This window comes from Janthinobacterium sp. PSRC1-1 (genome assembly GCF_049897525.1).
In the GTDB taxonomy this organism is placed as follows: Bacteria; Pseudomonadota; Gammaproteobacteria; order Burkholderiales; family Burkholderiaceae_D; genus Janthinobacterium; species Janthinobacterium tructae.
The window spans coordinates 342,159-572,844 of the sequence record NZ_JAFCWK010000001.1 but is presented as its reverse complement, the minus strand read 5'-3'; the positions used below and the strand labels follow the sequence as shown (position 1 = coordinate 572,844).

At 63.6% G+C, this 230,686-nt stretch carries 206 protein-coding genes and 1 pseudogene (2 of these 207 only partly in view); 88 read left to right on the top strand and 119 right to left on the bottom strand.

The window, feature by feature from the left end; translation table 11 throughout:
- Both ACP7DW_RS02590 and ACP7DW_RS02585 read right to left on the bottom strand, forming a co-directional pair.
- Positions 1-372, bottom strand: the start of a protein-coding gene (locus ACP7DW_RS02590) for a phosphomannomutase/phosphoglucomutase (protein WP_426053539.1). 1,011 nt of this gene lie to the left of the window's left edge; the window shows 372 of its 1,383 coding nt (coding positions 1-372); its start codon is at positions 370-372; the stop codon falls past the left edge of the window.
- A 99-nt stretch (positions 373-471) separates the two neighbouring features.
- Positions 472-780: an H-NS family nucleoid-associated regulatory protein gene (locus ACP7DW_RS02585; RefSeq protein ID WP_426053540.1), complete on the bottom strand. Its 309-nt coding sequence runs from the start codon at positions 778-780 to the stop codon at positions 472-474.
- A 184-nt stretch (positions 781-964) separates the two neighbouring features.
- Here ACP7DW_RS02585 and ACP7DW_RS02580 point away from each other — a divergent pair, with 184 nt between their 5' ends.
- The 8 genes from ACP7DW_RS02580 (at position 965) to ACP7DW_RS02545 (ending at position 7,648) form a co-directional block, all read left to right on the top strand.
- A complete protein-coding gene (locus ACP7DW_RS02580) occupies positions 965-1,087 on the top strand; it encodes a hypothetical protein (RefSeq protein ID WP_426053541.1) in 123 nt (40 codons plus the stop codon).
- A 125-nt stretch (positions 1,088-1,212) separates the two neighbouring features.
- A complete protein-coding gene (locus ACP7DW_RS02575; RefSeq protein WP_426053542.1) occupies positions 1,213-2,052 on the top strand; it encodes a symmetrical bis(5'-nucleosyl)-tetraphosphatase in 840 nt (279 codons plus the stop codon).
- Between the two features lie 89 nt (positions 2,053-2,141).
- Positions 2,142-3,062, top strand: a complete 921-nt coding sequence (locus tag ACP7DW_RS02570) for an AraC family transcriptional regulator (protein WP_426053543.1) — start codon at positions 2,142-2,144, stop codon at positions 3,060-3,062.
- Between the two features lie 118 nt (positions 3,063-3,180).
- Positions 3,181-3,735, top strand: coding sequence for a carboxymuconolactone decarboxylase family protein (locus ACP7DW_RS02565; protein WP_219132777.1), 555 nt, complete (start codon positions 3,181-3,183; stop codon positions 3,733-3,735).
- A gap of 1 nt (position 3,736) precedes the next feature.
- Positions 3,737-4,822, top strand: coding sequence for an acyl-CoA dehydrogenase family protein (locus ACP7DW_RS02560; protein WP_426053544.1), 1,086 nt, complete (start codon positions 3,737-3,739; stop codon positions 4,820-4,822).
- Complete coding sequence (locus ACP7DW_RS02555; protein WP_426053545.1) at positions 4,819-5,619, top strand: ABC transporter ATP-binding protein; 801 nt, start codon at positions 4,819-4,821, stop codon at positions 5,617-5,619. The genes ACP7DW_RS02560 and ACP7DW_RS02555 overlap by 4 nt, the downstream gene beginning before the upstream one ends.
- A 17-nt stretch (positions 5,620-5,636) precedes the next feature.
- The gene (locus ACP7DW_RS02550; RefSeq protein WP_426053546.1) at positions 5,637-6,881 is read left to right on the top strand and encodes an ABC transporter substrate-binding protein; all 1,245 of its coding nucleotides are present in this window, start codon (positions 5,637-5,639) and stop codon (positions 6,879-6,881) included.
- A gap of 2 nt (positions 6,882-6,883) precedes the next feature.
- Complete coding sequence (locus ACP7DW_RS02545) at positions 6,884-7,648, top strand: ABC transporter permease (protein WP_426053547.1); 765 nt, start codon at positions 6,884-6,886, stop codon at positions 7,646-7,648.
- Here ACP7DW_RS02545 and ACP7DW_RS02540 read toward each other — a convergent pair.
- From ACP7DW_RS02540 to ACP7DW_RS02515, 6 genes are all read right to left on the bottom strand, one after another.
- Positions 7,645-8,391, bottom strand: a complete 747-nt coding sequence (locus tag ACP7DW_RS02540) for a lysophospholipid acyltransferase family protein (protein WP_426053548.1) — start codon at positions 8,389-8,391, stop codon at positions 7,645-7,647. The genes ACP7DW_RS02545 and ACP7DW_RS02540 overlap by 4 nt on opposite strands.
- A gap of 87 nt (positions 8,392-8,478) precedes the next feature.
- Complete coding sequence (locus ACP7DW_RS02535) at positions 8,479-9,780, bottom strand: dihydroorotase (protein ID WP_426053549.1); 1,302 nt, start codon at positions 9,778-9,780, stop codon at positions 8,479-8,481.
- A gap of 24 nt (positions 9,781-9,804) precedes the next feature.
- Positions 9,805-10,770: an aspartate carbamoyltransferase catalytic subunit gene (locus ACP7DW_RS02530; protein WP_034746695.1), complete on the bottom strand. Its 966-nt coding sequence runs from the start codon at positions 10,768-10,770 to the stop codon at positions 9,805-9,807.
- Positions 10,763-11,287 (bottom strand): bifunctional pyr operon transcriptional regulator/uracil phosphoribosyltransferase PyrR, encoded by a 525-nt coding sequence (pyrR, locus tag ACP7DW_RS02525; RefSeq protein ID WP_426053550.1) that lies wholly within the window; start codon positions 11,285-11,287, stop codon positions 10,763-10,765. The genes ACP7DW_RS02530 and pyrR overlap by 8 nt, the downstream gene beginning before the upstream one ends.
- A gap of 39 nt (positions 11,288-11,326) precedes the next feature.
- Positions 11,327-11,725, bottom strand: coding sequence for a Holliday junction resolvase RuvX (ruvX, locus tag ACP7DW_RS02520; RefSeq protein ID WP_232730726.1), 399 nt, complete (start codon positions 11,723-11,725; stop codon positions 11,327-11,329).
- Positions 11,722-12,324 (bottom strand): YqgE/AlgH family protein, encoded by a 603-nt coding sequence (locus tag ACP7DW_RS02515; protein ID WP_099762174.1) that lies wholly within the window; start codon positions 12,322-12,324, stop codon positions 11,722-11,724. The genes ruvX and ACP7DW_RS02515 overlap by 4 nt, the downstream gene beginning before the upstream one ends.
- 386 nt (positions 12,325-12,710) lie before the next feature.
- On the opposite strand from ACP7DW_RS02515, the gene ACP7DW_RS02510 reads away from it, so the two are divergent.
- A complete protein-coding gene (locus ACP7DW_RS02510) occupies positions 12,711-14,174 on the top strand; it encodes a cryptochrome/photolyase family protein (protein ID WP_426053551.1) in 1,464 nt (487 codons plus the stop codon).
- Positions 14,175-14,196: 22 nt separating this feature from the next.
- Here ACP7DW_RS02510 and ACP7DW_RS02505 read toward each other — a convergent pair whose 3' ends face one another.
- The 6 genes from ACP7DW_RS02505 to ACP7DW_RS02480 all read right to left on the bottom strand — a co-directional run bounded on the left by ACP7DW_RS02505 (position 14,197) and on the right by ACP7DW_RS02480 (position 23,464).
- On the bottom strand, positions 14,197-19,482 hold the full coding sequence (locus ACP7DW_RS02505; protein ID WP_426053552.1) for an Hpt domain-containing protein: 5,286 nt from the start codon (positions 19,480-19,482) through the stop codon (positions 14,197-14,199).
- Between the two features lie 40 nt (positions 19,483-19,522).
- Positions 19,523-21,760 (bottom strand): methyl-accepting chemotaxis protein, encoded by a 2,238-nt coding sequence (locus ACP7DW_RS02500; protein ID WP_426053553.1) that lies wholly within the window; start codon positions 21,758-21,760, stop codon positions 19,523-19,525.
- On the bottom strand, positions 21,760-22,377 hold the full coding sequence (locus tag ACP7DW_RS02495; protein WP_426053554.1) for a chemotaxis protein CheW: 618 nt from the start codon (positions 22,375-22,377) through the stop codon (positions 21,760-21,762). Before ACP7DW_RS02495 ends, ACP7DW_RS02500 begins: the two co-directional genes overlap by 1 nt.
- A gap of 26 nt (positions 22,378-22,403) precedes the next feature.
- A complete protein-coding gene (locus ACP7DW_RS02490) occupies positions 22,404-22,769 on the bottom strand; it encodes a response regulator transcription factor (protein ID WP_071075535.1) in 366 nt (121 codons plus the stop codon).
- Positions 22,770-22,803: 34 nt separating this feature from the next.
- Positions 22,804-23,226: a response regulator gene (locus ACP7DW_RS02485; RefSeq protein WP_426053555.1), complete on the bottom strand. Its 423-nt coding sequence runs from the start codon at positions 23,224-23,226 to the stop codon at positions 22,804-22,806.
- A gap of 85 nt (positions 23,227-23,311) precedes the next feature.
- Complete coding sequence (locus tag ACP7DW_RS02480; protein WP_010401308.1) at positions 23,312-23,464, bottom strand: rubredoxin; 153 nt, start codon at positions 23,462-23,464, stop codon at positions 23,312-23,314.
- 96 nt (positions 23,465-23,560) lie between these two features.
- On the opposite strand from ACP7DW_RS02480, the gene thiD reads away from it, so the two are divergent.
- A complete protein-coding gene (gene thiD / locus ACP7DW_RS02475; protein WP_426053556.1) occupies positions 23,561-24,418 on the top strand; it encodes a bifunctional hydroxymethylpyrimidine kinase/phosphomethylpyrimidine kinase in 858 nt (285 codons plus the stop codon).
- 59 nt (positions 24,419-24,477) lie between these two features.
- Positions 24,478-25,767, top strand: coding sequence for a glutamate-1-semialdehyde 2,1-aminomutase (hemL, locus tag ACP7DW_RS02470; RefSeq protein WP_305058726.1), 1,290 nt, complete (start codon positions 24,478-24,480; stop codon positions 25,765-25,767).
- Between the two features lie 6 nt (positions 25,768-25,773).
- Here the strand turns inward: hemL and ACP7DW_RS02465 are convergent, their stop codons facing one another.
- The 9 genes from ACP7DW_RS02465 to mpl form a co-directional block, all read right to left on the bottom strand.
- Positions 25,774-26,490 (bottom strand): HAD-IA family hydrolase, encoded by a 717-nt coding sequence (locus tag ACP7DW_RS02465; protein ID WP_426053557.1) that lies wholly within the window; start codon positions 26,488-26,490, stop codon positions 25,774-25,776.
- A gap of 283 nt (positions 26,491-26,773) precedes the next feature.
- Complete coding sequence (gene corA / locus ACP7DW_RS02460) at positions 26,774-27,739, bottom strand: magnesium/cobalt transporter CorA (protein WP_034746658.1); 966 nt, start codon at positions 27,737-27,739, stop codon at positions 26,774-26,776.
- Positions 27,740-27,960: 221 nt separating this feature from the next.
- Entirely contained in the window at positions 27,961-28,707 is a 747-nt protein-coding gene (gene mtgA, locus ACP7DW_RS02455) for a monofunctional biosynthetic peptidoglycan transglycosylase (protein ID WP_426053913.1), read from the bottom strand.
- Positions 28,689-29,531 (bottom strand): shikimate dehydrogenase, encoded by an 843-nt coding sequence (gene aroE / locus ACP7DW_RS02450; RefSeq protein ID WP_426053558.1) that lies wholly within the window; start codon positions 29,529-29,531, stop codon positions 28,689-28,691. The genes mtgA and aroE overlap by 19 nt, the downstream gene beginning before the upstream one ends.
- Entirely contained in the window at positions 29,528-30,385 is an 858-nt protein-coding gene (locus tag ACP7DW_RS02445) for an energy transducer TonB family protein (RefSeq protein WP_426053914.1), read from the bottom strand. Before ACP7DW_RS02445 ends, aroE begins: the two co-directional genes overlap by 4 nt.
- A 137-nt stretch (positions 30,386-30,522) precedes the next feature.
- Positions 30,523-32,601 (bottom strand): ribonuclease catalytic domain-containing protein, encoded by a 2,079-nt coding sequence (locus ACP7DW_RS02440; RefSeq protein ID WP_426053559.1) that lies wholly within the window; start codon positions 32,599-32,601, stop codon positions 30,523-30,525.
- Between the two features lie 2 nt (positions 32,602-32,603).
- Entirely contained in the window at positions 32,604-33,218 is a 615-nt protein-coding gene (locus tag ACP7DW_RS02435; RefSeq protein ID WP_099762159.1) for a chorismate--pyruvate lyase family protein, read from the bottom strand.
- Positions 33,215-33,799 carry a YqiA/YcfP family alpha/beta fold hydrolase gene (locus ACP7DW_RS02430; RefSeq protein WP_071075526.1) on the bottom strand — a complete coding sequence of 195 codons (585 nt, stop codon included), beginning with the start codon at positions 33,797-33,799 and terminating at the stop codon, positions 33,215-33,217. Before ACP7DW_RS02430 ends, ACP7DW_RS02435 begins: the two co-directional genes overlap by 4 nt.
- Positions 33,796-35,172: a UDP-N-acetylmuramate:L-alanyl-gamma-D-glutamyl-meso-diaminopimelate ligase gene (gene mpl / locus ACP7DW_RS02425; protein ID WP_426053560.1), complete on the bottom strand. Its 1,377-nt coding sequence runs from the start codon at positions 35,170-35,172 to the stop codon at positions 33,796-33,798. The genes ACP7DW_RS02430 and mpl overlap by 4 nt, the downstream gene beginning before the upstream one ends.
- Positions 35,173-35,287: 115 nt before the next feature.
- Between mpl and ACP7DW_RS02420 the strand changes: the two genes are divergently transcribed.
- The 8 genes from ACP7DW_RS02420 (at position 35,288) to ACP7DW_RS02385 (ending at position 42,218) form a co-directional block, all read left to right on the top strand.
- The gene (locus ACP7DW_RS02420; protein ID WP_426053561.1) at positions 35,288-35,926 is read left to right on the top strand and encodes a hypothetical protein; all 639 of its coding nucleotides are present in this window, start codon (positions 35,288-35,290) and stop codon (positions 35,924-35,926) included.
- 19 nt (positions 35,927-35,945) lie between these two features.
- A complete protein-coding gene (locus ACP7DW_RS02415) occupies positions 35,946-36,500 on the top strand; it encodes a TlpA family protein disulfide reductase (RefSeq protein ID WP_426053562.1) in 555 nt (184 codons plus the stop codon).
- An 82-nt stretch (positions 36,501-36,582) separates the two neighbouring features.
- On the top strand, positions 36,583-37,020 hold the full coding sequence (aroQ, locus tag ACP7DW_RS02410) for a type II 3-dehydroquinate dehydratase (protein ID WP_071075522.1): 438 nt from the start codon (positions 36,583-36,585) through the stop codon (positions 37,018-37,020).
- Positions 37,021-37,110: 90 nt separating this feature from the next.
- Positions 37,111-37,569 carry an acetyl-CoA carboxylase biotin carboxyl carrier protein gene (gene accB, locus ACP7DW_RS02405; RefSeq protein WP_298405213.1) on the top strand — a complete coding sequence of 153 codons (459 nt, stop codon included), beginning with the start codon at positions 37,111-37,113 and terminating at the stop codon, positions 37,567-37,569.
- 101 nt (positions 37,570-37,670) lie between these two features.
- Positions 37,671-39,086 carry an acetyl-CoA carboxylase biotin carboxylase subunit gene (accC, locus tag ACP7DW_RS02400; RefSeq protein ID WP_096237830.1) on the top strand — a complete coding sequence of 472 codons (1,416 nt, stop codon included), beginning with the start codon at positions 37,671-37,673 and terminating at the stop codon, positions 39,084-39,086.
- A complete protein-coding gene (gene prmA, locus ACP7DW_RS02395; protein ID WP_426053563.1) occupies positions 39,083-40,027 on the top strand; it encodes a 50S ribosomal protein L11 methyltransferase in 945 nt (314 codons plus the stop codon). The genes accC and prmA overlap by 4 nt, the downstream gene beginning before the upstream one ends.
- 8 nt (positions 40,028-40,035) lie before the next feature.
- Entirely contained in the window at positions 40,036-41,268 is a 1,233-nt protein-coding gene (locus tag ACP7DW_RS02390; protein WP_426053564.1) for a DUF3426 domain-containing protein, read from the top strand.
- Positions 41,269-41,279: 11 nt separating this feature from the next.
- Positions 41,280-42,218 carry a carbohydrate kinase family protein gene (locus ACP7DW_RS02385; protein ID WP_099762151.1) on the top strand — a complete coding sequence of 313 codons (939 nt, stop codon included), beginning with the start codon at positions 41,280-41,282 and terminating at the stop codon, positions 42,216-42,218.
- A 49-nt stretch (positions 42,219-42,267) separates the two neighbouring features.
- Here the strand turns inward: ACP7DW_RS02385 and ACP7DW_RS02380 are convergent, their stop codons facing one another.
- The 8 genes from ACP7DW_RS02380 to ACP7DW_RS02345 form a co-directional block, all read right to left on the bottom strand.
- The gene (locus ACP7DW_RS02380) at positions 42,268-42,801 is read right to left on the bottom strand and encodes a YggT family protein (protein WP_282407752.1); all 534 of its coding nucleotides are present in this window, start codon (positions 42,799-42,801) and stop codon (positions 42,268-42,270) included.
- Between the two features lie 83 nt (positions 42,802-42,884).
- On the bottom strand, positions 42,885-44,090 hold the full coding sequence (locus tag ACP7DW_RS02375) for a transcriptional regulator (protein ID WP_426053565.1): 1,206 nt from the start codon (positions 44,088-44,090) through the stop codon (positions 42,885-42,887).
- 738 nt (positions 44,091-44,828) lie between these two features.
- Positions 44,829-45,980, bottom strand: coding sequence for a ribonucleotide-diphosphate reductase subunit beta (locus ACP7DW_RS02370; protein ID WP_426053566.1), 1,152 nt, complete (start codon positions 45,978-45,980; stop codon positions 44,829-44,831).
- 118 nt (positions 45,981-46,098) lie between these two features.
- A complete protein-coding gene (locus ACP7DW_RS02365; RefSeq protein WP_426053567.1) occupies positions 46,099-49,053 on the bottom strand; it encodes a ribonucleoside-diphosphate reductase subunit alpha in 2,955 nt (984 codons plus the stop codon).
- A 382-nt stretch (positions 49,054-49,435) separates the two neighbouring features.
- Positions 49,436-50,047, bottom strand: a complete 612-nt coding sequence (gene ampD / locus ACP7DW_RS02360; RefSeq protein ID WP_426053915.1) for a 1,6-anhydro-N-acetylmuramyl-L-alanine amidase AmpD — start codon at positions 50,045-50,047, stop codon at positions 49,436-49,438.
- Positions 50,047-51,111 carry a sigma 54-interacting transcriptional regulator gene (locus ACP7DW_RS02355; RefSeq protein ID WP_426053568.1) on the bottom strand — a complete coding sequence of 355 codons (1,065 nt, stop codon included), beginning with the start codon at positions 51,109-51,111 and terminating at the stop codon, positions 50,047-50,049. Before ACP7DW_RS02355 ends, ampD begins: the two co-directional genes overlap by 1 nt.
- A gap of 118 nt (positions 51,112-51,229) precedes the next feature.
- Positions 51,230-51,490, bottom strand: a complete 261-nt coding sequence (locus ACP7DW_RS02350) for a PP0621 family protein (RefSeq protein WP_426053569.1) — start codon at positions 51,488-51,490, stop codon at positions 51,230-51,232.
- On the bottom strand, positions 51,487-52,290 hold the full coding sequence (locus ACP7DW_RS02345) for a cytochrome C assembly family protein (protein ID WP_289946018.1): 804 nt from the start codon (positions 52,288-52,290) through the stop codon (positions 51,487-51,489). The genes ACP7DW_RS02350 and ACP7DW_RS02345 overlap by 4 nt, the downstream gene beginning before the upstream one ends.
- 259 nt (positions 52,291-52,549) lie before the next feature.
- Here ACP7DW_RS02345 and ACP7DW_RS02340 point away from each other — a divergent pair, with 259 nt between their 5' ends.
- Positions 52,550-53,158, top strand: a complete 609-nt coding sequence (locus ACP7DW_RS02340) for a hypothetical protein (RefSeq protein WP_426053570.1) — start codon at positions 52,550-52,552, stop codon at positions 53,156-53,158.
- Positions 53,159-53,225: 67 nt separating this feature from the next.
- Here the strand turns inward: ACP7DW_RS02340 and ACP7DW_RS02335 are convergent, their stop codons facing one another.
- From ACP7DW_RS02335 to ACP7DW_RS02300, 8 genes are all read right to left on the bottom strand, one after another.
- On the bottom strand, positions 53,226-54,170 hold the full coding sequence (locus ACP7DW_RS02335; protein ID WP_426053916.1) for an ABC transporter substrate-binding protein: 945 nt from the start codon (positions 54,168-54,170) through the stop codon (positions 53,226-53,228).
- 187 nt (positions 54,171-54,357) lie between these two features.
- A complete protein-coding gene (locus tag ACP7DW_RS02330) occupies positions 54,358-56,361 on the bottom strand; it encodes a MacB family efflux pump subunit (protein ID WP_426053571.1) in 2,004 nt (667 codons plus the stop codon).
- Positions 56,362-56,366: 5 nt separating this feature from the next.
- Positions 56,367-57,554, bottom strand: coding sequence for an efflux RND transporter periplasmic adaptor subunit (locus ACP7DW_RS02325; RefSeq protein ID WP_426053572.1), 1,188 nt, complete (start codon positions 57,552-57,554; stop codon positions 56,367-56,369).
- Between the two features lie 91 nt (positions 57,555-57,645).
- Entirely contained in the window at positions 57,646-57,987 is a 342-nt protein-coding gene (locus tag ACP7DW_RS02320; RefSeq protein ID WP_426053573.1) for a DUF3325 domain-containing protein, read from the bottom strand.
- Positions 57,984-59,687 carry a PepSY-associated TM helix domain-containing protein gene (locus ACP7DW_RS02315; RefSeq protein WP_426053574.1) on the bottom strand — a complete coding sequence of 568 codons (1,704 nt, stop codon included), beginning with the start codon at positions 59,685-59,687 and terminating at the stop codon, positions 57,984-57,986. Before ACP7DW_RS02315 ends, ACP7DW_RS02320 begins: the two co-directional genes overlap by 4 nt.
- A complete protein-coding gene (locus tag ACP7DW_RS02310; protein ID WP_426053575.1) occupies positions 59,684-59,962 on the bottom strand; it encodes a hypothetical protein in 279 nt (92 codons plus the stop codon). Before ACP7DW_RS02310 ends, ACP7DW_RS02315 begins: the two co-directional genes overlap by 4 nt.
- A 229-nt stretch (positions 59,963-60,191) precedes the next feature.
- A complete protein-coding gene (locus ACP7DW_RS02305; protein ID WP_426053576.1) occupies positions 60,192-61,184 on the bottom strand; it encodes a FecR domain-containing protein in 993 nt (330 codons plus the stop codon).
- A complete protein-coding gene (locus ACP7DW_RS02300) occupies positions 61,181-61,690 on the bottom strand; it encodes a sigma-70 family RNA polymerase sigma factor (RefSeq protein ID WP_426053577.1) in 510 nt (169 codons plus the stop codon). Before ACP7DW_RS02300 ends, ACP7DW_RS02305 begins: the two co-directional genes overlap by 4 nt.
- Positions 61,691-61,929: 239 nt before the next feature.
- On the opposite strand from ACP7DW_RS02300, the gene ffh reads away from it, so the two are divergent.
- Complete coding sequence (gene ffh, locus ACP7DW_RS02295) at positions 61,930-63,297, top strand: signal recognition particle protein (protein WP_096237853.1); 1,368 nt, start codon at positions 61,930-61,932, stop codon at positions 63,295-63,297.
- A 356-nt stretch (positions 63,298-63,653) separates the two neighbouring features.
- Entirely contained in the window at positions 63,654-64,049 is a 396-nt protein-coding gene (locus ACP7DW_RS02290) for an SWIB/MDM2 domain-containing protein (RefSeq protein ID WP_100874461.1), read from the top strand.
- 102 nt (positions 64,050-64,151) lie between these two features.
- Here ACP7DW_RS02290 and ACP7DW_RS02285 read toward each other — a convergent pair whose 3' ends face one another.
- On the bottom strand, positions 64,152-64,769 hold the full coding sequence (locus ACP7DW_RS02285) for a lytic transglycosylase domain-containing protein (protein ID WP_426053578.1): 618 nt from the start codon (positions 64,767-64,769) through the stop codon (positions 64,152-64,154).
- Positions 64,766-66,505 (bottom strand): proline--tRNA ligase, encoded by a 1,740-nt coding sequence (locus tag ACP7DW_RS02280; RefSeq protein ID WP_426053579.1) that lies wholly within the window; start codon positions 66,503-66,505, stop codon positions 64,766-64,768. The genes ACP7DW_RS02285 and ACP7DW_RS02280 overlap by 4 nt, the downstream gene beginning before the upstream one ends.
- A gap of 204 nt (positions 66,506-66,709) precedes the next feature.
- Here ACP7DW_RS02280 and ACP7DW_RS02275 point away from each other — a divergent pair, with 204 nt between their 5' ends.
- Positions 66,710-67,342, top strand: coding sequence for an RNA pyrophosphohydrolase (locus tag ACP7DW_RS02275; RefSeq protein ID WP_096237857.1), 633 nt, complete (start codon positions 66,710-66,712; stop codon positions 67,340-67,342).
- A 222-nt stretch (positions 67,343-67,564) separates the two neighbouring features.
- On the opposite strand, the gene mqo is transcribed toward ACP7DW_RS02275, so the two are convergent.
- Complete coding sequence (mqo, locus tag ACP7DW_RS02270) at positions 67,565-69,145, bottom strand: malate dehydrogenase (quinone) (protein WP_298405135.1); 1,581 nt, start codon at positions 69,143-69,145, stop codon at positions 67,565-67,567.
- A 441-nt stretch (positions 69,146-69,586) separates the two neighbouring features.
- On the opposite strand from mqo, the gene ACP7DW_RS02265 reads away from it, so the two are divergent.
- The 3 genes from ACP7DW_RS02265 to ACP7DW_RS02255 all read left to right on the top strand — a co-directional run bounded on the left by ACP7DW_RS02265 (position 69,587) and on the right by ACP7DW_RS02255 (position 73,723).
- A complete protein-coding gene (locus ACP7DW_RS02265) occupies positions 69,587-70,009 on the top strand; it encodes a DUF1841 family protein (RefSeq protein WP_070218599.1) in 423 nt (140 codons plus the stop codon).
- Positions 70,010-70,109: 100 nt separating this feature from the next.
- Entirely contained in the window at positions 70,110-72,257 is a 2,148-nt protein-coding gene (locus tag ACP7DW_RS02260) for a T6SS effector phospholipase Tle3 domain-containing protein (RefSeq protein WP_426053580.1), read from the top strand.
- Entirely contained in the window at positions 72,257-73,723 is a 1,467-nt protein-coding gene (locus tag ACP7DW_RS02255) for a virulence factor (RefSeq protein ID WP_426053581.1), read from the top strand. The genes ACP7DW_RS02260 and ACP7DW_RS02255 overlap by 1 nt, the downstream gene beginning before the upstream one ends.
- Positions 73,724-73,725: 2 nt before the next feature.
- On the opposite strand, the gene ACP7DW_RS02250 is transcribed toward ACP7DW_RS02255, so the two are convergent.
- Genes ACP7DW_RS02250 through nirK form a run of 3 tightly spaced genes read right to left on the bottom strand, consistent with a single transcriptional unit; the run spans position 73,726 to position 78,211 of the window.
- Positions 73,726-76,005 carry a nitric-oxide reductase large subunit gene (locus ACP7DW_RS02250; protein WP_426053582.1) on the bottom strand — a complete coding sequence of 760 codons (2,280 nt, stop codon included), beginning with the start codon at positions 76,003-76,005 and terminating at the stop codon, positions 73,726-73,728.
- Between the two features lie 14 nt (positions 76,006-76,019).
- Positions 76,020-76,697: an iron-sulfur cluster repair protein YtfE gene (gene ytfE / locus ACP7DW_RS02245; protein ID WP_426053583.1), complete on the bottom strand. Its 678-nt coding sequence runs from the start codon at positions 76,695-76,697 to the stop codon at positions 76,020-76,022.
- Positions 76,698-76,726: 29 nt separating this feature from the next.
- On the bottom strand, positions 76,727-78,211 hold the full coding sequence (gene nirK / locus ACP7DW_RS02240; protein WP_426053584.1) for a copper-containing nitrite reductase: 1,485 nt from the start codon (positions 78,209-78,211) through the stop codon (positions 76,727-76,729).
- Positions 78,212-78,361: 150 nt separating this feature from the next.
- On the opposite strand from nirK, the gene norR reads away from it, so the two are divergent.
- Positions 78,362-79,918 (top strand): nitric oxide reductase transcriptional regulator NorR, encoded by a 1,557-nt coding sequence (norR, locus tag ACP7DW_RS02235; protein WP_426053585.1) that lies wholly within the window; start codon positions 78,362-78,364, stop codon positions 79,916-79,918.
- A gap of 2 nt (positions 79,919-79,920) precedes the next feature.
- Here the strand turns inward: norR and ACP7DW_RS02230 are convergent, their stop codons facing one another.
- Both ACP7DW_RS02230 and ACP7DW_RS02225 read right to left on the bottom strand, forming a co-directional pair.
- Positions 79,921-80,262, bottom strand: coding sequence for a c-type cytochrome (locus tag ACP7DW_RS02230; protein ID WP_215409088.1), 342 nt, complete (start codon positions 80,260-80,262; stop codon positions 79,921-79,923).
- An 11-nt stretch (positions 80,263-80,273) separates the two neighbouring features.
- On the bottom strand, positions 80,274-80,603 hold the full coding sequence (locus tag ACP7DW_RS02225; RefSeq protein WP_092796428.1) for a c-type cytochrome: 330 nt from the start codon (positions 80,601-80,603) through the stop codon (positions 80,274-80,276).
- 233 nt (positions 80,604-80,836) lie between these two features.
- Here ACP7DW_RS02225 and ACP7DW_RS02220 point away from each other — a divergent pair, with 233 nt between their 5' ends.
- From ACP7DW_RS02220 to ACP7DW_RS02185, 8 genes and pseudogenes are all read left to right on the top strand, one after another.
- Positions 80,837-81,706 (top strand): AAA family ATPase, encoded by an 870-nt coding sequence (locus tag ACP7DW_RS02220; protein WP_071075484.1) that lies wholly within the window; start codon positions 80,837-80,839, stop codon positions 81,704-81,706.
- Positions 81,707-81,736: 30 nt separating this feature from the next.
- Positions 81,737-82,378: a GNAT family N-acetyltransferase gene (locus tag ACP7DW_RS02215; protein WP_426053917.1), complete on the top strand. Its 642-nt coding sequence runs from the start codon at positions 81,737-81,739 to the stop codon at positions 82,376-82,378.
- A complete protein-coding gene (locus ACP7DW_RS02210; RefSeq protein ID WP_426053586.1) occupies positions 82,372-83,541 on the top strand; it encodes a vWA domain-containing protein in 1,170 nt (389 codons plus the stop codon). Before ACP7DW_RS02215 ends, ACP7DW_RS02210 begins: the two co-directional genes overlap by 7 nt.
- A 313-nt stretch (positions 83,542-83,854) precedes the next feature.
- Positions 83,855-85,042: a cation:proton antiporter gene (locus ACP7DW_RS02205; RefSeq protein WP_071075481.1), complete on the top strand. Its 1,188-nt coding sequence runs from the start codon at positions 83,855-83,857 to the stop codon at positions 85,040-85,042.
- Positions 85,043-86,173 (top strand): YbdK family carboxylate-amine ligase, encoded by a 1,131-nt coding sequence (locus ACP7DW_RS02200; RefSeq protein WP_426053587.1) that lies wholly within the window; start codon positions 85,043-85,045, stop codon positions 86,171-86,173. It begins immediately after the preceding gene.
- Positions 86,174-86,444: 271 nt separating this feature from the next.
- Positions 86,445-86,927, top strand: a pseudogene (locus ACP7DW_RS02195) (sigma-70 family RNA polymerase sigma factor); the annotation flags it as partial.
- An 81-nt stretch (positions 86,928-87,008) separates the two neighbouring features.
- Complete coding sequence (locus ACP7DW_RS02190) at positions 87,009-87,761, top strand: FecR family protein (RefSeq protein ID WP_426053918.1); 753 nt, start codon at positions 87,009-87,011, stop codon at positions 87,759-87,761.
- Between the two features lie 95 nt (positions 87,762-87,856).
- On the top strand, positions 87,857-90,328 hold the full coding sequence (locus ACP7DW_RS02185) for a TonB-dependent siderophore receptor (protein WP_426053588.1): 2,472 nt from the start codon (positions 87,857-87,859) through the stop codon (positions 90,326-90,328).
- A 13-nt stretch (positions 90,329-90,341) separates the two neighbouring features.
- Here ACP7DW_RS02185 and ACP7DW_RS02180 read toward each other — a convergent pair whose 3' ends face one another.
- Both ACP7DW_RS02180 and ACP7DW_RS02175 read right to left on the bottom strand, forming a co-directional pair.
- The gene (locus ACP7DW_RS02180) at positions 90,342-91,421 is read right to left on the bottom strand and encodes an alginate lyase family protein (protein ID WP_426053589.1); all 1,080 of its coding nucleotides are present in this window, start codon (positions 91,419-91,421) and stop codon (positions 90,342-90,344) included.
- The gene (locus ACP7DW_RS02175; protein ID WP_426053590.1) at positions 91,418-92,425 is read right to left on the bottom strand and encodes a gamma-glutamyl-gamma-aminobutyrate hydrolase family protein; all 1,008 of its coding nucleotides are present in this window, start codon (positions 92,423-92,425) and stop codon (positions 91,418-91,420) included. The genes ACP7DW_RS02180 and ACP7DW_RS02175 overlap by 4 nt, the downstream gene beginning before the upstream one ends.
- A 220-nt stretch (positions 92,426-92,645) precedes the next feature.
- Here ACP7DW_RS02175 and ACP7DW_RS02170 point away from each other — a divergent pair, with 220 nt between their 5' ends.
- Genes ACP7DW_RS02170 through ACP7DW_RS02160 form a run of 3 tightly spaced genes read left to right on the top strand, consistent with a single transcriptional unit; the run spans position 92,646 to position 94,502 of the window.
- Positions 92,646-92,954: a hypothetical protein gene (locus tag ACP7DW_RS02170; RefSeq protein ID WP_426053591.1), complete on the top strand. Its 309-nt coding sequence runs from the start codon at positions 92,646-92,648 to the stop codon at positions 92,952-92,954.
- The gene (gene dapA / locus ACP7DW_RS02165; protein ID WP_426053592.1) at positions 92,951-93,982 is read left to right on the top strand and encodes a 4-hydroxy-tetrahydrodipicolinate synthase; all 1,032 of its coding nucleotides are present in this window, start codon (positions 92,951-92,953) and stop codon (positions 93,980-93,982) included. Before ACP7DW_RS02170 ends, dapA begins: the two co-directional genes overlap by 4 nt.
- A gap of 10 nt (positions 93,983-93,992) precedes the next feature.
- Positions 93,993-94,502 (top strand): cobyrinic acid ac-diamide synthase, encoded by a 510-nt coding sequence (locus tag ACP7DW_RS02160; RefSeq protein WP_253192700.1) that lies wholly within the window; start codon positions 93,993-93,995, stop codon positions 94,500-94,502.
- A gap of 54 nt (positions 94,503-94,556) precedes the next feature.
- On the opposite strand, the gene ACP7DW_RS02155 is transcribed toward ACP7DW_RS02160, so the two are convergent.
- From ACP7DW_RS02155 to kdpF, 7 genes are all read right to left on the bottom strand, one after another.
- Positions 94,557-95,306, bottom strand: a complete 750-nt coding sequence (locus tag ACP7DW_RS02155) for a TorF family putative porin (protein ID WP_426053593.1) — start codon at positions 95,304-95,306, stop codon at positions 94,557-94,559.
- 132 nt (positions 95,307-95,438) lie between these two features.
- Positions 95,439-96,137, bottom strand: a complete 699-nt coding sequence (gene kdpE / locus ACP7DW_RS02150) for a two-component system response regulator KdpE (protein ID WP_096237871.1) — start codon at positions 96,135-96,137, stop codon at positions 95,439-95,441.
- Complete coding sequence (locus ACP7DW_RS02145) at positions 96,134-98,881, bottom strand: DUF4118 domain-containing protein (RefSeq protein WP_426053594.1); 2,748 nt, start codon at positions 98,879-98,881, stop codon at positions 96,134-96,136. The genes kdpE and ACP7DW_RS02145 overlap by 4 nt, the downstream gene beginning before the upstream one ends.
- Positions 98,882-99,041: 160 nt before the next feature.
- Positions 99,042-99,617, bottom strand: a complete 576-nt coding sequence (gene kdpC / locus ACP7DW_RS02140; RefSeq protein WP_071075472.1) for a potassium-transporting ATPase subunit KdpC — start codon at positions 99,615-99,617, stop codon at positions 99,042-99,044.
- Between the two features lie 10 nt (positions 99,618-99,627).
- Positions 99,628-101,706 carry a potassium-transporting ATPase subunit KdpB gene (kdpB, locus tag ACP7DW_RS02135; protein ID WP_426053595.1) on the bottom strand — a complete coding sequence of 693 codons (2,079 nt, stop codon included), beginning with the start codon at positions 101,704-101,706 and terminating at the stop codon, positions 99,628-99,630.
- Between the two features lie 5 nt (positions 101,707-101,711).
- Positions 101,712-103,520, bottom strand: coding sequence for a potassium-transporting ATPase subunit KdpA (gene kdpA / locus ACP7DW_RS02130; protein WP_426053596.1), 1,809 nt, complete (start codon positions 103,518-103,520; stop codon positions 101,712-101,714).
- Positions 103,520-103,609: a K(+)-transporting ATPase subunit F gene (gene kdpF / locus ACP7DW_RS02125; protein WP_034746483.1), complete on the bottom strand. Its 90-nt coding sequence runs from the start codon at positions 103,607-103,609 to the stop codon at positions 103,520-103,522. The genes kdpA and kdpF overlap by 1 nt, the downstream gene beginning before the upstream one ends.
- Before the next feature lie 463 nt (positions 103,610-104,072).
- On the opposite strand from kdpF, the gene ACP7DW_RS02120 reads away from it, so the two are divergent.
- The 5 genes from ACP7DW_RS02120 to ACP7DW_RS02100 all read left to right on the top strand — a co-directional run bounded on the left by ACP7DW_RS02120 (position 104,073) and on the right by ACP7DW_RS02100 (position 112,395).
- The gene (locus tag ACP7DW_RS02120) at positions 104,073-106,070 is read left to right on the top strand and encodes a DNA topoisomerase IV subunit B (protein ID WP_426053597.1); all 1,998 of its coding nucleotides are present in this window, start codon (positions 104,073-104,075) and stop codon (positions 106,068-106,070) included.
- Complete coding sequence (locus tag ACP7DW_RS02115) at positions 106,070-107,779, top strand: molecular chaperone HscC (RefSeq protein ID WP_426053598.1); 1,710 nt, start codon at positions 106,070-106,072, stop codon at positions 107,777-107,779. The genes ACP7DW_RS02120 and ACP7DW_RS02115 overlap by 1 nt, the downstream gene beginning before the upstream one ends.
- A gap of 12 nt (positions 107,780-107,791) precedes the next feature.
- Entirely contained in the window at positions 107,792-109,603 is a 1,812-nt protein-coding gene (locus ACP7DW_RS02110; protein WP_426053599.1) for a hypothetical protein, read from the top strand.
- A gap of 48 nt (positions 109,604-109,651) precedes the next feature.
- A complete protein-coding gene (gene parC / locus ACP7DW_RS02105) occupies positions 109,652-112,006 on the top strand; it encodes a DNA topoisomerase IV subunit A (RefSeq protein WP_426053600.1) in 2,355 nt (784 codons plus the stop codon).
- A gap of 200 nt (positions 112,007-112,206) precedes the next feature.
- Positions 112,207-112,395 carry a helix-turn-helix domain-containing protein gene (locus ACP7DW_RS02100; protein ID WP_426053601.1) on the top strand — a complete coding sequence of 63 codons (189 nt, stop codon included), beginning with the start codon at positions 112,207-112,209 and terminating at the stop codon, positions 112,393-112,395.
- Here the strand turns inward: ACP7DW_RS02100 and ACP7DW_RS02095 are convergent.
- The 13 genes from ACP7DW_RS02095 to ACP7DW_RS02035 all read right to left on the bottom strand — a co-directional run bounded on the left by ACP7DW_RS02095 (position 112,392) and on the right by ACP7DW_RS02035 (position 130,195).
- On the bottom strand, positions 112,392-112,739 hold the full coding sequence (locus tag ACP7DW_RS02095; RefSeq protein WP_426053602.1) for a hypothetical protein: 348 nt from the start codon (positions 112,737-112,739) through the stop codon (positions 112,392-112,394). The two genes, ACP7DW_RS02100 and ACP7DW_RS02095, sit on opposite strands and share 4 nt — an antisense overlap.
- 26 nt (positions 112,740-112,765) lie before the next feature.
- Complete coding sequence (locus tag ACP7DW_RS02090; protein WP_426053603.1) at positions 112,766-115,111, bottom strand: M43 family zinc metalloprotease; 2,346 nt, start codon at positions 115,109-115,111, stop codon at positions 112,766-112,768.
- A gap of 164 nt (positions 115,112-115,275) precedes the next feature.
- Positions 115,276-115,752, bottom strand: coding sequence for a hypothetical protein (locus ACP7DW_RS02085; protein WP_071075463.1), 477 nt, complete (start codon positions 115,750-115,752; stop codon positions 115,276-115,278).
- 215 nt (positions 115,753-115,967) lie between these two features.
- Complete coding sequence (locus ACP7DW_RS02080) at positions 115,968-117,185, bottom strand: acetate/propionate family kinase (protein WP_426053604.1); 1,218 nt, start codon at positions 117,183-117,185, stop codon at positions 115,968-115,970.
- The gene (locus tag ACP7DW_RS02075) at positions 117,182-118,597 is read right to left on the bottom strand and encodes a bifunctional enoyl-CoA hydratase/phosphate acetyltransferase (RefSeq protein WP_426053919.1); all 1,416 of its coding nucleotides are present in this window, start codon (positions 118,595-118,597) and stop codon (positions 117,182-117,184) included. Before ACP7DW_RS02075 ends, ACP7DW_RS02080 begins: the two co-directional genes overlap by 4 nt.
- A 9-nt stretch (positions 118,598-118,606) precedes the next feature.
- On the bottom strand, positions 118,607-120,883 hold the full coding sequence (locus tag ACP7DW_RS02070) for a DUF3141 domain-containing protein (RefSeq protein WP_426053605.1): 2,277 nt from the start codon (positions 120,881-120,883) through the stop codon (positions 118,607-118,609).
- Positions 120,884-120,930: 47 nt separating this feature from the next.
- The gene (locus ACP7DW_RS02065) at positions 120,931-122,055 is read right to left on the bottom strand and encodes an ABC transporter permease (RefSeq protein WP_426053606.1); all 1,125 of its coding nucleotides are present in this window, start codon (positions 122,053-122,055) and stop codon (positions 120,931-120,933) included.
- A gap of 1 nt (position 122,056) precedes the next feature.
- Entirely contained in the window at positions 122,057-124,804 is a 2,748-nt protein-coding gene (rbbA, locus tag ACP7DW_RS02060; RefSeq protein ID WP_426053607.1) for a ribosome-associated ATPase/putative transporter RbbA, read from the bottom strand.
- Positions 124,805-124,806: 2 nt separating this feature from the next.
- The gene (locus tag ACP7DW_RS02055) at positions 124,807-125,880 is read right to left on the bottom strand and encodes an HlyD family secretion protein (protein ID WP_298409607.1); all 1,074 of its coding nucleotides are present in this window, start codon (positions 125,878-125,880) and stop codon (positions 124,807-124,809) included.
- 18 nt (positions 125,881-125,898) lie between these two features.
- On the bottom strand, positions 125,899-127,347 hold the full coding sequence (locus ACP7DW_RS02050) for an efflux transporter outer membrane subunit (protein WP_426053608.1): 1,449 nt from the start codon (positions 127,345-127,347) through the stop codon (positions 125,899-125,901).
- A 10-nt stretch (positions 127,348-127,357) separates the two neighbouring features.
- Entirely contained in the window at positions 127,358-128,143 is a 786-nt protein-coding gene (gene fabI / locus ACP7DW_RS02045) for an enoyl-ACP reductase FabI (protein ID WP_426053609.1), read from the bottom strand.
- The gene (locus ACP7DW_RS02040) at positions 128,140-128,325 is read right to left on the bottom strand and encodes a hypothetical protein (RefSeq protein ID WP_426053610.1); all 186 of its coding nucleotides are present in this window, start codon (positions 128,323-128,325) and stop codon (positions 128,140-128,142) included. Before ACP7DW_RS02040 ends, fabI begins: the two co-directional genes overlap by 4 nt.
- Positions 128,326-128,755: 430 nt before the next feature.
- Positions 128,756-130,195, bottom strand: coding sequence for an IgA Peptidase M64 (locus ACP7DW_RS02035; protein WP_426053611.1), 1,440 nt, complete (start codon positions 130,193-130,195; stop codon positions 128,756-128,758).
- Positions 130,196-130,410: 215 nt separating this feature from the next.
- Here ACP7DW_RS02035 and ACP7DW_RS02030 point away from each other — a divergent pair, with 215 nt between their 5' ends.
- Positions 130,411-131,013 carry a TetR/AcrR family transcriptional regulator gene (locus tag ACP7DW_RS02030; protein ID WP_426053612.1) on the top strand — a complete coding sequence of 201 codons (603 nt, stop codon included), beginning with the start codon at positions 130,411-130,413 and terminating at the stop codon, positions 131,011-131,013.
- 8 nt (positions 131,014-131,021) lie between these two features.
- On the top strand, positions 131,022-132,206 hold the full coding sequence (locus ACP7DW_RS02025; RefSeq protein WP_426053613.1) for a DUF418 domain-containing protein: 1,185 nt from the start codon (positions 131,022-131,024) through the stop codon (positions 132,204-132,206).
- A 6-nt stretch (positions 132,207-132,212) separates the two neighbouring features.
- On the opposite strand, the gene ACP7DW_RS02020 is transcribed toward ACP7DW_RS02025, so the two are convergent.
- The 3 genes from ACP7DW_RS02020 to ACP7DW_RS02010 form a co-directional block, all read right to left on the bottom strand.
- The gene (locus ACP7DW_RS02020) at positions 132,213-133,466 is read right to left on the bottom strand and encodes a cyanophycinase (protein ID WP_426053614.1); all 1,254 of its coding nucleotides are present in this window, start codon (positions 133,464-133,466) and stop codon (positions 132,213-132,215) included.
- 145 nt (positions 133,467-133,611) lie between these two features.
- Complete coding sequence (locus ACP7DW_RS02015; protein WP_426053615.1) at positions 133,612-136,425, bottom strand: TonB-dependent receptor; 2,814 nt, start codon at positions 136,423-136,425, stop codon at positions 133,612-133,614.
- 35 nt (positions 136,426-136,460) lie between these two features.
- Positions 136,461-137,459, bottom strand: coding sequence for a MurR/RpiR family transcriptional regulator (locus tag ACP7DW_RS02010; RefSeq protein WP_426053616.1), 999 nt, complete (start codon positions 137,457-137,459; stop codon positions 136,461-136,463).
- Positions 137,460-137,661: 202 nt separating this feature from the next.
- Here ACP7DW_RS02010 and ACP7DW_RS02005 point away from each other — a divergent pair, with 202 nt between their 5' ends.
- A complete protein-coding gene (locus ACP7DW_RS02005) occupies positions 137,662-138,798 on the top strand; it encodes a succinylglutamate desuccinylase/aspartoacylase family protein (RefSeq protein WP_426053617.1) in 1,137 nt (378 codons plus the stop codon).
- A 9-nt stretch (positions 138,799-138,807) separates the two neighbouring features.
- Complete coding sequence (locus tag ACP7DW_RS02000) at positions 138,808-140,196, top strand: YfcC family protein (RefSeq protein WP_096237894.1); 1,389 nt, start codon at positions 138,808-138,810, stop codon at positions 140,194-140,196.
- Between the two features lie 61 nt (positions 140,197-140,257).
- On the opposite strand, the gene ACP7DW_RS01995 is transcribed toward ACP7DW_RS02000, so the two are convergent.
- From ACP7DW_RS01995 to ACP7DW_RS01985, 3 genes are all read right to left on the bottom strand, one after another.
- Positions 140,258-140,455, bottom strand: a complete 198-nt coding sequence (locus ACP7DW_RS01995; protein WP_426053618.1) for a hypothetical protein — start codon at positions 140,453-140,455, stop codon at positions 140,258-140,260.
- Between the two features lie 223 nt (positions 140,456-140,678).
- Positions 140,679-141,629 (bottom strand): GSU2403 family nucleotidyltransferase fold protein, encoded by a 951-nt coding sequence (locus ACP7DW_RS01990; protein ID WP_426053619.1) that lies wholly within the window; start codon positions 141,627-141,629, stop codon positions 140,679-140,681.
- Between the two features lie 360 nt (positions 141,630-141,989).
- Positions 141,990-142,196, bottom strand: a complete 207-nt coding sequence (locus ACP7DW_RS01985; protein WP_426053620.1) for a hypothetical protein — start codon at positions 142,194-142,196, stop codon at positions 141,990-141,992.
- Between the two features lie 266 nt (positions 142,197-142,462).
- Between ACP7DW_RS01985 and argH the strand changes: the two genes are divergently transcribed.
- Entirely contained in the window at positions 142,463-143,860 is a 1,398-nt protein-coding gene (argH, locus tag ACP7DW_RS01980) for an argininosuccinate lyase (RefSeq protein WP_219115461.1), read from the top strand.
- A gap of 52 nt (positions 143,861-143,912) precedes the next feature.
- On the opposite strand, the gene ACP7DW_RS01975 is transcribed toward argH, so the two are convergent.
- Complete coding sequence (locus ACP7DW_RS01975; protein ID WP_426053621.1) at positions 143,913-144,569, bottom strand: hypothetical protein; 657 nt, start codon at positions 144,567-144,569, stop codon at positions 143,913-143,915.
- A 672-nt stretch (positions 144,570-145,241) separates the two neighbouring features.
- On the opposite strand from ACP7DW_RS01975, the gene ACP7DW_RS01970 reads away from it, so the two are divergent.
- The 12 genes from ACP7DW_RS01970 to ACP7DW_RS01915 all read left to right on the top strand — a co-directional run bounded on the left by ACP7DW_RS01970 (position 145,242) and on the right by ACP7DW_RS01915 (position 157,931).
- Positions 145,242-147,773: a M4 family metallopeptidase gene (locus ACP7DW_RS01970; protein ID WP_426053622.1), complete on the top strand. Its 2,532-nt coding sequence runs from the start codon at positions 145,242-145,244 to the stop codon at positions 147,771-147,773.
- Positions 147,774-148,022: 249 nt separating this feature from the next.
- Positions 148,023-149,216, top strand: a complete 1,194-nt coding sequence (locus ACP7DW_RS01965) for a type II secretion system F family protein (protein ID WP_426053623.1) — start codon at positions 148,023-148,025, stop codon at positions 149,214-149,216.
- Positions 149,217-149,226: 10 nt separating this feature from the next.
- Complete coding sequence (locus ACP7DW_RS01960; RefSeq protein ID WP_426053624.1) at positions 149,227-150,924, top strand: GspE/PulE family protein; 1,698 nt, start codon at positions 149,227-149,229, stop codon at positions 150,922-150,924.
- Positions 150,911-151,699 carry a hypothetical protein gene (locus tag ACP7DW_RS01955; protein WP_426053625.1) on the top strand — a complete coding sequence of 263 codons (789 nt, stop codon included), beginning with the start codon at positions 150,911-150,913 and terminating at the stop codon, positions 151,697-151,699. The genes ACP7DW_RS01960 and ACP7DW_RS01955 overlap by 14 nt, the downstream gene beginning before the upstream one ends.
- Positions 151,690-152,244 carry a hypothetical protein gene (locus ACP7DW_RS01950; RefSeq protein WP_426053626.1) on the top strand — a complete coding sequence of 185 codons (555 nt, stop codon included), beginning with the start codon at positions 151,690-151,692 and terminating at the stop codon, positions 152,242-152,244. Before ACP7DW_RS01955 ends, ACP7DW_RS01950 begins: the two co-directional genes overlap by 10 nt.
- Entirely contained in the window at positions 152,232-152,852 is a 621-nt protein-coding gene (locus ACP7DW_RS01945; RefSeq protein WP_426053627.1) for a hypothetical protein, read from the top strand. Before ACP7DW_RS01950 ends, ACP7DW_RS01945 begins: the two co-directional genes overlap by 13 nt.
- Positions 152,849-153,388, top strand: a complete 540-nt coding sequence (locus ACP7DW_RS01940; RefSeq protein WP_426053628.1) for a hypothetical protein — start codon at positions 152,849-152,851, stop codon at positions 153,386-153,388. The genes ACP7DW_RS01945 and ACP7DW_RS01940 overlap by 4 nt, the downstream gene beginning before the upstream one ends.
- A gap of 17 nt (positions 153,389-153,405) precedes the next feature.
- Entirely contained in the window at positions 153,406-155,283 is a 1,878-nt protein-coding gene (locus tag ACP7DW_RS01935) for a hypothetical protein (protein WP_426053629.1), read from the top strand.
- A complete protein-coding gene (locus tag ACP7DW_RS01930) occupies positions 155,280-155,750 on the top strand; it encodes a type II secretion system protein (protein ID WP_426053630.1) in 471 nt (156 codons plus the stop codon). Before ACP7DW_RS01935 ends, ACP7DW_RS01930 begins: the two co-directional genes overlap by 4 nt.
- A gap of 5 nt (positions 155,751-155,755) precedes the next feature.
- Positions 155,756-156,139, top strand: a complete 384-nt coding sequence (locus ACP7DW_RS01925) for a type II secretion system protein (RefSeq protein WP_426053631.1) — start codon at positions 155,756-155,758, stop codon at positions 156,137-156,139.
- Positions 156,126-156,662 (top strand): type II secretion system protein, encoded by a 537-nt coding sequence (locus ACP7DW_RS01920; protein WP_426053632.1) that lies wholly within the window; start codon positions 156,126-156,128, stop codon positions 156,660-156,662. Before ACP7DW_RS01925 ends, ACP7DW_RS01920 begins: the two co-directional genes overlap by 14 nt.
- Positions 156,663-156,707: 45 nt before the next feature.
- Positions 156,708-157,931 carry a M24 family metallopeptidase gene (locus ACP7DW_RS01915; RefSeq protein ID WP_426053633.1) on the top strand — a complete coding sequence of 408 codons (1,224 nt, stop codon included), beginning with the start codon at positions 156,708-156,710 and terminating at the stop codon, positions 157,929-157,931.
- Between the two features lie 113 nt (positions 157,932-158,044).
- Here ACP7DW_RS01915 and ACP7DW_RS01910 read toward each other — a convergent pair whose 3' ends face one another.
- The 20 genes from ACP7DW_RS01910 to paaA all read right to left on the bottom strand — a co-directional run bounded on the left by ACP7DW_RS01910 (position 158,045) and on the right by paaA (position 178,473).
- Positions 158,045-159,619: a methyl-accepting chemotaxis protein gene (locus tag ACP7DW_RS01910; RefSeq protein ID WP_426053634.1), complete on the bottom strand. Its 1,575-nt coding sequence runs from the start codon at positions 159,617-159,619 to the stop codon at positions 158,045-158,047.
- Between the two features lie 61 nt (positions 159,620-159,680).
- Positions 159,681-160,088 (bottom strand): hypothetical protein, encoded by a 408-nt coding sequence (locus ACP7DW_RS01905; protein ID WP_426053635.1) that lies wholly within the window; start codon positions 160,086-160,088, stop codon positions 159,681-159,683.
- Positions 160,089-160,098: 10 nt separating this feature from the next.
- Positions 160,099-161,364, bottom strand: coding sequence for a hypothetical protein (locus tag ACP7DW_RS01900; RefSeq protein WP_426053636.1), 1,266 nt, complete (start codon positions 161,362-161,364; stop codon positions 160,099-160,101).
- Between the two features lie 388 nt (positions 161,365-161,752).
- On the bottom strand, positions 161,753-163,804 hold the full coding sequence (gene paaZ, locus ACP7DW_RS01895; protein ID WP_426053637.1) for a phenylacetic acid degradation bifunctional protein PaaZ: 2,052 nt from the start codon (positions 163,802-163,804) through the stop codon (positions 161,753-161,755).
- 95 nt (positions 163,805-163,899) lie between these two features.
- Positions 163,900-164,514 (bottom strand): phenylacetic acid degradation protein PaaY, encoded by a 615-nt coding sequence (gene paaY / locus ACP7DW_RS01890; RefSeq protein ID WP_426053638.1) that lies wholly within the window; start codon positions 164,512-164,514, stop codon positions 163,900-163,902.
- 104 nt (positions 164,515-164,618) lie between these two features.
- Positions 164,619-165,350: an ABC transporter ATP-binding protein gene (locus ACP7DW_RS01885; protein ID WP_426053920.1), complete on the bottom strand. Its 732-nt coding sequence runs from the start codon at positions 165,348-165,350 to the stop codon at positions 164,619-164,621.
- On the bottom strand, positions 165,350-166,105 hold the full coding sequence (locus ACP7DW_RS01880) for an ABC transporter ATP-binding protein (RefSeq protein WP_426053639.1): 756 nt from the start codon (positions 166,103-166,105) through the stop codon (positions 165,350-165,352). The genes ACP7DW_RS01885 and ACP7DW_RS01880 overlap by 1 nt, the downstream gene beginning before the upstream one ends.
- A gap of 1 nt (position 166,106) precedes the next feature.
- On the bottom strand, positions 166,107-167,090 hold the full coding sequence (locus ACP7DW_RS01875) for a branched-chain amino acid ABC transporter permease (protein WP_426053640.1): 984 nt from the start codon (positions 167,088-167,090) through the stop codon (positions 166,107-166,109).
- Positions 167,087-167,965, bottom strand: coding sequence for a branched-chain amino acid ABC transporter permease (locus ACP7DW_RS01870; protein ID WP_010401459.1), 879 nt, complete (start codon positions 167,963-167,965; stop codon positions 167,087-167,089). The genes ACP7DW_RS01875 and ACP7DW_RS01870 overlap by 4 nt, the downstream gene beginning before the upstream one ends.
- A gap of 72 nt (positions 167,966-168,037) precedes the next feature.
- Positions 168,038-169,189, bottom strand: a complete 1,152-nt coding sequence (locus ACP7DW_RS01865; protein WP_426053641.1) for an ABC transporter substrate-binding protein — start codon at positions 169,187-169,189, stop codon at positions 168,038-168,040.
- A gap of 94 nt (positions 169,190-169,283) precedes the next feature.
- Positions 169,284-170,489: a 3-oxoadipyl-CoA thiolase gene (gene pcaF, locus ACP7DW_RS01860; RefSeq protein WP_426053642.1), complete on the bottom strand. Its 1,206-nt coding sequence runs from the start codon at positions 170,487-170,489 to the stop codon at positions 169,284-169,286.
- Positions 170,490-170,511: 22 nt separating this feature from the next.
- Positions 170,512-171,840 carry a phenylacetate--CoA ligase PaaK gene (gene paaK / locus ACP7DW_RS01855; protein WP_426053921.1) on the bottom strand — a complete coding sequence of 443 codons (1,329 nt, stop codon included), beginning with the start codon at positions 171,838-171,840 and terminating at the stop codon, positions 170,512-170,514.
- A 67-nt stretch (positions 171,841-171,907) separates the two neighbouring features.
- Entirely contained in the window at positions 171,908-172,354 is a 447-nt protein-coding gene (paaI, locus tag ACP7DW_RS01850) for a hydroxyphenylacetyl-CoA thioesterase PaaI (RefSeq protein ID WP_298407397.1), read from the bottom strand.
- Positions 172,347-173,912 (bottom strand): 3-hydroxyacyl-CoA dehydrogenase PaaH, encoded by a 1,566-nt coding sequence (gene paaH / locus ACP7DW_RS01845; RefSeq protein WP_426053643.1) that lies wholly within the window; start codon positions 173,910-173,912, stop codon positions 172,347-172,349. The genes paaI and paaH overlap by 8 nt, the downstream gene beginning before the upstream one ends.
- Before the next feature lies 1 nt (position 173,913).
- Entirely contained in the window at positions 173,914-174,705 is a 792-nt protein-coding gene (paaG, locus tag ACP7DW_RS01840; RefSeq protein ID WP_426053644.1) for a 2-(1,2-epoxy-1,2-dihydrophenyl)acetyl-CoA isomerase PaaG, read from the bottom strand.
- Positions 174,706-174,756: 51 nt separating this feature from the next.
- On the bottom strand, positions 174,757-175,836 hold the full coding sequence (paaE, locus tag ACP7DW_RS01835; RefSeq protein ID WP_426053645.1) for a 1,2-phenylacetyl-CoA epoxidase subunit PaaE: 1,080 nt from the start codon (positions 175,834-175,836) through the stop codon (positions 174,757-174,759).
- Between the two features lie 40 nt (positions 175,837-175,876).
- The gene (gene paaD, locus ACP7DW_RS01830) at positions 175,877-176,404 is read right to left on the bottom strand and encodes a 1,2-phenylacetyl-CoA epoxidase subunit PaaD (protein WP_426053646.1); all 528 of its coding nucleotides are present in this window, start codon (positions 176,402-176,404) and stop codon (positions 175,877-175,879) included.
- On the bottom strand, positions 176,404-177,156 hold the full coding sequence (paaC, locus tag ACP7DW_RS01825; RefSeq protein WP_426053922.1) for a 1,2-phenylacetyl-CoA epoxidase subunit PaaC: 753 nt from the start codon (positions 177,154-177,156) through the stop codon (positions 176,404-176,406). The genes paaD and paaC overlap by 1 nt, the downstream gene beginning before the upstream one ends.
- A 14-nt stretch (positions 177,157-177,170) precedes the next feature.
- Positions 177,171-177,455, bottom strand: coding sequence for a 1,2-phenylacetyl-CoA epoxidase subunit PaaB (gene paaB / locus ACP7DW_RS01820; protein WP_034746356.1), 285 nt, complete (start codon positions 177,453-177,455; stop codon positions 177,171-177,173).
- A 28-nt stretch (positions 177,456-177,483) separates the two neighbouring features.
- Positions 177,484-178,473, bottom strand: coding sequence for a 1,2-phenylacetyl-CoA epoxidase subunit PaaA (gene paaA / locus ACP7DW_RS01815; RefSeq protein ID WP_071075427.1), 990 nt, complete (start codon positions 178,471-178,473; stop codon positions 177,484-177,486).
- A 267-nt stretch (positions 178,474-178,740) separates the two neighbouring features.
- Between paaA and paaX the strand changes: the two genes are divergently transcribed.
- Positions 178,741-179,670, top strand: coding sequence for a phenylacetic acid degradation operon negative regulatory protein PaaX (paaX, locus tag ACP7DW_RS01810; RefSeq protein WP_426053647.1), 930 nt, complete (start codon positions 178,741-178,743; stop codon positions 179,668-179,670).
- A gap of 97 nt (positions 179,671-179,767) precedes the next feature.
- On the opposite strand, the gene ACP7DW_RS01805 is transcribed toward paaX, so the two are convergent.
- Positions 179,768-180,022, bottom strand: coding sequence for a hypothetical protein (locus ACP7DW_RS01805; protein WP_426053648.1), 255 nt, complete (start codon positions 180,020-180,022; stop codon positions 179,768-179,770).
- A 141-nt stretch (positions 180,023-180,163) separates the two neighbouring features.
- On the opposite strand from ACP7DW_RS01805, the gene ACP7DW_RS01800 reads away from it, so the two are divergent.
- The 3 genes from ACP7DW_RS01800 (at position 180,164) to ACP7DW_RS01790 (ending at position 184,690) form a co-directional block, all read left to right on the top strand.
- Positions 180,164-181,288, top strand: a complete 1,125-nt coding sequence (locus tag ACP7DW_RS01800) for a M14 family metallopeptidase (protein ID WP_426053649.1) — start codon at positions 180,164-180,166, stop codon at positions 181,286-181,288.
- A gap of 366 nt (positions 181,289-181,654) precedes the next feature.
- Entirely contained in the window at positions 181,655-183,352 is a 1,698-nt protein-coding gene (locus ACP7DW_RS01795) for a methyl-accepting chemotaxis protein (protein ID WP_426053650.1), read from the top strand.
- Between the two features lie 228 nt (positions 183,353-183,580).
- Entirely contained in the window at positions 183,581-184,690 is a 1,110-nt protein-coding gene (locus ACP7DW_RS01790) for a cytochrome-c peroxidase (RefSeq protein ID WP_426053651.1), read from the top strand.
- Between the two features lie 39 nt (positions 184,691-184,729).
- Here ACP7DW_RS01790 and pmbA read toward each other — a convergent pair whose 3' ends face one another.
- Positions 184,730-186,082, bottom strand: a complete 1,353-nt coding sequence (pmbA, locus tag ACP7DW_RS01785) for a metalloprotease PmbA (protein ID WP_426053652.1) — start codon at positions 186,080-186,082, stop codon at positions 184,730-184,732.
- A gap of 92 nt (positions 186,083-186,174) precedes the next feature.
- Between pmbA and yjgA the strand changes: the two genes are divergently transcribed.
- The 3 genes from yjgA (at position 186,175) to ACP7DW_RS01770 (ending at position 188,159) form a co-directional block, all read left to right on the top strand.
- The gene (gene yjgA, locus ACP7DW_RS01780; RefSeq protein WP_116745632.1) at positions 186,175-186,774 is read left to right on the top strand and encodes a ribosome biogenesis factor YjgA; all 600 of its coding nucleotides are present in this window, start codon (positions 186,175-186,177) and stop codon (positions 186,772-186,774) included.
- 90 nt (positions 186,775-186,864) lie between these two features.
- Entirely contained in the window at positions 186,865-187,494 is a 630-nt protein-coding gene (mog, locus tag ACP7DW_RS01775) for a molybdopterin adenylyltransferase (RefSeq protein WP_282407823.1), read from the top strand.
- Positions 187,491-188,159: an alpha/beta hydrolase gene (locus tag ACP7DW_RS01770; RefSeq protein ID WP_426053653.1), complete on the top strand. Its 669-nt coding sequence runs from the start codon at positions 187,491-187,493 to the stop codon at positions 188,157-188,159. The genes mog and ACP7DW_RS01770 overlap by 4 nt, the downstream gene beginning before the upstream one ends.
- A 56-nt stretch (positions 188,160-188,215) precedes the next feature.
- Here the strand turns inward: ACP7DW_RS01770 and ACP7DW_RS01765 are convergent, their stop codons facing one another.
- The 5 genes from ACP7DW_RS01765 to ACP7DW_RS01745 all read right to left on the bottom strand — a co-directional run bounded on the left by ACP7DW_RS01765 (position 188,216) and on the right by ACP7DW_RS01745 (position 193,952).
- Positions 188,216-189,775 (bottom strand): trypsin-like peptidase domain-containing protein, encoded by a 1,560-nt coding sequence (locus ACP7DW_RS01765; RefSeq protein WP_426053654.1) that lies wholly within the window; start codon positions 189,773-189,775, stop codon positions 188,216-188,218.
- 104 nt (positions 189,776-189,879) lie between these two features.
- On the bottom strand, positions 189,880-190,446 hold the full coding sequence (locus ACP7DW_RS01760) for a carboxymuconolactone decarboxylase family protein (RefSeq protein WP_426053655.1): 567 nt from the start codon (positions 190,444-190,446) through the stop codon (positions 189,880-189,882).
- On the bottom strand, positions 190,446-191,294 hold the full coding sequence (locus tag ACP7DW_RS01755; RefSeq protein WP_096237933.1) for a fumarylacetoacetate hydrolase family protein: 849 nt from the start codon (positions 191,292-191,294) through the stop codon (positions 190,446-190,448). The genes ACP7DW_RS01760 and ACP7DW_RS01755 overlap by 1 nt, the downstream gene beginning before the upstream one ends.
- Positions 191,239-192,585: an MFS transporter gene (locus ACP7DW_RS01750; protein WP_426053656.1), complete on the bottom strand. Its 1,347-nt coding sequence runs from the start codon at positions 192,583-192,585 to the stop codon at positions 191,239-191,241. The genes ACP7DW_RS01755 and ACP7DW_RS01750 overlap by 56 nt, the downstream gene beginning before the upstream one ends.
- 2 nt (positions 192,586-192,587) lie before the next feature.
- Complete coding sequence (locus ACP7DW_RS01745) at positions 192,588-193,952, bottom strand: KamA family radical SAM protein (RefSeq protein ID WP_426053657.1); 1,365 nt, start codon at positions 193,950-193,952, stop codon at positions 192,588-192,590.
- A 283-nt stretch (positions 193,953-194,235) separates the two neighbouring features.
- Between ACP7DW_RS01745 and ACP7DW_RS01740 the strand changes: the two genes are divergently transcribed.
- Together ACP7DW_RS01740 and ACP7DW_RS01735 are read left to right on the top strand one after the other, a co-directional pair.
- On the top strand, positions 194,236-194,694 hold the full coding sequence (locus ACP7DW_RS01740) for a cache domain-containing protein (RefSeq protein WP_298407334.1): 459 nt from the start codon (positions 194,236-194,238) through the stop codon (positions 194,692-194,694).
- Between the two features lie 66 nt (positions 194,695-194,760).
- Positions 194,761-196,455 (top strand): methyl-accepting chemotaxis protein, encoded by a 1,695-nt coding sequence (locus ACP7DW_RS01735; RefSeq protein WP_426053658.1) that lies wholly within the window; start codon positions 194,761-194,763, stop codon positions 196,453-196,455.
- Here the strand turns inward: ACP7DW_RS01735 and ACP7DW_RS01730 are convergent.
- Positions 196,452-197,030, bottom strand: a complete 579-nt coding sequence (locus ACP7DW_RS01730; protein WP_426053659.1) for a DNA-3-methyladenine glycosylase — start codon at positions 197,028-197,030, stop codon at positions 196,452-196,454. The genes ACP7DW_RS01735 and ACP7DW_RS01730 overlap by 4 nt on opposite strands.
- A gap of 291 nt (positions 197,031-197,321) precedes the next feature.
- On the opposite strand from ACP7DW_RS01730, the gene ACP7DW_RS01725 reads away from it, so the two are divergent.
- Both ACP7DW_RS01725 and ACP7DW_RS01720 read left to right on the top strand, forming a co-directional pair.
- Positions 197,322-198,188 carry an HDOD domain-containing protein gene (locus tag ACP7DW_RS01725; protein WP_426053660.1) on the top strand — a complete coding sequence of 289 codons (867 nt, stop codon included), beginning with the start codon at positions 197,322-197,324 and terminating at the stop codon, positions 198,186-198,188.
- A gap of 106 nt (positions 198,189-198,294) precedes the next feature.
- Positions 198,295-199,503, top strand: a complete 1,209-nt coding sequence (locus ACP7DW_RS01720) for a hypothetical protein (protein WP_426053661.1) — start codon at positions 198,295-198,297, stop codon at positions 199,501-199,503.
- Positions 199,504-199,528: 25 nt separating this feature from the next.
- Here ACP7DW_RS01720 and ACP7DW_RS01715 read toward each other — a convergent pair whose 3' ends face one another.
- Positions 199,529-200,053 carry a DNA-deoxyinosine glycosylase gene (locus tag ACP7DW_RS01715; RefSeq protein ID WP_426053662.1) on the bottom strand — a complete coding sequence of 175 codons (525 nt, stop codon included), beginning with the start codon at positions 200,051-200,053 and terminating at the stop codon, positions 199,529-199,531.
- Between the two features lie 94 nt (positions 200,054-200,147).
- Here ACP7DW_RS01715 and ACP7DW_RS01710 point away from each other — a divergent pair, with 94 nt between their 5' ends.
- From ACP7DW_RS01710 to ACP7DW_RS01695, 4 genes are all read left to right on the top strand, one after another.
- Entirely contained in the window at positions 200,148-200,576 is a 429-nt protein-coding gene (locus ACP7DW_RS01710; RefSeq protein WP_099762053.1) for a DUF962 domain-containing protein, read from the top strand.
- 150 nt (positions 200,577-200,726) lie between these two features.
- Positions 200,727-201,176 carry a glycine zipper 2TM domain-containing protein gene (locus ACP7DW_RS01705; protein WP_141170795.1) on the top strand — a complete coding sequence of 150 codons (450 nt, stop codon included), beginning with the start codon at positions 200,727-200,729 and terminating at the stop codon, positions 201,174-201,176.
- A gap of 321 nt (positions 201,177-201,497) precedes the next feature.
- Entirely contained in the window at positions 201,498-202,451 is a 954-nt protein-coding gene (locus ACP7DW_RS01700; RefSeq protein WP_426053663.1) for a DMT family transporter, read from the top strand.
- Complete coding sequence (locus ACP7DW_RS01695) at positions 202,448-202,954, top strand: GNAT family N-acetyltransferase (protein WP_071075406.1); 507 nt, start codon at positions 202,448-202,450, stop codon at positions 202,952-202,954. The genes ACP7DW_RS01700 and ACP7DW_RS01695 overlap by 4 nt, the downstream gene beginning before the upstream one ends.
- Before the next feature lie 293 nt (positions 202,955-203,247).
- Here ACP7DW_RS01695 and ACP7DW_RS01690 read toward each other — a convergent pair whose 3' ends face one another.
- Both ACP7DW_RS01690 and ACP7DW_RS01685 read right to left on the bottom strand, forming a co-directional pair.
- Complete coding sequence (locus ACP7DW_RS01690; RefSeq protein WP_426053664.1) at positions 203,248-203,385, bottom strand: hypothetical protein; 138 nt, start codon at positions 203,383-203,385, stop codon at positions 203,248-203,250.
- Between the two features lie 28 nt (positions 203,386-203,413).
- Positions 203,414-203,602, bottom strand: a complete 189-nt coding sequence (locus ACP7DW_RS01685; RefSeq protein ID WP_426053665.1) for a hypothetical protein — start codon at positions 203,600-203,602, stop codon at positions 203,414-203,416.
- A 14-nt stretch (positions 203,603-203,616) separates the two neighbouring features.
- On the opposite strand from ACP7DW_RS01685, the gene ACP7DW_RS01680 reads away from it, so the two are divergent.
- Positions 203,617-203,796, top strand: coding sequence for a hypothetical protein (locus ACP7DW_RS01680; protein WP_034746290.1), 180 nt, complete (start codon positions 203,617-203,619; stop codon positions 203,794-203,796).
- A gap of 11 nt (positions 203,797-203,807) precedes the next feature.
- On the opposite strand, the gene ACP7DW_RS01675 is transcribed toward ACP7DW_RS01680, so the two are convergent.
- From ACP7DW_RS01675 to ACP7DW_RS01635, 9 genes are all read right to left on the bottom strand, one after another.
- Entirely contained in the window at positions 203,808-205,274 is a 1,467-nt protein-coding gene (locus ACP7DW_RS01675; protein ID WP_426053923.1) for a glycine betaine ABC transporter substrate-binding protein, read from the bottom strand.
- 45 nt (positions 205,275-205,319) lie between these two features.
- Positions 205,320-206,546, bottom strand: coding sequence for an imidazolonepropionase (gene hutI / locus ACP7DW_RS01670; RefSeq protein ID WP_426053666.1), 1,227 nt, complete (start codon positions 206,544-206,546; stop codon positions 205,320-205,322).
- Between the two features lie 12 nt (positions 206,547-206,558).
- On the bottom strand, positions 206,559-207,134 hold the full coding sequence (locus tag ACP7DW_RS01665) for a HutD/Ves family protein (RefSeq protein WP_426053667.1): 576 nt from the start codon (positions 207,132-207,134) through the stop codon (positions 206,559-206,561).
- On the bottom strand, positions 207,134-208,510 hold the full coding sequence (locus tag ACP7DW_RS01660) for a formimidoylglutamate deiminase (protein ID WP_426053668.1): 1,377 nt from the start codon (positions 208,508-208,510) through the stop codon (positions 207,134-207,136). Before ACP7DW_RS01660 ends, ACP7DW_RS01665 begins: the two co-directional genes overlap by 1 nt.
- Complete coding sequence (gene hutG, locus ACP7DW_RS01655) at positions 208,507-209,295, bottom strand: N-formylglutamate deformylase (protein ID WP_426053669.1); 789 nt, start codon at positions 209,293-209,295, stop codon at positions 208,507-208,509. The genes ACP7DW_RS01660 and hutG overlap by 4 nt, the downstream gene beginning before the upstream one ends.
- Before the next feature lie 20 nt (positions 209,296-209,315).
- On the bottom strand, positions 209,316-210,875 hold the full coding sequence (gene hutH / locus ACP7DW_RS01650; RefSeq protein ID WP_426053670.1) for a histidine ammonia-lyase: 1,560 nt from the start codon (positions 210,873-210,875) through the stop codon (positions 209,316-209,318).
- Between the two features lie 19 nt (positions 210,876-210,894).
- Positions 210,895-212,598, bottom strand: coding sequence for a urocanate hydratase (gene hutU / locus ACP7DW_RS01645; protein ID WP_426053671.1), 1,704 nt, complete (start codon positions 212,596-212,598; stop codon positions 210,895-210,897).
- Between the two features lie 138 nt (positions 212,599-212,736).
- Complete coding sequence (locus ACP7DW_RS01640; protein ID WP_426053672.1) at positions 212,737-214,410, bottom strand: amidohydrolase; 1,674 nt, start codon at positions 214,408-214,410, stop codon at positions 212,737-212,739.
- Positions 214,411-214,476: 66 nt separating this feature from the next.
- On the bottom strand, positions 214,477-215,091 hold the full coding sequence (locus ACP7DW_RS01635) for a GNAT family N-acetyltransferase (protein WP_426053673.1): 615 nt from the start codon (positions 215,089-215,091) through the stop codon (positions 214,477-214,479).
- A 131-nt stretch (positions 215,092-215,222) separates the two neighbouring features.
- On the opposite strand from ACP7DW_RS01635, the gene ACP7DW_RS01630 reads away from it, so the two are divergent.
- From ACP7DW_RS01630 to ACP7DW_RS01610, 5 genes are read left to right on the top strand one after another with little or no spacing between them, the layout of a single operon-like run.
- Positions 215,223-216,290 carry a hypothetical protein gene (locus ACP7DW_RS01630; RefSeq protein WP_426053674.1) on the top strand — a complete coding sequence of 356 codons (1,068 nt, stop codon included), beginning with the start codon at positions 215,223-215,225 and terminating at the stop codon, positions 216,288-216,290.
- Positions 216,208-216,753, top strand: a complete 546-nt coding sequence (locus ACP7DW_RS01625; protein ID WP_426085144.1) for a hypothetical protein — start codon at positions 216,208-216,210, stop codon at positions 216,751-216,753. Before ACP7DW_RS01630 ends, ACP7DW_RS01625 begins: the two co-directional genes overlap by 83 nt.
- A gap of 47 nt (positions 216,754-216,800) precedes the next feature.
- On the top strand, positions 216,801-217,256 hold the full coding sequence (locus tag ACP7DW_RS01620; RefSeq protein ID WP_426085143.1) for a hypothetical protein: 456 nt from the start codon (positions 216,801-216,803) through the stop codon (positions 217,254-217,256).
- 7 nt (positions 217,257-217,263) lie between these two features.
- On the top strand, positions 217,264-217,773 hold the full coding sequence (locus tag ACP7DW_RS01615) for a hypothetical protein (protein WP_426053677.1): 510 nt from the start codon (positions 217,264-217,266) through the stop codon (positions 217,771-217,773).
- Positions 217,774-217,786: 13 nt separating this feature from the next.
- Entirely contained in the window at positions 217,787-218,290 is a 504-nt protein-coding gene (locus ACP7DW_RS01610) for a hypothetical protein (protein ID WP_426053678.1), read from the top strand.
- A gap of 32 nt (positions 218,291-218,322) precedes the next feature.
- Here ACP7DW_RS01610 and ACP7DW_RS01605 read toward each other — a convergent pair whose 3' ends face one another.
- From ACP7DW_RS01605 to ada, 3 genes are all read right to left on the bottom strand, one after another.
- Positions 218,323-219,999 (bottom strand): mechanosensitive ion channel family protein, encoded by a 1,677-nt coding sequence (locus tag ACP7DW_RS01605; protein ID WP_426053679.1) that lies wholly within the window; start codon positions 219,997-219,999, stop codon positions 218,323-218,325.
- Between the two features lie 74 nt (positions 220,000-220,073).
- A complete protein-coding gene (locus ACP7DW_RS01600; RefSeq protein ID WP_426053680.1) occupies positions 220,074-220,763 on the bottom strand; it encodes a 2OG-Fe(II) oxygenase in 690 nt (229 codons plus the stop codon).
- A complete protein-coding gene (gene ada / locus ACP7DW_RS01595; protein ID WP_426053681.1) occupies positions 220,760-221,815 on the bottom strand; it encodes a bifunctional DNA-binding transcriptional regulator/O6-methylguanine-DNA methyltransferase Ada in 1,056 nt (351 codons plus the stop codon). Before ada ends, ACP7DW_RS01600 begins: the two co-directional genes overlap by 4 nt.
- A 181-nt stretch (positions 221,816-221,996) precedes the next feature.
- Here ada and hutC point away from each other — a divergent pair, with 181 nt between their 5' ends.
- The 7 genes from hutC to ACP7DW_RS01560 form a co-directional block, all read left to right on the top strand.
- Positions 221,997-222,716 carry a histidine utilization repressor gene (gene hutC / locus ACP7DW_RS01590; RefSeq protein ID WP_219132631.1) on the top strand — a complete coding sequence of 240 codons (720 nt, stop codon included), beginning with the start codon at positions 221,997-221,999 and terminating at the stop codon, positions 222,714-222,716.
- 330 nt (positions 222,717-223,046) lie between these two features.
- Positions 223,047-226,370 (top strand): PAS domain S-box protein, encoded by a 3,324-nt coding sequence (locus ACP7DW_RS01585; protein ID WP_426053682.1) that lies wholly within the window; start codon positions 223,047-223,049, stop codon positions 226,368-226,370.
- Positions 226,371-226,443: 73 nt separating this feature from the next.
- A complete protein-coding gene (locus ACP7DW_RS01580; RefSeq protein ID WP_282407855.1) occupies positions 226,444-226,902 on the top strand; it encodes a response regulator in 459 nt (152 codons plus the stop codon).
- Between the two features lie 302 nt (positions 226,903-227,204).
- Entirely contained in the window at positions 227,205-227,531 is a 327-nt protein-coding gene (trxA, locus tag ACP7DW_RS01575) for a thioredoxin TrxA (RefSeq protein ID WP_071075390.1), read from the top strand.
- 156 nt (positions 227,532-227,687) lie between these two features.
- Complete coding sequence (gene rho / locus ACP7DW_RS01570) at positions 227,688-228,950, top strand: transcription termination factor Rho (RefSeq protein ID WP_034746249.1); 1,263 nt, start codon at positions 227,688-227,690, stop codon at positions 228,948-228,950.
- A 203-nt stretch (positions 228,951-229,153) separates the two neighbouring features.
- A complete protein-coding gene (locus tag ACP7DW_RS01565) occupies positions 229,154-229,423 on the top strand; it encodes a type B 50S ribosomal protein L31 (protein ID WP_010401544.1) in 270 nt (89 codons plus the stop codon).
- Between the two features lie 152 nt (positions 229,424-229,575).
- Positions 229,576-230,686, top strand: the 5' portion of a protein-coding gene (locus ACP7DW_RS01560; protein WP_426053683.1) for an ArnT family glycosyltransferase. 614 nt of this gene lie beyond the right edge of the window; 1,111 of the gene's 1,725 nt are visible here — the first part of the coding sequence; it begins with the start codon at positions 229,576-229,578; the stop codon falls past the right edge of the window.

The window sequence follows — 230,686 nt, the reverse complement described above, 5'->3', positions numbered from 1 at the left end:
TTCGCCGTGGATCGCTTCGCCCGCCAGCACCATCTTGAAACCATTGTAGTCAGGCGGATTGTGACTGCCCGTGACCATGATGCCGGAACGCGTGTCGAGCACATTCGTGCCGAAGTACACCATCGGCGTGGCCACCACGCCCAGGTCGATCACGTCGACGCCTGCGGCCTGCAAGCCTTGCGCCAGCGCCGCCGTCAGTTCCGGTCCCGACAGGCGGCCATCGCGGCCGATCACGACCCGCTGCTCACCCTTGGCCAAGGCGGCCTGGCCAAATGCCTGACCGATCTTGTAGGCCACGCTGGCATCGAGGGTTTTGGCGATGATGCCGCGAATATCGTAGGCCTTGAAGATCGTTCTGGACAATGGAAGCATGGTGGGGGCGCTATCAGTATAAGTAAGGGTATCGATAAGGTGCCTGGCAAGCTACAGCGCGTGGCTGGCAGCTTGCCACTGCGCCATGAGTATACCGAATTATACGCGCAGCAGATCGATGGACTTGCCCGATTCCACCCACTGCCTGACCCACAGCGGCTGGCGACCACGGCCTGTCCATTGTTGAGTAGCATTGTCAGGATGGCGGTAACGTACCGCGACTTTGCCCGTGCGCGGGTGCAAGCCGTCGAGTATCAGCTGTTTCAGCGGAATGCCCGCTTGCTGCGCGATGGCCATGATCTGTTCGCGCGCCTTGTTCAAATCTTCACGCTCGCGGCTGTTCAATTCCTGCTTCACATTCTCTTCCAGCTTGCGCAATTCCAGCATCGTCATCGTTGACAGATCCATCCTGTATATCCTTTATATTCAATTAAATAATAAAATCACGTGAAATATACTACATTGCATAAAAATCCGCGCACCGTAACGTAATTCCTCGTCGCCTGAATAAAAGACCGCGACTTATTTACCGGCTCGACATTAAGATTAGATGAGGAATATGTCGAAACCGCACATAAAAACATGAATAAACATGCATAAAATGACATTCCAGCTGGCATGGCGCGAATCATCGATTCCAGAAAATATGCCAGGCAATGATTATCGCGATAAAGCGGCGAAATATTCAGCGAAAGTAAATGCCCATAAAAAATAATCGCGTCCGGCCTTTCCCTTCCGGCCGGCCATGCGCGCAATCCCGCATCAGCCGGAAATGCTCCCGACAACCAAGGGCAGCCATGCTTATAATGCCTGCGCGTAGTTCACTTCACACTGGCACCTATGAAAACTTACTTTATCGGCGATCTGCAAGGTTGCCATGCACAAACCGTCGAACTGATCGAACGGATCCAGGCGGCGGCAAGCGGCCCGTACCGGCTGCTGTTTGCGGGCGACCTGATCAACCGCGGCCCGGCCTCGCTCGCCACCCTGCGCCACGTGCATGCGCTGGCGCAGCAAGGCCTGGCCGACAGTGTCCTGGGCAACCATGACTTGCATTTGCTGGCCGTGGCCAACGGCATCCGGCCCGAGCATGCGTCCGATACGCTGACCGAGATCCTCGACGCGCCCGATCGCGACGAGTTGATCACCTGGCTGCGCCAGCGTCCGCTCGCCTTGCAGCACCAGGGGCATGTGCTCGTGCATGCGGGCTTGCTGCCGCAATGGAGCGCGACCCAGGCGTTGTCCCTGGGCGAGGAAGTGTCGACCATGCTGCGCAGCGATGGCTGGGTGGCGTTCCTGCGCAGCATGTACGGCAACGAGCCGGCCGCCTGGCGTGACGACCTGCAGGGCGCCGACCGGCTACGCTGTATCGTCAACGCCATGACGCGGCTGCGCTTTTGCACGCCGGACGGCGTGATGGACTTCAAGATGAAGGAGAGCGGCAGCGCGCCGCCGGGCTCCGGTCTGCTGCCATGGTTCGACGTGCCGGGCCGGCGCAGCGCGGGCGACACTGTCGTCTTCGGCCACTGGTCGGCGCTGGGACTGCAGTTGCGACCCGACCTGATCGGCCTCGATAGCGGCTGCGTCTGGGGCGGAAAACTGTCGGCCGTGTGCCTGGAAGACCGCTCGCTGCTGCAGGTCGACTGCCCCGCCTTCCAGCAGCACAGTGGCAAGCAGTAAGCAGTACGGCGCGCATATGCTTAATCGAAATCGGTCGTTGGCCCTGGCGCGCCTGCGCCGTATGATGCAGCTTTTGCCTGTGCCATCCCATGCATCCTGATACCGACAGACTGGCGCGCTGGCTGCTCGGCAGCCTGGAACTCGACACCGCCGTCCTGCATGTGGGCCAGTACTGTGGCCGCTGGCTCGCTTCCACGGCGGGCCGGGAACTGGGCAGCTTTCACCTGGTGCTCGATGGCCACTGCTATTTGCACCTCGATGGCGCGGCACCGATAGCGCTTGGCCCGCGCGACGGCGTCTTCCTGCTGCGCGACTTGCCGCATTTCCTCAGTCCGCACAGCGATCCGCTGCGGGCGGTCAGCGCGCAAGCGATGCTGCCGCTGCAAACACCCACGCAGCAGCCGGCGACGGCGCTGGCCTGCGGCTTCTTTCAATTTCGCGGCGCCCTTTCCGCGCTGATCGTCGACTCCTTCCCGCCATATCTGCTGATACGCGGCGACGCTCCCGCCTTCAGCGCCGCCGCAGCGCTGTTCGACCTGATCCTGCTTGAAGCGGGCGGCGATCCGGAACAACCGTCGCCGCTCATCGCGCGCCTGGTCGAACTGCTGTTCTTTTACCTGATCCGCCACGTGGCGCAGGGCGAGCAGGTGGCGGCCGGCCTGCTGTCGCTGCTGCACCAGCCCGCATTCTCGCCGCTGCTCGAACGCATGCTCGACGCCCCCGCTGACGACTGGTCGATCGAGAACATGGCCAAGGCGGCGTGCATGTCGCGCGCCAGCTTCTGCAAGCATTTCGCCAGCGCCAGCGGCCATTCGCCGGCCCAGTTCCTGCTCCTGCTGCGCATGAAGATCGCGGCGCGCCGGCTGCACGACGGCGTCTCCGTCGAACGCGCGGCCGAACTGGTGGGTTACCGCTCGCACGCCGCCTTTACGCGCGCCTTCAAGCGGGTTACTGGCGAGCAACCGGGCGCCTACCGGCGCGACCAGAGATTGCGCCAGCTGGCCAGTTGAAATCAAGGATCGCACAATCGCAGACGAACGAGCACAAAAGGACGACGCTGACGTCTGTTGCGTGTGCGATATGGCCGATATAATGCCCGGGTGACTTACCAACTTAGCAAGGTACCCCATGTCCCGTCTGACGCTGCACACTCTCGATACCGCCCCGGCCGATAGCCGCCCCTTCGTGGAAAAGGCCATCGCCAACAATGGCTTCCTGCCCAACCTGATCGGCGTGCTGGCCAATGCCCCGCTGGCGCTGGAAACCTACCTGACCGTCTCCGGCATCAATGCGCGCGCCAGCCTGACGTTAATGGAACGCGAAGTGGTGCAAATCACGGCCGCGCGCATCCACGGCTGCGATTTCTGCATCGCCGGCCATAGCGCCATTTCGCTGAAAAAAGCGGGCCAGACTCCCGACATCGTGCGCGCGCTGCAGCACGGCCAGCCGACGGGCGACGCCAAACTCGACGCCGTCGCCGCCTTCGCCACGGCCGTCATCGCCACGCGCGGCGCCGTCAGCGACGCCGAATACCAAGCCTTCCTGGCCGCCGGCTACAACGAACAGCAGGCGCTGGAAGTCGTGCTGGGCATCAGCCTGGCCACCCTGTGCAATTTTTCCAACAGCCTGGCCGGCACACCCGTCAATCCGCAATTGACGCCCTACCTGCCTGGCGCCGTCTGACATGGGCCACCTCAATCACTGGCTGCACACGCACGCCGACCAGCTCGACCAATCGTCGCAACTGGCTGAAACTGTACTTCCCGCGCTGGCCGGCGACCATCTGCTGGCCATCGGCGTGCCGCAGGAGCACGGCGGTGCGGGCGGCGACGTGCGCGACGCCATCGACGCCATCGCCAACGTCGCCGAGCAATCGGTAACGGCGGCCTTTGTCTTCTGGGGCCAGCGCTGCTTCATCGAATTCCTGCTGCAAAGCGAGAACCGCGCGCTGGCCGAGCGCCGCTTGCCCGGCCTGCTGGCCGGCACGCAGGCGGGCGCCAGCGGCCTGTCGAACGCCATGAAATTCTTGTCCGGCATCGAGCAGCTGCAAATCACGGGCGCGCGCCACGACGACGGCTTGCTGGTCGACGGCGGCCTGGCCTGGGTGACGAACCTGCGCAAGGCGGGCTTTGTCGCGGCCGCCGCCGTGGCGCCCAACGACGGCGCGCCACCGGCCATCGTCGCCTTCGACAGCGGCACGCCAGGCGTGCAGCGCAGCGACGACCTGGATCTGATCGCCCTGCGCGGCAGCAATACGGCCTCCGTCAAGCTGACGCAGGTGCACATCCCCGCCGCGGACATCATCAGCGACAACGCGCCAGCCTGGCTGCCGCAGGTACGCCCCTCGTTCCTCGGCATGCAGTGCGGCCTGTCGATCGGCCTGGCGCGCGCCAGCCTGGCCAAGGCGGCGCAGATCTCGGCCGGTTCGCGCAACGCGCTCACGCCGCGCATCGAAGCGCTGCAAGCGACCCTGGAGGCCGCCGTCGCTACCTTGCTGGCCGGCGTGCACGATGGCCGCTTCAAGGTGCAGGCGCCGGCCATGTTCCGCCTGCGCATACAGCTGGCCGATGTGCTGCAGCAAGCGCTGATGCTGGAACTGCAAGCGATGGGCGGGCGCGCCTACCTGAATGCCGAACAGCAGGGCTTTGCCCGCCGCTGGCGCGAATCGTCGTTCATCCCCATTGTCACCCCCAGCCTGACGCAATTGCAGGCAGCCTTGCAGCTGTTCGACAGCCAGCAGGCGGCCAAGGCGACAGGAGCCCCGGCATGACGGCAGCGACGCAAGACTGGGCGCTGCAGGCGCAGGACCTGAGCTACGCCTATCCGGGCACGGCACCCGTGTTCCAGCATGTCTCGCTGGGCGTGCGCAAGCGCGAAATCGTCTGCCTGCTGGGCGGCAGCGGCTGCGGCAAATCGAGCCTGCTGCGCGTGCTGGCCGGCCTGCAGCCGCCATCGACGGGAGCAATTCAATTCCTCGACGCCCCGATGCGCGAACCGGACCCGCGCAGCGCCCTCGTGTTCCAGCAGGCGAGCCTGCTGCCCTGGCTGAATGTCACGGGCAATGCCGGCTTCGGCCTGGACTTCAAGCACCAGCCGCAGCTCACGCGCGAAGCGCACCAGGCGCGCGTGGCGCAAGCCATCGACGCGGTGGGCTTGAAGGGCCGCGAAAAGCTGTATCCGTCCGCGCTGTCGGGCGGCATGGCGCAGCGCGTGGCGCTGGCCCGTGCGCTGGCGCGCGAACCGGAACTGCTGTTCGCCGACGAACCGTTTTCCGCGCTCGACGCCATCACGCGCGCCGAGATGCAGTCGCTGCTGGTCGACGTGGTGCACCGCTGGCATACGGCCGTGCTGCTCGTCACGCACGATATCGACGAAGCGATCCTGGTGGCCGACCGCATCTTGCTGATGGGCGGCAAGCCCGGCAACATCGTGCGCGAATGGCCCGTTGCCATCGCCCAGCCGCGCATCGGCCACAGCGCCGAGGTGATCGCCCTCAAGATGGATATCCTCGACGCCCTGCAGGCGCTGCAAAAGCAGGATCAAACGCCCGCCTTCGCCCACAATTAAACGACCGGAACTTTCCCATGACATTCGAAGATCACAACAAACCCCTGCATATCTGCGCCTCGTCCGATTGCGACTGCGGCCTGACGCGGCGCGACTTCCTGCGCATGTCGGCCCTGGCCACGGCCAGCGTCGCCTCGCCGCTGCTGTTCGCCGGCGACGCCATGGCCCAGCAAGGCCCGAAAGGCGACGACCAACCCGTAAAGATCGGCTACCTGCCGATCACCGACGCCACCCCGCTGCTCGTCGCCCACGCCCGCAAGCTGTTTGAAGCGGAAGGCTTGCAGGCGGAAACGCCGCGCCTGTTCCGCAGCTGGGCGCAGATCATCGAAGCCTTCGTCGCCGGCCAGGTCAACGTCATCCACCTGCTGTCGCCGGCCACCCTGTGGGTGCGCTACGGCGCCAAGTTCCCAGCGAAAGTCGTCGCCTGGAACCACGTCAACGGCTCCGCGCTGACGGTGGCCAACGAGATCAACAAGGTCTCTGACCTGGGCGGGCGCACGGTCGCCATCCCGTTCTGGTACTCGATCCACAACATCCTGCTGCAGCAAATCCTGTCCTCGAATGGCCTGACCCCGGTCACGCGCGCGCGCAACGCGGCCATCAAATCGAATGAAGTCAACCTGATCGTGCTGGCGCCGGCTGAAATGGTCTCCGCCCTGGCCAGCAAGTCGATTGCCGGCTACATCGTGGCCGAGCCGTTCAACGCGGCGGCGGAAAACGCCGGCATCGGCAAGATCCTGCGCTTCTCGGGCGACGTGTGGAAAAACCATGCGTGCTGCGTCACCTTCCTGTCCGAGCGCGACATCAACACGCGTCCCGAATGGGCGCAGAAGGTCACCAACGCCATCGTCAAGGCGCAGCTGTGGACGCGCTCGAACCAGGTCGACACGGCCAAGCTGCTGTCGAACGTGGGCGAGCACCGCTACACGCCGCATCCGCTGCAGGTGCTGACCAAGGTGCTGGCCACCACCGATTACGCCAGCTACGAAAAACAGGGCCTGATCGTGCACAAGAACTGGCAGCAGCGCCGCATCGACTTCCAGCCATATCCATTCGCCTCGTACACGGAAGAACTGGTGCGCGCCATAGGCCGCACCAAGGTCGAAGGCGATACGCGCTTCCTGGCCAATCTCGATCCGAAATTCGCCGCGCGCGACCTGGTCGATGACCGCTTCGTGCGCAAGGCCATCACCGCAGTCGGTGGCCCCGCCGCCTTCGGCTTGCCTGCCAACCTGCTGCGCAGCGAAACCGTGGCGGTCTGACGATGGCAAAGAAGTTGTTGACGAAGTTCGGCCTGCCCCTGGTGGGGCTGGCCTGTGCCTTGCTGTTGTGGTCCATGGGCGTGACGGCGCTGGAGAAATCCACGCCCATCGCCACCGCCTTCGCGCCCTTGCCCACGGCGCTGGCGTTCCGGGAAATGCTGGGCGGCCTTGACATCTGGCTGCACGTGGTACTGAGCCTGCAAAGGGTGGCTGTCGGCCTGGGGCTGGCGATCATCATCGGCGTGCCGCTGGGCGTGCTGGTGGCCATGTCGAAAAGCTTTTCCGGCGCGGCCATGCCGCTGTTCCAGCTGCTGCGCATGATTTCACCGCTGTCGTGGATGCCGATCGCCGTGATGGTGCTAGGGGTCGGTGACGCGCCCGTGTACTTCCTGCTGGCGTTTGCGGCCGTCTGGCCGATTTTGCTCAACACGGCGGCCGGCGTGGCGCGGCTCGACCCGAACTGGCTGCTGCTGGCGCGCAGCCTGTCGGCCACGCGCAGCGAGATCGTGTTTAAAGTGATTTTGCCGGGCATCACGGCCGATATCCTGACGGGCGTGCGCCTGGCCATCGGCATCATCTGGATCGTGCTGGTACCGGCGGAAATGCTGGGCGTGTCGGCCGGCCTCGGCTACTTCATCCTCGATACGCGCGACCGCCTCGCATATTCGGAGCTGATGGCCGCCATCGTGCTGATCGGGATTTTAGGGTTCATGCTCGACTACCTGGCCCGCGCCGCCCACGCGCGCTGGCTGCACGTCAAAAGCTAGGCGGTCTTTTCCAGCGGCAGCGCAGCGGCCACCGCCGTCTGCGTTGCCGCGGCCAGCTCACGCCGGTGCGCGTCGGCCGTAGCGACGGAAGCCAGGCAGGTCAGGCGCGCCGTGATCGGTGGGCCGCTCAGGATCGCCACCATGCTTTGCGCAAAGCTCATCTCGCCGATGAAATCGACGGCGTGATGTAACTCTCCCTTGTCATCCACATACACGAGCGCGAACGGCTGCACCGGTACTTGCGCATCGATGGCCGCCTCGAACAGGTTGGCGTGAAACGGCAGGATCTGTCCTTGCGCGGCGGTGGTGCCTTCGGGGAAAAACGCGATGCGCTCGCCCGCCGTCAATTTATCCACCAGGCCCTGGAAAATCAGGCGCAGGTCGCGCTTGCTGCCGCGCGAAATGAAGATGGTGCCGGCGCGCCCCGCCAGCCAGCCGAGGATCGGCCAGGCGCGGATTTCTGCCTTGGCGACGAAACGGCAGGGATGAACGGCATTGATGACGAAGATGTCGAGCCACGAGACGTGGTTTGCCACCACCATCGCATGGTCGAGCGCCGGCACGCTGTCGGCCGGCAGCGCCACGTGCACGCCGCAGATGTCGAGCAGCTGCGTCGACCAGCGGCGGATGCGCCGGTTGCGCCCCTCCAGGTCCAGCCAGGGAAAGAGCACGGCGCTCTTGGCCATGCCGCAGCCCAGGTGAATGGCGATACGCGCGAGGCGGTAGGTAAGCAGAAGTTTCAAATGACACCAACAAATAAACCAGAACCGAAATCCGGGAGCAGATAAGGGATGCCGGGGCAACGTGCCCCGGTCCATGGATCTGATTTTTTAACGCTGAAACGCCACCTGTCCAGCCACGATGGTTGCCTTGACGATGCCGCTCAGCTCATAGCCGAGGAAAGGCGTGTGCTTGCCCTGGCTGGCCAGCGACGCCGACGACACGGTCCAGCGCGCGGCGGGATCGAAGACGCAGATGTCGGCCGCTTCGCCCACGGCCAGGCTGCCGGCCGGGATGCCGGCGACCCTGGCCGCATCGGACGTGACCTTGGCCACTGCGCGCGCCAGCGGACGCGCGCCCGCTTGCGGCTGGTTCAAGGCATAGTCGTCGGCCCATTTCAGGGCCAGCGACAGCAGCAGTTCCAGCCCCGTGGCGCCCGGCGACGCTTCGCCGAACGGCAGCAGTTTTTCATCGTCGTCGACGGGCGTATGGTCCGAGCACATGGCGTCGACCGTGCCGTCGAGCAGGCCGGCGCGGATCGCATCGCGGTCGCGCTGGCTGCGGAATGGCGGCGTGACGCGCGCGTTCGAATCGAAAAAGCCGATATCGGCGTCCGTCAGGTGCACGTGGTGTACGCCCACGTCGCAGGTGACGGGCAAGCCTTCTGCCTTGGCGGCGCGGATCAGTTCCAGGCCCGCCGCCGACGAGATGCGGCACAGGTGCACGCGCGCGCGGCTGGCGCGCATCAATTCAAAGATCGTATGCAGGGCGATGGTTTCGGACATCACGGGTACGCCCGACAGGCCCAGGCGCGAGGCCAGCGGGCCGCTGTGGGCGATGCCGCCGCGGCCGATATGCGGATCCTGCGGGCGCAGCCAGACGGTGTAGCCGAAGGTGTTCGCGTACTGCATGGCGCGCAGCAGCACGGTGGTGTCTTCGATTGGTTCCTCCGCCTGTGCGAAGCCGATGCAGCCCGCTTCCGTCAGTTCCGCCATTTCCGTCAGCGACTTGCCTTTCAAGCCCATGGTCAGCGCGCCCAGCGGGTGCACGTGGGCCTTGTTCTGCGTCTTGGCGCGGTATTTCAGCATTTCCACCAGGCCCGGCTCATCCAACACCGGATCGGTGTCGGGCGGGCACACCAGGCTCGTGACGCCGCCTTGCAGGGCCGCCTGCAGTTCCGATTCCAGCGTCGCCTTGTATTCGTAGCCCGGCTCGCGCAGGCGCGCGGACAGGTCGACCAGGCCGGGGGACACCACCAGGCCGGCCGCGTCAAAGGTGGTATCGGCCGTGAAACCGGCCGGGGCGCTGCCCACGGCCAGCACTTTGCCATCGGCGATAAACAGGTCTTGCAAGCCATCGATGCCGTTGGCAGGGTCGATCAGGTGGCCGTTCTTGATATGTAGTGTCGTCATGCTCGCTTACTCGTCCTTGGGCTATCAGCCCTGATTACCAGCCAAAATACTCATCACCGCCATGCGCACGGCGATACCGAACGTCACCTGCGGCAGGATCACCGCCTGCGGACCGTCGGCCACGGCCGAATCGATTTCCACGCCGCGGTTCATCGGGCCTGGATGCATGACGATGGCGTCCGGTTTCGCCAGCGCCAGGCGCTCGGGCGTCAAGCCGTAGCTCTTGAAATATTCCTGCGCCGAGGGCAGCAACGCGCCGCTCATGCGTTCATTTTGCAGGCGCAGCATGATGATCACGTCCACGCCCTTGAGGCCTTCATCCATGTTGGTGAAGGTGCGCACGCCCATTTGCTCCAGGCCGCCCGGCAGCAGGGTGTGCGGGCCGATGGCGCGCACTTCCGGCACGCCCAGCGTGGTCAGCGCGTGGATGTCGGAACGCGCCACGCGGCTGTGCAGGATGTCGCCCACGATGGCCACCGTCAGGTTGGTGAAATCCTTCTTGTAGTGGCGGATCGTGTACATGTCGAGCAAGCCCTGGGTCGGGTGCGCGTGGCGTCCGTCGCCCGCGTTGACGACGTGGACGTGCGGCTGCTTGGTGTCGATCAGGTGCTTGGCGATCAGGTAGGGCGCGCCCGACTGCGCGTGGCGCACGACGAACATGTCGGCATGCATGGCCGACAGGTTGTCGATGGTGTCGAGCAGGGACTCGCCCTTGCTGGCCGACGAGGCCTGGATATTGAGGTTGATGACGTCGGCCGACAGGCGCTTCGAGGCGATCTCGAAGGTGGTGCGGGTGCGCGTGGAGTTTTCAAAGAACAGATTGAAAACGCTCTTGCCGCGCATCAGCGGCACCTTTTTCACATCGCGGTCGGAAATGCCGACGAACGAGGAAGCGGTATCGAGAATGTGGTTGACGATAGACTTCGGCAGGCCTTCAATCGTCAGCAGATGTTGCAGTTCGCCGTGTTTATTCAGTTGCGGATTAAGCATGGTGGGTATCTAGGGTGAGCGTGAATTTTCCATCGTCGGCTTGCTTCAGGACCAGGGCCTGGCCCGCCGGCACGGCAGTGAAGGCAGCCACGAAATCGGCGGCCACCGGCAACTGGCGCTCGCCGCGGTCGACCAGGGCGGCCAGCATGATCTTGGCCGGACGGCCATAGTCGAACAATTCATTGATGGCCGCGCGCGTGGTGCGGCCCGTGTACAGCACGTCGTCGACCAGCAGGATGGTGGCGCCGGCCACGTCGAAGGCGATCTGCGTCGGCTTGACGTCGGCATGCAGGCCTTTCTGGGCGAAGTCGTCGCGATAGAACGACACGTCGAGCACACCCAGACGGTCGACCAGGTTCAGGTCGCGCGCCAGGCGTTCGGCCAGCCAGGCGCCGCCCGAATGGATGCCGACGATGGCCACGTTGGGGATGCCCGCCAGGCCGCTCTGCACCTGCTGCAGCAAGACCTCGTACAGGGCCTCGGCGTCGAGTTGGGATGGATTCGTAGGATGCGGCATAGAGTTCTTAATCATTCAGGGAGGGAGTCTAAGGTCAGATTAATAATTCGCGTCGAAATACTGTTGCAGGATAATGGCGGCGGCGCGGTCATCGATGACTTCGCCGCGCTTGGCAGCGATGACGGCCGAGGAATAACGTTCGTCGACCAGTTCCACCGGCAGGTTGAAGCGGCCATGCACCTGGTTGGCGAAACGGCGGCAACGCGCGCTCATCTCGTGTTCGGTGCCATCCGGATGGCTGGGCAAGCCCACCACGATGCGGCTCGCGCCCCACTCCTTGATCAGGCTATCGATGGCGGCAAACTTCGGCTCATTTGCCGTGGCCGTGATCACGCTGAGCGGCTTGGCCTGGCAAATCATGCTGTTGCCGATGGCCACGCCGATGCGTTTCAAGCCGAAATCGAAGGCGAGGATGGTGTCGATGGCGTCACCGCTCATGCGTGGCCAGCCTCGCTCGCCAGCATCAAAGGGTCGATGCCCAGCAATTTGATGGCGGCCACGTAACGCTGCTCGATGGGGAAGTCGAACAGGATGTCGGCCGAAGCACCCACCGTCAGCCAGCCGTTGCGGCCGATCTCGTCTTCCAGCTGGCCCGGGCTCCAGCCCGAATAGCCGATCGACACCAGCATGCGCTCGGGACCATCGCCCTTGGCGACGGCTTCGAGCACGTCGATCGAGGTGGTAAACGCGATTTCATCGGTCACCGTCAGCGACGAGGAATAGTGCGCGCCCGGCGTATGCAGCACGAAGCCGCGGTCGTCCTGCACGGGGCCGCCGAACATGATCGGTTCATTGATGATGGGTGTGTCGCTGCCGGCCGCCAGTTTCAGATCGATGCGGTCGAACAGCACTTCCATGGTCATGTCGGTGGGTTTGTTGATGACGACGCCCAGCACACCGTTTTCATTATGTTCACAAACGTACACGACCGTGCCGCCGAAGACCGGATCTTGCATGGCCGGCATCGCGATCAGGAAATGGTTGGCCAGATTCAAGGTGGAGGAACCGGTCGCGGCCGGTTCTCCCACACCCTGCATCAAACGATGTCCTGGTAGAGTCTGGTCGATTTTACTCTTTTTCATACGCGATGCTCTCTCTGTGGGCTTGCTGGCAAGTCTCGCTTACCCCGCTATCGTACGCCTGGCGCAAGCTGCCGCGCATGTCGGGCGGCGAGAATCGTGTTGCCAGGCGCTATTCTTGTTATGTTATAAATTAATGATCAATTCGCTTTGCCGGCAGTCGATTGCCATGCCAATTGTAAAATTGATTGCACAATCGCGGTCGCACATAAAGCACCACGAACATACCCGGTAGTTTACACTGAATTGCCGCCGCAGCGACGCCAAAGGCACGACGTGAGCGGCCATAAAGCCCTGTTGGCGGCAAAAAATGGCCTATCTTTGACCCTGAACACGTAAAAATAATGACAATCAAGACTTCCCTGGTGTGGTTTCGGCGCGATCTGCGCGCATTTGACCATGCTGCATTGCATCACGCCCTGCGCCAGAGCCAGGCCGTGCATTGTGTCTTCGTCTACGACACCGCCATCCTGGCAACGCTGCCGCGCCGCGACCGGCGGGTCGATTTCATCCATGCCAGCGTGGCCGAGCTGGCCGACGAGCTGCGCCAGCTGGGTGGCGACCTGATCGTGCTGCACGCGGACGCCGCCGAAGCCATCCCGCGCCTGGCCGCCGAGCTGAACGCCGACGCCGTGTTTGCCAACCACGACTACGAAGCGCAAGCGATCGCCCGCGACGCCAGGGTGGCGGCCGCGCTCACGCACGCGACGCGCCTGTGGTTCAGCTTCAAGGACCAGGTGATCTTTGAAAAGGACGAGGTGCTGACGCTTTCGGCCAAGCCCTACACCGTCTACACGCCGTACAAGAATGCCTGGCTGAAGAAAATGCGCGCCGAACCGGGCTGCCTGGCGCCGCTCGATATCGAACCGCATGCGGCCAGCCTGGCGCCGCCGCGCGCCAGCACGCCGGCCCCGCTGCCCACCTTGGGCGAGCTGGGTTTCGAGGCCAGCAACCTGGCCGAACTGGCCATTCCCACCGGCATGTCGGGCGCCAGCACGCTGTTCGAGGATTTCCTGCCGCGCCTGGCCCGCTATGACGTGGCGCGCGATTTTCCCGCCCTGAAGGGGCCGTCGTATTTGTCCATGCATCTGCGCTTCGGCACCGTGTCGCTGCGCTACCTGGTGCGCAGCGTGGTCGACCTGATGGACCGGGGCGGTGGCGGCGACGGCGCGCCCGTGTGGCTGGCCGAACTGATCTGGCGCGATTTCTACGCCATGATTTTGTACCAGAACCCGCATGTGGAAGGCGGCGCCTTCAAGCCGGCCTACGACGCGATCGCCTGGGAAACGGGACCCGAGGCCGATGCCGCCTTTGCCGCCTGGTGCGAGGGACGCACCGGCTATCCGCTGGTGGACGCGGCCATGGCACAGCTGAACCAGACGGGCTATATGCACAACCGGCTGCGCATGGTCACGGCCTGCTTTTTGATCAAGGATCTGGGCATCGACTGGCGCCGCGGCGAAGCGTACTTCGCGCTGCACCTGAATGACTTCGACCTGGCGTCGAACAACGGCGGCTGGCAATGGGCTTCGTCGTCCGGCTGCGACGCCCAGCCCTACTTCCGCATTTTCAACCCCATCACGCAGTCGGAAAAATTCGATGCGAACGGACGCTTCATCCGCCGCTACCTGCCGCAGCTGAAGGCGCTGGGCGACAAGGAAATCCACGCGCCCTGGCTGGTGCCGCGCATGCTGCTCGAACAAAAAAACATCGTGCTGGGACGCGACTATCCGGAGCCGCTGGTGCAGCACGATGAGGCCCGCAAGGAAACGCTGGCGCGCTATGCAGTGGTGAAGGTGGTGGCGTAATCCGGCCGGTGGTGGCGCCGGTTTACGCCACGCCACCGCCCAGCAAGCGCCCCACTTCCGCCAGCAATTCCTCTTCCTGGAACGGTTTGCCGAAATACGCATTCACGCCCAGCTCGAACGCGTGCGCGCGATGCTTGTCGGCGCTGCGCGAGGTGACCATGATGACGGGGATGGCGCGTGTCTTGTCGTCGCTGCGCACATTGCGCGTCAGGTCGAAACCGTCCATGCGCGGCATTTCCACGTCGACCAGCAGCAGGGCCGGCATGGCGGCCGGTTCCAGCGCATGCAGCTGCTCCAGCGCATCGAGGCCATCCTTGGCCAGCAGCACCTGGTAGCCTTCGCGCTCGAACAAACGCTGCATCACGCGGCGCACCGTCAGCGAATCGTCGACCACCATCACGCGCACGGCTTGCACGGCCAGTGCGCTGGAGGCGGCATGCTGTTCGCTGCTGGCCAGCGCGTATTGCGACAGCAGTTCCGGATGGTGTTCCAGGTGCTGCGCCAGCGCCACCGGATTGAGGATCAGCACGATGTCGCCGGTGCCCAGCACCGTGGCGCCGGCGATGCCCGGCATGCGCGCCAGTTGCGGGCCCACATGCTTGACCACGACTTCGCGGTTGCCCACCACGTCATCGACCTGCAGCGCCAGCCTGTCATTGCCATTCCTCAGCAGCAGCACGGGCGCATGGCGCTGCGTGGCCTGCGCCGCCGGCGTCTCGCCCAGCATGGCCGACAGGTGGTGCAGCGCCAGCGACTGCCCGTGCGACTCGATGCGCCCGGCCGCCCGCACCTGCTGCAGCTGCTCGCCTTTCAGGTGCAGCACCTGCTCCACCAGCACCGATGGCAAGGCATACGTCTTGCCGTTGGCCGCCAGCAGCACCACTTGCGTGACGGCCAGGGTCAGCGGCAAGTGAATGGTAAAACGCATACCCTGGCCGGCCTGCGTCAGCGTTTCCACTCTTCCGCCCAGGGCCAGCGCTTCGGAGCGCACGATGTCCATGCCAAAACCGCGTCCTGCCAGTTCCGTCAGGCTGTCGGCGGTGGAAAAACCGGGCGTAAAAATCAGTTCGGCCGCCTGCGCGTCGGTCAAAGGCGCATCCGTCGCCACCAGGCCGGCGCCGTGCGCCTTGGCGCGGATGCGTTCCAGGTCCAGCCCCGCGCCGTCGTCGGAAAAGGCGATCGCCACTTCATTGCCCTGCTGGCTGACCTGCACCAGCAGCTCGCCCGTCTCGCTCTTGCCCGCAGCCAGGCGCGCCTCGCGCGGCTCGACGCCGTGCACGATGGCGTTGCGCAGCAGGTGCTCAAACGGTGCCGCCATGCGTTCGAGCACGCTGCGGTCGATTTCCACGCCGCCGCCGCGGATGTCGAGGTTGACGCGCTTGTCGACTTCCTTGGCGCTTTGCCGCGCCACGCGGAACAGCCGTTCGGCGATGCTGGCAAACGGCACCATGCGGATCTGCATCAGGTCGCGCTGCAGCTCGCGCGTCAGGCGCGCCTGCAGCACCAGGTCGTCCGTCACCGCGTCGACACTGAGGCTGAGGTTTTCATGGAACGAGGCCACGTCGTTGACGCTTTCGGCCATCATGCGCGTCAGTTCCTGCAGGCGCGTAAAGCGATCGAATTCGAGCGGGTCGAATTCGCGCTCGCTGCCGACGGCCATGCGCGAGGCGATCTGCGATTCAGCCTGCATTTCCACTTCGCGCAGCTGGCGCCGCAGGCGCGCCAGGTTGTCGGAAAACTCGGACAACGAAGCGCCCAGCACGCCGACTTCATTTTCCATTTTAGAGCGCGTGATCGACACTTCGCCGGCCTGGTTCACCAGGCGGTCGAGGATGTCGGCGCGCACGCGCACCAGCGCCGCCTTCGGTTCGGCGGCCGGCGTGTCTTCCATGCCCGGCAAGGGCAGCAACGGTTGCTGCAGCTGCTCGAACAGGTGCAGCGCATGGTCGTAATGGGCCAGCAATTCCTCGAAGGCCTGCGGCGTGGCGGTACCGGCGTGCAGCATGTTTTCGATATGCGTCTCGATTTCATGCGCATGCTGGCCCAGGCGCATGGCGCCGGCCATGCGCGCGCTGCCCTTGACCGTATGCAGGGTGCGCAGCAGCATCTGCGCCTGGCCGCTGTCATGCGGCTGCTGTTGCCAGCTGCGCAGCGCCTCGCCGATCTGCGGCAGCAGGTCGGCGCCCTCCTCCAGGAAGACGGACAATAAATCGAGGTCGAGTTCATCGCTGATGCCGGCGCTCGCCGCCAGCAGCGCCGCCGCATCGGCCGGCATGATGGCGGGCGCCGGCGCTTCCGGCGCCGCGTGTTCCAGCGGCGGCACGTGTTCAAAACCGGCGTCGAACAGGTCGTCGCTGGCACCGCTGTCCTGCATGGGCGCCGGCACTTCAGCCGCAGCGGGCTGCAGCGCGTCGGCGACGATGCTCGCATACGCCGCCTCGAACAAAGTTTCGAGCTGCGGCAGAGGGACTTCGGCGAGTGGCTCGGCAGCTTGCGCCGGCGCGCCGACGATGCTGGCGTAGGCGGCGGCAAACAGGGCGTCGAGCCGCTCTTCCTGACTCTCGCCGGGCGGCGCCGTCAGGGCGCGCCACAGGGTGTTGAGCGCTTCGATCATGTCCGGCTGCGTTGGCGCCAGGTCGCCCAGCGCAAACGCCTGCAGCATGTGCCCGATGCGCTGCGTGGCTTGCTCCAGCACGTCGTGCTGTTCGGCGCGCAGGCCGGCCAGCGGCGGCACCACCGTTTCGATCACCGTTTCCAGCGCGTGCGCCAGGTCGCGCAGGGACTGGAAACCCACCGTGCCCGACGTTCCCGCCAGGGTATGCACGGCTTGCAGCGCCTCCGCGCTGACGGCCCGCTGTTCATGGCGCCATTCGCCAAAGTCGCGCGTCAGCACGCGCAACAATTCATCCGTCTCGGCCAGGTAGATGTTGTACAAGGGCAGGCTGATGCGCAGGTCGCCGACGTGCTTGAGGTGATCGTCAGGCGCTTCGTGGGCGGCGGGCGCCGTGGCCGACGGAAAGCCGATCACGTTGCCGTTGCCAGCCACCGGTGCGGCCGATGCCGGGCGAGGCTTGCGCAGTTCGAACGGACCGCCTTCACGCACGCGCTCGGCCGCCGCCAGCAGCATGCCGGCCTCGCGCTCGCGCCCTGCGCCGCCTTCCAGTTCGGCCACCCATTCGCTGAGCTGGTACCAGCCGTAGTTCAGCAGGGTAAACAGATCATCGCTGACAGGGCGTGCTTCGGCCAGCCAGGTATTCAAGACACGTTCGATGGCGTCGGCCGCCTCGGCAAACTGCGCCAGGCCGATCATGCGGCTGCTGCCTTTCAGCGTGTGGAACGAGCGGCGCAGCATGGCCAGGTGGTCGCCGCTGGCGGCCTGCTCGCGCGGCAGGGCCAGCGTGGCATCGACAAAGGCCAGCACTTCGCGCGCTTCGGCGATGAAGATATCGAGCATCTCCGCGTCGACATCGGTCGCGGCCGGCGCGGCATCCATGCCGGCAGGCGCTGCGGGCGCCAGGGCCTGGTCGAGCAAGGGCACCGGCACGGCGCCGGCGGCGGCGACTTTTTCAAATGGCAGCGCGCGGAAGGTGCCGGCAGCGGCATCGAAATGGAAACGTCCGCTGGCCGCTTGCGCGTTGCGGCCCAGCATATCGACAAAAAATCCCAGCGCGCTGACATTTTGCGCGATGTCGTCGAGCGCCGCGGCGTGCGCGTCCGCCTTGGCGTCCGCGTTGGCGTCGCCAGCGGCCAGCTGCCGCACCGCCGCATCGACCTGCAGCACGGCGGCGCGCGCGTCTTCCTGTCCCAGCCCGGCCAGCTGCTGCTGCAACCGTTCCAGCACGGGGGCAACGCCATCGAGGGCCCCCGCCACGCCACGCGAGGCATCCGCGTAATAGGCGTTGAGCACCTTTTCCACCTGGCGCAAGCCCGTCTTCATGTCCTCGGCCAGCGCGGCGACGGTCTGGCCCTGCTCGATCTGGCGCGACAGCTCGCCCGCCGTGACGGGCGGCGGCGCTTCGCCAGCGAGCAGCGCCTGCAGGCGCGCGGCGATGGTTTCCGCATTGCCGGCAAAATCGTCGGGCAGGCGGCGCAGCTGCTCCAGCCCCGTGTCGGCAAACAGCAGCGCCATGCCGATTTCATTCTCCAGCGCCGCACTGCGCCCGCTGGCCACGGCTAGCCGCGCCACGGCCGCGCATTCGCGCAGCAGGCTGGCCAGGGCTGGCTGCTTCAGGATGTCGGTCTGCGCCGCCACCTGCTGCAAAGACTGTTCGAATGCGTCGCCCAGGGCGGGATCAAGGTCGGCTTGCGCCAGACGGCTCCAGTTGGCGCGCGCCTGCGCCAGGGCCGCGCGGGCGCCGTGCAAGGCATCCTGGTCGACCTGGCCGTAGCGCCGCGCTTCCACGTCGGCGGGCACTTGCCCCTCCAGCGCGAAGGCGGCGCGCAGCTGGCGTGCCTGCGGCGTCGGCGCGTGTGCCGCGGCGATGAAGTACAGGGCGTCGCGCAGCATCGCTTCGGGCAGGCTGGCCGTGCCCTGCGCCAGGCGGCGCAATTGCAGATTGATCAGGCCGAACAACTGTTTGACGTTGAGCGTGCCCATGCCCTCGCCGCTGGCCGCCAGCCCCGCAAACGCCTGCATGGCGAACCAGAAGGTACGCGCCGGCGCTGCCTGCTGCGCGTCGGCCACCAGGGCCAGGGTGGCATGCAAGTCGCTGGCGTGCTGGCGCCGCGCCGCGTCATCCTGCGCTTTCAGAAAGGGCAGCAACGACTTTTCAAAGCGCCCGCGCCAGGCGGGATAATCGGCTGCCGGCGGCGATTCCGCCAGCGCGATGGCATGCCCTTCCAGCGTCGATGCAGGCGGGAAAAACAGGTCGGCCGGGTGGATGCGCTCGGCGCCCAGCATGGTTTGCAGGTCGCGGTAGTAGGGAAACAAACGCGTCGGCTGCGGCGGCGTGCCGGCTACCAGGTCTTCCAGGTATTCGGTCAGGGCCTGATACAGGTCGGCGACGATCTGCGCATGGTCGAGCGTGTATTCCAGGCTGCCGTCGCGAAAGCGCGCCAGCGCCTGTTCCGCGCCATCCGTCAGCAGGCTGGCACCGGCCACGTCCACCATCACCAGCGCGCCATGTGCCTGGTGCAGGTGCGAGCGTGCATGCTGCAGTGCCGTGGCGCGCTCCTCGCGCTGGCGGCCACCGGCTTCAAACAGCGCCGTTTTCGAGCGGCCCAGCGCTTCGCGGATTTCCACCATCACCCACGACAACGGCTCGCTGTCGAACGGCTTGGACTGCTGCGGACTATCAGGTGTGCTCATGCATGCCTCGGTAAGGAAATCGCCTGGACTGGCGCGGCGTTCAGGCGGCGACGCGGAAGCGCGACACCGAATTTTTCAGTTCCTGCGCCAGCATCGACAACTTGTGGATCGACTGCGCTGTTTGCTGCGTGCCATCCTGGGTCTGCTCCGTCACGCTCAGGATATGCTGGATATTCAAGGCCACGCCGCTGGCCGAACCGGCCTGCGTGCCGGTGGCGAACGAGATGCCCTGGATCAGTTCAGCCAGGTGTTTCGACACCTGGCTGATGTCGTTCAAGGCAGCACCGGCCGCGTCGGACAGGTGTGCGCCCTCGACCACGCCCTGCGTGGATTTTTCCATCGCCCGCGTCGCATCCTGGGTATCGGCCTGGATGGTGCGCACCAGCGCGCCGATCTGCTTGGCGGCCGCCGCCGAGCGTTCGGCCAGGCGCTGCACTTCCTCGGCGACGACGGAAAAGCCGCGCCCCGCCTCGCCGGCCGATGCGGCCTGGATGGCGGCGTTCAGCGCCAGCACGTTGGTCTGCTCGGTGATGTCGGAAATGAGCTCGGTGATTTCGCCGATCTCCTGCGACGATTCGCCCAGGCGCTTGATGCGCTTGGAGGTATCCTGGATCTGCTCGCGGATTTCATGCATGCCCTTGATGGCGTTTTCCACCGCCGTCGCCCCCTGCTGCGCCGCCGCCACCGACTGGCGCGCCACGTCGGCCGAGACACTGGCCGACTTCGACACGTCGGTAATCGCATTGGCCATCTTGACCACGGTGGCGCTGACGCCCTGGATTTCGCGCGACTGCTGCTGCGAAGCGATCAGCAGCTTGCTGGAGATGCTTTGCGCCTGCGTCGAGGCGCGGTTGACCTGTTCGGCCGTCGCCGTCACCCTGCCCACCAGGCCGCGCAATTCCTCGACCGTGTAGTTGACGGAATCGGCGATGGCGCCCGTGATGTCTTCCGACACGGTGGCCTGTACCGTCAGGTCGCCGTCGGCGACCTTCTGCAATTCGTTCATCAGGCGCAGGATGGCCGCCTGGTTCTGCTCATTCCGGGCCTTCGCCGCTTCCTCTTTTTCCTGCGACTGCAGGCGCAGGATTTCCGCTTCCTGGCGGCGCCGCTCGGCGTCGCGCGTGCGGTTGACGGAGTCCTGCAGCAGCACGCGGCCGATACCGGCCGCCGCGATCAGGGTCAGCAACACGCCGCCGACCATCATCCAGAAGGCGACGCCCAGCGTTTCCTGGTTCACGTGGTACATCTGCTGCAGCAGCGTCAAGCGCTGGCGCAGGTCTTCGTTCTCGTTGAAGATCAGCTGTTCGGCGCTTTTCGCCGCGCTGAATTTATCCAGGCGGTCGAGTATCGACGAGACCAGCTTCTGGTAATTATCAAAACTGGCTTTCAGCGCGACGAGCCGGTCGCGCAGTTCGGCGTCGCGCGTGGGCGCCAGTTGCAGCGCCACGCTGCCATTGAGCAGGCCTTCGACGGCGGTGCGGAAATATGTCGTGTCGCGCCCCAGCGAAAATGCCGTTTCCGAGCTGATGCTGCCCGACGACAAAAACTCGCTGGCGCTGCGGCTCATGCGCTGGCTCAGCATCATCAGACGGCCGATGACGGCCAGGTCGCGCGCGTTGCCGCCGCGCTGCACCTTGAGCGCCGCGATTTCCTCGGTCTGCGCCAGCAGTGCCGGCGACAGCGCGTTCAATTGCTGCAAGGTCTTGTCGAATTCACCGAGCTCCGTTTTCAGGCGCAGGATGGTGCTGGCCGCGCGGTCGCTGCTGGCCCACTTCTTGCGCGCGTCGGCCACCGCTGCCAGCAGGCCGGAACGCGACTCGCCGATATCGCGGCCGTGATACGTCCCGCCGCGCAGCATCAGGCGGAAATCCTGGTTCAGTTCATTGCGGCTTTCCTCGAGCTGGCGGAAGGCTTCCGGATTGCCTTGCACCGCGTTCGGCGCGGCCTTGCCGATGCGCTGCGAATGCATCAACGCATCGCTGGCCAGCTGCGTCTGCGCCGAGGCGATATTGCCGCTGCGCGTGTTAAGGCCGACGAACAGCAGGCTGGCGGCCAGGCTCAGGGCCATCACCGTCGACAGGATGCTCAGCTGTTTTTGCAGCGCAAAGTGGCCGATCAGCGGCAGCTTCCAGTCGCTGACGGGTGCCTTGTCCAGCGACTTGCGCCGACCCAGCGCGTCGCGCAGGCGCAGCGGCAGGTCGGCCGCCGCTGCCGGCTCGCCAGCGGCGTGCTCCGCCTCGGGCATGCCGGCCGCCAGAATGGGGGAATGGGCGCCCATCAGCCAATGTCCTTGTGCTCGGCGAAGCCGCCAAAACCGGCATCGAGGAAGCGCTCCGCTTGCGCCAGCTGCGCCAGGTCCAGGCGTAGCCACTGCTGCCCTTCGCCGTCGCGCAGCGTTTGCGCCGCCCACGATGGGAGCACACCCTGCGCCGCATCCTGAACGGGCACCGATTGCAGCGTGCGCAGCTGGCGCAAGCCCAGCACGCGTTCGACCAGCACGGCGCAATTGAGGCCCAGCCGCGGAGAAAACGTGATGATGCGACAGTGACTGCCTGCCGCGCAAGCCGGTTCGCCCATGTAGCGGGCCAGGTCGACGACCCCCGTCAGGCGTCCGCGCATGGCCGCCAGGCCCAGGTACCAGTCCTGCGCCAGCGGCACGCCCTGGATCTGCACCCCGGCAGCGATGACGATTTCACCGAGCTGCGTCAGGTCGAGCAGGCACGGCCGGCCACCGAGCATCACGCCCAGTTCCCTGCGTGCCGCCAGCGCGCCGCTGCGCGCGGCCTGTATGCGCTCGATCAATTGCAGCTGATACTGGCGCAAGCGCCCGTGCCGCGCGCCCGTCTCGAACGATGGCATGGCGGCAGCGGCAGGCGAAAAGGCTGCGGTGGACACGCCGTTACCTGGCATCGTGTGCATTCTCAGGAAATCGCAGCGATCTTGGCCAGCAGCTCGGCTTCGACCACCGGCTTGACCAGGTAATCGCGCGCGCCCTGGCGCAAGCCCCAGATGCGGTCCGTTTCCTGGCTCTTGCTGGAGCAGATAATCACCGGCACGTCCTGCAGTTCGGGATCGCGCGCAATCGCGCGCGTGATCTGGAAGCCATTCGCACCGGGCATCACCACATCCATCAGGATCAGGTCGGGCCTGGCCTGCTTCAGTTGCGCCAGCGCGTCGGCGCCGTCCTGCGCCGTAAAGACGGCATAACCGGCACGCACCAGCATCTCGCTCAGGTAGTAGCGTTCTGTCGCCGAGTCATCGACGATCAGAATTGTGTGTATGGCCATCTGCTTCCTTGCTGCGTTGTCAATCATTAAATCACTACTCAAAATGCCCGGCCAGGTGCAAGCGCACGGCCGCCAGCAGCGCCTCGCGCGCCAGCGGCTTGGCCAGGCAGGCGCTGGCGCCTGCCATGGCGCCGCGCGCGCGGTCGAACAAGCCCTCCTTCGACGACAGCATCAGCACCGGCGTGGCGTGATGCGCCGCACTGGCCTTGATCAGCGCGCAGGTGCGGTAGCCATCGAGGCGCGGCATCACGATATCGCACACGATCAGCGCCGGCTGGCAATCGGCGATCTTGGCCAGGGCCTCGAAGCCGTTTTCCGCCACCACCACGCGATAACCGGCTTCGCCCAGGATCTTCGCGGCCGCACTGCGTATCGTCGCGCTGTCGTCGATGACGAGTATCGTGGCGCTGGCGCGCACGACATCGGACGGTGCCTCGGGCAAAAAAGGGCGCGTCATGTGATTATTCGACAATCTTTCATACGATAGCACAGGCAGCCACGATACCTGCCTGCGGCGGTACCATTCCGGGGATCGCGATGAATTACAGCGCCACCATCTCGAAATCATCCTTGCGCGCACCGCATTCAGGACAGGTCCAGTTCATCGGAACATCGGCCCAACGCGTGCCGGGAGCGATGTCTTCGTCGGGAAGGCCGGCCGCTTCATCATAAACCCAGCCGCAAATTAGACACATCCACGTTTGGAATTGCTGCGTTGTTTCGTTGCTACTCACGTTCTGCCACCCTTCAATCAAGTAAAATGCTGAATTAGGTATCTTAATCTACCCGCCGTGCAAAACCAAACTTCTCCCCTCATATTAAGCTTCGGCGTGTCCGATCCGGTCGGCGCGATCGGCATCCAGGCCGACCTGGCCACCTTTTCAGCCTTCGGCTGCCACGGCCTGTCCGTCACCACGGGCCTCTTGATCAGCGATACGGCGCGCGTGGAAGACGTGCAGGCGGTCGACCCGGACTGGGTTTCCGACCAGGCGCGCGTGCTGCTGGAAGACATGTCCGTCGCCGCCATCAAGATCGGCGCCCTGGGCAGCGTGGAAAACGTCACGGCCATCGCCGAAATCGTCTCCGACTATCCGAACGTGCCGCTGATCCTCGATCCCTTCATTTCGGCGCTGCCGGAACAGGGCATGGACGACGAAGACATCCTCACCGCCGTGCGCCAGCTCTTGATCCCGCAAACGACCCTGCTGGTGCTCTCGCCGGTGGAACTGGAGCGCCTGGCCGAGACCTGGCGCGACGCCGACCCGGACGACACGCTGCAAAACGATGTCGATTACCTGGTGGCGCTGGGCTGTGAATACGTGCTCGTCACCGGCATGCCGGCCGACGCCAGCAAGTCCGGCACGGGTGAAGGCAAGCTGCGCGCCAATACCCTGTTCGGCGAGGACGGCGTGGTGCGCCACGACAAATGGCAGCACCTGCCGGGCATCTTCAACGGCGCCGGCAGCACCCTGTCGGCCGCCGCCACCGCCCTGCTGGCCCTGGCGCAAAACGAAGACGATGTGCCGCAGGTGGTTGTGGCGGCGCAGGAATTTACCACCGGCGCGCTGGCCCACGCGCAGCGCCACGGCATGGGCAAGCTGGTGCCGAACCGGCTGTTCCGGCAGCAGCGCCAGCGCGACGCCCAATAATTCTGTAGCAGACCAGACAGACGACACAGACAACGATCCACTTTCAAGGCACGATTATCATGACGACGACTTCACAGAACGACATCCTGTTTGCCCGCGCACAAAAAACCACGCCAGGCGGCGTCAATTCGCCCGTGCGCGCCTTCCGCTCCGTGGGCGGCACGCCGCGTTTCATCACGCGCGCCGAAGGCCCGTACTTCTGGGACGCGGACGGCAAGCGCTATATCGACTACATCGGCTCGTGGGGCCCGGCCATCGTCGGCCACGCCCATCCGGAAGTGGTCAAGGCGGTGCAGGATGCGGCCGCGCTGGGCCTGTCGTTCGGCGCGCCGACCGAAGGCGAAGTGCTGATGGCCGAGGAAATCACGCGCCTGGTGCCGTCGATCGAGCAGGTGCGCCTGGTGTCGTCGGGCACGGAAGCGACCATGAGCGCCCTGCGCCTGGCACGCGGCGCCACGGGACGCGACAAGATCGTCAAGTTCGAAGGCTGCTACCACGGCCACGCCGATTCGCTGCTGGTGAAAGCGGGCAGCGGCCTGCTCACCTTCGGCAACCCGACCTCGGCCGGCGTGCCGGAAGATTTCGTGAAACACACCCTGGTGCTCGACTATAACAACGTGGAGCAGCTGAAGGACGCCTTCGACAGCTTCGGCGCGGAGATCGCCTGCGTCATCGTCGAACCGGTGGCCGGCAACATGAACCTGGTCAAAGCCACGCCAGCATTCCTGCAGGCGATGCGCGAGCTGTGCACGCAGCACGGCGCCCTGCTCATTTTCGATGAAGTCATGTGCGGCTTGCGCGTGGCCCTGGGCGGCGCGCAGGCGCTGTACGGCATCAAGCCCGACCTCACGGCGCTGGGCAAGGTGATCGGCGGCGGCATGCCGGTGGCGGCCTTCGGCGGCAGCGCGGCGCTGATGCACCACATGGCGCCGCTGGGCGCCGTCTACCAGGCCGGTACCTTGTCCGGCAACCCGGTCGCCGTGGCGGCCGGCATGGCCACCTTGAAACTGATCCAGCAGCCCGGCTTCTACGAGCAGCTGGGCGCCACCGCCAAGCGCCTGGCCGAAGGCCTGACCGCCGCCGCCAAAGAAGCGGGCGTGGTCTTCTGCGCCGACTACATCGGCGGCATGTTCGGCATCTATTTCAGCGCCACGCCACCGACCAGCTACGCGGAAATGATGGCGGGCGACCGCAGCAAGTTCAACGCCTTCTTCCACGCCATGCTCGACGAAGGCGTGTACTTCGCGCCTGCCGCCTTCGAGGCGGGCTTCGTCTCGGCACAGCACGATGATGCCGTCATCGACGCCACCATCGCTGCCGCGCGCAAGGTCTTTGCTAAATTGGCTTAAGCGTAGTCAGACGGTCGCGGTGTCCAGCACCGCGGCCACCAGCGCCGGCAGGCTGTCCATGTCGTTGAACACGAGGTGCGCGCCGGCCGCTTTCAACCTGTCTTCCTGGCCAGCGGCGATATGCCCGCCGCCGATGAATCCCAATACCGTCATGCCCGCCGCCACGGCGGCCGTCACGCCCGTGACGCTGTCTTCCAGCACCAGGCACTGGCTTGGCGGCACGCCAAAGGCGGCGGCCGCCGCCAGGTAGACGCCCGGATGCGGCTTGGCGTGACCGACCAGGTCCGGCGTAAACACGCGTTGATCGAACAACGGCGCCATGCCGGTGCGCTCCAGCGCCGACAGCACGCGCGCGCTGACGCTGTTCGAGGCCACGGCCTTGGGCAGTGGAATGGCGGCCAGCGCCTGGGCCACACCGGGCACGGCGCGCAATTGCGCGTCGCAGGCCGCATCGACGGCGTTGCCGATGGACATGATCTCGTCGGCCGGCAATTGCGGCAAGCCCAGTTCCTTGTAGATATCCTGCATCAGCGGCACCAGACGCTGGCCCAGGCGCGGCTCGATCAAGCCTTGCAGGGTGACGCCTTCGGGCAGGTTCGGCAGGCGCGGCGCCAGCAGTTCCAGCAGCGCTTGCAGGGCCACGGCTTCGCTGTCGATCAGCACGCCATCGCAGTCGCTGATCAGATGGGTAAAGCGCAGTGGGGTGGTGACGGTATCAGGCATGAACTCTCCAGAAGGCAACGGTGACGGGAAATGCGGCGGCCAGCCGGCCAAGGCTGGCATCGCAACGATCATAGGTGGAACAGGCGGACGCTACCACGCAGAAAACGTCTGAATGACGATACTTTTCTGCAAACAGCGGACTACGGGGAAGAATCGGGCATCAGGCAAGCGGCTACGCGCAAATACCAATTCAATACCACGCAATACCAATGATTATCGCTGATTTTTGAAATTGCTGCGCTCGCCTTGAAATCCGGGACACGGGAGCGTCCCGGCGAGACGGTTATTTCAGCCAGCCACGGTGGCGGAAGTACAGGAAGGGGGCGATGGCGCTGGTGATCATCAGGCCCCAGGCCCACGGATAGCCGAACGACCATTCCAGTTCCGGCATCAGCTTGAAGTTCATGCCGTACACGCTGGCGATCAGGGTGGGCGGCAGGAAGGCCACGCTGGCCACCGAGAAGATCTTGATGATCTTGTTCTGGTTGATGTTGATGAAGCCGACGGTGGCATCCATCAGGAAGTTGATCTTGTCGAACAGGAAAGACGTATGGCCGTCGAGCGATTCGATGTCGCGCAAAATCTGCCGTGCTTCCTCGAACTGCTCGGAATTCAACAAGCGGCCGCGCATCAGAAAGCTCACGGCGCGGCGCGTATCCATCATGTTGCGGCGGATACGGCCATTCAAATCTTCCTCGTGGGCAATCGCGTTCAGCGCTTCGGCCGCGTGCGCATCGGTAAATTCCTTTTGCAGCACACGCGTGCTGACTTCTTCCAGGTTCTGGTAGATGCCTTCGAGCACGTCGGCCGAATATTCGGCATCGGTGGCGTACAGGTCGAGCAGCACGTCCATGTAGTCGGCGATCGAGCCGGGCCGCGAGCGGGCGCGCATGCGCACCAGGCGGAACACGGGCAGGTCGTCCGTATGCATGGAAAACAGAATCTTGCGCGCCAGAATGAACGCCACGGTGATGACGCGCGACGGGCCGTCGTCTTCTTCACGCAGGAAGTCGGTGCGCAGATGCAAGTCGCCGTTTTCCGCTTCGTAATAGCGGGCCGACGCTTCAATATCCTTGACTTCGTCTTCGCCCGGCAGGGTGACGTTGTAGATGGCCTTGACCCAGGCCCGTTCATCATCGGTGGGGTCGGTCAGGTCGACCCACACCGGTTCGGCATTTTCGAGGTCTGCGCGGCTGTCGATCGGCACCTGGTTGAGCCGGCCATTCTGTAATACAAAGACATTGATCATGCGCGCTCTCAGCCGGATGTTGGGTTATCGTGATGTGCTGGCGCTGGCGCCAAAAATGAAAACAGCGCAAGTGTACCCGCAAAGGCCTTTTCACGACCACCCCCGGCACCGCTTTTTCACGGAAAAAGTGCGGCGTTGCACCAAGGGAGACGATTAAGATGCTGCGTCGCAATAGTGCCAATCAGGCAGCTTTGATTTTATGCAAATAAAGCCGGCTGCCATCAAGGCAATTCCGCCGCTCCCATGCGGCGCAGGATGACACTGGTGCGCCGGTTCAGATAGCCGGTGTCGCGGTGACGGTCGTAAAAGCGGGGATTCGGCAGCATCACGGCCAGTTTCGCCGCCTGACCGGCGCTCAGGCTGGCCGCGCTGACGTGATAATAGTGGCGCGCGGCCGCTTCGGCGCCGAAGATGCCCGTGCCAAATTCCACCACGTTCAAATAAATTTCAAAGATGCGCTGCTTGTCCATCAGGCTTTCCAGCATGTATGTGATGATCAGTTCCTGGCCCTTGCGCACATAGCTGCGCGAACCGGACAGGAACAGATTCTTCGCCAGCTGCTGCGTAATGGTCGAACCGCCCGCCACGACCTTCTGCTTCTTGCTGTTTTTCTCATATGCCTTTTGCAAGGCTTCCCAGTCCACGCCTTCGTGCTCGGAAAAATTCGCGTCTTCCGAGGCGATGATGGCCCGTTTCAGATTGTTCGAGATGCGGTTGTACGGCACCCACGTCTGCTGGATCGTGGCATTCGGATTCTTGTCCTGCAAGACAGACAACTGTTCGCGCATGAACGCCGTGCTGGACGGGTTATGGTCGACCCACCACCAGATTTGCAGGAAGAAATACAGTTGCACGACGATAAAGGCCAGGATAGGCACGATGAACAGCCACTTGATCCAGCCGTAGCGGCCGCCGCTGCCGCCCTTGCGCGCGCCCTGCTTGCCGCCGCTCACAGGCTGCCCCGCAATTGCGCCAGCAAGTCCTGCGTCCGCGGCCGCACGCCGCGCCACACCTCAAACGCTTCGGCCGCCTGCTCCACCAGCATGCCCAGGCCGTCGCGCACCTGCGCGCCATGCTGGGCGGCAAAGTCCATGAAGACGGTGGGCCGGGCGCCGTACATCATGTCGAGCGCCAGCGTATGGCTGCCAAAGATACCCGGCGGCACGGGCGGCAAATCGCCCGCCAGGCTGGCCGAGGTGGCATTGATGACGATATCGAAGACGCCGTCGGGCTGCGCGAAGCCGCCGGCGCGCAGCTGACCGGGGTGCGCCAGCGCGTCGGCAAACTGCGCCACCAGCGCCTCGGCCGTGGCCACGGTACGGTTGGCAATGAAGATTTCCTGCGGCCCCTGTTCCAGCAAGGGCAGCACCACGCCGCGCGCCGCGCCGCCCGCGCCCAGCAGCAGGACCCGCTTGCCGGAGACACTCACGCCCGCGTTGCGCACGATGTCGGCCACCAGGCCCGCGCCATCGGTATTGTCACCAAGAATGGTGTCGCCATCGAAACGCAGGGTATTGACGGCGCCGGCGGCCCTGGCCCGCGGCGTCAGGACGGTGGCCAGCGCGCACGCATCGAGTTTGAAGGGCACCGTCACGTTCGCGCCCTTGCCGCCCTCGGCGGCAAACGTGCGGGCCGCCAGGGCAAAGCCATCGAGCGGCGCCAACCGGCGCTCATACACGATGGGCTCGCCCGTCTGCAGGGCAAACGCGGCGTGGATCAGGGGGGACTTGCTGTGGGCGATGGGATTGCCGAAGACGCAATATTGATCGGGATTTATTTCTTGCTTGTTCAATTGCTGCCGCCAGTCAGGTTAGCTTCCATTTTTTCTTCGCGCGTAAATTTGAAACGGGTGATGACGACCCACAGGTCATCCTTATCACTCGACAACATGTTCGGTGGGAAACGGCCGAACGGCGCCGCACGGCGCACGATGGCCAGGGCCGCCGCATCGAGCACGGGGTTGCCCGAGCTTTTCTCGACGCGGGCGCCGCCTTCCTTCTGGTAAATCGTGCCGTCTTGGAAGATAGGGATGTAGACGACCAGTTCGCCATATATCTTGCGGCCATTCTTTTGCGGGAAATTCAGGGTGCCGATTTCCTCGATGCGCTTTTGCAGGGTCTTGTAATACATGGCATAGCCGACCTCCTGCGTGCTGGGCGTAATGAAAGTCTTGCGCGGACGTTTATTCTGGTCTTCCACGGTCTGGCTGATCTCGGCCGCCATGCGCGCGATGGCCTTGCTGCTTTCCATCAAGTCCGAACCGGACGCCAGCGGATTGGGCTTGTCCTGTTCCGTGACAGGCGCGGCGCTGTAGGGCGTCGGCCTGGCCGCCTGCGTCAGCAATTCCTGCTGTTTTTGTTCCAGTTCGGCAATGCGCCGGGCGCTGGCCTTGACGCTGTCGCCCTCTTCCACCTTGCGCATGTCGGGCAAGGGCGACTTGGCGCGGCCCTGGTCGGCCTGGCCTCCGCCATCGAGGTTGGCTTGCGCCAGGGCATCGGCCTTCAGCGGTTTGTTCGCATGCTTGGCGTTGACCAGGATCACTTCCAGGCCGGGGTCGGTGGCGACGGCGCGCTGCGGCGCCGGGGCGACAAAATGCATCGCCAGCAAGGCGCCGTGCGCCAGCAGCGAGACCGCCACGGCAATCATCAGGAAACGATTCTCTCGGAAAGACTTCACGCGCAACCCAGTTCCTTACAACACACGATACAAGATGGCTGAATTCTACGTCAAAGGGCGATGCCGGCAACAGTTTTCGGCACCGCCTGGATGGCTGGACGGGCGCCTTACTTGACCTCGGGCTCGCTGACCACGTCTTCGCTGGCCAGTTCCGCCACTTCCGCCTCGGCATCGCCGACCTGGTTCGCCGCTTCCGGCGATGCTTCGCCCTCTTCTGCAGCGTCGTCGCCCGCATCTTCCTCGTAGTCGAGCTCGGCGTCGTCGGCCGCCGCATCGGGCACGGCGGCGATTTCCAGCAGGCGCGCTTCGATGCTCAGATCGACCTCATCCCAGCGCAGCAAGTCCAGTTTCACCTGCGCGCCGCGCGCCACCGATGGCATGCCCGGCAGCTTGATGACCAGCGGAATGTCGACCAGGCGCAAAATCTCGTCTTTCAAGACGACGGCATCGACCTGACGCGCATTTTCCTGGTGCAGCCAGCGCAAGCACCAGTAGCGTTCCATGTTCGACTGGAAATCGCCATACGCGGCATACGCGGCGTCGAACGCCGAAACGATGGCAAACAAATTCGCATCGCGCGGCTTGAACGGGGCTACCAAGGGCGCCGTCACGCCATGCTCGGCGCAGGCGATGATTTGCCACTGGTTCACCAAGTCCGTGTAGCGGCGCAAGGGCGACGTGCTCCACGCATATTGATCCACGCCCAGGCCCTGGTGCGGCGCCGCATGGGTGACCATGCGCACCTGCATCTTGGCCGCCCAGCTATTGCCGCTGCCGCCGCCCTGGCTGCGGTAGATGCCGGGCACGCCATGGTCGTGCAGCATCTTGCCCCAGGTACTGTTGGCAAAGATCATCAGTTCAGCGACGATCTTGTCGAGCGGCGCGCCACGCTTGCGGCGCGCCACGGTGACGACGTCGTTTTCCACATAAAAGTTGAAATCGACGCGGTTGTTCTGTTCCGGCTTCAGGCCGAACGCTTCGCGCTTCTTCATGCGGCCCTGCTCCAGCTGCTGCGCCCATTGCCACAGGATAGCGAAGTCGGCCTTGTGCGGGTACTCGCCTTCGCCACTGGCCAGGGTTTCCTCGTTGACCAGATCGTCCAGCTGGTTATGCCGCAAATTGCTGGCAATCGGCACCAGCTCGGCACGCGTCTGCGTGCTGATGACCGCCCAGTCGGCTTTCGGGTCCAAGGTGGCGTACAGCGACAGGGCCGGGCACGTCGTGCCTTCGGCGAGCGTGAAAGCATTCACGATTTCGTCCGGCAGCATGGTGATCTTGTCGCCCGGCATGTAAACGGTCGACATGCGCTGGCGCGCCATCTTGTCGATCACGTCTTCCGGGCGGATGCCCAGGCCCGGCGCGGCGATGTGTATACCCACTTTCACGGTGCCGTCCGGCAGCGGCTGCACCGAGAAGGCATCGTCGATCTCGGTGGTGGTCACGTCGTCGATCGAGAAGGCGGCGACCTCGGCCAGCGGCAGCTTGGCCGTCACGGCGGGTACGGGCACGCTGGGGAAGCCGGCGCCCTTGGGGAAGTTTTCAAAGAGGAACTTCGACAGGTGCAAGTCTTTCGGCGAAGCAATACCGCCGACGGCCAGCATCAAACGCGGCGGCGTCGTGTGCAATTCCGTGCACGCCGCTTCGAGCGCCTTGTATTCGATGGTGTTCTTGTCCGGCTTGAACAGCAGTTGCAGCACCATCGGCTGCATCGAGGCGGGCAAGCGGTTCTGTTTCAGCTCTTCCACATAGCTTGCCTGCACCAGCGCCTGCTGCTTTTTCTTTTCGATGCCGGCCAGGGCCGCCTTCAGCGATGCTTCCGGCGCCGCCTTGTAGCGGCCACGGCCCTTCTTGTAGAAATACACGGGCGCCGAATGCAGGGCCAGGATCAGGCCGGCCGCTTCCGGCGGCAATGGGGCGTGGCCGAAATACTCGGCGCCCAGCTCGGCAAAACCGAACTCGTCTTCGCCCGCCACTTCCCACAGGAAATCGAGGTCGATCTCGGCGGCAATGCTCTTGGCCTGTTCCAGCAGCTCGGCCGGGGCCGGCTTTTCATACTGCAGCAGCACATCCTTGACCTTGACCTTGGTGCGCTTGCCGCTGGCCATTTCCACTTGATACGCTTCACCCGCTTGCGACAGGACCGTGCCGACCTTGAAATCGCCGGATTCTTCAAAAAATAGATTCATTGTTATGCTTTGTTTATTAATGTGTCGGTTGTAACGGTGCGAGTGAGGGACGTCAACTCCAGCACCGCCGGCAAAAATACTTCGGTTACCAGCAGCAAGCCCTGGTGACGCTGATACAGGCAGCGGCGGGCAAAAAACAGCGCCGTATCGTCGACGCGCTGCCCTTCCCGTGCCAGCGCCGCCTGCACCCGCTGCACCAGCGGGTGGCCGGCGCGCAAACGGGCAAATTCCAGTGCACCGCGCCGTACCATGCGGTCGCCAAACAGCGTCGTGCCCAGCGAACGCTCGCCCAGCGCGGAAAACAGGGGCCAGTCCGTGGCCGTCGCCTGCATGGGCACGACGGTATGGCCAAACACGGCCGGTTTGTCATCACAGCGCAACAACACTTCGCGTTCCCATACCCGGCCCGCGCGGTGCAAACCAATGATGGCCGCCTCGTCGCTCAAACAGCGCGCTGTTTCCTGATGCAAACATTGCACGCGAAATGCCTGGCTATGCGCTTTCAGCTTGGCCGTCAGTGACCCGCCGCCCGTGAGCCAGTGGCGCAGGGTGGGTGGCGCATTGACGGCATTCACGTGCGCATGCCATTGCGCCTGGCGCAGCGAACCCGGCCTCACCGGGCCGCGTCCGCATCGATGCCGCAAAAGGCCAGCACGGGCGCCAGGTAGTCGGCAAATTCGCTGATGCCATGGTCGCTGCCGTCGATGACGCACTGTTGCGCCCCCTGATAATGCGCCAGCATGTCGCGGTAGTCGAGTACTTCATCGCCGGTGGCGGCAATCAGGAAGTAACGTTGCGGCTCAGTAATTTTCGCTACGGCAAACGCACGCAGTTCGTCGATATACTCGCGCTTGAACTCGAATGGCTGGTCCGAATGGAACTCGGTCGTCACGCCCACATGCTGTTCCAGGTCGATCAGGGGAACAATCGCGGGATTGAGCAGCACGGCGCGGCAACCGAGCTGCTCGGCCAGCCAGGTGGCGTAATAGCCGCCCAGGGACGAGCCGATGATCGTCAAGTCACCCGGCGCCACGTCCTTGACCAGCGACAAGGCCAGCTCAATGGCCAGCTTGGGCGAGGCCGGCAATTGCGGGCACAGCCACTCTGCCTCGCGGCCCAGCGCCTGCATCTGCGCGGCCAGCAGGCGCGACTTCATCGACAGGGGCGACGAGCGAAATCCATGCAGGTACAGAATCATCGGCCCAGCGCCTCCAGCAACTTCTGGTGCACGCCGCCAAAGCCGCCGTTGCTCATGACCACGATCTGGTCGCCGGGACGGGCGGCGGCGGCCACGGCCGCCACCAGGGTATCGATGTCTTCATAGGCGCTGGCAATCTTGCCCAGCGGCGCCAGCGCGTCGCCCAGGCTCCAGCCCAGCGCGGCATGGCTGCCGAAACCGAAGACCAGGTCGGCATCCTTCAGGCTGCCCGGCAGCGCATCTTTCATGGCGCCCAGCTTCATGGTGTTCGAACGCGGTTCCAGCACGGCCAGGATGCGGGCGCTGCTGCCGATCTTCTGGCGCAAGCCGCCCACGGTGGTGGCAATGGCCGTCGGGTGATGCGCGAAATCGTCGTACACGGTGATGGCGTTGACCACGCCGCGCACTTCCATGCGCCGCTTGACGCTCTCGAACGTGGCCAGCGACGCGCAGGCCTGGGCCATCGGCACGCCCACATGGCGCGCGGCGGCGATGGCCGCCAGCGCATTGCTGCGGTTGTGCTTGCCCGTGAGCGCCCACGCCACATGGCCTTCCTGCTGGCCATTGAAGTACACGTCGAAGCTGCCATCGGCCTGCTCTTGCAGTTGCCAGTTGGCATCTTGGCCAAAGCTTTCCTTTTCACTCCAGCAACCACGCGCCAGCACGCGCTGCAGCGACGCTTCGTCGCCGTTGAACACCAGGCGGCCGATGCCGGGCACCGTGCGCACCAGGTGGTGGAATTGCGTCTCGATCGCGTGCAGATCGGGGAAGATGTCGGCGTGATCATATTCCAGGTTATTCATGATGGCCGTCTTCGCGTGGTAATGCACGAACTTGCTGCGCTTGTCGAAGAAGGCCGTATCGTATTCATCGGCTTCGATGACGAAGAAGTCCGACTCGGCGCTCTTGCCGTCGATCTTGCCGGACAGGCGCGCCGAAATGCCAAAGTTCATCGGCACGCCACCGATCAGGAAGCCCGGCGCATAGCCCGCGTCTTCGAGTATCCAGGCCAGCATGGCCGAGGTGGTCGTCTTGCCATGCGTGCCAGCCACGGCCAGTACCCACTTGTTGCGCAAGATGTGTTCGCCGATCCACTGCGGGCCGGACACATACGGCAGGCTGCGGTTGAGGATTTCTTCCACCAGCGGGTTGCCGCGCGAAACGACATTACCAATCACATACAAATCCGGGTTCAGCCTGGTTTGTTCGGGATCAAAGCCCTGGATCAGTTCGATTCCCTGCGATTCCAGCTGGGTGCTCATCGGCGGATACACGTTGGCATCGCAACCGGTGACTTTATGGCCGGCTTCCTTGGCCAGCACGGCCAGGCCGCCCATGAAGGTACCGCAAATGCCGAGAATATGAATATGCATGTGATCAGTGCGAAAGGTGCACGCTTAAGTAAGTAAGACGGTGAGATAAAAAAGAGCAAGTGTGGGATTTTACCTGACGCCATGACTTTTTCCGCTTCGGAGTATCATCTCGCTCATGACGAACGATGCATTTGACGATAGCGCACAGCTGCGCCAGGAAATCGCCGCCGCTGCCGCGCGCCTCGTGGCGCAGGATGGCGCCGACTATGGCAGTGCCAAGCGCAAGGCGGCGCGGCAAGTCCTCGGCGACGCGCCCAACCCGCCCAACGTACTTCCCGATAACGACATGATCGAGGAACAGGTGCGGCAATACAATGCCCTGTTCCTGGCCGACAGCCAGCCGGCGCGCCTGTTCCAGCTGCGCACGATCGCGTTGCAAGTCATGGAAGCGTTGCAACAGTTTCATCCCCTGCTCAGCGGCCCCGTGCTCAACGGCACGGCCGGCCCCCACGACGAGATCTATCTGCAGCTGTTTGCCGAGAGCGCCAAGGATATCCATATATTCCTGCTGAATAAAAATGTCGTGCTCGACATGTCGGAAAGCCCGCATTTCAAGGGAGCGCGTTATGATGCGGTCGAGACGGCCAGTTTTTTGTGGAAAAACGAAGGCGTGCACGCAGCCATGTATGAGCTCGACGATATGCGCGGCGCACTGAAAGCCAAGGCGGACGGCAAGGTGCTGCGCACCGACATCGCCGGGCTGCGCAGCCTGCTGGCAGCCAGCCTCGCCGATGGCGTGCCGGCTGCCGACTAACATTGATATAGATAAAGTTATGACAAAAAAGAATTGGATCGGCTGCGCCATCGTGGCGCTGATGTTTGGCGGCATGGGCGCCTACGTGGGCTTGAGCAAGGAAAAAGCGAAAGCAGCGGGACCGCTGACGACCACCATCGCGCCCGGCGCGAGCGGTCCCGTCAACGAACTGTATGCGCTGTCCCTGCCGGACGCGGCGGGCGCCACGCAAGCCTTGTCGCAATGGAAAGGCAAGAATTTGCTGGTGAATTTCTGGGCGCCTTGGTGTCCGCCTTGCGTAGAAGAAATGCCGGAGTTATCCGAAGTACAAGGCCACTATGCGGCGAAAAACCTGCAAGTGATCGGTATCGGTATCGATTCGGCCAGTAATATTGCCACTTTTGCCAGCAAGGTCAAGATCGCCTATCCTGTGTATGTGTCCGGTCTGAGCGGCACCGACCTGTCGCGTCATTTTGGCAATGCCAGCGGCGGTTTGCCCTTTACGGTGCTGATCGGCGCCGATGGCGAAGTCAAAAAGACCTATCTGGGCCGCTTGAAATTTGATCAGTTGCGCGCCGATCTGGATAAATTGTAAATTCGGAGCGTGCTTTTTTCTCTTGCCAATGCGTATCTTTGGCGGCAAAATGCGGAACTTTCGCTAAAACGGTCTTCCATACATGGCAAAAAACCTCCTTCTGCTCAACGGTCCCAACCTGAATTTGCTGGGAACGCGCGAGCCAGAGGTCTACGGCGCCAGCACCTTGGCCGATATCGAGCAGGCAGCAATGGCGCAAGCCATGGCGGCCGGTGCCGACCTGATCTGCTTTCAAAGCAACCATGAAGGCGCACTGATCGACCGCATCCATGCCGCGCGAGCGGAAGGGATCGATGCCATCGTCATCAATCCGGGCGGCCTGACCCATACCAGCGTTGCCTTGCGCGATGCGCTGGCCGGGGTCGCCATCCCGTTCGTGGAAGTCCATATCTCGAATATTTATCAACGCGAAACGTTTCGACATCACTCATTTCTCAGCGCGATCGCGCAGGGGACGATCTGCGGGCTAGGTATCGATGGATATCGGCTTGCCATCGACTTTGCTCTTAAAAAACGTTAATCTACGCGATCTGCACGTATTTAGCGCGGCGATAGGTTCTGGACATCACCGCATCACTCATAAAACAAACTACATTCCTAGGGGTTTTACATGGATCTACGAAAACTCAAGACCTTGATCGACCTGGTCGCCGAATCGGATATCGCAGAGCTGGAAGTGACCGAAGGCGAAAGCAAGGTTCGCATCGTCAAATCGTCGGCCATGCCGCAAAACCAGATGGTCATGATGCAGCCGCAAGGCATGCAAGCCCACTACCAGCCAGCCGCGCCAGCCGCGCCTGCGCCAGCGGCCGCAGTCGTCGCCGCCGAGCCTACGGGCTATGTCGTCAAGTCGCCGATGGTTGGCACCTTCTACCGCTCCTCCGCTCCTGGCAGCGCCGCCTATGTTGAAGTGGGCTCGACCGTCAAGGAAGGTGATACCCTGTGCATCATCGAAGCGATGAAGCTCCTGAATGAAATCGACTCCGATAAAGCCGGTGTCGTGACCCAGATTCTGGTCGAAAACGGCCAGCCGGTCGAATTCGGTCAACCCTTGTTTGTGATCGGCTAAAACCCAGTCCACACGGCCGGCAACGGCCGTTTGCAGTTTTAGCCCCTCACACTTGTTGTTTCGCCGGCTCGCCGGCTCTCACAGACATACGCGAACCTACCATGTTTGAAAAAATCCTGATTGCCAACCGTGGTGAAATTGCCCTCCGTATTCAGCGCGCCTGCCGCGAAATGGGCATTAAAACGGTTGTAGTCCACTCCGAAGCCGACAAGGACGCAAAATACGTCAAGCTGGCCGACGAATCCGTTTGTATCGGCCCGGCACAGTCGGCCCTGAGCTACCTGAACATGCCCGCCATTATCAGCGCCGCTGAAGTGACGGATGCACAAGCGATTCACCCCGGCTATGGCTTCCTGTCGGAAAATGCCGACTTTGCCGAACGCGTCGAGAAATCGGGCTTCGTCTTCATCGGCCCGCGCTCCGAATCGATCCGTTTGATGGGCGACAAAGTGTCGGCCAAACAAACCATGATCAAGGCCGGCGTACCATGCGTGCCCGGCTCGGAAGGCGCGCTGCCGGATGATCCGAAAGCGATCGTGCAAATTGCCCGCAAAGTCGGCTATCCGGTCATCATCAAGGCCGCCGGCGGCGGTGGCGGACGCGGCATGCGCGTCGTGCACACGGAAGCTGCCCTGATCAACGCCGTGTCGATGACCAAGACGGAAGCCGGCACGGCGTTCGGCAACCCTGAAGTGTATATGGAGAAGTACCTGGAAAATCCGCGCCACGTGGAAATCCAGATCCTTGCCGACGAACACAAGAACGCCGTCTGGCTGGGCGAGCGCGACTGCTCCATGCAGCGCCGCCACCAGAAAGTGATCGAAGAAGCACCAGCGCCGGGCATCCCGCGCAAACTCATCGAGAAAATCGGCGACCGTTGCGCCGAAGCCTGCCGCAAGATCGGCTACCGCGGCGCCGGCACGTTTGAATTCCTGTACGAAAACGGCGAGTTCTATTTCATTGAAATGAATACCCGCGTGCAAGTGGAACATCCCGTCACCGAGATGATCACCGGCATCGACATCGTGCAAGAGCAGATCCGCATCGCCGCTGGCGAAAAACTGCGTTTCCGCCAGCGCGACGTCTTGCTGTCGGGCCACGCCATCGAGTGCCGCATCAATGCCGAAGATCCGTTCAAGTTCACGCCATCGCCAGGCAAGATCGTCTCGTGGCATGCGCCGGGCGGCCCGGGTATCCGCGTCGACTCGCACGCCTACGCCGGTTACTACGTGCCGCCGCACTACGACTCGATGATCGGCAAAGTGATCGCTTACGGCGCCACGCGCGAGCAAGCGATCCGCCGCATGCAGATCGCCCTGTCCGAAATGGTGGTCGAAGGCATCAACACGAATATCGCCCTGCACCGCGAACTGATGATCGACGCGCGCTTCATCGAAGGCGGCACCAACATTCACTATCTGGAACAGAAACTGGCCGACATGCCGGACCTGGGCAAGAACCTGAATGGCGGCAGCCCCAGCATCGCCAAGAAATCCGAAATCAAGGCGGACGCATGAGCTGGACAGAAATCGTCATCGAAATCGCCCGTGACAACGCCGAGGCCATGTCCGACGCGTTGATGGAAGCGGGCGCCCTGTCGGTCTCGGTGGAAGACGCCGATGAAGGCACGGATGCCGAGCAGCCGCTGTTTGGCGAGCCCGGCATGGAACCGAAGGAAGCGGCGTGGGAACGCAGCCGCGTGGTGGCGCTGACCGACGTCGACGCCGACCAGGCCGCCATCGTGGCTACCGCCGCCGCCGCGGTCGGCATGGCGGAAGTTCCCGCCTTTACCATGCGCCCCGTGGAAGAGCAGGACTGGGTGCGCCTGACCCAGTCGCAATTCGCCCCGATTCACATCGGCAAGAATATCTGGGTCGTGCCCAGCTGGCACGAGGCACCGGATCCTGCCGGCCTGATCCTGGAACTGGATCCGGGCCTGGCCTTCGGCACGGGCAGCCATCCGACCACGCGTTTGTGCATGGAGTGGCTGGAAGCCAATCCCGCCCCTGGCAAGAGCGTGCTCGACTACGGTTGCGGTTCCGGCATCCTGGCCATGGTGGCCAAGAAACTCGGCGCGCAAACAGTGGTTGGCGTCGATATCGACCCGCAAGCGATCGAATCGGCTGGCTTGAATGCCGAACGCAACCAGTGCGAGATCGAATATTTCTTGCCAGACACGTTTGCCACGTCGGCACACGCCACGGCCAAGTTTGACATCGTCGTCGCCAACATCCTGTCGAGCCCATTGAAGCTGATGGCGCCCATGCTCTCTAGCAGAGTCGCCGCCGGCGGCGCCCTGATCCTGTCCGGCGTGCTGGCACGCCAGGCCGAAGAAGTCGCTGCCGCCTACGCACCGTTCATCGAACTGGGTGTCTGGGCCGAGCAAGATGGCTGGGTGGCCCTGCATGGCCGCCTGGGCAGCACGCAAGCGCCTGCGCCCCGCGCGGAAGGTGCATAAGCACAGCAATGGCCCTCGCCACCAAATGCCCCCATTGCAACACGATATTTCGGGTCGCTGCTGACCAGTTGAAGTTACGTGGGGGCATCGTGCGCTGTGGCACGTGCAGGGAAGTCTTTGACGGCAATGCCGCGCTGGTCGATCCAGCCGCGGCATCGCCGTTTTTAACGTCCGGCCCCGGCGCCGCCGTCCCGCTGTCGAGCACTGATCCGGCCGACCACAGCCTGCCGTCCGCCGCGGACGACGAACCCATCTATTCTCTCGACTTCGACACCTCGTTCGACCCGTTCGGCATCTTGCCGCCAACGGCGCAGCTCAAGGACGATGAAGACGATGGCGAGCACATCGAGCTGGACCTCGACGTCAGCCTGCCCGACGAGGCGCTGGCTGACGCGCCTGTCGCCGCCCCTGTCATGGCACCGGCCGAAGCACCGGAAGCGCCGCTGCCCCAGCCGATGGCGCCGTTCAAACGCCGCCAGGTCGATGACGTCCCCGCCTTCGCCACGTATTTGCGCGACAGCCGCCGCGAACCGAACCTGGCAGCCGGGGCCGCACCGGCACTGCCGGCCATCGACAAAGTCAGCCTGGACAAACCCGTGCCCGCGCGCCGGGAACCGACCTTGGCCGACCACTCTTTCGACGCGCTGCCTGCCGCCCCTGTTGCGCCGGAGCCAACGATACAGACCGTGGCCGGGGAAACGGCCGTGGCGCGGGCCGACGACGAACCAGCCTTTGTGATCCAGGGCCGGCGCCGCGAACAGAGCGGCAAGGCCTTGCGCATCGCCATGGCCGCCGGCTCGGTAGTGCTGTTGCTTTTGTTATTGCTGCAAGTCATGACCACCTTTCGCAATCCGCTGGCGGCGCAGTTTCCGCAGTGGAAGCCGACCCTGGTCGCGCTGTGCAAGCTCAGTGGCTGCCAGGTCGACTTGCCGGCGCAGATCGAGGCGCTGTCCATCGAACAGGGTGAATTGCAAACCCTCAAGGAACAAACCTTTTCCTACGTCTCGCTGCTGCGCAACCAGAGCCGCAGCGTGCAAGCCTGGCCCAGCATCGAACTGATACTCAACGATGCCAACGACAAGCCCGTCTTGCGCCGTGTCATCGCGCCGCGCGACTACCTGCCCGCCACGATCGATGTGAGCCAGGGCTTTGCGCCGCGCTCGGAACAAACCATCAAACTGTACTTTGCATTAGACCAGCTCACGGCGTCTGGCTACCATATCGCCATCTTCTACCCTTAAAGCACATTATCATGACCAAAACTTCCTTGATCTGCGGCTCGCTCGCCACCGACACCATCATGCAATTCCCCGGCCGCTTCGGCGAATCGCTGCTGGCCGACCAGTTGCACAAGGTGAACGTGTCCTTCCTCGTGCCCACCATGCGCACGGAGTTCGGCGGCTGCTCGGGCAACATCGCCTACAGCCTGAAGATGCTGGGCGGCGACCCGCGCATCGTCGGCGTCATGGGCCAGGACAGCGCCGCCTACCTGGAACGCCTGCAAAAGCTGGACATTTCCACCGCCAACATCCTGATCAAGGCCGACAGCTACAACGCGCAGTGCTTCGTCACGGCCGATGCGGACAATAACCAGATCAATGCCTTCCACCCGGGCGCCATGTCGTTTGCGCATGAAAACCCGATCGCCAATGCGGGCCCGGCCAAGGTCGCCATCATTTCGCCCGACGGCGACCAGGGCATGCTCAAGCACGCCGCCGACCTGGCCGAGCTGGGCATCCCCTTCATGTTCGACCCGGGTCAACAGTTGCCACGCTTCAATGGCGAACAGTTGATCGACTTCATCAACAAAGCCACGTATGTGTCGGCCAACGACTATGAAATGGAAATGTTGATGGAACGTACGGGCTTGACCCTGCCGGACATCGCCAGCCGCCTGGACGCGCTGATCGTCACGCGTGGCGAAAAAGGGTCGGAGATCTATACGGACGGCAAGCGCATCGACATTCCCGTCGTGGCCGCCAAGGAAGTGCTGGACCCGACCGGTTGCGGCGACGCCTACCGTGCTGGCTTGCTGTTCGGCATCACCAACGACCTGGGCTGGGAAACCAGCGGCCGCCTGGCCAGCCTGCTGGGCGCGATTAAAATCGCCACGCAGGGCGCGCAAAATCATGTGTTTACGCCAGAAAGCATCGCCGAGCAGTTCGAAGCGGCGTTCGGCTACCGCTATTAATATGTAACCCGGTCGGCTTGCGCCCAAGCGCAAAGCCGACCTCCCCGCTTTACCTCAGCACAATAATCATCCCCACCAGCACTTGCGCGATCTGCAACAGGATCAGCGCCACCAGCAGCGACAAGTCCAGGCTGCCGACCAGCGGCACGACCTTGCGGAGCGGACGCAGCAGCGGCTCGTTCAGGGCCCGTACAAACGGCGCCAGCGGCGCATGCGGGTTGACCCAGCTGAAGATGGCTTCGATGATCAGCAAGGCCATGAAACCGTAGAGTATCCATTGCAGGAAGCGTTGCAGCGACTTGAGCAGCACCACCTCGACGGGAGCGCCGGTAATAAACAGCACCGAGCTGGCCAGCAGCACGATCAGGAAGGCGCCGATCAGGCTGGCCCAGTCATACCCGCCCACGCCCGGCACCACGCGGCGCAGGGGGCGCACCAGCCAGTCGGACAATTGAAACGTGAATTGCGCCACCGATGAAGGGGGCCGCACGCGCACCGCCTGCATCCAGAAGCGCAGCAGCAATACGCCGCCCAGCAAGGTGGCAATGGTATCAACGATCAATGTAAGGATAACGATCAGCACGACTAATTCTCCAAAAAAAAACCGCTGTGTGATTGAGTCACACAGCGGCGTGTTGCCTCATCCAGGCACCCGTATCGTCGAAATTACGATGGGCGGGTGCTGGTTGGGAATGGCCAGGCTGCAGCCGGTGCCAACACGGTTTTTGCTACAGGTGCGATAGGTGCCGATGGCTTGGCGACAGGCGCTGCCTTCTTCGGTGCGGCCTTTTTAGGCGCGGCCTTCTTGGCGGCTGGCTTGGCGGCCACGGCGGCAGGTGCCGCTGGAGCTGCTGCTGCCACGACTGGCGCTGCGGCTGGCTTGGCGGCAGGTTTCGCTGCGGCTTTCGCTGCTGGCTTGGCTGCTGGCTTCGCTACTACCTTGGCCGCTGGCTTGGCTGCAGGTTTCGCTGCGACCTTGGCGGCAGGTTTCGCGGCTGCTTTGGCGACCGGTTTGGCGGCTACTTTGGCGGCTGGCTTGGCGGCAACTTTCGCTACCGGCTTGGCTGCTACCTTGGCCGCTGGCTTGGCTGCCGCTTTGGCTGCCGGCTTCGCTGCTGCTTTGGCGGCTGGCTTGGCTGCTGCCTTGGCGACGACTTTTTTCGCTGCTGGCTTGGCTGCTGGCTTCGCTACTGCTTTGGCGGCAGGTTTCGCTGCGGCTTTCGCTGCTGGCTTAGCTGCTGGCTTGGCTGCTGCTTTGGCTACCGGCTTGGCAACGGCTTTTTTCGCTGCTGCCTTGGCCGCTGGCTTGGCCGCCGTTTTTGCTGCGGGCTTCGCTGCTACCTTGGCCGCTGGCTTGGCTACCGCTTTTGCTGCTGGCTTCGCTGCTGCTTTGGCGGCCGGCTTGGCTGCTGCCTTGGCGACGACTTTTTTCGCTGCTGGCTTGGCGGCTGCCTTGGCGACCGGTTTGGCTGCAGGTTTCGCTGCGGCTTTTTTCACTGCTGGCTTGGCTGCTGGTTTTGCTGCAGCTTTTGCTGCTGGCTTGGCAACGGCTTTTTTCGCCACTGGCTTGGCTGCTGCCTTGGCGGCAGGTTTCGCCGCCACTTTCGCGGCTGGCTTGGCTGCCGGCTTGGCGGCCGGTTTTGCTGCTGCCTTGGCCGCCGGTTTCGCTACGGCTTTCGCTACTGGCTTGGCGGCCACTTTTGCTGCAGGCTTGGCTGCGGCTTTGGCGACTGGTTTGGCGGCTGGTTTCGCTGCGGCTTTGGCAGCTGGTTTAGCGGCAACCGTCTTGACTGCGGCTGCCGGCTTCTTCGCGGCAGGAGCAGCCTTGACGGCTGGTTTCTTTACTTCTGATTTCTTAGCGGCTGTTGCCATTTGTCTCTCCTTCATCTGAGATGAGAAATTTAAGCTACAAGATTTAAACCCGTCCGACCCACCACAGGGATAGGCCAGGCGAATTATTCATCGGCACAAACGGTCGTTTGCGCTAATGAATTCGGCACCAGCTGAACTGCTGCAACTCCTCACGTTTGCAGCACTTCAGCCATCGTCGGTGCCACCCTGCTTTATCTCGCAGCTGGTGGCAAAGTCTGAATTCGGTCATTCGTTTTCGATGCCGTGCGTTTTTTCGCTCCTCGCATCGCGCTCGCCACAACACCCATGCGTCAAATAAAAAACCGCCATGCCTGAAAAAATTCGGGCACGGCGGCAGACGAAAACGGTGTGGTTTTGTGCATATCCGTGTAAATCTGTATCCCTGTTTTGCGAGCTTTTTTTGCTACCGCGCTGGTTAAAAAACCCCGCATTCTAACGCTCGCATTTGCAATCTCATAAAGTACACGAAAACCTTGTCAATGCGCAACCGGCACGACACGTTTTCGCCCGCTTTTTTGCACGTTACGCGTGCTATCGCACAATCGCGCGGCAAATGCCGCCGCCAGCGTGTCCGGAAATGATTTTTCGGCCCCGCCACGCGCCCCTTCGCGGCAGGCGAAAATCCTCGCGCAAGCCTCGTCGCAGCGCTGAATAAAGCATGCATTTTTCCACCGCCATGCACGCGAAAAAAAAGCGCCGTCACGAGGACGGCGCTTCTTGGCGTAGCCTGAAAAAGGATTATTCCCAGTTCAGCGCACCACCCGTTTGGTACTCGGTCACGCGCGTCTCGAAGAAGTTGCGTTCCTTCTTCATGTCGATCATTTCGCTCATCCACGGGAATGGATTTTCCTCTTGCGCGAACAGCGGCTCGAGGCCGATCTGCTGCGCGCGGCGGTTGGCGATGAAGCGCAGATAGCCCTTGAACATCGGTGCGTTCAGACCCAGCACGCCGCGCGGCATGGTGTCTTCCGCGTACGCGTATTCCAGCTCCACGGCTTGCATGAACAGCACTTTGATCTCTTCGCGGAATTCGGCCGTCCACAGCAGCGGGTTTTCCATCTTGATCGTGTTGATCAAGTCGATGCCGAAGTTGCAGTGCATCGATTCGTCGCGCAGGATGTACTGGTACTGCTCGGCAGCGCCCATCATCTTGTTCTGGCGGCCCAGCGCCAGGATCTGCGTGAAGCCGACGTAGAAGAACAGGCCTTCCATCAGGCAGGCAAACACGATCAGGGACTTCAGCAGCTTCTGGTCGTTTTCCACCGTGCCGGTGGTGAACGCGGGGTCGGTCAGGGTGTTGATGAATGGGATCAGGAATTCATCCTTGTCGCGGATCGACTTGACTTCGTTGTAGGCGTTGAAGATCTCGCCTTCGTCCAGGCCCAGCGATTCGACGATGTACTGGTAGGCGTGCGTGTGGATCGCTTCCTCGAACGCCTGGCGCAGCAGGTACTGGCGGCATTCCGGCGCCGTGATGTGGCGGTAGGTGCCCAGCACGATGTTGTTGGCGGCCAGCGAGTCGGCCGTCACGAAGAAGCCCAGGTTGCGCTTGACCAGGCGGCGCTCGTCGTCCGTCAGGCCGTTCGGGTTTTTCCACAGCTCGATATCGCGCTGCATGTTCACTTCCTGCGGCATCCAGTGGTTGGCGCAGCCGGCCAGGTATTTGTCCCACGCCCACTTGTACTTGAACGGCACCAGCTGGTTGACGTCCGTCTTGCCGTTGATGATGCGCTTGTCGTCGGCATTCACGCGGCGCGCCACTTGCTCGGCGTTCGCTTCGGACGGTTCGGCACCGGCCGGCAGGTTCAAATCGGTATTTCCCAATGGCGCTTGCTGCGCCGGACGCGGCACAGCTGCCGACGTGGTTTCATCATCCCAGGACAACGACATAATCTTCTTCCTTTCCATGCCGGCGAGCCGGCGATCCGCAACAGGCCCGTTGTATCGGACAATGCGGACATTGACAACATTGAATCAGCCCAGAAGTTCTGGGCTGACAACTAAAATTTTACTGGCAGGCTTCGCATTCTTCAAAGCCGTCATCCCCCGGACGCAGGTAGCAGGCTTCGCCATCGGCGTCGTCCGCTGCAGCTGCCGCCACGGGTGCCACCACGGCGGCAGCTGCTGCCGCCACGATCGCTGCCTGGGCGCTCTGGGCGCTGGCCGACATGCCGCCATCGACTGCCACGGCGTTCAGGGCACCCGTCTTGGAGGTCGATTTCTCCATGTGGGTAGCGGCGATGGTACGCAGGTAGTAGGTGGTCTTCAGGCCACGCAGCCATGCCAGCTTGTAGGTCTCGTCGAGCTTCTTGCCCGATGCGCCAGCCATGTAGATGTTCAGCGACTGGGCCTGGTCGATCCACTTCTGGCGACGCGAAGCCGCTTCCACCAGCCAGCTTGGCGACACTTCAAAGGCGGTGGCGTAGATGTCGCGCAAGTCTTGCGGGATGCGGTCGATCTTCACCAGCGAACCGTCGAAGTACTTCAGGTCGGAGATCATGACTTCATCCCACAGGTCGCGCGCCTTCAGGTCGCGTACCAGGTAGCCGTTGATCTCGGTGAATTCGCCCGACAGGTTCGATTTCACGTACAGATTCTGGAACGTCGGCTCGATACAGGCCGATACGCCGATGATGTTCGAAATCGTCGCCGTCGGGGCGATCGCCACGCAATTCGAGTTGCGCATGCCGAACTTGGCGATGCGTTCGCGCACCGGGGTCCAGTCCATGGCCGACGAGGAATCGACTTCCAGGTAGCCGCCGCGCTCTTCGGCCAGCAATTTGACCGAGTCCTGCGGCAGGATGCCACGGTCCCACAGCGAACCGGCATACGATTCATAGCGGCCGCGTTCTTCGGCCAGTTCCGTCGACGCCAGGTAGGCGTAGTAGCACACCGCTTCCATCGAGGTGTCGGCGAAGCTGACGGCGGCGTCCGAGGCGAACGGGATGCGCATCATGTGCAGGCAGTCCTGGAAGCCCATCACGCCCATGCCGACCGGACGGTGGCGCATGTTCGAATTGCGCGCCTTCTCGACCGCGTAGTAATTGATGTCGATGACGTTGTCGAGCATGCGCATGGCGGTGCGCACGGTCTTGGCCAGCTTGACGTGATCGAGCTTGCCTTCCTTCATGTGCGCCGGCATGTTCACGGAACCGAGGTTGCAGACGGCGATTTCGTCAGGGCCCGTGTTCAGCGTGATTTCCGTGCACAGGTTCGAGCTGTGGACGACGCCGACGTGCGACTGCGGGCTGCGGATGTTGCAAGGATCCTTGAACGTGATCCATGGGTGGCCCGTTTCAAACAGCATCGACAGCATCTTGCGCCACAGGTCCAGCGCGGCGATCTTCTTGAACGAACGGATTTCGCCGGCGGCGGCCTTGGCTTCGTAGCCCAGGTAAGCCTTTTCAAAGGCCTTGCCGACTAGGTCGTGCAAGTCCGGCGTTTCGGATGGCGAGAACAGGGTCCACTCGCCTTTTTCCATGACGCGCTTCATGAACATGTCGGGAATCCAGTTCGCCGTGTTCATGTCGTGCGTGCGGCGGCGGTCGTCGCCCGTGTTCTTGCGCAGGTCGAGGAATTCCTCGATGTCCATGTGCCAGGTTTCCAGGTAGGCGCAGACGGCGCCCTTGCGCTTGCCGCCCTGGTTGACTGCCACGGCCGTGTCGTTGACCACTTTCAGGAACGGTACCACGCCTTGCGACTTGCCGTTGGTGCCCTTGATGTGGGCGCCCAGGGCGCGCACTGGCGTCCAGTCGTTACCCAGGCCGCCGGCGTACTTGGCCAGCAGCGCGTTGTCCTTGATGGCGTCGTAGATGCCTTCCAGGTCGTCCGAGACGGTGCTCAGGTAGCACGACGACAGCTGCGAACGCAAGGTGCCCGAGTTGAACAGGGTCGGCGTCGAGCTCATGAAGTCGAACGAGGACAGCAGATTGTAGAACTCGATGGTGCGCGCTTCGCGGTCCGCTTCGTTCAGCGACAGGCCCATGGCCACGCGCATGTAGAACGCCTGCGGCATTTCGATGCGCACGTCATGGATGTGCAGGAAGTAGCGGTCATACAGCGTTTGCAGGCCGATGTAGCCGAATTGCAAGTCGCGGTCGGCAACGATGGCCTTGGCCAGGCGTTCCAGGTCGAAACTGGCAAGTACCGGGTTCAGCAGATCGTTGGCGATGCCCTTGGCGATATATTGCGGGAAATACGTCAGGTACTCGGCGGCAGCGGCCGCTTGCGGCACTTCCTTGCCGAACACTTCCTTGCGCACCGTGTGCAGCAGGATGCGGGCCGTGACCTGGCTGTAGGCCGGATCTTTTTCCATCAGCGCGCGCGCCGCCAGGATGGCCGACTTGTGCAGCTCTTCGACGGGCACGCCGTCGTACAGGTTCTTCACCGTTTCCGCCAGGATCGCGTCGGCATCGACGTGCTTTTCCAGGCCGGCGCAGGCGGCGTTGATCAGGTCGCGCACTTCCTGCATGTTCAGCAGGCGGCGCACGCCGTTGTCAGTGACGTTCAGTTGGGGTGCGGTCACTTGCGCCGAAGCGCCCAGCGCCTCCTTCTGCAAGCGGCGCTCTTCCATGTGCTTGGCGCGGTACAGCACGTAGGCACGCGCCACATCGTGCTCGCCCGAACGCATCAGCGACAGTTCCACCTGGTCTTGCACGTCTTCGATATGGAAGGTGCCGCCACCCGGATGGCGGCGCACCAGCGCGGCGACGACGCCGTCGGTCAGTTGCTCCACCAGTTCGCGCACGCGTGCCGAAGCGGCGCCCTGGCCGCCGTTAACGGCCAAAAACGCCTTGGTCATGGCGATGGCGATCTTCGAAGGCTCAAATGCCACCACCGCGCCGTTGCGGCGGATGATGCGATAGTCGCCCAATGCCGCGCCGGTGCTCGCCACGCTATTGGCCGCGCCTGGCGCTGGCGATACTGGCGTTGGATGGATGGAAATATCTTGTGGTGATTGCATTGAAGCTCCCGTTGTCAGCTAAAGTCAGCCTGCAGTTTTGCTGCCGCGTGTGTTGTTGAATAGAACGCCCGATGGTCAGGGTTTCTTCAGGTATTTGATGCTAAATAGTAAATAATATACAGCCAAAAATCAGACGGCCAACCTGTACAGCCCGGCTGGCGCGAAACACGATCAAGGGTGATGAAACGCCAGTTCCCGTTGCCATATCAACAAACAGGGTAGCTTTGGTAATAATTTTGAAAACGTCTGTGATGGCACTACATATAGTCTTTAAATCCAAGTTATGCACTAATTGTAGTGCCCATCGAAAGGCGATGCAATAGTTTTCCGGCATCCGCCAGCGTAATTTTTTGTATTTTCATATACGATTTCGGTTGACTTTTCAGGGCACGGATGGAAAGCCCAATCCCCGCGTAGTAAGCGCTAACGCAGCTTGCCCGCGCACAGTTTCCAGCCAGCATTCTTGATAAAAATGCCAGTCAAAAAACGGTCCCGGATCCGTCTTCCTCCCCGGCGCAATGTGCTCATGGCCGCGCACCTGGGACAGCCCGTAGCGCGCCACCAGCGCCGCCGTCAGCGCCGCCAGCACATGGTATTGCCGCTGCTGGAAGGGCACATCGTCCGCGCCTTCCATTTCGACACCGATGGAATAGCCATTGCACTGCGGGCGCCCTTCGAACATGGACGCGCCGGCATGCCAGGCACGTTGATCAGTAGAAACATATTGCAACAGCGCACCATCGCGCCGCACAAAAAAGTGCGCCGACACCTGCAAGCCACGCAGGTCGGCGAAAGAAGGATCGGCATTATAGTCTACCCGGCCGGTAAACAAGTCCGACACATGCGGTCCGCCAAAGTGGCCGCCCGGCAAGCTGATGTTATGGATCACCAGCAAATCGACTTGCGCACCGTCCGGGCGCGCATCGTGGTATTGGGAGTCATAGCGCAGCGCGCCGTCGCACCAGCCATCTTCATCTATCGTCCATGCTGTCATCAAGGTAGCGCTTCCTGTATCGTCAATTTCTGCATGCGGTAACGCAACTGGCGCACGCTCAGGCCCAGCTGGCGCGCCGCCCGTGCGCGGTGATAGCGCGCCTGCACCAGCGCCTGCATGATCATGTCGCGCTCGGCCTGGCGTAAATACATGTCCAGCGGCAAGGCGGGCGGCACGCCATATGCCGCCATGCCGGGCAGACACAGTTGCCGCTCCGGCAAGTCCGGCAATGCCGGCGGCGCCTGCAGCGGCCTGCTGCCCGCCGCGGACGGCAAGGCCAGCGCGTCGAGTGCAATCACGCCACCGTCGGCAAAGGCCAGTGCCCGCTCCAGCAGGTTTTCCAGTTCGCGCACATTGCCGGGAAACGCATACGCGGCCAGCGCCGCCAGCACCGACGGCGCCAGGCTCACGGCCTGGCGTGGCGCCAGACGCGCCAGGATCACCTCACATAATACCTGCAGATCGCCGCGCCGCTCGCGCAGCGGCGGCAGCGCCAGCTCGATCACATGGAGGCGGTAAAACAGATCCTGGCGAAACGTGCCGGCGGCCACGCCGCGCGCCAGGCCCTGCTGGCTGGCGCACAGGATGCGCACGTCGACGGCCTCGTCGGTACTGCCGCCCAGCTTGCGCACGCGCCGCTCCTGCAGCACGCGCAGCAGCTTGACCTGCATGGCCAGCGGCAGATCGTCGACTTCATCGAGCAGCAGACTGCCGCCATGGGCCGCCTGGAACAATCCCTGGCGCTCATGCAGCGCGCCCGTATAGGCGCCCTGGCGGCAGCCGAAGAATTCGGCCTCCATCAACGCTTCGGGAATCGCGCCGCAGTTGACGGCAATAAAAGGGAAGCTGGCGCGCGCACCCTGCGCATGGATGGCGCGCGCCGCCAATTCCTTGCCCGTGCCCGATTCGCCGCGGATGGCCACCGGCGCGCCACAGCGGGCGATGCGGCCGATCTGCGCACGCAGCGCCTGCATGGGCAGGGAGTTGCCGCTCAATTGCGGCGCCGGTGGCATGCCGGCGGCGGTCACGGCATGCGGGCTGGGGCTGAGGCTGGGACGGGACATGGGACGCGCCTTTCTGCAATGGCGGCGACGAAGCGCCTGCCGCAGATGCTACGCCGGATGGAGGCCCGAGGACGTTACGATACGGATGAGCAACGCGAGCGAATCTGCCGGCGTGGCCTTACAGCGTGGCGTGCGCGTGGCTGCAGTAATCGTGGCCCTTGGCTTGCACGTTTTCCGAGGCCGGGTAGTACACGCCGCAATGGGCGCAGCACAGCATCAGCTCGGCATCCGGCAATTCCTGTGGCCGGCCCGGCGGCGCATACGGGTTCGGCGGCTGTTGCTGCTGCGCGCGGGCGCGCTGCTGCATGCCCCGGATCTTGCTGCGGATAGCAAACAGCACCAGGAACACCAGCGCCAGCCAGAATAAAACACGTGTCATGCGTATCCTCGGTGTAAAACCACTTCCAGTACAAAACGGCTGCCGACATAGGCCAGCAGCAAGGTGGCGAAACCGGCCAGGGTAAAACTCAGCGCCGTCTTGCCGCGCCAGCCGCGAAAGCGGCGCCCTGCCAGCAGCGCGGCAAACAACAGCCACGACAGCATGGTAAACACCGATTTGTGATCCCAGGTCAAGGCCTTGCCAAATAATTGTTCGGAAAACACGATGCCCGACAGCACGGTCAGGCTCAGCAAAATAAAACCCAGGCCGATCATGCGAAACAGCAGCTTTTCCATCGTCAGCAAGGCCGGCAGCTGGTCCAGCGCGCTGCCGATGAAGCCGCGGCTTTCGCTGCGCGTATGCAGACGCGATTCCTGCAGCGCCATGAGCACGGCGTGAAAGGCGGCAATCGTCAGGGTGCTGTAGGCGAGCACGGCCACGGCAATATGCCAGCCGAAGACGGCCGACTTGCCTTCCATGCTGACCTGGCTGCCAGGAAAGGCCCAGGCCAGGCCGATGGCGATGACGGCGCTGGGCATGACCATGCGGCGCAGTCCATCCAGACTGAAATTGCGGTTCTCTATCCAGTAGGCGCCCACCGATACCCACAGCGCGGCCGACAGCATGGCGGAAAAGCCGAAGCGCAAGGTGCCCGGCGCCATCAGGTCGAACCACAGGGTGGCGGCGTGCGCCAGCCAGGCGACGCCGGTCAGGCCGGCAATGAGCCGGGCACGGGACGAGGGAAGCACCGCGCACGCCGCGTACAACAGGGCGGCGATAAGAAAGAAATAGATCTGCATAGTTTAAGTTTACACCATAGCCGACAAGCGCGATTCAAGCGACAGCCAGGGTGACAGGCATTCCGCCGCCAGCCAATGCTGCAAGCCTGCCATGATATCGCGCCTGAGGCGCAACGGGGTAGCGCACCCTCAAGATTTCGGTATTCTTTCTACCGACACACTTTTCCCACGGCACAACCACGTTGCCATCCTGATTAGCCAGTCCTATAATTATGTCCACATAGCAATATTCATCCACCCTAAGGCCACGTCCCCCTCCATGCTTTCCTTCAGAAAAATTACCTGGACCTGCCTCCTGCTGGCCGCCTGCACTGTATTAAGCGGTTGCACGAAAGATGCGCCTTCCCAATCCACGTACGAGGAATATTTCCGTACCTCGATTCAAAACTATGACCTGTACAAGGACTACTTCGAGATCGCGAAACTGGAAAAGCTCAATGGCTGGAAAGAGAACGAACAGTACGAAATCAAGGGCTCGGCCATCCTGCGCGCCAAGGTGGGCTACCTGGAACTGCTGGCCGACGTGGCCGACAAGCTCGAGACGCAGGCGAAGACGGATGGTTCCGTGGGCATGACCATGGGTCTGGGCCTGATGGCGCGCGGCATGAGCGGCGAAAACAAGGTTTTCCGCGACTTCTGGGCGCAGCAGCAGGAAAAGAAAGCGATTCCCGCGCCGCTGCTGACCCGCCAGGCGGCGATGACGGCCGAGCGCTTCGAAAACCTGCTGCAATGGTCGGACCAGATCGTACAGGACAATTACGGCGCGATCATCAGCCGCCAGCTCAAGAAAGGCGATGAACTGACGCGCACCTATACACTGAGCTTCCGGCAGACGGAAAAAGGCTGGATGGGTTTTAACGCCCGCTAAGGGCGCTGCACATAAAAAAACCTCCGGACCATCGCTGGCACGGAGGTTTTTTGATGGTTTTACTGATTTACTTCACATTCAAGCTCTTTTTCGCCTGCTCCAGCAAGTCCGTCTTGACCCAGTCCTTGGCCACGGGCGGCTTCGTCATGCGGCCCACGCCCGTTTTCACCATCACATCGGTGGTCACCTGGATATGCTCGGGCGAGATGTCGTACGAATACGGCGAATTGCTGATCGCGTCGTCGAAGTCATCCTTCGTGATCTGGCCGCGGAACACGACTTCGCGCACATACTTTTCCGCCGTCGCCTTGTTGTCGATAAAGGTCTTGGTCGCTTCGACGAAGCAGCGCATGAATTTTTCCGCCACCGGGCGGCGTTCTTTGTAGAACTTTTCCGTCATCACCATGGTACGCACGGGTTCGCCGATCGGCGTGTCGTACGGTTTCAGGATTTCCGTACCAAAACCTTTGTTGATCGCCTGCGACGATTGCGGTTCCGACTGCATCATGGCGTCGATATTCTTGCCCATCAGCGCCTGGTTCAAGTCGGCGTAGGCCAGGAACACCAGTTGCACATCCTTGCCCTTGGTGTCGGCATACGTCAGGCCCGCTTGCGCCAGCTCGGCCAGCAGCAGCACTTCCTGGATGCCGCCGCGCGTCACGCCCACGCGCTTGCCCTTCAGATCCTTGACGCTGGTAATCTTTTGCCCGGCGCCCGCCACCAGGCGCGCGCCGCCTTTGGCAAAGCCGGCCACCACATAGATGGGCGCGCCGCCGGCACGGCCGGAAATGGCCGCTTCGGACGCCGTCGCCCCCACGTCCAGCTCGCCCGCGATAATCGCCTGCATCACATCGAGGCCCTTGGCAAAGATATGCTCTTCGACCTTGATGCCGCACTTGGGCGCGATTTCCTTGATGTACGACACGGCGCCGTAATGGGCGAATTTCAAGTTGCCCAGGCGCACGACTTCCTGCGCCTGTGCCTGGACGGCACCCATGCCGAACGCCAGCATGAGGGCGGCGGCGATACCGGTCTTCAAGATTGATTTTTGCTGCATCGGGTTCTCCTGTGGTGGTTGGTGTGTGCCCGCAAGGGCATAAAACACAGCTTTTCTTATATTATCGAGAGATAGTACCGTGTGTTAGAGCCAGGGCAACATTTTTTTGCCGGCAGCCACGCTGCCGGCGTTGTGACAAGCACTACTGTCCGGCCAGCGCCACCACCGGATCGAGTCCCGACGCCTTGCGCGCCGGCATGAAGCCAAACACCAGCCCCGTCACCACGGCGCAGGCAAACGCGCCGGCGATGGCGCTCAGGGAAAAGATCACCGGCACGTCCCATACCAGCAGCAGGCCGGCCACCGTCACGCCGACCACGATGCCGGCCACGCCGCCCACCACCGACACCAGCACGGCTTCGGTGAGGAACTGGCGCAGGATGTCGCGCCGGCGTGCGCCCGTCGCCATGCGGATGCCGATTTCGCGCGTGCGCTCGCGCACCGTCATCAGCATCACGTTCATGACGCCGATGCCGCCCACCACCAGGGAGACGGCCGCGATCAGGCTGAGCATCATGGTCATGTTGTCCTGCGTCTTCGCTTCGGCGGCGATCGACGCGGCCGCGTTGCTGATGCCATAGTCGCGGATGCGGTGGCGTTCGAACATGGTGGCGTCGACCGCCGCCTCCACCTCCGTCACGCGCTTGACGTCGTCCACCGCCAGGACCGTGTAGGTCGGCTCGCGCTGGCCGAAGACGCGGATGCCGGCCGTGGAAAACGGCAGCAGCAGCACGTCGTCTTCATCCTTCTCGCCCGTCAGCGCGCCCTTCGCGCTCATCACGCCGATCACCTGGAATGGCACGTTGCCGATCAGGATGCTCTGCCCCACGGGATTGGCCACGTCGGGCATCAGTTTTTCCGCCAGGTGCGCGCCCAGCACGGCCACGGTGGCCATCTCGCGCTCGTCTTCCTCGGTAAAGAAGCCGCCCTTGGCCACCGGCCAGGTCTGGATCTGCGGCAGGGCCGGTCCCGTGCCGCGCACATACGTCTGCACGTCGAGGTTGCCGTGACGTATCACCTTGTTGCCCGTGACATTCGGCAGCACGTGGGTGATGCCCGGCACGTCTTTCAACGCATCGAGATCGGCCAGGGTGATGCTGCGCCCGGGGATGCGCGAACTTTCGCCGCGCGAGGCCATGTACAGCAGATTCGAGCCGAAGGCGCCCAATTGCGCCATCACCTGCTGGCGCGTGCCCAGGCCGATGGCCAGCATGACGATCACGGAGGCCACGCCGATGACGATGCCGAGCAGGGTCAATCCCGTGCGGAAGCGGTTGATCCACAGCACGCGCCAGGCGGCGCGCGCCGCGTCGAGCAATTCCGTGCCCAGCGACGCGCCCCCATCGTGCGCACAGTGGGCGGCGCGCGACATGTCCAGCGGCGGCAGGGCCGTCGACGTGGCGGGAATGGCGATGGCGCCCGAATCTGCGATGATTTCGCCATCGCTGATCTCGATCACGCGGCGCGCCTGGGCCGCCACCTTGCGATCATGCGTAATGAGGATGATGGTGTGGCCCGCGTCGGCCAGTTCGCCCAGCAGAGCCATGACTTCGGCGCCGCTGCTGCTATCCAAGGCCCCCGTCGGTTCATCGGCGAGGATGATGCGCCCGCCATTCATCAGCGCGCGCGCGATCGACACGCGCTGCTGCTGCCCGCCCGATAACTGGTTGGGCCGGTGGTCGAGCCGCTCGCCGAGGCCCAGGCGCTTGAGCAGCGCTTCCGAGCGGGCGTGGCGGGCCGCGGCCGGCATGCCCGCGTACAGGGCCGGCACTTCCACGTTTTCGCGCGCCGATTCGGTGGCGATCAGGTGATAACCCTGGAAGACGAAGCCAAACGCTTCGCGCCGCAGCCACGCCAGTTCATCGGGATTCAGACTGGCCACGTCCTGGCCGGCGAAGCGGTAGCTGCCGTCGCTGGGCCGGTCCAGGCATCCCAGCAAATGCATCAGGGTCGATTTACCGGAACCGGACGCACCCACGATGGCGACGAATTCACCGGCACCGATGGACAAGGTCAGGCCGCGCAGCACTTCCACGGCCGGCGCGCCATCGTGGCCGCCGTAGCGCTTGCGGATGCCGGCAAGTTCAATCAGTGGCGCCGGCTGGCCAGGTTCTCCCGGTTGCCCCAGCGACGCGGCCTCGTTCATGGCGCTCACAGCTGGAACCTGCTGGCGCCGCTGCCGGCCGGCTGCTCGCCCGTGACCAGCAACTCGCCTTCGCGCAAGCCTTGCAGCACTTCCGCGCTGAGGCGGTTGCGCACGCCCACGGTGACGGCGCGCGTATCGACCTTGCCGTCGGCATCCATCACGCGGGCCGTGAACTGCCCCGGCCTGGCGCCTTCTTCGGTCGACGGTTTCAAGGCCGGCAAGGGCACGGCCAGCACATTGTTCGCCGCGGCCGTGACAAACACCACCTGCGCCGTCATCTGCGGCATCAGTTCGCCATCGGCGTTATCCACGTCGAACAGCACTGTATACAAGATCACTTTGCTGGTCGACGGCGCCAGGGCCGTGCCGGCGGCGGAACCGCCGGGCACGGGCGGCGCCGGCAGCACTTGCCGCACCTTGCCGCTCCAGCGCCGCTGGTCGCCGCCCAGGGTGGTGAAGTAGACGGGCATGTCCGGGCGCACGCGGCGCACGTCCGCTTCCGACACTTCCGTCCATACCGTCATGGCCGACAGATCGGCGATGCGCAGGATGTTCGGCGTCTGGTACGTGGCGTTCAGGGTTTGCCCCTCTTTCGCGTCCAGGCCCACGACCTTGCCGGCCATCGGCGCGTAGATACGCGTATAGCCGAGGCGCGCCTCGTCCGCCTTCAGGCTGGCCTGGGTCTGGTCTATCTGCGCCTTCAGGTGGTCGATCTTGGCGCCGGCCGAGGCCAAGGTGGCTTCGGCCGTTTCCAGGTCGGCCAAAGGTGTCGAGTCGAATTTGGCCATCTGCTGCTGGCGCACGTGCTGCCGGCCCGCCAGACGGTGCTGCGCCTGCTGGTCGGCCAGCTGCGCGCGCAAACCCGCCAGGGCGGCGCGGCCCGCGTCGACCGTGGCTTGCTGCACGCTGGGGTCGATCTCGGCCAGCAGCTGGCCTTTTTCCACGGCGCTGCCGGGCTGCACGTGCAGGCGCGTGATCTGGCCCGACACCTGCGCGCCCACGTCGACATAGGTTTGCGGCTGCAGGGTGCCGATGGCCGTGACGCTCGCTTCGATGTTGCCGCGCTTGACGGGCGCCGTGTCGAACACGGTGGCCGGGCCGCGCGTGGCCCACAGGGCACCGGCGCCAAACAGCGCCAGCAAGACCGCGCCGCCCAGGATGCGGGCGCGGCGGGAAGGCAGACGGGCCGCCATCAGGAAACCACTTTCAATACGGTCAAAACATCAATCAGTGTCGCCAGGCGTGAAAAATACATCGGTCTATCCTTGAAAATGGCGGTGATCATCACCGCAGAAACGTCACAAGACCTGCCAGCGCGGCGACGGCTGCCAGCAGGGAACTACGCAACAGCAAGCGGGGGGCATACGGCAGCAGCAGGGCCACCAGCAGCGCTCCCGCGCCGATGAATCCCAGCCAGGCGACCACGCCGACGGTGGCGCTCCAGCCGGCCACGCAAGGCCAGATGGCCAGCGCCAGCAGGATGGTTCCGGCCAGTTGCAGCGCGCGCCGCACGTTCGGCGCCGCGTCCCTGCCCCAGACCTGGCCATGGTGGCGGTCCATCGCCAATGAAAGGCTGGCCATGCCCGCATACGACAGGCCCAGCGCGCACAGGATGGTGGTGATCATGACTGTCCTTCCGTATTGACTTGCAGGCTGGCCGTGGATGCGGCGCCTTCCCTGGCGGCGGCTTTTTTAAGCGGCTGTTCCTTGCGCTTGCGGACTTTCCACGCGCCCCAGGCGGCCAGCAGGCCGAAGGCCATGCTGCCCAGCTCCACGCCTGCGCTTTCCCAGTCGCCGCGCGCGACCTGCGCCACCAGACTGTCGCCCGTACTCAGGACATTGAGCACCGGCAGCAGCAGGCATAGCGCCGCCAGCAAGCCAAGTTGCTCGATCCACGCGCGCTTTTCCGCGCGCAGGCAGGCGTGCACCAGCATCAGGAACCACACGCCGAAGAAGGCGCGCACTTCCCAGCCGGCGCGCTGCTCGATGCCGACGGGGATCAGGCGGTTGGCCCACAGGAAGCCCACGCAGGCGATCGACAGGCCGGCAATCGCCGCCACATTCAGGCAGGCGATGACGCGGTACACGCGCTGCGTATAGGCGCCGAACTCGCCGCCGGACTTCTGGCGGCGCTTGACCATGAACAGGATCGCGCCCGTGCCCATCATGGCCGTGCCGGCCAGGCCGCAGAAGAAGTACAGCCAGCGCATCGGCGTGCCGCCAAAGCCCACCATGTGCAGGTTCGACATGACGGAGCGCGTCAGGCCCGCGCCGCCCGTGTCCGACTCGCCCGGCAGGCGCACGGCGACCTGCTCGCCCGTGGCCAGCGCATAACAGGCCCTGCCCGTATTGGCGCTGATGCGCTCGAGCAGTTCCGTATCCTCGTTCCAGCCGTACATGCACACGCGCATGGAGGCGTCGTTCGGGTTGTCCAGCACCACGGCGCGGATTTCCTGGCCGATGGCCTGCTCGGCGCGCAGCGCGAACGATTCCAGCGCGGGAATGGCCAGCGGCTGGCCGATGCGCGCAGGTTTGCCCGCATCGTTCCAGTCGGCCAGGAAGGCCCGCTTGGGGTTGTCCATGCCGTATTGCGCCACCACGGGGGCCGGCACATAGTCATCGCTGAAAAAGGCCAGGCCCGTGTAGGCGATCATGAACTGGAACGGCAAGGTCAGCACGGCCACCGCGTTGTGCGCGTCGAGCCACGAACGCTGGCCCTTGGCCGGGCGGAAGGTAAAGAAATCCTTGAAGATGCGCTTGTGCGTGATGACGCCGCTCACCAGCGCCACCAGCATGATCATGGTGGTGATGCCGACGATCCACACGCCGATGCGTCCCGCGTGCAGCTCGTAGTGGAAATCAACGAAATGGTGGCCGCCGATGGTTTCACGTTCGGTTGCCTCGCGCGCATGGTTGACGATGGCGCCCGTCAGCGGGTCGAGGTCCGCCGAGCCATAGCCGCCGCCGGGCTGGAACCAGTAGGCGGACAAGCCATGGCCGGGACGCTGCACGGGCCAGATTTCCCACATGTCCGCCTGCGGGTGTTCTTTCGCCATGAAGTCGAGCGCCAGTTCCAGACGGTGCGCGCGGTCCGTGACCTTGGGCAGCGGCGCATCGTTCGCATGCGCCGCCTCTTCGAGTGCGTGTTCGGGCGTCATCCAGTGGCCGATCGGGTCGTCGAAGACGGCCAGGGTGCCGGTCAGGAAAATGGCGAACAGCAGCCAGGAAATCCACAGGCCGCTCCACGTATGCAGCCAGGCCATGGCTTGCCGCAAGCCGCCCTGCTGCGGCGTTTTCACCACTTTGTCGACCTTGAAGGCGTTCATGCGGCACCTCGCGACAGCAGCAGGCCGATGCCGCCGCACAGAATCGCCGGCAGCAGCATGCCGAGCCAGGCGCGGCGCAGGTCTTGCACGGCAAAGACCCAGATGACGGCGCAGGTGTACACGACGAAGGCGCTCAGGGTGGCCGTCAGCACGGCTTCGGCGCGCGACAGCGGCAGCACGGCCGACAGCAGCACGGCCACGCCGGACGTGAGCGCATAGCCGCCAAAGACGGCGGCGAGCACGCGCGAGAACAACAGCATATTGGCAGATTTCATCGTTGCGGCACCCCAGACAACGGTTGTTGCGCCGGGTGGCAGACCATATACATCAGATGCATCACACTGCGTCCTTCCATCAAAATTGATTATGGCGGCGGCACGCAGCGGCATGAAACCGCGCAACGTGGCGCCTTGAATGGGTACTGGAAATTACGTCTCTCAACTACAGGTGCCGCGAGAATCGAAAACGGGCAGTCCGATTGAACAATATTGTTACCGAGGCGGGCTACGCGGCCGGCTCCACCGTCACCCAGTAACGCGTGCGGCTGCGCACCTGCACCGGCAGCGAGTTGGGCAGCATGTTCAGGATGCGCTGCGTGTCGGCCAGCGGGAATACCCCCGACAGGCGCAGCTGGGCCACTGCCGGCGCGCAGTCGATCACGCCCGGGCGGTAGCGGGCCAGGTCGGCCAGGAAGTCGCCCAGGGCCACATCGTCGACGATCAGCTGCCCGCGCGACCAGGCATCGGCATACGCGTCGATGGCGTGCGGCGCGTCCGGTGCATGGCGGGAAAACGCCACGCCACGCCCGGCCGCCAGCAGCAGGGGCGCGCCAGCGCTGTCGCGCGGGCGGATGTCAACGGCGCTTTCAAACACCTCCACCGTGCTGACGCCATCCTGCTGGCGCACGACGAAGCGCGTGCCCAGCGCGCGCACCAGGCCTTCGCGCGTGGCCACCACCAGCGGCGCGGCGCTGCCGGCACCGTGGCCACTGCTGACGAGGATCTCGCCGGCCAGCAGTTCGATCAGGCGGCGCTTGTCATCGAAACGCACGTTCACGGCCGATCGCGTATTCAGGCTGAGCACGCTGCCATCGTCCAGCACCACCTCGCGCCGCTCGCCCGTGGCCGTGCGGTAGTCGGCGCGCAGGGCGCGCACGCCATCCCAGGCGCCCGTCTGCGCGGCCAGCAAGCCGCCGCCAGCGGCCACGCCCAGCCATGCCAGCAACTGGCGCCGCTTGCCATTGACGGCTTGCTGCTCTGTGCCGGCCAGCGCCTGCGCGGCCGCACCGCGGTGCAAGCCGTTGAAGCGCCGCGACACCGCGTCGATATGCTGCCAGGCGCGTTCATGTTCCGGGTCGGCCCCGCGCCAGCGCTGCCAGGCGGCGTGCTCCGCTTCGCTGGCCTCGTCCGACATCAATACAGTCAGCCACTCGGCCGCCTGCTGCTGCACTTCCTCGGCTATGGCCGCCGGGGCCACGGGTTCTGCCAGCGTGCTCATGCCGGCAGCGAGAAAAACACCTGGCGGTTGGCACGCGTCAGGTATTGCTTGACCGAGCTGGCCGACACGTTCAGGCGCGCGGCGATCTCGGCATAGCTGAGGCCTTCCAGTTGCGCCAGCAAAAACGCCGTGCGTACGGGATCGGGCAAGCCATCGAGGGCGGCATCGATTTCCTGCAAGGCTTCCAGCGCCAGCAGCCGTGCTTCCGGCGCGGGCGCCACCTCGGGCGGAAGGCAAGCCAGCGCCTGCAGATACGCGTCTTCCAGCACCTGCCGGCGGTAGCGGTGCGCCACCAGGCGCCGCGCGATGGTGGCGAGAAAAGGCCGCGCTTCGCGGATCTGCGGCGCCGTGCCGGCCGTCAGCACGCTGATGAAAGTGTCTTGCGCCAGGTCCGCCGCCTCGCCCGCATTGCCCAGCTTATGCCGCAGCCAGCCCTGCAGCCAGCCGTGATGGCTGCTATAGAGCGCGTGCAGGTCTTGTTGCTGGGCAAAATCGGCGGCCGACATGGCATCCCTTTCGGCTCAGGCGTGCGTCACCCGAGAATGTAAATAAGAATTATTCTCATTCTAACCGTGTTTTTGACTTTCATGCAATCGCGGCGTTGGCAGAAATACCAACTAATTCAAAAGCCGGCCAACCGCCAGGCACTGCAGCGCAGGACCGCCAGCCACCCGCGATGGGGTAAAATGGCGCCCATCGTCCGGCTTTCGCCGCCCACTCCCAAGCTTTTCATTGCAGGTTCATCATGCTAGATAATCTCACCCAACGGCTTGCCAAAGTCGTCAAGACCATGCGCGGCGAGGCGCGCCTGACCGAAGCGAACACCGCCGACATGCTGCGCGAAGTGCGCCTGGCGCTGCTCGAAGCCGACGTCGCCCTGCCCGCCGTGCGCGAATTCATCGCCAAAGTCAAAGAAAAAGCCATGGGCGAGGATGTCATTTCCTCGCTCACGCCAGGCCAGGCCCTGGTCGGCGTGGTGCAGCGCGAGCTGGCCGCCCTGATGGGCGCCGACCTGGGACCTGAAGCGTCACAGATCAGCTTTGCGCAGCAGCCGCCCGCCATCATCCTGATGGCCGGTCTGCAGGGTGTGGGTAAGACCACCACCGTCGGCAAGCTGGCGAAATACCTGAAGGAAGAAAAGAAGAAGAAAGTGCTGACCGTTTCGGCCGACGTGTACCGCCCCGCCGCGATCGCCCAGCTGCAATCGGTCACCGCCCAGGTGGGCGCCGACTTCTTCCCGTCCGCCAGCACCGACAAGCCGGTCGATATCGCGCTGGCCGCGCTGGACTGGGCGAAAAAGCATTACCACGACGTGCTGATCATCGATACGGCAGGCCGCCTCGGTATCGACGAAGAGATGATGCGCGAAATCGCCGCCATCCACGGCGCCGTGAAACCGATCGAAACGCTGTTTGTCGTCGACGCCATGCTGGGCCAGGACGCCATCAATACGGCGAAGGCCTTCAACGATGCGCTGCCGCTGACCGGTATCGTGCTGACCAAGCTCGATGGCGATGCGCGCGGCGGTGCAGCCCTGTCGGTGCGCCACATCACGGGCAAGCCGATCAAGTTTGCCGGTGTCTCGGAAAAACTCGACGGCCTGGAAGCGTTCGACCCGACCCGCATGGCCAACCGCATCCTGGGCATGGGCGACATCCTCGCGCTGGTGGAAGAAGCGCGCAAGGGCGTCGACAGCAAGGCAGCGGCCGACCTGGCGCAAAAGATCAAGGTCGGCGGCAAGTTCGACATGAACGACTTCAAGGCGCAACTGGGGCAAATGAAGAAAATGGGTGGCATGGCCAACCTGATGGACAAGCTGCCGGCCCAGTTCCAGCAGGCGGCAGGCGGCAAGAACATGGATCAAGCCGACAAGCAGGTGCGCCGCATGTGCGGCATCATCGACTCGATGACGCCGCAGGAGCGCGCCAAGCCTGAATTGATCAAGGCCACGCGCAAGCGCCGCATCGCCGCCGGCGCCGGCGTGCAGGTGCAGGAAGTGAACCGCATGCTGACGCAATTCGAGCAAATGCAGACGATGATGAAGAAATTGTCGGGCGGCGGCATGATGAAGATGATGCGCAGTATGAAGGGCATGATGCCGGGGATGCGTTAAGGCATCAAAATCCCCGCGAGCGGGGATTTTGATGGCATTCATTAGGCCACGTATCGAACTTCAACACCGCAAAAAACATCGTTCTAAATAATGCCGGATTGCATTTTCATGTGTCCGGCATCACTCTTCCCTCCCCCCCGCAGTGCTCCTCCCCGCATAGCCAGCAAGCATGCCATTTACGGGCAAAAACACCGTTCTGCGCCCCCAAGCGGTGCGCCCGGGCGACAGCATCGCCATTTCCCTGCCTTTTCCTCGGGAAAACGTGAAAAACACTTGCATACAAGGTAAATCCACACCAATATTAGCCGTGCGATTAATTGCGCAATTTCCCATGTGTTTGTTAAGGAGGCTCGAAGATGGCAACAGCCAAAAAAACCCCAGTAGCAGCGCCAGCCAAAGCAGCAGCAGCCAAGCCTGCAGCCGCCAAAAAAGCAGCACCCGCAGCCAAAGCAGCAGCTAAACCAGCAGCGGTGAAGAAAGCGGCAGCACCGGCAACACCACGCAAGCCAAACGCAGCATTCATGAAAGCAATGACGCCATCGAAAGAGTTGGCCGCCGTTGTTGGCGCAGCACCACTGCCGCGCACGGAAGTGACCAAGAAGGTATGGGATTACATCAAGAAACTCGATCTGCAAGATCCGGCCAACCGCCGCATGATCAATGCGGACGACAAGCTGAAAGCTGTTTTCGGCGGCAAAGCCCAAGTCTCCATGTTTGAAATGACGAAACTGATCTCCGATCATTTGAAATAATCAGATACGCACAGGGCGTTTTGCGCCGTGTGAGTGCCCCGCCGCTTTATTGCGAGCGGGGCATTTTTTTGGGGTCAGACCCGCCGGGTCTGACCCCAGCCCTCATTTGAATTCCCACTGCCGCCAAGCCGCCCGCACGGCATTCGGATACTCGGCCCTGCCCCGGCTGCCGTTATACCGCCCCAGCGCCAGGTACAAATCCCCGCGTTCCATATCCAGGTACATGCGCAAGATCGCGCAGCCATAGCGCAAATTCGTCTGCATGTGGAATAGCTTGCTGCGGTCATGGTCGCCGATGACGCCCGTCCAGAACGGCATCACCTGCATGTAGCCGCGTGCGCCGGCCAGCGAGACGGCATACTTGCGGTAGGCCGACTCCACCTGGATCAGGCCCAGTACCAGGGCCGGCTCCAGGCCAGCGCGGCGCGCTTCATACCAGACGGTTTCCAAAAATTCCGTGCGCAGCTGCGCGTCCGGCAGCTTGCGCTGCAGGCGTTGCGACATCTGCGCCAGCCATTGCTGGTAGCGCTGCAGTTCGATGGGGGTGGCAAATTTGGGTTGCGGCGGGCGTTCGTCGCGGATCGCGTGCGACAGGGCCAGGCGGACGGAGTCGGCCAGCGCCTCCTCTTTCTGGTTGCCGGCCTGCGCCGGGAAAGCGCAGGCCAGGCAGGCGGCCAGCGCGAGCGCGCCAGCCACCTTGCTTACGGATGGACGCTTCACTGCGCCATTTTGCCCTGGATGAAGGCGACGATCTCGTCCGGCGCCACGCCGGTGGCTTCCGCGTCGCGGCGGCCCTGGTATTCCAGCTTGCCTTCTTTCAGGCCCCGTTCGCCGATGACGATGCGGTGCGGCACGCCAATCAGTTCCCAGTCAGCAAACATGGCGCCAGGGCGCAAGCCACGGTCGTCGACGATGACATCGACGCCAGCGCCTTGCAGGGCCGCGTACAGCTTCTCCGTCTCTTCCTTGACCAGTTCGCTGCGGTCCATGCCCATCGGGCACAGCACGACTTCAAACGGCGCGATCGAGGCGGGCCAGATGATGCCCTTGTCGTCGAAGTTCTGTTCGATGGCGGCGCCCAGGATGCGCGTCACGCCGATGCCGTAGCAACCCATCTGCAGCGGCGCAGGCTTGCCGTTTTCGTCGAGGAAGGTGGCTTTCATGCTTTCCGAGTACGCCGTACCCAGCTGGAACACGTGGCCCACTTCGATGCCGCGCTCGATCGCCAACGCGCCCTGGCCGTCCGGCGAAGCGTCGCCGGCGACGACATTGCGCAAGTCGGCCACGATGGCAGGCTCGGCCACGTCGCGGCCCCAGTTGGCGCCCGTGTAATGGAAACCGGCGTCATTCGCGCCGCAGACGAAGTCGCTCATGTGGGCGACCGTGCGGTCCGCCACCACGGTGACGGGGGCTTTCGTGCCGATCGGGCCCAGGTAGCCGGGAATGGTGCCGTAGACTTCCAGGATTTCCGCTTCCGTCGAGAAACGGTGACCGGCCAGGCCGGCAACCTTGCCCACCTTGATCTCGTTCAACTCATGGTCGCCGCGCAGCAGCAGCATGAAATGCTGTTGCGTCACTTTGTCATCCTTGCCCGTCGTATCGACCGTCAGGGCGATGGTTTTCACGGTCTGCGCCAGGTCGATCCCCAGCAGGGCCGCCACGGTTTCGCACTTGACGGTATCCGGCGTGGCCGTTTTCGTCAGCGCCTGGCTTGCTGCCGGACGTTCGCCCGCTGGCGGCAGCGCTTCGGCCGCTTCCATGTTGGCCGCGTAATCGGACGTCGGGCAGTACACGAGCGCGTCTTCACCCGTGTGGGCGATGACGTGGAATTCATGCGAACCGGAACCGCCGATGGCGCCGTTGTCGGCGGCCACGGCGCGGAACTTCAGGCCGAAACGCGTGAAGATGCGCGTGTAGGCGTCAAACATGACCTTGTACGACGCTTGCATGCCGGCCAGGTCGCGGTCGAACGAGTACGCGTCCTTCATGGTGAATTCGCGGCCGCGCATCAGGCCGAAGCGGGGACGGCGCTCGTCGCGGAACTTGGTCTGGATATGATAAAAGTTCAGCGGCAGCTGGCGGTAGGACTTGATTTCCGTGCGCACGACGTCGGTGATGACTTCTTCCGATGTCGGCTGGATCGCGTATTCGCGGCCGTGGCGGTCTTTCACGCGCATCAGTTCGTCGCCCATCTTGGTCCAGCGGCCCGTCTCCTGCCACAGTTCGGCCGGCTGCACGAGCGGCATCAGCAGTTCGATACCGGCAGCTTTGTTCATCTCGTCACGGATGATGGCTTCCACCTTGCGGATCACGCGCAAGCCCATCGGCATGTAGGTATAGATGCCGGAACCGAGGCGTTTGATCATGCCTGCACGCATCATCAATTGGTGGCTGACGATTTCCGCGTCAGAAGGTGCATCTTTAAGTGTGGAAATAAAAAAACGGGAGGCGCGCATAACGGTGAATTCTTTTTAAAAAGAGAGGGTTATAATCAACCTAATTTTAAAGGATTAGCTGGCTGATGCGTCCATACTTTACACAAATGCGCTCAATTGGTGCGATTCCGGCGCTTTTCGCACCCCGAAAAGGTCACCGGCTTGCGAAGTTGTGGGTAATTATGTAAAAAAGGACGCTCGGTCGCAGAAAGTTTGAGGTGCATTATGCTCGACCGTGAAGGGTTTCGGCCCAACGTCGGCATCATCCTGCTAAACGCCCAGAACGAGGTGTGGTGGGGCAAGCGGGTGCGCGAGCACTCATGGCAGTTTCCACAAGGCGGTATCAAATATGGCGAAACACCGGAACAAGCCATGTTTCGCGAACTTGAAGAGGAAATCGGACTCAGACAGGAACACGTCAAAATTGTCGGCCGCACCCGCGACTGGCTGCGCTATGAAGTGCCAGACCACTTCATCAAGCGCGAGATTCGCGGCCATTACCGTGGCCAGAAGCAGATTTGGTTTCTGCTGAGAATGTGCGCGCGCGATAACGACGTCAATCTGCGCCTGACCGACCATCCCGAGTTCGACGCCTGGCGCTGGCATGAATATTGGGTCCCGCTCGATGTCGTCATTGAATTTAAACGCGATGTGTACCAGCGCGCCTTGCAGGAGCTGTCCCGCTTCCTGACCTGGCCCGTGCATGGCAACGCACAGCAAGCGCAGCGCCACACCTCGCGCTACCTGCGCCAACCGCATGCGCCGCGCCCGCAGGACGGCGCGGTACTGGCCAAGCCTTGCGACGGCATCGCCGCCGAAGGGTGTACACCGGAGCTGATCTTGCCGGGCAAGGGGTAGTCCGCCGCAATGCACGCACTTCCCACGCAAAAGGGGCAGCCTGACCAGGCTGCCCCTTTTTACATACCGGTAAGAAACTTTCTTTTAAAAATGCAGACAGTTTCGACGCCTAACAAAACCGTAGCGAGCGGCAGTGATTTGTGGCTAAGAAGCGCAACCGTACTCTAGTACGGTGAGCATCGCAGGCCGCAAAGCGCGACGCGCAGTAGGTTTGGTTAGGTGTTAATTAGCGGCGGGAACGTCCAGCGTAATCGCTTTCAAGCCCAGGATATTGCTGCTGTAGTGGCGGATCTTGTTGGCCAGGGCCGGGTCGTTGTTCAGCTTTTGACCGTACGACGGCACCATTTCCACCATCTTCGCTTGCCATTCTGGCGTGGCCAGGCGGCTCTTGAATGCCGTTTGCAGCACCTTGATCATGATCGGTGGCGCGGTCGAGGCGCCAGGCGAGGCGCCCAGCAGGGCAACGATGCTGCCATCGGCGGCGCCGACGACTTCCGTGCCGAACTGCAGCAAGCCGCCTTTGACCGGGTCATCCTTGACGATCTGCACGCGCTGGCCCGCGTTTTGCAAGGTCCAGTCTTCCATCTTGGCGTTCGGCAAGTACTCGCGCAGCGTCTTCAAGCGGTCTTCCGGTGTGTTCATGACTTGCTCGACCAGGTATTTGGTCAGCGGAATATTGTCGTAGCCGGCCTGCAGCATCGGTTTCACATTGCCCGTGCCGATCGAGGCAGGCAGGTCGATCCATGAACCGTTTTTCAGGAACTTGGTCGAGAAGGTGGCAAACGGGCCAAACAGCAGCGCTTTCTTGCCATCGATGATGCGCGTATCGAGATGCGGCACGGACATCGGCGGCGAACCGACGGACGCCTTGCCGTAGACCTTGGCCGCATGCGCCGCCACCAGTTCCGGATTGGTGGTGACCAGCCATTGGCCGCCCACCGGCACGCCGCCGTAGCCCTTGGCTTCCGGAATGCCCGATTTTTCCAGCAGCGGCAGCGAACCGCCACCGGCGCCGATGAAGACGAACTTGGCGCGCATGGTCTTTTCCTTGCCAGCGGCCAGGTCTTTCACCGTCACGTTCCACACGCCATCGGCGCCGCGCTGGATGTCTTCCACCTGATGGCGCAGGTGCAGGACCATGCCATGGCTGTCCGTCAGGTAGCTCACCAGACCGCGCGTGAGGTTGCCGAAATTGACGTCGGTACCGATTTCCATGCGCGTCGCGGCCACTTTCTGGCCCTGGTCGCGCCCTTGCATGACCAGCGGCGCCCATTGCGCGATCTGCGCCGGGTCTTCCGAGAACAGCATGCCCTTGAACAGATTTTCCTTTTGCAGCGCGGCATAGCGCTTCTTCAAAAAGGCAATATTGTCGTCACCCCACACAAAGGCCATGTGCGGCACATTGTTGATGAAGGTTTGCGGCGCGCCCAGGTGCTTGTTGGCTACCTGATAAGCCCAGAATTGCTTGGAAATTTCGAATTGCTCGTTGATGGCAACGGCTTTCTTGGTCTCGATGCTGCCATCGGCCGCTTCCGGCGTGTAGTTCAGTTCGGCAAACGCCGAGTGGCCCGTGCCTGCGTTGTTCATCGCATCCGAGCTTTCGGCGGCGACAGAATCGAGGCGCTCGACCATTTCCATCGTCAGCGAGGGATCGAGTTCCTTGAGCATGCTGCCCAGGGTGGCGCTCATGGTGCCGGCGCCGATCAGCAGCACGTCGACCGGTTTTTCGGACGAGGCAGGAGGGGTCTTGTCACATGCCGCCAGGATCAGGCACGACATCAAAAGTAATAGCGATTTACGCATTCGTAACTCCATGTTTGGATACTGAAGGATGATTCTTGCGCGCCACCGTGGCGGCACCATCGCTGTATGAAATGAAAACAGTTGGCCAACCGGAACGCCAGGGCGGCCGGACAGCGCGATGTCGATGGTGATAGGCATGCTGCCGCGCTCCGGGATAAGCCAGGAGCGAGATCTGGTGGCAAAGGTGCGGGCAGTGGAAGCACGGAGTAGCAACAAAGCGCCATCGTGTCCAGAGCAAATATCAAGAGCGGCGATTTTATCACCGTTATTTGGCACCGCCAGCCTGCGGCGGTAGTGGATAATACTTACTGCAGGGTATTAAATTGCGGTGACTATCGGGTCATGCCGATGGGCGCCAGACGGCAAAAAGGGCATCCCCGATGCCCTTTGCGTATCGACGCGGTACAATGCCGGCTGCCCTTTAGCCATAGTCCTTCAGCCATGTTCAACCCCTCTTCCGACGACGTGCGCCGCTTCTTTTGCGACACCTTGCGCAAGCACCGCGCCCATGAGATCCTCACGCCGATGGAAGCCATCGCGCTCGACTGGATCCTCGAACATCCCGAGTATGAAAACGAGCTCTCCGATGTGGAAGCGGCACTGGCGCGCGACTATTCCGTCGAAGGGGGACAAGCCAACCCTTTCCTGCACCTGTCCATGCATCTGTCGATCACGGAGCAGGTGCAGGTGGACCAGCCGCGCGGCATCCGCCCGGCCGTGCAGCAACTCACGCAGCGCCTCGATTCGGCCCATGCCGCCCAGCACGAAGTGATGGAATGCCTGGGTCAGATGATCTGGGCTTCGCAGCGCTCGGGCTTGCCGCCCGATACGGATGCGTATATCGACTGCGTGCGCCGCCGCTAAACCCAAGGTAGTATTCTGCACAAGTTTGCTTGATCTGGCATAAGACGTACAAATAAGCAACACTCTACAGTGGCAACTCCAGCCATGAACAGGGTGTGCCATGAGCGATCCCAGCAACGGACCGGTTAAACCCGCTATCGATCCCCGCCTTATCATGGCAGGCAGGGTCTGCGGCAGCACCAATTTCAGCCACAGCCTGCTGGACTGCCTGCAGCAGATGCCATCACCGGGCATCGTCATCTTTGTGCATGGCGTCAATTCCGATGGCGAGTGGTACCACCAGAGCGAGGAGGGCCTGTGCAAGGGCTTGAATACCCGCCTGAAACGCTGCGATGAACACCTGGCCTACCCTAGCGTGGAAGGTGGACAGTTATGGCCCGTTACCTACCGGCGCGAATTGACGGATGACGGCTTTATCGACCCCGACCGCACGCCCAACACCTTCATTGCCGACGCCGAGCACCACTCGCCCGTGATCCAGTTCCGCTGGGGTTACAAAGCCAGCGACCTCGAATTACAGGAATACGGCGCTTCCATTTATCTCAACGAATATGACTACTGGGGCGGCGGGCCATTCGCGAACGGCTGTTCTTCCTTGCCTGACCTGTGGGGCAATGGCTTGCTCGACAGCTTGTTTCTGTGGATACATATCGAACACCTCAACCCCCTCAACGACGCCATGGTGTTTTCGGCGCCGCCCCGCCCGTATTTTGTGCTGGCCGCGCTGCGACTGGCGAAGCTGGTCGAATCGATACGCAAGGAACAGGCCGACGTGCCGATTACCCTCGTGTGCCATAGCCAGGGCAATATGATCGGCATGGCGGCCGCCTTCCTGGGCGACAAGATGGCCGATGTGCAAGATGCAGCAGGGATCAAGGGCCGCTGCGTGGCCGACACCTATGTGCTGTGCAATCCGCCATACAGCGTACTCGAAGACAACAGCACGGAAGACTGGGTGCAAGGCCAGGAGGCGGATCCGGACGGCAACGTGGGCCGACAGACCTGCCAGGCACGCATCGAGACCTTGAAAAACTTCTTCAAGATCGTCGGCCAGCAGGCCGATGTGCCGCCGCATTCAGCCGCGCTGGCACAAATGGCAGCCAACCACGCGCACGGTTTTACGCTGGATAGCGACAGCAACAAATACCGCTGCGGCCCCGTCACCACCACACGCGGCAAGGTCACCTTGTATTGCAATCCGCATGACCAGGTCATCTCCTCGACCGCCATCCAGGGCATGGGCTGGCGCGGCCTGTGCGCAGCTGAAATCCAGGCGGCGCAAGGAAAGAATGTATTTACGCAGCGGGTGTTTTCCCAAGGCTACCCCGTCGGCAAGCCAGGAATTTATGATTACTGGAGCAAGCAACACAATCATCCGGAGCGGGGCAGCCTGGACTTCTGGGTGCCGCATTCGAAGATCGCCGACTATTCCAGCCAGAAAGGGCGATTGGCCAACAGCACGGGAAGCGGCCGCGCCATGACGCAATTCGCCGCCCTGGCCCTGATTCCCCTGGCGAAAGGAGCGGGCGTGCGCATCAACGCGCTGCCGCCGCGCGACTGGAGCATCCCCGTCAATGCGCCGGCGCTGCCCGAACCGTTCTTGCCGCAGGCAGTGCAGTACGGCGTGGCCAGCGAGGACTTCGATCAGCTCTACAATCCGCGCGGCAGCCTACGCGATCCACGGCGCAGCCATGCCGCCGGCGATCCATACCACGCCTTGAGCGACGAGCAGATAGGCGCGCCCAAGGGCGACCGCGACAGCCACGCCACCATGCTGTACGAAGACCACGCCCGCGTGCGCTTGATGGCCAAACGCACGGGCCGCACGCCGATGGGAGAGAAGGTCAGCGAGGAAGACATGCCGGCCACCGCCAGCGAAGAGCACAAGCGATGGCGCGGCGACATCATCACCGCCAATCTGGCCGCCAACCTCGACACACACGCCACCGACCATTCAACCATCATGACCAATGGCATGCATGCGGAAAAGGCATTGGCGTATGACGTGGCGGTGGGGGTGAGCCATATTCAAGAAAAGGCGTTGCGCAAATTGCGAGTGATAGCCGATTGGCGATTATTGAAGAACTTGGATGACAGTCATTCGCACAAGATATTTTATGAATACTTTAGAACTGGAAAATTCAAGACAATGAGTGTGTTCGATTGGGTTCATAGTCCTGGCAGCACTGGCGCGTTACCAGATTCCATCGTTAACAAACGCAGGAACTCGCGCTGGAAGGATCACTGATGCGTGCACTGATCGCCACTTCCCTACGTCGCCTGGCTTGGAGCTGCGGTGCATTTTTCATGCTTGCCAGCGTGGCAGCCTGGTTCACCAGCCAGTCCGACGCCGCTCCCCTCACCGATGGAGACATGATGAAACGCTATCTCGTGATGCCGTTTTTATTTGTCCTGATGATATTTTCCTTGCTCAGTGCTTGCGCGATCAAGCCAGTCACGAAAGGAGATGTCGCGACAGCGACGCCTGCGCAGCCAACCCGGCCTTATATGGCACAGGTGGTGGGCGTGCAATGGCTCAATCCCTTGCAACGGCGCGACTATTCGACGGAGTGGCAATTGTTGTGGACCTTGGGGCTGGCCAAACCGAACCAGAACGATGACAAAGTCAGGGAAAATCCAGCGCGCTTCAGCAAGGTGCAATCCATCGGCATGATTGCATCGGGTAACGATGGCGAGGAGACCTTCAAAGGCTATCACCATAAATACGTGGATGAGCTGACATTATTGTTCCGTCAATCCTATTTCGCCAATGGCAGTTACTTCTACAACGCGCACTCGCTGAAAGACAAATCGACCCGGCGCGAACTGGCCGGCATCCATATCGAGTATGCACTGCCCGCCGGAAGGCTCGATCCAGTGGAAGCGGGCAACTTTGTGCGCGACAATATCAGCGATACCTTCAGCATCGGCAACCCCCACTTCCCCAATTCCTGGACTACGGCAACGCCGCCCGACGTGCGCGTGACGATGGGCGGCGCGAACGCAGGTTTTACCTCGCTGGCGGCGGGCCTGGCATATTTGCAGGCGCATCCCGATAAAACCGTATGGGTGATGAACTGGGACGCGCCCAGCTTTCCGCCCAAGGATGAGCAGATCGATGAAAACATCGCTCTGTTGATACTGGCCGGTCCCGACTTCAAGACGCAGCGCGCGCCGCTGGCCTGGCTGGGCTTCCCTGCAACGGCCGCCGTCGCCGACTACCAGGCGGCGAAAGTTCAACCGCCGCGCGCGGTGCAGGCATGGACGGCGGCCATCGAACAGGCGGCGGAGCAGGCCAATCTCGATACTGACAAGATAGCCTATGTGATCCACGATGCGGGCAATAGATATCCGGCATCTTCCGAGCGGATCGGCTCGCTGGCGCAAAGCCTGACCCTGAATTTACCCGATCTGGATTTTACAAAGCAAACCTTCAACACCTCGGCCCTGCTGGGCGAGATGGGGGCCGGCACGGCGCTGACGAATGTGGCCCTGGCCGTCGCCTACGCGAATCACCAGGGCCGGCCGGTGCTGGTGGCGGGCACGGGCGACCTGGAGGCGCCCGTTGCCGTGCTGGTGGCGCCACCCGCCGTGGCGCGCCCCATCGATCCGGAAAAACCCTGGTTCCGCGCACGCGGCGAAGCTTCCGTCTTTTTACCGTGGTGGGGACTGCGCCACGATGCCAAGACATTGATGCAGGGCTATTCGAACTGAGCTCACAATGGTATGCCGGCAGCCGCCGGCCGCGTGCCCTCGCTCACCTGCGGCCTTAGCAACCCCAGCACCACCTGCAGCGCCATGGCCACCGCGCCGACGATGAACACCACGTCGCCGAAGGTGCGTACCCAGCGCAGGTTCTGCAACAGCGGCTGCTGCATGAATGCCTCGCTGCGCGCATACCACAGGCCTTCCGTCACGCTGGCGTGGAACTGGATGATGCCAATCGGCAGCAAACTGGTAAAGAGCATCAGCACCAGGCCCCCGTTCAAGCCCCAGAACGCCGTCTTCATCAACGCCGGGCTGAAGCGGTAATCGGGCCGCAGGTAGCGCAGCACCAGCAAGGTAAAGCCCAGCGCCAGGAAACCGTACACGCCGAACAGCGCGGCATGCGCATGCGTCGCGGTGGTGTTGAGTCCCTGGATGTAATACAGCGCCACGGGCGGGTTGATCATGAAGCCGAAGACACCGGCGCCCAGCATGTTCCAGAAGGCGACGGCGACAAAGCACATCATCGGCCAGCGCAACTGCTCCATCCACGGCGCGCGCGCTTTCAGGCGCCAGTTCTCCCAGGCCTCGTGGCCCAGCACGATCAGCGGCACCACTTCCAGCGCGCTGAAGCTCGCGCCGATGGCCATCACGGGCGTGGTGGTGCCGGAAAAGTACAGATGGTGGAAGGTGCCGGGTATGCCGCCCAGCATGAACAGCGAGGCCGACGCCAGGCTGGCCGTCGTGGCCATGCGCACCGACACCAGGCCCAGGGTCGAGAAGATGAAGGCCAGCGCCGTGGTGGCGAACACTTCAAAGAAGCCTTCCACCCACAGGTGCACCACCCACCAGCGCCAGTACTCCATCACCGACAGATGCGTGCGTTCGCCGTAGAACAGGCCGGCGCCATAGAACAGGCCGATGGCGCCCACGGACGCGGTCAGCAGCGCCAGCAGGTTCCTGTCGCCGCCCGGCTGGCGCAAGGCTGGCACGACGCCGCGCAGCATCAGCACGAGCCACAGCACGATACCGACGAATTTGCCGATCTGCCACAAACGTCCCAGGTCCACATATTCATAGCCCTGGTGGCCCAGCCAGAAATTCCACTCGGGCGGCATGATTTGCGCAATGGCCAGGTAGTTGCCGATAAACGAGCCGACGACCACCAGTACCAGGGCCCAGAACAGCACGTCGACGCCCAGGCGCTGCCACTTCGGATCCTTGCCGCCATTGATCAGGGGCGCGAGGAACAGGCCGGCAGCCAGGAAGCCCGTGGCGATCCAGAACAGCGCGGCCTGGATATGCCAGGTGCGCGTGAGCGCATACGGGAACCAGCGCGACACGTCGATGCCGTAGAACTGCTGCCCTTCCACCGTGTAGTGCGCCGTGAAGCCGCCGATGAAGACCTGGAAGATGAACAGCGCCACCACCAGGAACAGATATTTTCCCAGTCCCCGCTGCGAGGGCGTCAGCGCGAAAGTGGTGAGCGGATCGCGCGCGCCGGGCGTCGGCAGCGCTTCGTCATGGTCGCGCAGGAAGGCCCAGCCCCAGACGAGGAAGCCCACGCCGGCCAGCAGCACCACCACGCTGGCGACCGACCAGACGAGGTTTTCGCCGCTGGGCTGGTTGCCGATCAGCGGTTCATGCGGCCAGTTGTTCGTATAGGTCACTTTCTGGCCCGGACGTTCGGTAGCGGCGGCCCACGCCGTCCAGAAGAAGAACTGCGTCATCTGCGCGCGCCGCTCGGCGCTGGGCAGGGTGTTTTCCTTCATGGCGAAATGCTCGCGGCTGGCGTGCAGCGCAGGCGCGTCGGAGAACAGCTGGTCGTAATAGTGCGCCGTGTTGGCAATCGCTTGCACGCGGCGCGCCGACAGGTGCAGCACTTGTGCATCGTCGACCCGGTTGGCGCGGTATTCCATCTTGAGCGCTTCGCGCAGCGCCGCCTGCGCGGGACCGTCGAGCTCCACGTACGCCTTGCCATGCTGCTCTTGCGCGGCCAGTTCCAGCCAGGCCGTCAGTTCGCGGTGCAGCCAGTCGGCCGTCCAGTCGGGCGCCTGGTAGGCGCCGTGGCCCCAGATGGAGCCCAGCTGCATGCCGCCCACCGATTGCCAGGCCGTCTGGCCGTCGAGGATGCCCTCGCGGTCGAACAGTTGCCGGCCATCCTGCGCCAGCACTTGCGCGGGAATGGGCGGCGCCTGCCGGTACACTTCCGTGCCGTAGTAGCCGAGCAGCGAAAACGTCACGATCAGCACACCGATCAGGGTGAACCAGAGTTTTTTATAGGGACCCATGGGTCTTTCCTTTGTCAGTGCACCACGGCCGGCGCAAAGCGCTCGAACAGGATATTGTTTTCAGTATGGATGTGCGCCATCAGGTCGGCACGGAAGGTGCGCAAGCCCGTGTACAGCGCGCGCCAGGTGGTGCAGGCGCCAGCGGGCGCGGTGATATCGTTCGTCATCGCCTCCATCGCGCGCAGGGCCACGCCATGGTCGTCGTGCTCCATGCGCATCACGTTGATGGGCGCGCCGGCCCGCGGGCCCTGGCCGCGCACGATCATCGGGAACAGCACATCTTCTTCCTTGCGCATATGGCTTTCCAGCTCCTGCGCCATGGCCGACAGGTGTTCGGCCAGCCCGTGCGGACAGTCGGCGCGGTCGCCATGCACCTGCTCGACCTTGCGCGCCAGGCGTATCAGCTCGGGCAGCTGCTCGCGGTGCACGGCGTGATAGCGCGCCAGGATATGTTCCACCAGTTCGGTGGCCGGGGCGTCCTGCCAGTCACGCTCGCCGCTGGTATCTGCGCGCTCTGCCAGCAGCCGCAGTTCCTCGACGATGGGCGCCGTATCCACGCCGGCCGCTTCGGCCGCCGCGCGCAGGGTCTTGTTGCCGCCGCAGCAGAAATCCAGGCGGTGCGCATCGAACAGGCGCGTGGCGCCAGGGATGCGGCGGGCCAGCTGGCCCAGGGATAACTCGATCATTTCCATAACAGTTCCTTGAGGATGAATAGGTGGATTTAATGCACGGCGCCCGCGTGGTAGACGCCGGGCACGGGTTCGCCCGTCACTTCCAGCACGCCCACGGCGCCCTTGCCGGCGCGCGACAAGGCATGGTCGACCAGCAGATAGCTGCCCGGATGCTGCACCTTGAGTTCGACGATGGTCGCGCCGCCCGGTGCCACGAGGGTGGTTTGCACGTCGTGTTTCGGGCTGCTGATCGAGCCTTCGCTATACACCTTGTCGAAGATCTCGCCGATGACGTGGAAGGACGAAATCTTGTTCGGGCCGCCCACGCCGAAATAGATGCGCACCGTCTCGCCCACTTTCGCCTGCAATTTGTGCGTCTTGCTCAGGGCGCCCACTTCGCCGTTGAAGACGTAGTAGTCGGGCAGCTCATTGGCCATTTTTTCCAGGTTCGGTTCCTGGTGCACCGGCGCGCCGTGCGGACGGCCCGTATACATCTCGCCCTGCATCACGTAATACTCGCGGTCCACCTTCGACAAGCCGCCTTCCGGTTCGACCAGGATCATGCCGTACATGCCGGCCGCGATATGCTGCGGCACCAGCGGCGTGGCGCAGTGGTAGACGAACAGCCCCGGATTGAGCGCCTTGAAGGTGACGGTCTTTTCCTGCCCCGGCGCGACCTGCGTGTGCTGTCCGCCGCCATGGCCGCCCGTCACGGCGTGCAAATCGATCGAGTGGATCATCTTGCTATCCTTGGCATTAAACAGGGTCAGTTCGACCGTGTCGCCCACCTTCGCGCGCAGCATCGGGCCCGGCACCTGGCGGTTGAAGGTCCAGTACGTAAACGTGGTGCCATCATCGAGCTTGCCCGGCAATTCCACCGTCTCCATCCGGTATTTCAGGGTTTGCGGCGCGCGCACGCCGATGGCGGCCGGTACCTGCGCCGGATTGGCCGCCACGTTGACGGCGGACGGATCGGGGCCACGCATCGGCGACGGCGCGGGCGTGTACAGGGCCAGCGCGGCGGCCTGGCTCGATTCGCTGGCAGTGCTGCCGGCGGCGGCGGCCTTCGGTGCTCCGGCTTCGGCCAGCGACGTGCCGGTCACTTCCAGCTTGCCTTCCATGCCGATCTGGCGGTGGCCGGGAATCGAGCAGTAATAGGTGAACGTGCCGGCGCGCGTGACCTTGAAGCGCACGCTGGTACTGCCGCTATTGGCGCTGAATTTGGCGGATGCGACGTTGAGCTCCGGGATCAGCAGATCGTGCTCGGCGCCTTCGCCGCTTTTCAGCACCAGTTCGACCGTATCGCCCACCTTGGCCGCCAGCACCGGGTTGACCTGGCCCTTGGCGTCGATGAATACCATCTTGCCGTCGACGATATTGGTTTGCAGTTCATAGCGCTTGAGCGTCGCAGGCGCGGCTTTGGCCGCAGTGGCGGCGGCGCTGGCCGGCAGGCTCGCCTGGGCTTGCACGGACAGGGGCACGGCCAGTACGCAGACGGCGGCGGCAATGGCGCGGAGGGAGGGAGTCGTTTTCATCAAGCTTTCCTTGGTCTTGTATGCCGGTTCGGCACACTTATCTAGGCAAACCGTGTGCCAGGAAAAACTTGTTTTAAATCAACGATTTGAAAAATTCAGGGTCGGTATGACCCTGTTCAAGCAGGGTTCGTTGTACCCTGCATGGTACTTATGACCACCACCGCCACCCACCTGCTGCTGCTCACCGACCTGGTCGCCGACCTGCCCGTGGCCGTGCGCCTGCAGCGCCTGGTGGGCAGCCTGCGCGCCCACTTCGGCTGCGAGGCCGTGGCCTTGCTGAAAATCGACGGCGAACACCTGCGCCCCGTGGCGATGGCCGGCCTGGCCAGCGATGCGCTGGGACGCCGCTTCGCCGTCGCCGACCATCCGCGCCTGGCCGCCATCCTGCAGCGGCGCGGCGTGCTGTGCTTCCATCACGACAGCTCCCTGCCCGATCCGTATGATGGCCTGATCGCCGAGCGGGCCGGCGAGCCGCTGCCTGTGCACGACTGCATGGGCATGGCGCTGGACCTGGAAGGCGAACGCTGGGGCGTGATCACGCTCGATGCGCTGCAGGTGGGTACCTTCGACGGGCAGGCGCAGCGCGACCTGGGCGAACTGGCCTGCGCCATCGAGGCGGCCGTGCGCGTGACCCGCCTGGAAACGGAAATCCGCGCCCTGCGCCTGTCGGGCGGCGCCATGCTGGCCGATGCGCAGGCGCCGCGCGAGGAACACGACTTCGTCGGCCAGAGCAGCGCCATCATGCAGCTGCTGCACGAGCTACAGGTGGTGGCCGAATCGGATCTGCCCGTGCTGCTGCTAGGAGAGACGGGCGTGGGCAAGGAACTGTGCGCGCACCGCCTGCACCGGCTGTCGCGCCGCGCCGGCAAGCCCCTGATCCACGTCAATTGCGCGGCCTTGCCCGAGTCCCTGGCCGAAAGCGAATTGTTCGGCCATGTGCGCGGGGCGTTTTCCGGCGCCGTCAGCGACCGGCCTGGCCGTTTCGAAGCGGCCGAGGGGGGCACGCTGTTCCTCGATGAAGTGGGAGAATTGCCGCTGTCGATACAGGCCAAGCTGCTGCGCACCCTGCAAAATGGCGAGATCCAGCGCCTGGGCGCGGACCGGCCACGCCGCGTCAACGTGCGCGTGATCGCCGCCACCAACCGCAGCCTGCGCGAGCATGTGCGCGACGGCACGTTCCGCGCCGACCTGTATCACCGTTTATCCGTGTATCCCGTGCCGATTCCGCCGCTGCGCGAGCGGGGCAATGACGTGCTGCTGCTGGCCGGTGGTTTCCTGGAACTGAACCGCGCGCGCCTGGGCCTGCGCAGCCTGCGCCTGTCGGCCGCGGCGGAAAACGCGCTCTGCCACTACCGCTGGCCGGGCAACGTGCGCGAACTCGAGCATGTGATCAGCCGGGCCGCGCTGAAAGCGGTGATCCGCGGCGCGAACCGCAAGGACATCGTGACGCTGGAAACGGATATGCTCGACCTCGATGCGCTGGAAGCGCCGGCCGGCACGGATGCGCCGCCGCCAGTGCCGGGCGCGTGCGGCACGCCGGCGGCACCGCTGCTGTCGATGCATCAGATCGTCGAAGCGAGCCAGCGCCAGGCCATCCGGCAAGCGCTGGCCCTGCATCAGGATAACTGGGCCGCTGCGGCGCGTCAGTTGGGACTGGACGCCAGCAATCTACATAAACTGGCGCGCCGCGTCGGAATGAAATCCTGAGCTCAGCGGTGAATGACCAGGGTGGTCGGCAGGCTGTGCAGGTAGGCGGCCAGGTCCTTGATGTCCTGGTTGCTCAGCGGTTTCACCTGGCCCGTCATGATGGCGTTGTTGCGGCCATTGGCCTTGTCGCCCCGTTTATATGCCGTCAAGGCGTGTTCCAGGTAATCCTTGTGCTGGCCCGCCAGTTTCGGGTACGACGGGTCGATGGGCGAGCCGTAATCCTTGCCGTGGCAGGTGGCGCAGCTGTATTTTTCGGCCAGGGCTTTACCTGTATTGATATTGCCGGCGGCGCTGGCGGACAACGAGACGGTGGCGCAAACGAGGGCGGCGAGTAGTGTTTTCATCTGGCTGATCCTCAGTTCGGCTTGGCTTGTTGCGCATAATACGCGGCGACATCGGCGATATCCTGGTCCGACAGGCTGCTGGCGATGCCCTTCATGCTGGGGTGCTTGCGATCGCCCTTCTTGTAGGCTTGCAGCGCATTTTCGATGTATTTTGCCGGCTGGCCGCCGATCATCGGCACCTGGAACACTTCGGGGAAGGTCGCCTTGTAACCGGGGATGCCGTGGCAACCGATACACATTTCCACCTTGGCAGTCGCTGCCTTGGCGTTTCCTACAATGTCAGCCGCTGTGACGGCATTTGCTATGCCGGCAAGCACGAGAAGTGCAAATATTTTTTTCATAGTGGCAATGTGAACAAAGGTAATCGGAGAAACGCCAAAGCTGGTTTTTTTTGATCTTATGTGTTGACAATTAAGGTTGACAATTAATCTGCTGCTTGCCGATTCTAGCCAAGATATTCTTGCAAGTCCACCTATAAAACCCGCATTGTAGGCGGGCGGGCACAGCCCGTCCGCGTGGCGGTGCGCCACAGTTCTGTTTATACTCTCCATTTCCCCACTTTGGCAGACCGCTCATGCAAGCACAGCACTCCCAGCAAGGCCAACGCTTCGAAGGTTCCGACAGCTATGTCGCCACCGCCGACCTGAAACTGGCCGTGAACGCGGCGCTGACCCTGCAACGCCCGCTGCTGATCAAGGGCGAACCGGGCACGGGCAAGACCATGCTGGCCGAGGAAGTGGCCGCCGCGCTGAACATGCCGCTGATGCAATGGCACATCAAATCGACCACCAAAGCCCAGCAGGGCCTGTACGAATACGACGCCGTATCGCGCCTGCGCGATTCGCAGCTGGGCGACGAGCGCGTGCGCGACATCCAGAACTACATCGTCAAGGGCGTGCTGTGGCAGGCCTTCACCGCGCCCGAACCGGTGGTGCTGTTGATCGATGAAATCGACAAGGCCGACATCGAATTCCCGAACGACCTGCTGCGCGAACTCGATCGCATGGAATTCTATGTCTACGAAACGCGCGAAATGGTCACGGCGCGCCATCGTCCGCTCGTCATCATCACCTCGAACAACGAGAAGGAATTGCCGGACGCCTTCCTGCGCCGCTGCTTCTTCCATTACATCAAATTCCCGGACAAGGACACGATGGAGCAGATCGTCGCCGTCCACTACCCGCACCTGAAACAGGAATTGCTGGCCCAGGCGCTGCAAACCTTCTACGAAGTGCGCGACGTGCCGGGACTGAAGAAAAAGCCGTCGACCTCGGAATTTCTCGACTGGCTCAAGCTCCTGCTGGCCGAAGACATCCCTGCAGAGGCACTGCGCAGCAAGGACAATAAAGCCGTGGTGCCGCCGCTGCACGGCGCGCTGCTGAAGAACGAGCAGGACGTGCACCTGTTCGAGCGCCTGATGTTCATGTCGCGCACCAACCGCTAGGGAGCGCCGGTGAACGACATCAGCCCGGACATGGTCTTCGTGCCCCTGGAACTGCACGGCATCCGCCTCGAAGCGCTGGCGCCGCACCACGCGCAAGGCCTGCGCGCGGCGGCCACGGATGGCGAGCTGTGGAATCTGCGCGTCACCTCCGTGCCCGAGCCGGAGCAGGTGGACCAGTATATTTTCAAGGGCATCGAGATGCGCCCTTCGCGCTTCGCCTTTGCCGTCATCGACGTGGCCAGCGGCGAGGTGCTCGGCACCACCAGCTACCACGACGTGCTGCCAGCCATTGGCCGCCTGGAAATCGGCTACACCTGGTATGCGCAGCGCTGCCAGCGCAGCCACGTCAACACCACCTGCAAATTGCTGCTGCTGGCGCACGCCTTCGACACGCTCGGCTGCGCGCTGGTGGGCCTGCGCACCGATAATTTCAACCACGCGTCGCAGGCGGCCATCGAACGCCTGGGCGCGAAAAAGGATGGCGTACTGCGCCACCATGCACTGCGCCGCGACGGCACCGTGCGCGACACGGTCATGTACAGCATCACGCGCGGCGAATGGCCGGAAATTGCCGCCCATCTGCGCTACAAGCTGGCGCAGCGCCCCATCGCCGCCCTGCCCCGCGCAGGAGGTGAAGGGACCGAAGCAGGGACAGAGGAAGCGCCATGCTGATCGACTTCTTCTTCACGCTCAAGGATGCGAAGATTCCCGTCTCGATCAAGGAATTCCTGACCCTACTTGAGGCGCTGCAAAAGAACGTCATCGACGCCTCGATGGACGATTTTTACTATCTGGCGCGCCTGACCCTGGTCAAGGATGAAGCCCATTTCGACAAGTTCGACCGCGCCTTTGCCCAGTACTTCAAGGGCGTCAATGCGGCTTTCGAGACGAATGCGGCCATTCCCCTCGACTGGCTGCTGAAACGCATGCAGCGCGAGCTGTCCGAGGAGCAGAAGGCGCAGCTGGAAAAATTCGGCTACGACAAGCTGATGGACCGCCTCAATGAACTGCTGAAGGAGCAGAAGGAGCGCCACGAGGGCGGCAGCAAATGGATCGGCACGGGCGGCACTTCGCCGTTCGGCAATGGCGGCACGAATCCGGAAGGCATCCGCATCGGCGGCAAGGGCGGCAACCGCACGGCAGTGAAAGTGTGGGAAGCGCGCAGCTACAAGGATTACGACACCGAGCGCGAACTGGGCACGCGCAACATCAAGGTGGCATTGCGCCGCCTGCGCAAGTTCGCGCGCGAAGGCGCGGAAGACGAACTGGCGCTCGACGCCACCATCGCCGCCACGGCGAATAACGCCGGTTATCTGGACATCCGGATGCGGCCCGAGCGCAAGAACCGCATCAAGGTGCTGATGCTGCTCGACGTGGGCGGCAGCATGGACGACCATATCGAGCGCACCGAGGAACTGTTTTCAGCGGCGAAGACGGAATTCAAGAACATGGAATTCTTTTACTTCCATAACTGCGTCTATGACACCTTATGGAAGAACAACCGGCGCCGCAACGCCGAGCGTTTTCCCACCTGGGACGTGCTGCGCAAATACCCGCCCGACACCAAGCTGATTTTCGTCGGCGACGCCACCATGAGCCCCTATGAAATCCTGCAGCCGGGCGGCTCGGTCGAATACAACAACGAGGAAGCGGGATCGACGTGGCTGGCGCGCTTTACCCAGGCGTTCCCGAAATTCATCTGGCTCAATCCGGAAGCAGAAGGCCTGTGGCAGTACCGCCAGTCGATCGGCGTGATGCGGCAATTGATGAACAACCGCATGTTCCCCCTGTCGATCGACGGACTGGAACGGGGCATGCGTCTGCTCAGTAAATAAAAGCACGCAACAAAAAGTCCATGGCGGCATGCCGCCGCCATGTCGTACACTGCGGTACACAACTACCGTGCGGAGCATCTCCGCTGCGGGCGGGTACCATACGCTGACACCAGCCCTGCCCCATCCTGCTGCATCCTGTGCGCGGCCGCCATGACCGCGACACTGTTCGATTGCGCACATCGTGCGCGCCTTCTGCTCCGGTAGAATCGGCGTATCGCTCTGCGCAAACCATGCACCATCGCTGCACCACGACCTTGCCGCGCCAGCCTCCGTGCTGCCGGCCGGTGCCAGCGCCATTTTCAAAGGAATGAGCATGCAAAGTCTGATCTCGATCGCCGCCGACCTGTCCTGGCCGTTCGCCATTACCCTGGCCTGGGTGGTGGGCGAATTCGGTCACCGCTGGACGGGCCTGCCGCGCATCAGTTTTTACGGCGTGATCGGTTTCGTCCTCGCGCAGACGCAGGTAGGCGTGCTGCCGCAGACGGACGCCGGCCCCATGCTGGTGCTGGCCGACGTGGCCTTCGGCCTGATCCTGTTCGAGGTGGGCTACCGCATCAACCTGCGCTGGCTGAAGAACAACCCGTGGATCGCCGTCACGGGCTTGGTCGAATCGCTGCTGACCTTTGCCGTCGTCTACTTCATCGGCATCGAATTCGGCAGCACCTCGATGACGGCGCTGCTGCTGGCCTCCTTGGCCATGTCCACCTCGCCGGCCACCATCATGCGCGTCATCAACGAAGAACGCAGCTCGGGCCAGGTGACGGAACGCATCGTCCACCTCACCGCTCTCAATTGCGTGCTGGCCGTCTTCACCTTCAACATCATCGTCGGCTTCTGGATGTTCCAAAGCTCCACCGACCTGATCGAGGCGAGCAGCAGCAGCGCCGCCGTGCTGGCCGCCTCGGTCGCCGCCGGCACCGTCTTCGGCATCGTCGTGCCGGCCATGCTGCGCCGCCTGGGCAATATGGCGCAGGATGCCACCGTGGCGTTCGCGCTGTCGGTGATGCTGCTCGTCGCCCTGACCTACACCACCAGCCTGTCGCCGCTCCTGGCCACGCTCACCTTCGGCCTGGTGGCACGCCACCGCCGCGTGGCCTTCAGCCAGGCGCAGCGCAATTTCGGCGCGTTGGGCGAGCTGCTGACGGTGCTGCTGTTCGTGTATGCCGCCTCGACCCTGGAATGGGCCAGCGTGACGGCCGGCGCGGGCCTGGCCCTGGCCGTCGTCGGCGGACGATTGCTGACGAAAGTCGCCGGCGTGGCCGCGTTCTCGCACGTGAGCGGTATTTCCTGGCGCAAGGGCGTGCTGACGGGCGTGGCGCTGACGCCCGTCTCCGTCTTCATCATCCTGCTGCTCGAACACGCGCGCCAGCACGGCGTGAACTTCGGCGACGAATTGAACGCCCTGGCCGCCATCACCCTGGGCCTGGAACTGATCGGCCCCGTGCTGGTGCAGCGCGTGCTGATGCTGGCCAAAGAAACCCACGAAATCAAGGAGCGCTAAATGCCGCTGGAACCCTTTGGCCAATCGGCCGCGCTGACCTTTGGCGTCGAACTCGAACTGCAACTGGTGAACCTGTCGGACTACGACTTGACGGCCGCCAGCCCCGACCTGCTGCATCTGCTGAATAAAAAACCGTTCCCCGGCAACGTCACGCCGGAAATCACCGAGAGCATGATCGAGATTAACTCGAGCGTGCACACGCATCACGGCCCCCTGCTGGAACAGTTGCAGGAAATCCGCGACACCTTGATCACGGCCGGCGACAAGCTCAATATCGGCATCGCCGGCGGCGGCACGCACCCGTTCCAGCAATGGTCGTCGCAAAAGATCTTTTCCAAGCCACGCTTCCAGGAGATTTCGGAACTGTACGGCTACCTGGCCAAGCAATTCACCATCTTCGGCCAGCACGTGCACATCGGCTGCGCCTCGGGCGACGACGCCATGTTCCTGCTGCATTCGCTGAACCGCTACATTCCCCACTTCATCGCCCTGTCGGCTTCCTCGCCCTACGTGCAGGGACGCGACACCCTGTTCGATTCGGCCCGCCTGAACTCCGTGTTCGCGTTTCCCATGAGCGGGCGCGCGCCGTTTACGCTGAGCTGGGAGCAGTTCTCCAACGAGTACTTCGCCAAGATGGAGAACACGGGCATCATCAAGAGCATGAAGGATTTTTACTGGGATATCCGTCCCAAGCCGGAATTTGGCACCATCGAACTGCGCGTGTGCGACACGCCGCTGACGGTGGAGCGGGCCGCCGCGCTGGCCGCCTACCTGCAGGCGCTGTGCCGCTACCTGCTCGAACGCCGCGAAACCCCGCCGGTGGAAGACGATTACCTCGTGTATAACTACAACCGCTTCCAGGCCTGCCGCTTCGGCCTCGATGGCGCCATCACGCATCCGAAAACCTACGAGACGATGTCGCTGCGCGAAGACATCATGACCACCCTGCGCAAGATGGAACCGCACGCCGAGGCGCTGGGCAGCACACCAGCCCTGAAACACCTGTCGGACGTGGCCAAGCAATGGAGCGATGCGCAATACCTGCGCAAGCAGCACAGCCTGCAGGGCAGCGCCGAGGGCATGGTCGATTCGGCGATCCGATGTTTTCGCGGTGAACCGATGAACTATTGACGCTGCTCTACCTGGTAACGTAGGTCGGATTAGCGGCGGCACGCCGCGTAATCCGACAGCACCACCGGCCGGGCCAACAATGTTGTCGGATTACGGTCCTTCGGACCTCGGCGGCCCCACCTAATCCGACCTACCCGCCCCTCAACCCAAAAAACCACACCCCGCCTGCCCGTCATTTACAGCCCCCACCCCCGCTTGGTACAATGAGAATGATTCTTATTATTGTTTAAAAACACCAGCCCACCCGGGCTGGCCATGCAAGGGGAACGCGATGCCGCTGGCAGAGCCGCTACAACGCCAGGACATCGCGACACTGTATGCCGACCACCACGGCTGGCTGCAGGGCTGGCTGCGTAAAAAACTCGGCAGCACGGCGTGCGCGGCCGATGTGGCGCAGGACACCTTCATGCGCCTGCTCGACCGCGAGGAAGCCGTCGCCGCGCGCGAACCGCGTGCCTTTCTGGCTACCGTGGCGCAGCGCGTGCTGTTCAACCATTACCGTCGCCAGAAGCTGGAACAGGCTTATCTGGACGTGCTGGCGCAGCTGCCGCCCCTGCACACACCGTCGCCCGAGGAGCGCGCGCTGCTGCTGGCCACCGTGTCTGAACTCGACCGCATGCTCGACGGCTTGCCGCCCCCCGTCAAACGGGCTTTCCTGCTGCGCCAGCTCGACGCGCTGCCGCAGGAAGACATCGCGCGCCAGCTCGGTATCTCGCTGGCCACGGTAAAACGCCATCTGCAGCGCGCCGGCAGCGCCACGCAGGCGTGGCAGCAGCTGCAAACGCAGCATGAACACCTGCCGCCCGCGGCGCACGCGAGCCTGCTGCGCGCCTGCGTGCAAGCCAACGCCCCGCGCCGCCATGCCGTCAAGACCCTGGCCCTGCTGCTGGCCTGCGGCGCCTCGCTGTATGCGTTCGAACGCCGCAGCCCATGGCGCGGCTGGACGGCCGATTACCGCACGGCCGTCAACCAGCGCCGCGTCGTGACCCTCGCTGACGGCACGCAGCTCACGCTCAACACCAGCAGCGCCGTGAATATCGTTTACGACGGCGCGCAGCGCCGCATTCAACTGCTGGCAGGCGAGATCTTCATCGCCACCGGCAAGGATGCGGCACAACGTCCGTTCTTCGTCGATACGCCGCACGGCAGCCTGCAGGCGCTGGGCACGCGTTTCACCGTGCGCCTGCACGAGCAATACGCCAGCGCCGGCGTGCTCGAAGGCGCCGTCGCCGTGCTGGCCGATGATGGCGCACAGCGCCTGCTGCTGCGGCCAGGCGAAGGCGCGCATTTCGACGGCACGGGTGCTCACCGCCAGGCGCTGGCGCCGTATGGCGGCGCCTGGCTCGACGGCATGCTGGTGGCGCGCGACATGCGCCTGGCCGATTTCCTCGCCGAGCTGTCGCGCTACAGCGACCATCCGCTGGCCTGTACCCCCGCCGTCGCCGGCCTGCGCGTGTCCGGTTCCTACCCGCTGGCCGATGTGGGCGCCATCCTCGACGCCGTGTGCGCCAGCCTGCAACTGCGGCGCAATACCGTCACGCGCTTCTGGGGCCATCAAGTCGTCAGGGTCGAACTGGCGGCGCACTGAAAAATATTTTCTGCAAAGTGAGCTGTTTCGCCGTGCTCGCGTGACTTGGTAGACAGGCAGTCTCCATCTTGCGCATCCACGAAAGGTTTTATTCCATGCATCACGCTTCGCGTTCCCTCCTTACCCGCACCGTCCTGGCCTGCGCCCTGTCGCAGATCGGCATGGCCCTGGCCCTGCCGGCATCAGCCCAGGAGCAAACCCGGCAAGTGCGCGCCTACAGCATTCCGGCCGGCGCGCTCGGTGACGTGCTGACGCGCTTCGGCAGCGACAGCGCCATTTTATTGTCGTTCTCCAGCGAGTCCACGCAGGGCTTGCGCAGCGCCGGCCTGCAAGGCAGCTACAGCCTGCAGGAGGGCTTCCGCCTGCTGCTGGCCGGCAGCGGCCTGCAAGCCGTGCCGCAATCGAATGGCGGCTACCTGCTGCAAAGGATCCCCGCCAGCGCCAGCACACCCACGGCCGACAGCCGTGGCGTGGCCGTCATGAGCGGCGTCACCGTGGTGGCGGCGGCCGAGCGCAACGCCGCCACCAGCGGCACGGGCAGCTATACGGGCGGCCCCGCCAGCGGCGCCACGGGCCTGGCCCTGACGCAGCGCGAAACGCCGCAATCGCTGACCATCGTCACGCGCCAGCAGATGGATGACCAGAACAGCAACGCCGTTTCCGACGTCATGAAAAACGTCAATGGCGTGAGCGTGCAAAACTATGACAGCGACCGCTGGAGCTTCCAGGCGCGCGGCTTTGCCGTCACCAATTTCCAGTATGACGGCGTGTCGGCCATCTATGACGGCGTCTACGACTGGGGCACGACGAACAGCGACATGGCCATCTACGACCGCATCGAAGTGCTGAAGGGCGCGACGGGCCTGATGAGCGGTTCGGGCGATCCGTCGGCCACCGTCAACATGGTGCGCAAGCGCCCCACCGCCAGCTTTGAAGGCTCGGCCACCGTGGGCGCGGGATCGTGGGACAACTACCGCGCCGAAGCCGATATCTCCGGCCCCCTGAACGACAGCCGCACGCTGCGCGGCCGCCTGGTGGGCGCCTACCAGGACAAGCACTCCTACCTGGACCGCTACACGCAGCAAAAATCCGTCGCCTACGGCATCGTCGAGGCGGACCTGACACAAGTCACCCTGCTGACGGCCGGTTTCACGCACCAGGATTACAAACCGCGCGGCTCGACCTGGACGGGTTTCCCCGTGCTGTTCTCCGACGGTTCGCGCACGGATTTTCCCACCGCGTGGAATCCGGCCACGGACTGGAGCCGCCGCGACATGCAGAACACCACGCTGTTCACGTCGCTCGAACACAGCTTCGCCAACGAGTGGAAATTGGCATTGAGCGCCAACCAGCTGCGCAGCAAGCATGACAGCGTGCTCGGGTCGGCCAGCGGCGGCAATCCCGACCCTGTCACAGGCGCAGGCGCGTTTTACTACATGGGAAAATACAAGGGGGACCGCCGCCAGAACACCGTCAACGTGGACGCCAGCGGGCCATTCACGGCCTTCGGCCGCCGGCATGAAGCGATGCTCGGCTATTCCAGTTCGACGGCCAAGCAGGACGGTCCCGTCTACGAATCGGTCTACCCGCCCGTCGAAGGCAGTTATTTCGACTGGCGCGGCCAGTACGCGGAACCGGCGTTCAAGCGCCTGGGCAACGACAACGACAGCACGCGCCAGAGCGGCCTGTATGGCGCCGTGCGCCTGCATCCCGTCGATGCGCTGTCCGTCATCGTCGGTGCGCGCGTCAGCAACTACACGCAGGAGCAGGACCGCACTTTCTTCGACCCCAAGACCGCGCGCATCACCTCGCGCATCGAGGAAAACAACGTCATCACACCGTATGCGGGCGTCGTGTATGACCTCGACAAGACCTATTCCGTGTTCGGCAGCTACACCAGCATCTTCGCGCCGCAGAGTAACCGCGACGTGCACCGCAACTTTCTGTCGCCCGTGCGCGGCAAGGGTGTGGAAGCGGGCGTGAAGGCAGAATATTTGGATGGCAAGGTCAATGCCAGCGCGTCCCTGTTCCAGATCCGTCAAAGCAACGTGGCAAGTTCTGTGGGCGAAGTCAACGGCGAAGAAGCGTATACAGCCATCGATGGCGTCACCAGCCGCGGCGTGGAAATGGAAGTGACGGGCGAAGTGATGAAGGATGTGAAGCTGAGCGCCGGCTACACCTACACCCATGTGCGCGACGCGGATGGCAAGGATGTGTTTTCCACCATGCTGCAAACCACCCAGCCAGCCCACCTGGTACGCGTGCAAGGCAGCTGGCGCCTGCCGGCCAGCCTGGACAAGCTGACCGTCGGCGGCGGCATCAACTGGCAAAGCAGCTACTACGGCAATATCTGGAATCCCGCCATCGAGGATTATTCACGCATCAAGCAGGGCGGCTATGCGTTGCTCAACCTGATGGCGCGCTACGAGATCAGCAAGAACGTCACGGCCAGCCTCAACGTGAACAACCTGCTGGACAAGAAGTACTTCACGGGACTGGGCCTGTTCCAGACGGGCTTCTACGGCGAACCGCGCAATGTGATGTTCACCGTGCGCACGAAGTTTTAACGCGAAGTTCCAGCTAAGCGCCGTACAGCGCCAGCGCCCAGGCTGGCGGGCGCAATTCCAGCGCCAACGGCAGGTAAGCGGGGTCGAAGCGCGCCGCCAGCAGGTACACATTGGCGGCGCCCCTGGTCTCCCAGTTCCCCGTAAAACCCTTTTCGCCGGCCGCCACGCGCTTGCGGTCGAAGGGCACGGCGCTTTTCGCGAACTCCTCGTGCGTCTTTCGGCCCTGCGCATACGGCGCCAGCCAGGCCAGCGCCTCGGCCAGGCGCCGCGCTTCCGGCGCACCATACCAGTCGTCGCCATGCGCCTGCGCCATCAGGGCAGTCGTCAGCAGCGGCTCCAGGCTGTAGGTGGTGTAATGCAGGGCGTCGCGCTGCTCGAAGTCGAAGGGCACGCCGCCGGCGCCGATATTGCGCGGCACGTGCGCCAGGAAGCGCTCCTTCGCGCGCGCGATCAGCAAGGCGTCGCCCGTGACATACGCGGCGGCCGTGCCGATCTTGATGCGGTGGCTATGCCAGTTGTTGCGCGCCGTGGACGGGCCGCCTACCTTGATGGGATCACTCAGATACCCTTGCGCCAGGGTGCGGCAAAATGCCTGCACCTGCTCGCGCTCAACGCCGGTCAAGCGCTCCTGTACCAGGTCAAAGCCGATCAGCAGGCTGGCCAGCTCCGTCTCGTCGACGGGACTGAACGATGGCTGATAAGTACCGCTCCAGGCCAGCAGCAGCTGGCGCGCCGCTTCGAAATGCGCCATCTCGCCCGATAATCTCCAGGCCAGCGCCTGCAGGCGCACCTGGCGCCAGTCCTCCTGCGCCTGCTGGCTGGCCTCGCGTCCGCCCTCTCCCTTCAGCAAGCCGCCCGTGCGCACTTCGGCCATCAGGTGCACGGGCCGCGCCGCATCCTTGCGCGCCGCCTTGAGCACCTGCTCGGCAATGGACGGCGCCACCCGCGCCTTGAGCGTGCGCGCGCGCGCGGCGGACGTCAGCGCAAACGGCAGCGCCCCCTCATGCGGGCGCGGCGCCGCGCGCAAGCCTGTCAGGGGCAGCGCCAGCAGGCCGGCCAGCACAGTGCGCCGGCGGATCAGATGCGTACTCAAAACCGCGTCTCCCGCGCCGCGCGCAAAAAGTTATCGAGGATGGGCGTGCAATCGAGCAGTTCGACGCCGCCCGCCGAATGGAATTCCGGGTGCCACTGCAAGCCCATGACGAAGCGCGCCCGCTGGTAGCGGATGGCTTCGACGATATTGTCGCCCTGCGAATACGCTTCCACGGTGACGTCGCGCCCCAGGTCCTTGACCGACTGGTGGTGGATGGAATTGACGAGCGCCTCGCCTGCCTTCGGGAACATGCCCGCCAGCGACGAGCCTTTCGGGAAGACGATGGTGTGGCGGTGGCGGTCATACAGGTCATTGACGTGGGAAGTCGCGCCTTCCACGTCCGAAGCGATGTCCTGGTACAGGGTGCCGCCAAAGCCCACGTTGATCAGTTGGCAGCCGCGGCAAATTCCCAGCACGGGTTTGCCCGCGTCGACGAATTCGTGCAGCAGTTCCAGTTCGTACAGATCGCGCGCGCGGTCGCCGCTCCATTCGGGCCGCGTGGCCGCCTCGGAATACGTCTGCGGCGAGACGTCGGCGCCGCCCTGCAGCACCAGGCCGTCCAGGTGGCGCGCATAGTGGCGCAAGGTGATATTGCTCGGGTGTAGCTGGCCGCTGGTATTGACGGTCGGGATCATGAACACCAGCACATCGCGCGACATGACCCACTGCGCGATCGACTCTTCCAAGTATTGCAGGTTCTTGCTGCGCAGGCCAGTGGCGCCCGGCTCCGGGTGGAAAATGCGCGCCGAGATGCCGATGCGCAGCGTGCGCCGCATGAAATCGCGGCTGGCCTTGTCGCGCATGGAGCGGTAGCGCGACGAGATCACGCGCCAGGCCAGCGCCAGCGGCGTGTCGTTATCCTTCAGGTAGCGGGGCGCCGCGTCGCGCGCATGGTGCTCATCATCGGGCGCCCGGCGGCCCACGCGGTCCGGCCTTGACGGCGCTGGCGCTGACGCAGCCGGATCGATGGAAGGGGGAAGCTGGGGATCTTTTTCGTCTGACATGGCGGAGCTGACTGAAAGCGGAGACGTTTTCAATATAAACCCCTGCCTCCCAAAGCACGATTCAATTTTGTAACAAAAGCACATGCGCGGCGCATCCACGCAACACGCCGGCAGTAACACTGCATACAGTCCGTTTACACCAAAGGCCCCGCTTTTTAGAGAATCTTTACGCCCCCGCTGCTAATCTTGAACGTACCTCAACCACCGCTGCAAAGCCACCATGGAACCCCATTCACGCCTGCAAACGCATCCAGCGCATCAAGCACTGCCCCACCGCCATCCCCGTTTGCCCACCTTCCTCATGCATATCACGGTCGACAAGTCCTGCCTGGCCGAGCTGCGCCAGCTGGTCGTCAAGACGTGCGGCGGCATGCTGTCGTTCATGCGCGTCGAGGCGGTCGACCACGCCGAACGCATGAAGGTCTGGCTGTGCGTGACGGAACCGGCCCTGCGCCTGACCATGGATGCCGTCATGCGCCTGCTGCCGGCGGCGGAGTTTGGCCGCATCAGCCAGGGGAAATCGCTATGAACCAGTATGCCTGCGACCAGGCGATGTCTTCCTCGCGCATCACCGCCCACTTCCAGGGCATCTGGGTGCCGATGGTCACGCCATTGCGTGACGGCGAGATCGACTTCGACGCCGCCCAGCAACTGGCCTGCGAGCTGGCCGCCAGCGGCGTCGATGGCCTGGTGGTGTGCGGCACCACGGGCGAAGCGGCCATGCTGAGCGCCGCCGAACAGACCATGCTGCTCGATAGCGTGCTCGAAGCCGTCGGCCCCCGCTTCCCCGTCGTGATGGGTGTCGGCGGCAGCGATACGCGCAGCGTCGTCGCCACGGTGCAGCGCTACAACGACCATCCGCTGGCCGGCCTGCTGGTCTCGGCACCCGCGTATGTGCGCCCGTCGCAGGACGGTATCGTGCGCCACTTCCAGGCCATCGCCGCCGCCACCGACCAGTCCATCGTGCTGTACAACGTCCCGGCGCGCACGGGCGTCAATCTCGAACCGCAAACGGCCGCGCTGCTGGCGCGCGACTCGCACTTCGTCGCCATCAAGGAAGCGGGCGGCAAGCTGCAGCAGCTGGGCGAACTGCTGCTCGCCACGCGGCTGGATGTGCTGTGCGGCGACGATGCGCTGCTGCTGGCCAGCCTGTCCATGGGCGGCCACGGCGCCATGTCGGCCGCCGCCCAGGTGCGGCCCGACCTGTATGCGCAGTTGTACCACCTCGTCAGGCAGGGCCGCCACGGCGCCGCCGGCGCCCTGTTCAAGGCCATGCTGCCCGTCATCCGCCTGCTGTTTGCCGAACCCAATCCCGCTCCCGTGAAGGCGGCGCTGGCCATGCAGGGCAAGGTGCGCGACGAGCTGCGCCTGCCGATGACGCCCATGTCCGCCGCCGGCCAGGCCGCCCTGGCCGCGGCACTCGAACCGCTGATGGAACTGCCTGTATGGACCGCCAGCGACAGGGATGCACCGCGCGAAGGCTGTCTGCTGCAGCTGGTCTCCCCCGCCAACATCATGCCAGCCGTGCGCCAAGATGATCATCGCCATCACGGATGAACGCGGGGGTATGGAGAAATCCATCCTGGCCGGACGGCTGGCCGCCTCGCGCGCGCTGGCCGGACGCAAGGTATTGCTGCTCGATGCCGATCCGCGCCAGGGCGCCATGGCGCAGGCGAGGAATATGCACGACGGCGCCATGCACGGCAGCCTGACGCGGCCGCGCCTGATGGCGCGCGCCATCAGCGCCAAGGGCCTGCAGCCGGAGCTCGAGCACCTGGTGCACTGTTACCACGACATCGTCATCGACAGCGAAGGCCGCGACTCGATGGGCAGCCGTTCGGCCCTGATCGCCGCGCGCGTGCTGGTGGTGCCGCTCGACGGCGTCGTCGATGGCGCCGCGCAGGCTGGCCTGGCGCGCCGCATTGCGCACGCGCGCAGCGTCAACCCGGGCCTGCGCGTGCTGCTGGCAACGGACGCGCAAGCGGCGCCCGCCCATGCGCTGGCCGCACAGATTCCGGCCGCCCGCGTGGTGGGACTGGGACAGCTGTATTGCGCCGTTTTCAACCTGCCAGCGTAAGTACGCAAAAAAGGCGGCGCATGCGCCGCCGCTCCTTTCAGTCAACTCAGTCCATTAAAACGTCTTGCTGACCGTCAGCTGCAGCGCCGTCTTGCCCATGAATTTGCCATTCACGGGCGACGCATAGGCCGACTTGCCCGCGTTCGTGCCGATCACGGCCAGCGCGCCTGTCACGACACCAAAGTCGCGCGTGACGCCCACTTTCCAGTCCGTGTAGCTCGATGCATCATTGTTTTTGACCTTCTGGTGGCCCGCGTGCAGGTTGCCGGTCCAGCCGTTCGTCAGGTCGATATTCGCGCCGATGTCCAGGTAAGCGCTGTTCTTGCTGTTGACGATACCGAACAGGTTGGAGACGGCGTGCGAATACTTGACGTAGGCGGGGCCATACGACAGCTGGCCGTAGACTTCCTGCGTGTCCGCGTTGGCCAGGCCGGCGATATGCTTCAAGCCATTGTCCGCATACACATACGCCAGCACGCCCACGTCGTAGCCGATATCGGTCGTCAGCTGGCCGCGCTTGCCTGCATACAGGTCCACTTCCACGTCACCGCTGCCGCCCGCATCCTTGGTCCACTTGATGGTGGAGGCCCAGGCGCCCGCATACAGGCCGGTCGGATTGTTGACGTAGTCGACGCCGCCCTGCAGCGCAGGTTTCAAGCGCGTCTGCGAAATGCCGCGATAACGGTAGTCGGACACGCCGGCCACGTTGAAGCTGACTTCGTTGTCGGGCTTGACCTCTTCCGCGTGGGCCAGGCTGCCAGTAAAGGCGGTCGCGACGGCAAGTGCAAGTAGCATTTTATTCATGGTTTTTTCTTCTTCATGGGTGGTATGGGCCTTTGCCAACATGGCGCAGCTGGCCCGCCGCTGCAAAAAAATAGGGTAAAGCGTCCCCCTGGCGCGCGCGGCGCCTGTTTTCCAACAGGGGATGGACAGGTGTTAGAGCGGCAGCAGCAGCCGGTAGCCGACGGCCGTTTCCGTCAGCAGGTGCTGCGGCTGGGCCGGATCGGCTTCCAGCTTCTGGCGCAGATGCCCCATGTAGATGCGCAGGTAATGGCCGTTTTCGCTGTTCGACGGCCCCCACACTTCGCGCAGCAGCTGCGGATTGGTGACCACCCTGCCCGCGTTCTTCACGAGCACCGAGAGCAGGCGAAATTCCGTCGGCGTCATGTGCACCAGCTGCTTGTTGCGCGTCACCAGGCGGTCCTTCAGGTCGACGCGCACGTCGCCAAACTGCACCACGCCATCATCGCTGGCGGCGGGCTGGCGCTGGCGGCGCAAGGTGGCCCGTACGCGGGCCAGCAGCTCGCCCACGCCGAACGGCTTGGTGAGATAGTCGTCGGCGCCCGCATCGAGCGCGCGGATCTTGTCCTCTTCGTCGACCCGCGCCGACAGCACGATGATGGGCACGGCCGACCATTTGCGGATGTCGGCAATGAAGTCGATGCCGTCGCCGTCGGGCAGGCCCAGATCCAGCACGATCAGGTCGGGCCGGCGCGTGCCCGCATCGATCAGGCCCCGCTGCATGGTGGCCGATTCAAAAATCTGCCAGCCCTCGTCTTCCAGCGCGGCGCGCACGAAACGGCGGATTTGCGGCTCATCCTCGACCAGCAAGGCGGTAGCGGAAGGTTCGTTCATGATGGTTTTCCTGTTTCATGGTCGTTGGCGTCATCGAGCTCGATCTCTGGCGGCGCCGGGGGCGTGCCCAGCGGCAGACTGAAGACGATGGCAGCGCCCTGTCCCGGCGTGTGCGGCTGCGCGTGGATGGTGCCGCCGTGGGCTTCGACGATGGCGCGGCAAATGGCCAGCCCCAGTCCGACGCCCGGCTTGTTCGATTCGCGCTCGCCGCGCGTGAATTTTTCAAAGATGGCTTCTTCGCGGCCGGGCGGCAAGCCCGGGCCATTGTCAGCCACCGTCACCTGCAGGAACTGGCCGTGCACCCCGGCCGCGACCGTGATGGTGCTGCCGGGCGGCGTGTACTTGGCCGCGTTTTCCAGCAGGTTGCACAGCACACGCTCGATTAGCACGGCGTCGTAGCGCACCAGCGGCAAATCCGGCGCCAGCTGCGTCTGCACGGCATGCTGCTGCAATTGCGGGCCGCTGGCGCGCAGCGCGCTGCCCACCACTTCTTCCAGCGCCTGCCATTGCAGATTCAGGCGCACCTGCCCGCTTTCGATGCGCGCCATGTCCAGCAAGTTCGCCACCAGGGCGCTCATGCGCACGGTTTCGGACTGCAGCGAGCGCGCCATGTCCAGCTGCGCGGGCGACAAGGCAGGCCGCGACAGGGCCAGCGATTCGGCCAGTCCCACCAGCGACGTCAATGGTGTGCGCAAGTCGTGCGACAGGGCCGCCAGCAGCGAATTGCGCAGCCGCTCGGACTCCATCTGCAGCAGCGCGCCCTGGGCCACGTCGATGTAGTGCACGCGTTCAAGGGCGATGGCCGCCAGGGCGGCAAAGGTATCGAGGTGCTGGCGCTGTTCCGGCACCAGCAGCCAGCGCCCGTGCTGGGCAGCCTCCAGCGGCAACAGCGCCAGCACGCCCCGCGTGCGCATCGGCGCGATCAGCGGCAGGTAGAAAATGGGCGAAGCCGGCAAGGTATCCGTGCCCGTTCCCGCCGCCTGCGCATGGTCGAAGGCCCACTGCGCGATGCCGATGTCGAGCGGCTCGCCGCCGTTCGGCGTCTGCAAGCTGCCTTCGTCATCAGGCAAAAGCAAGGTGGCGCGCGCGCGGAAAGCCCGCTCGATGGCGCTTTTCGTGATGTCGAAAATCTGCTCCGTCTGCAGCACCCCGGACAATTCACGCGAAAACTCGTACAGGGCGCGGGCACGCGCTTCACGGTGCGAGGCCACGCGCGCCTGGAAGCGCAGGCCGGCCGTCAGGTGGCCCGTGATCAGTCCCACCGCCAGCATCACGCCAAAGGTGATCACATACTGGAAATCGCCCACGGCAAACGAGAAACGCGGTGGCACGAAAATGAAATCGAAGCAGGCCACGCCCACCAGGCTGGCCAGCGCCGCCGGCCCGCGCCCCAGGCGCACGGCCACCAGCACCACCGTCAACAACGACAGCATGGCGATATTGGCCAGGTCCAGGTAGGGTTGCAGGGGCACCGAGGCGAGGGCCGTGGCCAGGCTGGCACCGGCGGCCAGAATGTAGCGCCAATGGCGCGATGACCGGCGCGGCGCCTGCGCATCGTCGCCCGCCGCGCGCCGGGGCGCCGCATCGGCTGGCGGCAAGCCGACCTCGATCAAATCGATATCGGGCGCCAGACTGGCCATGCGCGCGGCCGGCGGCGCATGCCACAGGCGCGCCAGTACATTGGCTCGGCCACGGCCACGGCCCACGATGACTTTCGAGATATTCGCATTGCGCGCATACTCGACCACGGCGCCGGCGATGTCGGCGGACGGCACAATGGCCGTGCGCGCGCCCAGGTCTTGCGCCAGTTTCAAGGTTTTCAGGATGCGTTCACGCTCGCGTGCCGGCAGGCGCTGCAGGCGCGGCGTTTCCACGTACAGGGCGTGCCATTCCGCATTCAGCTGGCTGGCCAGGCGCGCCGTGCTGCGGATCACGTGTTCGCCCCCGGCGTGCGGTCCCACGCAGGCCAGCAGCGCGGCGCCCGTCTTCCACACGGGATTGATGGATTTCTCGACGCGGTAGGCTTGCACGTCGTCCTGCACCCTGTCCGCCGTGCGGCGCAAGGCCAGTTCGCGCAAGGCGATCAGGTTACCCTTGCGGAAAAAATGCTGGGACGCCCGCTCGGCCTGCTGCGGCTGGTATACCTTGCCCTGCTTCAGGCGACGCAGCAGTTCGTCGGCCGGGATATCGACCAGCACCACTTCATCGGCGCGGTCGAACACCGTGTCGGGCAGGGTTTCGGCCACGCGCACGCCGGTAATTCCCCCCACCACGTCGTTCAGGCTTTCCAGGTGCTGCACATTCACGGTCGACAGCACATCGATGCCGGCCGCCAGCAATTCCTCGACATCCTGCCAGCGCTTCGGATGGCGCGATCCGGCCACGTTCGAATGGGCCAGTTCATCCATCAGTATCAGCGCCGGCGCGCGCCGCAGCGCTTCGTCCAGGTCGAACTCGAACAAGGTCTTGCCCCGGTACTCGATGGCCTTCAGGGGCAGCACGGGCAAGCCGTCCAGCTGGGCCGCCGTATCCTGGCGCCCATGCGTCTCCACCACGCCCACCAGCAAGTCCTGGCCATCGGCCAGCAGTTTGCGGGCGGCGGCCAGCATCGCATAGGTCTTGCCGACGCCGGCCGAGGCGCCGAAATAAATGCGCAGCCGGCCGCGCGCGGCTTTCTTTTCCTGCGCCTGCACTTGCGCCAGCAGGGCATCAGGGTCGGGGCGTTGGCTGTCGTTGGGGAGCATGTTGTATTTTAATCTTCTTGGAGCATTGTAGGTCGGATTAGCGCGTCCGAAGGGCGCGCGTAATCCGACGACATTGTTGGCCTGGCCGGTGGTGATGTCGGCTTACGCTGCGCTAAGCCGACCTACGCCGACCTACGCCGGCGAACCAACCGTTGCCAGCTTACTTTGCCATGGCATCGAGCGCCAGATTCAGTTCCAGCACATTCACGCGCGGTTCGCCGAAAAAGCCGATATACGCGGTTTTCTGCACCTTGGCGATGGCGTTTTCCACCTGCGCCAGCGGCACTGCGCGCACGCGTGCCACGCGCGGCGCCTGGTACAGGGCTGCCGCCAGGCTGATTTCCGGGTCCAGGCCGCTGCTCGACGCCGTCACCAGGTCGACGGGAATGGCGCGCGTATTGCCGGGATCAGCTTCCTTCAGGGCGGCGATGCGCGCCTTGACGGCGTCCACCAGGGCCGGATTGGTCGGCCCCTGGTTCGAGCCGCCCGAGCCGGCGCCGTTATTGGCCATCGGCGCGGTGGCCGATGGCCGGCCCCAGAAATACTTGGGCGAGGTGAAGGACTGGCCGATCAGCATCGAGCCGACGGGCTTGCCACCACGCTCGACGATGCTGCCGTTGACTTCATCGTTGAAAGCCAGCTGCCCGATGCCGGCCGTGGCAAACGGATAGACGACGCCGCAGATCACGGTCAGCGCGGCAAACAGGACCAGGGCGGGACGTACGATAGTGCTCATGATGGTTCCTTTAGACTAAATTGAGTGCGGACAGCAGCATGTCGATCAGCTTGATCCCGATGAAGGGCAGGATGATGCCGCCCAGGCCGTAGATCAGCAGATTGCGACGCAACAGGCTGGCCGCGCCGATGGCCCGGTACTGCACGCCTTTTAACGCCAGCGGGATCAGCACGACGATGATCAAGGCATTGAAGATCACGGCCGACATGATGGCCGACGCCGGGCTGGACAAGTGCATGATGTCGAGCGCCTTCAACTGCGGATAGGTGCCCACGAACGCCGCCGGGATGATGGCGAAGTACTTGGCGATGTCATTCGAGATCGAGAACGTCGTCAGCGAACCGCGCGTCATCAGCATCTGCTTGCCGATTTCAACGATTTCCAGCAGCTTGGTCGGATTCGAATCGAGGTCGACCATATTGCCCGCCTCTTTCGCCGCCTGCGTGCCCGAGTTCATGGCCACGGCCACGTCGGCCTGCGCCAGCGCCGGTGCGTCGTTGGTGCCGTCGCCCGTCATCGCCACCAGGCGGCCTTCGGACTGGTAGCTGCGAATCAGTTTCAGCTTGTCTTCCGGCGTCGCTTCGGCGAGGAAATCGTCCACGCCCGCTTCGGCGGCGATGGCCGCTGCCGTCAGCTTGTTGTCGCCCGTGATCATCACGGTCTTGATGCCCATGCGGCGCAATTCCGCGAAGCGCTCCTTGATGCCGCCCTTGACGATATCCTTCAGCTCCACGGCACCCATGACGCGGCCGTCATCGACCACCACCAGCGGCGTGCTGCCGCGGCGCGCGATATCGTCGACGGCGCGCCCCACTTCGGCCGGATACGGCTGGCCCAGCGCTTCCACGTACTTCTTCATGGAGTCGGCCGCGCCCTTGCGCAGCTGGCGCACCTGCTGCTCGCTCGCGATATCCACGCCGCTCATGCGCGTTTGCGCCGTGAAGGGTACGAAGGTGGCGTGCAGGCTGGCCATCTCGCGTTCGCGGATATTGAACTTCTGCTTGGCCAGCACGACGATGCTGCGCCCTTCCGGCGTTTCATCGGCCAGCGAGGCCAGTTGCGCCGCATCGGCCAGCTGCTGCTCCGTCACGCCGGGGGCCGGCACGAAGCTGGAAGCCTGGCGGTTGCCCAGGGTGATGGTGCCGGTTTTGTCGAGCAACAGCACGTCCACGTCACCGGCCGCTTCCACGGCGCGGCCCGAGGTGGCGATCACGTTGGCCTGCATCATGCGGCTCATGCCGGCCACGCCGATGGCGGACAGCAAACCGCCGATGGTGGTCGGAATCAGGCACACCAGCAGCGCGATCAGCACCGTGATCGTCACTGGCGTGCCACTACCGGCCGCCGCAACGGAAAACAGCGAGTACGGCAGCAAGGTCACGGTGACGATCAGGAAGACGATCGACAGCGCCACGAGCAGGATCGTCAGGGCGATCTCGTTCGGCGTCTTCTGGCGCTTGGCGCCTTCGACCATGGCGATCATGCGGTCGATGAAGGCTTCGCCCGGGTTGACGGACACGCGCACCAGCAGCCAGTCCGACAGCACGCGGGTGCCGCCCGTGACGGCGGAAAAGTCGCCGCCCGATTCGCGGATCACCGGCGCCGATTCGCCCGTGATGGCGCTTTCGTCGACGGAGGCCACGCCGGCCGTCACTTCGCCGTCGGCGGGAATCACGTCACCCGCCTCGACCAGCACCGTCATGCCCTTGCGCAGGTCGGTCGCTGGCGTGGGCAGCCAGGAGGTGCCGTACTTCGGCGTTTGCATTTTCTTTGCCATCACCGTTTGTTTGAGGGCGCGCAGCGAGGCCGCCTGCGCCTTGCTGCGGCCTTCGGCCAGCGCTTCGGCAAAGTTCGCGAACAGCACGGTAAACCACAGCCACACGGCGACGGCGATGATGAAGCCGAACGGCGCTTCACCCTGGCCATTCAGGGCCTGGATGGCCAGCAGGGTCGTGATGATGCTGCCGACATAGACGACGAACATCACGGGGCTGCGCCACTGCGTGCGGGGGTCAAGCTTTTTGAACGCATCGACGATGGCGGGGCCAATCAATGCGGAATCGAACAAGGTCAGGCTTGTGCGTGACATTTTATTTAGCCTTTGGTGAAAAGTTGCAGGTGTTCGACGATCGGGCCCAAGGCCAGCGCGGGAACGTAATTGAGCACGCCGACGAGTACGACGACGCCGATCAGCAGGCCGATGAACATGGGGCCGTGCGTGGGCATGGTGCCGGCATTGGCCGACAGGCGCTGCTTGGCCGCCAGCGAACCGGCCACTGCCAGCACGGGCACGATCACGCCGAAGCGGCCGAACCACATGGCGATCGCCAGCATCACGTTGTAGAACGGCGTGTTGGCGGACAGGCCGGCAAACGCGCTGCCGTTGTTGTTGGCCGCCGACGTGAAGGCATACAGGATCTCCGAGAAACCGTGCGCGCCCGGATTGGCCACGCCGATCTTGCCCGGTTCGACCATCACGGCGATCGCCGTGCCCGTCAATACCAGGGCAGGCGTAATCAGGATGGCCAGCGACACCATCTTCATTTCATAGGCCTGGATTTTCTTGCCCAGGTATTCAGGCGTGCGGCCTATCATCAGGCCGGCGATGAAGACGGCCAGGATGGCGAACATCAGCATGCCGTACAGGCCTGTGCCCACGCCGCCGAAAATCACTTCGCCGAATTGCATCAGCAGCAGCGGCACCATGCCGCCCAGGGGCATGTAGGAGTCGTGCATGGAATTGACTGCACCGCAGGATGCCCCCGTCGTCACCGCCGCGAACAGGGTCGAGGAGCTGATGCCGAAGCGCGTTTCCTTGCCTTCCATATTGCCGCCCGATTGCAGGCTGCTGGCCTGCTGGTCCACGCCCAAGGCTTGCAAGGCGGGATTGGCTTGCTGCTCGGCGCTCATCACGCCGACCGTCATGACGACGAAGATCAGGGTCATCGCTGCCAGCACGGCCCAGCCCTGACGCAGGTCACCCACCATGCGGCCAAAGGTGAAGCACAGGCCGGCGGGAATGATGAAAATGGCCAGCATCTGCAGGAAGTTCGACAACACGGTCGGGTTTTCATAGGGATGCGAGGAATTGGCATTGAAGAAACCGCCGCCATTCGTGCCCAGCAGCTTGATCGATTCCTGCGACGCGACGGGGCCCATGGCGATCGTCTGCGTGGTTGCCACTTGCGCTTCCATCACAGGCTTGCCGGCCGTATCGAGCACGGGCTGGCCGTCGGCCGTCACTTTCGGCGTTTCATACGCCACGTGGTCGAGCAGGGTCACTTCCTTGTAGGCGGAAAAATTCTGGATCATGCCTTCGCCCATGAAGACGACGGACAGGGCCAGCGACAGCGGCAGCAGGATGTACAGCGTGGAGCGCACCAGGTCGACCCAGAAATTGCCGATCGATTTGCCCGAGCGCGAGGCGAAACCGCGCACCAGCGCGAAGATCACGGCGATGCCGGTGGCCGCCGAAAAGAAGTTCTGGCATGCCATGCCCAGCATCTGGGTCAGGTAGCTCATGGTCTGCTCGCCGCCGTAGCCCTGCCAGTTGGTATTGGCGACGAAGCTGACGGTGGTATTGAACGAGGAATCGGGGCTGACCGCGCCCAGGCCCTGTGGATTGAGGGGCAAGAAGCCCTGCAGGCGCTGCAGGCCGTACACGAAGACGGCGCCCACCGTGTTAAACACGATCAGGGCGATGGCGTAGCTTTTCCAGCCCATGGCCTTGTCGGCAGGCAGACCGGACCAGCGGTACAGCAGGTTTTCACATTTTTGCAGCCAGCCCAGGCCACGCACGGGGCCGTCGCCGGCCACCCTGGCCATGTACAGACCCAGCGGATAGCCGGCGGCCAGCAGTACGGCCAGGAAGGCCACCAGCAGCAATATCGATTGCGTCGTCATCACAGTTCCTCCGCTTTCAGCAGCGCCACCAGCAGATACACGAGCAGGCCAGCCGAGACCACGGCGCCCAGCACATAAAACGCGTTCATTTGACGCTCCCTAATTTGTCGCAGGCGACGGCAAAGCCGGCCGCCACGACGAAAAAAACGGCAATCAAGCCGAGATACACGATATCCATTCCCACCCTCATTCAGGTTTGTTTTGATAGTGAGCAGATTAGCCAAAAGGGTCTAAAAAATTCGTAAAGACTGGGGAGGTGCTTGTAAACAAGATGTAAAAACGGCGGCTTTGCCGCATAAAATCGTCCACAATGGGCGCCAAACCACGCGCGCGGCGCACTGTTGTTGCCCTGGAGTAGCGCTATTGCTCGCTGGACAAGATAGAATGCGCGAGCGTCCGCACAAGGACGCCAAGCCTGCCGCACTGCCCTCTGCCAGTGACGCTGGACGGAATATACTGTATATTCATACAGTTATCGCCGCCGTTGTCACTGCGTCCCGCAGTGCCCCGGCCTGGCGTTCCAACCACTGTCTTTACTTAGCTTGAACACGTATGGCCACTAAAAAACCAGCATCCGACTACAGCGAATCATCCATCCGTGTCCTGAAAGGACTGGAACCCGTCAAGCAGCGCCCGGGGATGTACACCCGCACTGAAAATCCGCTGCACATCATTCAGGAAGTGATCGACAATGCCTCCGACGAGGCGCTGGGCGGTCATTGCACGCATATCGCCGTCACGCAAAATACGGATGGCAGCATCACCGTCGAAGACAATGGCCGCGGCATTCCCGTCGGCATACACCCTGAAGAAGGCGTGCCGACGGTGGAAATCGTGTTTACACGGCTGCACGCGGGCGGCAAGTTCGACAAGGGTTCGGGCGGCGCCTACGCGTTCTCGGGCGGCTTGCACGGCGTCGGCGTGTCCGTCACCAATGCGCTGTCGACGCGCCTGGAAATCACCGTCTGGCGCAAGGAAAGCGATGGCAACGGCCTGCATCACATGGTATTTGCGAATGGCGACGTGATCGAGCCCCTGAGTTCCCGCCCCGCCCCGCGCGACGGCAAGAAGTCGGGCACGCGCGTCACGGCCTGGCCCGACGCGAAGTATTTTGATTCGCCGAATATCTCGCAAACCGAGCTGCAGCGCCTGCTGCGTTCGAAAGCCGTGCTGCTGCCCGGCGTCACGGTCACCCTGACCAACGCCAAGACGGGCGACACGCAAACCTGGCAGTACGCGGAAGGCTTGCGCGGCTACCTGACCGAATCGCTGGCGCAGGTATCGAATGGCGAAACCCTGATTCCCCTGTTCGAAGGCGCGCAGTACGCGGGCCCGGATTCGGAAGGTTTTGCCGAAGGCGAAGGCGCGGCCTGGGTGGTGGCGTGGACGGAAGAAGGCGCCATCGTGCGCGAATCGTATGTCAACCTGATTCCCACCTCGAATGGCGGCACGCACGAATCGGGCTTGCGCGACGGCCTGTTTGGCGCCGTGAAAAACTTCGTCGAAATGCACTCGCTGCTGCCGAAAGGCGTCAAATTGCTGCCGGAAGACGTGTTTGCGCGCGCCTCCTTCGTGCTGTCGGCCAAGGTGCTGGACCCGCAATTCCAGGGCCAGATCAAGGAACGCCTGAACTCGCGCGACGCCGTGCGCCTGGTCTCGACCTTCACCAAGCCGCCGCTGGAACTGTGGCTGAACCAGCACGTCGACTACGGCAAGAAGCTGGCCGACCTGGTGATCAAGCAGGCGCAGTCGCGCCAGCGCTCGCTGCAAAAAGTGGAAAAGAAAAAATCCTCGGGCGTCGCCGTCCTGCCGGGCAAGCTGACCGACTGCGAATCGTCGGACATCACGCGCAATGAACTGTTCCTCGTCGAGGGCGACTCGGCGGGCGGTTCGGCCAAGATGGGTCGCGACAAGGAATTCCAGGCGATTCTGCCCCTGCGCGGCAAGGTCCTGAACTCGTGGGAGACAGACCGCGACCGCCTGTTTGCGAATAACGAAATCCACGATATCGCGGTGGCCATCGGCGTCGATCCGCACGGCGTGGGCGATACACCCGACCTGTCCGGCCTGCGCTACGGCAAGATCTGCATCCTCTCGGATGCGGACGTGGACGGCTCGCACATCCAGGTACTGCTGCTGACCTTGTTCTTCAAGCACTTCCCGGCCCTGATCAACAAAGGCCACATCTGCATCGCCCGCCCGCCCCTGTACCGCGTGGACGCGCCGGCGCGCGGCAAGAAGCCGATGCAGAAAATCTATGCGCTCGACGACGGCGAACTGGTCGCCATCGAGGACAAGCTGCGCAAGGAAGGCGTAAAACAGGGCGCCTGGTCGATCTCGCGCTTCAAGGGCCTGGGCGAGATGAACGCCGAGCAGCTGTGGGAAACCACGATGAACCCGGACACGCGCCGCCTGCTGCCCGTGACTCTGGGCGAAATCGACCACATGACTTCCGCCGCGCGCTTCAACATGTTGATGGGCAAAGGCGAAGCGGCAGGACGCCGCGCCTGGATCGAGGAACACGGCAATGAGGCGGAGGCGGATATCTGATGATTATCGGCATCGACCTGGGCACCACCAACAGCCTGGTCGCCATCTGGCGCGACGGCAAGGCTGCCATCATCCCGAATGCACTGGGCGAGCACCTGACGCCGTCGTGCGTCAGCATCGACGACGACGGCAGCGTGCTGGTGGGCCGCGCCGCGCGCGAACGCCTGCAGACGCACCCGCAGCTGACGGCGGCCGTCTTCAAGCGCTACATGGGCAGCGAAAAGAAGATCACCCTCGGCACGCAGCAATTCCGTCCGGAAGAGTTGTCGTCGATGGTGCTGCGCGCGCTGAAGGAAGATGCCGAAGCTTTCCTGGGCCACAAGGTCGAGGAAGCCATCATCACCGTGCCCGCGTATTTCAGCGATGCGCAGCGCAAGGCCACGCGCATCGCCGGCCAGCTGGCCGGCTTGCGCGTGGAGCGGCTGCTGAACGAGCCGACGGCCGCCGCGCTGGCCTACGGCATCCGCGACAAGGAACAGGAAAGCAAATTCCTCGTCTTCGACCTGGGCGGCGGCACGTTTGACGTGTCGATCCTGGAACTGTTCGAAGGCGTGATGGAAGTGCGCGCCTCGGCCGGCGACAATTTTCTGGGCGGCGAAGACTTCGTCAGCGTGCTGGTTGACGCCTTTTTGGACGGCAGCGGCTTGCGCGACGCGGCCGGCAGCCGCCTGTTCGATCCGCGCCAGCAGCAGCTGCTGCGCGATGAAGCCGAACGCGTCAAGCGCCTGCTGTCGGAGCAGCCGTCCGTGCGCATGGCCACGCGCTACCAGGACAAGGAATACAGCTGGGAGATCAGCGAAGACAGACTGGCGCAGCTGTGCGAACCGCTGCTGGCCCGTTTGCGCCTGCCCGTGGAACGGGCGCTGCGCGACGCCACCATCCGCGCCGCGGAACTCGATGAAGTGGTGCTGGCCGGCGGCGCCACGCGCATGCCGCTGGTGCGTAAACTCGTCTCGCGCATGTTCGGCCGCTTCCCCGCCATCCACCTGGACCCGGACGAAGCCGTGGCGCTGGGCGCCGCCGTGCAGGCGGGCCTGAAGATGCGCGACGCGGCCCTCGACGAAGTGGTCATGACGGACGTGGCGCCGTATTCGCTGGGCATTTCGATTTCGCGCCAGGTCGGCGCAAACCAGTATGAAGGCGGGCATTACCTGCCCATCATCGAGCGCAACTCCGTGGTGCCCGTCTCGCGCACGGAGAACATCACCACCATCCACGACAACCAGAAGGAAATCAACGTGGCCATCTTCCAGGGCGAGTCGCGCCTGGTGGCCGACAACGTCTTCCTCGGCAAGATCAGCTTCCCGATCCCCGCGAAAAAGGCGGGCGAGATCGGCATCGACGTGCGCTTCACCTACGACGTCAGTGGCGTGCTGGAAGCGGAAGTGACGGTGCTGGCCACGCAGGAAAAGCACAAGATGGTCATCAGCGACAACGCGGGCGTGATGACGCCGGAACAGATCGAGCAGCGCTTTGCGGAACTCGCCGACCTGAAGATCCACCCGCGCGAGCAGATGGAAAACCGCACCCTGGTCACGCGCGCCGACCGCCTGTACGAACAGTCGCTGGGCGATGTGCGCCAGTACCTGGCGGCGCACACGGCGAACTTCCAGGCCGCGCTGGAAACGCAGGACCCGAACACCATCCGCAAGGCGCGCCAGGCGCTCGACGAGGTGTTGCGCCAGGTCGAGAGCGAGAGCTTCCTGTAAATGGACGGCGGCATGCACAACGGACAGCGCAGCCTGTGGGAGATCCTGGGTACGGAGCCGACAGGCGACGAGCGCGCCCTCAAGCGCGCGTATGCGAAGCGCCTGAAGGTGACGCGTCCCGAAGACGATCCGGCCGCCTTCCAGGAGCTGCGCGAAGCGTATGAATACGCGCTGCGCCATGCGCACCTGTTTGCCGGGCAGCTGCCGGAACCGGAACCGGAATCGACCGGGGCGGAAGTGCCGGAAGCGCCGCCCATGGAAACGGCCGAGCTGTGGGGCGTCATCGACGAGGCGGCGCAGGAAACGCAGGCGCCGCCGGCGGAACTGTGGGGCGTCATTGCCCAGGAACCCGCAGCGCCGCCGGAACTATGGGGCGTGGTCGCCGTCGACCCGGCGCAGGAAGCGGCCAATCTGTGGCAAGGCTGCCTGGCGCAGATGCGGCACGCCGATGCCGACGACGTGCTGACCCGCATGCTGCAGGACGACGCCATGCTGAACCTCGACGTGCGCGAGGAATTCGAGCTGTGCGCGCTGCGCTATTGCGCCAGCGCCGGCTATGACCTGGCGCTGCGCCAGGCCCTGTTCGAGCAACTGGGCTGGGACCACGATTTTTCCTACCTGGGGCGCAGCCATGCGGACCTGGTGCGCAGCGCCGTGCAGCGCTACCGGGCAGACCGCTCGTTCGCCCATTTCAGCGACAACCGCGACAGCTACCCCGGCCTGGACTGCCTCATGTCGCAGCAGGCACCAAGCGCCTACGCGCGCCAGCTGTTCGACCGCAAATTCACGCTGCAATTGCGCGAGCTGCTGCACGCGATACGCTGGCAGCACGCCGAGATGCTGGCTTATAAACTCGATACGGACCTGTTCGAGCAGTGGGAACTGGCCGTGCATGCCAAGCGCTACTTCAAGCAGACGGCACTCGCTTCGTGCGGCCTGGGTTTCGTACTGCACTTCATGCTCGCCGGCGTGCTCGATGCGGCCGGCTTCAAGCTCGGCGACATGGCGGCCTATGCCAGCCTGCTGGGCTTCCAGGCGCTCGCCTTTGCCCTGCTGGCCACGCAGGCCTTGCGCTGGCCGGCGCCGCTGTTCGCGCGGCTAGATACACTCCAGGAAGCGCTGCAGGAGCGCCTGCCCGTGCTGTGGAAGCGGCCCGGCTTGCGGCAACTGGGCTGGATCGCGCCCTACCTCATGCTGGCCTTGCTACTGTTCCTGCCAGAACGCGGCGAGACCATACGCCTCGTCACGGCGGCCGGGCTGTGCGCGTCGGCCCTGCTCGCGTATGCGATGAACCGCCAGCTGCTGCATGGCATGCTGCTGGTCCTGGTCCTCGGCCTGTCGCTGTTCGGCGCCATGTTCATGAGCGGCAGGGGCCAGCCGGCGCTGGCCGTCGGCGAGGCCATGCCATTGATATTTTGCCTGGCGGCGCTGGCCCTGCGCAGCGCCACCGGCCTGTATGGCGATTGCCGTTTCCCCGAGGCGCTTTTGCCGCGCCTGCGCGCCGCATGGCTGGTCGGCTGCGCGGGCTTGCTGTCGCTGCTGTATGTACAGCTGCTGCCGGCCGCCCTCGTCGGCGCCGCGCTGCTGGTCTGGTCCTGCGCCGGCATGCTGTTTTCCCCCAGCGATTTCAAGTGGCGCAGCATGTGGCCGCTGGTGCTGGCGCCGTCCCTCGCCAGCGTCGTGCTGGCCAACCTGGCCCCGGAGATGGGGGCGCGACCCATCATGCATCACAGCGTCGAAGTAGCCCTGGCCGTGCTGTATTTCACCCTGCGCTATATGTATCAGACTTACCGGCTGTCGTCAGCCAAATCCAGGCTGTCATAATCAGCCCCACGAATTCAACCGCAACCACTTAACACCGAAACAAGCGCCATGTCCACACAAACCAATTTATTTGACGATGCCCAGCCTGATCCGTCCCTGCCGGATGAACCGGTATTCGACGGCGAAGCGCTGACCCTGTCCACCTTCGCCGAGCGCGCCTATCTCGATTACGCCATCTCCGTCGTCAAGGGACGCGCCCTGCCCGACGTGTGCGACGGCCAGAAGCCCGTGCAGCGCCGCATCCTGTATGCGATGAATGAGCTGGGCTTGAATTCCACGGCGAAGCCGCGCAAATCGGCGGCCGTGGTCGGCGACGTGCTCGGTAAATTGCATCCGCACGGCGACCAGTCCGTGTATGACGCGCTGGTGCGCATGGCGCAGGATTTTTCCTTGCGCTACCCGCTGATCGATGGCCAGGGCAACTTCGGCTCGCGCGATGGCGACGGCGCCGCAGCCATGCGTTACACGGAAGCGCGTCTGACGCCGATCGCCAAGCTGCTGATGGATGAAATCGGCATGGGCACGGTGGATTTCCAGCCCAACTACGACGGTTCGACGGAAGAACCGAAGCTGCTGCCGGCGCGCCTGCCGATGGTGCTGCTCAATGGCGCCTCCGGCATCGCCGTGGGCCTGGCGACGGAAATCCCGTCGCACAACCTGACGGAAGTGGCGAAAGCGGCCGTCGCCATGATCCGCGATCCGAAGATGACGCACGCCGAGCTGATGGCCATCATTCCGGGCCCGGACTTCCCCGGCGGCGGCCAGATCATCACGCCGCCATCGCAGATCGCCGACATGTACGCGAGCGGGCGTGGCAGCATGAAAGTGCGCGCGCGCTGGAAGATCGAAGAGCTGGCGCGCGGCCAATGGCAAGCCGTGGTGACGGAACTGCCGCCGGGTACCTCGTCGCAAAAGGTGCTGGAAGAAATCGAGGAACTGACGAATCCGAAGATCAAGCTGGGCAAGAAGGCGCTGTCGCCGGAGCAGGTGGCCCTGAAGGCGCTGATCCTCAATTCGCTCGACACCATCCGCGATGAATCGGGCCGCGCCGCGCCCGTGCGCCTGGTGTTCGAGCCGAAGTCGAAGAACCAGGACCAGACGGAATTCATGCTGATGCTGCTGGCGCACACCTCGCTGGAATCGTCGACCTCGATCAATCTGGTGATGATCGGCGGCGATGGCCGTCCGCGCCAGAAAGGCCTGGGCGACATCCTGCGCGAGTGGATCGATTTCCGCTTCGAGACCGTCACGCGCCGCACCAGCTACAAACTGGGCAAGGTCAAGGACCGCATCCATATCCTGGAAGGACGCGAAGCGATCCTGCTCAATATCGACAAGGTGATCCAGATCATCCGCAATTCGGATGAACCGAAGGCGGCCCTGATCGAGGCATTCAAGCTGTCCGAACGCCAGGCCGACGACATCCTGGAAATCCGCTTGCGCCAGCTGGCGCGCCTGGAAACGATCAAGATCCAGCAGGAGCTGGCCGAGCTGCGCAAGGAAGAAAAATCGCTGCAAGACCTGCTCGACAACCCGGGCTCGATGAAGCGCGCCATCATCCGCGAAATCGAGGCCGACGCCAAGCAGTTCGGCGACGCGCGCCGCACCCTGATCGAGGAGGCGCAAAAAGCCGTGGCCGAACAGAAGGTGGTCGATGAACCGGTCACCGTCATCATTTCGGAAAAAGGCTGGGTGCGCGCGCGCACCGGCATCGGCCACGATGCGGCGCAATTCACCTTCAAGGCGGGCGACAGCCTGCATGGCGCCTTCGAATGCCGCACGGTCGATACCTTGCTGGGCTTTGGCAACAACGGCAAGATTTACTCGGTTCCCGTCTCGGCGCTGCCCAACGCGCGCGGCGACGGCGTGCCGATCACGACCTTGTGCGACCTGAGCGGCGGCACGCCGGGCAACGCTGTGCGCATCCTCCATTATTTTGCGGGCAATGGCGCCACCAGCTTGCTGCTGGCGACGAGCGCCGGCTACGGCTTCATCGCCAAGGCGGGCGACATGACGAGCCGCCTGAAAGGCGGCAAGGCCTTCATCACCCTGGACGACGGCGACGTGCCTCTGGCGCCGAAAGTCATCCCCGAGGCGGCCAGCGCCCTAGCTTGCCTGACGGAAGGCGCGCGCCTGCTGGTATTCGGCCTCGATGAAATGAAAACCCTGACCAAGGGCGGCACCGGCGTCAAGCTGATCGACCTCGATGCCAAGGACAAGCTGCTGGCCGTGCAGCCGATCACCCAGCGCGGCGTGGTGGTCTCGGGTATTGGCCGGGCCGCGAAACCGCAGGATGCGTCGCTCGGCGCCACGGCCCTGGCCGAGCATTTCGGCAAGCGCGCGAAGAAGGGCAAGGCGCTGGCGGCCAAGCTGAAACCGGTCTCGATGGCGGCCATCGGCTAAGCGCCATCGATGCATACGAAAAGACAGGTTCGCCTGTCTTTTTTTTCGCCCATCGCCACGCAGCGGCAGCAGGAAAGATAGTTTTACAGATATTTTTGCAGATACGTCCCCCGTTCCCGTTATCCCTGCAGGCACGCCACCGGCATGCCGCCCACGGACAGGAGAACCAGGATGACAAACAACGTTGCAGACAGGCTGCCATGCAGCGCCTGACCCCGGCCGAGCGGCTGGTAGCGGCCATGGCGGCCGAAGGCTTGCCGTATAAAAGCATCGCCAGGGAACTGGGCAAGTCGCCGGCCACCGTGCGCAACCAACTGCATGCGATTTACCAGAAACTCGATGTAGGCAACCGCACGGCGCTCGCCTGCAAACTGCGCGGCACGCCTTAACGCCGCGCCAGGCGCAGCACGTCGGGCGTCGCCTCGACGATATCGATCACGTCCTGTGCCCCGCTGGCATCCCTCAGGGCATAGCGCCCCATGCCCAAGGGGCGCAACCGGGTAGACGGGCCAGCAAGGGGACGGTCATCGGGGCCGGGCGCCATCGATGTCAACGTCGCCTCTCCCCCTTCCATGCTCCCTGTTCCAGCGCCAAACTCCAGCACCTTGCGCCCCTTGCGGCTGGGAGGAAATGCGAATGTCGCCGTGGGCCGGTACACCTCGATACCGTCTGCATCCTCTTCGAAGGAATGCGTCCAGCTGCCGCTGGGCAGTGCCGTTGTCATGCCGTGCATGCCGCCTCCCGTTGATCACTTTGACGTCAGAAGCACGATACCACGCCACCCAGGCTTTCATAGCCACTCACGGAAGGCGACCAGGCCGTGCCGTTCCACGCCTTGTGGAACAGGGCGCCATTCGTGCCCGTGACAAACACGTCGAGGCGGTTCGGCCCCCACGCCGTGGCGCGCGGACGCGAGGTGCAGATGCCGCCCAGGTTTTCAAACCCTGTCACGGAAGGCGACCAGGCAGATCCGTTCCACGCCTTGTGGTACAGGGCGCTGTCGGTGCCGATGACGAAGACATCGAGCCGGTTGGCCGCCCACGACACGGCTTCCACCTCGCCCACGCAGATGCCGCCCAGGCGCTCGAAGCCGTCGTTGGACGGCCCCCATTTCGTGCCATCCCACCACTTGTGGTACAGCGCGCCATCGGTGCCCGTGACGAAGACGTCGAGGCGGTTCGGCCCCCATGCCACCGCCTTCGGCGACGAGGTGCAGATGCCGCCCAGGCGCTCGTAGCCCGTCAGCGACGGTCCCCAGGCCGTGCCGTTCCACCACTTGTGGTACAACGCATGGTCGGAACCGATGACGAACACGTCCAGGCGGTTCGCTCCCCATGCCACCGCTTCCGGCTGGCCCAGGCAGATGCCGCCCATGGCTTCGTACCCGGTCAGCGACGGCCCCCAGGCCGCGCCATTCCACCACTTGTGATACAGCGCCCGGTCCGTGCCGACGACAAACACGTCGAGGCGGTTCGGACCCCAGGCCACGGCGCGCGGATCGCCCACGCACAAGCCGCCCATCGCTTCATAGCCGGTCAGGGACGGTCCCCACGCCGTGCCGTTCCACCATTTGTGAAACAGGCCGCTGTCGGTCCCCGTGACGAACACGTCGAGCCGGTTCGGCGCCCACGAGACCACCTGCGGCGCACTGGTGCAAATGCCGCCCTGGCCTTCATAGCCGGTGACGGACGGCGCCCAGGCCGTGCCATTCCAGGCCTTGTGGTACAGCGCGCGGTCCGTGCCCAGCACGAAGACGTCGAGGCGGTTCGCGCCCCAGGCCACGACGGGCGAGGAGCTCTGGCGCGGCGTGGCGCCCGTGCCGCCCGTCCCCGTACCGATGCTGGCGCGCGGACCATCGAGGCAGGCCTGCATGCGCGTCACCTGGCCCGCCGTGAACATGAACATGGCGGGATCGTCGACATAATCCATGTAATTCATGAACATGTCGCCATTCGGTCCGTTGCTGCAGGAAATGTGGGGAAATGAAGGCTGGCCCGTGTTCGGCCCGCCCTGGTTCGGCGTGTCGGCGACATTGTCCGTGCCCGAGCACCCCGTGCCGTCATCGCCCCAGATATGGTTCAGGTTCAGCCAATGGCCGATTTCATGCGTGGCCGTGCGTCCCAGGTGAAACGGCGGCGACGCCGTGCCGGTCGTGCCGAAGGCCGATTGCAGGATCACCACGCCGTCGGTGGCGGCCGGGCCGCCGGGGAACTGCGCGTAGCCCAGCAGGCCACCGCCGAGCTGGCACACCCAGATATTGAGATAGGTATCGGCCGGCCAGGCATTCATGCCGCCCGTCGCCTGCGATTTGACGGCATCATCGGCGCCAAACGAGGCCACCGTCGTCTGGCGCCGCTCGATGCCGCTGCTAGCCGCACCGTTCGGATCGATCGTGGCCAGCGCGAACTCCACGCGCGCATCGGACGTCAGCGGCAGGAACGGCGCCGGCGTGCTGTTCACATCCGGGTTGACGCGCCGGAAATCGCGGTTCAGCACGTCGATCTGGCTGGCGATCTGTGCATCCGAAATATTCTGCGCGGCCGTATTCCACACCACGTGCACCACCACCGGTATCTGCGTCACGCCGGAACGGCCGGCAATGCCGCTGTCTCCCTCGTAGAGTCCGGCCAGGTTTTCGATATCGGCGCGCACGTTCGCATAGGAGGGATCTTCGCTCAGCAGGCGGCGATGCACGTCCATCGTGGCGCAGGTGCGCGTCTGCGGCGTACCGCCGCCCTGCCCCCCATCACCGCCGCTGCCACCATTACCGCCGCCCATGCCGCCGCCACCCGCAGCGCCGCCACTTCCCATGCCGCCGCCATCGCCCACGTGCATGCAACTGGCGCCCGCCATCCCCTGCGATGCCTGCTGCATGCCGCCACCCGGCATGGCGCTGGCATCCGCTGCGGCGGCGCCCTGGGTGTGCGCCGCCTGGTCGGCATACGACATGCCCAGGCGGGTCCCGGACATGGCATCGTTGCTGCCTGCCGCGCCAGCGTCGGCCCGTAGGTCGCCCTCGACCGGCATCGCCTGCATGGAAGACATGGCAGGCATGCCTTCCGCCGAACCGGTGGCCGGTGATTTTTTCGTTTTAACGGTGCTCATGGTGTCTCCCTTCGTCTGTTTGCCAGTTCACTATGGCACGGCGAAAAGAGGAGCATTTGCGCCAGATCAAGACTGGCAAGCGGTGGCCAAGAAAAGTGGCAGACGAAAAAAAGACAGCCGAAGCTGTCTTTTGGGCTTGCAGGCCGTGGCCCGCAAACGGGGAATTACTTGGCGGCGGCGGCCTTGACTTCAGCGTCGGCCTTGGCCTTGACTTCTGCCGTCTTGGTGGCGGCGATGGCTTTATCGGCGTGCGCTTCCACTTTTTCCTTGGCGACCTTGGCGTTGGCTTTCACGGCAGTCTTGGTGGCTTTCGCATCGGCTTTGGCATCGGTTTTATCGGCCTTGGCTTCCGCTTTCAGCTTGTCTTCCGCATCGGCGCTGACGACTTTATCGTGGGCCTTGGCTTTGGTTTTGTTGGCCTTGTGATGGGCGTCGGCTTTCTTGTCGTCAGCCTTCATTTCAGCCTTGGCGACGTTGGCGTCAGCCTTGGCATCGACTTTGGCTTCCGAAGCGACAGCCTTGTTGACGTCTTTTTGCGCGGAAGCCTGGGCTTTCACGACAGCTTCGGTAGCCGGCGCGGTTTGAGCGAAGGCGGCGGTAGCAAACAGGGTGGCGATCAGTGCGGCGAGTAATTTGTTCATGATGAGACCTTTCAATATGGTTTAATTTTATTCTTACTAAAGGCGGGCAAAATGTTCAAAATTTGCCAGGCATCGCGCTGTTTCTGGATGCAGCGCAATGGCATGACTTCATAGTAAAGAAAACTGGCAAACCACACAGTGCGTTAGCGCACTCAACGGAAAATATGTGCATTTCGGCAAATTTCCCATTGAGCGCGGCCGGACGCTTCAGATCCTCATGCGCCCACGGCCAGCGCCGCATGACGGGCAGCGACCCACTCCTCATTGGCCGGCTCCACGCCCACCACGATGCGGCTGGCATCGCTGGAAATGCGGCTGGCGTTGCGCGCATTGGCCTGCGCATCGAGCACGGGGCCGATGAAACCGAGTTCGGCGCAGATGCGCTGGCGCAGTTCGGCGCTATGCTCACCGATACCGGCCGTAAATACCAGCATGTCCAGCCCACCCAGCACGGCCGTCAAGGCGCCGATCTCGCGCACGATGCGGCGGATATACAGGGCCAGCGCGGCGCGGATGCGCTCGCCCGTGGCATCTTGCCGGTCCTGCTGCGCCAGCAGCACCGGCGGATCGGCCGACACGCCCGACACGCCCAGCAAGCCCGACTCGTGGTACAGCACATGCGCCACTTTTTCCAGCGACAGTTTTTCGATTTCCATCAGATAGATCACGGCGCCCGGATCGAGCGAACCGCAGCGCGTGCCCATCATCAGGCCATCGAGCGCGGAAAAGCCCATGGTCGTGGCCACGCTGTGCAGATGCTCCATGGCGCACAGGCTGGCGCCGCTGCCCAGGTGGGCGACGATGACCTTGCCACGAGCGACAGCACCAAAGCGCTGCTCCAGCACCAGCGACTGGTATTCGTACGACAGGCCGTGGAAGCCGTAGCGGCGCAAGCCCCGCTCCCAGGCATCGTAAGGCAGGGCCAGCATCTGCTCGACCTGCGGCACCGTGTGGTGGAAGGCCGTGTCGAAGCACGCCACCTGGGCGATATCGGGCCGCGATTCGAGCAGCACCTCGATCGCCTCCAGCGCGAACGGCTGGTGCAGGGGCGCCAACGGCACATAACTTTTCAGGTCGGCCAGCACCTTGAAATCGATGCGCACGGGAGCGAAATACTTGCTGCCTCCATGCACCACGCGATGCGCCACGGCGCGCAGCGGGCGCCCGGCCAGCTGCGCCACGACTTGCGCGCGGATGTATTCGAGGGCCGCGTGATGCGGCTGCTCCGCATCGAGCTGCAAGGCGACTGCCGGCAGGCCGCCGGCGCGGTAAGTGGCGTTTTCACGGCCGATGCCTTCGACCTTGCCGCCCCATTGCGCCTGCTGCGGCAGCACGCCGCCGGCTTGCTCGAACAGGGCGAACTTGATGCTCGACGAACCGCAATTGAGTACCAGGATCAGGGCGCCATCGGCATGGGTGATGTGCGTGTTCATGGTGGCGTGCTCCGGTAATGATTGGCCAGCATCACGGCGATGGCGCACGAGGCGATCCGGCTGGCGCGCGAATCGGCGCGGCTGGTCAGAATGACGGGGACCTTCGCGCCCAGCACGATGCCGGCGCTGTCCGCGTCGCCCATGTATTCAAGCTGCTTGGCCAGCATGTTGCCGCTTTCCAGGTCGGGCACCAGCAAAATATCGGCGCGGCCCGCCACTTCCGAGACGATGCCCTTGACGGTGGCGGCGGCAATCGACACGGCGTTGTCGAAGGCCAGCGGGCCGTCGAGGATCGCCCCCGTGATCTGGCCACGGTCGGCCATCTTGCACAGGGCGGCCGCGTCCAAGGTGGCCGGCATGTCCGCGTTCACCGTTTCCACGGCGGCCAGGATGGCCACGCGCGGGCAGGCCACGCCGATCACGTGCGCCAGGTCGATGGCGTTGCGCACGATGTCGGCCTTCATGGCCAGGTTCGGCGCGATATTGATGGCCGCATCGGTGATGATGAAAGGACGCGGATAGGCAGGCGTCTGCATCAGGAAGCAGTGGCTGATGCGGCGCTTGGTGCGCAGCCCGGCGCTGGCGGCCAGCACGGCCGACATCAGTTCATCCGTGTGCAGACTGCCCTTCATCAGCGCCTCGACTTCGCCCTTGCCCGCCAGCTCGGCGCCGCGCGCGGCGGCCGCATGGCTATGCTCGACGTCCTCGATGGCGATACCTTCCAGGCTCAGGCCAGCCTCCAACGCCACCGCTTCCAGGCGCGCGCGCGGCGCCACCAGCACGGGCGTGATCAGGCCGGCCGCATGCGCATCGAGCGCGCCCGACAGGCTCAGTTCATCGCACGGGTGGATCACGGCTACCCGGATCGGACCCAGCGTGCGCGCATGTTCCAGCAGGCGCCGCGTGCCGTCGCCGTTATGCAGGCGTACTTCGGGCAAGGTGGCGCGCACTCTTTCGATCTGTTCGGCGGGCGCGATCACCTGCGCTTCGCCGTCGAGCACCACGGCGCCATGCTGGTTGACGCAGCGGCAGGCCAGGGTCACGTGGCGGTTGCGCGGCTCGCGCGCGGTGACGGTGACGCTGATGGCCAGCGTATCGCCGACGCGCACGGGCTGCAGGAAGCGCAGGGTCTGGCCCGTGTAGACGGTGCCGGCGCCGGGCAGGCGCGTGCCCAGCACGGCCGAAATGAGGGCGGCGCCCCACATGCCGTGCGCGATGACGCCCTGGTAGCGGCTGGAGGCGGCAAATTCGGCATCCAGGTGCTGCGGGTTGTCATCGCCCGACATCACCGCGAACAGGGCGATATCGTCCATGCTCAGGGTGCGCGTGATGCTGGCGGTGTCGCCGATGGCGATCTGGTCGAAGGTGCGGTTACGCACGATATGCAAATCATCGTCTTGGGTGGTAGTCATCATGGTCTTCTAGGCAGAGGTAGTGTTTTTGGCAGGTTTGGCCTGGATAGCAGGCTGGGACGCAGTTTGAGATGCATGCGCGGCCGGTGGCAGCGCCTTCGCGTGCGCCTTGATCGCACGCTCGAACACCTCCAGCATCTGCTGCAGGCTCGCTTCCTCGTCCGGCGTCGGCGCTTCGGGCACTTGCAGCACTTGCTGCAGCCATTCGCCCAGCGCGCCGATGGCATCCGGTTCGGCACGCGACAGCAAGGTCGGCAAGGCGGCGATGGCGGCATCGAAATCATGCAGCATCAAACGCGCCTGCTGGCGCACGATGCCGCGGAATTCTTCCATGCTGAAGCCCTGCGTGTACTGCGGCTTGACCAATTTGAGGGCCAGGTTGACCCTGCGCTCGTCGGCGATCATGCGGAAGCGGTAGATGTAGAACAGCGCGCGCACGGCCGCTTCCACCAGGCCCCCATGCTGCATGTCCTCGTCCATCTTGCGCGTTTCGCAACGCACGTATTCGCAATGCTCGGGCGAGATACCGGGATGCGGGCGCGGCGGCGAGGTGTCGCCGAGGGCTTGTCCCGTCAGCGCCTGCACCAGGGGTGAACCGTACACCAGGTCGAAGGTCGTTTCCTGCACCGTATCGCGCCAGTCGCGCCAGCTGTTCAAGCCGGCCGTGATGGCATCGGAGAAGGCCTCCTGCATGGCCAGCAGCGGGTTGTCGGGCGCCACCGGCTGGCGATGCGCACGCACTTTTTCCGCCTCCTTGGCCACCAGCTTGGCCAGCGGATTGTGGTCCGTCCAGCGCTCGTACGAGACGCGCAGCGGATGCGTGAGTTGCAGGAAGCGCGCCGACTGCGGCGTGACCATGGCGCGCACCCACGGCTGCGCAAACGTGCGGTACAAAGCCAGGTTCACTTCGGACACGCGCGCGGCGGCGGCGAATTTGCGGTCATTTTCCACGCTTGGCTGCACGATGGCGCGCACATCGTCGATGCCGCGGTGTTCGACCTGCAGCACGTAGTCGCCGCTGGCCAGGTCCGCGTTCGGCGTATCGGGCGTCTTGTCGACGATCCGCGCTTCGTAAATGCCGGCCGGCAGCAGGTTGATCAGGTCGATATTGCTGGCAAATTTCTGGTGCTCCTTGTGCCCTACCTTGGACGAGACGAAAATGCCCAGGTGGCCGATGCTGTCATGTACGGCGTACACGATGGTCTGGTCGTGCAGCAGCACATCGTTGTCGTCGCGGTACAGGTCCGTGATCCAGCCCAGCGCCTGCGGCGGCGGCGTGATGTTGTCGCCGTTCGAGCAGAACACGACGATGGGCGAACGGATATTGCGCAAGTCCAGGCGCACGCCGTCGGAGGTGATCAACTCCGCCGTGGCCAGGCGGTTGCCGATAAACAGATTGTCGACGATGTACTGCATCTCGACGTCGTTGAGGAACACGTGACCGCCCCAGTATTTTTCAAATTCCAGGTAGCGGGGCGCTTCCGTATCGATGTTCGCGTACAGGTTGTACTGCTTGCTCCACAGGGTATTGGCCGGGTTCAGCTTTTCGAAATTCTGCACCAGGCTGGCGCCGTCGAAACGGCCCTTGCCCAGGTCGCCCGCCAGGGCCGTGGCCCAGCTGCCGCCCATCAGGCCACCCGCATAGCGCATCGGATTGCGGCCATGCCAGCCTGCCCAGTACGACACGGGCGCGCCGGCCACGATGATGGGGCCGAACAGTTCCGGGCGCATGGCCGCCGTCATGAGGATTTGCCAGCCCGCCTGGCAATTGCCGATGACGACGGGCTTGCCCTCGCTGAGCGGATGCAGGGCGATGACTTTTTCCAGGAAGGCCGCCTCGGCGTGCATCACGTCTTCCACCGTCTGTCCCGGCACGGGATCGGGCAGGAAGCCGACGAAGTAGCACGGATGGCCGGCGCGCAGGGCCACGCCGATTTCGCTCTCGGCCTTGAAGCCGCCGATGCCGGGGCCGTGGCCGGCGCGCGGGTCGACGACAACAAAAGGGCGCTTCGATGGATCAGGCTCGGGCGCATCGGGCGTCAATATGCGCGCCAGGCCGTAGTTGACGGGACGCGCCAGCTCCAGGCCGGACATCACCAGTTCGGCGGGGAAGTCCAGCACGTTCGGCACTTCCTCGGCCAGATGCTCCTGGTACTGGTTGCCGCGCCGGCGCATCACGTCCGCGTACAGCACGATGCGCTGCCACGAGTCGCGCGCATAGTCACCCAGCACGCCCAGCGACGGCAAGCCGCCGGTGGAGAAAAATGGAGCAGTTTCGATCTTCATGGCTATCCTTTTCATGCAAAAAACGCCGGAACATTCCGGCGCGGGGGCTAAGCCATCTGGCTGATGGTCTTGCGAAAGCGCGCCAGCGCGAAGGTAAACAAGGCCGTGCCGATGGCCAGCAGGGCCAGGAACGGTTTCCACACCACGTCGATGCCGGCGCCCCGGTACAGGATCGCCTGGCTCAATTCGACGAAATGCGTGGTCGGGGCGATCAGCATGATGTTCTGCACCAGTTCGGGCATGCTTTCGCGCGGCGTGCTGCCGCCCGAGAGCATCTGCAGCGGCAGCAGCACGAGGATCAGCAGCATGCCGAACTGCGGCATGCTGCGCGCCACGGTGGCGAGGAAAATGCCCATCGACGTGGTGGCGAACAGGTGCAGCGCCGCGCCGCACAGGAACAGCGCGATCGAGCCTTCGATGGGCACGTGCAGCATGCCGCGCACCACCAGGTTCAGCGACAGGGCGGCGGCCAGCAGCACCACCAGGCCCATCGACCAGACCTTGCCCAGCATGATCTCGGCCGGCGTCACGGGCATCACCAGCAAGTGCTCGATGGTGCCGTGTTCGCGCTCGCGGATCAGCGCCGCACCCGTCAAAATAATCGACAGCATCGTCACCTGGTTGATGAGTTCCATCAGCGAGCCAAACCACGCCTGGCTCAGCGAAGGATTGAAGCGCGCACGCATCACCAGCTCCACCGGCGAGACGGCCGCGCCGCGATAGCGCTTGGCGAATTCGGATATTTCGCCGGCGACAATCTGCTGGATATAGCCGCTGCCGCTGAAGGCCTGGCTCATGCGCGTGGCGTCGACGTTCAGCTGCAGCTCCGCCTGGCGCCCACCGAGCACGTCCGCCTGCAGCTTGGGCGGGATCGTCAGGACAAACGTGTACTGGCCCGCGTCCAGGCCCGCATCGACCTGGCTCTGGTTGATCATGGCCGGCGGCGTGAACTGCGGCGGGAAGAAGGCCGAAGCGATGCGCCCCGACAGCGGCGAGCCATCCTCGTCGACGATGGCGATCGAGGCCATGTGCAGGGTTTCCGGCTTGGCCGTGGCGGCCACGTAGATGGCCAAAGTGAAGGTGTAGAGGATCAGGATCAGCATCATCGGATCGCGGATCAGGCTCCAGATTTCCTTCACGCCCAGGCGGTAGATGTTTTCAAGATGGCGCATCTCAGCTCTCCTGTTTCTTCAGCAGCGCCACCGTCACGCCAAGGATCACGGGGATCGCCACGATCAGGGGCCAGAACGAGGCGTGCAGGTCGCCGAATCCCAGCGCCTTGTTGAACACGCCGCGGCTGATATTGAGCATGTGCGTGGCCGGGTACATCAGACCGATCGCCTTGCCCACGCCTTCCATCGAGGAGACGGGATTGAGCAGGCCGGAAAACTGGATGGCCGGGATCATGGTGCCGATCATGGTCACGAACAGGGCTGCGATCTGGCTGCGCGTAAACGTCGAAGCGAACAGGCCGATGCCGGTGGCGCAGATATTGAAGATGAACGTGGCGCCGATCAGGGTCGGCAGACTGCCCTTGATCGGCACGCCAAAGGCGGTGACCGCCAGCAGCGCCATGAGGGCGAAGTTGAACATGGCCAGCACGACGTACGGCACCTGCTTGCCGAGCAAGAATTCCAGGCGCGTGACGGGCGTCACATACAGGTTGATGATGGAACCGAGTTCCTTTTCACGCACCACGGACAGCGCCGCCAGCATGGCCGGCAGCATCAGCAGCAGCAGGGGAATCACGGCCGGCACCATGGCCGGCAGGCTTTTCACGTCGGGGTTGTAGCGGTAGCGCGTCTGGATGGCGACGGGATTGCTCATCGTGATGCCATAGCGGTGCAGGGCCTGGTCGGCCAGCCACAGCTGATGCATGCCCTGCACGTAGCCCTGCACGGTTTCGGCGCGCATCGGCATGGCGCCGTCGATCCAGGCGCCCACCTGGGCTGGCGCGCCGCGCTGCACGTCGCGCGCAAAGCCGGGCGGAATCTCGATCGCCAGCGACAGTTCGCCGCTGCGCATGCGCTTGTCGATATCGGCATAGTCGCGCAACGGCGGGCGCTCGACGAAGTAGCGCGAACCGGCCAGGTTGTTCGTGTAATTCTGGCTCAGGGTGGTCTGGTCGTGGTCGAGCACCGCATAGCTCAAGTCTTCCACATCCAGGCTGATGCCGAAGCCGATGACGAACAACAGCAGCACGGAGCCGCCCAGCGCCAGGGTCAGGCGCACGGGGTCGCGGCGCAATTCCAGCGTTTCGCGCCACATGTAGCTGAGCATGCGCCCCAGACTGAAACGGCTGCGCTGCTGCTTCTGCTGCGGCGCCTGCACTGCCGCCTTTTGCCCCGGCGCCTCGCTTTCCTGCGCTTCGGCCGCTGCCGTGCCGCCGCCCGCCTCTTCCAGATAGGCGATGAAGGCCGCTTCCAGCGAGGGCGCGCCCTTCTTGCGTACCAGTTCGGCCGGCGCATCGCTGACCAGCACTTTACCGGCATGCATCAGCGAGATGCGGTCGCAGCGCTCGGCCTCGTTCATGAAGTGGGTGGAGATGAAGATGGTGACGCGGTCGCGCCGCGCCAGCTCGATCATCAGGCGCCAGAAATTGTCGCGCGCGATCGGGTCGACGCCGGACGTGGGTTCGTCGAGGATCAGCATCTCCGGCTTGTGCACCATCGCCACGGCCAGCGACAGCCGCTGGCGTATGCCCAGCGGCAGGCTGTCGGGCAAGTCGTCCATCACGGCGCGCAAGTCGAAGCGCTGCGCCATTTCGTCGATGCGGGCGGCGATTTGCGCCTCCGGCACGTGGAACAGGCGCGCATGCAGCACCAGGTTCTGGCGCACCGTCAGTTCGCTGTACAGCGAGAACGCCTGCGACATGTAGCCGACCCTGCGGCGTGTGTCGATATCGCTGGAATCGACTTCCTTGCCGAACAGCCAGGCCTTGCCTTCCGTCGCCGGCAGCAGGCCCGTGAGCATCTTCATGGTGGTCGACTTGCCGCAGCCGTTCGAGCCGAGAAAACCGAAGATCTCGCCGCGGCCGATGCGGAAATTCACATGGTCGACGGCCGTGAAATCGCCGAAGCGCATGGTCAGGTCTTGCGCCTCGATGGCGACGTCCTGCGCGCTGGCAGCGTCCAGCGGCGTGATGACCACGGGCTGGTGACCCGCGCGCTTGGCTTCGGGCAGCAGCTTGATGAAGGCCGCCTCCAGGTTGTCGCTTTGCGTGCGCGCCAGCAGTTCGGCCGGCGTGCCCGTATCGAGTACCTTGCCGTCATCCATGGCCACCAGCCAGTCGAAGCGCTGCGCCTCATCCATGTAGGCGGTGGCGACCATCACGCTCATTTGCGGGCGCTGCACGCGAATGCCGGCGATCAGGTCCCAGAACTGGGCCCGCGCCAGCGGATCGACGCCGGTGGTCGGTTCATCGAGAATGAGCAGGTCGGGATCGTGGATCAGGGCGCAGCACAGGCCCAGTTTCTGCTTCATGCCACCCGACAGCTTGCCCGCCGGGCGCGCCAGGAACGGTTGCAAGCCAGTGCTGCGGGTCAGCTGGTCGATGCGGCGCCGGCGTTCGGCGGCATCGTGGCCGAACAGGCGCGCGAAAAACTGCAGGTTTTCCTCGACCGACAGGGTCGGATACAGATTCTTGCCCAGGCCTTGCGGCATGTAGGCGATGCGCGGACAGACAGCGTCGCGATGGCGCGCATCGCGCATGTCGCCGCCCAGCGCCATGACGCTGCCCTGCTGCACGGCGCGCGCGCCGGCCACCAGCGACAGCAGACTCGATTTGCCTACGCCATCGGGCCCGATCAAGCCGACCATGCAGCCGGCCGGCACATCGAGGTCGATGGCGTCGAGCGCCACCGTCTTGCCGTAATGCTGGCTGACGCCCTTGATGCTGACGACAAATGGGGTCACGTCCATGGTCACTGCGGAACTTTGGCCGTCAGTTCAGCCGGCCATGCCTGCTGCGCATCGAGACGCACCCAGGCCACGCCGGGCAAGCCCACTTTCACCAGCGCCAGGTGCTTTTGCAGCAGCTCGCGGCTGATCTGCGCTTTCACGCGGAACATCAGCTTCTGGCGCTCGCTGGCCGTTTCCACCGTCTTCGGCGTGAACTGCGCGCTGGCAGCGACAAACGAGATCGTCGCCGGAATCACGTAATTGGGCGCCGCATCGAGGATGATGCGCACTTCGCCGCCCATCGCCACCTTGCCGGCCGCCGTCTCGGGCAGGAAGAAGGTCATGTAGACGTCCGACAGGTCGACCAGGTTGAGCACCTTGCCGCCACCGGCCAGTACTTCGCCCTGCTGCGCCACCAGGTATTGCACGCGGCCGTCGCGCGGCGCCGCCAGCTGGCCATCGGCCAGGTCGGCGTCGATGCGCGCGGTGGTCGCTTCGGCGGCCGTCACGGCCGAACGCGAACCGACCACTTGCGCTTTGGCCGCATCGATGGCCGCCTGCGCCGCCGTGACCTGCGCCTTGGCCGCATTCAGGGCCGCGGCCACGCTGCGCACGCGGGCGCGGTCATCGTCGAGTTCCTGCACCGAGGACGCGCCCTCTTTCGACAGGGTTTCCGAGCGGGCCAGGCGGCGGCGGGCCGCATCGAGTTCGCTTTCACGCTGCGCCACCATGGCCAGCGCGGCCGCCTTGTCGCTCTCGCGCACGGCCACCTGCGCCTGCGCACCGACCACCGCGTCGGAGGCCTGCTGCTGGCGCGCGCGCGCCTCGTCGCGCTGGGCCACCAGGGAATCGACCTGCATGGTGGCCAGCGGCTGGCCCGCCTTGACGAAGTCGCCCTCGCGCACGAGGATCTCCTTGACGCGGCCGGCCAGCTTGGTGGCGACGTCGATTTCGGTCGCTTCGATGCGGCCGTTGCCGCTGACAAACCCCTCACCGGGGCCAGTGGGACGCATTTTTTGCCAGGCCACATAGCCCAGCACGAGAACGGCCACGACCAGCGCCGCGGGGATGATTTTTTTCTTCAGTTGTGCATTCATGGTATCGGGCCGATCAAATTAGTGGGTGGAAGCGGCGGCGGCGACAGGCGCGCCGCCGCCCAGCGCGGCATACAGGCTGACCTGGCTGGAGAGCAGCGCGCGGCGCGTCTGCACCAGTTGCTGCTCGACCGTCAGCAGGTCGCGCTGGGCATCGAGCACTTCCAGGTAGGGCGCTGCGCCATTGTCATAGCGCAGCTTGGCCAGGCGCGCGCGTTCGCTCTGCGCGGCCAGGGTGGTCTTGCCGATGTCGACCTGCAGCGCCAGCCAGCGCCGGTTCGACAAGGCGTCGGCCACTTCGCGAAACGCGCCCTGCACGCTCTTTTCATAATTGGCCACGGCCACGTCGCGGCGTACCTCGGCCAGGTCCATGTTGGCGCGGATGCGGCCCGCGTCAAAGATCGGCAGCACCAGGCGCGGCGCGAAATTCCAGGCGCCGCTGCCAGAATCGAACAGGCCGCTCAATTCCGCGCTGGCCGTGCCGTAGGCGGCCGTCAGCGAAATGGTCGGAAAGAACGCGGCGCGCGCGGCGCCGATATTGGCTTGCGCGGCGCGCAGCTGATGCTCGGCCGCCATCAGGTCGGGACGCTGCGTGAGCAAGGCCGAGGGCAGGCCCGCATGCAGCGGCTGCAGCACGCTGGCGTCGTCGAAGCGGCGCGTGTCTGGCGTCAGGTCGACCGGGCCGCCCACCAGCTGGGCCAGCGCGTGCGCCTGCACGGCGCGCGCCTGCTCCAGCTGCGCCGACAGCGAGAGTGCCTGGCTGAGCAGCGTTTCCACCTGCGTCAGGTCCAGCTTGGAAATCGAACCGACCTCGAAGCGGCGCGTAAAGATGCGCAGCGACTCGGCGCGGCTGTCGACCGTGGCGCGCGCCAGCGCCACGCGTTCATCGAGTTCGCGCAAGCTCAGGTAGCCATTGGCCACCTGCGCCACCAGGGCCACGCCGACGGCGCGGCGTGCCTCGTCGCTGGCCAGCAGGGTTTGCAGCGCGCTGTCCTTCAGGCTGCGCACGCGGCCCCAGAAATCGAGCTCCCAGGCGCTCACGTTCAAGCCCGTTTGATACTGCGCGCTCGTCATGGGGCGGCCCGTCACGCTCAGGTCACCGGGCACGCGCGTACGGCTGCCGGAGGCGCCCAGCGCAATGGTGGGGAATTGTTCCGCGCGCTGGATGCCATACGCGGCGCGTGCCTCTTCCACGCGCAGGGCGGCGATGCGAATATCGCGGTTGCCCGCCAGCGCCTGCGCAATCAGCGCCTGCAGGCGCGCGTCGGCAAAATAGGCTTGCCAGGCGATGTCCGCCGCGCGCGCGCCGGCGGGATCGGTTTCCGGATACTGCGCCGCCACGGGCAGCGGCGGTGGCGCGTACGGCGGCGCCATCGAGGTGCAGCCGGTCAGGGCCAGCGTGGCGGCCAGTGCAGTGGCCAGCGCGGCCATCCTGGCGCACGCAGATAAAGCGGGAACAGGCATGATCATCTTCTTCCAGTCAATTCAGAATGTTGTAGCCGCCGTCGACATACAAGGTGCCGCCCGTGATGGCGCGCGCGCCGTCGCCGGCGAGGAAGGCGCACAGCGCGCCCACGTCCTCGATGGTGGCCAGGCAGCGCATGGGCGAGCGTTCGATGGCGTCGGCCATCAGGCGGTCGAAATGGGCAATGCCGGAAGCGGCCCGCGTCTCCAGGGGCCCCGGCGAGATGGCATTGACGCGGATGCCTTGCGGACCCAGTTCGGCCGCCAGGTAGCGCACCGATGCTTCCAGCGCCGCCTTCACGGGACCCATCAGGCCATAGTCGGCGATGACTTCTTCGGCGCCCAGGTAACTCATGGTCATCAGGCTGCCGCCGTCCGGCATCAGCGGTTCGGCCAGTTTCGCCATGCGCATGAAGGAGTGGCAGGAGATATCCATCGCCTGCGCGAAGCCGTCGGCCGAACTGTCCGTGACGCGGCCATGCAAGTCCTGCTTGGGCGCGTAAGCGATGGAATGGACGACGAAATCGAGCCGCCCCCACTGCTGCTCGATCTGCGCAAACAGCGCTTCGAGCTGGCCCGGCACGGCCACATCGAGCGGCGCCATGATGGCCGCCTGCACTTGCTGCGCCAGCGGCTCCACATGTGGACGCGCCTTGTCATTGAGCCAGGTCACGGCCAGTTCGGCGCCAGCCGCGCGCAAGGCGCTGGCGCAGCCCCAGGCGATGCTTTGCGCGTTGGCGATGCCCACCACCAGCCCGCGTTTTCCCCGCAATGGCAGGAATGGCGGCACGGACGCCGTCATGGTTGATTCGGACGCAGGGCGGGCCAGGGCGTGGCCGCGTTCACGCATCGCACCGCGCCGGCGCGCATGGCGGCGGCGCACATGGCCAGCGTGACGCCGCCGGCGCGCGCATACGGCAAGGCAATGGGAGTGTGGGGGTGTAAGGTATTGCACGCGTCAGGCGCGGGGATCTGCATCTTCATGAATCGGGCTTCCGTCACTGAAATTCGAGGCCAGCACCAGTGCATTCTCGGGGAACTGGTACGGGGCGAAATTACTCTACAGCATTTAGACGCGTGATTCGTGATGAGTCCGATACGCATTCCATGACGCTTTGAGCTAGGTCAACTATAAGTGCGATTGCGGCAATGCAGCATTGATGTAAATCAAATTTTACCTCAATATTAACTAAATGAAATATTTTTCAGGCAAGCGTGCGGGCGTGCGTATTTGATAATACCGCTGGGCTGGCAGGAAGAAAAGGGACTTTTCCGGCGCAGATGGGCATTATTTGAAAAACAAGCAGCGCTGGACGCCGGCCGATGGCAGGCGGCGGGGGAGAGATGGAATGGGGGCCATGCTATTGCATTGCAACATGGCCCGCCATGCCTTGCGGAACTGCGCTGAATGGCCTTATTGGCGCGGCGCCGCGGCGGGACGCGAATACAGGTCGATGATGGTGCTGATGCCATCCTGGCATACGGCGCAGAAGGTCTCGCTGCGGTCGAACATGATGCATTGCATCTCGGGGCGGTAGTAGCCGGACGACTCGTAGTTCGCGCCTTCGAAGGCGCCCACCGCATGGCGCTGCGGCGCCTTCGAGAACAGCTGCTGCGTGTACGCCAGGTCGGCCTTGAACAAGTCGCTCATCTCGCTTTCCGGGCGGTTGGCCGCGCGCAGGGCGGCGCGCTGCTTCTGGTATTCGCGCGCATGGCTGTCATACGCCTCCTTCGGCCATGGCGTGGGCAGCGGCGTGCCGGCCTTGACGTGGTTCTGCCATTTCAGCCTGGCCGGATCGCGCAGCGCCGTGGCGTTCGGCTCCCACGGTTCCTGCCGCTCGCCATTCGACTGATAGGCCACGGGCGACGTGTAGTACTCGTCGGCCAGGCCCGCAAAGTGGTGGCCGAATTCATGCACGAACAGGTAATTGGCCCAGTCGTTGTTGGCTGCGGCCGTGCTGAACTGGCCGAAGATGCCGCCACCGCCGTAGGTGTCGTTGTTGACGAGGATTTCGATGAATTCATACGGCGCATACTGCGCCAGGTCACGCAGCGCGCGGTTGTCCGTCGTCAGCACATAACGCTCGCTGCCGAAAATATCGTAGCGCGTACCCAGCGGCGACGCATGGTGCACGCCCGTCGATGGACGCGACACGCCCGATTCCTGCGTCGGCGCGGCCATGGCCCACACATTGAAGTCATTGGCCCGTTCGCGGAACGGCGAGACCGTAAACAGGTGTTCGGCCAGTTTGCGCGCCGTCGCTTCGAACTTGCCCATTTCGGCGGCCGTGTAGCCGTCGCCCATGATCAGCAGGTCGACCTTCCCGGACGAGGGGCCACTGATGCGGATCGGTATCGGCTTGACGGGTGCCGGCGGCTGCTTGCGGATCACGTCCTGCGCGGCCGGGTCGACATCGGTGCTCCACACAACGGAAAACAGGCCGCGCTCGTCGCGCTTGAGGATGCGCACGCGCACGGGCTGCTCGGGCTGCGGGAAACGCACGGACTCCTGAAACGCGCGCGTGGTGGTTTTCGCTTCGTCGGTACTGGCCCATTCACCGAAGATGGTGGAAAAACCGCGCGAATACAGCACCTTGCCCGACTGGATATCGACCACTTCCAGCAGATTGTTGCCACGGTTGCTGTCATCGATGGGGCGCGCCGGGTTGCCCGGCCATGGCAAGGGCTCGACCAGCACGCGCTCGACCGCATAATGCTCGCCCAGCGCATTGCCGCTGTGCTGGTAATCGAGGCGCATGGTGGCCGGCGGCGCAGTGGCCGCCTGCGCGGCAGGGACGATGCCAGCGGCCAGCGCCAGCGCGCAGAGGAAGGATCGAATCGGGGTCTGCTGCATGTCATTCCTAAAACGGTAGAAAAACAGGTGAAGGGAACGGTTTTCCAAACAATCGGCGGGCCTGCCGTCCGGCGCGGAAAAAACCGCTGCGGCACATTGTAGCGAGAGGAAGCGAGCGTGCAAAGCGCCCATTTCACACGCTACGCTTGACCATGCGAGACTATCGTTTTATATTAGACTGACTAGTCGATCAATTAAAAGGAGAGCCCATCGCCATGCGCACCATCGATCCCGGCAAACACGCGGCCCGCCGCGACGCCATTCTCGCCGCCGCGCGCACTTGCTTCGCGCGCAAGGGCTTTCACCAGACCAGCACCGCCGCCATCTGCGCGCAAGCGGGCATGAGTCCGGGCAACCTGTTTCACTACTTCCCCACCAAGCAAGCCATCATCGCTGCCATCGTCGACCAGGAAGGCAGCGAGACGGCCGCCTATTTCGCCGGCGTGCAAGGCAGCGCCGATGCGTACGGCGCCCTGCTCGATTTCATGGACCTGGTGCTGGCGCTGGCGGCCGACGGGGATGTGGCGGGACTGGCGCTGGACATTGCCGCCGAAGCGATGCGCGATCCGGATATCGCGGGCAGGGTGGCGCGCAACGATGCCGTGCTGCGCGCCGGCGTGCAGGCGCTGCTGGAAAGCGCTGCGGCGCGAGGCCAGGTCGACGCCGCGCTCGACCCCGCGCAAACGGCCGGCTGGATCGCCGCGCTGATCGACGGCATCTTCAACCGGGTCGCCGTCGATCCCCATTACGCGCCATCGGCGCAGCGCGCCAGCCTGCACCTGTTATTGGCGCGCTTCCTGCGCCCTGCCCTGGCATGAGCGGCGCCATGCAAACCCCGCCGACGCGCATCGCCGACGTCGACGCCCTGCGCGGCTGCGCCCTGTTCGGCATTTTGGTCGTCAATATCGGTGCCTTCGCCACGCCGTGGTTCGGCCTGGGCTTGACCGATCCGGCCTTTCACGGCGGCGTGGACCGCGCCACGCATTTTCTCGTCGCGCTGCTGTTCGAGACCAAGTTCTATCTGCTGTTTTCCTTCCTGTTCGGCTACAGCTTCACCTTGCAGATGCAGGCGGCGGCGCGCGCCGACGCGCCGTTCGTGCCGCGCATGCTGCGCCGGCAAGCTGGCCTGTGGCTGATCGGCGCCCTGCATGCCGTGTTCCTGTTTCATGGCGACATACTCACCACCTACGCCGTGCTGGGCATCGTGCTGCTGGTGCTGCACCGCTGCGGCGAACGCCAGGCGCTGTCACTGGCGTTGGTGCTCGTCACCGTCTGCGTGGGGTTCTGGGCATCGATGGCCTGGCTGCAAAGCCTGCAGCCGGCGGGCGACGCGGCGGACAACGCCGTGGCGATGGCGCAGAAGGCGGCGGCCGCGCTGGCCGCCTACCGCGCCACGCCGGCCACCGTGATTACCCAGCACCTGCGTGAACTGAGCGACATCTGGATCGTCCTGCTGCTGGTGCAAGCGCCGTGCGCACTGGCCATGTTCCTGTGCGGCCTGGCCGCCGGCAAGCGCGAGATGCTGCTGCACGCCAGCGCATACCTGCCGCTGCGCCGCCGCCTGCTGTGGGCCGGCGCGCTGGTGGGCCTGCCCGGCGCCGCCTTCTATGCGTGGACCTCCGTGTATGCGCAAAGCCAGGCATGGCAGGTGGCGGGACTGGCCGTGGGACTGGCGAGTGCGCCGCTGCTGGCGGGCGCTTACCTGGCGCTGGCGCTGGCCCTGTTCGAGCGCCTGCGCGACGGCACGCTGTTTGCACTGCTGGCCGATACGGGCCGCATGGCCCTGTCGAACTACCTGCTGCAGTCGGCCATCTGTGCCTGGCTGTTCCTCGCGTATGGCGCGCGGCTGATGGGCAGCGTCTCGCCGCTCGCTGCGCTGGCGCTGGCTGTCATCCTCTTTTGCGTGCAGCTGCCACTGAGCCGCTGGTGGCTGCGCGGCCACGCGTATGGCCCCGTCGAGTGGCTGCTGCGGGCATTGACGATCGCCGCGTGGCCGCGCTGGCGGCGGTAGCGGCGCCTATTTGTAGCGGTACAGCGGTTGGCGCAGCTGGATCGGACGGATATCGAGACGCAGCTTCAGCACCGAATACGCTTCCGCCTCGGTCGAACTGTAGCCGACGCTGTTGACCGTTTTACTGAAGCGGAACTCGAAGCCCAGGTCCGGGTACGGGTCGCGCGGGTTGCCGAAGGCGATGCCGATGGCTTCCTGCTGGGCGTTGTCGATCAGGTTGCCCATCAGGTCGAGCACGGCGTTATTGCCGAGAATATCGTTGGTAAACACGGGTTCGCGCATGTCGGGCTGGTTCGGATCGAGCTTGTTGTCGGCCTTGTCCGGCGACGGCGTAAACACGCGCGTGACGAGGTTGAATTTGTCGCCCCGGTCCAGATAGCTGATGGCGGCGTTGCTGATATTGAAATTTTTCACGCCACGGTCGCTGATGGCGCCCGACAGGTCGATCAGCAAGGCGCCGCTGTAACCGATGACTTCCACGTCGCGCATGGCGTCGACCACCATGGCGCTGTTTTCATCGATACCCAGTCCCAGGTGATAGCCTTTTTTCAGCATCACGGGAATCATGCGCGCAAAACGCCCGCGTACCAGCAGATGCTGGTCCACGAAGACATCGCTGCCGATGAAGCCCAGCCCCGGCGCAATCTCGCGCCCGTCCGTGACGCCCATCTTGAGCATGTCGAGCACGGGCTTGGCATCGTAGAACATGGTGGTGCTCATGATGGCGGCGCCGGCGCTGGAACCGGCGATCACGCCGCCGCTGCGGTAGACCGACCAGATGGCTTCCAGCGCGGCCGTGCGGCTGCCGTCCGGGCGCAGCAAGGCTTGCGTGATGCGGCCCTGGTCGCCGCCGGCAAAATAGATGCCGCTGGCCGACTTGATCTGCGTGACGATGGCCGGATCTTCGGCCGCCTTGCGGTAATCGCGATTGGGCAGCTTGACGGCCAGCGGCACGAAAAAGGCATCGGCGCCATATTGATTGAGTTTTTGGATGATGCTTTCACCCGATTTTTCCGGATTCATCGCGGCCGAAGCCAGCACGGCGATCCGCGCGCCCGGCCCGCCCGACAACTTGACGATGCGCTGCCAGACTTCGGCATTGTCGGCGCGCAGGCCGCCGCCGATGATGACGAGGGTGCCCTGCGGCGCGCTGCCGATGGCACTGCCGCCGGGCGCCGCCACGGCATGGAAGCAGCACAATGCCAGCGCGAACAGCAGCGCGGCGCGGAAGGTGTGATACAGGCTTGAAGATGATTTCATGGTGCCTCTCGAATACAAGGAAAGGGGCACGCGCCTGGCGCGCGCCCTTGCTGCCAAAACTGCTGCTTGCAACCCAACGCCATCGGACTACGATGCTACCCGCTGCGTGTGACAGCCGTATTGCGGTATCTCCTGCTTTGCCGCCTTATTTGAAGCTGTAATTGGCGCTGGCATAGAAGCGCCGCCCACGCGGGTCCGAATAAGTAGGGTCATAGCCGGACAGGAAGTAATACGCCTGGTTCGAGTACGGCGGGCTGGTATTGAACAGATTCTGTATGCCCGCGCGCAGCTTGAACTGCTTGCTGACCGCATACGCAGCCGACATGTCCCACAGCGTGTAGGCCTTGACCCGGTTCGGCTTGACGACGCTGCCGTCGTCCGTGTTGATGGCCGAATTCTGGTCAGCATAGCCGCTCGAATAGGTGTTCGACAGGCTGGCCGAATACGGTCCGTTGTCCCAGTCCAGCGTGATCGTATGGCGCCAGCGCTGCACCACGCCGTCCGTGACGAATTTATTGAGGTTACTGATAAAAACGTCTCCAGGGCTGGTCTGGATTTTCGAGTCGAGCACATACGTGCCGCTCAGGTGGCCGCCGAAACGCCCCCACGCCGTTTTCACGCCATGCAGGTCGGCCGTGATATCGATGCCCGCGGCTTTTTGCGCACCGCGGTTTTCCTTGCGCAGCTCGATGTAGTCGATTTCATTGTCCTTGTTGCGATGCACCAGGTCGCCGTACTTGGCCAGGTTGCCGAGGATGATGTCGTCGCCGATTTCGCTGATCAGGTCCGTGCGCTGGATGTTCCAGTAGTCGGCACTGAAGGTCCAGTGCTGGCTCGGTTCGAGCACCAGGCCGGCCGTGAACTGGCGGCTGCGCTCCGGTTTCAGCTTGTCGTTGCTGTAGCGGCGCGTATCCCAGTTATCGGCGCAGACGGAATAGTCATTGTTCTCGCTCGCGCAATACACGGGATCGGGCAAGGTCGCCGTGCTGCTGTAGGCGGTGGGACGGTGCAGGTCCGACATCGATGGCGCGCGGAAGCCCTTGCCGGCCGAGGCGCGCAGCAGCACCTGCTTGCTGGGCATGTAGGTCAGGCCGATTTTAGGACTCAAGGCGCCGCCTACCTGCTGGTAATGGTCGTAGCGACCCGACAACTGCGCCTGCCACTGTTTGGTAAACGGCAGCAGCAGTTCGCTGTAGATGGCTTGCACGTTGCGGCTGTCGCTGGTGGCCACGCCGCCTTCGGGCGCCGCGTCGTTGTTGATGTTGTCACTCATCAGCAACGCCGATGGCCGGAACTCGGTGCGTTCACGGCGCACTTCGCCGCCCACGGCCAGCGCCATATCGCCGCCGCCCAGCGCCATCAGCGCGCGCGACGCCTTGAAGTCGAGCGAGTCCATGACGCCGCGCGCATGCCGTACTTCATCATTGACCTGGATGCTGTCGAGCAGCGCCTTGCCTTCCGTTCCCGATGGCCCGAAGGGATTGATGCGGCCATCGGCGATACCTTCCAACAGCTTGTCGTACAGGACATAGCCATGGGTATCCTTGTCCTTGACCACATTGACGCTGTGGTTCAGGCCCACGTCGTAATCCCAGCCGGCGAGCGTGCCGGTGGCGCCGACCACGAAGCGCTGGCTCTCGCTGGTCAGCTCGCTGGTGCGCATGCCCGCCTCGTTCAGGCGCATGCGCAGTTCCAGCTCGCGTCCCACCGGTTCGCCATCCTCGTCAAGCGCCGTATCGAAGCCGGCATTGGCCAGCTGCGGCACCTTGCTGTAATCGAGATAGCCGATCACGCGCGCCGACGAACCCACGTAATAGCTGCGCGAGCGGCTCAGCGCCACCTCCGCATACAGCTGGTGGTCGTTGTTCAGCTTCAGCACGCCGCGCGTCAGCAGGTTCTGCTTGTCCGTCTTCGGGTACAGCTCCGTGTCGCCCATGTAGTCATAGGTACAGGCGTCGACGCCGCCCGTTCCCGCCGGCAGGTACAGATTGGCCGGCGGCGAACAGTTCGGGATCGACAGATTGATCTGCCGGTTGGTGATGGGCTGGCCGTTGAGCTGGAAATCGTTGTCCTGCAAATGCGTGCGCTGGGCGCCGCTGAGGCGGATATTCGCCGGGCTGGTAAAACTCGACAGCAAATGCCCCAGGCGCTGCGGCACCTGCAGGTTCGGGATGAACTTGCGCTGCGAGGAGCTGAGGCGGTCCGTCTTTTGCATGTCGACCACGGCAAAGATATTGTAGCCATCCGCCGCCAGGTCACCCGTGCCGGCCGTGATGCTGGCCGTACGCTTGCCTGCCCCGCCTTCCTGCGTGCCGCTGCCGTAGACGTTCAGCTCCACGCCCTGGTAATCCTTGCGCGTAATAAAATTGATGACGCCGCCGATGGCGTCCGTGCCGTACAGCGCCGAGGCGCCGTCGAGCAGCACTTCCACGCGCTGCAGGGCGGCGGCGGGGATGTTGTTCAGGTCCACGCCCGCATCGTCGCCGGGCGAGGCAAAGTTGGCCATGCGCCGGCCATTGAGCAGCACCAGGGTCGACGACGTGCCCACGCCGCGCAGGTTGGCGCTGTTGAAGCCGCGCTGGTCGCCGCCCACGTTGATGCTGACGCCATCGGTCAGGCCGCCCACGTTGGCCGACACGCGCGCCATCAGCTCGGCCGCCGTCGTCACGCCCGCCTTGTCGATCTCGGCGCGCGTGATGATCTGCACCGGCAGCGCCGTCTCCGATTCCAGGCGCTTGATGGCCGACCCCGTGATCTCCACGCGCTGCATTTTTTTCGGCGCCGGCTCGCCATCCCGCGCCGGCTCCTGCTCCTGTACCTGCGCCTGCGCCAGCGCGCCGCTGGCCAGCATGCCCAGTGCCGCCGACACGCCCACGGCCCCCAGCGCCAGGCGCATGGCATGCGCCAGCGCCGACTCGCGTGGCAATACGGAACGGCCGACCTGTCTTTTCATGTGCATTGCATCTCTCCCCGATGGTGTATGTCTGATTTTTATCATGATTTTTGTACTGCCTTGCGCTGCCTGGATACTGCTGTCCGGGGCCCTGGCACGCCATGCTCGCCGCCGTACAGATAGGCGGCGATGACTTCGCTCAGACGGGCCGCTTTTTCAACGTTCTTCTTGTTCGACACCATCAGCGCCACGGCCAGCGCCTCGATCATGGCCAGCGCCGTGCTGGCGCTGCTGGGCAGGACGGGATGCGTGCTTTGTGCATACAGCGCGTGATCGGCCAGTTCGGCCAGGGGCGACGCGGGCGAGTCGGTGAGCGCCACGATGCAGGCGCCGCGGTCGCGCGCGAAGCTGGCCAGGCCGATGCAGTCGAGCGTATAGCGGGGGAACGAGATCACCACCAGCACGTCGTGCGCCGTCAGGTTGACCAGGTGCCCGGCCGCCACTTCAGAACCGCCGATGCCCACCACTTCCACCACATGCGGACAAAACGGCTGCAGATGCTGCACCAGCATGCCCGCCAGATTGGCCGACAGGCCAAAACCCATCACATACACGACCTTGGCGCGCGTCAGGCGCCGCACCACGGCCTGCATGGCCGGCGGCGACAGGGCATCGGACGTGGCGGCGATATTCGCGGCCGCATATTCCAGGCTTTCCGTGATCGGTGACGTGGCGCGCGCGCGCCGTTGTATCGTACGGCGCAATTTGTCGACTGGCTGCAACAGCGATTGCAGGGTTTCGGCCATGGCGCTGCGCATGGCCGAATAATTCTTTTGCCCGATGTCGCGCGCGAAGCGGCTGATGGTCGCCGTCGAGACCTGGCAACTGTCGGCCAGTTCCTCGATGCCCAGCGCCGTCACGCGCATCTGATTGCGCAGCAGGTAATCGGCGATCTGCCGCTGCGAGGCCGAGCCGCTGGCCAGCACGTGCATCAGCGTTTGCCCCAACGGCGATTGCGCGAAGGCGGCATCGGGCGACGACAGGGTGGCGGCCACTGGCGGGCGGAAGCTGTTACGGGCAGGACTGGCGGATGATTTCATATCACTGGCGGCCTGTGTTCTTGTGCATGGCGGATGACGGATAAAAAGACGAAAACGGGTCGCTGGAACCCACTTTACTCATATCAAAAAGAAAACTCAACAAATATTTGTAAAAGGATTTTCATTGATTTACTTCGTGAAAATAATGCTACATAATCGACCGAAATCCATCAACCGCGCCCCGTTTTGGGGCGAATTCACCATGCAAGTACAACAGCATCCCATCTCCACCGCGCACGCCAGCGTCGCGTGCCAATTGAGCAGCTTCCACTTTGGCGGTGCGGCGGCCAATAGCCGCAGCGGCAAGAAGGTGTATATCCAGGCGGCGCTGCATGCGGACGAGGTGCCGGGCATGCTGGTGTCGCAGTTCCTGCGCCGCGAACTGCTGGCGCTGGAGGCGGCGGGCAAGGTGCACGGCGAAATCATCCTGGTGCCGGCCGCCAATCCGATCGGCCTGGCGCAAGCCATCCATGGCGCGCCGTTCGGCCGCTTCGACCTGACCACCGGCATCAACTTCAACCGCGCCTATCGCCACGTGGCCGATGAACTGAAAACCACGCTCGATGGCCAGCTGGGGCAGGATGCGAAAGCCAACGTGGCGCTGATACGCCAGCATGCGCGCGACGCCGTCGCCGCCTGGCGGCCGTCCACGGATGCGGAGACGCTGAAAAAGACGCTGCTGGGCATGGCCATCGATGCCGACATCGTGCTCGACCTGCATTGCGATAACGAGGCGGCCCTGCACATCTATACGGGCACGCCGCTGGCGGCGCAGATCGCGCCCCTGTCCGCGCTCCTGGGCGCGCGCGCCGTGCTGCTGGAACTGGCGGCCGGCGAAGAGCCGTTCGACGAAGCCTGCAGCCGCCTGTGGTGGGACCTGGACGCACACTTCGGCGGCCGCTATCCGATTCCCGCCGCCTGCCTGTCGACCACCGTCGAATTGCGCGGCGAAGTGGAAGTGAGCTACGCCCTGGCAGAGCGCGACGCCACCGCCCTGCTGCGCTTTCTTGCCATCGAGGGCGTGCTGGAGATCGCCGGCGCCGGCGACGACCTGCCCGCGCCACAATGCCAGCCCACGCCGCTGGCCGGCGTGGAGCCTATCCTCGCGCCGCATCACGGCGTACTGGTGTATCTGCGCGAAATGGGCGAGGTGCTGGCCGCCGGCGATGCGCTGGCCGACCTGATCGATCCGGTCAGCGGCGAGACGACGACCTTGCGCTGCAGCGTCGCCGGTGTCTTCTTTGCGCGCAGCGCCCACCGCCACGTCTTGCGCGGCATGAACGTCGGCAAGGTCGCCGGCGCCATCGCCTTCCGCGGCGGCAGCCTGCTGAGCCAATAAATGTCACCCATGAAAAAATTCAAGCTGCCCAACACCTTCGTCCTGCTGTGCGGCATCCTGGCCATGATCGCGCTGGCGACCTGGCTGGTACCGGGCGGGAAATTCGACACGCAGCTGGTCAACGGCAAGCAGCTGATCATTCCCGGCACGTTTCACTACGTCGACAACAAGCCGCAGGGACTGGCCGCGCTGATGATGGCGCCCATCAAGGGCTTCGTCGACGCCAGCCTGATCATCGGCTTCATCCTGATCGTCGGCGGCGCCTTCGCCGTGCTGCAAAAAACCGAAGCCTTCGATTCGCTGATCAAGGCCATCGCCAAGGCGCATACCAGTTCGCGCTTCGTGCGCGCCGCCATCATTCCCGTCTTCTTCACCATGTTCTCGCTGGGCGGCGCCACCTTCGGCATGAACGAGGAAGCCATTCCCTTCATCCTGATCTTCGTGCCGCTGGCGCTGGCGCTGGGCTACGACACCATCACGGGCGTGTCGATTCCCTTCATCGGCTCGCAGGTGGGCTTTTCCGCCGCCTTTTTAAATCCGTTCAACGTCGGCATCGCGCAGGGCATCGCCGGCGTGCCGATCTTTTCCGGCATCGGCTACCGCCTGATCGTGTGGGCCATCGCCACGGCCGTCAGCATCGTATTTTTGATGTGGTATGCGGCGCGCATCAAGCGCCATCCGGAAAAAAGCCCGACCTACCTGCTCGACATCGAAAAGCGCAGCGAACATTCGATGGACCTCGACAGCTTTGCCGGCATGACGCGCACGCACCGCGCCGTGCTGTGGATTTTCATGGCGACCTTGCTGACGATGGTCGTCGGCGTCGTCAAGTACGACTGGTTCATCGATGAAATCGCCGCCCTGTTCCTGGTAATGGCCATCGTCGTCGGCCTGGTCGGCCGGCTCGACATGGACAGCCTGGTGGCATCCTTCGTGCAGGGCGCGCGCGACATGGTCAGCGTGGCGCTGGTCATCGCGCTGGCGCGCGGCACCATGATCCTGGCGCGCGATGCGCAGATCATCGACACCATGCTGCATGCATTGACGCCCCTGGTGGCGTCGTCAAGCCCCGTCTTTGCCGCGCAAAAAATGTTCTTCATGCAGTCGGTTATCAACTTCTTCATCCATTCCGGCAGCGGCCAGGCGGCTCTCACCATGCCGATCATGGCGCCGCTGGCCGACCTGGTGGGCGTGACGCGCCAGACCGCCATCCTGGCCTTCCAGTTCGGCGAATTCACCACGCCGATGATCCCCACTTCCGGCATCACCGTCGGCGTGCTGGCGCTGGCGCGCGTGCCGTGGATTACCTGGGCCAAGTGGATGATCCCGCTGCAGCTGATCTACCTGGTGCTCGCGCTGCTGCTCTTGATTCCGCCGTGCCTGATGCACTGGCAATAAAACGCAGCGCTCGATTGGGCCATGCCGATGGCAGGCCGACAAATCTGGCATTGCGCCGCGCTTACAGCGCCGCTTTTTCTTCCGCGCTCAGACGCTTGGCGCTGACGTACACGGTGTGCATGGTGGCTTGATCGGCGCTGGCAAGGATGGGTGCCGGCGCGGCGCGGAACTGCGGTACGGCGGCGGTGGCCAGGCTGGTGGCCGCGGCGATGGCGATGATGGCGACGAAGATGGCTTCCATGTTTTTAGCGATGTTCATGATGGTGTCCTTTGGGTGGCTGGTTGTCTGCTGCGATGATGGAACTGTAGGCGCATCGGACCGCCATCTCCACCGGATTGCGACAGAGTGCCCAATCGGCGGGACAGAATACAAACGGACGCGACGAAACGCCGCAGTAGCGGCAAACGCAAGAAGCAGCATCGACATCGATATCAGCGTCGGTGCCAGGCGCCCAGCCCCACTGCGCGCAGACACTGCCGACTCAGTTCTGGACCCACTGCGGTAGATACTCTTGCACAACATGCTCGGCTGCCCTCGCCTGCAGTGCATCGCGGCGACGCTTGAGCGGATCGCGCTCGGGCAATGCACTCATCCATTGCTTGAAACGGACAAAGGCCATCGGCTCCAGCGTATTCATCCTGGCCATGGCGCCATTGGTGGCGACGATGACCGCCGAGAATTGCGCTGAATCGAGCAACTCCTGGGCACGCGGTGCTTGCGCCACCCAGAAATCGTCGTCCTCATCACTCAAGCGCATGGGATGCGGATCATCACCGACCTGCACGCGGCGGATAATATCAACCTCGAATCCATCTTTATTGACGGCGGTATATTTCTGCGAATCCCGGATTCGGAACGTCGGGTCCACTTTCTGAAGCACGCCCAACATGGAAACGTCAACCTTGCTCAAGGCGGTAGCGAATGCGACGCGTTTTCGTACATCCCACAGCAGATCAATGTCGCGTGTTGCTACCGCATCGTCCTCAAAGGTCATGCCGGCAGCCGATTCATAGGCATACAGCGCGTGCGTACCAACCACACGAAAGTGCTCACCGAGCCTGGTAGCCGCCAGGCGGTTCAAAATATCCACAATAATCGGCGCGACGCGTCCAACGCGAAGTGCACGGTTCATGCGCTTCTGCTTGAGCAATGAGGCCTTCAGACCATCTCGCCGCGCGGCAGCCATTTCCTTTCTCTGCCGGAAACGGGCATACATTGCTTCCGTTTCCGGCGAGCGCCGCCCCAGACTCTTCTCACTGCCGGAAGCACTGGTACGCACCAGATAGGCATCGTCAGGCGCCGAGACAGGTCCTTTATGCCAATACATCCCCCCTCGCACTTTAGCGGCCTCGGCAAGCGCATCTTCATAGGCCTCAAAAGTGGCGACTGCATCAATATATTGTCGCGTGGCGTCGGCAGGCCGCTCTCGCATGGAAGGCTCCTCGGTACATTTATTTGTTTTTTAATTTTATGCCGAAAAAATATAAAAATCAATTACTTACAAATTAGTTCACGGGTCTGGGAAGTTTTTACAGCTTGAAAAGAACACGGCCACCAGGACACAAGCAATGGTTGATTGCAGGCGGCACGGATGCCGACGGGATGCCCCTGCCGCCGAACCGCGCTGGTGGTCGGTCAGCTGACGCTGTATTGACCTTGCTGCCAGCTGGGCTGGCAAGAACCGGGGATGCCACCGGTGCTGACTGGCGATGATGCTGTAGTGCTGGAGATGATGGTGCTGATGGTGGTACTGAGATGGCTTACTGATACTGCTGGCACTGCATCGCCGCGCTTACAGGGCGGCTTTTTCTTCCGCGCTCAGACGCTTGGCGCTGACATACACGGTGTGCATGGTGGCTTGATCGGCGCTGGCGGCGAAGGCGGCGGAAGCGGCCGGTGCGGCGCGCAATTTCGGCACGGCGGCGGTGGCCAGGCTGGTGGCGGCGGCGATGGCGATGATGGCAACGAAGATGGCTTCCATGTTTTTAGCGATGTTCATGATGGTGTCCTTTGAGTGGCTGGTTGTGTGTTGCGATGATGGAACTGTAGGCCGATCACCCTTGAACTGCCATCGGATTGCGACCAAACGCACGATTCGCGGGACAGAATACAAAAAGCCCGGATGGAGCGCACAACAGCGTCCACCGCGTGGCATTTGACGCGTGCCAGCCCCATTCCCGGCCATTTCAGCGCCCTGCAAGCCCCTAAAAGCCCTACCGCCGGCCAACCTTGTTTATAATCGCCCTACACTAAAGGACTTCTTTCATGACTGATCAATTCTCCAAAAAGGGCGAAGCCTGGTCGGCCCGGTTTTCCGAACCGGTCTCGGACCTCGTCAAGCGCTACACAGCTTCTGTATTTTTTGACAAGCGCCTGGCGCTGTTCGACATCGAAGGTTCGCTGGCCCATGCGGAAATGCTGCATGCGCAAGCCATCATCAGCCCGGCCGACTACGCTGAAATCGTGCGCGGCATGGCGCAAATCTCGCAGGAAATCGCCGCCGGCCAGTTCGAATGGCTGCTGGACCTGGAAGATGTCCACCTGAATATCGAAAAACGCCTGACCGAACTGGTCGGCGATGCAGGCAAGCGCTTGCACACCGGCCGTTCGCGCAACGACCAGGTGGCCACCGACATCCGCCTGTACGTGCGTTCGGCCATCGACGACATCACCGCCCTGCTGGCGACATTCCGCAGCGCGCTGACGGACCTGGCCGAGCAGCATGCCGACACCATCATGCCGGGCTTTACCCACATGCAGGTGGCCCAGCCGATCACCTTCGGCCATCACATGCTGGCGTATGTCGAAATGTTCGGCCGCGATGCCGAGCGCATGGCCGACTGCCGCAAGCGCGTCAATCGCCTGCCGCTGGGCGCCGCCGCCCTGGCCGGCACCACCTTCCCCATCGACCGCCTGCGCGTGGCAAAAACGCTGGGCTTCGACGACGTTTGCCACAACTCGCTCGACGCCGTGTCGGACCGTGATTTCGCCATCGAATTTTGCGCCGCAGCCGCCGTGCTGATGATGCACGTGTCGCGCATGGCCGAGGAACTGGTGATCTGGATGAGCCCTCGCATCGGCTTCATCGACATCGCCGACCGCTTCTGCACCGGCTCGTCGATCATGCCGCAAAAGAAAAACCCGGACGTGCCCGAGCTCGCCCGTGGCAAGACGGGCCGCGTGTATGGCCACCTGATTGGCCTGTTGACCCTGATGAAAGGCCAGCCGCTGGCCTACAACAAGGATAACCAGGAAGACAAGGAACCGCTGTTCGACACCGTCGACACCGTCATCGACACCCTGCGCATCTTCGCCGATATGGCCGGCGGCATCACGGTAAAACCGGAAGCGATGCGCGCGGCAGCCCTGCAGGGGTATGCCACGGCGACCGACCTGGCCGACTATCTGGTCAAGAAAGGCTTGCCATTCCGCGACGCCCATGAAGCGGTGGCCCTGGCCGTGCGCGCCTGCGTCGATGCCGGTTGCGACCTGGCCGACCTGTCGCTGGAGCAGTTGCGCGCCTTCTCGCCGCTGACTGGCGAAGACGTATTCGAGGTGCTGACGCTGGAAGGCTCCGTCGCCGCGCGCGACCACGTGGGCGGCACCGCGCCGCGCCAGGTGCGCGCCGCGATTGCCCGCGTGCGCACGCAGCTGGAAAAATAAACCGCGCTTGCGCGCGCAAGCGCCCCGCTGCATCGCTGCAGCGGGGCGTTTTTCATTGCGCGACGATTGTCGACAGCACGGAAAAAGCGGCCCCCGTCTGCGACGCCTCCAGCAGCAGTGTCAGCTCCGTATACGTGCAGATGATGTTAATCAAATTGATACGCTCCCAGGCCAGGCGCTTGAGGATGGCGTGATACACGCCCGGCGTATAGCAGGTTTCGGGCGCCAGGTGCAAGGTCACGGCCGTCACCCGTTCCAGGCGCGCCAGTTCCTGCTCTTCGCCGAACACCTCTTCCACCAGCGCATGCAGCGAACGGCTGCAGATCACCATCACCTCGTTGACGCCGCGCGTGACCGTGATGAACGTGCCGCGCTGGGGCGCTGCCAGCGCCAGCAACTGGCGCTGGCAGGCATACGTCTGGTCGGAGTAGCGGTAGGTGAAAATCATCAATTCGCTGCGCGTGGACAGTTCGCCCGCGCGGTGCGCCAACACGATCTCGCCGCTTTTCTGCTGCGGCATCCGCTCGGCCAGGCGGCGCAGCGCCATCACCACGGCGGCCTGCCCCACCGGTTTCCATAGGTCGGTCTGCAATTGCGGCTGCAACTGGCGCGCCAGTTCCGACAGGTTGAGCAAGCCCCGGCCCAGCCCCTCGCTGAGAAACGCCGATTCCATCACGATCTGTTCCACTTTGGTCGCTATCGAAAGCATAGTTCTTCGGGCCGGTGATTCCGGTGCACGCACCAGGAGCCGGCAACCCTTCCTGAAAAAGAGAATGCACTGCGCCAGCGGCCACGCCGGGTGGCGCGGTCGGACTCGTTGAAAGCCCCCGTCGCAGGGGGAGGAGCCGGATAGCGGCGGCTAGGAAGGCGGATGCAGTATGCAGGCCGCTCCAGAGGGGAAATGGCTGAAACCAACAGCAGAAAACAGAACTGATGTCATGTGAAACTCCCGATTTTTTCCCGATGCGCTGTATCTGGACGCGGTCATTGCCGCGTGCGCTTTTATTGTCTTCGCGTGCGCCACTGGGGACAACGCGAAGGCCTAGTGTAGATCGCAACATTTAGAAAACGCAACCGTGTTTTTCCAACAGAACACATCATTGAGGGAACAGATCCAAAACAAAATTTGCAGCTTGCGATACATCAAACTTTGCGATGATACCGCGCCGATAAATGTTCAATTCTTAACAAAAATTCGCGTAGTGACCCATTTCTTGAATTTTTTGACATGGCGATCTCGACAAGTTTAGTGTCCCCTTACCCGACTTCATGCCACCACAAAACGGCAGGCTATCCGCTCGCCGCCAGGCACGCCGGGGTGGCCATCAGGCATCGCGGCCAGCTCATTCACCATTTCCTTAACCGATACCATGGAGCAGAAATGAATTTACGTTTGACGATAGTTGCCGCATCCATCGCCGCCCTGCCGCTGATGGCCACCACGGCCGATGCCGCCACGCCGCTGCCACACACCCTGATGGCCGCCCCGGTCACCCTGGCCTCTCCACAAGAGAACGCCAGCCTGGTCAGCAAGCTCGCCGCGCAAGCGCGCAGCCGCGGCCTGAATACCGAACATGGCTTTGCCGTCGGCGCCCAGCATCCGGGCGTCAGCGGCACGCGCGTGAGCCGCGTACAGCACACCTACAAGGGCTTGCCCATCTTCGGTTCCGAGACGGTGGTGGTCAGCAACAGCGCCGGCGACATCGTCAGCGAATCCGTGTCGGACCGCGCTTCGGGCCTCGGTAGCGGCGGCGTCAATGCCGTCACGCGCAGCGCCACCACCGATATCGACACCGCGCCAGCCGTCAGCGTCGCCGCCGCCATCGCCGCCGCCGTGAAAAGCATCGGCGTGCCGGCCGTCGACCACGTGCCGCCGCATGCGCAACTGCTGATCTACCCGGTGATGAAAACCGTGCGCGTGGCTGGCGCCGAAAACAAATCGGAAGCGGCACTGAACGCCCTCGACGTGCAGGACGTGGTCGACCACTACGAGCTGGCCTACCTGGTGCAGACGCGCATGATCAGCGGCAACAAGCCCGTCTACTACGATACCATCGTCAGTGCCAGGGACGGCCGCATCCTGCGCCAGTGGAAAGCCCTGAAAACCGTCGCCGGCATCGGCAACAGCCAGTACAACGGCCAGGTGCCGCTCAACACCACGCTCACGGGCAGCACCTACACCATGAAGGACCCCAGCCGCGGCACGGGCGGCAGCTTCGGCGGCATGGCCATCACGAATGCCAACCACGGCACCACCTCGGGCAGCGTGTACAGCAGCACCAGCAATACCTGGGGCGACGGCCAGCAATACATCAACGGCGGCAGCACCACCAACGCCAACGGCCAGACGGCGGCCGTCAACGCGATGTGGGGCCTGATGAACACCTACGACACGCACAAGAATGTGCTGGGCTGGTCCAGCCTGGACGGCAACAACACGGCCACCCACATCGCCGCCCACGTCAACACGGCCTACGACAACGCTTATTACGACAGCAGCTGCAAGTGCATGTACATCGGCGACGGCGGCAGCTCGTTCAACAACCTCGGTTCCATCGACGTGATCGGCCATGAAATGGGCCACGGCATCACGGATGCCACCTCGGGCCTGATCTACTCGCAGGAATCGGGCGGCTTGAACGAGTCGAGCTCGGACATCGCCGGCGAAATGGTGGAAGCGTATGCGCGCGCCGGGGGCACGGGCACCAGCATCCCCAACACGGGCAACGATTGGATGACGGGCAAGGAAATCGCCAAGAATGGCCAGCCGCTGCGCTGGCTGTACAAACCGAGCAAGGATGGCAGCAGCCCGAATGCGTGGAGCAGCACCATCAAGAACCTCGACGTCCACTACAGCAGCGGCCCGAACAACCGCATGTTCTACTTCCTGTCGCAAGGCTCGAATTCCACGTCCAGCAGCGACTACTACAGCTCCTACCTGAACAAAAGCCCGCTGGCCATGACCGGTATCGGCAGCGACAAGGCCTACCGCATCTGGTTCAAGGCAGCGACCACCAAGTTCACTTCGTCGACCAACTACGCCGATGCGCGCAACAAGGTGCTGCTGGCCGCCGAGGAACTGTATGGCGTTGGCAGCGCCGAGGCAACGGCCGTCAAGCGCGCGTATGCGGCCATCAACGTGGGTGCCGACGTCGATGAATCGACCACGGGCGGCGCGGTGAGCATCACCAGCCAGCCAGCCAGCATCACCGTCGCACCGGGCGCCACCGCCTCGTTCGCCGTGGGCGCGGGTGGCGGCACGGCGCCGTACACCTACAAGTGGTACCGCAACGGCGCCATGATCAGCGGCGCCACCTCGCCCGCCTACAGCTTCACGACCGTGGCGGCCGACAACGGCGCCGTCTTCAAGGCGACGGTGACGGATGCCTCGTCGCCTGCAGTGACGGCCACGTCGAACAACGCCACGCTGACGGTGGGCACCAGCAGCGCCACCGAACGCGTGACGAACGGCGGCTTTGAAGCCGGTGCCACGGGCTGGAGCGGCACCACGGGCGCCATCGGCACGTTTACGGGGCAAGCCGCGTATGAAGGCACGCAGTACGCCTGGCTGGGCGGCAATGGCGCCACGGCCAGCGAATCGCTGACGCAAAGCGTGGCCATTCCGGCCGGCGCCACGTCCGCCAGCTTGAGCTTCGCGCTGCATATCGACACGGCTGAAACGGGCAATACCGTGTACGACAAGCTGGTTGTCACCGTGAAGAACAGCGCCGGCACGGTGCTGGGCACCCTGGCCACGTATTCGAACGTGAACAAGGCGACCGGCTACCAGATCCGCACGTTTGACCTGATCGCCTACAAGGGCCAGACCGTGCAGATCTCGTTTGCCGCGACCGAGGACGCCTCGCTGCAAACCTCGTTCGTGATCGACAAGGTCAGCCTGGTCACCCAGTAAGCGGCTGAACCTGCGGGCAAGCCATCGATTCACGGCTTGTCCGCACAGCACGATTGATTTCCTGGCAATTCCAGTCTACCCTGAGGCAGTGATTGCATCTTGCCTGCTGCCGGTACCCGCGACGAATTGAACTTTTTTTGGATGGTTCCTGACCGATGCCTACTTCGACCTTGTCCGCACGCGCATTCCCCTCTTCCTCTCACCCCCTGTTCACGTCCCAGGCTCTCACCATGCTCACCTGAGCCGACGATGCAGTTCCACCTCCAGGTGCAGGGCCCGGCGGGCAGCCAGGCGCTGTCCATCGACGCCGCCAGCGAGGCCGAGGCGATCCGCGCGGCCGTGCGCGGTGGCTGGCGCGTGCTGGCCGTCGACGCTGGCGCCACCTCAGACACGGGCGCCGCGCTGCGTCCCGGCAAGCAGGGCTTGCCCCTGCTGCAATTCAGCCAGGAGTTGCTGGCCCTGCTCGAAGCGGGCCTGAACTTGGGCGAGGCCATGGCCACCCTGCACAACAAGGAAACGCGCCCTGGCGCCAAGGCCACGCTGGCCGCCATCGTGCGCACGCTGCAGCAGGGACAGAGCTTTTCCGACACACTGGCCGGTTTCCCCGACATCTTCCCCGACATTTACATCGCCACCGTGCATGCGGCCGAACGCTCGGGCAACCTGCCCGAGGCGCTGGCGCGCTTCGTCGGCTACCAGCTGCAGTTCGACGCCATCCGCAAAAAACTCATTTCGGCCGCCATCTACCCGTGCATGCTGCTCGTCGTCGGCGGCCTGGTGACGCTGTTCCTGCTCGGCTACGTGGTGCCGAAGTTCAGCGTCGTCTACGAAAGCTCGGGCCGCGAGATTCCCTGGATGTCGCAAATGCTGCTCGGCTTTGGGCAAACGCTGGCCGCGCATCCGCTGCTGTGCGCCGGCGCACTGGCCGCTGCGGTGGCCGCCGTGGTGTTCGGCATCGCCAACCGCGCCATGCGCCAGGCCCTCGTGCTGCGCCTCTTGCGCCTGCCCGTGCTGGCGGACAAGGCGGCGGAATTCCGCCTGGCCCGCTTCTACCGCGCCCTGAGCCTGCTGCTGCACGCCGGCATCCCGCTGCACAAGGCGCTGGCCATGGTCGCCCCCATGCTGCTGCCCGCGCAGCAGGAGCAGCTGGCGCAGGCGCGCCGCGCGGTGCAGGAGGGCATGCCGTTTTCCACCGCGCTGGAGCAGGCCGGCATGGCCACGCCGGTGGCGCAATCGCTGCTGAAAGTGGGAGAGAACACGGGCCGCCTGGGCGACATGCTGGAACGCTCGGCCAAGTTCCACGACGAGGAATTCGCCCGCTGGGTGGACTGGGCCTCGCGCCTGCTCGAACCGCTCTTGATGACCATCATCGGCGTGGTGATCGGCGGCGTGGTGGTGCTGATGTACATGCCGATCTTTGAACTGGCCGGGAGCTTATCTTGAAGTTCATGTCATGAACGCACGCGACGAAGAACGCACCGTCCTCGATGCGGCCATGCTGCGCCGGGCCCACGCCAGCGCGCTGGAACAGGGCCGCCCGCAGATGGCCGTGCTGCAGGAAACGGCGGCCCTGCCGCCCGAAGTCTTTCTGCGCCAGCTGGCCGCCCTGTTCCGCTACCCGGCCTGGACGATGGCCGAGCTGCAAGCCGCCTTGCCCGCCTTTGCCCTGCTGCCCTACACCGATTGCGCGCAGCGCGACTGCGTGCTGCTGCAACCGGGCGTGCCCGGCGCGCCGCCCGTGCTCGTCATCGGCAACCCGTTTGCCGAAGACTTGCTGCAATGGGCCGACTTCGCCCTGTCCACGCCGTTCACGGTGGCGCTGGCGCATCCGGACGACCTGGCCGCCTATTTGCTGCAGCAGGAAAGCGTACAGCAGGCGATGCAGGAAATGCAACACGGGGATGATGTGCCGGGACTCGACCAGAGCATCGAGGACATCTCGCTGATCCGCATCAGCGAGGACAGCAGCCCGGTCGTGAAGCTGGTGAACTCCACCATCTACGATGCCCTGAAATTCCAGGCCAGCGACATCCACCTCGAATGCGACGTGGCCAGCCTGGTCATCAAGTACCGCGTCGACGGCGTGCTGGTGCAGGCGGGCCAGGTGCAGGGGCTGCAGATGGCCGAACAGATCATCTCGCGCATCAAGGTGATGGCCGATCTCGACATCGCCGAGCGGCGCGTCCCGCAGGATGGCCGCTTCAAGGTGCGCGTGAAAGGGGCGGAGATCGACTTTCGCGTCTCCATCATGCCCAATATCTTTGGCGAGGACGCCGTGCTGCGCCTGCTGGACCGGCGCGCGCTGACGGAGGCGGCGCAGGCGCTGCGCCTGGAAAGCCTGGGCCTGAACGAGGACGCCATCGAGCAGATCCGCCGCCTGGCCGCCAAGCCGCACGGCATGCTGCTGGTGACGGGCCCCACCGGTTCCGGCAAGACCACCACCCTGTACGCGGCCATCACGGAAATCAACACGGGACGCGACAAGATCGTCACCATCGAAGACCCCGTCGAATACCGCCTGCCGCGCGTGCTGCAGATCCCCGTCAATGAAAAGAAGGGGCTGACGTTTGCGCGCGGCCTGCGCTCCATCCTGCGCCACGATCCCGACAAGATCATGATCGGTGAAATCCGCGACGATGAAACGGCGCAGATCGCCGTGCAGGCGGCGCTCACGGGCCACCTGGTGTTTACCACCGTGCACGCGAACAACGTCTTCGACGTGGTCGGCCGCTTCCTGCACATGGGCGTCGATGCCTACAGCTTTGCGGCCGCCCTGAACGGCATCGTGGCGCAGCGCCTGCTGCGCCTCAATTGCGCCCACTGCGCCGTCGACGCCAGCGCCGAGGTGCTGGCCGATGCGCAGCAGCTGCGCGACAGCGGCCTGGCCCTGCACCAGGTGCAGGACTGGCAATTCATGGCCGGCAAGGGCTGCGGCCATTGCCGCGGCACCGGCTACAAGGGCCGCAAGGCCGTCGCCGAGGTCTTGATGCTCAGCGACGCCATGCGCGAAATGATCTGCACGCGCGCGCCCCTGAGCCAGATGAAGGAAGAAGCGGCGCGCAACGGTTTTCGCCTGGCGCGCGAAGCGGGGCTGGACCTGGTGCGGCGCGGTGAAACCACTTTAGCGGAGCTCAATCGTGTCACTTATTGAACGCGTCAGCCGCGCCACCGTGTGCCTGCACCTGGCGCCGCAGGCGCTCTACGGCGTGCAGCGCCGCGCCGGCCGTCCCATAACGGACAGCGCCTTTCACCTGCCGATTGCAAATCCCGACGCCAGCTGGCAAGTGGCGCTGGCCGCGCTGCGCGGCTGGCTCGAACAGGATGGCGGTAAAAAACTGCCGCTGGCCGTCAGCCTGGCCAGCCGCTGGTGCGCCATGCTGATGGTGCCGTGGAGCGGCGCCTTGCTCGAGCGGACCAGCGCACAGCGCTTCCTGCACAGCCAGTTCGCTGCCGTCTACGGCGATGGCGCGCGGGCCTGGCGCCTGGCCGCCGACGATGCGCCGTATGGCAAGCCGCGCCTGGCCTGCGGCATTGATGGGGACTTGCTGCAAGGCGTGCAGGATGCGGCGGCAGCGCATGGCCGGCGCTGCCTGTCCATCGAACCGATCGTCGGGCCGGCCTGGCGCAGCATCGCCGGTAGCAAACCGGCCGCCTTCGCCCTGGTGGAAGCGGGACGGCTGCTGCTGGCAACGACGGGCGGCGGGCGCATCACGGCCCTGCACAGCCAGTCCTGCGCCATCGCCTGGGGCGACGAACTGGATCGGGCATGGCGGCGCTGGAACCTGCGCGCGCCGCAGCTCGACGCCATCGAACAGGTGGCGCTGCTCGACTTGAGCGGCGTGCCGCAGGCAAACGTGCCCGAACGCTTCGTGCCCATCGCCGTGGCCAGCGGCGCCCACCTGATGCGGGAGGCCGCATGGGCCTGAGCCGCCTGGAATTCCTGCCGCCCGGCGCCGCGCGGGCGTTCAGCGGCTGGCGCCTCGCCCTGTGCCTGGCGGGCGGCCTGATGCTGCTGCCGGCCGCCGTGTACTGGCTGGTGCAGGCGCAGGAAACGCGGCGCCTGGAAGCGCAACTGGCGCAGCTGCAGCCCGCGCGCCCCGTGCGCGCGCACCTCTCGGCGATCCAGCAGCGCGAACGCGACCTCGAACTGAAACAGGTGGCCGCCGCCGTACGCCAGCTTAACCTGCCCGTCACGCGCCTGGTCAGGACGGTGCAGCCGCCGCGCGACGTGCGCATCGCCTTGCTGGGGCTGGACCTGCATGCGCAGCAGGGACAGGATGGCGCCAGCGTGCTGAAAATCGCCGCCGAAGCGGAAACGCCGCAGGACATGCTCAACTACCTGGCCTTCCTGAACCAGCAGCCCATGTTCGGCTCCGTGTATCTGCTCAAGCACGAAATAAGCAGTAACGCGAACGCCAACGCGCCCGAACACGCGTATCGTTTTCAGCTGGAGGCGCAATGGCGGCAATAAAACCCGTGTTCAAAGCCGGCGCGCCCGTGGCCCGTCCACGCCTGCAGCTGCGCATGCCGCCGCGCCTGCTGTGGGAGGCGCAGCGGCTATGGCGCACCCTGGGCTGGCCTTGCGCCATCGGCACGGCCTGTCTGGCGCTGGCCGCTTTCGCCCTGCGGCAGGGCGATGCGCTGGCCGCACGCCAGCAGCAACTGGCGGCGCGACTGGCCGCTGCTGCCAGACAGTCGGCGCTGCCGCCGACACCCATCACGCTCGATGCCGATGCGGACAGCCTGGCCGCCTTTCACGCCTACCTGCCCGCGCATGACAGCATTCCCGACCAGTTGAAGGCCTTGCTGGAAGTGGCGCAAAAGAGCGGCGTCACCCTGGCCAAGGCCGACTACAAGCCGCAGGAAGACGGCAACACGGCCTTTTTGCGCTACCAGATCACCCTGCCCGTGAAGGCTGAATACGCGCAGCTGCAAGCCTTTATCGTCGACGCCCTGCAGGAACTGCCCACCCTGACGCTCGACTCCGTGCTCTTCAAGCGCGAGCAGATCGAGGCGGGCGAGATCGACGCGCGCATCCAGTTCATCCTGCTGGTGAAAAAGGCGGAGGTACGCCGATGAAAAAAGCCGTACTGGGAGGCGCCGCCGTGGCGACCTTGCTGGCCGCCCTCTTTGCCCCCGAGGATGAGGGCAGCATCGTGGGGCCAGCCACGGCCACGCCGCGCCAGGTGGAGCGGGTGGCGCTCGCGCCGCTCGCCGCTGCCGCTGCCGCTGCGCCAGCCCATCGCGCGTTGGCCATCGAACCGCGCCGGGCGCTGGAAGACGAGGACGCGGCCACCCTGTTCGCCAAGCAAAGCTGGCAGCCGGAGACACCGAAAAAGATCATGCTCGACCAGCAGGCGGCGCAGGCCACGCGAACTGTCGCCGCCGTCGATGCAAACGCGCCGCCACCGCTGCCGTTTCAATTCCTTGGCCGCTTTGTCGACGAAGGCAAGGCGGCCTACTTCCTGCAGGCGGGCGAACGCAACGTGGTGGCGCGGCCAGGCGACATGCTCGAAGAGCGCTACCGCTTCGACGGCGTGGTGCAGGGCGCCCTGCAATTTACCTATCTGCCGCTCAACCTGAAACAGACACTCGCCGTAGGGGATCTCAATTGAAACGACGCGCCGCACCTATGTCACGCACTGTCATCGCCCTGCTGCCGATGCTGTCCCTGCTGGCCGCCTGCGCCGGCAACCAGGCTTACAACGATGGCCAGGCCATGCTGGGCGCCGGCCACACGGAACAGGGCCTGGCCCTGCTGGAACAGGCGGCGCAGGCCGAACCGACCAACGCCAAGTACCGCATCGCCGTCACCAACGGCAGGATGCGCGCGCTGAACAAGCTGAATGGCGCTGCGGAAGCGCTGCGCCAGCAGGGCAAGCTGCCCGAAGCGCAAGCGCTGTACCAGCAGGCGCTGGCGCTGGACGCCAGCAACGACGTGGCGCAGCGGGGCCTGGCCGGCGTGGCGCAGGAGGAACGGCACCGCAAGCTGGTGCAGGAAGCGCAGGCCAGCTACCAGCGCGGCGGCGAAGCGAATATCGCGCAGGCGCAGGAAGCCTTGCGCCAGGTGCTGCAGGAACGCCCCGCGCAGCGCGAGGCGCTGGCCCTGAAAAGCCGTATCGGCGACGAGCAGGCAAAGGCCCGGCCGGCCGGCGGCAAGCTCGCGGCCGCCTACCGCAAACCCGTGACCTTGGAATTTCGCGACGCGCCGCTGCGCTCCGTGTTTGACTTCATCAGCAAGGTGTCGGGACTGAACTTCGTCTTCGACAAGGAAGTCGACCCCGCCCTGCGCGCCACCATTTCCGTGCGCGAGACCAGTATCGAAGAGGCGATTGCCATGCTGCTGGGCGCCAACCAGCTCGAGCAAAGCGTCACCAGCGACAAGTCGATCACGATCTACCCGAACACGCCGCAAAAGGTGAAGGATTACCAGCAGCTCGTGGTGCGCACCTTCTTCCTCGCCAATGCAGACGTCAAGACGGTGGCGTTTTCCATCAAGACCCTGCTCAAGGCCAAGGACGTCGTCACCGATGAACGGCTGGGCATCATCATGCTGCGCGATACGCCGGAAATGGTGCGCATGGCCGAACGCATCATCAACGTGCAGGACCTGGCCGACCCGGAAGTGATGCTCGAAGTGGAAGTGCTGGAAGTCAAGCGCACGCGCCTGATGGAGCTGGGCGTGCGCTGGCCGGACCAGGCCAATCTGACCCTGGCCGGTGCCGCCGCCAATGGCCTGGGCGGCCTGAAAGTGGCCGACCTGCGCCGCATCAATGGCGACAACATCAACCTGGGCATCGGCGGCGTGACGCTCAACGCCAACAAGACCGACAGCGACAGCAATATCCTGGCCAATCCGCGCATCCGCGTGCGCAACAAGGAAAAGGCGAAGATCCTGATCGGCGACCGCGTGCCCGTCATCACCGTCACGACGAACAACGGCGTCAGTTCCGACAGCGTCAACTACATCGACGTGGGCCTGAAACTCGACGTCGAACCGAACGTCTACCTGGACGACGAGGTGGCCATCAAGATCAACCTGGAAGTGTCGAACGTCGTCAAGGAAGTGATCAGCAAGACGGGCACGCAGGCTTACCAGATCGGCACGCGCAGCGCTTCCACCGTGCTGCGCCTGAAGGATGGCGAGACGCAGGTGCTGGCAGGCCTGATCAGCGACGAAGACCGGGGCACGGCCAACAAGGTGCCTGGCGTGGGGGAGCTGCCCGTGTTGAACCGCCTGTTCGGCAGCCAGAAGGATGACGCCATGCGCAGCGAGATCGTGCTGTCGATCACGCCGCGCCTGCTGCGCAGCATCCGCCGCCCGGACCTGCTGACGGCAGAATTCAACTCGGGCACCGAGGCAGCGGTGGGCGGGCGCGCCAGCGTCGGCGGCACGCTTGACGCCATCGCCGCGCCCGAGCAGGCAGCGCCGCGCAGCGGCTCGCCCATGACGGGCGGCGACGAAGCGCCCGTCGCCGGCGACAAGGCCGCTGTCAAGGGTGAACAGTGAGGCAGCAAGGTTTTAGCTTCATCGAGCTGATGATCACCCTGGCCATCATGGCGACGCTGGCCACGGTGGCCGTGCCGATGGCGCAGGTGGCCTTGCAACGGGCGAAGGAGCAGCAATTGCGCAGCGCCCTGATCGAGATGCGCGAAGCCATCGACGCCTACAAGCGTGCGTCGGACAATGGCCGCATCAAGCTGTCGCTGGGCGCCTCCGGCTATCCGAAAAAGCTCGAGGAGCTGGTCGAGGGCGTGCCCGACCAGCGCAGTCCCTCGAAGCAGAACATCTATTTCTTGCGCCGCCTGCCGCGCGACCCATTCCAGCCCAGGGAAGAAGGCAGCGCCGCCGACAGCTGGAGCAAGCGCGCCTATGCCTCGCCACCCGACAACCCCAGCGAAGGCGAGGACGTGTTCGACGTCGCCTCGCGCTCGACCAAGGCAGGCCTGAACGGCGTGCCGCTCAATCAATGGTGACCTCGATGCCCTATTCATCCCCGCGGCGCGGCTTTACCCTGGTCGAACTGCTGGTGGTACTGGCCATCATCTCGCTGCTGCTGACGATCGCCATTCCCCGCTATTTCGGTTCCGTGGAAAAGTCGAAGGAGGTCGCGCTGAAGGAAAACCTGCAGGTGCTCAGGAGCGGCCTCGATAAATACTATGCCGACAAGGGCGAGTATCCCGCCGCGCTGGCCGACCTGGTGACCCACCATTACTTCCGCAGCGTGCCGCTGGACCCCGTCACGGAGTCGTCCGCCACCTGGCAATTGATCTCTTCGCCCAATGGCGAAATTAGCGGCGTGGCCGATGTGCGCAGCGGCGCCAAGGGCAAGACGCGCGAGGGCATTCCCTTTGAGCAGCTCTGATTTTCAACGCCGCGCACGGGGCTTCGCATACATCTGGACCCTGATGCTGGTGGCCTTCATGGGCGTGGGCCTGGTGCTGGCCAGCGAATTGCATGCCACGGCCGCGCGGCGCGAGAAGGAGCGCGAGCTGCTGTTCATCGGCCATGAATTCCGCAACGCGCTGGGCCGCTACTACGACAGCACGCCGGGCGACGGGCGGCCCCGCTATCCCTTGACCTTGCAGGAACTGCTGCGCGACCCGCGCTTTGCCAACGCCCGGCGGCACTTGCGCCGCCTGTATGCGGACCCGGTCACGGGCAAGGCGGAGTGGGGCCTGCTGCGGCAGGAGGGACGCATCGTCGGCATCCATTCGCTGTCGCCGCAACTCCCCATCAAGCAGGACAATTTTCTCGACGAAGACGCCAGCCTGCGCCGCAAGCAGCGCTACGCGGACTGGCACTTCACCTATCCGCACGACCTGGTGCTGGCCCCGCCCGATGCCGCCGGCGGCGCGCCGGGACTCAAGCCGAAAGGCGCGAACTGATATCATGCCCGCATTCCATATTCAGCATCGAGCAAAGGAGCAGGCATGAGCATAGGTGGCACTTCCATCGAACAGGCATTGGCATCACTGTCGGACATGACGGGCGGCATGGTCGCCATCGGCAAGGACGAACATGCGCAACGCATCGCCAGGGCGCAAGCGTTCATGCGCGAGCAAGGCCTCGCCGCGATCTACCTGAACGCGGGCGCCAACCTTACCTATTTCACGGGTACCAAATGGTATGCCAGCGAACGCATGGTGGGCGCCATCCTGCCGGCCAGCGGCGAGATCGAATACATCGCCCCCGCCTTCGAGGAAAGCACCTTGACGGGCTTCATGCTCATCGAGGGCAAGGTCAATTGCTGGGAAGAGCATGCAAGCCCGTACCAGCTGTTCGTCGACGTGCTGGCGCGCATGGGGATTGCCCAGGATGCGGCTGCGCCGCCGCGCGTGGGGATCTGCGAAAGCGCCGCCTTCTTCATCTATGACGGCATCCGGCCGCTGGCCCCGGGCTACGCGCTGGAAAACGCACGCGCCGTCACGGCGTATTGCCGCAGCCGCAAGTCAGCGGCGGAAATCGCCCTGATGCAGCGCGTGATGGACATGACCCTGGCCGTGCATGTGGCCACGGCCAGCATGCTGTATGAAGGCATCACGACGGTGGAAGTGGAAGAATTCATCCAGCGCGCGCACCGCAAGGTGGGGGCGCCCCGCTCATATTTTTGCATCGTGCTGTTCGGCGAAGCGACGGCCTATCCGCATGGCGTGAATTACGTGCAGACCCTGAAGGCGGGCGACACGGTGCTGATCGACACCGGTTGCCAGGTGATGAACTACATCTCCGACATCACGCGCACCTATGTGTTTGGCGCCATCAGCGCGCGCCAGCGCAGCGTGTGGAACAGCGAAAAGGCGTCGCAGGCTGCGGCATTTTCGGCCGCGCAGTTGGGCGTGCCCTGCGGCGACGTGGACCGCGCCGCGCGCGTCTCGCTGGAGGCGGACGGCTTTGGCCCCGGCTACAAGCTGCCGGGCCTGCCGCACCGCACCGGCCACGGCATCGGCCTCGATATCCACGAATGGCCTTACCTGGTGGGCAACGACACGACGCCGCTCGACGTGGGCATGTGCTTCTCGAACGAGCCGATGATCTGCATCCCCGGCCAATTCGGTATCCGCCACGAAGACCATTTTTACATGACGCAAGACGGTCCGCGCTGGTTCACGCAACCGGCGCACAGCATCGACGATCCGTTCGGGCTGCAGGCTTAAGCCGGGTGTTGGATTACGCTGCGCTAATCCAACCTACGCCATGCCATGCAGGTCAAGCTTTTATCACCGTAATGCCAGGTAGGTCGGATTAGCGCCTTGCGCGTAATCCGACATCACCGCAACGCCAGGTAAGCCGCAGGAGCGCCTTGCGCGTAATCCGACACAGCGCCGCCCTGCGCCAGCTTGAACACGGCCAGCGCCGCGCCCAGTTGCACGGCCTGCTCCTGCAGCGATTCGGCGGCCGCCGACGCCTCTTCCACCAGCGCGGAGTTTTGCTGCGTCATCTGGTCCATGCTGCCGATGGCCACGCCGATGTCGCCGATGCCGGCGCTCTGCGCCTGGCTGGCGGCGCTGATTTCGGCCATGATGTCGGCCACCTTTTTCACCGAGTCGACGATCTGGCCCATGGTCAGCCCCGCCTCGTCGACCAGCTTCGAGCCGACATTCACCCTGTCCACCGAATCGCCGATCAATTGCTTGATCTCGCGCGCCGCTGCCGCGCTGCGCTGCGCCAGGTTGCGCACTTCGGATGCCACCACGGCAAAGCCGCGTCCCTGCTCGCCCGCGCGCGCCGCTTCCACGGCCGCATTCAAGGCCAGGATATTCGTCTGAAAAGCGATGCCGTCGATGACGCCGATGATGTCGACAATGCGTTTCGATGAGTCGTTGATCTCGCCCATGGTGGTGACCACCTGGCTGACCACTTGCCCGCCTTTCACGGCGACGGAAGACGCCGACACCACCAGTGCATGCGCCTGGCCCGCATTGGCCGCGTTGTCGCGCACGGTGCTTGTCAGGCTATCCATGCTGCGCGCCGTCTGATCCAGGCTGCCCGCCTGCGATTCCGTGCGCGCGGCCAGGTCCGCATTGCCTTGCGCGATTTCCGCGCTGGCCACCTGGATGGTTTCGGCCGATGCCTTGATGCCGGACACCATGCCGGCCAGCCGGCCGCGCATCTCCTTCAGCGCCGCCAGCAAACTGGCCTGGTCGCCCGCTTCGGTGGCGATCTCCATCGAGAGGTCGCCATCGGCCACGGCGCGCGCGATCTGGCGCGCATATTCCGGTTCGCCGCCCAGTTGCTGCCAGATGGCGCGCACGACAAAGTGCGACACGGCCGCCAGGCAAACGATGACGGCCAGCGCCACGGCGATGCTGGTATTGAGAGCATGACGCACATTCGCCGCGCTGCGCTCGATGCCCTGCTTGAATTGCGCTTGCGCCTGTTCGTTGGTCTTGGCCAGGTCCGTATTGAGCACCGCCAGCGCGCCCTGCATGCGCGCCACAGTCGCTTGCGGGTCGCCCTCTTCCATTTCCAGCATGATGCGCGCCGCACTCATGGCCGGCGCATAGTAGGCGTCAAACTCCTTCGCCAGTTGCATGCCGTGCTCGCGCTGGCCGGGAATGGCGGCAAAGGCGGCCAGCTTGGCGCGCAGCTTGACGGCCTGGCCATCGACTTGCCCGATGCGCTCCTTGTCGCCTTCGCTGACGGCGTCGCGCAAGCCATCGCCGACGGCGGCCAGGTCCAGCGTCAGCGACTTGGCCATGTCGAGCACGGGATAGTCGGCGCTTTCGGTGGCGTGAATGGAATTGAGCGCGGCCGTAGACAGGTAGGCACTGACGGCCAGTCCCAGGCCGAAGATCACGGCCGAGACGACGGGCAGCGCCCATATCTTGCGTTTGATGCTCATTGCTGTCTCCTGATTCTGATGAATGATCGGGCCGCCGCATGGCGCGCGGCCCGAGCCGGCCTTATGGCGCCGTCAGCACTACTTTGACGGTGCCGTCGACGGCACTCTTTTCGATATAGCCGATGGCTTTCGGATCGGCGGCCACAGCCTTTTTCACGTCGGCGCTATTGGCCACCTCTTTCGGCAAGGTCGCCTTGCCCGTGAAGACCAGCTTGGACCACAGGGCCTTCGCCTGCGACGGTTCCTTGTCCGTCACCTTCTTGTAGAACTCGGCGCGCACGGGGGCACTTTCCGGCTGGTCGATCGGCGTCATGGCCGTCGATTTGCCGAGAAAGAATTGCGCCACCTGCTCGTTCGTCATCGCGCCGGCGGCGCTCTTCGGATTGACCACCACGACCACTTCGGCCATGGCGGGAACGCTCATCGACAAGGCCAGCAAGGCAGCCACATTCACAATAAATGGTTTCATGCGGCGCTCCTTAGAAAACGAAATCGATGGCGGCGGCCACCACCGTGACGGGGCCGCTGAAACCCGGCTTGGCTTGCACGAACAGGCCCTGGCCATTCTTCGGCTTGATACGGTCGATCTGCACCTTCAAGGCGGCCGAACGGTGGAAGTCCCAGCGCACGCCGATGCTGTCCGTCGATTGCTCCAGCTGGTTGCGCGTGTTGGCCATGGTATTGACGCCGGCCGACAGTGCGCGCAGGGTCGGCGTGCAGGCGGCTGGATAACCTGGCGGGCAGGCAGCCGGCACGGTGTTGTTCACGCGATCATCGGCCTTCAGGCTGGCATGGCTGTAGTACGGCAAAAAGGCGCCGATGCGGTAGCCGCCCATCACGTACCACGAGGTGCTGTCGCTGATATAGCTGTCCGTCTTGCGCTTGGCATACTCGGACTGCACCAGAAAATTATTCCAGTCCAGGCCCAGGCCCACGGACGTGAAGGACGCCTTCTTGTCCTTGACTTCCAGCGCATCAGCCAGGGCGCCCAGCTGGGCGATCCGGTAGCCGCTGCCGGCCGCGCGCAAGCTGCCCATCAAGGTATTCAGGCTGGGCGAATCATTGATCGTCAGCTTGGTCTCGGCACGGCCGAAACGCAGGGTCAGGGGACCATGTTCGGCCACCATGTTCAGCGCAACGATGGACTTGCCTTCCACATGCACGGTCGAATCGGGTCCCGTTGCCAGGGTGGCCTTGGTGCGGCCCAGCGCCAGCTGCGTGGTGATGCTGGTGTCGCCCAAGCTGAACTGGTAAGTGCCATCGATGCCATCGATGCTGTTCAGGGGCACCTGCGAATACATTTCGCCCGGTGGGCGCAGCATGGTGTTGGCATAGCCGACGTTACGGTAATCGGAAATCATGAAAACGGGCAGACCCATGCGGCCAACGCGCACACTGAAGCTGTCCGACACCTTGGCCTTGGCGAAGGCCCATGCCAGTTCGGCGCCGACATCATCTTCGCCATCCTTGCGCGCCAGGCCTTGCACGGTGGCCGACAACCAGGGATTAACGGTGACATTGGCCTGCAATCCCAGGTTCGAATCGACGCCCGTACGGGCTGTCTTGCCGGCGCCGGCGGCCTGGTTCGGACGCGCGAACTGCGCCTTGTCGGTATCGGCCACAGTCAGCGCGGCCGTGCCGAAACCGCTGATCTTGACGGTCGGGCCACTGGCGACATCTTCGGCGTAGGCGTGGCTGATGGCCAGGGGCATGGCCAGCAGGAAAATCAGGACGTGTTTATTCATAGTAATTAAATACCCGTAGCGGTGAACGTTAATCGTGGAGTTGGGCTCTAGATCGAAGGTTCACCGGCCATAACAGACCGGGTCCTTTTTTGCGCCGCCGTCGCCTTGCATGGCGTGAATGACGGTGTGACCAGTGAGTAGAACCATGCTACAGAGAAAAAGTCTGCTTTGAAAAGTTTTCCTAAGGCAATTAATGATTTTGCCGTTTTTCATGGAAAAAACATGATTTCTAGAGGATTTTATCTAATGAGCAGATGGGAAAAACCACACTTTCGGTATACTTTTCATACACTTATGGATAATTCAAGACGAAAAGAACTCGGATAAAAAAACGCCACCCGCACAAAGATCGCGGGTGGCGCCATTCCATGTCGTACTGCAGAAACGCTTATTCGCGCTTCGACACCAGGGTCAGAATGTCGTAGCTGGCGACCAGCTCCTCGTTCTGGTTGGTCACCTGCACGTCCCACGCCACCACGCCCTGGCCCACGCCAAAGACGTCCTTGCGGTTACGGTCGACCTTGCGCTTGCAGGTCAGGCGCGCGCGGATGGTGTCGCCGATGGCGACGGGGGCGACGAAACGCAGATTGTCCAGGCCATAATTGGCCAGCACGGGACCGACGCCAGGCGAGACGAACAGGCCGGCGGCGGCCGACAGCACGAAGTAGCCGTGGGCGATGCGCTTGCCGAACTGCGACTCTTTCGCCGCGATTTCGTCGAAGTGCATGTAGAAGAAATCGCCCGAGATGCCGCCAAAGGCGACGATATCCGCTTCGCTGACGGTGCGGCGGTGCGTGAGCAGCGAGTCGCCCGTCTTCAGGTCCTCGAAGTGCTTGCGGAACGGATGGATCGGGCTTTCGTTGACATCCGCGCCGCGCACGTATTCGCCGGTGATGGCCGCCAGCATGGTCGGCGAGCCTTGCACGGCCGCCCGTTGCAGGTAATGGCGCACGGCGCGCACGCCGCCCAGCTCCTCGCCGCCGCCCGCGCGGCCAGGGCCGCCGTGCTTCAGTTGCGGCAGCGGTGAGCCATGGCCCGTCGAATCGACGGAGGCCACGCGCTCGAGCACGTGTACGCGGCCATGCGTGGCCGCCACTTGCGGCACCACGCGCGCGGCGATCTTCGGATCGCGCGTCACCAGGGTGCTTACCAGGCTGCCCTTGCCGCGCGCGGCCAGCGCCAGCGCTTCATCGATATCCTTGTAGCCCATCATCGTGCTGACGGGGCCGAACGCTTCCACGTCATGCACGGCGTCGTTGCCGAAGGCGTCGCGGCACAGCAGCAGGGTCGGCGAGAAGAAGCTGCCGTCAACGGCGCCATCGCCCAGGGGACTGAAACCGTCGGCCGCGCCAAATACCACCTCGTTACCCTGCGACAGGGTGGCCACCCGTTCCGCCACATCGCTTTGCTGTTCCTTCGATGCCAGCGCGCCCATGCGCACGCCTTCGATGGACGGATCACCCACCACCACCTTGGCCAGGCGCTCGCGCAGGCGCGTGCCGACGGCATCCATCAGGTGCTCGGGTACGATGATGCGGCGAATCGCCGTGCACTTCTGGCCCGACTTGCCCGTCATTTCGCGCACCACTTCCTTGACGAACAGATCGAATTCCACATCGTCGGGCGTGACGTCCGGCGCCAGGATGGCGCAATTGAGCGAATCGGCTTCGCCGTTGAAAGGCACTGACTGGGCGATCAGGTTCGGATTGGTGCGCAACTTGGCGGCCGTGGCGGCCGACCCTGTAAACGTGACGAAGTCCTGGCCATTCAGGCGGTCCAGCAAGTCGCCCGTGGAACCGATCACCAGTTGCAAACTGCCGGCCGGCAGCAAGCCCGATTCATGCATCATGCGCACGACAGCCTGCGTCAGGTAGCTCGTCGCCGTGGCCGGCTTGGCGATGCAGGGCATGGCCGCCAGGAAGCTTGGCGCGAATTTTTCCAGCAGACCCCAGATGGGGAAATTGAAGGCGTTGATATGCACGGCCAGGCCGCCGCGCGGCACCAGGATGTGCGTGCCGGCGAAGCCGCCCTTCTTGCCCAGCGCGATGGCCGGGCCTTCGTGCAGCACGTTCGACGACGGCAGCTCGTTGCTGCCCATGCTGGCGTAGGCGAACAGCGTGCCCGTGCCGCCTTCGATATCGACCCAGCTATCGGCGCGCGTGGCGCCCGACAGGTGCGAGATCGCATACAGCTCTTCCTTGCGCTCGACCAGGTACAGGGCCAACGCCTTCAGGCGCGCGGCGCGCTGCTGGAAGTCCAGCGCCATCAGGCCGGGCACGCCCGTCTTGCGCGCATACGTGACGGCTTCGTCGAAGTCGATCTTCTCGGCATGCGTATGATAGATGACGCGGTTGTTCAAGGCGCTGTGCAGGGGCACGGCGGCGCTTTCGCCCAGCCAGCGGCCAGCGATCAGGCTTTGCAGGGTAGATATGTGAGCCATGTGGTTTCTCCGTAAAACGAGGGTGTTGGTGACGTTGGTGTGGTGTCGGATTACGCGGGGCGCTGCCCCGCTAATCCGACCTACGCCCATATTGTTTATTGCGCTGCGGCGTTCTTGTGCAAGTGCAGCGGCAAGGCGGATTCAAAATTGAGGCGCTGGCGGTTCGCCTCGACTTGCGTCAGGGCTTCCACTTCGCGCATCGTCTGCATCGAGCGCACGGCCAGTTCGTGGTACTGGCCCGTGCCCGAGCTTTTCCATTTGATTTCATCGTCGGTCAGCGACCGTATTACCTTGGCCGGCGTGCCCACCACCATGCTGCGCGGCGCGACGATCATGCCCGCCTTGACGAAACTCATGGCCGCGACGATGGATTCCGCGCCGATGATGGCGTTATCCATCACCACGGCATTCATGCCGACGAGCGCATTGCGGCCGATGCGGCAGCCGTGCAGCACGGCGCCATGGCCGATATGGCCGTCGACTTCGACCACCGTATCGCAGCCGGGGAAACCGTGCATGACGCAGGTATCCTGCAGATTGGCGCCCTCTTCCAGTATCAATCGGCCGAAGTCGCCGCGGATCGAGGCCAGCGGACCGATATAGCAGCGCGGGCCGACGATCACGTCGCCGATCAGCACGGCGGACGGGTGCACATAGGCGCTGGGGTGGACGACGGGGGTGACGCCGTTGATTTCGTAGACTTTGACCATGTTGCGCTCCTATTCATCTTTCGTGCCACGCACGTTATTACTAGACGCAGCGGAAAACTGGGGTCAGACCCGGCGGGTCTGACCCCGGCCCTCCGCTGCTGTCCTCACATCCCCAGATACGCGCTTTGTACCTGCTCGTTGTGCAGCAATTCGGGACCGGGGCCGGACAGCGTAATGGCGCCCGTCTCGATCACATAACCCACGTCGGCGATCGACAGGGCCGCGTGCGCGTTCTGCTCGACGAGGAAGATGGTGATGCCCTGGTCGCGCAGTTCGGCGACGATGCGGAAAATTTCCGCGATCAGGAGCGGCGCCAGGCCCATGCTCGGTTCATCGAGCAGCAGCAGTTGCGGACGGCCCATCAGCGCGCGCGCCATGGCCAGCATCTGCTGCTGCCCGCCGGAGAGCGTACCGGCCAGCAGCAAGCGCTTTTCCTTCAGGATCGGGAACAGGCCATACATGCGCTCCATGTCGCCGGCCACATCCTGCGCGGGACGCGTAAAGGCGCCAAGGCGCAGATTGTCTTCCACCGTCATGGGGCCGAACACTTGGCGCCCTTCCGGCACCTGGCAAATGCCGCTGCGCACGCGCTTGTCGGCGCTCATGCGGCTGACGTCCTGGCCGGCGAAAACGATGCTGCCCGCGCTGATCGGCTGCACGCCCGAAATCGCCCGCAGCAGGGTCGTCTTGCCGGCCCCATTCGCGCCCACTAGCGCCACCAGCTGGCCCTGGCGTACCTGCAGGTCGATGCCGTGCAGGGCCTGGATGCGGCCGTAATGGCTGGTCAGGCCGGCGATATCGAGCACCAGCGGAGGTTGAGGTTTTTCCATCTTCATCATGCCGCCACTCCCAGATACGCGGCCACCACGTCGGGGTTCGCGCGCACTTCGGCGGCGGTTCCCTCGGCCAGCTTCTTGCCATAGTCGAGCACCAGGATATGGTCCGACAGATTCATCACCAGTTTCATGTCATGCTCGACCAGCACCACCGTCACGCCAGATTGCGCCACCTTGCGTATCAGGGCTTCGATCTCGCCCGTCTCGGTATGGTTCAGGCCAGCCGCCGGCTCATCGAGCAGCAGCACCTTCGGCTTGGCCGCCAGCGCGCGCGCGATTTCCAGGCGTTTCAAGGCGCCATACGACATCTGCCCCGCCTCGTCATCGATATGCCGGCCCACGCCAACGAATTCCATCAGGCCCGCCGCCTCGTCGCGGCAGGCCGCGTCGGCACGGCGCACGGACGGCAAACGCAGCATGGAGGCGAACAGGTTCTGGTTCAGGCGCAGGTGCGCGCCCACCATCACGTTGTCGATGGCCGTCATGTTCATGCACACTTGCAGATTCTGGAAGGTGCGGCTCATGCCGCGCCGCGCCAGCGCATCGGGCGGCATGGCGGCCACGTTCTCGCCATTGAGCAGGATCTCGCCCCTGCTCGGCGTGTACACACCCGTGATCAGGTTGAACAGCGTCGTCTTGCCGGCGCCGTTCGGCCCGATCACGGAATGGATATTGCCTTCCTTGACGGTGAAGCTCACGTCCTGCACCGCGTGCACGCCGCCGAAGCTCTTGCTCAGGTTATTAATCGTCAGCATCTCACACCTCCTGCGCGGATTTGACGGGCGCCTTGGGCACCCCTGCCCGCTTGCGCGAACGGCTGGCCAGGCTCGGTACCAGGCCTTTCGGCATGAAGATCATGGTCGCCATCAGGATCACGCCGAACACCACCGTTTCCCAGCCTTCGAAACTGGACAGCAACTGCGGCAGGATCGTCAGCAGGGCCGCACCGATGATGGAGCCGAAGATCGATGCCATGCCGCCCACCACCACCATCGTCACCAGCTCGATCGAGTGGAAGAAGCCGGCCAGGTTGGGGGTGATGAAACCGATGTAATGGGCGCTGATGCTGCCAGCGATACTGGCAATGACGGCCGACAGCACGAACACGCGCACCTTGAAGCGGGTCGTATCGACGCCGACCACGCGGGCCGCCACTTCCGAACCGTGGATCGCCTGCAGCGCGCGGCCGACGGGCGAATCGATCAGGTTCAGCGCCAGCCAGGTGACGAGCAACAGCAGCACGGCGCACACCAGGTACCACGATTTTTCACCGGCGATTTCCAGGCCGGCGACACTGAAAGCGGACACGCCGATGCCATCGGGGCCGCCCGTCCATTGCGTTTCGTTGTTGATGACGATGGAGATGATGATGCCCAGTCCCAGGGTGGCCATGGCCAGGGTATGGCCCTTGAGTTTCAACACGGGACGGGCCAGAAGCAACGCCAGCAAACCGGTGGCGACGGCGCCGGCGGCCAGGGCAGCGAGCGGCGGCCAGCCGTAGTGCGTGGTCAGCACGGCCGATGCATACGCACCCAGGCCATAGAAACCCGCGTGACCCAGGCTGATCTGACCCGTGTAGCCCATCAACAGGTTCAGGCCGATGACGACGATGGCGTTGAGGGCAATGCGAATCGCCACGTCATAGTAGAACGCATTGGTGAGGAACAGCGGCAGGATGGCCAACACGAGGGCCAGCACCAGCAAGCCGCCGTGGCGCGAGCGTGTGAAAAAGTTGGTCATACACGCTCCGAATTTTTAGCGCCAAACAAGCCTTGCGGCAGGAAGAACAGGATCAACAAGATCAGCACGAACGGCACGGCGTCCTTGTAGGCCGAGGAGATGTAGCCGGCCGTCATGGCTTCGGCGATGCCCAGGATCAGGCCACCGGCAATCGCACCGGCGCCGCCGCCCAGGCCACCGAGTACGGCGGCGACGAAGCCTTTCAGGCCCAGCATGATGCCCGCGTCATACGAGGTATACGTGATCGGTGCGACGAGGATGCCGCCCGCCGCGCCCAGCAGGGCCGACAGGCCGAACGAAAACAGCAGCACCTTGCGCGTGTTGATGCCCACCAGTTGCGCCGCCAGCTTGTTGTGCGAGGTGGCCAGCATGGCCTTGCCCATCAGGGTGCGGCCGAAGAACCAGCCCAGCACCAGCACGATGACGACCGTCACGCCCAGCACCCACAGGCTTTGCGGCAGCAGGCTGGCGCCCAAAAACTCGATCGGCGCGTCGCCTGAAAACGCCGGCAGTGTATGCGTATCCTTGCCCAGCCAGATTTGCACCAGGCCGCGCAGCACCAGCGAGGCGCCGATGGTGATGATCAGCAGGGTAATGACCTGCGCATTTTGCGCCGGTTCGATCACGGTTTTTTCCATCAGCAGGCCAACCAGACCCGTGGCGATAACGGCCAGGATGATGGCCAGCGGCAGCGGCACGCCAGCGGCCGACATCACGGCGGCCAGCATCCCGCCCAGCATGATGAATTCGCCCTGGGCGAAGTTGATCACGCCGCTGGTGTTGTAGATGATGGTAAAGCCCAGCGCCGCCAGTGCGTAGGCGGAACCGACCGTCATCCCGGAATACAAAAATTGTAGAAATTGAGCGACTTCCATGGTGTCTCCATTATGTTCGGCTGCGCGCGGGCCGCCTTCGAGGGCAGCCCGCGCAGGTACTTCTGGCTTACATTACTTCGACAATTGCCATTCGCCGTTCTTCACTTCCACCATGCGGAACGCCGACAGGTCCAGGCCCATGTGGTCTTTCGCCGACATGTTGAAGACACCGGTGGTGCCGACAAAACCCTTGGTCGTTTCCAGCGCCGTGCGCACTTTTTCGCGGTCCGTTCCCCCGGCGCGCTTGATGGCGTCCACCGACAGGTTCAGGGCATCGAGCGCATAGCCGCCAAAGGTCGACGGATCGATCTTGTAGCGCTCTTTATACGTCTTGTCGTAGCCGACCACGATGGCCTTCTGCGCGTCGCTGTCGGGCAGCATGGCGCCGATCAAGAGCGCTGGCGTCGGCAGGCGCACGCCTTCGGCGGCCTTGCCCGACAGCTTCAGATACTCGTCCGACGCCACGCCGTGCGACTGGTACAGCGGCAGCGCGGCCATGCCCAGCTGGCCGTAGTTCTTGGTCACCACGGCCGGACCCTGGCCCAGGCCGAAGACGAAGACGGCCTGCACGCCGTTTGTATTCTTGATGCGCGTGAGCTGCGCCGTGATGTCCGTGTCTTTCGGGCCGTAGGTTTCATCGGCCACCAGGGTGATGCCATACTTGGAGGCGACGATCTGCGACTCCTTGCGGCCCGAGGCGCCGAAGCCGCTCGTTTCGGACAGCAGGCCGACCTTGCTGATGCCACGCTTCTTCATGTCCTCGAATACCTTCTCGGCCGCCATGCGGTCCGTATGCGGCGTCTTGAACACCCATTTCTTCACGGGGTCGATGATGACCACGGCGCCTGCCAGCGAAATGAACGGCATGCTGGCACGCTCCACCAGCGGCGCCATCGCCATCGTCGCGCCGGTGGTGGTGCCGCCGATCAGCACGTCGACCTTGTCCGACTCGATCAGGCGCTTGGTGAAACCGTTGGCCTTGGCCGCATCGCTGCCATCATCGTAATGCACCAGTTCCAGCTTGCGCCCCAGCACGCCGCCGGCCGCATTGATTTTCTCGATATACAGCTGCAGGGTTTTCAGCTCAGGGTCGCCCAGAAAGGCGGCAGGTCCCGTGACGGACAGCACTGAACCGATCTTGATGTTCTCGGCCGCATACGCGCCCGCAGCGGACATGGCCAGTACGCCGGCGATCAGGGTTTTCTTGAAAATATTGGCAATCATTGTGGTCTCCACCAGGTTGGCACTACGGTCAATGTATAGTTGGCGCTTTTTTACCAGCCTGCGCCTTTTTTGTTTTTACTTTGTTTTTACTCGTTTATACGCGTTCGATGACGACGGCAATACCCTGCCCCACGCCGATGCACATGGTGCACAGCGCATAGCGCCCGCCCGTGCGTTCCAGCTGGTTCAGGGCCGCCATCACCAGGCGCGCGCCCGATGCGCCCAGCGGATGGCCGATGGCAATCGCGCCGCCATTCGGGTTCACGTGGGCCGCGTCGTCCGCCAGGCCCAGGTCGCGCGTGACGGCCAGCGCCTGCGCCGCAAACGCTTCATTGAGCTCGATGACATCCATCTGCCCGATGGTGAGTCCTGTCTGCGCCAGCACCTTGCGCGAGGCGGGCGATGGGCCAAAACCCATGATGCGCGGCGCCAGGCCTGCCGTGGCCATGCCCAGCACTTTTGCGCGCGGCGTCAATTTGTATTTATCCACGGCGGCGGCGGACGCCAGCAGGATGGCGCAGGCGCCGTCGTTCAAGCCCGAGGCATTGCCCGCCGTGACCGTGCCATCCGCTTTGACCACGCCCTTGAGCTTTGCCAGCATCTCCAGTGAGGTATCGGGACGCGGATGTTCGTCGCTGGTGACCATCTTCGGCTCACCTTTTTTCTGTGGCACGGCGACGGGCACGATTTCGCGATCGAAGACGCCAGCCGCGTGAGCGGCAGCCCAGCGCTGCTGGCTGCGCAGGGCTAGCGCATCTTGATCGGCGCGGCTGATGCCAAATTCCACGGCCACGTTTTCCGCCGTTTCCGGCATGGTGTCGATGCCGTACTGCGTTTTCATCTTGCCGTTGACGAAGCGCCAGCCCAGGGTCGTGTCTTCGATTTTCGCCGCGCGCGAGAACGCGCTGTCAGCCTTGCCCATCACGAAAGGCGCGCGCGTCATGCTTTCCACGCCACCGGCGATGATCAGCTCCGCCTCGCCCGCCTTGATGGAGCGGGCAGCGAGACCCACGGCGTCCAGGCTGGAACCGCACAGGCGGTTGATGGTATTGGCCGGTACTGCTGCCGGCAAACCGGCCAGCAGCGCAGCCATGCGGCCCACGTTGCGGTTGTCTTCGCCCGCCTGGTTGGCGCAGCCGTAGAACACGTCGTCGATGGCGGACCAGTCGACGGACGGGTTGCGGGCGATCAGCGCGGCGATCGGCAGCGCGCCCAGGTCGTCGGCGCGTACGCTGGAGAGTGCACCGCCATAGCGGCCAAAGGGCGTGCGCACGGCGTCACAGATAAAGGCTTCGTTCATGTTTGCTTCCTTGTTCGGGCTATCAGGGGAAAAGCTTCGGGCGCTGGTCGACCACGCGGCGGGCCTTGCCCGTCAGGGTGCGTTCGATGCCGGCGGCGGCCACCAGGCGCACGCGCGTGCTCACGCCCACATGCGTCTTGATGCGGTGTTCCAGCTCGCGCGCCAGGCCGTCCGTTTCACTGGCAGAGATGGTGGCGGTCAGGTCGAGGCGCAGCTCGGCGATCACTTCGAGCTTGTCGAGGTGGCCGTCGCGCGTGACCACCAGCTGGTATTGCGGCGCCAGCTTCGGCATCTTCAAAATCAGCTCTTCGATCTGGGTGGGGAAGACGTTCACGCCGCGAATGATCAGCATGTCGTCCGAACGGCCCGTGATCTTGCCGATGCGGCGCATCGAACGCGAGGTGGGCGGCAGCAAACGGGTCAGGTCGCGCGTGCGGTAGCGGATGACAGGCAGCGCCTCCTTCGACAGCGAGGTGAAGACCAGTTCACCCTCCTCACCATCGGGCAGCACTTCGCCCGTTTCCGGATCGATGATCTCGGGGTAGAAATGATCTTCCCAGATGACGGGACCGTCCTTGCTTTCGATGCATTCCGACGCCACGCCAGGCCCCATGACTTCGGACAGGCCATAGATGTCGACGGCGTCGATGCCGGCGCGCGCTTCGATTTCCGTACGCATGGCGTCCGTCCACGGCTCGGCGCCGAAGATGCCCACCTTCAGCGACGATTCAGCCGGATCGAGACCCTGGCGCGTGAATTCCTCGATGATGTTGAGCATGTACGACGGCGTGACCATGATGATCGATGGCTTGAAATCCTGGATCAGTTGCACCTGCTTTTCCGTCTGGCCGCCCGACATCGGGATGACGGTGCAGCCCAGGCGTTCGGCGCCGTAATGCGCGCCCAGGCCGCCCGTGAACAGGCCGTAGCCGTAGGAGATATGCACCATGTCGCCCGCGCGGCCGCCGCCGGCGCGGATCGAGCGCGCCACCACGTTGGCCCAGGTATCGATGTCGTTCTGCGTGTAGCCAACCACCGTGGCCTTGCCCGTGGTGCCGCTCGACGCGTGGATGCGTACCACTTGCTCGCGCGGCACGGCAAACAGGCCGAACGGATAATTGTCGCGCAAGACTTTTTTATCGGTGAACGGGAATTTCGCCAGGTCGGACAAGGATTTGAGGTCGTCCGGATGCACGCCCGCTTCGTCAAAAGCGGCGCGGTAATGGGGCACGTTGTCATACGCGTGCTTGAGCGTCCATTTCATGCGTTCGAGCTGCAGCGCCTGCAATTCATCCTTGCTGGCGCGCTCGATCGGCTCGAGGTCATTCGGGGCGGGAATTCGTTGGACCATCATTGTCTCCTAATCGGTTCTATCACTATGTAATTCGTTGCGGCAGTTCAAGCCTGCTCTTGTCACTTCAATTGCTGATGACTTCGCCCGCCACGCGGATCGACTTGCCGCGAAAGAGCGCGATGGCGCGCCCATCCTGGTTGCTGACCTTGACGTCGTAGACGCCGCTCTTGCCCGCCAGCGCCTGTTCGACGGCGTGCGCCGTCAGCACGTCGCCCTCGCGTCCCGGCGCCAGATAATCGATGGTGCAGCCGGCGCCCACGGTATTCATGTTGTAGCTGTTGCAGGCAAACGCGAAGGCGCTGTCGGCCAGGGCAAAGATAAAGCCGCCGTGGCAGGTCTGGTGGCCGTTGAGCATGTCCGGGCGCACCGTCATCGTCATGCGCGCGTGGCCGGGTCCCACCTCGGCCAGGGCGATGCCCATGGCAGCGGTGGCGTTATCGCGCGACAGCATGGAAGCGGCGGCCGCTTCGGCCAGGGCCTGGGCGGCGTGGAGATGGTCTTCCTTATGCATGAAACGGTGCTCCAGTGGCGAGTTTGCGGCGCAGCAGCGGCGAGACGCGGTAACGGTCTTCGCCATAGCCTTGCGCCAGGTGGTGCAGCACGGTCACGATCTGCGCGACGCCCACCGCATCGGCCCAGGCCAGCGGTCCGCGCGGATAGTTGACGCCCTTCTGCATGGCGATATCGACGGCAGCCACCGTGCACACACCCTGGTTGACGGCGTCGGCCGCCTCGTTGGCCAGCATGGCGACCGTGCGCATGACGGCCAGGCCAGGCACGTCGTCCAGGCGCGTGACGATGAAACCGGCCGCCTGGAACAGGCCCACGACGGCCGCGTAGGCGGCATCGCTGCACTGGTCGGCGCGCGCCACGGCAATGCGTTTGGCTCCGGCGTAATCGAGCGCCAGGTCGAACAGCACCGTATCCGGATGCTGGTTATCGTGCGCGCGCTGGGTGGCGCTACGCCCGTCCGTGAGATAAATCGCGGCGCCATGGCAATGCAGGGCGGGGGCTTCGTCCATCGCCTGGCCTTCCTGCGTGACGCGGCGGCTGACGGTGATGCCGGCCTGCTCCAGGCGCTGCACCAGGCTGCGAATGACGCCGCTGTGGCCACGGCCATCGCTGCCGATGGCGGCCGACAGGGCAACGAATTCCGGCTGCGGCTGTGCGCCTTCCGCCTGCGCCACAGGGGCAGGCGCGCCTTCGCCGTACAGGTAAAAGCCACGGCCCGATTTGCGGCCAAGGAACCCCGCGTTGACCATTTCCTGCTGCAGCACGGACGGCGTGAAGCGCGGGTCGTTGAAATAGGCGCCGAACACGGATTGGGTGACGGAGAAATTCACGTCGTGGCCGATCAGGTCCATCAACTCGAATGGTCCCATGCGGAAACCGCCCGCTTCGCGCAGCACGGCATCGATGGTGGCGGCATCACCCGCCTGTTCGTTCAACAGGCGCCAGCCTTCCGCATAAAACGGACGGGCGACACGGTTGACGATGAAGCCGGGCGTCGATTTCGCATGCACGGGGTTCTTGCCCCAGGCGATCGCGGTGTCGTAGACGGTGGCGGCGACTTGCTCGCTGGTGGCCAGGCCACTGATCACTTCGACCAGCGCCATCAGAGGCACAGGATTAAAGAAGTGCATGCCGACCAGGCGTTCCGGACGGCGCAGCTTGGCGGCGATGGCCGTCACGGAAATCGACGACGTGTTCGTCGCCAGGATGCAGTCGTCGCTGACCACGGCTTCCAGTTCGGCGAACAGGCCGCGCTTGACGTCGAGATTTTCCACGATGGCTTCCACCACCAGGGCGCAATCGCTCACGTCGGCCAGGCTGCCGGCCGCCTGCAGGCGCGCCGTGGCGGCCGCCGCTTCGTCCGCCGTCATGCGGCCCTTTTCGGCCAGCTTCGCATACATCTTGCCAATATCGAGCAAGGCCTTGCTGACCGCTTCCGCGCGCGTGTCGTACAGTTTGACTGTGTAGCCGGCGGCCGCGGCCACCTGTGCGATGCCGGCGCCCATGGCGCCGCTGCCGATGACGGCGACGATACTGTTGTTTGCCAATGCGCTCATATCAGTGTCCCTTGAATTGCGGTGCGCGCTTTTCCATGAAGGCGGCCACGCCTTCGCGGTAATCGTCGCTGTGACCGAGTTCGCTCATCATGCGCGCTTCCAGCGCCAGCTGCTGCGGCAGGGTATTGGCGCCACTTAGAGCCAGCGCCTGCTTGGTAAACGCCAGGCCCTTGGTCGGCGCGCTGGCAAAATGCACGGCCAGCTTGCGCGTTTCTTCCGCCAGTTCGGCGTCGTCCACGCATTTCCAGATCAAACCCCAGTCCTCGGCCTTTTCCGCCGTCAGCTTTTCACCGAGCATGGCCAGGCCCATGGCGCGCGCCGAACCGATCAGGCGCGGCAGGAAGAAGGTACCGCCCGTGTCCGGGATCAAGCCCAGCTTGCAGAACACTTCGACGAAACTGGCCGACTTGCCGGCGATGACGATGTCGCAGGCCAGCGCCAGATTGGCGCCCGCGCCGGCGGCCACGCCATTGACGGCGCAGATCACGGGCATAGCCAAGGCTTTCAAGGCCAGCACCAGCGGCGCATAGTTCTTTTCCACCGACTCGCCCAGGTCCACGCCCTGCGAGCCCGGTTCCACGGCGCGGTCGGACAGATCCTGGCCCGCGCAAAAGCCGCGCCCCGCGCCCGTCAGCACGAACACGCGCACGGTGCTGTCGGCGTTCACTTTCGCAAGCGCGTCGCGCACTTCCTCGTGCATGGCTTGCGTAAAACTATTGAGCTTGTCGGGACGGTTCAGGGTCAGCGTGGCGATGCCCTGCTCGATGGTGAAGAGGATGTTTTGGTAGCTCATGGCGTCTCGTTTTTTTAATGGATACGGCAGGGCAGCTGCCCTGCGCCGGCATTATTCTGCCTGGTCGAAGTCGACCACGACCTTGTCGGTCAGCGGGAAACTCTGGCAGCTGAGGACGAAGCCGCGCGCCACTTCGTAGTCTTCCAGCGCGTAGTTGACGTCCATTTCGACCTTGCCGTCGAGGATCTTGCAGCGGCAGGTCGAGCACACGCCACCCTTGCACGAGTAGCGCATGTCCAGCCCAGCGCGCAGGCCCGCGTCGAGGATCGATTCCTTGTCCTTGTCCATCGTGAAGGTGGTGTGGTTGCCATCCATGATGACGGTCACTTCCGTTTCCTGCACGGCGCCCGCGTCGAACTGCGCGCGCGGCTTATGAAGGTTTTTCGGGATGCTGGCGGCGAACAGTTCGATCTTGATGTTCTGCTTCGGCATGCCGGCCGCCTGCAGGGCGGCGGAGACGCCCAGCATCATGTCTTCCGGGCCGCAGATGAAGGCGTTGTCGTAGTCTTCCACGCGGATCCAGTGCTGCAGGAATTGCTCGCATTTTTCCTGCGTGATGCGGCCGTTGAACAGTTCAATATCCTGCTGCTCGCGGCTCATCACGTACACCAGGTTCAAACGCTCCAGGTACACGTCCTTCAAGTCCGTCAATTCTTCCTTGAAGATGACGGACGACGAGGCGCGGTTGCCGTAGAACACAGTGAAACGGCTCAGGGGTTCCGCCAGCAGGGTCGTCTTGATGATGGAGAGGATGGGCGTGATGCCGCTGCCGGCCGCGAACGCCAGGTAGTGCTTGCGGTTGACGCTGTCGAGCGGCACGTTGAAGTGGCCCATGGGCGGCATCACCTCGATGGTGGTGCCGGCTTTCAGGGTGTCGTTCGCCCAGGTGGAAAAAGCGCCGCCCGGCGTGCGCTTGATGGCCACGCGCAGGGTGCCATCCTGCACCGCCGAACAGATGGAATACGAGCGGCGCACGTCTTCCGCATTGATATTGGCGCGCAGGGTCAGGTGCTGGCCCTGCTGGAAGCGGAACTGCTGCCGCAGTTCGGCCGGCACGTCGAACGTGACGGCGATGGTGTCGCGCGTTTCATTGCGCACGTTCGCCACGCACAGCGGATAAAATTTACTCATGCTTCATCTCCAGTTTCTTCGGAACGTGTGCCTGATTTTTTTAGTGGCACTTGAAGTAATCAAACGGTTCGCGGCAAGCCAGGCATTTGTACAGGGCCTTGCACGGCGTGGAGCCAAACTGGCTGGTCAGCTGCGTATGCGTGGAACCGCAATTCGGGCAGATCACGTCCAGCTTTGGCATCGCTTGGCGTTTTACTCCACCCTTCAAGCCGCTGATGTCGATCACCTGCTGCTGCGGCGGGGCGATGCCATAGCCTTTCAGCTTGGCCTTGCCCGCCTCGCTCATCCAGTCCGTGGTCCAGGCGGGCGCCAGCTGGTTCACCAGCGTCACCTTGGCCACGCCATGGCTGCGCAAGGCCTCCGTAACGGCATCGGCGATCACCTGCATGGCCGGGCAGCCCGAATAGGTGGGCGTGATCGTCACGATGCACTCTTCGCTGCTGACCACATCGACGGCGCGCACGATGCCCAGGTCCACCACCGAAATGACGGGGATTTCCGGGTCCGGCACGTCGCCCAGCCAGGCCCAGACCTGGGCCGCGTCCAGCGCTGCCGTGGGCGTGTTCATTACCACTCCGCCCCGGGATAGGCGCGCTGCAGGAACTGCATCTCGGCCAGGATGAATCCCAGGTGTTCCGTGTGCGTGCCCTGCTTGCCGCCCTTTTGCATCCAGGCGTCGGGCGCCGGCATGCTCAAGGTGGCTTCGGCAAAGATCTCGGCCACGTGTTCGAGGAACGCCTGGCGCAACACGTCCGATGGCGGCGCGATGCCGGCGGCAACCATGGCCTGGTCGACGGCGTCGTACTTGAACATCTCGCCCGTGTACATCCACAGCTTGTCGGCCGCCGCCTGCGTCTTGGCATGGCTGTCCGCCATGCCGTCGCCGAGACGCACGATCAGGTCACCGCTGCGGCGCAGATGATAGGTGACTTCCTTGATCGATTTCTGTGCCACTTCGACGATGCGTGGATCGCTGCATTTCGCCAGTTCCAGCAGCTGGAAGTAGTGCCAGGTGTCGAAGAAGAACTGGCGCATCATGGTGTCGGCGTAATTGCCGTTCGGCTGCTCCAGCAGCAGGCAATTCTTGAAGTCGTGGGCGTCGCGCAGGAAGGCGATGTCGTCCTCGTCGCGGCCCGCATTTTCCAGTTCGGCCGCATAGCTGAACCACAAACGCGTCTGGCCCAGGAGGTCGAGCGCCACGTTGGTCAGCGCCATGTCTTCTTCCAGCGCGGGCCCCTTGCCGCACAGCTGTGACAGCTGCTGGCTCAGGATCAGGGCGTTGTCACCCAGGCGCAAAAGGTAATTGACCTTGTTCTCCATTGCAGGCGCTCCCATCACAGGTTCTTGACTTCTTCCGGCATCGGGAAGAAGGTGGGATGGCGGTACACCTTGCTGTTCGACGGCTCGAACAGGGCGCCCTTGTCGCCGGGGCTGCTGGCGACGATATCGGCCGCGCGTACCACCCAGATGCTCACGCCTTCATTGCGGCGCGTGTAGACGTCGCGCGCATGGTTGACCGCCATGGTGGCGTCGGAGGCGTGCAGGCTGCCCACATGCTTGTGCGCCAGGCCGTGCTGGCTGCGGATGAAAACTTCCCACAATGGCCATTCTTTGCTCATGTTGCTCTCCCCTATCTGTCTTATGTAATTACGCTGCTGCTTTGTTAGCGGCTTGCTTGTCTGCATACGCGAGCAAGGCATCGCGGAACCACTCGCCGTCTTCATACGCTTTCACCCGCGTTTGCAGGCGCTCGCGGTTGCACGGACCATTGCCCTTCAACACATTGTTGAACTCGGACCAGTCGATCTCGCCGAATTCATAATGGCCCGTTTCCGCATTGAACTTCAGGTCGGGATCGGGCACGGTCAGGCCCAGGTACTCGATTTGCGGCACGGTCTGGTCAACCATGCGCTGGCGCAATTCGTCATTCGAGAACAGCTTGATGCGCCATTGCGCCGACTGTGCGCTGTTGACGGAGGCGGCATCGGACGGACCGAACATCATCAAGGACGGCCACCACCAGCGGTTCAGCGCATCCTGCGCCATGGCTTTCTGTTCTGGCGTGCCCTTGCACAGCGACATCATGATGTCGTAACCCTGGCGTGCATGGAATGATTCTTCCTTGCAGACGCGGATCATGGCGCGCGCATACGGGCCATACGAGCAACGGCACAGCGGGATCTGGTTGATGATGGCCGAGCCGTCAACCAGCCAGCCGATGGCGCCCATGTCGGCCCACGACAGCGTGGGATAGTTAAAGATGCTGGAATACTTGGCTTTGCCCGAGTGCAAGGCAGCGAGCAGATCGTCGCGCGACACGCCCAGGGTTTCGGCGGCGCTGTACAGGTACAGGCCGTGACCGGCTTCGTCCTGGATCTTCGCCAGCAGAATGGACTTGCGTTTCAAGGTCGGTGCGCGCGTGACCCAGTTACCTTCGGGCAATTGACCGACGATTTCCGAATGCGCATGCTGCGAAATCTGGCGGATCAAGGTCTTGCGGTAAGCATCCGGCATCCAGTCCTTGGCCTCGATCTTGATGCCTTCGTCGATGCGCGCCTGAAAAGCGCGCTCTTCCTGGCCCATGTCGTCGATGGAGCGGACGTTCTTGAGGCCGGTTTCAACCATTTGTGCGTACATGATCTGTCTCCCATGTCTTTGATTTTGCGCAGCAACGCGGTGCGATGAACAGATAATACGATACAAAAAACGATTTGCATACACTTGATGTGAGTCATTTTAAAAATTCGTATCTTGTGCAGCTTTTTTGTGCGTATGATATTGCATATGAGAAAACACTACGAAGCGCCACCCGCGCTTCCGGCAAATTATTGACGCGCTACCCGCGCAGCCAAGTAAACTGCTGCTTTTATTGAATCGACCGCAACACGGCCAGACCGGAACCACATGAAGAACACCCGCTGCACGGCATGGATAGCCGATTTCCTGGAAAGCGACCCACCGCGCTCAAAGTCCCTGGTGATGACGATTTTCGGTGACGCCATCGTGCCGCGTGGCGGCGCCATCTGGCTGGGCAGCCTGATCGAACTGCTGGCGCCGTTTGGCGTGAATGACCGCCTGCTGCGCACCAGCGTGTTCCGCCTGGCGCAGGAGGGCTGGCTCAGCTCGCAACGCGACGGCCGCCGCAGCGCCTATACCATACGCCCGGAGGCGCTGGCCCGCTTCGAGCGCGCATATCGCCGCATCTATGCGCCACTGGTCGTGCACTGGGATGGCAGCTGGACCCTGGTGATCGGGCCGGCCGGCAGCATCGGCGCCGCCGAGCGGGGAGCGCTGCGCAAGGAATTATTGTGGGCTGGCTATGGATTGATCTCTCCCGGCATCTTTGGCCATCCGGCCAGCAATGCGGAGGCGCTGGAAGACATCCTCGTGCGCAACGAGGTACAAGGCAAGTTGTATGTCTGCCACACTACAGAGTTGCCGGATGTCAGCACACGCCCGCTGCGCGACATGGTGGGCGAATGCTGGGACTTGTCGGAAGTGATGGCTGGCTACGAAAAATTCATCGCCAGCTTCCAGCCGCTGCTGACCTTGCTGCAAGAAGCGCCCGTGTTCGATGCCGAGCAAGCCTTCGTCATCCGCTCGCTGCTGACGCACGCCTACCGCCGCGTGCAGTTGCACGACCCGCAACTGCCCGTCGAACTGCTGCCCGAACCGTGGCCCGGCACGCAGGCGTATGCACTGGCGCGCGACCTGTACCGCATCACCCATGCGGCGGCCGAGGAACATATCCTGGCCACCCTGCGGCGCGAGGATGAGCAGGCGGCTTCTGTCGAGCCGTGGTTCTACGAACGTTTTGGCGGCCTGACTAATTGAACGTCTGAAAAATGTTCAGGGCCAGGCGCGTGGCCGCAGGCAGTACGACTAGTACGCCAAGGCAACGCAACGCCGCCATGGACATTTTCTCAGACGTTCACTGCTTCGCCACCACCTGCTTCGCCCCAGCCAGCAAATCCTGCCCCAGCTTTTCCAGCGCATTGGCCTGCACCAGCATGGTGTCGAGGATGGCGACGTTGAAGGTGAACTCTGCCGGCGTCGTATAGCCGGGGAAACGTATGATGCGCAGCAATTCCTGCAAGGTGGTGCCCTTGCCCAGGTGCGCCAGGGCGTCGCTGAGGGCGCTGATTTTCTTTTCCAGGTCGCGTATGTGCTTGCCGTTGTCGTCCATGATGCTCTCCCCATGTTGGAGCTATCACGTTAGCAAAGCACGTCCCGCGTCGTTTGCGCCAGCACAAAGGCGCGGCTAAAACGGGTATCATCGCGCCATTGCACACGATGCAAAACCCATATGTTTTTATCAGGAACACTCATGACCATTAAAATCAGCCAGCAATTCGACGCCGGCGCGATCGAGGTGCTGCGCGCCGACGATGCCCACTCCATCGAGCTGAACATCCGCAAGGATTCCCACGCCGACATCACGCAGTGGTTTTATTTCCGCCTGCAAGGCGCGCAAGGCGAGGCGTGCACAATCCGCTTCATGAATGCAGGCAAGTCGGCCTACCCGGACGGCTGGAAAGACTACCAGGCCGTCGCCAGCTATGACCGCGAAACCTGGTTCCGCGTGCCAACCAGCTTCGACGGCACGGTGATGACCATCGCACACACCCCCGAGGAAGAAAGCGTGTACTACGCCTACTTCGAGCCGTACCCATGGGATCGCCACCTGGCCCTGATCGACAGCGCGCAAGCGTCGCCGCTGGTGCGCCTGATCGACCTGGGCAGCACGGTGGAAGGGCGCGACATGAATCTGCTGGTCGTCGGTGACGCCGATGCCGAGAAGAAAGTCTGGGTCATCGCGCGCCAGCATCCCGGTGAAACGATGGCGGAATGGTTTGTCGAGGGCATGCTCGACGCCTTGCTGGATCAGGCCAACCCGTTTGCCCGCCAGTGCCTGCAAGACGCCGTTTTCTATGTGGTACCGAACATGAACCCGGACGGTTCCGTTCATGGCAACCTGCGCACCAACGCGGCCGGCGCCAACCTGAACCGCGAATGGATGACGCCGACGATGGAACGCAGCCCGGAAGTATTCCTGGTGAAACAGAAAATGCATGAAATCGGCTGCGACCTGTTCCTCGACGTGCATGGCGACGAAGGTCTGCCTTACGTGTTCGTCGCCGGCAGCGATGCGCTGGAAAATTTCACGCCAGCACAAAAAGCCGAGCAAGACCGCTTCATCGCCGACTTCAAGGTGGCCAGCCCCGACTTCCAGGATGAGCACGGCTATGAAGACGGCCCGTTCACGCCGGAAGTACTGACCATGGGTTCGCCTCACATCACGCACGCCTTCGGCTGTCTGGCACTGACCCTGGAACTGCCGTTCAAGGACAATGCCAACGATCCCGACCCACAAACGGGCTGGAGCGGCGCCCGCAGCGCTGCCCTGGGCGCGGCCGTACTGCAGCCTATCCTGTCCACCTTGCGCGCCTGAGCATCAGGGCCGAACCGGCCCGCGTAAGCCCCATGCCCCGCACGCCGGGGCATTTTTTTTGACCGCACGGCAAGCGTTGCTGGACGAATGGTTTTTTTCGCAAACATCTTGCCTGTCAGAAATTATCGTCCTACACTATTCAACAGAATCAGGCCGTGCCACGCTGCGCGGCCCCGCAAGAATATACGGCCGGGCAGGTCGCCACGACTTCCCGCCACCGAAATACGCATCCACGGCCCTATCCCCGCCGAATTAGCTTTCTGTAACGCAAACTGACCGCATCAGCATCGTCGTGCACAGGCGCCGCTTGTCCGCAGGACCATGCCAAGCGCACGCTTTCCGCTTTACGCCGAGGATGAATACCCTATGTCCAAGCTTAACATCAGTACCCGCCTGGCCTTCAGTTTCGGCCTGATCATTGTCCTGCTTGCCATGGTGGCATTTGTTTCCGTAAGCCGCATCCGCAACATCAATGCAACGACGGAAAAAATTCTCAATGACCGCTATGTCAAGGTCATGCTGTCGAACACCATCCAGTCCGAGATCAATATCCAGGCCCGCCTGCTGGGCAATGCCATCATCGGCGCCAACGATCCAGACGAGGTCAGCAGTGCCGTGACCAAGATTCAGGCATCGGTAAAAAAGAATACGGAACTGCTGGCGCGCCTGAAAACCATGATCAACACGCCCAAGGGCCAGGAACTGTTCCAGGCCGTGACGACCAGCCGCGAAAGCTATGCCAGGACGCGCGATGCGAATATCAAACTGTTGCAAGAGGGGAAAACTGAAACTGCCGGCATCTTCCTGCTGACGCAGCTGCGCTATCCACAAGAAAAAATCTTGACTGCGCTGGCGGCCCTGGCCGGCTTCCAGGAATCGCTGATGGCAGACGAAGGCAAGCAAGCCCTCGCCGACGGGCGTCTGGCCATCATCCTGACCCTGTCCCTGTCCATCGCCGCGACCATCATTGCCATCGTCCTGGCCATTCTGATCAGCCGCTCCATCAGCCGCCCCATAGGCGAAGCTGTCAAAGTGGCGCAACGCGTGGCATCCGGCGACCTGTCGGGCAGCATCGACGCGCGCGGCAGCGATGAAACGGGCCTGCTGCTGCGCGCCCTGAAGGAAATGAACGACAATCTGCAAGGCATCGTGGCCCGCGTGCGCCATGGCACGGATGCCATCGCCCATGGCTCGCGTGAAATCGCCTCCGGCAATATGGACTTGTCCTCGCGCACGGAACAACAAGCCAGCTCGCTGGAAGAAACGGCATCGTCGATGGAAGAACTGACGTCGACCGTCAAGCAGAATGGCGAAAACGCACGCCAGGCCAACCAGATGGCGCAATCGGCCTCCAGCGTGGCCAGCAAAGGCGGCCAGGTGGTGGCGGAAGTCATCACGACCATGGATTCGATCAATGCCTCGTCGAAGAAAATCGTCGACATCATCGGCGTCATCGATGGCATTGCCTTCCAGACCAATATCCTGGCCCTGAATGCGGCCGTGGAAGCGGCCAGGGCGGGCGAACAGGGGCGCGGCTTTGCCGTGGTGGCCACGGAGGTGCGCAACCTGGCGCACCGCTCCGCCGCCGCCGCCAAGGAAATCAAGATCCTCATCGACGACTCCGTGCAGCAGGTCAATCTCGGCAGCAACCTGGTGAACCAGGCCGGCAGCACCATGCAAGAGATCGTCAGCAGCGTGCGGCGCGTCACGGACATCATGGCCGAGATCACGTCCGCCAGCAACGAGCAGGAAGCGGGGATTGAACAGATCAACCAGGCCATCACGGAAATGGATGCCGTGACACAACAAAATGCCGCCCTCGTGGAAGAAGCGGCAGCCGCGTCCGAAGCGCTGCAGGATCAGGCCGGCATCCTGGCCGAAGCCGTCAGTGTGTTCAAGCTCGACGGCACGCAAGCGCTGCCGCCGGTCGTGCCAGCTTCGCGTCCCGCGCCACGCGCCACTGTCGCCAAAGTGGACAAGCCCGGTCTCGTCGCCAGCGCGCCCGCCAGCCGCAAGCACGCCGCCCCCGCCACAATGGCGGAAACGGAATGGGAACAGTACTGACCGTGCCGCCCTGCGGTGCGGCAACCGCAGCCGGAGTGCCGCGCCGCCATGGCGCAGCGCAGCATCGCTAATCGTTGCCACATCGGCCATTGCTGCCTATACTGGACGCAGCATTGCCTGTCCCTCCACTTGCCGATCACTACCCTGCATATGACCATCCAAGACCAGCCACGCGCTGAGGCGCGATTTGCACACGTGTGCACCTTCTTGTTTCTTGGCTTACACGCCATGCCAGGCACGACGGTCGAACTCAGCCCTGCCGCACAGCTGGGGCGGCGCATCTTCCACGATGCCAGTCTTTCCGCCTCGGGCAAGCAGTCGTGCGCCAGCTGCCACGACCCAGCCCACGCTTACGCGCCCGGCAACAAGCTGGCCGTGCAACTGGGCGGCGCCGATGGCAAGACACATGGCTACCGCGCCACGCCATCGCTGCGCTATCTGGAACACACGCCGCCCTTCCGCTTTGATGAGGAAGGCGCGCCCAACGGCGGCATCAACCGCGACGGCCGCGCCGCCAGCCTGGCGGAACAGGCGGAACGGCCGTTCCTGGCAGCGCACGAAATGGCCAATGCCAGCACGGATGAAGTGGTAGAACGGCTGCGCAATGGCAGTTACGCGGAAGCATTCCGGCGCGTCTTTGGCGACGCCATCTTTGCGCAACCACAACAGGCATTCAAGCGCATCACCTATGCCTTGCAGCAATTCCAGCAGGAAGAGCCGGACTTCCACCGCTACGATTCCAAATATGACCTCTACCTGGCCAACAAGGTTCCCCTGGAACTGGCGGAATTGCGGGGACTGGCCTTGTTCAACGATGAACGCAAGGGCAATTGCGCCGCTTGCCACCCCAGCGTGCGGGGCGAACACGGCGCGCCCCCTTTGTTTACGGACTTCAGTTTCGACAATTTGGGCGTGCCGCGCAATCGGCGCATTCCCGCCACGGCCGATCCGGCCTATTTCGACCTGGGCTTGTGCGGCCCAGACCGCACGGACCTGGCGACGAAAAGAGACTTATGCGGCGCCTTCAAGGTGCCCAGTCTGCGCAATGTGGCCACGCGCCAGGTATTCTTTCATAACGGCGTGTTCGACAACCTGACGGATGCCCTGCGTTTTTATGTGCGGCGCGATACGCATCCGCAAGAATGGTATCCGCGCGACAAGCGGGGAAAAGTACAGAAATTCAATGACGTACCCGCCAGATACCGCGCCAACGTGAACATCAGCGAGGCGCCGTTCGACCGCAAGCGCGGCATGGCGCCCGCGCTGACGGTGGGCGAGATCGAGGACATGGTGAAGTTCCTGGCCACCCTGACGGATGGCTATCAGGTCCAGCAGTAAAGCCGCTGCCCGGCGTTGTCGCGCCCGACAGGCAAACGCTCAGCCGCCCGCCACCACCATGCTCTCGATGAGGATGGAACCGGTCTCCTTGGTGCCGCGGCGCAGCACGTCGGCGCCCACGGCGACGATGTTGCGCAGCATGTCCTTCATATTGCCGGCGATGGTGATTTCTTCCACCGGATACTGGATCACTCCATTTTCCACCCAGAAACCGGATGCGCCGCGCGAATAGTCGCCCGTCACGTAATTGGTTCCTTGCCCCATCAGTTCCGTCACCAGCAAGCCCGTGCCCAGCTTTTTCAGCATGGCAACGAAATCATCGGTGGCGGCCGTCTGGCTGGACGTCAGGTACAGATTGTGCGAGCCGCCCGCATTGCCCGTCGTCTGCATGCCCAGCTTGCGGGCCGTGTACGTCGACAGGAAATAGCCTTGCACCACGCCATCCTTGACGACGTCGCGGCTGACGGTTTTCACGCCTTCTTCGTCGAACGGCGCGGAACCGACGCCGCCGATCACGTGCGGGTCTTCAAAGATCTGCACGTGCGACGGCAGCACTTGCGTGCCCAGGGAATCGTTCAGGAAAGTGGACTGGCGATACAGGGCACCACCCGAGGTCGCTTGCACATAGGTCCCCAGCAAACCGGCCGCCAGCGGCGCCTCGAACAGCACCGGACAGGTGCGCGTGCCCAGCTTGCGCGCGTTCAGGCGCGACAGGGCGCGTTCGGCGGCGTAGCGGCCGATGGCTTCCGGACTCGACATTTTGGCGGCGTCGCGCACGGACGAATACCAGTCGTCGCGCTGCATCTTGGCGCCCTTGCCGGCGATGGGCGCCACGGACAGGGTGTGGCGCGAGAATGGGTAGCCGCCGATGAAGCCGCGCGAATTGGCGGAAACAAAATGCGATTGCTGCACGTGCACGCCGGCGCCTTCGCTATTCGTGATGCGCGGGTCGACGGCAAACGCGGCCGCTTCGGCCCGCTGGGCCAGCACGACGGCTTCCTCGGCGGAAATGAGCCAGGGATAGAACAGTTGCAAATCGCGGGGGGACATTTCCAGCATGTCCGCGTCGGCCAGGCCCGCGCAATCGTCCTCGGCCGTGAAGCGGGCGATGTTGTAGGCGGCGTCCACCGTGGCGCGCAGGGCCGCTGGCGAGAAATCGGAGGTGCTGGCATTGCCGCGTTTCTTGCCGACAAACACGGTCACGCCCATGCCCTTGTCCTTGTTTTGCTCGATCGTCTCGATCTTGCCTTTTCGTACAGAAACGGACAGGCCACCGCCTTCGCTGACTTCAACGGCGGCGTCGGTGCCGCCCGCTTCCCGCGCAAAAGACAACACATCACGGGCCAGTTGCTGCAATTGCTCTTGACTATGGGTAAATACGGAGTCGTTCATGCGCTGTTTTCTTCGGAAAGCCGCTAAAAAGGGTATCATAGCAGTCGTTTACAGTTTACAGGTGCGGCCTACGCGGCCAATCCCGCCTTATCATGCCAAATCCAAACCGGGGAGCTTGCGGCTTCCAATCCACCGAATTCGAACAGGAATATGAACGTCCGTCGAAGTCGGAACTCAAGCGCCAGATGACCGTCCTGCAAAAGCTGGGCGAAGAACTCGTCAATGAAGCACGCGACCGCGTCAAGCGCGTCCCGATGCCGGAAGACGTGCGCGACGCCATTCTCGAATGCCAGCAAATCAGGGATCACGAAGGCCGCCGCCGCCAGCTGCAGTACGTGGGCAAGAAAATGCGCACCCTGGATGAAGAAGAAGTTGCCGCCATCCAACGCACCATCGATAGCTGGAAAGGCTTGTCGAAAGCCGACACGGCCAATATGCACGCGATGGAACGCCGCCGCGACAAACTCTTGACGGACGACAAGGCGCTGACCGTCTTGCTGTCGGAAAACCCGGAACTGGACGTGCAGCACCTGCGCACCCTGATCCGCAATGCCCGCAAGGAGCAGGCCGAGAACAAGCCGCCAAAAGCCTACCGTGAAATCTTCCAGATCTTGAAAGAGATCGCCAAGAAGAAAAACGGCGGCAAGAAAGATGCCGACGAAGATGACGTTGAAGGCGAAGACGACGAGTAAACAACTGGGATCAGACCCGGCGGGTCTGACCCCGACAGTAGCTAAAAACCGGGATCAGCCCGGTTTTTTTACGACATAGACAGGTGCCCCATGACCACGATAGAAGACGAATTGATTATCGGCCTCGTGTCGATCTCGGACCGCGCCAGCGGCGGCGTGTATGAAGACCTGGGCATCCCCGCGCTGGAAAGCTGGCTGTCCGCCGCCATCCGCACGCCGTTCCGCCTGGAAAAACGCCTGATCCCGGACGAGCGCTCGCAGATTGAAAACACCCTGATCGACATGGTCGACCTGAGCCACTGCCATCTGATCCTGACGACGGGCGGCACGGGCCCGGCGCGGCGCGATGTGACGCCGGACGCCACGCTCAGCGTCGGGACCAAGGAAATGCCCGGTTTCGGCGAACAGATGCGCCAGATCAGCCTGCAATTCGTGCCGACGGCGATTTTGTCGCGCCAAGTGGCCGTGATCCGCGAGACGCCCGAGCGCGCTTGCCTGATCATGAACTTGCCGGGCCAGCCGAAAGCCATCAAGGAAACCCTGGAAGGCTTGAAAGATGCCGAGGGCGTGCAACTGGTCAACGGCATCTTTGCCGCCGTGCCATATTGCATCGATCTCATCGGCGGTCCCTACATGGAAACCGACCCGGCCATCTGCAAGGCCTTCCGTCCCAAATCGGCGCTGCGTCCGGCGCAACCCCTACCTGAGGAAAATACATGAGCACCTTGCTGGAAACCATACAACTCGACAGCGCACCGAACCCCACCGTTTCCATCATCTGGATGCACGGCCTGGGCGCCGACGGCAATGACTTCGTACCCCTGGTGAAGGAACTCGATTTGCGCGGCTGCCCCGCCATCCGCTTCATTTTCCCCAGCGCCGGCACCATGCCCGTCACCATCAACAACGGCTATGTGATGCGCGCCTGGTACGACATCCGCGAAAATGACCTGGTGCGCCGCGAAGATGAGAACGGCTTGCGCGCCTCGCAGGCACAGATCGAAGCGCTGATCGCGCGCGAAAAGGCGCGCGGCATCCCCGCCAGCCGCATCATCCTGGCCGGCTTCTCGCAAGGCTGCGCCATGACCCTGCAAACGGGCTTGCGCCATGCGGAACCGCTGGCCGGCCTGATGTGCCTGTCCGGCTACCTGCCGCTGGCCGACAAGACGGCGCTTGAGCGCACGCCGGCCAGCCTGGACACACCGATCTTCATGGCGCACGGCACGGCCGACCCCGTGGTGCCGATCGCTCGCGCCCAGCAGTCACGCGACTTGCTCACCGGCATGGGTTACAAGGTGGAATGGCACGAGTACATGATGCAGCACTCGCTGTGCCAGGAAGAAATCGATGCCATCGGCGCCTGGCTGAAAAAAGTCCTCGCCTAAGATGCAACAGGCGCGGTGTATGCCCCGCCTGCTGTCGTACGGAACGCCGGGAACGATCAGTTCGCCGGCGTTTTTTCATTCCATATTTTCAACATATCGGGCGATGCTTCCGAGCGGATGCCGTTGTCCGTTAGCACCGATTCCGTCGCCGCCAGCATGTCCTTGCGCGGCACGACCACCATTTCCGCATCGCGCTGCTGGAAGCGGAACGTCAGCAGCTCATCCGTCTGGTCGCGCAGCAAGGTCACCAGGTGCGCCAGGCTGCGCACGCGCACGCCATTGACGGAATCGACGACCGAAAAGAAACGGGTACTGTAGCCATTCATCAGCTTGTGCGGGAAGAACGGCGCGGCGATCACCACCAGGTCTTCGCGCTCGTTATCGGGCGCATCGCCGCGCCGCGTCGCCAGCGGGTTGCCGGCAAAACTCATGCCGCCCAACATTGCCGGGTTGCCATTTGGCGCGGCCATGAATTCCGTGCTGGCGCGCGAAAACACCATCGGGCCGAAAATGAAATAGGATGGGTAATTGCCCTGCAGGCCGCTGATGAGCATCGGGTGCGCCGCCGAGACGGGTATCTTGATTTTCAGGGGCGCGCCCTGGCGCACCACCGTCAACGGCAATTCGCCGTCTTTCGCCAACTGCTGCACCCGGTACTGGAAGCGCACGCGGCTGTTGGCATTCAGCTTGACCATGCCCTGGTTGTCGATAGGAAAATCGCCGATATGCGTGATGACGTCCCACTCCTTGAGCGGATAGGCGGCATCCTTGCTGGCCGGCGTCATCACGACGGCGCCCTCGACACCCCTGGCCAGCTTCAGGTAGGTGCGCAGCGCGGGATTTTCCAGCGTTTGCGTCACATCGCGCATGGCCGGCTTGCCCTGAGGCGCGCCACTTTCCTGGTCGCGCAGGAATAGCTCGATTTCCTCGTTGGGGATGATGTAGCCGATGTTTTGCGCATTGAGCATGCCGGCAAAGGCCAGGCCGATCATCTTCTCGCCCGCAATCACGGGGCCGCCGCTATTGCCCGGGTTGATGGCCGCATCGATCTGGATGCGCAAGCCGGAGACGGGGAAGTTGTAGCGTACGAATTCGATGCGCGAGACGATGCCCTTGGTGATCGACAGCGAGGTGCCGCCCGTCGGATAGCCATACGCCAGCACGGCATCGCGCACATCCGGCAAGACATTGGCGCGCGGCACCGCCTTGTGGCTGGCAAAAAAGCTGTCGTCGTCGATCTTCAGCAAGGCCAGGTCCATGCCGCGCGAAATGGCCAGCACGGTCGCCGGTATCTTGTCGCCCGCGCCATTGGCCTGGATCTGCACCTGGCTGGCATAGCCGACCACGTGCGCATTGGTGAGGATGCGGCGGCCTTCGATGACGACGCCGGAGCCCGTCACCTCTTGCGGCGCGGCCTTGCTCCACGGCTTATAGGGGTCCGGTCCGCGCAGGGTGGAAAACACCTTGACGACGGAATTTTCCAGGGCGGAAGCGCTGGGGCTAGCGCTAGCGGCGGTCTCGGCGGCAAGCGCGCGCACCATCATCAAGGGGGAAAAAGAAAGGGCCAGTGCCAGGAAGGCGCGGCCCATCAGGGTGAAGCACGGACGAGTTTTCATTGAGCTTGTTGGCAATGGAAGGGAAGCAAAATTATATATTGAATAATTTCAGCCTCATTACACTTTGTCCATCTTTGCCGAAGAACTCCTCTAAACTCCTCTCATCAGGCAGGCAAGGGCGCCACGCCCAAAGCCGGCACCGCCGTCTGCGCCCCGTTCATGACCATGGCCAGGAAAGTGTAATAGCCATTGATACCCATCAAGTCCACCACGCCGTGCTCGCCGAACAGCGCCAGCGCGCGTGCATACGTGGCATCGCTGACGCGCTTGTTCTGCTGCAACTCGATGCAGAAGTCATGCACGGCTTGCTCGTCTTCCTTCAGGGCAAGCGGCGCGCGCCGCACGGCGATGGCGTCCACGGCCGCCTGCGCGATGCCGTTCTGCACGGCCAGCGGCGCGTGGATGGCCCACTCGACTTGCTGGTCCCACTGGCGCGCCGTCACCAGGATGGCCAGCTCCGACAGGCGCGTACCGATGGCGCTGCGGTAGCGCAGGTACTCGCCCATGCGCTGCGCCGTTTCCATCAGCTCGGGGCTGCGGATCAGCGGCACGAAGGGGCCGTACAGGGCCCCGCGCGGACCGTCGATGATGGCTTGCGCGGCCGCGCGCTGCTGGGCGTCGAGCCGGTCCAGCGGCAGCGCGGGCAAACGGTCGATATCGCCCCCCGCCATCAGGCAGTCCAGGCGACCACGTCCTGCTGCTGTTCACCGAGGCCGGGGATGCCCAGGCGCATGCTGTCGCCTTTTTTGAGGAAACGCTGCGGCTTGCGGCCCTGGCCCACGCCCGGCGGCGTGCCCGTGGCGATGACGTCACCCGGTTCCAGGGTCATGAATTGCGACAGGTAGCTGACGATCTGCGCCACCGTGAAGATCATGGTTTGCGTATTGCCGGTCTGCATACGCTTGCCGTTCACTTCCAGGTACAGGTCCAGGTCTTGCTCGTCGATGACTTCATCGCGCGTCACCAGCCACGGGCCGATGGGGCCGAAGGTGTCGCAGCCCTTGCCTTTATCCCATTGCCCGCCCCGCTCCAGCTGGAACGAGCGCTCGGAAATATCGTTGACGACGCAATAGCCGGCCACGTATTTCAAGGCGTCCTCTTCGCTCACGTACTGTGCGCGCGTGCCGATGACGACGCCCAGCTCCACTTCCCAGTCCGTCTTTTTCGAGCCTTTCGGCAACACGACATTGTCGTCCGGGCCATTCAGGCAGGTAATCGCCTTCATGAAGACGATCGGTTCGGCGGGAATCGGCATGCCCGATTCGGCCGCGTGGTCCGCGTAATTGAGACCGATGCCGATGAACTTGCCGACTTTCGCCAGCGGCACGCCGAAGCGGGGATTGCCGCGCACCAGGGGCAAGGTCTTTTCGTCGAGCTTGGCCAGCTTGCGCAAGGCCTTGTCGGACAGTTGTGCGCCGTCAATATCGGCAATCACGCCGGACAGGTCGCGCAGTTTGCCTTCTTCATCGATCAGGCCCGGTTTTTCCTTGCCTGGACGTCCATAACGAACGAGTTTCATAGTCTTCCTTGGAGTTGATCATTGCCGCTGTGCAGTCTGCCATTTTACCGGATGGCCCGGCACGCCTGTAGCGGCGAATGAAAAACATCGCAAGTCCCGGCAGTTGCAAGGCCGCCAGCACGCCAAACGCCACCTGATACGCTTGCGGCGGATACTGCTGCAAGCTGTTCAGGGGCCAGCAGCCGAGGATCAGGCCAAAGCCCGCCTGCGCCAGAAAGGCGCCCGTGAAAATGAGCAAATTGAGGCAAGTGGCCGCCCTGCCCGTCAGGCTGGCCGGCATGCTTTGCGCGACGATCGCATACTCGAGGCCCGTCACCGTGCCCAGCAAGGTAAACAGCACGGACAGCATGGGCAGGCTGGGCACGACGTTACACGCCATCGCCACTTGCACGGCAATGAACAGGACGATGCCCACGGCCGCCAGCTGCATCGGGGCAATACCGCGCCGCCCGGCCCATTCCGTCAGCATGCCCATGCCGATGGCGCCAAAGATGACAGCCGCCATGCCCAGGTACAGCAGATACGCCACGTTGTCGTCGGACAAACCGCCCACGTCGGCCAGCCAGCGCCCCACCCACAAGCCCTGCACGCCAAAGAACACCGTGTGCGGCAGCAAGATCAGCGCGATGGTGCGGCGAAAGCCGGGATCGCGGTACACGCTCCAAACGCTGACCTTGCTCACCGAGTGCGCGGTGGCGGGCCTGGGCATGGCCGGCGACAGCAGGCGGATCAGCACGCCGATGGCCAGTGCCGCCAGCGCCAGCCCCAGGAACACGCCGCGCCAGTCCGTGTAGTGCAGGGCCAGCTTGACGGGCAGGGTGGCGGTGGCCGCGCCCAGGCCACCCACGGCGATCAGGTAACCATGCACGGAAGGCAGGCGCGCTGGTGCAATGGCGCACGAGATCGCTTTCACGGCGGCCATGAAACAGCCGCCCAGGCCTGCCCCCATCAGGGCGCGTGCCCACATCAGCTCGGCAAAGCTGTGACCCAGGCTGAACAGCCATACCCCCAGGGCCGCCAGCGCCAGCAGCCACAGTTGCACCGTGCGGGGGCCGTAACGGTCGAGCGCCATGCCGATCGGCAGTTGCACCAGCGCAAAGGCGAGAAAAAAGGCGCTGGTCAAAAGGCCCAGCTGCGCTGGCGTCAGGGCGATGGCGCCCAGCAATTCCGCCGTCAGCACGGCATTCACGCCGCGCAGCAGGCACGACAGGTAATGCCCGAGCGCGAACGGCAGGAACACCAGGCAAAACACGGCCACCCCGGAACGCGAAGAGGCGCCGGCGCCGTGCATGCTCAGGCGGCCTGTGCCAGGCGGATGATTTTATGCGGCACCTGCGGCATAGGCTCATCCGTTTCAAAGAAAAACTTGTCGTGGCCGAATGCGGGCTTTAAATCGTCCATCCACGTCGCTTCCGCATCGAACTGCGCATAAAACGGCCGGCGCACCCAGTCCGGGTTGCGCGCCTGCAAAAATTGCAGGGCAAACAGTTTTTCGCCATTGATGGTGACGATGCCATCGATGACGATCTTGCCGGGGAACGCGCTCATGGAGGGCCCGCGCACCGTACGCGACAGGCCCGACACCATCTGGTAGGCAGCCTGGAAGATTTCATGTGCCTTCGCCAGGGGCAGTTCGAAATAGCCGCGCGGCCCCGTGTCCCGTTCGACAAACATGTAATACGGAATCGCTCCCAGGCGCGTGCCCGTCTGCCACAGCTCGGCCCAGCTAGCCGGATCTTCATTGATATGGCGGATCAGCGGCCCCTGCATGCGCAAGGTGGCGCCTGTGGAGACGATGCGTTTCACCGCTTGCTGCGCGATATCCTGGCGCAACTCGACGGCGTGGCTGTAATGGCCCATCACGGCCAGGTTCTTGCCCGCCTTGACGATGCGCTCGAACAGGCGCAGCAAATCGTCCGCATCGCGGTCCGAGACAAAACGCTGCGGCCAATACGCCACCGCCTTGGTACCGATGCGGATGTTCTGGATGTGTTCCAGGCCCGGCGCCAGCAGCGGCTCCAGGTAGGCGGCCAGTTGCCGCGTGTTCATGATCATCGGGTCGCCGCCCGTGATCAGCACATCCGTCACTTCAGGATGCAATTTCAGGTAGGCGGCCAGCTCATGCGACTCGCGCGCATCGAACTTCATGTCGTCCATGCCGACGAACTGGGGCCAGCGGAAACAGAAGGTGCAGTACGCGTGGCACGTCTGGCCCGCGCTGGGGAAAAACAGCACCGTCTGCACATATTTATGCTGCAAGCCACGCACCGGTGCATCGTTGACTTTCGGCACGTTATGCGTCATCTGCCCGGCCGGATGGGGATTCATGCCCAGGCGGATACCATGCACATAGGCATCGATGGCAGCCTTGTCACGCTGCACCAGCACGAGATCGCGCAAGTGCGCGTACTGCTCGGGCGGCAGCATGTCGCGGTGGGGAAAAACGAGGCGGTAGATGGGGTCGTCGGGGATGTTGTTCCAGTCGATCAGCTGGTCTAGCACATAGGCATTGGTGCGAAACGGCAAGACGTGCGACACCACCTGCACGGCTTCGCGTTGCTCTTCCGGCAGCCATTCCCACTGCCGCGCCTGATGAATGGTTTGCCGCGTATACGGCTTGAACTTGGGTGAAAACGGCTCGGTAATGAGTTCGGACACGATCGGCTCCTTGCCAATAAATAGCGATAACTTTCATGAAATTGACCCTATTTCGGCCAATTCCAGCCTCTTTCCCCACAGGCCATGCCAGCTCGGCATGCTGTGAAAGTCATCATAATTCTTGCCATCTGGAACCAAATTGCTACACATCAACAAGCATTCCGATGCGTTGTTCGCTGCCTACAAGCAACACCTTAGTTTGTTCCATCGCAATTTGATGGGACCGTCGACGACGTAAATTACGGCTTGGCAATACATCCCTCGATTCTCACAAGGAGCTGTCATGAAACGCTTATTCACGGGTAGCCTGCTGTGCCTGGCATTTGCCGGCGGCAGCGTCAATGCCGCCGTCGAACCAACGGAAAAAGACGCCATCGCCATGGCCGAACGGGGCGCCGCCTTCATGAAGGCGCATGGCAAGGAAGAAATGATGAAGAAAATCACGGCGAAAGACCCCGACTTCGTGCAGGGCTCGCTGTATGTGGACATGCGCGACATCAAGACGGGCATCGTGCTGGCCCACCCCATCAATCCTTCCATCGTGGGCAAGGATTTGACGGACGTGCCTGATGCGAATGGCAAGAAGTATCGCCGTGAAATCATTGAGCTGGCGCAAAAGCAGGGCAAGGGCTGGGTCGACTATCAGTACAAGAATCCCACCACTGGCAAGATCGAGCCGAAGACCACGTACATCCTGCGCGTCAACGATGTGGTGCTGGAAGCGGGGATCTACAAAAAATAAGACAGCGGCGGCGCGCGCACGCCACGCGCCGCCTGCGCTTGAAACAGCCACAGCCAGGAGTCAAGCATGCTCAATCAATTACGCATCGGACCAAAATTATTGCTGGCGCCCGCCCTGGTCTTGCTGCTGCTGATACTCAGCTCGAGCGGCGCCTGGTACGGCATGGTGCGGCAAAATGCCTCGCTGGAAAACATGGTACGCGTGCGCATCACGCATCTGAAAGCGGCCGCCGACATACTCGGCGAGGCCAAGCACGTACACGGCAATATGTACCAGTTGCTGTCGTGGACGAATGGCAGCTTCGCCAAGGCTCGCCTCGATACACTGGAGCAACAGATCAAGGCGCGTCACGCGGCCATCGGCACTGAGCTGGCCACGCTGCGCGCCACGGCCACGGGCGCCGAACGCAACCTGGTCGATGCCGCCATCACGGCCCTGGCCGGCTACCGCAAGGCCGTGCTGGAAACCATGGAAATGGCGCAGATGGACCAGTCGATCGCCACCAATTCCATGCTCAAGGCGGAAACGCAATTCGGCCAGTTCAATACGCAACTGGCGCAGCTGTCGGCCCTGGAAACGACGCTCAGCAGCCAGGCCCATGCGACGGCCAGCGCCGAGTTTCGCAGCCTGGGCTGGAGCCTGCTGCTGACCGTCATGCTCTCCATCCTGGCCTCCATCGTGGTGACCATGCTGGTGCGGCGCGCCCTGCTGGTGGAAATCCGCGGCATCGCCGACGCCGTGCAAGACCTGGCGGCGGGCAAGCTGATCGCCGGTGCGCCCAAGCAAGGCAATGACGAGATCGCCGCCACGTCGCGCGTGCTGGACCAGACCATCGCCCACCTGAACCAGACCTTGCGCACCATCATGGGCGCCGTGCAATCGATCGACACGGCGTCGCGCGAAATTGCCACCGGCAATCTGGACCTGTCGGCGCGCACGGAAATGCAGGCCAGTTCGCTGGAAGAAACGTCGAGCGCCATGGAAGCGCTGACGCAAGCCGTCAATGACAACGCCGACAACGCCCAGCTGGCCTGCGAACTGGCGGGGCAAGCGTCCACCCTGGCCGTGCAAGGCGGCGCATCGATGCAGCAGGCAGTGGCGACGATGGCGACGATACGCGCCAATTCGCGCCAGATCGTGGATATTATCGGCGTGATCGATGGTATTTCCTTTCAGACCAATATCCTCGCGCTGAACGCCGCGGTGGAAGCGGCGCGTGCGGGCGAGCAAGGCCGCGGCTTTGCCGTGGTGGCGTCCGAAGTGCGCACCCTGGCGCAACGCTCGGCGCAGGCGGCCAGGGAAATCAAGACCCTGATCGCCACCTCGGTCACCACCATCGATGGCGGCAGCGTGGCCGTGCAGCAAGCGGGCGACAGCATGGGCGCCATCGTGGCCTCGGTGCAGCAAGTCAATGCCATCATCCAGCGCGTCAAAGAGGCCAGCGCCGAGCAGGCCTCGGGCATCACGGAAGTGAACCAGGCCGTCACGCAAATGGATGACGTCACCCAGCAAAATGCGGCCCTGGTGGAACAGGCAGCGGCAGCGGCGGCCAGTTTGCAGGACCAGGCCGTCAAATTGTCGGCGGCAGTCAGCGTGTTCACCCTGGACGAGCGCCCCGCCGCGCCGAGCGGCCCTACCGAAGCAGAAGCGTTCCGGCATCCGGCCAGTGCGCAACAGGAGCGGCGCGCACTGCACAGCCCGCTGCGCGGCGTGCCGGGTCTGCGTGGCGTCAAGGATGCGCCACAGCGCCGGCGCAGCTAGACGGCTGGCGCGCGCATCGGTTTACTGAGGTAGCGCGAACCGGCCAGCACGAAACGCCACGGCGTGTCCATCGCCCTGGAAATGCCGATGCGCGGACCCGCTTGCACCGTCACGTCATCCTCGCGGGCCAGCAGCATGAACGGCGGCGCATCGAGCGCCAGCCGGTTATGCCTCTGCGTGATACCGAGCGCCTGGCATACCTTGCCCGGCCCCGAACACAGCTGCCGCAGTTCCTCGACGCCGCGCCGCTCGCGCATGGCATCGATGCCCGCCAGCGGCTCGATGGCGCGGATCAGCACGCCTGCCCCATGGCCCGCTTCGCGGCACACAAAGTTCAGACACCAGTGGATGCCGTAGGAACGGTAGACATAGGCGTGCGCGGGCGGGCCGAACATGGCCGCATTGCGCGGCGTCATGCCGCCATACGTGTGCGAAGCGGGGTCCAGCCGGTCATACGCTTCCGTTTCCACGATGCGCCCGCCCACGCCGTCGACCAGCACGGTCACGCCGATCAGCTGGCGCGCCACGCTGCTGGAATCGTCCGCAAAATCGATACCGGCCAGGAGTTTTTTCATGCGGCAATTGTACTGCCGCGCTTCCCGCCGCGCGTCTTGCCCCACCTTAAAAACAAATAAAGCTTGATTTTTTGGTCACGGCAACCGGGATGGACAGCGTCGTAAAATGCGGAAAATAGCGTAGGGACAAGGTCAAAATGGGAATTTTTTCCAGAATATATTGTCGAGATGAACTATTGCCACGCATAAACAGCGATAATCGTCGGACACTGCGCCAGACGCGCATGAAGCGGACAGCGGCAGCGCGCGACAGAATAAGCACCGGGCACAAAAAATGATGATGAAAGCGTGATGATGAGAGCGGCAGCGCAAAAGCAGGTAGTGCAGGAAGATCCGGTTGACGCCTTGATGCGCTCCATCCGTATCCCGCCACGCCCCAGCCTGCTGGTCGACTTGCAGCGCGAACTGGCGGAGCAGGACCCGTCGCCGCGGCGCATCGCGCGCATCATCGCCGACGATGTCGGCATGTCCGGCGCCCTGCTGAAACTGGCCAACTCGCCCTTCTATGGCGCCGCGCGCAAGGCCAAATCGGTCGAACAAGGCATCAACTTTCTCGGCATCAACCAGTGCAGCGCCATGATGACGGGCTTGCTGGCGCGCCAGGCGCTGGAAGCGGAAGGCGTGGAACTGACCAACTTCTGGGATGTGTCGGCCAAGCGCGCGCGCGCCCTGGTATTTACCTCGCGCAAGCTGCGCATCGCCCCGCCCGACATCGCCCACACCTTCGGCCTGTTCTGCGATATCGGCGTGCCCCTGCTGATGAACCGCTTCCCCGACTACGTCAAGACGTACGCGGCGGCGGCCAACGATGCGCACAATTGCTTTACCCGCCTGGAAGACGCGCGCCACCAGACCAACCACGCGGCCATCGGCTGCTTGCTGGCGCGCAACTGGGGCCTGTCCTCCGATGTCTCCTGGGCCATTTTGCACCACCACGACTACACGGTGCTGGCGGACCCGTCCACGGACGACGCCATCCGCTCGCTCGTCGCCCTGTCGCTGCTGGCCGAAAAGGGCATTCAGCGCTACCATGGCAACAGTACCTCGCTGGAGTGGGACAAGGGCGGCGAACTTGCCTGTCAACATCTCGGCCTGTCGCAGGAAGAAGCCGCCGACCTGCTCGACGAGCTGCACGAGATGTTCGATACCGACCATTGAGGTATCAGGCGGCCGCGTCCGCCTGTATGATCTGTCCCGGCGCCTGGCCAAGCCCTGGCGCCCGTTTCCGTTTGCCTGACCCGTATTTCTTAACCTGTTGATCGCCATGCCCAAAAATAAGCGCCCTGTCCCCCGTAAATCCGCCAACACGCCTGAAGACAAGGATGAAGCCGTCACGCGCATGCTGTGCACGATGGCCCTGAACCTGGCGGAGCAGGAAGACAGCGAATCGCAGGGCACGGTGCTGGCCGAGCAAGCCGTCGAGTTCGGCCGCCTGATCCGCAAGGCCTTGAATCAGAAGAAGGATGAAATCCTGTATGACGCCATCGAACGCGCCAAGTACGAAGACGTGGGCGCCTACCAGTATTTGCGCAGCCATATCGAGGAAGCCGCTTCCATTTCCGTGATCCGCCGCGACAATGCCCCGGCCATGGAAATCAACGCCTTCGTCGTACCGCTGCTGGTGCAAAGCACGGGCGGCCTGCGGGAAGCGGACAGCTTCCAGGACCAGGACGCATTCGAAGCGCTGGTCAAAAGTTTTCAACAGGCAGAACTGGAAAGCGCCAAGGCCAAGGTGGTCTTGATGAGCCATGCCTACGACCTCGATGAAATCGACCGCATCACCTATAGCCACCTGCACGAGATGGTGCGCGATGCGTATAGCTCGATGACGGACAAGAAAATCGTCGCCACGCCGGGCCTGGAAAGCAGCATCGTCGGCTGGAGCGAGACGGCGTTCGGCCCGCAGGACACGGCCATCGAACTGCGCTTCCTGCTGGGCTTTGCCCTCAAGCGCGTGGACGACCCGTTCTATGCGGAACCAAAAGACGAAGCGGCGCTCGACGCCTGGTTCGACGCGCGCATGGCCCGCTACCAGCAGTGGACGACGGAAGTGGGCGACCTGGTGAAACGCTGCCTGGCGCCGGCCGGCAGCGCGCTGGAAGTGAGCTTCCTCTACCAGGATCTGTTCCACGGTGGCAAGGAACAAGGCATGAGCGAGTATGCGATGCTGCAGATGATGTCCGGCATCAACCACGCGCTGGCGGAAAACAAGGTGGATGCCGCGGAGGTCTCGGTGGTCGTCGGCCCGGCCGATGAACATGGCGAAATGCTGTTGCGCGTCAATGTCAGCACGGCGGGCGGCGAGCTGCTGCACAGCGCCGACAAGCCGCTCGACCTGGCTGCCGACCTGCAGGACGAAGTCGACGACATCTGCGATGCGCTGGCCACCATCGGCGTGACGCAATTGTCCGTGGCGCTGAAATTCGACGCCAAGGGACAGCCGGTGGAAGCGCAGGCGTACGCGCCAGCGTAAGAAACTGGCGCGGACGGCGCCTGCATCAAAACGGCTGCAATGTTTTCCATTGCAGCAACTTGGCGCCATACGCCAGCGTATAAGCCGGGCTGCTCGACGGCAAGCTGACGATGCGGTAGCGCCGCGCGTGCTCGCCCAGCACCTTGATGCCCAGCTTCGCGGCCGTGCCGCCGTTGAAGGCGATCGTCTGCAGCCGTGGCAGGCTGGCGGCCAGAGCCGCCAGATCGTTGTCGTCGCGGGCGCGGATATTGCTGTCCAGGCTGCCGGTGCGCTGCGCCTGCGCCACGACGTCCCACAGGCCCACGCCGTGCGCCAGCAAGGTGCTCAAGCGTGCCGCATAGGGCAGGCTGCTCAAGTCCACGCCCAGCACTTCACCCAGCAGCCTCCAGAACTTGTTTTGCGGATGCGCATAGTACTGGCTGTGGGCCAGCGATTTTTCGCCGGGCAGACTGCCCAGTATCAGCAAGCGCGTATCGGCGTCGACGACGGGATCGAAGCAGCGCTTGCGCGGGTCGGCGGCATGGTCTGGCAAGAGGGCTGGGTGATTCAAATGCGCGGTCCGGAAGAGGAAAGAAGGAGCATTTTACCCGGCCACGCGACGGTGTAGAATTCCCGGACAACCATCCCTGCACAAGAGACCGCCCATGCGCACCATCGACACCCTGCTGGCCCAGTATGGCGAAAGCCACCGCAACCACGTCAATGAATGGGTGCACATCGTGTGCGTGCCCTTGATCGTTTTCAGTCTGCTGGGGCTGCTGTGGAGCGCGCATCCCAGCGTGGCGCTGCTCGCCAGTATTCTCGCCTTATACTATTATTACAAGCTGTCGCGTCCGTTTGCGGCAGGCATGCTGGCGATCCTGGCCATCATGCTGGGCCTGCTGCTGCTGATGCCGGCGCTGACCATCCTGCCCGTGTCGCTGGCGCTGTTCGTGCTGGCCTGGATAGGCCAGTTCATCGGCCACCAGATCGAAGGCAAGAAACCGTCGTTTCTCGACGATGTGCGCTTTTTGCTCGTGGGTCCGCTGTTCGTGCTGGGATTTTTATACCGGCGCCTGCGGCTGGCGTATTGAGCAGCAGGTGGCCCCTTGGTCACGCGGAACCGGTAACAGATTTTTACTATTCGCAACTAGTTATCTGAGGCAAGTGTCCTTATGATAAGTCAGCATCCTTACTGCCGGTCGACGCAATCGGCAACTAACTTTTGTCCAAGGGAGTCCTACATGAAAGCACCAATTATTGCAGTGGCATTGCTCGCCACCCTGGCCGGCTGCGCCGTACAACCGAACTCGGCGAATGTGTACAACGCGCGCCAGGCGCAGAATGAACAATCGGTTCGCCTGGGTACGGTTGAATCCGTGCGCCAGGTAACCATCGACAAGGGCGAAACGGGCACCGGCGTGCTGGCGGGTGCGGCACTGGGCGGCGTGGCCGGTTCCGCAGTCGGCGGCGGCAAGGGCGCCATCGCGGCCAGCATCCTCGGCGCCGTCGCCGGCGGCATGGCAGGCAAAAGCATCGAAGCGAACGCGTCCAACAAACCCGGCCTGGAAATCACCGTACGTCTGGACAATGGCGACATGCGCGCCATCGTGCAAGACGCGGACGAACTGTTCCGTCCGGGCGAGCGCGTGCGCCTGCTGTCCGATGGCCGCAAGACCCGCGTCACGCACTGATCTGCTTGCCGGCGCATGCGCTCAGCCGAATGCGCCGGCAGCGAGCAAGGCAGAAGGGTGCAGCCAGATGGCAATCACGGCGGTCACGATGACATACACAAGCAGGCTCCAGACTTTGATCTGCAGTGAGGCTGACATGGCGGTCCTCCTTCCAAGATGCAATTCAGAAAATATTTACTTAATAATAAAGTAAATATTTTCATAAATTCAACATTTTCCAGAAGCACTGCGCTGGCTCAATGCCCGGGTGTCTCCTGAGCACACGTTGAGCAAGCTCGACCAAGACTCGCCATCCTCGCGCGATGCCCGTATACTTGCGCGATGTCCTCTCCTCTCCTGTTCCTCATTGCCTGCCTGATCTGGGGCTCCACCTTCTGGGCCATCACCTTGCAGCTGGGCGATGTCGCGCCCGCCGTTTCCGTGGTCTACCGCTTCGGCCTGGCTTCGGCCACCCTGTTTGCCTGGTGCGCCTTGCGCGGCGACACCCTGCGCCTGCCCTGGCGTACGCAAAAATGGATGCTGCTGCAAGGCCTGGCCTCGTTTGCCGTCAGCTATGTGTGCACCTACAGTTCGGAGCAATACCTGGTCTCGGCCCTCGTCAGCGTGCTGTTCGCGCTGATGGTGTTCTGGACGCCATTGCTCAACCGCATCGCCTTCGGCACGCCGATTACCTGGAGCACGTGCTGCGCGGCGTTTGTCGCCATCTGCGGCATCGTGCTGCTGTTTTACCATTCCATCGGCGCGGCGCTGCACGATATTCTGGGCGGCGGCAATGGCCGCAATGTACATTTTCTGCTCGGCTTTATCCTGGCCCTGGTGGCCACCATTTCCAGCACGGCCGGCAATGCCCTCGTCATGAAAGTGCGCGAACATTCGGGCAACGTGATGCTGACCATGGCCTGGACCATGCTGTGGGGCACCTTGATGGTGGCCGCCTGGGCCATCGCCACGGGCCAGTCCTGGCAGTTGCCCACGCGTCCCAGTTACTGGATGGGATTGGTGTACCTGGCCATCTTCGGCTCGGTGATCGCCTTCAGTGCGTATTTCACCTTAATCGCCCGCATCGGCACGCAAAAGACCGTGTATATCGGCGTCGTCACGCCCGTCATTTCCGTGCTGCTGTCGGTGCAGTTCGAACATTACCGGCCCGCCCCCATCGAATGGGTGGGCATGCTGCTATGCCTGTCCAGCGTGGCCTGGGCCCTGACCTCGGGCGCGCGCAAGACGGCTGCCGTCGCCTCCATTTCCACCACTCCATCAGCAAAGGCAACATGAGCACCTCTTCCTCCCTCGCCATCCGTCCCGCCCAGGAAACCGACGTGGCCGCCATCTTCGGCATGATCCATGAACTGGCCGTGTTTGAAAAACTGGAACACATGATGATCGCCAAAGAATCCATGCTGCACGACAGCCTGTTCGGCAAGCACCCCGCGTGCGAAGCGCTGGTCGGCGAGGAAGATGGCGAGGTGGTGACGTTCGCCCTGTTCTTCCATAATTTTTCCACCTTCCTGTGCCGCAAGGGGCTGTACCTGGAAGACCTGTATGTGAAGCAATCGGTGCGCGGCAAGGGTTATGGCAAGCAGATGCTGGTGGCGCTGGCGCAACTGGCCGTCGAACGCGATTGCGGCCGCTTCGAATGGTCGGTGCTGGACTGGAATGAAAACGCGATCAACTTCTACAAGGGCATGGGCGCGGACGTGATGCCGGACTGGCGCATCTGCCGCGTGGCTGGTGATGCCTTGACGCAATTGTCGGCGGGCACGCCAAAGCTTGCCTGATTGAAGGGGAACTGTAGCGAGCGGATGCGATTTGTGGCCGAGAAGCGGAACTGTACGAAGGTACAGTGAGCATCGCAGGGCGCAAGGCGCGCCGCGCAGTAAGTTCCAAAAAAATCCCCGCGGGCTAGCGGCACCGCGGGGCAGAACCCATTGTCAAGTGGGAGGGGGAGAATGCAATCAACGGTTATCAATATAAACGCTACGACTGGTCACCGCGTCGACCTTTACATTTGCTTACCGGGCCTTACATTTGACTTAAATCCGCTCACCAAGTGTCACCCGAATGACACTGATTATTTCCGTGGTTCAATCAATGTGCCGTGCAAGCCAATATGTTGTTGCGCAACCCCACTGCCACCCTGCGCATTTGTATAGATTTGGTACACTGTCAGGCAGGCGATGCAGCCAGCAACCACGGCAAAAATGACCATGCGACGCTCCTTGAGTTTTTTGTAGGTATCAGGGAAAACAGAGCCTGCGGCCGATGATGGCCAGGCAGGGAAGATTCAGTGTGGCATCTTCTGCTGGTGGGGCATTGCGCAATATCAAACGCGTCAACGTGACGGCGCGCTGGCGTTTGATGCGACGCAAAATGGCGGCAATGCGCTCACACACAATGAACGAATCAATGAACGAATCGTCATGCATACGGGAGCCACATCATGAATGTCTCTGCCAAACCGCTCGTCATGAAAATCTACCGCGCCTACCTGCGTTCCCGCCTGGAACGCTACACGCGCGACTTGCAAGCCATCGCCGAACAGCGCGAGAACGACTTCCAGGCCGAACGCATCCTGCACCAGGCCGTCGTCTCGGTGCGCTCGAAACTGCACTCGCTGTAAGCGTGATGCCGTCAGCGCTGCCGGCCGGCCACGGCCCAGCGTTCCACCAGCTCGAACAAGCCTTGCGTGAGCAGGGCCAGCACGGCTGCGGGGATCGCGCCGGCCAGCAGCATGTCGTTGTCATTCAGCGCCAGGCCGATGGTGATGCGTTCGCCGTAACCGCCCGCGCCGATGAAGGCGGCGATGGTGGCCGTGCCCACGCTCATCACGGCCGCCGTTTTCACGCCCGCCAGCAGCACCGGCAAGGCCAGCGGCAAGTCCACGTGCAGCAGGCGGTCGCGCCGGTTCAAGCCCAGCGCCAGCGCCGCCATGCGCAAGCCTTGCGGCACCTGCAAGATGCCCGTGCACGTGTTGCGCACGATGGGCAGCAAGGCATACACGAATAGCGCCACCAGGGCTGGCACGGTGCCGATCATGCCCAGCACGGGAATCAATATCGCCAGCAAGGCCAGGGAGGGCACCGTCTGCAGCACGCCGACGAAAGCGAGCACCGTTTGCCGCAGCGGTGCCGAAAACGCCGCCAGCACGCCCAGCGGAATGCCGATCAGGCAGGCCAGCGCCACCGACAGCAGCACCAGCGTCAGGTGCTGGCGCGTCAGGGTCCACAAATCGTCGCCGATGATTTTATCGAGCAGATTGCTGCGCGCAGCGGCCGGTTTACTCACCTGCGTGCCGGAGGCCAGCCATTGCCTCGCCACGTCCGCAAAGCTCTTGCCGTCGATTTCCACGGCCGCATTCATGGCGATCATGTCGCCCTCGCTGATGCGCCCCTGCAGCCCTTGCAAGGCTTGCCAGGCGGCGGGAAAGCGCGGCGGCAGGTCGAGCCGGTACAGGAGCATGGCGTCGTAGCGGGGAAAGTAATGCCGCGTGTCGGCCAGCACGCGCAAGCCGTACTGGCGTATCTTCGCGTCCGTCGAATAGATGTCGATCACGTCCACCTGGCGCTGCGCCAGCGCTTCATAGGCAATGCCGTGATCGAGCCCGCGCGGGCGCTGCGGCAAGCCATAGCGCGCGGCCAGGCCCGGCCAGCCATCGACACGGCCGATGAATTCATGCGACAGGCCGAATGTCAGGGCCGGGTGCTGCGCCAGTTGCGCCAGGCTCGTGATGGATGTTTCATCACCGCGCATGGCCAGCGCATACGTATTGTTAAAGCCCAGCGGCACGGCCACGCCCAGCCCCAGCGCCGCCAGCTCGCGCCGCATCTGCGCCAGGTCGATGGCCTTGTCGTGCTTGAGGATTTCGCTGGCGATGGTGCCCATGTATTCGGCATACACGTCGATGCTGCCCGCCTGCAGCGCAGCGAGCACGATGGCCGTATTGCCCAGTCCCTGGCGGTGCTCCGCCTTGACGTGCGGCGCGGCGCTCTGCTTGACGATTTCACCGAGAATATACGATTCCGTAAAACGCTTCGAGCCCACCTTCAGCGTGCCGCCGTCCCGGGCGTGCGCGGGCGCCGCGGCGCTGAAAACAAACAAAAACAACAGGCAGGCAAGACGCACGCGGCGCTCCAGGACGGATGATCAATCCGGCAAGCTTACCACCGGCGCGCGCCAGACACCGCCGTGCACCACGCCCGCGCACGGGTTCAGGCCCAGCGCATACGCCAGGTCGGCCGGGCGCGCGATGCGCCACAGGGCGAAATCGGCGCGCTTGCCCACTACCAGGCTGCCCGTTTCATGCTGCAGGCCCAGCGCGCGCGCCGCATGGCAGGTAGCACCGGCCAGCGCTTCCTGCGGCGTCAGGCGCCACAAGGTGCACGCCATGTTCATCGCCAGCAGCAGGGACGTCATCGGCGAGGTGCCCGGGTTGCAATCGGTGGACACGGCCATCGGCACGCCGGCCGCGCGCAAAGCGATGACAGGAGGTTGCTGTACTTCGCGCAAAAAATAATACGCGCCCGGCAGCAGCACGGCCACCGTGCCATGCTGCGCCATGGCGGCGATGCCCTCTTCCGACAAGAACTCCAGATGGTCGGCCGACAGGCCGCCGTAACTGGCCACCAGCGCCGCGCCGCCCAGGTCGGACAGCTGCTCCGCATGCAGTTTCACGGGCAGGCCCAGCGCCGTCGCAGCGTCGAACACGCGCTGCGTTTGCGCCGTTGTAAAACCGATGCGCTCGCAAAACGCGTCGACGGCGTCGACCAGGCCTTCGCTGGCCAGCCGGGGCAGCATCTGCGCGCACAGCAGGTCGATATAGGCGTCGGGCTGTCCCGCATACTCGGGCGGCAGCGCGTGCGCGCCGAGGAAGGTGGTGCGCACGGTGACGGGCAGCTGTTCGCCTATCCTGCGCGCCACGCGCAGCATCTTCGCTTCGCTGTCCGCAGTCAGGCCATAGCCGGACTTGATCTCCAGGGTGGTCACGCCCTCGGCCAGCAGCGCCAGCACGCGGGGCAGGCTTTGCCGCAACAACTCGTCGTCGCTGGTCGCGCGCGTGGCGCGCACGGTGGACATGATGCCGCCGCCGGCGCGGCTGATGTCTTCATAGCTGGCGCCATTCAGGCGCGCCTCGAATTCGTCGCTGCGGTTGCCCGCTTGGACGATGTGCGTGTGGCAGTCGATCAGCCCGGGCGTCAGCCAGCAGCCCTGGCCATCGAGCAGCACGGCGCTGCTGGCCGGCAGCTCGTCGCCGGGACCGAACCAGGCGATGCGGCCATCCTTGACGGCGATGGCCGCGTCCAGCAGCTCGCCATAGCCGTGCTCCATGGTGGCCAGGTGGACGTTGTGGATGACCATATCCCAGTCTTGCATGGCTTTTCTCTCCTAGGTAAACAAGTCGACGCACAACACGGCCGTGCGCTGCAGCGCTTCGAGACGCCATTCCTGCGCATCGTCGGCGTCCAGCAGCAAGGCGTCGTAGCGGGCCAGCGCGAACTGCTGCTCGCCACCGCGCGCCAGCACGGCACCCTCGCCGGCGATGAACAGCAAGGTGGCCGCGCTGCGCCGCACCAGCCTGCCCGGCGCCGTGATTTTTTCCAGCTGATGGCGGCAGCGGTCGCGCCGCGTCATCACATTGAAATCCGTCGTGACGCCCTTGACCTGTGCAAGCACGGCCGCCTCGCCGGGAAACCACAGCATCGGTTGTGACGCGCTCAAGGTCACCTTGCGCGTGCCATCGAGCGTCAGTTGCACGCTGTCGCCATCGACCAGCATCAGGCTGCGGTCGATGCCGGGAAAGCTGGAAAACGGCCCGCTGGCCGTGATCGTCGCCAGGCTGATACGCCAGTCGAAGTCCATCAGGCCGGCGCCCGCTGGCGAAATGGCGATTTCCATCGTGCTGCCGCCGCCGTTTTTCCATGGCGCGGCACGCAGGCATTCCTGCGGGATGAAGGTCGCCATCAGAGCGCCCTCAGTTGCGCCAGGGTGCGCTTGTAGGAAGCCGCGATGGCGTCCTGCGCCACGTGGCGCCCGCCGCGCACCTGCCACTGGCCGCCGCACAGCACATCGCGCACCAGGTTATCGTTGCCGCAGAAAAGTACGCTGCCCAGCACATTCCCGATGGCCACGCCGCACAGGTTCACGTGACCGTCATCGAGCACCAGCAGGTCGGCGCGGCAGCCCGGCGCGAGGGCACCGAGCTTGCGCCCGGACGCCTGCGCACCGCCGCGCAAGGCGGCCTGCCACAGGTAGTCGCCCACGTGGCGGTCATCCGGCGTGGCGGCCACGTTGCGCTGCTGGCGCTGCAAGCGCTGGCCATATTCAAGCCAGCGCAATTCCTCCACAGGCGACTGCGACACATGGCTGTCGCTGCCGACGCCGAAACGCCCGCCGGCGGCGATGAATTCGGCCAGCGGAAACAGACCGTCTCCCAGGTTCGCCTCCGTTGTCGGGCACAGGCCCGCCACGGCGCCGCTGGCGGCCATCAGCGCCACCTCGCCGGGCTGCACATGCGTGGCATGCACGAGGCACCAGCGCGCATCGACGTCAACCTGGTCGTACAAATACTGCACCGGGCGCCGGCCGCTGTAATCGAGACTCTGGCGCACTTCGCCCTGCTGCTCGGCGATGTGAATGTGGATGGGGCGATCCGCAGGCAGCGCTTGCGCCACTTCCCGAATCTGTTCCACGCCGGCGGCGCGCAGCGAATGCGGCGCGAAGCCCACTTCCACCTGCCCGCCGCGCTGCGGCGCCAGCGCCTCGATGATGCGCAAGACATCATCCGCATCGGTGCGGAAGCGCGCCTGCTCGGGTTTGAGGGGTTGTGCGCCGAAGCCCGCATGGCTGTACAGCACGGGCAGCATGGTCAGGCCGATGCCGCTGACGCGCGCCGCGGCCAGCACCCGTTCCGCCGTGTCGGCGGGGCGCGCATACAGCGCGCCGGCCGCATCGCGCTGCAGATAATGGAATTCGCACACGGCCGTGTAGCCATGGCGCAGGCATTCGGCGAACAGCTGCGCGGCGATGGCCTCCATCTGCTCCGGCGTAATGTGGCGCGCGAAACGGTACATCAGCTCGCGCCAGGTCCAGAAACTGTCCGCTACATGATTGACCTCGTCGCCGGCGACTTCCGTCATGCCGCCCAGCGCCCGCTGGAACGCATGCGAATGCAGGTTGACCATGCCGGGCAAGACATATTCCACCACTTCCACGCCGGCAGGCGCTGCGGCATTATCCGTCACCGCCGTCAAATCACCGGCCGCATCCCATTCCAGCAGCACGTCGCGGCGCCAGCCCTGCGGCAGCAGCGCATGGCGCGCGAACAAGCAGCCGCTCAACGCGCCACCCACGCCACGGCCGCGTCCATCATCTGGCGCAGCAGCGGCTGCACCTGGGCCGCCAGGTCGGGACGGTAGCCAAACGGCATCGCCTCATCCATATACAGGCACTGGCACATCTCCAGCTGGATCGCATGCACGCGGCTGGCCGGCTGGCCGTAATGGCGCGTGATGTGGCCGCCCTTGAAGCGGCCGTTCAAGGCCACGGTAAATTGCTCCTGCGCGCGCGCGATATCGACCACGGCGGAGGTCAGGCCGCCGTCGCAGCTGGTGCCATCGGCCGTGCCGAAATTCAGGTCGGGCAGCTTGCCGTCAAAGAAGCGCGGCACGTGCGAGGCGATGGAATGGGCATCCCACAGCACCACGGCGCCATGCACGCGCAGCAGGCGGTCCAGTTCCGCGCGCAGCTGCGCATGATACGGCGCCCAGTAGCGCTGCAAGCGCCGCCGCACGTCGGCCGTATCGGGTTCGCGGCCGGCCAGGTACAGCGGTTCGCGGTGAAAGGTATCGTTGGGCAGCAAGCCCGTCGTATCCTGGCCCGGATACAGATTCGTGTCCTCCTGCGGGCGGTTCAAGTCGATCGTGTAGCGCGACCAGCGCGCCGACAGCACCGACGCATCCATCTCCTGCAAAAAACCGTACAGCTCGCGCAGATGCCAGTCCGTGTCGGCCTTGATCAAGGCCTGCGGCGTCATGCGCGCGGCGATATCGTCGGGTATGTCGGTGCCCACGTGGGGCATCGACACGAGCAGCGGGATGCTGCCTTCGTTGAAGCGGAAATCCATGCTTGTCTCCTTGCGCCCGCTTACGCGTACAGCGGGGCGAACAAATTCTTGCACGTGCTGCTCAATTCACCATGCAGCACCATCTGCTTGGCCGCCTCGATATCGGGCGCGAAGAAGCGGTCGGCGTCGAAGAACGGCACCTTCTGGCGCAGCTGGTGGTGGACATGTTCGAGGTGCGGCGAGGTTTTCAACGGGCGGTGGAAATCGATGCCCTGCGCGGCGGCCAGCAGCTCGATGCCGACGATGACGGCCGTGTTGTGCGCCATGTCGTCCAGGCGGCGCCCGGCGAACGTGGCCATGCTCACATGGTCTTCCTGGTTGGCGGACGTCGGCAGGCTGTCGACGCTGGCCGGATGTGCGAGCGACTTGTTTTCCGATGCCAGCGCGGCGGCCGTCACGTGGGCGATCATGAAGCCGGAATTGACGCCCGGGTCGCGCACCAGGAACGGTGGCAAGCCGGAAAGCGTGGCGTCGATCAGCAGCGCGATGCGGCGCTCGGCCAGCGCGCCGATTTCGGCGATCGCCAGCGCCAGCGTGTCGGCCGCAAAGGCGACCGGTTCCGCATGAAAATTGCCGCCCGAGACGATTTCCGCCTGGCCGTTCGGACCGTCCTGGAAGATCAGCGGATTGTCCGTGACGGCATTGGCTTCGATCAGCAGGGTGCGGCCGACGTTGCCGATCAAATCGAGGCAGGCGCCCATGACTTGCGGCTGGCAGCGCAGGCTGTACGGGTCTTGCACGCGCTCGTCGCCTTCCAGGTGCGAAGCGCGAATCGCGCTGTTGGCCACCAGCTGGCGGTACATCTGCGCCGCCAGGATTTGCCCCGGCTGTCCGCGCACGGCGTGCACGCGCGCGTCGAATGGCGCGTCGCTGCCCTTGGCCGCATCGAGCGACAGCGCGCCCGTGACCATGGCCGCTTCCAGCAGGCGCTCGGCCATGAACAGGCCATGCAGCGTCAGCGCGTTCGACACCTGCGTGCCGTTGATCAGCGCCAGGCCCTCTTTCGCCGCCAATACCACGGGGGCGATGCCCGCCTGCGCCAGCGCCTCGGGGGCCGGCATCAATTCGCCGTTGACGCGCACGTCGCCAACGCCCAGCATGGCCAGGGTCATGTGCGACAGCGGCGCCAGGTCGCCCGAGGCGCCGACGGAACCCTTGGCGGGGATGGCCGGCATGATGCCCGCGTTGTACAGGGCGATCAGGGTGTCGACGATCAGCGGGCGCACGCCGGAATAGCCGCGCGCCAGGCTGCCGATCTTCATCAGCATGATCAGGCGCACGACGGCGTCCGACAGCAGTTCTCCCGTGCCGACGGAATGCGACAGGATCAGATTGCGCTGCAATTGCTCCAGCTTTTCATCGGGAATGCGCGTCTTGGCCAGCAGGCCGAAGCCCGTGTTGATGCCGTAGGCCGCATCGCCCTTGGCGACGATGGCTTGCACGGCGGCGGCCGACGCCTCGATGACGGGATAGGCCTCGGCGGCGAGAATCAGTTTCGCGGGTGCGGCCCAGACGGCGCGCAGGTCGGCCAGGGTCATCGCGCCCGGTTTCAGGGTCCAACTTTTGGCATGCTGTGTCATAGTCATTCGCATCAAGGTCTCAAGGAAGCATGGGAAGAATCAGGCCGTTGCGCTTGGCGCAGGCGGCCGCTGTTTCGTAGCCGGCATCGGCATGGCGCATCACGCCCGAACCGCTGTCGTTGACCAGCACCCTGGCCAGGCGTTTCGCCGCGCTGTCCGTGCCGTCGGCCACGATGACCATGCCCGCATGCTGAGAATACCCCATTCCCACGCCGCCGCCATGGTGCAGCGAGACCCAGGTGGCGCCACCGGCCGTGTTCAGCATGGCGTTCAGCAGCGGCCAGTCGGAAACGGCGTCGGTGCCGTCCTTCATGCTTTCCGTCTCGCGGTTCGGGCTGGCGACGGACCCCGTGTCGAGGTGGTCGCGGCCGATGACGATGGGCGCCTTCAGTTCACCCGTGCGCACCATCTCGTTGAAGGCCAGGCCGGCGATGTGGCGCTCGCCCAGTCCCAGCCAGCAGATGCGTGCCGGCAGGCCCTGGAAGGCGATGCGCTCGCGCGCCATGTCCAGCCAGTGGTGCACCTGCGTATGATGCGGGAACAGTTCCTTGATCTTCGCATCCGTTTTATAGATGTCTTCCGGGTCGCCCGACAGGGCCACCCAGCGGAACGGCCCCCGTCCTTCGCAAAATTGCGGGCGGATGTAGGCGGGCACGAAACCGGGGAAGTCGAAGGCATTTTGCACGCCCTGGTCGAACGCCACCTGGCGGATGTTGTTGCCGTAATCGACAGTGTGCACGCCCATGGCGTGGAAATCGAGCATGGCTTGCACGTGGGCGGCGCAGGAATCGGCGGCGGCCACCGTCAGGCGCGCATGGCGCTGCGGGTCTTGCTGCGCCGCCTTCCAGTCCGACACGCTCCAGCCGCGCGGCAGATAGCCGTTGACCAGGTCGTGCGCGGAGGTCTGGTCCGTCACCAGGTCGGGCAGCAGGCCGCCCGCCTTGGCGCGGCGCACCAGTTCCGGCAGCACTTCGGCCGCGTTACCCAGGAGGCCGATGGAAATGGCTTCCTTGCGTTCGGTATGGTATTTGACCAGTTCCAAAGCTTCGTCCAGGCTGGCCGCCTGCTTGTCGAGGTAGCGCGTGCGCAGGCGGAAGTCGATGCTGCTTTGCTGGCATTCGATATTGAGCGACACGGCGCCCGCCATGGTGGCGGCCAGCGGCTGCGCGCCGCCCATGCCGCCCAGGCCCGCCGTCAAAATCCAGCGCCCGCCCCAGTCGCCACCGAAATGCTGGCGGCCCGCCTCGGCGAAGGTTTCATACGTGCCCTGCACGATGCCCTGCGTGCCGATATAAATCCAGCTGCCGGCCGTCATCTGGCCGTACATGAACAGGCCCTGGCGATCGAGTTCGTTGAAGTGTTCCCAGTTCGCCCATTTCGGCACCAGGTTGGAATTGGCGATCAATACGCGCGGCGCGTCCGCGTGGGTCTGGAACACGCCCACCGGCTTGCCGGACTGGATCAGCAAGGTCTGGTCGTCTTCCAGCTCGCGCAAGGAGGCGAGGATCTGGTCGAAGCAGGCCCAGTTGCGGGCGGCGCGGCCGATGCCGCCGTAGACGACCAAATGCTGCGGATTTTCCGCCACTTCCGGGTCCAGATTATTTTGCAACATGCGGTAGGCCGCCTCGGCCTGCCAACTCTTGCAAGCCATGACCGTGCCGCGCGGCGCGCGGATGGTACGGCTGGCATCAAAGCGTGGATCGGTGTCCATTGTGCTGTTCATGCTGTCTCCTCGTAGGGTGCGAGCGGGCGTATCTGGCCCGATACCTGGCCCGCTCTGGTACTCCCAGCATAGGTTGTCTATACAACCAAGTCAACAGGTTTTCTTTGGGGTCAGACCCGGCGGGTCTGACCCCAGCCTTTATTTTTTCTCGAATACGCGCTGGCCCGCCACCCACGTCTGCAGCACCTGCGTCTTGCCAATCGCCGTCGGCGCCACCTTGAACAGGTCCTGGTCGACGACGATGAAGTCCGCCCATTTGCCCGCTTCCAGGGTGCCGATGACCTTTTCCTGGTGCGCCGCCCAAGCCGCGTCGAGGGTGAAGCAGCGCAGCGCTTCGGTGACCGTCATGGCTTGCTGCGGATACCAGCCGCCGGCCGGGAAGCCGTCGCTGTTTTGCCGCGTGACGGCCGCGTGGATGCCTTCGAACGGGTTCGGCGATTCGATGGGGAAGTCGGAACCGCAGGCGATGCGCGAACCTTGCGCAAGGAAGGTGCGCCACGCATACGCGCCCTTGATGCGCTCGTGGCCCACGCGCTGCTCCGCCATGTTCTGGTCGGACGTGGCGTGCGTGGGCTGCATCGACGGCACGATGCCCAAGGTCTTGAAACGGGGGATGTCGGATAATTGCACCACCTGCGCGTGCTCCATGCGGTGGCGCAGGCCCGCGCCGCGATACTGCGCGATCAAGGCTGCATAGCCGTCGAGGATCTGATGGTTGCCCGCGTCGCCGATGGCGTGCACATTCACCTGGTAGCCGGCGCGCATGGCTTTTGCCATCTTCGCGCGCATGGCGTCATCTTTGAAGAACAGCAGGCCGCGGGTGGAAGGATCGTCGCTGTACGGCGCCAGCAGGGCCGCGCCGCGACTGCCCAGGGCGCCGTCGGACAGCAATTTCACGGCCCGCAAGGCGTACATGTCGCGCGCATAGCTAGTTAAAGGGCCGTTTTTTGACAGCGCGTCGAAGTCGTCCGTGGTGTCGGCAATCATGCCGTACACGCGCACCGTCAGCTTGCCGTGATCCGCGTAATCGCGGAACAGGCGGTCCTGCATCTGGCCGATGCCCGCATCGTGCACGCTGGTCAGCCCCGCCTGCGACAGCTGCGACAGCGCGCCATCGAGGGCGGCGCGGTTTTCCACGTCGCCCGGCTTGGGCAGCACGGCGTCCATCAAGTCCATGGCATTGTCGACCAGCACGCCGGTGGCATTGCCGTCCGCATCGCGGACGATCTTGCCGCTGGCCGGATCTGGCGTGGCGCGCGTGATGCCCGCCAGCGCCAGCGCGCGGCTGTTGGCCCAGCCCGCGTGACCATCGACCCGGCGCAGCCACACGGGCCGCGCGCTTTCCGCCGCATCGAGTTCCGCCGCCGTGGGAAAGCGGCCCAGTTTCCAGATTTCCTGGTTCCAGCCATTGCCGACGATCCAGCTGCGCTCGGGATGCGCACGCGCGAAGTCGCCCACGGCCTGCACGGCGGCCGGCAGCGACGACGAACCGTACAGCATCACGCCGCTGGCGATCGTCCCCAGGCCGAACACGTGGCCATGCGCGTCGATCAGGCCAGGCAGCACGGTCTTGCCCTGCACGTCGACGTGCGTGGCGCCCTCGGCCGCCTTGCGCTTCACCTGCGCGGCGCTGCCGACGGCGAGCAGCTTGCCCGCGTCGTCAAAGGCCAGCGCCGTGAAGCGCACCACCTTGCCGGCAGCATTGAGCGTGTAGCCGTTGGCATTGTCGATGACGGTATCGGCATGCGCGTGGGCGAAAGTGCCCAGGCAGGCGAGAACGAGCAGGGTGCGGGGCAAGTGCAGGGTCGGCATTTCCATCTCCAGGTCTTTTAGTCGTTGGCAAAAAGACGAGTGTATAGAAATTGGCAAAATGGTCAATCAGGCAGCGGAAGGTGGTCGTACCATCAGCCAGTAGTCGCTGCCCGTCACGGCTTCCGCGTAGCGTCCCGCCGCCACGAAGCCCAGGCGGGCATAAAACGGCAGGCTGCGCTCGTTGTACGTCTCCAGGAAGCATGCGGCACGCGCCGCATCGACGGCCGCCAGTCCCGGCGCCAGCACGGACGCGCCCAGCCCCTGCCCTTGCGCGGCGGGAGCGATGCCGGCGATCGACAAATACCACGCGTCTTGCAGACCATGCGGCGCCAGTGCGTGCTCCATGTTCGCGACGATGGCCGTGAAATGCGCAAAGCCGCGCTCCCCCAGCAGCGTGCGCAAGGCAGCTTCGCGCTGCGCATACGCGGCCTGGCGCAGGGCCGCCGGCGTATCCGTCGTCCAGATGGCGGCGCCATGGCCCGCCGCATCGGCCAGGTCGACGCGGCCCGCCTGCTCGCCCTCGGCCAGCGCCAGCGCGAAGTACGCCTCCAGCATGGCCAGCCGCGCCGCTTCCTCCTCGCCGCACGCCACCGTGACGGTGCGGTAGAACGGATCGCCGGCCAGGGCGGCGGCCAGGCTGCGGGCGGTGCGGGAGGCTTCGGTGTGGGATGGGCTGGACATGGTTCTCTTTCTGTTCATTGTATCTTTTCATTGCGACGCCCGGCATCTTAGCGCAAGCGCGCAGGCCTTGCGCCCAGTCAATACCTCCCCGCCGCTGCTGGCCTACGCTGGCGTTTTATCGCGGAGTCCCCATGGCCAGGCACCATGTCATCAGCACCACCGCGTGCGACGTGTTCTTCAAGCTCGTGGCGCACCAGAAGAGCAGCCTGGGCGCGCACTTCGACAGCATGATCGTCACCTTCAGCGCCGACGGCCAGCCGGTACGTGGTGCGGCCCTGCGCGATGCAAAAAGTGGCTGCGAACTGCACCGCCTGGCCGGCCAGCCCGACGAATGCTGGTGCTGCGGCTACGACGAGCAGCTGGAATTCGTCTCGCAAAACAAGATGCCGCTGGCGCACGCCGACTATCGCATCACCTTGAGCAATGGCGAAACGTGGACGGGGACGACGGATGCCAGGGGACGCACGGGGCGCGTCGCCAGCAAGCAGGAAGCGCAAATCACGACGGTGGAATTTTTCCCGCAAGAAGATAGTCTTCCTTGCTGCTCCGCCGCACCTGCTCCATTGGCGCCGACGGCGATCATACTGGAACTACAAGACGTAAAAACGACGGACAAGGATATCGATACATCAGTAAAACAGGTAAAAATCGATAGCATGGCTCGCCCACTCACCCAGGGTGAAATAGACATGGCATGGATGATTTTCGAGGATGCCGTCGACTATAGCAAAGTCAAAATTCACAAGAGGCCTTATCTATGGCTGTTCCAACCAAAAAACACTGCCATGACACCCAATGGGGAAATGTACTTTCATGAGTCGAGATTTCTGGACGATTTTTCCAGTGCAGATAACACCGAGCGTCATTGGTTCATTCATGAAATGGTCCATGTCTGGCAGTATCAATTGGGCTATCCGGTTGCATTGCGTGGGGCTATCCGTTTCGGATTGAGTTACACGTGTTCTTTAAAGCGAGGAAAAAAACTATCTGACTTCAACATGGAGGCGCAGGGCAACTTACTGGCAGATTATTTCGGACTAAAGTATTTGAAAACACCAAAAGCCATGAATCAAAAAGAATACCGAAACTCCCTGACTCTCTACGAAGAGGTGATCAATGAATTTATTAAAAATAGAAAAAGCAAGACCAATCTTCCTGGAAATGACATTGATCATGAGCCTCTGTTTGACATACCGTGATGCGTACCCGATGTCCCGCATGGCCGAAGCCGAGATTAGCTCATTCAAAGGCATACCATGCTTTACCATTTCAAAAAAAGAAGAACGCCGCAATGGAACGCCAATGCTGGGCGCACTCATGGTTTACGATATCTCCATAAAGCCGCCTGTCGAAGTCTGGTCCTTCATTCTCCCTGGAGCGACGACCCTCCCCATGCATGCAAAAACCTGCTATTTGTATGGCCAAGTACCGGCAGGAGCCGAATCGACTGCCGTGACGATGCTGAAAACAGACAGGATGTACAGCGTCTTTTTGAATGGCAGGCCGGATGACCCATCTGACTCGACCTACGGCTACAAAGGGAAATTCTGTCTCATCACGACAGCCAACAGCGGCCAACAGGTCATTCCCATCAAGCGCGATATGCGGGCCTGGATCGATGAAGTTTGTCCAGCAAACATCCAAGCACAAAAGGGCCAATAATGCCCGTCTGCCACAAGAGCCTATCGGTACTCGCCTTGCTGACCTGCATGAGTGCCTCGGCCACCTCCCGCATGGCATACGCGGAAGTACAGCTAAAAAATGGCACTCCCTGTTTCACCATTTCGCAAAAAGAAGAAGCGCGCAACGGGGTTCCGCAGATTAGTGCGATCGTACTGACAGATGTATCCGTCAAGCCAGCAGTCAAAGTATGGTCTTTTCTTTTACCGGGCGCAGCCACTATTCCTGTGCATGCCAGGTCCTGCCTTCTGTATGGAGTTGCACCAGCAACAGCAGAGGTCAAGCCACCCAAAGCCCCGCCGCTGAAAACAGGACGCATGTATGACGTCTTCCTGAACGGTAGGCCAGCCGATCCATCGGACCCTACTCGCGGTTACGTGGGCAAGTTTTGCTTATTCACCGACATCTCCGGGGAGCGCAAGATTCTTCGCATCGACAGCGATAGCCAAGCCTGGATAGATGAAATCTGTCCCGTTCAGAAATAGGAAAAACATGATGTCCTTGCTGCAGAATGCCCTGTTCATACTGCTCATGTCCCTCGGCCTGCATGCCCGTGCAACATCACGCATCGCCGATGCTGAAATCAGTTCAGTGAATGGCACGCCCTGCTTCACAATCTCACAAAAGGAAGAAAAGCGTAACGGCCAGCCACTCCTGGGAGCACTCAGCATTTCAGACCTGTCAGAAAAGCCCGCCGTTGGTGTGTGGAGTTTTTATATGACTGGTGGAAAAAAAGTACCGCTCTCGTCAAAAAGCTGCCTTCGGTATGCTGATCTTCCTCAGGGAGCGAACGGCATGCCCGCCCCTGCACTGCAAACAGGGCGGGTCTACAGCATTTTCCTCAATGGAAGACCAAATGATCCTGCAGACCCCACTTATGGCTACATGGGAAAATTTTGCATAGTAGCCACGGCCACTGGTGAACGACAAATCATCGCCATTGGCAGCGACACGCCAGCGTGGAAACAGGATAGTTGCCCGGAACATTCGCTCATCAGATAGTGCGAGGTTCGCCATGCCATATCGTCACACACTGTTATTCCTGCTTGCCACGCTGACGACTATCGATGCCTCGGCGTGGTCGCGCATGGGCCGCGCCGCCGTCATGACTGAGGCAGGCCTTCCCTGCTTCCAGATTGCCACTGAAGAGGAGCGCTCAAGGGGGCCTGTCAGCCTGAAGATGCTGACGATCAGCACACCTGGACCGAATGGCTGGAAAGACGTATGGACGGTCACGTTTCCCAATGCCTCGTTTGGCGACCCCAGCTATCGGCTGCCAAGCAGGGGATGCGTGCGCTACGGCAAGGCTCCCGAAGGGGCCGAGAGCAGCGATGCCGCGCCGTTGATTGCGGGAAAAGTGTATGGCGTATCCTTCCTGGGAAGGCCGCCATCCGCGTCCGATCCGACTTCGCGCTACTCGGCAGATTTTTGCCTGCTCATGGCGCCTTCCGGCGGATTTCACGTCGTTCAACTGACAAACGGCAAGAATACCTGTGCTCCCGAAGAACAGTCGCGATAAGGCATGCAGCATCAGGTAATTGGCCAAAACACTCAAGGCTTGGGTGGTACCACTTCACTCGATTCCTCCCCCCGCTTCGCCGGCGCCCTGAACCATTCACCGGGCGGCACCACGTGCGACTCTTTCGGGTCATCGATGTAATGCGGCGAGGTGATCTGCACGTCGAATTCGTTGAAGACGTCGATGATGTTCTGGTGCAAGCGGTTCAGCACTTCGGCGCGCTGGCGGGGGACTTCGGCGCTAGCGTAGGCGACCAGGCGGTATTGCACATAATAATCCTGCAGCGCCAGTTGCATCACGTACGGTTTCGGCGTGCTCGACAGTTCCGGCGTGCGCGACGCGGCCAGTTCCAGCATGGCGTGCACCTGCCGCCATGGCGTGGCGTAGCCGATGGTGACGGTGGAGTCGAGTACGAAGCCGCCACCGGGCTGGGCGCGCGAATAGTTTTTCGTCGTTTGCGACATGACCCACGCGTTCGGCAAGGCCACTTCCTCGCCCAGGCCCGTGCGCAGGCGCGTCTCGAACATGCCCAACTCGACCACCGTGCCTTCGCTGTCGCCCACGCGCACATATTCGCCCTTGCGCAGGGCGCGCGTGTACATCAGGATCAGGCCGCTGGCGCCCTGGCCGACGATGCTCGACGCGCCGATCGACACCATCAGGCCCACCAGCACGGACAAGCCCTGGAAGGCGGCCGTGTGCGAGCCGGGCAGATACGGATACGCCATGGCCAGCGCGAACAGCCAGATCACCACGCTGGCGATGCGGCGCGTGGGCAGGGCCGTGTCCTTGTCGAGCCAGCCGATCTGCAATTCGCCGCTTTCCACGCGCTTGAACAGCGAGGCGGCGGTGGCGGCGATCAGGCGCGCGATGGCGAAGATGACGCACACCAGCACCAGCCCCGGCAAGGCGCCGATGATGGCGTGCAAGACGTCGGCAGCCACGTCGAACAGATAGCCGCTCAGGCTTTCTCCCCACGAGCGCGTGTACGGCAAACGGCCCAGCACGAAGGCGGCCCACAGATAGGTGGCCATCAGGCGCAAGCCCCACAGCACGGCGCTGAGCAGTTGATACGCGAAGGCGATGTAGTGCTCGGCATCGAGCACGCGCACGTTTTTCAGGCGTACGTCGCGCAGGCGCGAGGCCAGCAGGATGCCGCTGCGGCGCTTGGCCCAGCGGTACAGGCGCGTCAAGCCCATCCACACGAGCCAGAACACGAGGGTGGCGGCCGCGCACACGGCGGCGGCGATGGCCAGGTAGCGCCAGCTGCTCTGCTCACGGTAATCCAGCACGGCCTTGCGCAATTCCTCGGCTGCCGTTTTCGCCACGCTTTCCGTCGTGTCGCCGGCCAGCTGGTTGACGTCGCCGGGCACGACGACGAATAGCTGCACGCCATCGAGCAGCACTTGCGTGCCTTCGGGAATCATGCGCGTGCTCGCCTGCAAGGGACCGTTTTTCGCCAGCACGCCTTCCAGGCGGCGCTGCGCGCCGATGGCGCGTTCATCGGGCGGATAGCCGGCCAGCGCGGCGCGGAAGACGAAGACCTTGCGGTTGGCAAACATCAGCGGCGCAGTCCTGACGGCGGCGGCCTGTGACGGCGCGATGGCGGTCGCGGCCCCCGCAACGAACGCGGGCACGCCATCGTCCGCATGGGCTGCGGGCAACAGAAACATGGTCAACAGGCACAACAGGCGGAGCAGCGCGGACATGGCAGAAAGGAAAGAGTGGCAAGAATAGCCATCATGCCATGTAATCTCGGAAACTCAAGCGCCGCAGCTACAGTTCAGCTCGCATCATGGAAAATGATGCCCAGGGTGTGGCGCAAGCCCGAGCGCAGGCGCGACACGCCGTGGCGCATGTTGACGCGGTAACTGCCGCGCGTGCCATGCACGGGCCGCTGCGCCACGGGAAAGAGCACGGCGTCGCCCTGCGCCAGCGGCACGACCTCGGCGCGCGACTGCAGGCGCGGGCGCTGCTCCGTCAGCACGAACTCGCCGCCCGTGAAATCGTCTTGCGGGCGCGACAGCAGCACGGCCAGTTGCAGCGGAAACACGTGCTCGCCATACAAGTCCTGGTGCAGACAGTTGTAATCGCCTGCGCGGTAGCGCAAGAGCAAGGGCGTGGGCCGCGTTTGCCCGGCCGCGTGGCAGCGCGCCAGGAAATCGGCGTGACTGGGCGGAAAGCGCGTCTCCAGGCCCATGCTGGCATGCCAGCGGTTGGCGATGGCCGCCAGCGGCCCGTACAACTGGTCGCGCAAGGTGGCCACGAGATCCGGCAAGGGATAGGCGAAATACTGGTACTCGCCCTGGCCAAAGCCGTGGCGCTGCATCACGACCTTGCTGCGAAAGCGCGACGCCTCGTCGTACTGCACCGCCAGCGTGGCGCAGGCATCCGCATCGAGCAAGCCTGGCACGACGGCATAACCGTATTGATTCAGCGCATCCTCGATCTGGCGCCAGTCCAGCGCCCTCACCGTTCGCCCTCGCGTTCCAGCAGCGCCTGCTTGCGCTCCACGCCCCAGCGGTAGCCGGACAGCGCGCCATCGTTGCGCACCACGCGGTGGCAGGGGATGGCGACGGCCAGGGCATTCGCGGCGCAGGCGCCCGCCACGGCACGCGCGCCTTGCGGGGAGCCGATGCGCCGCGCCAGCTCGGCATAGCTGACGGTGCTGCCGGCGGGAATGTCGCGCAAGGCTTGCCACACGCGCTGCTGGAACACCGTGCCGCGCACGTCGAGCGGCAAGTCCAGTCCCAGGCCCGGCGCCTCGACCAGGCCGACCACCTGCGCCACCGTCTGTTCATAGTCCGCTTCCGCGCCGCGCAGCTCGGCTTGCGGAAAACGGTCCTGCAAGTCGCGCAGCAGCACTTCCGGGTCGTCATCGATCAAGATCGCGCAAATGCCCTTGTCCGTGCTGGCCACGAGGATGGCGCCCAGCGAACAGGCGCCGATGGCGAAGCGGATCACGGCGCCGCTGCCGCCGGCGCGAAACGCGCCCGGCGTCATGCCCAGCAAGCCCGGCGTGGCCGCATACAGGCGGCCGCTGGAATTGAAGCCGGCCGCGTACAACGTTTCCGTGACGTTCGCTGCACCCTGCAAACCGGCCTTCAGGCGCTCGCCGCGCCGCGCCGCCGCGTACGCTTTCGGCGTGATGCCCGTGTGCGCCTTGAAGACGCGGTGAAAGTGAAAGCGGCTCATGCCGGCCGCCATGGCAAGGCTGTCCAGGTCAGGCAGCTCGTCGCTGGCGTCGATCAAACGGCAGATGTCGGCCACGATGGCAGCCTGGCGCTGGGCCAGCGGCGGCAAGTTCGGTTTGCAGCGCAGGCAGGGGCGAAAGCCGGCCGCCTCCGCCTGCTCGCAGCTGGCGTGGAACGCCACGTTGCGGCGCAAGGCGGGACGCGCGGCGCAGGAAGGACGGCAATACACGCCCGTCGTGCGCACCGAATAGTAAAAGACGCCGTCGGCGTCGGGCGCGCGCCGCTGCAGGGCATCCCAGCGTTCATCGTCAGTCAGGTAAGCGTGTTCCATGGCGAACTCCGTGCAAGTCAATGGTCAGTCCGCAGCATAGCCAGTACCCGCGCGCGCCACACTCCGGCGCTTGCTTTTGAATTCAAAAAAAGGCTGGCGGCAGGCAGCGTGCTCGGTGCTAAAATCGGCCATCGCGCCTCCAGCCGGCGGCGCGCCCTGCCCGCGCCCCGGAGAAACCGCATTGGACGATCATACTACCCAGGAAAATACGCCCATTTTCCAGCGCATCAAGGATTTTCTGCTGGCCGGCATCGCCGCCGGACGCTGGAAGGAAGGCGACGTGATTCCCTCCGAACAAGCCCTGGTCAAACAATTCGGCGTCTCGCGCATGACGGTCAACCGCGCCGTGCGCGAACTGACCAGCGAACAAATACTGACGCGGCGCCAGGGTTCCGGCACCTATGTGGCGCAGCAAAAATACCAGGCAACCTTGTTGGAAATCAAAAGTATCGCCGATGAAGTGCGCGCGCGCGGGCATATCCACCGCAGCAGCTTGCAATTGCTGGAACGCACCAAGGCCTCGGATTTGCTGGCCAAGCAATTCGGCCTGCCGCCGGAACACCCGCTGTTTCATTCGCTGATCGTGCATTTTGAAAACGGCGTGCCGATCCAGGTGGAAGACCGCTGGGTCAATCCCGAGTGCGCGCCCGACTACATGACGCAGGACTTTTCCAGCATCACGCCGAACGAATACCTGATGGCCGCCGCGCCCCTGCAAGGCGCCACCTACAGCATCGAGGCACTGTCGGCGCCGCGCGACATCGCCGAAATGCTGGCCATCGACACCAAACAGCCATGCCTGGTGCTGCGCCGCCAGACGCGCTCGGGCGGCAAGATCGCCTCGATCGCCACCATGTGGCATCCCGGACACCGCTATCAGTTCGCAGGAAGTTTCACTTAAGGCTATCGCCGCGATTGAGTAGCACGATTTCGCGCCAGCTTTCTCACGAATTCTCACCAAATCGCAAAAAAAACAGCCATTTCGGGGTGAAAAAAATCCCGTTTTGGCCGTTTCTGAACTTAACTACTGCGAGTAAATATTCGATGCTATAGTTGCCGCCAGAAAGCGCCGCAGGCGTTTATTTGAGCGCGCATCATGCCCTGTCAGCCCAGTTCAATCATGCCCCAGAAAGGGATGCATTTGTCGTATTGCAGCCACACGAGTTTCAGCGCACCGCGCCGACGGCGCCCTGCGCTGCGTCGGCTCGCTCGCATGATACTGGCGGCAGGCATGGCATTCTCGCTGCCGGTGCAGGCAGCGGTACACGGCATGGCGCCGACACTGCTGTGGCCGTACGCCGCCGCCAGCGCCACCGCCCTGGCGGGACTGGCTTGCTGGCAAGCCTGGCGGCTGCGGCAACGACTGCGCCACCGGCTCCTGCCCGCACATGCCCTGAGCGAACAGGATGCGGGGCAAGCCTTGCGCGGCGCGGCCCTGACTGGCTGGACCTGGCGGCGCCAGTCCGACCGCTTGCAGTTCGCGCCCCAGTACCAGGACGTGCTGGGCGACAAGAACGCCAGGCTCGACCATACACTGGCCGACTGGCTGGCCGAAGTGCACCGCGACGACCGCGCGCGCCTGAGTCTTACATTTCGACAACATCTGGATGGCCAGGCGCACGGCACCTTCAATTGCGAATTCCGTTTGCGCCACAGCGACGGCCACTGGCGCTGGCTGCTGGCGCGCGGCGCCGTGCTGGCACGCGCCTCGGATGGCGCCGCTACGCAGGCCAGCGGCATCGTCTGCGATATCAGCGAGCGCAAGCAGGACGAGCAATCGCGCATGCGCTCGATGCTGGAAGCGGCGCCCGAAGCCATGCTGGTGGCAGACGTCGAGGGCAAGGTGCATTACGCCAACCAGATCGGCGCGCGCTGTTTCGGCTATCCGCTGGCCGAATTGACGGGCATGTCACTGGAACAACTGGTACCGGAAAGCACGGCCAACCACTCCGTGAGCGACCCGCAAGCGCGGCACAGCCTGCCGGGCCGGGTGATGATGGCGCGCCGCCGCGACGGCACGCATTTCCCCGCCAAGGTCAGCCTGTCGCCGCTGCGCATGGCCGGGCAAGTGTTTTCCATCGTCTCGCTGCGCGACATGACGCAGCGCCAGCGCGCCGAAGAAGCCCTGCACGCCAGTTCGGAACGCTACCGCCTGATCGTGCAAACGGCGGCCGAAGGCATCTGGATGACGGATGCGGACGGCAAAACCACCTTCGTCAATCCGAAGATGGCGCACATGCTGGGCTATACGGTGCAGGAAATGCTGGGCCGTCCCCTGCTCGACTTCATGGACCGCGACAGCCAGTTGCTGATGCAGCGCCGCCTGGCCAGCCACGGCAGCTTCGCCAGCCAGCCGGACCAGGTCGACTTCCGCTTCTTCCGCAAGGACTTGTCCAGCCTGTGGGGCTTGCTGTCGAGTACCAGTATCCAATCGGACAATGGCGAGCCGGGCGGCACGCTGGCGATGATTACCGACATCACGGAACGGCGCCAGGCGTCGATCGCGCTGTCCAATTCCAGCCAGCGCATGGCCTCCGTGTTTGGCGCCGTGACGAATGGCCTGGTGGTGCAGGACAGCCACGGCCACATCCTGGAAAGCAACGCCGCCGCCGAGCGCATGCTGGCGGCCAGTCCGGCCGGCAATAGCCTGTGGCAAGCCATCCACGAAGACGGTTCCGCCTTCGACCAGCGCAGCCATCCCGTGCACATCACGCTGTCGACGGGTGTCGCCATGCGCGACGTGCTGATGGGCGTGCAGCAGCCCGACGGCAGCCTGTCGTGGCTGTCCGTGAATACCGAGGCCATCCGCGATGAATACGGCAAGGTGGGCATGGTGGTGGCCAGCCTGACGGACATCACGTATCACAAGCGCAGCGAGAGCGCCTTGCGCGAACTCAATGAACATCTGGAAGAGCGCGTGGCGCAGCGCACGGAGCAGCTCGACCAGGCCAAGCAGGTGGCCGAAGAGGCCAGCCTGGCGAAGGGCCAATTCCTGGCCAACATGAGCCATGAAATCCGCACGCCGATGAATGGCGTGATCGGCATGGCGTATCTGGCCCTCAAAACAGACCTGGAACCGCGCCAGCGCGATTACCTGGAAAAAATCCGCTTCGCCGGCGAGCATTTGCTGGGCATCATCGACGATATCCTCGACATCTCGAAAATCGAGGCGGGCAAGCTGGAAATCGAGCGCGTCAACTTCAGTTTCGACCACGTGGTGCAAACCCTGATGACGGTGGTGGCGCCGCGCGCCGCCGGCAAGAACCTGGAACTGCTGTTCGAGATCGACCCGCAATTGCCGGCCGTGCTGGTGGGCGACCCGCTGCGCCTGGGGCAAGTACTGATCAACTACGCCAATAACGCCATCAAGTTCAGCGAACAGGGCAGCATTACCGTGAAAGTGCGCAAGGTGGTGGCGGACGCCAGGCACTGCCTGGTGCGCTTCGAAGTGTGCGACCACGGCATCGGCCTGTCGCAGGACGAAATGAGCAAGTTGTTCCAGTCCTTCCAGCAAGCCGACACCTCCACCACGCGCGAATATGGCGGCACGGGCCTGGGCCTGGCCATCTGCAAGCAGCTGGCCCAGCTGATGGGTGGCGACGTGGGCGTCGACAGCCGCCCCGGCGCCGGCAGCACCTTCTGGTTCACGGCCAACCTGGGCATTTCCGACCAGGCGGCGCCGGCCATGCTCGACAGCATGGCGCAGACGGCAGCGGCCATGCGCGCCAGCGCCGACGCCGCCCTGGTCTTGCGCACGCTCAAGCATGCGCGCATCCTGCTGGTGGAAGACAACACCTTCAACCAGCAAGTGGCGCTGGAATTGCTGGAGGAAGCGGGCGCCTCCGTCTGCCTGGCCAACAATGGCGAAGAGGCGCTCGACCTGCTGCGCCAGACGCAGTTCGACTGCGTGCTGATGGACGTGCAGATGCCGTTGATGGATGGCTTGCAAGCGACGCGCCACATCCGCGCCGACCCGCAGCTGGCGCATCTGCGCGTGCTGGCCATGACGGCCACGGCCACCAGTGAAGACCGCGTGCGCTGCCTGGAGGCGGGCATGGACGATTTCATTTCCAAACCGATCCAGCCGGCCATGATGTACCAGACCATCGCCAGCTGGCTGCCGGCGCGCGAGACACCGCCGCCGCCCGCGCGCAGCCGCGCCGCGCCCGCCTTCAAGACCACCCTGGCCGGCGACCCGCAAGTGATCGACCTGTCCATCCTGGCCAAGTTGCTGGGTTACAACCCGGAGAAGGTGCGCAAATTTGCCTTCAAGTTCCTGCAGACGACGCAGGATGGCTTTGGCGACATCGATGCGGCCCTGGCGCGCGGCGACGTGCACCAGGTACGCGAACTGGGGCACCGCATCAAGTCGTCGGCGCGCACCGTGGGGGCCCTGGGGCTGGCCGAACTGTGCCAGAACCTGGAAACCCTGGCGCCGGGCGAACCGGCCGACGAGGCTGAGCGGGCACAACGCATCGTGGCGCGCCTGTGGCCCCTGCTGGAGCTGATTACCGAACAAATCATGAATAACACCAGCTTTGCCAATGACGATTAGCTACCGCCAAATCACCTTACGGCAAGGTATCGGCATCGACAACGATGCAGCATATCAATAGAAAGACAGGACGATGAATACTGTATCAAACCAAGCAAGCCGGGAACACAACGAAGCAGGCCTGGCGCCGTTGCGCGTGCTGCTGCTGGACGATGATGTCTTCATGCTCGACGTGCTCAGCGACATGCTCGAACAAATGGGCCCGTTCGACATCCGCTGCGAATCGCACAGCGAACAGGCGCTGTCGGCCCTGAAGCAGCACCAGCCCGACCTGCTGATCTGCGACCTGTCCATGCCCGACATCGACGGCATCGAATTTCTGCGCATGGCGGCGGAGAATGGCTTCCGCGGCGGCGTAGTGTTGCTGTCGGGCCTGCATTCGGCCGTGCGCCTGGCGGCCGAACGCCTGGCCGTGGCCAATGGCCTGCATATATTAGGCACCTTCCGCAAGCCGATGGAAAGCGCGGAATTGCAGCTGATGGTGAACTTGCAATTGCAGCACACGGCCCGCCAGGCCAGCGTACAGGCCTGAGCGCGGAGGAGGGCCGGAGGGCGGGCACGGCGCTGCGGGCCAGCAGGCATGCGGCTTTGCCGCCCTGCCGGCACGCGCGGTGGCGATATGCCTCAAGTTTTTCTGCAATAATCGCCACGCTTTGAAAAAATGGGTTATTATTTCAGCCATCCCCGCCTGCATACCTCTGGTCGCACCTTCCAAGAATATTGAATTTGTGCCCATTGCCCCCATCTGCTAGCTGCATTCCAGGAAGCATGGATGGCGAACCAGCGTATGGTGAATCCCAGGCATTATTGATCCCACCCTCATTTGAGGAAAATATGAGCGAAAATATCAAACACATTAGCGATGCATCTTTTGAAGCAGACGTCCTGAAATCCGACTTGCCCGTCCTGGTGGACTTCTGGGCGGAGTGGTGCGGTCCCTGCAAGGCCATCGCCCCGATCCTGGAAGAAGTGGCCAAGGAATACGCCGGCCGCATCGTGATCGCCAAGATGGACGTGGACGCCAACCAGGCAGTGCCTGCCAAGTTCGGCATCCGCGGCATCCCGACCCTGATCCTGTTCAAGGATGGTGTCGCAGCTGCCCAAAAAGTGGGCGCCATGGCCAAGGGCCAGTTGACCGCTTTCGTCGACAGCAACATTTAATGTATGATAGGCAGCGCTGCGCCCGCAGCGCCGCCTGACTGGAACCACCGGGAAGCGGCTTTGCCATCATTCGTGCACAGCCTGCCCCAATAATTAATCAACGCCACGCAGTCCCCTCCCCTACCTTTACATCCCGTCTCGGGACACTCAACACATATGCATTTATCCGAACTAAAGGCCCTACACGTATCCGCCCTGCTTGAGATGGCGATCGGTCTTGACATTGACAACGCAGCCCGCTTGCGCAAACAGGAGCTGATGTTCGCTATCCTGAAAAAACGCGCCAAGTCCGGCGAACAGATTTTTGGCGACGGCGCCCTGGAAGTGCTGCCAGACGGCTTCGGCTTCCTGCGCTCGCCTGACGCCAGCTACATGGCGTCCACCGACGACATTTACATCTCCCCTTCGCAAATCCGCCGCTTCAATCTGCACACCGGCGATTCGATCGAGGGCGAGGTACGGACCCCGAAAGATGGCGAACGCTATTTCGCATTGGTCAAAGTCGACAAGGTCAACGGCGAATCGCCGGAGATGTCGAAACACCGCATCCTGTTTGAAAACCTGACGCCGCTGCACCCGAACGAGCCGCTGCGCCTGGAACGTGAAATGAATGGCCAGGAAAACATCACCGGCCGCATCATCGACCTGATCGCCCCGATCGGCAAAGGCCAGCGCGGCTTGCTGGTGGCATCGCCGAAATCCGGTAAATCCGTGATCCTGCAGCACATCGCGCATGCGATCACCGCCAATCACCCGGATATCACGCTGATCGTGCTGCTGATCGACGAACGTCCGGAAGAAGTGACCGAAATGCAACGCTCCGTGCGCGGTGAAGTCGTCGCCTCGACCTTCGACGAGCCGGCCACGCGCCACGTGCAAGTAGCCGAGATGGTGCTGGAAAAAGCCAAGCGCCTGGTCGAAATGAAAAAAGACGTGGTCATCCTGCTCGACTCGATCACCCGTCTGGCCCGTGCCTACAACACCGTCATCCCTGCCTCGGGCAAGGTCCTGACCGGTGGTGTCGACGCCAACGCGCTGCAACGTCCAAAACGCTTCTTCGGCGCCGCGCGCAATATCGAAGAAGGCGGCTCGCTGACCATCATCGCCACGGCGCTGATCGAAACGGGTTCGCGCATGGATGACGTGATCTTTGAAGAATTCAAGGGTACCGGCAACATGGAAGTGCATCTGGAACGCCGCCTGGCTGAAAAACGCGTCTATCCGGCAATTAACCTGAACAAATCGGGTACCCGCCGCGAAGAACTGCTGATCAAGCCGAACGAGCTGCAAAAGATCTGGATCCTGCGCAAGTTGCTGTACTCGATGGACGAGATCGAGGCGATGGAGTTCATTCTCGACAAGATGAAGGCGACCAAAAACAACGCCGAATTCTTCGACATGATGCGCCGCGGCGGCTGATTTCCGGGGTCAGACCCGCCGGGTCTGACCCCAGCCCTCCCGCGCAAGCCGCTCATCGAGCGGCTTTTTTATTGCCGCCGGCCCGAAAGCGCTATATAATCGACGGTTGCATTATTTTAAACCCTGGCAAGTGATCGGCAATCGGGTCAAGAAGCAAGACGACCGACGAAGTGCTGTTTGGCTACCTACTTAGAGAGAATCCCATGAAAGTCGATACCCATCCAGAATACCGCGAAGTTGTTTTCCACGACCTGTCGTGCGATTTCAAATTCGTTACCCGCTCGACCATCCAAACCCGCGAAAAAATCACCCACGACGGTAAAGAATACCCACTGGTGAAGATCGAGGTTTCGGCTGAATCGCACCCATTCTTCACGGGCAAGCACAAAATCGTCGATACCGCTGGTCGCGTCGAGAAGTTCCGTCAGAAGTTCGGTACCGTTGGTTCGAAAACCGCAGTCGCAGCAGGCTGATTTTTGCCGCTTGGCGGCAAAAAAGGGCAGCTTCGGCTGCCAGAGAAAAGGCAGCCACGGCTGCCTTTTTTGTCTTTGGCCGCTTTACTTTATACTCGCGCATACCCGACGCCATTCGTCGCGTCTTGCCACTATTCTGATACCGATTATCGATGAAGCCAGTCCGCCTTCCCGCCGCTGCCACACTCGCGCTGCCACGATGGGCCTTGTTTGCGCTTGGCCTGCTGTACATCCTGCCTGGCCTGATCGGCCGCGAACCGTGGAAGAACGATGATGCCGCCAGTTTCGGCATCATGTGGACCATGGCACATGGCGGCCTGAACGACTGGCTGTGGCCCAACGTGGCCGGCTTGTCCTGGCCCGAGGAAGGCCCGCTGGCCTTCTGGCTGGGCGCCATTTTCATCAAGCTGTTCGGCTGGATCGACGGCGACGTCTTCGGCGCACGCATGTCGACCATCGGCATCTTCGTCGTCAGCACCCTGTCCGTCTGGTACACCGCCTTCAACCTGGGCCGCCGCAATGACGCCCAGCCCCTGCGCCTGGCCTTCGGCGGCCAGCCCGAGCCGGACGATTTCGGCCGCACCCTGGCCGATGCCGCCGTACTGATCTACCTGGGCTGCCTGGGCTTGCTGCAGCACAGCCACGACATCACGGCCGAAGCGCTGCATGTGTCGCTGATGGCCTATATGCTGTACCGCGCCGTGCGCTATGTGGAAGGTGCGTCCATGCGCAATGCCGCCCTGCTGGGCCTGGCGCTGGGCGGCCTGACCCTCACGCGCGGCTGGATCACGCCGGCGGCGCTGAGCATCGCCCTGCTGCTGTGCACCGTCTTCCTGCGCCTGCCGCTGCTGCGCAGCGTGCGCCACCTGGCGCTGGCCGTGCTCGTGGCCATCGCACTGACCCTGGTCTGGCTGTTGCCGGGCGAACTGCTGCAACCATACGGCCATTCGCCGCTGCAGGCATGGATGGAGTGGAATGGCCGCCAGTTCAGCGCCCCGAGCCTGAAAAGCCTGCAATATTTCTTGCGTGTCGGCATCTGGTTCTTCTGGCCCGCCTGGCCGTTCGCCGCCTGGGCCGTGTATGCCTGGCGCCGCCAGCACCACGTGCTGCACATCGTCGTGCCGCTGACCTTTGTCGCCATGCTGGCCATCCTGGGCCTGTGCCACCCTGATCCCGAACCGAGCCAGCTGTTGCCCCTGCTGCCGCCGCTGGCCGTGATGGCCGCGTTTGGCCTGCTGACCATGAAACGGGGCGCCATCAACG

Coding starts and splice junctions, on each gene's coding strand:
- ACP7DW_RS02585 (WP_426053540.1), bottom strand. CDS start 780: ATGGATCTGTCAACGATGACGATGCTGGAATTGCGCAAGCTGGAAGAG.
- ACP7DW_RS02580 (WP_426053541.1), top strand. CDS start 965: ATGCATAAAATGACATTCCAGCTGGCATGGCGCGAATCATCGATTCCA.
- ACP7DW_RS02575 (WP_426053542.1), top strand. CDS start 1,213: ATGAAAACTTACTTTATCGGCGATCTGCAAGGTTGCCATGCACAAACC.
- ACP7DW_RS02570 (WP_426053543.1), top strand. CDS start 2,142: ATGCATCCTGATACCGACAGACTGGCGCGCTGGCTGCTCGGCAGCCTG.
- ACP7DW_RS02565 (WP_219132777.1), top strand. CDS start 3,181: ATGTCCCGTCTGACGCTGCACACTCTCGATACCGCCCCGGCCGATAGC.
- ACP7DW_RS02560 (WP_426053544.1), top strand. CDS start 3,737: ATGGGCCACCTCAATCACTGGCTGCACACGCACGCCGACCAGCTCGAC.
- ACP7DW_RS02555 (WP_426053545.1), top strand. CDS start 4,819: ATGACGGCAGCGACGCAAGACTGGGCGCTGCAGGCGCAGGACCTGAGC.
- ACP7DW_RS02550 (WP_426053546.1), top strand. CDS start 5,637: ATGACATTCGAAGATCACAACAAACCCCTGCATATCTGCGCCTCGTCC.
- ACP7DW_RS02545 (WP_426053547.1), top strand. CDS start 6,884: ATGGCAAAGAAGTTGTTGACGAAGTTCGGCCTGCCCCTGGTGGGGCTG.
- ACP7DW_RS02535 (WP_426053549.1), bottom strand. CDS start 9,780: ATGACGACACTACATATCAAGAACGGCCACCTGATCGACCCTGCCAAC.
- ACP7DW_RS02530 (WP_034746695.1), bottom strand. CDS start 10,770: ATGCTTAATCCGCAACTGAATAAACACGGCGAACTGCAACATCTGCTG.
- pyrR (WP_426053550.1), bottom strand. CDS start 11,287: ATGCCGCATCCTACGAATCCATCCCAACTCGACGCCGAGGCCCTGTAC.
- ruvX (WP_232730726.1), bottom strand. CDS start 11,725: ATGAGCGGTGACGCCATCGACACCATCCTCGCCTTCGATTTCGGCTTG.
- ACP7DW_RS02515 (WP_099762174.1), bottom strand. CDS start 12,324: ATGCAGGGTGTGGGAGAACCGGCCGCGACCGGTTCCTCCACCTTGAAT.
- ACP7DW_RS02510 (WP_426053551.1), top strand. CDS start 12,711: ATGACAATCAAGACTTCCCTGGTGTGGTTTCGGCGCGATCTGCGCGCA.
- ACP7DW_RS02505 (WP_426053552.1), bottom strand. CDS start 19,482: ATGAGCACACCTGATAGTCCGCAGCAGTCCAAGCCGTTCGACAGCGAG.
- ACP7DW_RS02500 (WP_426053553.1), bottom strand. CDS start 21,760: ATGGGCGCCCATTCCCCCATTCTGGCGGCCGGCATGCCCGAGGCGGAG.
- ACP7DW_RS02490 (WP_071075535.1), bottom strand. CDS start 22,769: ATGGCCATACACACAATTCTGATCGTCGATGACTCGGCGACAGAACGC.
- ACP7DW_RS02485 (WP_426053555.1), bottom strand. CDS start 23,226: ATGACGCGCCCTTTTTTGCCCGAGGCACCGTCCGATGTCGTGCGCGCC.
- ACP7DW_RS02480 (WP_010401308.1), bottom strand. CDS start 23,464: ATGTGTCTAATTTGCGGCTGGGTTTATGATGAAGCGGCCGGCCTTCCC.
- hemL (WP_305058726.1), top strand. CDS start 24,478: ATGACGACGACTTCACAGAACGACATCCTGTTTGCCCGCGCACAAAAA.
- ACP7DW_RS02465 (WP_426053557.1), bottom strand. CDS start 26,490: ATGCCTGATACCGTCACCACCCCACTGCGCTTTACCCATCTGATCAGC.
- corA (WP_034746658.1), bottom strand. CDS start 27,739: ATGATCAATGTCTTTGTATTACAGAATGGCCGGCTCAACCAGGTGCCG.
- ACP7DW_RS02445 (WP_426053914.1), bottom strand. CDS start 30,385: ATGATTGCCGTGGCGGTCTCGCTGCTGGCGCACGGCGCCTTGCTGGCG.
- ACP7DW_RS02440 (WP_426053559.1), bottom strand. CDS start 32,601: ATGAATCTATTTTTTGAAGAATCCGGCGATTTCAAGGTCGGCACGGTC.
- ACP7DW_RS02430 (WP_071075526.1), bottom strand. CDS start 33,799: ATGATTCTGTACCTGCATGGATTTCGCTCGTCGCCCCTGTCGATGAAG.
- mpl (WP_426053560.1), bottom strand. CDS start 35,172: ATGCATATTCATATTCTCGGCATTTGCGGTACCTTCATGGGCGGCCTG.
- ACP7DW_RS02420 (WP_426053561.1), top strand. CDS start 35,288: ATGACGAACGATGCATTTGACGATAGCGCACAGCTGCGCCAGGAAATC.
- ACP7DW_RS02415 (WP_426053562.1), top strand. CDS start 35,946: ATGACAAAAAAGAATTGGATCGGCTGCGCCATCGTGGCGCTGATGTTT.
- aroQ (WP_071075522.1), top strand. CDS start 36,583: ATGGCAAAAAACCTCCTTCTGCTCAACGGTCCCAACCTGAATTTGCTG.
- accB (WP_298405213.1), top strand. CDS start 37,111: ATGGATCTACGAAAACTCAAGACCTTGATCGACCTGGTCGCCGAATCG.
- accC (WP_096237830.1), top strand. CDS start 37,671: ATGTTTGAAAAAATCCTGATTGCCAACCGTGGTGAAATTGCCCTCCGT.
- prmA (WP_426053563.1), top strand. CDS start 39,083: ATGAGCTGGACAGAAATCGTCATCGAAATCGCCCGTGACAACGCCGAG.
- ACP7DW_RS02390 (WP_426053564.1), top strand. CDS start 40,036: ATGGCCCTCGCCACCAAATGCCCCCATTGCAACACGATATTTCGGGTC.
- ACP7DW_RS02385 (WP_099762151.1), top strand. CDS start 41,280: ATGACCAAAACTTCCTTGATCTGCGGCTCGCTCGCCACCGACACCATC.
- ACP7DW_RS02375 (WP_426053565.1), bottom strand. CDS start 44,090: ATGGCAACAGCCGCTAAGAAATCAGAAGTAAAGAAACCAGCCGTCAAG.
- ACP7DW_RS02370 (WP_426053566.1), bottom strand. CDS start 45,980: ATGTCGTTGTCCTGGGATGATGAAACCACGTCGGCAGCTGTGCCGCGT.
- ACP7DW_RS02365 (WP_426053567.1), bottom strand. CDS start 49,053: ATGCAATCACCACAAGATATTTCCATCCATCCAACGCCAGTATCGCCA.
- ampD (WP_426053915.1), bottom strand. CDS start 50,047: ATGACAGCATGGACGATAGATGAAGATGGCTGGTGCGACGGCGCGCTG.
- ACP7DW_RS02355 (WP_426053568.1), bottom strand. CDS start 51,111: ATGTCCCGTCCCAGCCTCAGCCCCAGCCCGCATGCCGTGACCGCCGCC.
- ACP7DW_RS02350 (WP_426053569.1), bottom strand. CDS start 51,490: ATGACACGTGTTTTATTCTGGCTGGCGCTGGTGTTCCTGGTGCTGTTT.
- ACP7DW_RS02345 (WP_289946018.1), bottom strand. CDS start 52,290: ATGCAGATCTATTTCTTTCTTATCGCCGCCCTGTTGTACGCGGCGTGC.
- ACP7DW_RS02340 (WP_426053570.1), top strand. CDS start 52,550: ATGCTTTCCTTCAGAAAAATTACCTGGACCTGCCTCCTGCTGGCCGCC.
- ACP7DW_RS02335 (WP_426053916.1), bottom strand. CDS start 54,170: ATGCTGGCGTTCGGCATGGGTGCCGTCCAGGCACAGGCGCAGGAAGTC.
- ACP7DW_RS02330 (WP_426053571.1), bottom strand. CDS start 56,361: ATGAACGAGGCCGCGTCGCTGGGGCAACCGGGAGAACCTGGCCAGCCG.
- ACP7DW_RS02325 (WP_426053572.1), bottom strand. CDS start 57,554: ATGGCGGCCCGTCTGCCTTCCCGCCGCGCCCGCATCCTGGGCGGCGCG.
- ACP7DW_RS02320 (WP_426053573.1), bottom strand. CDS start 57,987: ATGATCACCACCATCCTGTGCGCGCTGGGCCTGTCGTATGCGGGCATG.
- ACP7DW_RS02315 (WP_426053574.1), bottom strand. CDS start 59,687: ATGAACGCCTTCAAGGTCGACAAAGTGGTGAAAACGCCGCAGCAGGGC.
- ACP7DW_RS02310 (WP_426053575.1), bottom strand. CDS start 59,962: ATGAAATCTGCCAATATGCTGTTGTTCTCGCGCGTGCTCGCCGCCGTC.
- ACP7DW_RS02305 (WP_426053576.1), bottom strand. CDS start 61,184: ATGAGCACGCTGGCAGAACCCGTGGCCCCGGCGGCCATAGCCGAGGAA.
- ACP7DW_RS02300 (WP_426053577.1), bottom strand. CDS start 61,690: ATGTCGGCCGCCGATTTTGCCCAGCAACAAGACCTGCACGCGCTCTAT.
- ffh (WP_096237853.1), top strand. CDS start 61,930: ATGCTAGATAATCTCACCCAACGGCTTGCCAAAGTCGTCAAGACCATG.
- ACP7DW_RS02290 (WP_100874461.1), top strand. CDS start 63,654: ATGGCAACAGCCAAAAAAACCCCAGTAGCAGCGCCAGCCAAAGCAGCA.
- ACP7DW_RS02280 (WP_426053579.1), bottom strand. CDS start 66,505: ATGCGCGCCTCCCGTTTTTTTATTTCCACACTTAAAGATGCACCTTCT.
- ACP7DW_RS02275 (WP_096237857.1), top strand. CDS start 66,710: ATGCTCGACCGTGAAGGGTTTCGGCCCAACGTCGGCATCATCCTGCTA.
- mqo (WP_298405135.1), bottom strand. CDS start 69,145: ATGCGTAAATCGCTATTACTTTTGATGTCGTGCCTGATCCTGGCGGCA.
- ACP7DW_RS02265 (WP_070218599.1), top strand. CDS start 69,587: ATGTTCAACCCCTCTTCCGACGACGTGCGCCGCTTCTTTTGCGACACC.
- ACP7DW_RS02260 (WP_426053580.1), top strand. CDS start 70,110: ATGAGCGATCCCAGCAACGGACCGGTTAAACCCGCTATCGATCCCCGC.
- ACP7DW_RS02255 (WP_426053581.1), top strand. CDS start 72,257: ATGCGTGCACTGATCGCCACTTCCCTACGTCGCCTGGCTTGGAGCTGC.
- ACP7DW_RS02250 (WP_426053582.1), bottom strand. CDS start 76,005: ATGGGTCCCTATAAAAAACTCTGGTTCACCCTGATCGGTGTGCTGATC.
- ytfE (WP_426053583.1), bottom strand. CDS start 76,697: ATGGAAATGATCGAGTTATCCCTGGGCCAGCTGGCCCGCCGCATCCCT.
- nirK (WP_426053584.1), bottom strand. CDS start 78,211: ATGAAAACGACTCCCTCCCTCCGCGCCATTGCCGCCGCCGTCTGCGTA.
- norR (WP_426053585.1), top strand. CDS start 78,362: ATGACCACCACCGCCACCCACCTGCTGCTGCTCACCGACCTGGTCGCC.
- ACP7DW_RS02230 (WP_215409088.1), bottom strand. CDS start 80,262: ATGAAAACACTACTCGCCGCCCTCGTTTGCGCCACCGTCTCGTTGTCC.
- ACP7DW_RS02225 (WP_092796428.1), bottom strand. CDS start 80,603: ATGAAAAAAATATTTGCACTTCTCGTGCTTGCCGGCATAGCAAATGCC.
- ACP7DW_RS02220 (WP_071075484.1), top strand. CDS start 80,837: ATGCAAGCACAGCACTCCCAGCAAGGCCAACGCTTCGAAGGTTCCGAC.
- ACP7DW_RS02215 (WP_426053917.1), top strand. CDS start 81,737: ATGGTCTTCGTGCCCCTGGAACTGCACGGCATCCGCCTCGAAGCGCTG.
- ACP7DW_RS02210 (WP_426053586.1), top strand. CDS start 82,372: ATGCTGATCGACTTCTTCTTCACGCTCAAGGATGCGAAGATTCCCGTC.
- ACP7DW_RS02205 (WP_071075481.1), top strand. CDS start 83,855: ATGCAAAGTCTGATCTCGATCGCCGCCGACCTGTCCTGGCCGTTCGCC.
- ACP7DW_RS02200 (WP_426053587.1), top strand. CDS start 85,043: ATGCCGCTGGAACCCTTTGGCCAATCGGCCGCGCTGACCTTTGGCGTC.
- ACP7DW_RS02185 (WP_426053588.1), top strand. CDS start 87,857: ATGCATCACGCTTCGCGTTCCCTCCTTACCCGCACCGTCCTGGCCTGC.
- ACP7DW_RS02175 (WP_426053590.1), bottom strand. CDS start 92,425: ATGTCAGACGAAAAAGATCCCCAGCTTCCCCCTTCCATCGATCCGGCT.
- ACP7DW_RS02170 (WP_426053591.1), top strand. CDS start 92,646: ATGGAACCCCATTCACGCCTGCAAACGCATCCAGCGCATCAAGCACTG.
- dapA (WP_426053592.1), top strand. CDS start 92,951: ATGAACCAGTATGCCTGCGACCAGGCGATGTCTTCCTCGCGCATCACC.
- ACP7DW_RS02160 (WP_253192700.1), top strand. CDS start 93,993: ATGGAGAAATCCATCCTGGCCGGACGGCTGGCCGCCTCGCGCGCGCTG.
- ACP7DW_RS02155 (WP_426053593.1), bottom strand. CDS start 95,306: ATGAATAAAATGCTACTTGCACTTGCCGTCGCGACCGCCTTTACTGGC.
- kdpE (WP_096237871.1), bottom strand. CDS start 96,137: ATGAACGAACCTTCCGCTACCGCCTTGCTGGTCGAGGATGAGCCGCAA.
- ACP7DW_RS02145 (WP_426053594.1), bottom strand. CDS start 98,881: ATGCTCCCCAACGACAGCCAACGCCCCGACCCTGATGCCCTGCTGGCG.
- kdpC (WP_071075472.1), bottom strand. CDS start 99,617: ATGAGCACTATCGTACGTCCCGCCCTGGTCCTGTTTGCCGCGCTGACC.
- kdpB (WP_426053595.1), bottom strand. CDS start 101,706: ATGTCACGCACAAGCCTGACCTTGTTCGATTCCGCATTGATTGGCCCC.
- kdpA (WP_426053596.1), bottom strand. CDS start 103,520: ATGACGACGCAATCGATATTGCTGCTGGTGGCCTTCCTGGCCGTACTG.
- kdpF (WP_034746483.1), bottom strand. CDS start 103,609: ATGAACGCGTTTTATGTGCTGGGCGCCGTGGTCTCGGCTGGCCTGCTC.
- ACP7DW_RS02120 (WP_426053597.1), top strand. CDS start 104,073: ATGGCCACTAAAAAACCAGCATCCGACTACAGCGAATCATCCATCCGT.
- ACP7DW_RS02115 (WP_426053598.1), top strand. CDS start 106,070: ATGATTATCGGCATCGACCTGGGCACCACCAACAGCCTGGTCGCCATC.
- ACP7DW_RS02110 (WP_426053599.1), top strand. CDS start 107,792: ATGCACAACGGACAGCGCAGCCTGTGGGAGATCCTGGGTACGGAGCCG.
- parC (WP_426053600.1), top strand. CDS start 109,652: ATGTCCACACAAACCAATTTATTTGACGATGCCCAGCCTGATCCGTCC.
- ACP7DW_RS02100 (WP_426053601.1), top strand. CDS start 112,207: ATGCAGCGCCTGACCCCGGCCGAGCGGCTGGTAGCGGCCATGGCGGCC.
- ACP7DW_RS02095 (WP_426053602.1), bottom strand. CDS start 112,739: ATGCACGGCATGACAACGGCACTGCCCAGCGGCAGCTGGACGCATTCC.
- ACP7DW_RS02090 (WP_426053603.1), bottom strand. CDS start 115,111: ATGAGCACCGTTAAAACGAAAAAATCACCGGCCACCGGTTCGGCGGAA.
- ACP7DW_RS02085 (WP_071075463.1), bottom strand. CDS start 115,752: ATGAACAAATTACTCGCCGCACTGATCGCCACCCTGTTTGCTACCGCC.
- ACP7DW_RS02080 (WP_426053604.1), bottom strand. CDS start 117,185: ATGAACACGCACATCACCCATGCCGATGGCGCCCTGATCCTGGTACTC.
- ACP7DW_RS02075 (WP_426053919.1), bottom strand. CDS start 118,597: ATGACTACCACCCAAGACGATGATTTGCATATCGTGCGTAACCGCACC.
- ACP7DW_RS02070 (WP_426053605.1), bottom strand. CDS start 120,883: ATGAAGATCGAAACTGCTCCATTTTTCTCCACCGGCGGCTTGCCGTCG.
- ACP7DW_RS02065 (WP_426053606.1), bottom strand. CDS start 122,055: ATGCGCCATCTTGAAAACATCTACCGCCTGGGCGTGAAGGAAATCTGG.
- rbbA (WP_426053607.1), bottom strand. CDS start 124,804: ATGGACGTGACCCCATTTGTCGTCAGCATCAAGGGCGTCAGCCAGCAT.
- ACP7DW_RS02055 (WP_298409607.1), bottom strand. CDS start 125,880: ATGAATGCACAACTGAAGAAAAAAATCATCCCCGCGGCGCTGGTCGTG.
- ACP7DW_RS02050 (WP_426053608.1), bottom strand. CDS start 127,347: ATGATCATGCCTGTTCCCGCTTTATCTGCGTGCGCCAGGATGGCCGCG.
- fabI (WP_426053609.1), bottom strand. CDS start 128,143: ATGACGGCGTCCGTGCCGCCATTCCTGCCATTGCGGGGAAAACGCGGG.
- ACP7DW_RS02040 (WP_426053610.1), bottom strand. CDS start 128,325: ATGAAGATGCAGATCCCCGCGCCTGACGCGTGCAATACCTTACACCCC.
- ACP7DW_RS02035 (WP_426053611.1), bottom strand. CDS start 130,195: ATGCAGCAGACCCCGATTCGATCCTTCCTCTGCGCGCTGGCGCTGGCC.
- ACP7DW_RS02030 (WP_426053612.1), top strand. CDS start 130,411: ATGCGCACCATCGATCCCGGCAAACACGCGGCCCGCCGCGACGCCATT.
- ACP7DW_RS02025 (WP_426053613.1), top strand. CDS start 131,022: ATGCAAACCCCGCCGACGCGCATCGCCGACGTCGACGCCCTGCGCGGC.
- ACP7DW_RS02020 (WP_426053614.1), bottom strand. CDS start 133,466: ATGAAATCATCTTCAAGCCTGTATCACACCTTCCGCGCCGCGCTGCTG.
- ACP7DW_RS02015 (WP_426053615.1), bottom strand. CDS start 136,425: ATGCACATGAAAAGACAGGTCGGCCGTTCCGTATTGCCACGCGAGTCG.
- ACP7DW_RS02010 (WP_426053616.1), bottom strand. CDS start 137,459: ATGAAATCATCCGCCAGTCCTGCCCGTAACAGCTTCCGCCCGCCAGTG.
- ACP7DW_RS02005 (WP_426053617.1), top strand. CDS start 137,662: ATGCAAGTACAACAGCATCCCATCTCCACCGCGCACGCCAGCGTCGCG.
- ACP7DW_RS02000 (WP_096237894.1), top strand. CDS start 138,808: ATGAAAAAATTCAAGCTGCCCAACACCTTCGTCCTGCTGTGCGGCATC.
- ACP7DW_RS01995 (WP_426053618.1), bottom strand. CDS start 140,455: ATGAACATCGCTAAAAACATGGAAGCCATCTTCGTCGCCATCATCGCC.
- ACP7DW_RS01990 (WP_426053619.1), bottom strand. CDS start 141,629: ATGCGAGAGCGGCCTGCCGACGCCACGCGACAATATATTGATGCAGTC.
- ACP7DW_RS01985 (WP_426053620.1), bottom strand. CDS start 142,196: ATGAACATCGCTAAAAACATGGAAGCCATCTTCGTTGCCATCATCGCC.
- argH (WP_219115461.1), top strand. CDS start 142,463: ATGACTGATCAATTCTCCAAAAAGGGCGAAGCCTGGTCGGCCCGGTTT.
- ACP7DW_RS01975 (WP_426053621.1), bottom strand. CDS start 144,569: ATGCTTTCGATAGCGACCAAAGTGGAACAGATCGTGATGGAATCGGCG.
- ACP7DW_RS01970 (WP_426053622.1), top strand. CDS start 145,242: ATGAATTTACGTTTGACGATAGTTGCCGCATCCATCGCCGCCCTGCCG.
- ACP7DW_RS01965 (WP_426053623.1), top strand. CDS start 148,023: ATGCAGTTCCACCTCCAGGTGCAGGGCCCGGCGGGCAGCCAGGCGCTG.
- ACP7DW_RS01960 (WP_426053624.1), top strand. CDS start 149,227: ATGAACGCACGCGACGAAGAACGCACCGTCCTCGATGCGGCCATGCTG.
- ACP7DW_RS01950 (WP_426053626.1), top strand. CDS start 151,690: ATGGGCCTGAGCCGCCTGGAATTCCTGCCGCCCGGCGCCGCGCGGGCG.
- ACP7DW_RS01945 (WP_426053627.1), top strand. CDS start 152,232: ATGGCGGCAATAAAACCCGTGTTCAAAGCCGGCGCGCCCGTGGCCCGT.
- ACP7DW_RS01940 (WP_426053628.1), top strand. CDS start 152,849: ATGAAAAAAGCCGTACTGGGAGGCGCCGCCGTGGCGACCTTGCTGGCC.
- ACP7DW_RS01935 (WP_426053629.1), top strand. CDS start 153,406: ATGTCACGCACTGTCATCGCCCTGCTGCCGATGCTGTCCCTGCTGGCC.
- ACP7DW_RS01925 (WP_426053631.1), top strand. CDS start 155,756: ATGCCCTATTCATCCCCGCGGCGCGGCTTTACCCTGGTCGAACTGCTG.
- ACP7DW_RS01915 (WP_426053633.1), top strand. CDS start 156,708: ATGAGCATAGGTGGCACTTCCATCGAACAGGCATTGGCATCACTGTCG.
- ACP7DW_RS01910 (WP_426053634.1), bottom strand. CDS start 159,619: ATGAGCATCAAACGCAAGATATGGGCGCTGCCCGTCGTCTCGGCCGTG.
- ACP7DW_RS01905 (WP_426053635.1), bottom strand. CDS start 160,088: ATGAAACCATTTATTGTGAATGTGGCTGCCTTGCTGGCCTTGTCGATG.
- ACP7DW_RS01900 (WP_426053636.1), bottom strand. CDS start 161,364: ATGAATAAACACGTCCTGATTTTCCTGCTGGCCATGCCCCTGGCCATC.
- paaZ (WP_426053637.1), bottom strand. CDS start 163,804: ATGGCTCACATATCTACCCTGCAAAGCCTGATCGCTGGCCGCTGGCTG.
- paaY (WP_426053638.1), bottom strand. CDS start 164,514: ATGGTCAAAGTCTACGAAATCAACGGCGTCACCCCCGTCGTCCACCCC.
- ACP7DW_RS01885 (WP_426053920.1), bottom strand. CDS start 165,350: ATGAAGATGGAAAAACCTCAACCTCCGCTGGTGCTCGATATCGCCGGC.
- ACP7DW_RS01880 (WP_426053639.1), bottom strand. CDS start 166,105: ATGCTGACGATTAATAACCTGAGCAAGAGCTTCGGCGGCGTGCACGCG.
- ACP7DW_RS01875 (WP_426053640.1), bottom strand. CDS start 167,090: ATGACCAACTTTTTCACACGCTCGCGCCACGGCGGCTTGCTGGTGCTG.
- ACP7DW_RS01870 (WP_010401459.1), bottom strand. CDS start 167,965: ATGGAAGTCGCTCAATTTCTACAATTTTTGTATTCCGGGATGACGGTC.
- ACP7DW_RS01865 (WP_426053641.1), bottom strand. CDS start 169,189: ATGATTGCCAATATTTTCAAGAAAACCCTGATCGCCGGCGTACTGGCC.
- pcaF (WP_426053642.1), bottom strand. CDS start 170,489: ATGAACGAAGCCTTTATCTGTGACGCCGTGCGCACGCCCTTTGGCCGC.
- paaK (WP_426053921.1), bottom strand. CDS start 171,840: ATGGTCCAACGAATTCCCGCCCCGAATGACCTCGAGCCGATCGAGCGC.
- paaI (WP_298407397.1), bottom strand. CDS start 172,354: ATGCATAAGGAAGACCATCTCCACGCCGCCCAGGCCCTGGCCGAAGCG.
- paaH (WP_426053643.1), bottom strand. CDS start 173,912: ATGAGCGCATTGGCAAACAACAGTATCGTCGCCGTCATCGGCAGCGGC.
- paaG (WP_426053644.1), bottom strand. CDS start 174,705: ATGAGCTACCAAAACATCCTCTTCACCATCGAGCAGGGCATCGCCACG.
- paaE (WP_426053645.1), bottom strand. CDS start 175,836: ATGAGTAAATTTTATCCGCTGTGCGTGGCGAACGTGCGCAATGAAACG.
- paaD (WP_426053646.1), bottom strand. CDS start 176,404: ATGAACACGCCCACGGCAGCGCTGGACGCGGCCCAGGTCTGGGCCTGG.
- paaC (WP_426053922.1), bottom strand. CDS start 177,156: ATGGAGAACAAGGTCAATTACCTTTTGCGCCTGGGTGACAACGCCCTG.
- paaB (WP_034746356.1), bottom strand. CDS start 177,455: ATGAGCAAAGAATGGCCATTGTGGGAAGTTTTCATCCGCAGCCAGCAC.
- paaA (WP_071075427.1), bottom strand. CDS start 178,473: ATGTACGCACAAATGGTTGAAACCGGCCTCAAGAACGTCCGCTCCATC.
- paaX (WP_426053647.1), top strand. CDS start 178,741: ATGAAGAACACCCGCTGCACGGCATGGATAGCCGATTTCCTGGAAAGC.
- ACP7DW_RS01805 (WP_426053648.1), bottom strand. CDS start 180,022: ATGGACGACAACGGCAAGCACATACGCGACCTGGAAAAGAAAATCAGC.
- ACP7DW_RS01800 (WP_426053649.1), top strand. CDS start 180,164: ATGACCATTAAAATCAGCCAGCAATTCGACGCCGGCGCGATCGAGGTG.
- ACP7DW_RS01795 (WP_426053650.1), top strand. CDS start 181,655: ATGTCCAAGCTTAACATCAGTACCCGCCTGGCCTTCAGTTTCGGCCTG.
- ACP7DW_RS01790 (WP_426053651.1), top strand. CDS start 183,581: ATGCCAGGCACGACGGTCGAACTCAGCCCTGCCGCACAGCTGGGGCGG.
- pmbA (WP_426053652.1), bottom strand. CDS start 186,082: ATGAACGACTCCGTATTTACCCATAGTCAAGAGCAATTGCAGCAACTG.
- yjgA (WP_116745632.1), top strand. CDS start 186,175: ATGCCAAATCCAAACCGGGGAGCTTGCGGCTTCCAATCCACCGAATTC.
- mog (WP_282407823.1), top strand. CDS start 186,865: ATGACCACGATAGAAGACGAATTGATTATCGGCCTCGTGTCGATCTCG.
- ACP7DW_RS01770 (WP_426053653.1), top strand. CDS start 187,491: ATGAGCACCTTGCTGGAAACCATACAACTCGACAGCGCACCGAACCCC.
- ACP7DW_RS01765 (WP_426053654.1), bottom strand. CDS start 189,775: ATGAAAACTCGTCCGTGCTTCACCCTGATGGGCCGCGCCTTCCTGGCA.
- ACP7DW_RS01760 (WP_426053655.1), bottom strand. CDS start 190,446: ATGGCGGGGGGCGATATCGACCGTTTGCCCGCGCTGCCGCTGGACCGG.
- ACP7DW_RS01755 (WP_096237933.1), bottom strand. CDS start 191,294: ATGAAACTCGTTCGTTATGGACGTCCAGGCAAGGAAAAACCGGGCCTG.
- ACP7DW_RS01750 (WP_426053656.1), bottom strand. CDS start 192,585: ATGCACGGCGCCGGCGCCTCTTCGCGTTCCGGGGTGGCCGTGTTTTGC.
- ACP7DW_RS01740 (WP_298407334.1), top strand. CDS start 194,236: ATGAAACGCTTATTCACGGGTAGCCTGCTGTGCCTGGCATTTGCCGGC.
- ACP7DW_RS01735 (WP_426053658.1), top strand. CDS start 194,761: ATGCTCAATCAATTACGCATCGGACCAAAATTATTGCTGGCGCCCGCC.
- ACP7DW_RS01730 (WP_426053659.1), bottom strand. CDS start 197,030: ATGAAAAAACTCCTGGCCGGTATCGATTTTGCGGACGATTCCAGCAGC.
- ACP7DW_RS01725 (WP_426053660.1), top strand. CDS start 197,322: ATGATGAGAGCGGCAGCGCAAAAGCAGGTAGTGCAGGAAGATCCGGTT.
- ACP7DW_RS01720 (WP_426053661.1), top strand. CDS start 198,295: ATGCCCAAAAATAAGCGCCCTGTCCCCCGTAAATCCGCCAACACGCCT.
- ACP7DW_RS01710 (WP_099762053.1), top strand. CDS start 200,148: ATGCGCACCATCGACACCCTGCTGGCCCAGTATGGCGAAAGCCACCGC.
- ACP7DW_RS01705 (WP_141170795.1), top strand. CDS start 200,727: ATGAAAGCACCAATTATTGCAGTGGCATTGCTCGCCACCCTGGCCGGC.
- ACP7DW_RS01700 (WP_426053663.1), top strand. CDS start 201,498: ATGTCCTCTCCTCTCCTGTTCCTCATTGCCTGCCTGATCTGGGGCTCC.
- ACP7DW_RS01695 (WP_071075406.1), top strand. CDS start 202,448: ATGAGCACCTCTTCCTCCCTCGCCATCCGTCCCGCCCAGGAAACCGAC.
- ACP7DW_RS01690 (WP_426053664.1), bottom strand. CDS start 203,385: ATGGTCATTTTTGCCGTGGTTGCTGGCTGCATCGCCTGCCTGACAGTG.
- ACP7DW_RS01685 (WP_426053665.1), bottom strand. CDS start 203,602: ATGCATGACGATTCGTTCATTGATTCGTTCATTGTGTGTGAGCGCATT.
- ACP7DW_RS01680 (WP_034746290.1), top strand. CDS start 203,617: ATGAATGTCTCTGCCAAACCGCTCGTCATGAAAATCTACCGCGCCTAC.
- hutI (WP_426053666.1), bottom strand. CDS start 206,546: ATGCAAGACTGGGATATGGTCATCCACAACGTCCACCTGGCCACCATG.
- ACP7DW_RS01665 (WP_426053667.1), bottom strand. CDS start 207,134: ATGGCGACCTTCATCCCGCAGGAATGCCTGCGTGCCGCGCCATGGAAA.
- hutG (WP_426053669.1), bottom strand. CDS start 209,295: ATGGATTTCCGCTTCAACGAAGGCAGCATCCCGCTGCTCGTGTCGATG.
- hutH (WP_426053670.1), bottom strand. CDS start 210,875: ATGACACAGCATGCCAAAAGTTGGACCCTGAAACCGGGCGCGATGACC.
- hutU (WP_426053671.1), bottom strand. CDS start 212,598: ATGAACAGCACAATGGACACCGATCCACGCTTTGATGCCAGCCGTACC.
- ACP7DW_RS01640 (WP_426053672.1), bottom strand. CDS start 214,410: ATGCCGACCCTGCACTTGCCCCGCACCCTGCTCGTTCTCGCCTGCCTG.
- ACP7DW_RS01635 (WP_426053673.1), bottom strand. CDS start 215,091: ATGTCCAGCCCATCCCACACCGAAGCCTCCCGCACCGCCCGCAGCCTG.
- ACP7DW_RS01630 (WP_426053674.1), top strand. CDS start 215,223: ATGGCCAGGCACCATGTCATCAGCACCACCGCGTGCGACGTGTTCTTC.
- ACP7DW_RS01625 (WP_426085144.1), top strand. CDS start 216,208: ATGAATTTATTAAAAATAGAAAAAGCAAGACCAATCTTCCTGGAAATG.
- ACP7DW_RS01620 (WP_426085143.1), top strand. CDS start 216,801: ATGAGTGCCTCGGCCACCTCCCGCATGGCATACGCGGAAGTACAGCTA.
- ACP7DW_RS01615 (WP_426053677.1), top strand. CDS start 217,264: ATGATGTCCTTGCTGCAGAATGCCCTGTTCATACTGCTCATGTCCCTC.
- ACP7DW_RS01610 (WP_426053678.1), top strand. CDS start 217,787: ATGCCATATCGTCACACACTGTTATTCCTGCTTGCCACGCTGACGACT.
- ACP7DW_RS01605 (WP_426053679.1), bottom strand. CDS start 219,999: ATGTCCGCGCTGCTCCGCCTGTTGTGCCTGTTGACCATGTTTCTGTTG.
- ada (WP_426053681.1), bottom strand. CDS start 221,815: ATGGAACACGCTTACCTGACTGACGATGAACGCTGGGATGCCCTGCAG.
- ACP7DW_RS01585 (WP_426053682.1), top strand. CDS start 223,047: ATGGCATTCTCGCTGCCGGTGCAGGCAGCGGTACACGGCATGGCGCCG.
- ACP7DW_RS01580 (WP_282407855.1), top strand. CDS start 226,444: ATGAATACTGTATCAAACCAAGCAAGCCGGGAACACAACGAAGCAGGC.
- trxA (WP_071075390.1), top strand. CDS start 227,205: ATGAGCGAAAATATCAAACACATTAGCGATGCATCTTTTGAAGCAGAC.
- rho (WP_034746249.1), top strand. CDS start 227,688: ATGCATTTATCCGAACTAAAGGCCCTACACGTATCCGCCCTGCTTGAG.
- ACP7DW_RS01565 (WP_010401544.1), top strand. CDS start 229,154: ATGAAAGTCGATACCCATCCAGAATACCGCGAAGTTGTTTTCCACGAC.